This is a genomic window from Arthrobacter sp. Ha26 (assembly GCF_059091705.1).
Genome location: NZ_JBNHGX010000007.1, coordinates 1 through 230686, shown reverse-complemented (window position 1 = coordinate 230686; position 230686 = coordinate 1). Strand labels below are relative to the sequence as shown.

The following is a 230686-nucleotide window of genomic DNA, read 5'->3' as shown; positions in this document are numbered from 1 at the left end:
CGCGATGAGTAGGAGCACGCTCCAGTACATAGGATGCGAATTTGTAAACCCACTGCGCCTCAGTCTCTGTGGTGGTGAAGGATGCTACACCCCCTAGCCCATTTTCAGACCAGGCGTCCGGCGCTGCGCATGTCAGGTGCTCACCACCGGTGTAGTTCCTTAGAGCGTTGACGAGGTCCAGCACAGCAGGAGACGACCTATGGGATTCGGCGAAAACGACCTGCTTCTCCGCATACTCCAAGATTGACTCGTAAACAGCGTTGGGCGCAGCACCGGAGAACGAATAGATTCCCTGTGCGAGGTCTCCGGCGTAAGTTACTTTGTCGCCGCCGATGCTCCTGACTAGGCGTAGTTGCTGAAGGGTCAAGTCTTGGAACTCGTCTACGATCACACACTCAAAGTGTTGGGTGTAGATGTCCGCAACAACTTCATTTTGGAGGATAACCTCAGCGTGACGTAACAGGTCTTCGTAGGTAAGCCGCCCCTCCTCTCGCCGCTTAGATTCGATTAACTCCGCTATCGGGTCCCCGTGCTCGCGAAGTGCGTGTAGAACTTCCTCGTCTGTAAGCGGCTGCAATTTGGTGTTGCGAAGAACGCGGCGCACATCATCTGTACGGTCGTAGCCGAGCCCACGAAGTCGGCACTCAACGGCAACCCAGTCAGAATCTGGAAGCACAGCGTCCGCCTCCACACCTATGACGTTCCCGTGAGCGCGGACTATTCTGGCTGCCAAGCCATGGAAGTTAGCAATGGTGACCATATCTTGAAGCTTGCGGGAATCTACGTAGTCCTTGAGACGCTCGCGAATGTTGTCTCGTGCTCTTTTAGAGAATGTGACGACGAGGACTCTTCGAGGTCTACGTACCTGATCCCGCTGGATGAGTCCTGCAATCCGGAGTGCTAGTGCTTCGGTTTTACCGCATCCCGCAGGAGCCATGACCAGCATGCTAAGTTCCGGCGAATCTCGAATGAGGGCTTGCTTAGCCGTTGGCACTACCACTCTGTGCGCTCCATCACGTCAGACAGCAATGCATCAACGCTGCTGACCTTTCGTGCTGACGCCGGATCCATAATGCTTGCCGCAACCAAGGCAGCCCGGACCTTGTAACTTGATTTGAACCGGCAAAAAGCGGCGACATCAGAGGGGAGAAGTGTTTTGCCGGTCCCCGACCGCATACAGTTCCTCAATTCGTTCTTTGTGAATAACTTTGAAGACTCCAGAGCCGCAAAGAGTTCGATGTGACCAAGTGCAGAAGTGTATTCGTCCTCTAAATCTGCCTCTGACACGAACACTGAGTTCAACGCGAACTCAGATTCTGTCAAACCTAGGTGAGCTTCAGTCTCACTCACTGCATCGCGATCAATAAGGACCGACATCGCCACGTTGAAGCCCGAGGTTCCGAACAACTTGTGAACGTACTTGACGTCGCCCGCGCCGCCCAGCTCCACCAGTGCGACGCCCAACCGGTCGAGGTCCCGGTCCGTCAGTTCCGCCGCTTTCTGAATGATGATTCGATCAGCCGATCCTTCGACCAGCGCTACCCGTCTGGAGGTTAGGGGCTCTAACTTATTCGCCACCCACCAATGCGCGAGCAGCCGCTCCTCATCGTCAAGAAACCCGGCTGAGGGCTGAACCACGACGCCACCGGGCTTAACGACAACGACGTCGTCAACGTCGAAGATGCCGACGATATCCGGTGAATGAGTTGCCAAAATCTTTTGGTTAGCACCATCGCGGAGTAAGCGTCCCAAGCTTCGTTGGCTGGACGGATGAAGATGTATCTCGGGTTCGTCGATGGCCACAATGTTCGCCGACTCAGCAACGAGGTCGTACAGCGCGATAGCGAAGAGAGCCCTTGCCCCGTCTGACTGTTCAGTCATGTTCCGCAGCTCGCCCTTCCGACGAATTTGCAGCCTGACGTCACTCAGCAAGTCCTCGGTGGCAGTCGAAACGAAACTTAGGTCCTCCTGCTCAATGCCTTCAGGGAGCGCCTTCTTGAGCTGATTGGATAGCCTTGATCGAAGCTTTCTTAAAACAGGTGAGCCATCAAGTTGACCTTGAAAAGCTGCGGCAAGCGCCTCAAATTGCGCTTCCTCGTCTCCAAGCTCGATCGCGGAAATGATATCGTCCAGCGAAGCGTTGCGGTCGTCTCTGAAGTCGCGGGAAGACGAATGCGCTGCGCCTACTGTCTTCCAGCCCAAGCCCGCCAGCTGATCCCGCGACATCTGCCTACCAGTTGCACCGTCCGGTGCAGTCCTCATGGCGGTGAGTGTCTCCTCGGAGTCAAGGCTTGCGGTCAACTGCACTCGCAGGTGTCTCTCTCCAGTAACCGGATTGACGTAAATTTCATCGGGAAACAGTGCGAAGTCGTCCGCCTTGAGATCAGTCAGGGTCGCTTCAACAACAAATGGCAGTGACTTATCCCTAAAATCGGTGGCGTCTATTCTCCCGTAGAGTGCGGCAGACGAGGCACCAAGCAGCAGGTCAAGGCATCGCAGTAGCGACGACTTCCCTACGTCATTTGGACCGACGATTACGAGATGCTTGCGTACCTCGAGAGTGCAATCCGCCAACCGGCTATGGTTCTCGATCTTGAACGAACTAAGTTTCACTGGTCCCCCGTCATCGACACAGGGGCCAGGAAGGACGCCCCAAACGCTTCAGCTCCTCATTATGGCAACGCATCTCCCCACGCCCGGCTCGACATGCTGGAAAGTTGGCTGGCCTGAGTTGCAATGCCGGTGCTTCTGGCAAGCGTGTATTGCCCGATTCGCGCTCTGCGGACGATAACGCGCTCTGCGAAATCGTCCCTCATGGAACTACGCGCCCTCGCCTCGCTTGCATGCGCGGTCCCTATCCGCCCACACGGTTCGTCAAGAGATGGCTTCAGCTGAGAGACAATCCGGTTCAGGATAAACCAGGAGTCACACTGCCGACGACGCCAGCACGGGAACCGTCGCGTGGACTCGGTTTTAGGCGTCAACAGGAGACCAAGATGTGAGCATCGACGTCGACGGTGCGGAGTTATACCTCCACCGCTCCATCAAAGGCCGGCCGAATTGAAACACATGCCCGGACCCGCAAGAACGCTCGCAAATCCCCGTCGACAGGAGGAGCTGGCTAAAAGCAATTCGGCAATGGGCTGCAGAGAATGATAACCAAGTAGATACACGAGGTCGCAACAAGCAGAAGTCGTCGAGCAGGACGTAGCAGATCATCGACTTACTTAGAGCGAATTGCGGGCGGCGAGTTTCCTATCCGCGAGGACGGTAACCTCTTCCAACCCTGGAGGACCATGTAGAGGGGATCAACGAGAATTACCCGGATTGCTCCGAGAATCCGCAGGGCGCGTTTTTCCTACGTACTAATTCTCACGAGGACAGGTGCAACAGCAAAAACTGCTAGACAGGTAGGCTCGATGGAGATTACGAGCAGACAAGGGAATCAATGTCAAAGTTTTGGTGGGTGAACCAGGGAAGAAGCTACGCCCGTGAGTTGGATATGGGCATCGCATGGGCGCCGCTCCTTACGGAGCAGGGCCGAAAGCAGCACCACTGGGAGCGCATGGACCTGGCTCAGGTTGGCGACGTGGTGGTGCACTACGCTGAAGGTCAAATTCGAGCTATAAGCCGCGTCCTGGTTGGCTCCCACCCTGCCTCGAACCCCCACGCTGGTGGCGAATGGATCCAGTCGGGACGGGAACTGAAGCTGAAGTACGACGTTCTTGACGTTGCTTTGGCTCTCGACAGCCTGCCCCTAGAGTTGCGGCAAAGCAACTCTGGGAAAGGGTCACCCTTCAGTCGACACGGGTCGGTCAACCTTGGGTACTTCTTCGATCTAGCAAATGAAGTCGGCATTTGGATCATGCGCAAAGTCGGTCTTGTAGCCGATCCGGAGGACCTCCTCTACGACGGGCTGCCCAGCGGCGAAGCGCAGAACCATGAGACTGTTATTGTCGTCGGCGCCGACGGAACCATAACGGTCAAGACACGCGCCGAGCACCAGCAGTTGAAGAGCCTTCTTTTCAAAGGCAAAAAGGAACTTGAGTGTGCTCTGTGCGGGCGCGAACTCCCGCGGAATTTGCTGGTCACTGCCCACATAAAACAGCGATCGAAGTGTTCGAAGGCTGAGCGAGTAGACCAACACGTGGTTATGGCTGCCTGCGCTTTGGGCTGCGATGCTTTGTATGAGAGGGGCTTTGTTAGCGTGGGAGCCGACGGCAAGCTGATGACTGGTCCAAAGGCTGCAACCTCCCCGGCGCTGAGTGAGCACGTCGGCAAGTTGGCTGGCAGGAAGGTATCGAATTTCGGGCCCCATAACGCAAAGTACTATGCGTGGCACAGAGCGGTGCATGGAAAATCCGCGGCGTTGTGAGGACCTAGCAGCGTCCCCGGGTCCCTGCTGCCCTACATGGAAACCCGCTTTGACTCTCGGCGTGATGCTTCCTAAATGTATGTAGCAGGGGGAAAATCCACAATCAAGAGTTCAAAAAGAACCGTAAACGGCGACGGTAGTTACTCCCGGTAGTTCTTCCGCATATGCATTCGCGAGGACGCATAAACAATGTTTTCAAACAAAACGGCTGGTCAGCGGGGGGTCCAAAAACAATAACGTGCTTTTTGCATGGAGGAAGTCATCGCGCCTATGAGCTGTACTCCCCTGAGGCGCATTGCCGCCTTTCTCAGTCATTTCTGCCTGATAGCCTTGGTACATGGCAAAAAAGACAGTAGTGCTCCTTGAAGATGACATCGACGGCTCGGAAGCGAATCAAACGGTGTCTTTCGCCCTCGACGGCGCCGAATACGAGATTGACCTGAATGACGGTCATGCGAATGAACTGCGTGAAGCTCTCGACCGTTTTACCAACGCTGGCCGTAAGGTTTCTAGTGGCCGGGCTCGCCATACGACCCGCAAGCCGTCACCCCAAGCAGTCCCTGACGCCAAAGCTGTTCGCCAGTGGGCGGCTGATAATGGCATCCAGGTGAATACCCGAGGTCGCATTCAGGCTGAGGTCGTCGAGCAGTACGAAGCTGCCCACTAAAGTACTTCGAGCAGTTTGCGAGGGGCGGGTTCCGAAACTTTAAGTAATTCGGACCGCCCCTTAACTGTTGGTCCCAAAGCTTTATGGTTGTCAGGTGAGTGATGATGCGTTGCCGAAGTGTCCCAGGTTTTTGACTATTTCGCAGGTTGCTGAGGAGCTGTGCGTTGGCCTGCCTACTGTTCGTCAGTTGCTGGGAACTGGGGAGTTGCGTGGTTTGCAGGTTGGTGGCCGGGGCTTGTGGCGTGTGGCTACCAAGGATCTTGAGGACTACATCGAACGCGCATACCTCATGACTGCTGAGCGCATAGCAACCGGCGCAGTGTCCGATGAGGACGAGTGCACGACATTTGGTACAGCAACCGACTCTGTGTGAGCTGCCCTCCCTACCTTATCGACGGAATAGGCAGCGGGGGCATCCACTGCCCACCCCAGGGTAGCTTCGGGGCAGGTCCTCTGCGATGCGTGACCTTGGGGAACGGGGCAAGAATCTCTGCGGATAGCGGCGTGTTCCCTGCCATGTGGCCAGCAACCCCCTCGCTGTTCGCGGCCAGGTCTTCAATGGTGACCGCAATGATGTCGCCCACGTCATTGAAGTCAGCGTCCCCCTCGAAGGTCGACATACTCGTTCGACCATCCTCATACACCGCGCTCACAACTATGCTCTCCCCATCCGGTGCGAGGGCAACCGCCAATTGCTTGACAAATTTCAGGCGGTCGGAATGGAGATAGTCGCGCAACTGTACTTCGATTTCTCTGACCACCCACGGCTTTGTCAATGTTCAATCCGTTCTAGGGCGTGTCGTCCAAGGTCTGATTGTCAGCTCTGGAATCGATGATTCTCTTGATTGTTGCGGCGTACCACCGAGCTCCGCCCTGAGCGGTCGGAACTCCTCGGTCGTTCAACTCCCTGGCTATGCCGCTTAGGGACTGCCCAAGTCTGTGCAAGCTGACTATCTCATCCGATACTGCTGTGGCCAGGCTACGAGGCCTGCCAAGCTTGACCCCTTCGGCCCTTCGCTGGGCCATTCCTTCGCGCGTGCGCGCCCCAATAAGTTCCCGCTCGTACTGTGCGGCAGAGGCTAATACATTGCCCGTGAAGCGGCCTGCAGCGTCTGACGTGTCGATGTTGGGGGAAAGCAGGGCAAGACCCCAGCCTTTACGGCCAGCACGGTCAAGCAGCCCAGCGAAGTCAGCCACAGAACGACTGACCCGATCAAGTCTTACAGAAAGGAGGTAATCAGCCTGCCCGGAATCCAATCTCGCCAGCGCCAATTGCAAACCTGGGCGCTTCAAACTTTTCGCGCTGACTCCCTCGTCTACGATGATTTCAACGTCCCAATTCCTGATAGCAGCTTCTGCCGTAAGTACGTTTTTCTGGGCTTCCAAGGAAGCGCCCTGTTCCGCCTGCTCTAGAGTAGAAACTCGTACATACGCAAGCGCTAAAGGCTTTCTTTGACCACCAAGGCCCCTTTTCACACTTTTATTATACCAATGGTTCCTTTGGTATAATTGGATTCTCCAAAGTTCTCGAAGTTTCTCGGCCTACAGCGCGCGAGTAGTAGCCGGACCATTACGTAAAGCACTAGGGATTTGCTACGCGCGGCCGTCTTGGTCGGATAAATAGTCAATTTCAATCCCGATTAGTGTCGCCACTTTCCGCTGCTCACTCGAGGCCCCTAGCCAGCCTTGCTCGGAGAGCTTGCAAAAGGGGCGAGGGTTTCCTTCGTAGACTGAGTTGCCCCCGTAGCCTGTAGAACACTACGACGATTGCTATTGCGAAAATTACGAGAATCGCTGCGAAAACGCCCCAGCGATCTGGAACAACGGACACTACCCCGATCAGAGCCAGGACGAGAACTAGCAACACCTCCCGCAATTGGGTCAACAGTTGGTGTTTTCTGCTGGCACGAATCCTTATAGCTGACAGCTTGCTGCTTCCCAAGCCGAGCCTTGATCGTATCGCTGCATCCGAAAAAATGGCTGGCAAGTCTGGAAATACACCCATTGCATCAGCAGAATTGGGGAACCGCGATTCAAAACTGCCCCCCGACAAGGAATCGCGACGCGCACTTATACTGTCGGGAAGCTCAATAGCCCGCAGGCGCACAGGTTGGAGGACTTTGGCGTCGTTCATTTGCACGCCTTCGAGGACAACGGCGTCGCCTTGCAGGATGCCCAAAAATCGCATGGCCAATGGATCTAGCAGCGCAACCTCTTGCTCTACGCTGGCGAGGTCGGCTGCTTGCACTCTACAGACAATGTAGCTGGGCTCCCCTAGTACGCCGAGCGCACGGCTTGCACGAGGAGGCAAACAGGGCTGCAATGTAACAAACTCTTGGCGTTCTATGCCCAGCGCGTTGCGAACTATCTGGTCTACCAGAGCAGTTCCCTTTTCCAATCCATCTACCCGTAACACGCGGACCATCAATCCTGGCCGAGGTGCTTGCTTGGGCTCTGGCAAAAAGGAACTTACAATGGCGTTTCCTTTTATCCCCAGCTCTTCGGCTTCATCCGTACGAACTGCAATGCACTGTTGCCCTTGATGATCAATTAGGTTGTCCGTTTGTAGAGCGCGAAAGGCAGATTTTTCACTTACGTGCGGTATCGATGCAACGTCTCCGTATTGGGGCAGGTCCACAAGTTCATGCGCTTTGAAGTTGGAAGGCCGCGAAAGCCCTGCTTTTCGAAACCACTCTCGCGCCCATAGCTGACTAGAGGGCATCTGTAGCTTCTTGGCGACAAGCTCAGGTGCTCCTAGAAACAGCGCCTTACCAACGTCAACATGATCTCTTGACATTTCTGAAGACGCTAGTTGTCCAAAAAGAGTCTTTTGGTCCGTGAACGGAAGTTCTTGTCCATCAGGATCAGTAAGAACGCCCCAGCGCGAGGTGAACAGCGAGTAAGCTTCCGGACGCTCCCCATTCTCAACAATAAGTGGACACGAATGCCCATCAATCTGAATACGCTGATAATTAGGCTCAGTCTCCTCGAGTGCTAGCAATTGGCGCTCATCCAACCACGACACCCAGACCGCACTACAAGCTCCAATCCGAAAATAGGGAGCCGCGGCGATGTAGCCAGCACGGCTTACATGGGCAGAGTGTCCAACCGCAACGTTTTGCAGCTCCGCGCGTATCAAGGGCAGGACTCTACTGACAGGCGCGGGATACTGAGTAAACTTCCGCCTCATCACTTCTGGACTCGAATTCGAACCTACAGCTACAACTAGGAAACGAGCGTCAAGGGGAGCGGCATTCGCTTCGACCAACGCCTTGTTCAAGCTGTAGGACGAAAAGAACTCACTCGTGCCTTCGCGCTGGTGAGACTGCCCCAAGCGTCGACCCTTGACAAGTTGTATGTCAAAGAACTTTTTTCCTGCAATCAGGCCAGAGGCCGTAGGGAAAATTCCATGGATAATCGAGCGGACTAGCTTCGCGGGCCCCGCTGTCCTCGTCCGACATTATGCAAACCTCCGCGGCGTAGGTGCAGTCACTTGAGACGGTACTCCTACGGCTTGCGGGAAAGGAATAGCCAGGCGCCCTCTCGGTTTGTGCTGCTCCCCCAGGAAGGCCCACGAGTGAGCGATCAGTAAGGTCGGAAGGCGAGTCGTTTCTGTGTTGTGCGCTTTCAGTTGTGGTGTTGAACGAATGCGCACGTTTGAGGGCACTCCCCTAGCCGTTGTTAGGGACTACCCTCCTTACGAATAGACCTTGACGCGCAACTCATAGGGGAGGACCTTTAATTATCGCGGGCATTGGACAAGGGTGAATGTCACCCTTTTCCAAGTCTGGCGTGGGGAAACTGAAAACTGTCGAAGGAAACACCCAGCAAGCATTAGTTGCGCATCTGGACCCCTCGGCAAATTCGAGAGGCAGTCCGACATGAGCACCCAAGAAACGGCGAGACCACAGTTCCAGTACGCGAAGAGCATGGGCTACTCGGGCGAAGTATCCGAACCGGCATCAGGTTTTGGCAACGACGAGTACGATTTCCCCGAGTCTGATCAGCCTCGGGGCCTGGCTTTGAAGTCTCTGACAGTCAACGGAAATTGGGACGGACTGTGGGGTTGGCTCAGGAACCGAGAGCAGATTTATTTCGTCTCCGCGGCAGTTGACCTGAGCGGCGAACCCCCGATCGTCATGCCGCCCAAAGAAATTACGAAAAACCTCATATATGACGTGCATCCAGGGGAAACCATTTCGTTCACGCTGGGCGAAGGCGCTCCGATCTTCTTTCCGAGGACAGTTGTTGGTGGACTAGCTGTCTTCATCATGGTTGCTGAGTGTGACGGGGACGTGAGGCACGTCGGCGAGGTCATGAAGAAGGTGCATGAGGATCTAACAAAAAATGAGGGAACGGTGATGTCTAAGTTGCTGAACCTCATTAGGAACCCAACCAAAACTTTGGCCGACGAGGTACTTAGCGCCGCAAGCGCTGCTCTGGCTCCTGTTGCTACCGTCTTGGCAGAGACGAGGGACGAAAGCGTCGGCGTCGTACAGGGGCTCTTCAAGGCAAATTCCAACTGGTCAGACCAGCTCGAGCAGACTTGGAGCGGCGGCGGCGTAATCCTGACCGAAATAAGTTGAGTTCCTTGAACGACCTCGGTCTCTCAAAAGCCCGTGAAGTCCTACAGAGGGCGCAGAAGAAATGGGCCACTGGGGGGCCACAGCCGGACATTGCCCTTGCACAGGCACTTCAGGCTGCAGATGAACGAGAATCACAAACAATCGCAGTTGACGGGCGGCTGCGGGCGGGTCCGTTCACCTACGACGCCGTAACCGAGATGCGGCGATTTGCTCGAACCAGGGAGATTATCCTCCGTGCATCGCCCAACGGTGCCGAGAATGGCGTTTATCTCGAGATGCTCGCACGACAAGCGGCGTCTATCGAAATTTTTCTAGAATCCCGCGTTGGCCGCTCTCATGGGGTGACCAATTCATTGGAACACATTCTTATCGGGACGCTTGGTCAACCCCGCAGTACGGCATGGACGAGAAGCGTAAAGGACTATACGGTAATCGCCGTCGCTTCAGGTATGATGAACGCCTACTATCAGCTGTCAAAAGCAGTCATCATGAGTTGGCAGCCGACTGACCCCCCGCCGGGACGCCTCGTCACACTTGACCCCTCGCCCGAAGCAGTCGAGCAAGTACTGGACACAAGTAGCGCCAGTTTAGATGTCGCCTACAACTCCCTCAGTTCCTGGTTCTTTGATGGCGATGCTCAGTTCCCCACTACGAGAGCCCCTGAAGAAAAGTATTTACCTGGGCTCGTCCTTCTGATCAACTATGCGGAACGCTTCGTCTTGGGGCACGAATATTGCCACGCCCTGCTCAAGTACATGGGGTATTCCGTAGGAGACTTTCCTGTCGAGGTCGTGACAGACATTGAGGAGGAGTTCCGTGCGGACATAGTTGGTGCGTGGGCGGTAGCGGAGTCAGCAGCGCACCTGGACTCCGTACCGCCAAACGTGGCCCTTCAGAGCGCTTTGTTCGTGATGAAAGTGCACGAGATAGTGGACGATGCTTTGTTGATATTCGGTCGACCACCAACACCCTCGACCACTCATCCGCCCTTCGCGGCTCGAGCAGACAACCTGTTCCGCCTGCACAAGGCTGTTTACGATCCCCGTTCTGCCGAAGATCACTCCTTATCGTCTGACGCGTTGCTAGTAGCGTCTAGAACCCTGGATCAAATATGGGCTCGTGTGCGACCGCAGTTTGTTTCCGCGTCTCGACACGGCCAAATGCTGCATGAGATTTGGAACTGACGTGTGTCTCTAGTTACAAATTTTGTCTATCAGTCGATGGAGCCCCCGACTCATCCGCGCTTTTTGGCCCGCTCTAGCTGAGCGAAGGCCGTAATGATTGCCAGCGTCGCTGTTCAGGTTGGACCATTGGTATCCAGGCCTTCGACGACAAAGCGGAAGGCAAAGCTCAACATTGCCACCTGGTACGGGTTTGCCCTAAACGCTGTCTACTATTCCATGTTGCTGAGCCAGGGCGGTAGTGCCAGTACCAGTCACTGGACATCCTTGTTGTTCCAGGTCTTGCTGAGCGCGGTGTAAGGGACGGAGGCACCCAGTTCCAGCACGAACTCGCCCATGCTGGGCTGTCCCGGGGGTGGGGCCCAATCGCAGTTCCTGTCAGTCCAATCCATCTTCCGAACGCCCTGCGAGGCCAGACAAAGGTCACGCGCCGGACCTGGAGCTGTCCCAATTACTTCGTTGGATATTCCCATTCAAAGCCAGTCGTCATAAACCCCTGCTTGTGGACGAGGATTCCTACTGGTGTAGGAACATCTAAGACGATCTTCCCCGTTGCCTTCTCCCCGGGGCCAAGCTTCGGGGGAAAGCGTTCCGCATCCGTTAGACACAAGACACCCTCGAGGGTCCAAACACCGCCGTTAAAGGTCGTCCCGTTTTCTGCTATCGCCTTCCATGCAGAGCCCGAAAGGCCGAACTCTGGATTGACGGATTCCGCTAGCGCAGCAGGTGTTTCCATGGAAACGTCGAGCGCAATGAAGTGACCGTTTTTTGGCGGCCTGGCAACGGTGCCTGTGCATGGCGGGTCGACCTGGATTGAGTTGATCACGAAGCTTGCCACAGTTTTTTCTTTGTCCGTCACGGAGACGCCTTCGCCTACTTTCTTGATCAGGTTCCCCCGGGATGACTTGGTTCCCGAGGCGGCGCTGCTTTCGGTAACAGCCGGGCTCGCTGCTTCCGACTGAGTAGCAGTTGCCGGAGCCACTATTGGCGCTGTGGGCGTGGCTGGGGGCATCCCGGAGCAAGCGGACAGAAGAACTGGAAAAACTGCGATTGCTAGTAGCTGGCATTTCATTCTTGAGTCCCCCAGTGGACATGTGCAATCGCGGTTTGCTCAGCATATGGGAGTGCTTTCATGCAAAAAGCATAGGCCTCTCCCGGATATATGCTCCCGTCGCTTCGATTCTGAAGTACGGCAGTATTTCACGATGAACCAGTTGGCGCTTGAATCAACGGGCTGGGTGAGTTGCGCTTCGCCCTTGGCTTTGCTGCCCGCCGTTGACATCATTGCTGTCCATCATTGGTTCCTTGCGTTCCTCCCTCCAGCCGGATGCCCAAAGGCCCACCGATTCCGTACGGTTGCTGTATGCGCTGTCCGGGCACAGGAATTTCGTCAATCTCAGGCGAATTCTTGTAAACCAGCCCTCCAGCACGCAGGCGCACGCCTCGGTGGGTTCGGCCATAGCCCTTATCTCTTCCCGGGCGCCACCGTAAGCGCTCAGGCGTCGCGAAGCCTCATCGTAAGCAAGACCCATCTCCGGAACATTCACGTCCCGAGCGAGATTCATTTATCGATCGCCCGAGTAAGTTTATGCCCGCCTCAAGCATTCTAAACATTGTGTGACGCCTCGTCTTGCATTTGCCTCGGTGATCGCCCCAAGCTTGCACGTACTGCATGGATCCCCGGCCTGTAAGGGCTTGGTCATGCTCTCCTCCTCGGTTCCTGTAGTCGGTTGCTTAGGAACTATGGGAAGCACGGAAAGTATGTCCATGTTTCTAAACTCATGCTTCCCATACTTCTCCCGCTTACCAGCCGTCTCTGGTTCCGATCCGTCCGAGTGCTGTTCATCAAGCCTGTAAGAATAGCCCCCGCCAAATCCTTCTCTTCGGGATTTGCCCATGGCCGACATCAGCCTTTCTACTAAAACCTTTCCGTAGGTCTTACGTAGGTGGGTCTTGAGATCGCTAGAGGAACACGAGCCGCCATGCTCCCTCACGTACCTTCTCAACTCGCGTTGGCATTCTGCCGATTTTGTCGGCCTTTCGTTAGCATCACTCTGCGATTGCCAACTGGAGACCAGGTCTCCGATCGTCGTTCCAGTATCGTGAGGTTCGGTAAGACGTGCCGTTGTGCCTGGGTCGTCCTCTGTAGCTGCCCGGTCCTGCAGTACGTCGAGGCGGTACCTTACCGCGAATGCTTTGCCCGTCACATTAGATTTTTCTGGGCCTATCCAGACGTAGTTTCCTCCTCCGGACTTATCCTCAGGACTCCGTGCTGCGAACAGCACCATTCTGGCCTTTTGCCTCAAAACCGCTGTGCTACCCATGAGATCACGTGTATTCCCGGAGTTCATTCGATTTGTGTGGGTCACCAGCACAACAGCCAACTCATGTTTTTGAGCAAGAACCTTCCACGGATGCAGCGCTTGGCGGGCCTGCTGCCCGTCTTTAAGACTCAAGCCAAACGCCACAGTATCCACCCAAGAGTCGACAACGACGATGGCAACATCCAGTTCGTCTTGGTCAAGATAGGAATCAAGGGTCGCCATATCCCCGGAGAACTTATTGCCAAAAATTGGAGTGCCGGTGCCATCATCCTCCGAGCTCAACAGCAAAACGCGGTTGAGATCTGCACCGGCTGCTTTCAGTCGAGCGACTACCTCGCCGAGACTGTCTTCCGTGACAATAGCGACAGCATCACGAGGCTGACGAGCTGGCATATTGATGCTCAAGTCTGCTCGGCCCGTCGATATGTGCGCCACCCACCGAACCCAGGCCAGGGACTTACCTATGCCCTCCTCGCCGACCAGAACTGTTATCTCGCGGTCGGGAAGCCATCCTCGACCCAACCAGGTGGTTGGAGGAGTTATCTTGCACTCGGAAATCCTCCTCAGTTTCATAACTGACGCTGCGGCACGTGGCGGCTCCCCAGGCTCCCGCTCACCGAAGTTGTTGCTTTCTGTGCTCATTGGCTCACACTCGCAGTCTGGACCGTCGGGCAAGGCACATTTGAAGTTTTGCTTCGGTGCAGGACTCCGTGTCTGCGGAGGTTCGCGACTCAGTGTTCATTTTCGGAACCTTCGTAGTGAGCCGCTTCCAGGAGCAATAAAGCAAGCTGACATGCCTGATCAGTTGTTAGCTTGGAGCTACTTGCAGAAAGCAGCTCTATCTGAGCTGCAAGATTGGCAACTTTGAGGTCCAAGAAACGCTCGGCAACGTCGTCCTTAGCCCAATGCACGGCAGCAGCGTACTTCGCACGTGCCTGACGTGGAGACAGAAAAAAACCGGCCAAAACAAAACCCCTCCTTAAGAGATTCGTTTGGTCGGTTCCTATTAGGATATTCACTTGTACTAACGCCCCAAGTATACACCTCGCCCGTTCCATGTAACAGGTCGACAGTAGTCTCGTGCTTAGAAAGCCGTGTCACGTTGCGGCTGGGTTTCGCATGTCGCTTCGCAGTCGTGGCTACTATGGGGCATGCCAATTGAAAAACCACCGGCGCCGGGGGAACAGAAACACAAAGCTGGAGAAGAGGGCACGCGACAAGCAAAGCTGTGGCTCGACTCGACTACTAGGGTCAGGCACTCCTACACCAATATGGACGACGGGGGCCCAAACCGGCTTGCCTTCATGTGGCCGTACGGCGATCAACCTTATTCTTACGACCTCGGAGGCGTGTTTCGCGGTCGGCCCTTCGAGAATGAAACCTTCGTTGCCGAGTCGAAAAATTATGCTAAAGCTGCGGACCAGGGTACTCACTTTGACAAGTTTCTCGCCCAGACGTATTGCACGTTGGCGCGGTACTCTCGTTTGGCGCAGCACTTCATGTGGATTACTTGGGCGCCCTTTCGGGCGGACACGTGGGACAAACTGCACTCCAGCGAGAATATCCTGAGGGCGCTCGAGCGCCACAGAGATAAAGTATTCGGCGAGGACGAGAAGCGGCCCATTGCTCAGATCGTCGACATGGAGATCGTGGCACACATGGTCGACAATATTTGGCTGATCGTTCTATCGCAAAAACAAACAAAGCTGGTCATTTCGAATGAAGACCGAATTGAGCTTAACCGGATACGCGATAGGCGGGAATACGAAAATGCAAACTGATGTCGCGGTCGATGGCCAGGGCTCAAGCGTGAACTCGATAAAGGACGCGGTAGCTGATGACTTCCGTGCGGCTGATGCCAGAGTTGAAGTTCACAGCACCGAGTACTTCAACAACACCTACTCCCCAGACCTTGTTCTCACTTGGCCGGGAACGAAGGAAAAGCGGCTTGTATACCTTCGGGCCAACAGCAACCCGCAGTATCTGCAAGAGGACATCGTGCTATTGGGCGAGGACGATCACTCGATCCTCATGCCGCTGGCAGCATCTGCGGCGGTGGAGGCAGAGACAGAGGTTGAGCTTGGCCTCCAAGTTCTCTCGTCTAAAAACAAAGTGCTGGTTGCTAACTCTGATAGTTTGCAAGCTTTTGCCCCGGGTGCCAAGAAGTCCCCGTATGCAGGGTTGATCTCCCGCGCCGTTTTGCAGGGTGGCAAAGGCGTGATTCGGAAACCTCGCGCTGAGACGATCACGGAGACAGTAGCTGACGCTTTCTTGAGCGCAAGCCATGCCTCCCCGGATCATATTGAGGAAGCCGTCCAGGCGGCGGCCCTAGCTCTGGACACACCCCGTTCCAATGCAATCAACAGCTTCATGCAGGCTTTATGGATCGCGTCAGGCGAGCCAGCAAGCACGTTTCCTGTAGCCGTGGCTTCCGTTCCGTCGATTGATGCATCTTCTCTCTCCTTTCTGTTGGAGATGGATGACCTTGACGATGAGGAGTTTTGGACCAGGCTAGGTGCGGATATAGAGATCGAGTCCATTCTGGCTTCAGGAGTCGTAGGTTCTCCAGCCAACCTTCAGCGCCTCATGAAGGCAAACGCTTCACGACTTCGTGCGAGGGTATGCCGAGTTGTTGAGGCTGCCAGCGGGGCGGCGGAGAAATCCTGGTTTTTGGGAGCTGGTGGCCTCGGATTGAATATCGCAGATTATTCGGCCATCTTTACCAACAGCAGGATCTCAGACCTTGAAATTGAGGGAGCCGATTCCAGGCAGACCGTTGCATCGGTGAGTGAGCGGGCTGCCGGTGCAGACATCAGGATACTGGCTCTGAGTATGGCCGCCAAGGAGTCCAGGATCGACTACGCGGGCATGGGTGAAGTAAACATCGCCAAGGACGCTCAACTCTCTAACGTAGCCACAGCGCTGGGCTCTGCAGCAGAAGTAGTTTCCGTGACGACGGCTGTAGGAGCGGCCAATCGGCGGCTCATTTGCGACCTATCTTCATCTACAGGCCGCGGAGCTTCAAACTCGAAGTACTACCTGTCCGAGATGGCGCTGACCGCAGTACCTCTCTTCATCCCTCTTCAGAGCACAGACCTGGCGGATTTGAAAACTGTAGTCGGATTTGTAGAACCCAAGGCCACTTCGTCCGAAGCGAATGCCGACGACGCTCGACGAGACACAGTTACGGACGTCTGACCTAGCCGCACGCGCTGAGCGGCCCGTCCTCCCCACGGAGTCCGGGCCCTCAGTCAAGAGGCCTCAATGAAGTAGTGTCGAAGTCGGTCATGTTGTAGTGACGCACAATCAAGCCGGGTCCGGTTCCAACGAAAATACGCGCCGAGACAGTCACCCTAGAGGCTTCCCCGATCCGGTAGAAATCCAGAGCGCGGAGACCCATAGCTCCGACGGAGCCAGAAGTAGCTGAGCGCTGACTGCAACAAGAGTTGTTGCCGCGGGCGCGCCCTAACCGCCTCGCATAGTCTTGGGTCAACGACTATTTGGGGGTAGAAGTGAATCCAGTTCCAGCTTTTGGCATCATTAGCATCCTGTACGCGGCTTTGACGTTGGTCCTGGCCGGTCTGGCGGTTTACGCCCTGGTGCTGGCCATCGTCTTCCTGCGGCTCAGGATTGCTGAGCTGACGCGGACAGCCCGGGCCCCGCGGGCCAGTGACAGCTGATGCACCGGACGCACAACGCCTGGATCTTCCTCGCCGGTGTCCTGCTGCTGCCTGCGGGGTGGTGGCTGTATGGACCTATTGGCGGCAGATTCTCCAAGCCCGAGTACCGGAACGACGAAGACCTCTACACGCTCCTCTTCCTTGTCGGCGGACTTCTGGTCATGCTTGGCGTCATCCTGATCGTGACAGCCATCTTTCGCGGGCTGCGCAAGATCGACAGGCTCACGGGTGAAAGCTTCCAGGAGCGGTCAGGGCAGTCTGCACAAGGTATTCAGATTCCATGACTCAGACCAAACGCCGGACGCCATATCCGGAGTGGGTTCTGATGTATCGCAAGGGCATCCCGGCCTCGAAAATCGCCGTGGTGGCCCGCGTGGCCGAGTCGGTCGTCAGGTATCACCTCGCAATCGCCGCGAAGCAGGACCGCGGCCTGCGGGCTGAGCATCAGGCAGCACTGCCACGGGTTCCAGCACGGGTAACAGCGGCCGGACAACGGAACCTCGACGACATCCTGGTGTTCTATGAAAGCGAGGGCCGGCTGCCGGTCAACGGAAGGTCCCCCCGCGAATCAGCACTGGCCGGATGGCTGAAGCGGCGGCGTGAGCAGGCAGCTCATGGCACCCTCTCCCCCGTCCTTGCAGAGGCGCTAGACACTATCCCGAACTGGAGGGATTACCCGACCAAACGCGATGCCGACGCAGCCCGGTGGCAGCAGCGCCTGGGTGAAGTCGCTGCCTATCTTGCCGCCGGGAACGAGTTTCCCCGCCACAGCAAGACCGAGGACCAGCACGAGCGCACCCTGGGCGTTTGGCTGCACACCCAGCGCATCGATCACCGGGCCGGGAAACTGGCTGCGGCTAAAGAAGCCCAACTCAACCAGGTTATTCCCGGGTGGCGGCAGGGCCGGCCGCGCCGCGGTGCCAACAGCAGAACTGCCATTCAGGAGACCACCACAGGCTCAGGAGGGAGGGCAGGGGAACTTTGAACCACCCAAAAGTGGCTGTCCTAGCCTTCAGCGCTCACAAGAGAGGATTCACGCCTAAGCCGTACCACCTGTGGCACCCTTGCTGTTGCCTATGCATCGTCTACGTGACGTATGAATTTCCCTATCGTTTTTTCGGCTATCTGCTGCCGGTGGTGATCGTTGCCGATTCCGGATGAAGCCATCAGAGCCTCGTCTCCTGGTTCATCGCCGATGTCGAATGTAAGAATGATGCTCACGGCATCCGTGCGCGGTGAGGGAGATGGGTCGACTTTCACGTGAGTAGTGGACGGAACTCGAAAGCCTGCTGGTCTTTGAATGGACTGCGTCTCTGAGGCTTCTGGTCGGATTCGTCGCGAGGAAAGCTATGCCAAAGTCGGCCACTAGGATTAGCGCCCGACCCAGCTTACGCAACGCTGGCGCAGCACTACCTTCTGTTGCTGTCGTCTGCGGAGCGTTCGGGCTGGCCTGCAAGCGGTAGCCTGGCTCGCATTCGCAGCCGCACACGGTGCGAGGATCTGGCGGCATGGACGAGCGGGTTCCAACCACGCCAGCCCTCATCCATAAAACGAGCCCAGGTACCCGTGCGCCATTCTCCTAGCTAGTATCGCGGGCATCACGCCCCCCTTCGGTTAGCCTGTCTTGCCCACCGCTTACCCACCGGAAACAACGACTATCAACGCCGAACAATGAGTACAAAGCACTAGTTGCGGGGGCCTTTTCGCCCGAAATGTAGGGCGTAACGCGCGCTGTCGAACAAGGACGAAAACCAGTACCTTCTAATCCGCCGGTCGGGGGTTCGATTCCCTCCTGGGGCACACATAAGGGAAGCGCCCGGGTCCAAGGACCGGGGCGCTTCCCTATTTCCCGGTAATGCCCTATCACGTGAAGTTGCCAAAAGGGCAGCGAAACAGCAACAGGTGATAGGGCAACGGGGGTGGTGGCGAGGGATTCAGGACTGCAGCCGGTGTGGCGCTTCCACAAGGGAACGGACCACGCTGCCGGCAGCACCCAGCAGCGCGCCGCCTTCTCCCACGGCCGAAATGCTGATGTGCTCCGGCAAGACCTTTCCGGGTGCATACCTGGCCAGGCTTTCATCCAGCGATGGCCGCAGCCACGGTTCCAGGACAGCGAAGTGGCCGCCGAGCACCACCGACCCGATGTTCATCACCCTTGCCGTGGATGCCACTGCGACGCCGAGTGACCTCCCTGCACGCTGGACTGCACGCACGGCCTCCGGCTTCTCCCCGCTAAGCGCTGCCACGAGTGCCGACATGCTTTCCGACCTTGAATTGCTTTTGCCTGCAACACCCGCGGCCGAGAAGATGGCGTCCTGGCCGGCGATGGTTTCGAGGCAGCCTGTTCCGCCGCATGAGCAACGGCTGCCCTCGGGGTCCACCACAATATGCCCTACTTCTCCGGCATGTCCCTCCGGGCCGGTGAAAAGCTCGGACCTGATCACCAAGCCTCCGCCCACACCCACTTCGCCTGAGACATAAAGGAAGTCGTGCCGGTGGGCCGCTCCGCGGGCGAGCTCAGCAAGGGCAGCAGCGTTGGCCTCATTGAAGAGGGTGACCCCCAACGGCACACCGGGAAGCAGCCGGTCCAGGTCGAGTGTGATGTCCTGCCAGCCGAGATTGGGGGCTGCAATAACAGTGGAATTGCCGGCATCAACTAGTCCGGGAACGGCAAGTCCTCCCCCGAGTACCTCCACGCCCTTTTCCATTGCCGCCGCCCGCACCTCCGCCGCAAGCGCAGCGAGGGCGGCCACCACCGGGGCGTCGTCACTGTCTCGGTTGTCCCGCTCGCGGATCTCCTGGGCGACTATGGCCCCGGAAAGGTCCGTCACACCGGCGGCTATGTAATCGACGTTGATTTCCATGCCGATAACACCGCGTGCAGGGTTTAGCTCCAGCCCCACTCCCGGGCGGCCGCGTTCCCCCTGCGGGTTCAGTCCGATTTCGCGCAGGATGCCGGTCTCTAGAAGATCCAGCACGATGCTGGAGACGGACGCCTTGGTCAGTCCGGTGGTTGCGGCTATCTGCGCCCGCGTCAGGTGGGAGCCGTGCGGGGACTGCGCAACCCTGCCCAGCACCAGGGACAGGTTGCTCCTGCGCACGTCGCCCATGTTTCCCGGCGCACCGGCGTCGGACAAGGCAGGTGCCGGTGCCGTGCTCGCCATGGCGGCCTCCTCGGATAAAGGGCCCACTGACATGCCCGTTGCTATTGACCCTAGCCTAATGCCGCCTATATAGTTCAAGCGATAAACTAAGTGGCTGGAAAACGGCTGCACAACTGACTGCAAGGATGCATCATGACTCTTTCTCCTTCCCCTGCCGACAAATTCACTTTTGGTCTTTGGACTGTCGGCTGGACCGGTGCTGACCCGTTCGGTGTTGCCACCCGTGCGGCGCTGGATCCGGTGGAGGCTGTCCACCGGCTGGCCGAGCTGGGCGCGTACGGCATCACGTTCCATGACAATGATCTGGTCCCGTTTGACGCCACGGCCTCGGAGCGGGAGCTGATCCTGAAGAACTTCAAGGCGGCCCTGGCCGAGACCGGCCTTAAGGTCCCCATGGTGACCACCAACCTGTTCAGCCACCCGGTGTTCAAGGACGGCGGGTTTACCTCCAATGACCGCTCCGTCCGCCGGTTCGCGCTGTCCAAGGTGCTGCGCAGCATCGATTCCGCCGCGGAGTTCGGCGCCGAGACGTTTGTGATGTGGGGCGGGCGCGAGGGCAGCGAATACGACGGCTCCAAGGACCTCGCCGCGGCGCTGGACCGGATGAAGGAAGGCGTGGACACCGCCGCCGCGTACATCAAGGACAAGGGCTACAACCTGCGGATCGCACTGGAGCCCAAGCCGAACGAGCCCCGCGGCGACATCTTCCTGCCCACCGTGGGCCACGGCCTGGCCTTCATCGCCCAGCTCGAACACGGCGACATCGTGGGCCTGAACCCCGAGACCGGGCATGAGCAGATGGCCGGGCTGAACTTCACCCACGGCATCGCCCAGGCCCTGTGGGCCGGCAAGCTGTTCCACATCGACCTCAACGGCCAGCGCGGGATCAAGTACGACCAGGACCTCGTCTTTGGCCACGGCGACCTGACCAGCGCGTTCTTCACCGTGGACCTGCTCGAAAACGGCTTCCCCAACGGCGGTCCGCGCTACGAAGGCCCGCGCCACTTCGACTACAAGCCCTCCCGCACCGACGGCTACGACGGCGTCTGGGAATCGGCCAAGGCCAACATGGCCACTTACCTGCTCCTGAAGGAACGCGCCTTGGCCTTCCGCGCGGACCCCGAAGTCCAGGCCGCCCTCGCCGCCTCCGGCGTGGGTGAACTCGCCGAACCCACCCTGGCGGCCGGCGAAACCACCGCCGACCTGCTCAACGACGCCGCAGCCTTCGAGGACTTCGACGCCGACAAGGCCGCCGAACGCTCCTTCGCGTTCGTCCGCCTCAACCAGCTCGCCATCGAACACCTCCTCAACGCCCGCTGACGATGGCGCTGGTAGCAGGCATCGACAGCTCCACCCAGTCCTGCAAAGTGGTGATACGCGATGCGGATACGGGAACACTCGTCCGCCAGGGCAGGGCCAGCCATCCGGATGGCACTGAAGTCCACCCCGATCACTGGTGGGACGCCCTGCAGGAAGCGATAGAGCAGGCGGGCGGGCTATCCGACGTGGCCGCGGTTTCCGTGGGCGGGCAGCAGCACGGCATGGTCTGCCTGGACCGGGACGGCCGCGTCATCCGGCCGGCCCTGCTCTGGAATGACACGCGCAGTGCCGCCGCGGCCGAAGAGCTGATCAGGTCCGCGGGCGACGGCGACACTGCTGCCGGTGCCCGCTACTGGGCCGATGCCACGGGCACCGTCCCGGTGGCATCGTTGACCCTGACCAAGCTCCACTGGCTCGCGGCCAACGAGCCGGAGAACACGGCGAAAGTGGCGGCAGTGTGCCTGCCGCATGACTGGCTGACGTGGCGGCTGATGGGACACGGCCCCGGGAGCGGGCCGGGCAACCTCAATGCCCTGGCCACCGACCGTTCCGACGCGTCCGGCACCGGCTACTATTCAACGGCTGCAGGCGCTTACCTGCCTGAGGTCCTGGAGTCTTCACTGGGGCACGTTCCGCTGCTGCCCGAGGTGCTGGGTCCGGCGGACGTTGCCGGCAAGACCCCGGACGGCGCCCTCCTGGCAGCCGGCGCCGGGGACAACGCCGCGGCGGCGCTGGGTGTGGGTGCCGGCGTCGGGGATGTGGTGATGTCCCTGGGGACGTCGGGAACGGTCTTTGCCGTTTCGGACACCCCCGCCGCTGACCAGTCGGGGCTCGTGGCGGGGTTTGCCGATGCTTCCGGAGATTACCTGCCGCTGGTGTGCACCCTGAATGCCACCCGCGTTTTTGACGCCACCGCGGCCCTGCTTGGCGTCAGCCTCGCCGGGTTCAGCGAGCTGGCGCTGTCCGCGGAAGCCGGCGCCGGGGGCCTTACCCTCGTACCCTATTTCGACGGCGAGCGCACGCCGAACCTGCCGGACGCCACCGGTTCCCTGCATGGCATCACCCGCGCCAACTACACGCAGGCGAACCTGGCCCTCGCCGCCGTCGAGGGTGTGGTCTGCTCCCTGGCGGACGGGCTGGCCGCCCTGCAGCAACAAGGCGTGGAGGCACGGCGGATCATTCTCGTGGGCGGCGGCGCACAGTCCGCCGCCGTCCAGTCGGCGGTGGCCCGGCTGCTGGGAATCAGCATCACCGTTCCCCGCCCCGGCGAATACGTGGCCGACGGCGCAGCCCGCCAGGCCGCCGCGGCGCTCACCGGACAATTTCCGCAGTGGGAGCTGGACGCCGTCGACCTTCCACCCGGAAAGGACGACGGCGGGGTGCTGGCACGTTACCGCCGGTACGCCGGCATGTCCGCCTAGTACCTGCAGACAACTGGAAACGGAAAGACCCGGACCGCATGGGCGGTCCGGGTCCTTTCAGGTGGGGCGCAGGCTCCTGGCAGCCATGGTGGGAAGGCATGGCAGGAGCCCGCGGTCTATATCAGGTCAGGCGAACGGGAGAACAAGCTCCGCGTAGCGTTCCTTCACTGTGGCCAGGACAGTGTTGCCGTCCGTGTCCCAGATCTCCTGATTGAAAATCTCGACTTCGATGTCCCCGGTATAACCGGCATCGCGCACCCAGGTGCCGATGGTGGCGAAGTCCACCACGCCGTCGCCCATGTACCCGCGGGACAGCAGCGGATCGGCGGCGATGGGCATGTTGAAGTCGCACACCTGGTAGGAGGCGATGCGGTTTTCCCCGCCCGCGCGCTCGATCTGTTGCTTCAGCTCGGGATCCCACCAGACATGGAAGGTGTCCACGGCAACGCCCACCGTGGAGGCGTCGAACGGCGCTGCAAGGTCCAGCGCCTGCCCCAGGGTGGAGATCAGGGCACGGTCCGCCGCGTACATCGGGTGCAGCGGTTCCAGGACCAGGCGGACGCCGTGTTCCTCGGCGAAGGGAACGAGGTCCGCGAGGCGGTCTGCCACACGCTGGCGTGCTGCCACCACGTCCTTCTCCCCCGGCGCGAGGCCGCCCACCACCAGGAAAAGTTCCCTGGTGTCCAGGGCAACGGCTTCGAGGATGGCGGCCCGGTTGTCGGCCAGGGCAGCCGCCTGCCCCTCGGCGTCGGGTGCGGTGAGGAACCCTCCGCGGCACAAGGAGGAGACCCGGAGTCCGGCATCCTTGATCAGACGCGCAGCCTTGTCCAGGCCGGCTTCCTCCACCCGGTCCCGCCAGGGACCGATCGAGGGAATGCCGGCGTTGACGCAGCCCTCAACAACCTGGGCGAGGGTCCACTTCTTGGTGGTGGCGCTGTTGATGGAGAGGCGCGAGAAGTCGCTCACACGCCCACCCCGTTGATCCGCAGGTAATCGGACATCCGGAAAGCTGCCAGTGCCGGGTCCCGCAGGAGGCCGGCCTGGTCCGCCAGTTCGAAGGTCTTGGCCAGGTGGCAGACCGAGCGGCCGGAGTGCAGGCCGCCCACCATCTGGAAGCCGGGCTGCTTGCCGTTGAGCCAGGACATGAACGCAATCCCGGTCTTGTAGTAGAACGTGGGGGCGCTGAAGATGTGCTTGCCCAGTTCGCGGGTGGAGTCCAGGATCTCGCGGGCCTTGACGGCATTGCCGGCGTCGTAGTTCTGCAGGGCCACCGACGCGGCGGGGTAGATCGCCGCGAAGATGCCCAGCAGGGCGTCGGAGTGGTGGCTGCCGTCGCCGTCGATCAGTTCGGGGTAGTTGAAGTCGTCGCCGGTGTAGAGGCGGACGCCTTCGGGGAGGGCGGCGCGGAGGGCCACCTCGTGACTGGCGTCGAGCAGCGAGACTTTGACGCCGTCCACCTTGGCCGCGTTGTCCTTGATGAGGCCAAGGAAGGTGTCCGTTGCCGTTGCTACGTGGTCCGAGCCCCAGTAGCCGGCCAGGGCGGGATCGAACATGGTGCCCAGCCAGTGCAGGATCACCGGCTGCTCCACCTCCTGCAACAGGGTGGAGTACACGTTCAGGTAGTCTTCCGGGCCGCGGGCAACCTTGGCCAGGGCGCGCGAGGCCATGATGATGACCTTGGGTCCGGCTTCGCTGATGACGGCGATCTGCTCACGGTATGCCTCGAGGACTGCTTTGAGGCCGGCCTCGCCCACGGGCAGGGAGTCGATGTCCAGCTGGTCCGTGCCGGCGCCGCAGGATACGAGGTCCCGGACCGACTTGCCGGCCGTGGCTGCGTTGCCGGACGAAACCACCGAGGAGGCCTCTACTCCGGTGCGCTTGATGAGCTGCTGGGTGGCTGCCCAGTCAAGGCCCATGCCGCGCTGGGCGGTGTCCATGGCGTCGGCAACGCCGAGTCCGTAGGACCACAGCTCGTGGCGGTAGGCCATGGTGGCATCCCAGTCGAGGCGGGCGGGGGCACCGGGGGTGTTGTCCGCCAGGACCTCGGGGATGACGTGCGCGGCGGCGTAAGCGCGGCGGGCAGTCAGCGGTGCGGCGGGGCGCGCCCATGTGGTGCCGCCCTGCAGGCGGTACTCCCTGGTGCCGCCGTCGTGGGAGGGAAGGATGAGTGAGGTCATTAGAGGGTAATCTCCGGGATGTCGATGGTGCGGCGTTCGTCGTTGGACTGCAGGCCGAGCTCGGCAAGCTGGACGCCGCGGGCTGCGGACAGCAGGCCGAAGCGGTGTTCGCGGCCGGCCACGACGTCGCGGAGGAACTCTTCCCACTGGAGCTTGAAGCCGTTGTCCAGCTCAGCGTTGGCGGGCACTTCCTGCCACTGGTCGCGGAAGGATTCGGTGACCGGAAGGTCCGGGTTCCAGACCGGCTTCGGGGTGTGGGCGCGCTGCTGGGCGACGCACTTGTTCAGGCCGGCGACGGCGGAGCCATGCGTGCCGTCCACCTGGAATTCCACGAGCTCGTCGCGGTAGACGCGGACGGCCCAGGAGGAGTTGATCTGGCCGACGACGTCGTCGCCGCCGGGGGTCTCAAGCTCGAAGATGCCGTAGGAGGCGTCGTCGGCCGTGGCCTTGTACTCCTTGCCGGCTTCGTCCCAGCGGGCGGGGATGTGGGTGGCGGTCTTGGCGTTGACGCTCTTGACCTTGCCGATGATGCCTTCGAGGACGTAGTTCCAGTGGCAGAACATGTCCGTGGTCATTCCGCCGCCGTCTTCCTTGCGGTAGTTCCAGGACGGGCGCTGGGCGGCCTGGATGTCGCCTTCGAAGACCCAGTAGCCGAATTCGCCGCGGATGGAGAGGATGCGGCCGAAGAAGCCTTCGTCCACCAGGCGGCGGAGCTTGACCAGGCCGGGCAGGTACAGCTTGTCGTGGACAACACCGGCGGTGACGCCGGCTTCCTTGCCGATCCGGGCCAGCTCGATGGCTTCCTCGAGGGTTTCGGCCGTGGGCTTTTCGGTAAAGATGTGCTTGCCTGCCTGCATCGCCTTCTTCAGTGTGGCGGCGCGGAGGCTGGTCATGGAGGCATCGAAAACGACGTCGACCGTGGGGTCATTGATGACGGCGTCCAGATCGGTGCTCCACTCCGAGACCTTGTGCTTTTCGGCCAGCTCCCGGATCTTGGCTTCGTTGCGGCCCACCAGGATGGGCTCAACCTGGATGCGGGTGCCGTCCTCCAGGGTGAAGCCGCCGGTGTCCCGGATGGGCAGGATTGAGCGCAGCAGGTGCTGGCGGTAACCCATCCGGCCGGTGATGCCGTTCATGGCGATGCGGATTGTTTTTGTCTCGAAGCCCATAAGTCCTCCACGGTGAGTGAGCAGTTGTACTCAAGCTGAACGGGAAAGCGCATTCCCACTACCTCCATGATGCACTTCCCCCGACCTATTGGCAAGCGCTTTCCAGTCAGGCCTCGAAACTGCCATAATGTGATTACGCTTATTGACCCAACAAAGCCGATCAGGAGACGCCGTGGCTGCAAGTACCCTTACCGAGGTGGCGCGGCTGGCCGGGGTGTCTCCGGCCACCGCGAGCCGGGTCCTCAACGGTTCCGCGCGCAAGCCCGGACAGGACATTGCGGACCGGGTCCGCCAGGCTGCGGACTCGCTTGGATACATTCCCAACGCGCAGGCCCAGGGCCTGGCAAAGTCCAGCTCCGGACTGATCGGACTGATCGTCCACGACATCGCCGACCCCTACTTCGCCGCCATCGCCCGCGGCGTCCAGGAGGCCGCGCGTGAGCAACGGAAGATGGTGCTGCTGGCCACCACCGGCGGAGCCCCGGCCGAGGAGAAGGAAGCCGTTGCCGCCTTCGCCGCGCGCCGTGCTGATTCAATCGTGATCGCAGGCTCCCGCTCCTCGCAGCCGGAAAACCAGGAAGGCAACGCAGAACTGGCGGCTGAACTGGACCGGTATTGCCGGAACGGCGGCCGGGTAGCGGTGGTGGGCCACCCGGTGGTGGGCGCGACAGCACCGGAGGGCTACCATGTGCTGGCCGTACCAAACCAGGAACTCGCAGCAGCACTGGCGCGCCAGCTCGCCCCCGGCTTTGACGGTGATTTTGTGATCATCGGCGGACCGGAGGGACTCTTCACCTCCGACGACAGGATCCGCGGCTTCCAGGAAGGCCTGGCAGCCGCCGGACGCAACCCGGCGGAAATCTTCCGCACTGCATTCAACCGTGCCGGCGGCTACGAAGCCGGCCTCAAGCTGGCTGACATCATCAAGGCCCGGCAGGCAGGGGCCGGGGATGGAACTGCCAGCGGCAAGCTCTGCATCTTTGCCGTCAATGACGTGATGGCCATCGGCGCCACGGCCGCCCTCCGTTCGCAGGGACTCCGGATCCCGCGCGATGCCACCATCGCCGGCTTTGACGACATCGAGACCCTCCGTGATTTCCGTCCCGCACTGTCCACGGTGCGCCTTCCCCTGGAAGAGATCGGGCGCCAGGCCACCCGCGCCACGGCTCCCACCGCGGCCGGTGCCCGGGACAATACCGGCGAAGACGGCGCCGGTTCCGGGCAGGCAGGGCACGACGGCGGGCGGCAGCAGCCCATCACCGGCGAAGTCACCCTGCGGCGCAGCACGGAAACGGCCGCATGACGGTGGCGCTGAAGCTGACCGCGGTTCCCTCCCGGGCGGGCGGATCCGGAGACCGGCCCGCGGTCCTGGTCCTCCCCGGCGGCGGCTACGCGCGGCAGGCCGACCACGAAGCGGAGCCTGTTGCTGACTGGCTGGCAGGGCTGGGCATTCACGCTTTTGTCCTGCGGTACCGGGTTGCTCCTGACCGGCACCCGGCGCCGCTTGAGGATGCAAAGCAGGCAATGCTCCACATCCGTGGCGGAGCGCACGGCCTCGCTGTTGACCGGGAACGCGTGGGCGTGCTCGGCTTTTCCGCCGGCGGACACCTCGCGGCGACGCTGTCCACCGCAGTACGCACCGACAGCGCTGACCTGGACGTCCCCGCGGCAGTCCCGGACCTGACGGTGCTCTGCTATCCGGTGGTGTCCTATACCGAGGCCGTGCACCAGGGCTCCGTGGACAACCTCCTGGGCGAGTCGCCGTCGGCAGACCTCCTGACCGAACTGTCCGCTGAGCTGCAGGTCACCACCGAAACGCCGCCCGCGTTCGTCTGGCATACAGCAGATGATGCCGCTGTGCCCGTCAGCCACAGCCTGGGCTACACCGCGGCCCTGCTCGGCGCCGGTGTGCCCGCCGAACTGCACGTCTTCCCCGAGGGCCGCCACGGACTGGGCCTGGCGGCCGAGCAACCCGGGGCGGACCAGTGGCCCGCCCTCTGCGCCGGCTGGCTGGACCGCGCAGGCTGGACCCAGCCTTAGCCCGCCTTATCCGGAACAGAGCCGTGGCTAGAGTTGCAGCATGGTGAACAGCGAACTCGTTGACCTCATCCGCAACGAACTCCGCGGCCACGCTGATCCCGTACGAGCCGCGGGAGCGCAGGCGTACATGAAATCGGCCATGCCCTCGCTCGGCGTCCGCGTGCCGGAGGTGCGCCGGCTGAGCGCTGCGGCCGCTGGCCGCTACCCCTTCGCCTCCGCGGACCAGCTCCGGTCAACGGTCCTGGAATTGTGGCGTACCGCCGGATTCCGGGAGGAGCGGTATGCCGCCATCTACCTGACGGCGGGCAGGCTGGTGGCCGCGGATCTGCAGATGCTCCCGGTTTACGAGGAGATCATCCGCCAGGGGGCGTGGTGGGATTTTGCGGACGGCGTGGCCGGCCGGATCTGTGCCCTGTTGCAGGCCCACCGGCCGGAAATGACGGCCGTTATTCTGGGCTGGAGCACAGATCCCGATTTCTGGATCAGGCGCGCCTCCCTCACAGCGCAGCTCAAAGCCAAGGCGGGTACCGATCCCGAACTCCTGCGCCGCGTCATCGAAGCGAACCTGGCGGACCCGGAATTCTTTATCCGGAAAGCGATTGGCTGGGCCCTGCGGGAGTACGCGAAGACCGCACCGGAGTGGGTGGCGGACTTTGTGGCCGGGCACGAGGGCAGCCTCGGCCCGCTGTCCCGCCGTGAGGCACTGAAAAACCTGGCTAAATGACCGGCCGCTCGAGCACCGGATCGCCGGTCTTCCGGAAGAGGGTCCGGGTGCGGGGGTCCCAGAAGATGAGGTAGAGGCCGAACAGCAGGCCGGTGACGGCGGCGGCAACCCGTGCCAGGGCAAGCGCCAGCCCAAGGTCTGCGGTCTGAAGGTACGGAAAGACTTCCAGCTGGTCCGAAATGGCATAGATCATAAAGAACGAGACCACAAAGTACAGGGCCTTGACCTGCCAGTCATTCCGGATGCCGGTGACGGCGAACAGCGGAATAAGCCACACCACATACCAGGACTGGATCATGGGTGCCAGCACTACGATCGCCGCAAACGCCAGGGTGAGCCGGCGGATGAGTCGGTCATGCTCGCCGCGGAAAATCTGCCAGGCCACGACGCCCACCGCGAGCAGCTTTCCGGCGTCGAACACCCAGTCTGCGAGGACGGGCCCGTCGAGCCCGAAGGCATTGGCCAGGGACGCCACTACCATGCCGATAAGCCCCACCGGCGCGTACCAGATGTAAATGCTGCCCGGAGCGGAAAGCCCGTTGATCCAGCCGAATCCGAACCCGTTCACCAGGCTCATCAAGGCCAGGATTCCCAGGCTCAATGCCGCCGTCAGCCCCCAGAAGGCGAACTTCCGAAGCCAGCCGGCATCCTTACCGGCCCACAGGAGCCCGATGAACGGCAGGAAGACGATGGTGATGGGCTTGACGGCGATGGACAGGGTTACCAGGACGATACCCCGGACAACACGGCGGGTGGCCGAGTAGTAGATGCCGGCCAAGGCCAGCCCAATCATGAGGGCATCATTATGGACGCTGGCAATGAAGTTGGTGAGGAACAGCGGGTTGGCCACCGTCAGCCACAGCGCCCGGTTAGGGTTCACTCCATGCAGCTCGGCGAGTTTGGGCACATAGATCACGCACAGCACAACCCCGGCCAGCGCCACGAGCCGGAACAGCATCACGCCGGCCTCGGGCTGGACATTGGTGGACCACACCACGAACTGCTCGATCCACAGGAACAGCTGGCCATAGGGAACGGGCGCCTCGGTCCACATTTTGTCCGCGCCCAGCTGGAAGTAGTTGGACAGCGCCGAAATACCGTTCTCGTACGGATTGAAGCCCTCCACCATCAGGCGGCCCTGCCCGATGTAGGCGTAGACGTCACGGCTGAACAGCGGGACGCTGAACATCATGGGCAGCCCCCAGGCCACGACTGCCATGAGCGTCGCCCGCCGGGCCTGTTCCCCCCACACCCGGACCCGCTGTCCCAGCCGGAGCCACGCCCGGACCAAGAGCATCCCGCCGACTGCCAGCAGGACGATGGACAGCGCAACGCCGGGCGCTTCGGCCCGCATCCAGATGAACAGCGGCAACCTGCGAAGTTCAGAGACAGGGGCCAGCCAGCCCACCCCGAGGGAGCCGACCAGCATAAACATCGAGCCCACGAATCCGGCCAGTAGCGGCGAGCCTGGATTGTCGACGTCGGCCCATTCTGCCGCAGCAGCGTCCGGGGCCACCAGTTCCCCCGCTGCAGGCACAGGCGCCGTCATCTCAGGATGGTCCAATCTGTTGCGTTTGCGCGATTCTGTCCGGCGGACTGCAAGGCCGGCGCGGGCGGTTACAACGACAGCACGTTTGACCCGCCGCATACCCCGAAATCCTAACACCGGAGGGTAGCCGGGAGGTGTAACGGTAGGCTGGTCCGGTGCCTATATCTAACGAACGAATCGTCTGGATCGACTGCGAAATGACCGGCCTGGACATCAAGAACGACGCTTTGATCGAGGTTGCCGCCCTGGTCACCGACTCCGAACTTAACATCCTCGGAGACGGCGTGGACGTCGTCATCAAACCGGACGACGCCGCCCTGGCCCAGATGAACGACTTCGTCCGGGACATGCACACCAAATCCGGCCTGCTCAAGGAGCTCCCCCATGGCATAACGATGGCAGAAGCCGAAGCGGCCGTGATGGAGTACATCTCAAAGTGGGTGCCGGACCCCCGCAAGGCCCCCTTGGGGGGCAACTCGGTGGGAACGGACCGCGTCTTCCTCTCCCGCGACATGCCCGCCGTGGTGGAGCACCTGCACTACCGCGTGATCGACGTCAGCACCATCAAAGAACTGTCCCGCCGCTGGTTCGCCAGGGCCTACTTCCAGTCCCCCGCGAAAAAGGGCGGCCACCGGGCTCTCGGGGACATCAAGGATTCCATTGATGAACTGCGCTACTACCGCGAGGCGGTCTTCGTTCCGGCGCCCGGGCCGGACAGCGCCACCGCACAGCAGATCGCCAAGCGCATTACGCATGCCGGGGATCCGCTGCTGCCGGAAGCGTAATCTGCACCACGTTTGCCGGAAATTTCGCTGAAATGGGCAAAAGTGGACAAAGCATCCCTGAACAGCAGGTAAGCTATTTGAGTTGCCTTTCCAGAGAGCCGGTCAGCCGGTAAATCTGCAGGGCGCATGGTGGGCTTAGCTCAGTTGGCAGAGCGCCTGGTTGTGGTCCAGGAGGTCGCGGGTTCAACCCCCGTAGCTCACCCTCACAGGATGGTATTGCAGCCGTCCAGCAAGGAGGCCGCACCGGATATCCGGTGCGGCCTCCTTTGTTTTGCATCAATTGCTTCTGCATTGGATACCGCCGGAGGACCGCGACATGACTGTTCTGCCAATCACCATCTGGGGAGAACCCGTACTGCACCGCAGGGCTGCCGAAGTTGACGTGTTCGACGACGAGCTGCGGACACTGATCGCGGACATGTTCGAAACCAACGATGCCGCCAACGGCGTGGGCCTGGCAGCCCCGCAGGTAGGGGTGGGCAAGAGGATCTTCGTCTACAAGTACGCCAATGACGACGGCGCTCCCGCCACCGGCGCGCTGGTGAACCCCGTCCTCACCTTGTCGAAGATCTCCGGCGCCGTCCCCGATCCTGATGAGGAGGAAGAGGGCTGCCTGTCGTTCCCCGGCGGGACGTATCCGCTCAAGCGTGCCGAGTGGGCGCGTGTGGAGGGGTTTGACGGATTTGGCCAGCCGGTGAAGTTTGAAGCTACAGGCTGGTTTGCCCGGGTCATCCAGCACGAGTACGACCACCTTGACGGCAAGCTCTACGTCAACCGCCTCATGGACCGCTATGCGCGGAAAGCGCTGAAGCAGGCCAAGAAAAACGGCTGGGGAGTTCCAGGGCTGACTTGGATGCCGGGTGTGGACCCGGACCCCTTCGGCCATTAGGCCCGACGGCGAAGGGTCGCCTGGCTGCCCGGGCCCGGCGAAGCATGAGGGTCAGAAGGGTGTATACGGCTGTGCTTAGCGGGCTGAAACAGTCTTCTGGTCCGGGCAGGCCCCCAGGACCCGCTTCATCGCATCCTTTTCCGCTTCCGTGACCCACAGGCCGTATGCCGCCTTGACGGAAATCTGGCGCGCCACGTAGTGGCAGCGGATCGACGTGTTTTTCGGCAGCCAGGTGGCGGCGTCGCCGGCGCTTTTCTGCTGGTTCGCCGGGCCGTCCGCGGCGATGAGGTTCAGCGGATCATTGGCAAGGCTCTGCCGCTGCGCGGCAGTCAACCCCTGGGCGCCCTTTTGCCAGGCGTCCCCCAGGGCGACCACGTGGTCGATCTGGACGGCACGGCTGCTGTCGGAGCCGCGCCGGAAGTCCACGAACTGCCCGGTGTAGGGCTCCTGGAAGGAACCTGCCGCCACCCGGCACTTGGAGCCTTCGACGAACACCACACCGGCCAGGTCCCGCCGAAGGATGTCGTTGCGGGTGTCGCAGCCGTTCCGGTCAACGTCCTGCCAGGCCTGGCCAAAGGCCTCGCGGTCGTAGCTGTCCTTGGCGGACCGCCCCTTTACGGCGAGGCCGTCCAAAGCGGAGAGCGCAGTGCCGTCGGGCACTGGGTGTACCGGCACCACGGGTTTCATCCAGGCCGGTTCGAACACCGGCGCCTCGGTGGGCCCGGACGCGGCAGGCTGCGCTGCCGCAAACTGTCCGTCAGTGAAGAACCAGAACAGTGCCGCGAGGGCGGAGACCGCGGCGACAGCCAGGATTGCCCATGCCTGCCGGGAACGGAGGCGGGCCCGTCGGTAGGCGTCCCAGCTCACGGTCATGGGGTTCCCGCCCTTCCGGTGACGTCATGCACCAGAAGAGCCTAGGACACCAGACTGCCATTGCCCGCGATATCCACACTGTGGAGGGCGAGTGAAAGGTCACATCGGGGCGGTGGCTACTGCTCCCGGATAACCCGGCGCAGGTCCTCCTCGGCAATGGCGAGGAGTCCCTCAAGCTGGCGCACCCGGTCCTCACTGACGTCGCCCGTCGCGTGGGCAGCTCTGGCCCCCTCGAGCAGCCGCACCGCTTCTTTATGGTTGGCCTTGGCCACATCCAAGGCGTGTTCCAAGGTGGTCTCGTGCTGGATTGTCGTTTCTTTTTCCATGGCACCAGTCTGGTCCCGTTTCCCGGCTGATTCCAGCGAATCAGCCGGGAATTCCCGGGGAACCCGGGCCCGTGGGATCAGACCGCGATCGCTGCCAGGGCCGCGGCGGTTTCCTTGGCGGGGAACGACGGCGGGTTGACGCCGGCCATTTCCTCCATCACCCGGACAACCTGGCAGCTGTAGCCGAACTCGTTGTCGTACCAGACGTAGAGCACCAGGTTCTTCTCGGTCGAAACAGTGGCGAGGCCGTCCACGATGCCGGCGCGGCGGGAACCGACGAAGTCGGTGGAGACCACCTCGGGCGAATCGATGTAGTCAATCTGCTTGCGCAGGTCCGAATGCAAGGACATCTCGCGCAGGTAGTTGTTGACCTCGTCCTTGGTGGTTCCGTTTTCCAGGCTGAGGTTCAGGATGGCCAGCGAGACATCCGGGGTGGGGACGCGGATGGAGCTGCCGGTGAGCTTGCCCAGCAGTTCAGGCAGTGCCTTGGCCACGGCCTTGGCGGCACCGGTTTCGGTGATGACCATGTTCAGCGCTGCCGAGCGGCCGCGGCGGTCGCCCTTGTGGAAGTTGTCGATCAGGTTCTGGTCGTTGGTGAAGGAGTGGACCGTCTCGACGTGGCCGTGGATTACGCCGAACTTGTCATTGATGGCCTTCAGGACCGGGGTGATGGCGTTGGTGGTGCAGGAGGCAGCGGACACAATCCGGTCGGTGTCCTCGATGCTGCGGTGGTTGATGCCATGGACGATGTTCTTCAGCTCGCCCTTGCCCGGCGCGGTCAGCAGTACCCGTGCCACGCCCTTGCTCTGCAGGTGCTGGGACAGGCCCTCGGCGTCGCGCCAGCGGCCGGTGTTGTCCACCACCAGGGCATTGTTGATGCCGAAAGCGGTGTAGTCGATGGTGGCGGGGTTGTCCGAGTAGATGACCTGCACCTGGACACCGTTGGCGGTGATGGTGTTGGCTTCCTCGTCGATGCGGATGGTGCCTTCGAAGGAACCGTGCACCGAGTCGCGGCGAAGGAGGCTGGCGCGCTTGGACAGGTCGTTGTCCGAACCCTTCCGTACCACGATGGCTCGCAGCCGCAGGCCGTGGCCGCCGCCCGCCTTTTCGATCAGGAGGCGGGCCAGGAGCCGGCCGATGCGGCCGAAGCCGTAGAGCACAACATCGGTGCTGGTGCGGTCGTCGCCGCCGCGCTTGCCCACGATCTCAGCAAGCTCTTCGCGGAGGAACTCTTCCAGGGTGGCGTCGCCGCCCTCTTCCTTGAACTTCTGGTTCAGGCGGGCGATGTCGATCGCGGCTGCGCCAAGTTCCAGCTGCGCCAGGGTGTTCAGCAGCGGGGCCGTCTCCTCCAGGAGCAGTTCGTCCTTGCTCATCCGGCGGGCGAAGCGGTGCGCCTTGAGGATGTTCATGGTGGACTTGTTGATCAGGCTACGGCCATGGATGCTCGTGACCACGTTGTTTTCGCGGTACAGCCGGCCGATCACCGGAATCATGGCCTCGGCAAGAGCCTCCCGGCCCATCCACGTATCAAGACAAGAATCTGACGTCTGGCTCACAGAAATACCTTCCTCGGTTCAGCCGTGTACGTCCTCGTGCACGGATGTCGGCCACCTGATGATGTCCAGGGGCGCCGGCGTCTTCGGGATTTGGCCCCCAGGCGCCTGGAGCGTGTGCAAAGAAAAACCACCGGCTGCGAACGCAACTCCGGCGGAAGAACTCCTACGTCCGCTATCCATTCTAAATTGGCGAACCGTCCCGGAAAGGCCAGCCCCGCGTGAAATCACTCACACAGGTGCCGGAGTTTGCAGCAGGCTTAGTTGTTCAGCGCGGAATACAGGTTGAGGCTGGCAGAAAACAGCACCCACGAAAGGTAGGGCAGCACCAGCAGTCCTGCCCAGGTCTGGACCGGACCAACCTGCAGGATCAGCAGCCCCAGGACACCGGCCAATGTACAGATGACGGCGAAGGCCAGCCACAGGGCAGCGGCACCGAGCACGGGGTACAAGGCGAAGAATACGAATGGCCATGCCAGGTTCAGCACCAGCTGCAGTCCGTAGGAGAGGGCCACAGGCCCCGTCAGCGCTCCCCTGCGCCAGACCAGCCACGCGGACAGCCCAATAAAGGCATAGAGTCCGATCCACACTGTCCGGAACATCCACCCTGCAGGCATCCATGGAGCCTTGGCCGACCCGGCGAACCAGCCGTTTGAGTGGAGGATGATCGGGATGGAGGCGAGCACGCACACCGCGTAGGAAAGCCCGAGGAACGCGGCCAGGGCAGCCACTTGCCTGCCCGCTGAGGGGGCGGACCGGAGCGCAGGGTCCGGGGCGGATTGTCCATCAGTTTCAGCAGGCACGGTCCAGCTTCCCCAACACAGCTTCCAAGGTCAAACCGGAAATAAATGGATGGGACAGCCGATACGCCGGGTTCTGTGCCTCCCCTCCCGTTACCGGAAAGGGAGCGGCGGCCATCCATCTACGAGTACCGTTGCCGGCACCCTCCAGCGGCCTACCCGGACACTCGGGCGAGCAGCCCTCGAACGTGCCCTGTCTGGCCTTGCTCCGGGTGGGGTTTACCTAGCCTTCCCGGTCACCCGGGAAGCTGGTGGTCTCTTACACCACCGTTTCACCCTTACCTGTTTCGTGCCGCTTTCAAACCGGCGCGACCCAGGCGGTCTGTTTTCTGTGGCACTGGCCTGCGGGTTACCCCGAGTGGGCGTTACCCACCACCCTGCTCTGTGGAGCCCGGACGTTCCTCGAGCCACTTTCGTGACGCGCGGCCGCCTGGCTGTCCCATCCGCCTCCAGTCTACCGGCGACGGCTGCTCTCCCTGCGCCGGTAGGATCGGACGGTGCTGATTCTCCTTCCCCCTTCCGAAGGCAAGACGCCCGCGGTCCGCGGATCCGCCGTCGACTGGCCTTCCCTCAGCTTCCCGCAGCTGAACACCTACCGGGCCAAAGTGCTGGACGCGCTAGGCACCGTGAGCGCGCATGAGGATGCCCTCGCCCTGCTGGGTGTCGGAGCGTCGCTGAAGGACGACGTCGAGCGCAATACCCGGCTGCACGCGGAACCGGCGGCTCCGGCCCACCACATCTATTCAGGGGTTCTGTACGACGCCCTGGGGTACAAGTCCCTCACGCCTGCGCAGCGCCGAAAGGCGGACGCGTCGGTGCTGGTCATATCGGCACTCTGGGGAGCCATCCGCTTTGGCGACAGCGTTCCCGCCTACCGGCTGTCCATGGGGACGGCACTGCCCGACGTCGGACGCCTCGCCTCATTCTGGAAGCCGCAGCTCTCGGAAGTACTGGCAGAGTCCGTTGCCGGGCACCTGCTCGTGGACTGCCGTTCCAGCACGTACGCCGCAGCGTGGACTCCCCCGGCGGCGCAGACCGTGACCGTCAACGTCTTTACCGAGGTAAACGGCTCCCGCAAGGTGGTGAGCCACTTTGCGAAGCACACCCGCGGCGAGCTGGCCCGGCACCTGCTGGCACGGCGAGGCAAAGCCCCGGCAACGGCGTCGGACCTCCTGAAGGCCAGCCGTGAGAAGTGGGACGCTGAACTCGTGGCGGGTTCGGCGCGGAAACCCCACGCGCTGAACATCATCCTGCCGAACTGACCGGTTTGGTCAGACCCATTCCTCCGAACGGACCAGGATGGCGCCGGAATCGGGGCAAAACACGATGTCGTCCGGCGCCGCGGCCTTGATCTCGGCGAGGTCACCCGGGCTCAGCCTCATTCCGGAGGCTTCGGAGGTGCCGTGGAAGAGCCGGGCCGCGCCAACACCACGCTTGGCCAAGGTTTTTTCGTAAACGGCGAGCATTCCCGCGTCGATCCCGCCCGCGAATTCGGCCCGACGGGTGCGCAGGCCGGCAGCTTCCATCTCCACCTCCGCCAGCGCTGCATCCAGCTCGGCACGGATGCCGCCAAACGATCCCTGGATGTCATCCACGATGGCCTGCTGGGCCGCCTGTTTGGCGCGGAGAGTGTCAAGCTTCTCGAGGACTTCGAGCTCAACGTCCTCGAGGTCCGAGCGGCGCTTGTTGAGGGAGACAATGTCCTTCTGCAGGGCCACGAGATCCTTGGAGAGGCCAGTGCCGCTGTTCAGCCGGGCCTCGTCACGTTCGATCCGGGAGGCAACCTGCTCCACGTCCGCCTCGGCGCGCTTCAACTCCAACTCGGCATCGTGCACGGCCACCTTGGCGGCGCCCAGTTCACCGTTGGCGACGGAAAGGGCGGCTTCGAGGTCCTTGATCCGGGGATCGTTTTCCAGCGAGCGGCGGCGGTTGGCGAGTGACTTCAGCCTGGCGTCCAGCCCCTGCAGCTCAAGCAACTTCAACTGTTCCGCCGGTGCTGCCTTCGCCACTGTTACCTCCGCTTGCTCCCTGCCGGCCGAAACCGGGCACCGTTCCGGCGCTTCCTAGACTCTAGTGCCTGTCCCGCTCACTTGCCCCGCTGCGTCCCCACGGCTCCCGCTGGCGGGCCTCGCCTGCCGGGCTTAGCCCGGAGTCAGGATGAAGTCCCACGGATCGCTGTTGGTGGTGCTGACCTGGATTTCCACCTCGTGGCCCTGGTCAGCAAGGACGTTGCCCAGGGCAGCCGCCGCGGCCGGCAGCCACAGCCATTCGCTGGCAAAGTGCGACACATCCACCAGGTAGGGCCGGCCGTTCCGTGCAGCTTCCCTGGCCTCGGAGGCGGGGTGGTGGCGCAGGTCGGCGGTGACATAGACGTCGGCATTGCTGGCGCGCACCTCATTGAACAATGAGTCCCCGGCGCCCCCACACACGGCAATCCGGCGCACCAGGCCGTCCTTGTCCCCGGAGACGCGCACTCCCCCGGCGACCGAGGGCAGGATGCCAAAAACGCGGGCGGCGAAATCCCCCAGGGTCATGGCCTCGGCCAGGTTCCCCACGCGGCCGATCCCTTCTTCCGGGAGGCCGTTGGCAGCCCCGGTGAGCGGGACGGTGTCCTGCAGTCCCAGGGCGTCCGCGAGCACGTCCGAAACGCCCCCGACGGCGGAATCACCGTTGGTGTGAACGGTCAGGAGTGCGGTGCCCGACTCGATAAGCCGGTGGACCGCCCGGCCTTTGGGGGTGGTGGCAGCCACGGTGGTGACGCCCTTCAGGAGCAGCGGATGGTGGGTGATGAGGAGTTCGGCGCCCCATGCCACGGCTTCATCGATGACCTCGAGCGTGGGATCGACGGCAAACATAACCCGTGTGACCGGCGCGGCGGGGTGCCCTGCCACCAGTCCCACCTCGTCCCAGTTCTCCGCCAGGGACTCCGGCCACAGTTCCTCGACCGCCAGGAGCAGCTCGCCCAGGGTGGGAGCCTGCGGCTGCTCGTCCGCCGCCTCCCCGCCGGAAGGGGCGCCGCCGTCGGGATTGCCGCCGTCGTTATTGTCCTGGCCGGTAACGTCGGTGTCCACAGGTTCCATAGTCTTAGTTTTACCCCATCGCGCTGTCCGGGCAGCGCCTTTACGGCCTGCTGCGGAATGGCCAGGGAATCATCCGGCGCCGCCAACCATTGAAGAGGTCATGAAAACTTTTGTTTTAGGCGGAGGCTGCTTCTGGTGCCTTGACGCCGTCTACCAGAAGACCAAGGGCGTCAGCTCCGTCGTGTCCGGTTACACCGGGGGCCACGATCCGAACCCGGACTACTACTCGGTCTGCAACGGCACCACCGGGCATGCCGAGGTGGTGGCAGTGACCTTCGACGAGGCCGTTATTCCAGCGGAGGTCATCCTGGACATGTTCTTCGCCCTGCATGACCCCACTACCCTGAACCGCCAGGGGTATGACGTGGGCACGCAGTACCGCTCGTCCATGTTCTACGAAACCACCGAAGAGAAGATCCTGTTCGAGGAGGCCATCGAACGGAACCAGGCGCTGTGGGCCCACCCCATCGTCACCGAAGTCAGCCGCTTGCCCCGCTTTTACGTTGCCGAGGAATTCCACCAGGACTACTACGCCAAGCACCCGGAGCAGGGGTATTGCCAGGTGATCATCAACCCCAAGCTTGCAAAGGCCAGGAAATATTACTCTGCGTGGCTTAACGCTTAGCGGGTGTTACGCGGCCTCGTTAGGCTGACCTCAGTATCCACCCTTCAGAGACAGGCGTATGTACATGGCACGGATTTATGACGATGTGACCCAACTGGTCGGCGGCACCCCGCTGGTCAGGCTGAACCGGCTCAGCGAGGGGCTGGAAGCCACCGTTGCCGTCAAGCTCGAGTTCTACAACCCGGCAAACAGCGTCAAGGACCGCATCGGCGTGGCCATCATCGACGCTGCCGAGAAGTCCGGTGCGCTCAAGCCCGGCGGAACCATCGTGGAAGGCACCTCCGGCAACACGGGCATCGCCCTCGCCATGGTGGGTGCTGCCCGCGGATACAAGGTCATCCTGACCATGCCGGAGACCATGTCCACCGAGCGCCGCGTCATGCTGCGGGCCTTTGGCGCCGAAATCGTGCTGACCCCGGGTTCGGAGGGCATGCGCGGCGCCGTGGAGAAGGCGCAGGAGATCGTGGCCAACACCGAAAACTCCATTTGGGCCCAGCAGTTCGCCAACGAGGCCAACCCGGAAATCCACCGCAACACCACCGCCGAGGAAATCTGGGCGGACACCGAAGGCGGGGTGGACATCTTCGTCTCCGGCATCGGCACCGGCGGAACCATCACCGGCGTCGGCCAGGTCCTGAAGGAGCGCAAGCCAGGCGTCCAGATCGTCGCCGTGGAACCCAAGGACTCCCCCATCCTCAACGGCGGCGCCCCCGGCCCGCACAAGATCCAGGGCCTGGGCGCCAACTTTATCCCCGAACTGCTGGACACCAACGTCTACGACGAGGTTTTGGACGCCACCCTCGAGGACTCAGTCCGGGTAGCCCGTGAACTCGGCACCAAGGAAGGCATCCTCGGCGGCATCTCCTCCGGCGCCATTGTGTGGGGCGCCCTGGAACTGGCCAAGCGCCCGGAGAACGCCGGCAAGCTGATCGTGGCCGTAGTGTGCGACTTTGGTGAGCGTTACATCTCCACCGTGCTCTATGACGACATCCGCGGCTGATTAGAACCGCCGTCCGCCCGTTTCCTGTAGAAAGAACTTTGTGGGCTTTTTCGCAAGACTGAAAGAAGACCTCGACGCCGCCCGGTCCCACGACCCGGCGGCTCGAGGTTCTTTTGAGAACTTTTTCGCCTATTCCGGCCTTCACGCCATCTGGATCCACCGGGTGACGCACCGCCTGTGGCAGAACCCTTCCCTGCGGTTTCCGGCGCGGCTGCTGTCACAGCTGGGCCGGTCCTGGACCGGTATTGAAATCCATCCGGGCGCCACCATCGGCCGCAGGTTCTTCATCGACCATGGCATGGGAGTGGTAATCGGTGAAACGGCGGAAATCGGCGAGGATGTGATGATCTACCATGGCGTCACGCTGGGGGGCCGGTCGTTGGCGCGGATCAAACGGCACCCCACCATCGGGGACCGGGTGACCATCGGCGCCGGTGCAAAGATCCTCGGGCCAATCACCATCGGCCGGGACAGCGCGGTGGGCGCGAATGCTGTGGTGGTCAAGGACGCCCCGCCGGAATCGATCGTTACCGGCGTTCCCGCCAAGTGGCGGCACCGGGACGCGCAGCGCGAGACCAAACCGGCCGTTGATCCGGCCGAATACGACATCGAATACCGGATATGACAGTTTCCGGCGCCACTGCCTGACTCCTGAAAAGATCAACATCAAAGAACGGCCGGCGGTTCCCGGATTTCTCCGGGAACGGCCGGCCGTTTGCTTTGCCGCGGTGGAAGTTAGTGCGTGTCCACTGCTTCGATCTCGGACTTGTCCTCGCCCCAGAGGGTGTGGAAGGTGCCCTCGGCGTCGACACGGCCGTAGGTGTGGGCGCCGAAGAGATCACGCTGGCCCTGGATCAGGGCGGCAGCAACGCGCTTGCGGCGCAGGCCGTCGTAGTATGCCAAGGACGAGGAGAACACCGGCACCGGAATGCCCAGCTGGACGGCGGTAGCAACCACCCGGCGCCAGGCGGGAAGAGCGTCGGCGATGGCCTTGGTGAAGGCCGGGGCGAACAGGAGGTTCGCGGGCTTCTCGTCTGCAGCGTAGGCCTTGGTGATGTCCTTGAGCAGTTCAGCGCGGATGATGCAGCCGGCGCGCCACAGGGAGGCGATTTCGTCCAGCTTCAGGTCCCAGCCGTATTCCTTGGCGGCGGACGTCAGCATGTCCAGGCCCTGGGCGTAGGAGACGAGCTTGGAGGCGTACAGGGCCTGGCGGACGTCCTCGACGAAGGTCTCCGGGATCTCCACCGAGGCTTCCGCGCCTTCCAGCAGTTCCTGGCCAAGCTTGCGCTGGCCAGCCTGGGAGGACAGTGCACGGGCGAACACGGATTCGGCGATGCCGGAAACCGGGGAGCCGAGTTCCAGGGCGGAGATGACCGTCCAGCGGCCGGTGCCCTTCTGGCCGGCGGCGTCCACTACAACGTCAACGAACGGCTTGCCGGTCTTGGCGTCAACGTGGCCCAGGACTTCCGCCGAGATCTCGATCAGGAAGGAGGAGAGCTCGCCTTTGTTCCACTCGGTGAAGATCTTGGACTGCTCGGCCGGCTCGATGCCGGCGCCGGAGCGCAGCAGGTCGAAGGCTTCGCCGATGACCTGCATGTCGGCGTATTCGATGCCGTTGTGGACCATCTTGACGAAGTGGCCGGCGCCGTCGGTGCCTACCCAGGCGCAGCACGGTTCGCCGTCCACCTTGGCGGAGATCTTTTCCAGCAGCGGGCCGAGGGCCTTGTAGGACTCCTTGGAGCCGCCGGGCATGATGGACGGGCCGTTCAGGGCGCCTTCTTCGCCGCCCGAAACACCAACGCCCACGAAGTGCAGGTCCTTCTTGGCCAGCGCAGCTTCGCGCCGGCGGGTGTCTTCATAGTGGGAGTTGCCGGCGTCGATGATGATGTCGCCCGCTTCCAGCAGCGGCTCCAGCTGTTCGATGACGGAGTCAACCGGCTTGCCGGCCTTGACCATGATCAGCACGCGCCGCGGCTTTTCAAGCGAGTCGACCAGTTCCTGCAGGGTTTCGGTCCGGACGAAGTCCCCTTCCGAGCCGTAGCGTTCGAGCAGGGCGTCGGTTTTCTCTACTGACCTGTTGTGCAGGGCTACTGTGAAGCCGTTCCGTGCGAGGTTGCGGGCCAGGTTGGCACCCATCACCGCAAGGCCGGTGACACCGATGTGTGCAGACATCAAAACTCCAATTTCATACGTGCGATATGCAGCGGGCTCCCTGGCGCGGAAGCCCGGTTGCAGACCAAGGGTCTGAATAAAGCATATATATTCCGGCGGTCACAGAAAAGTAACGCCCACCTATTGGAACCTTTTGTGTCCTGGGCCGTCCAGCAGAAAAGGCAGTCCGGGTACCCGGCCGCACTAGGCTTGGTTTCATGACCACCAGCCTGCATCACCGTGCCATCGAGAATCTTGGCACCCGTATTATCTCGGGCAACCTGCCCGCGGGCCACGTGATGCTGGCGGAGCAGCTGGAGGACGAGCTGAAGGTTTCGCGGTCGGTCATCCGCGAAGCTGTCCGCGTGCTGCAGTCCTTGGGCCTGGTGGAAACCACGAAGCGGGTAGGCATCCGCGTGCTGCCGCCCAGCCGCTGGAACCCTTTTGATCCCCAAGTCATCCGGTGGCGGCTGGCCAGTGATGCACGCGGCGCACAGCTGCGCTCACTGGCGGAACTGCGTGCCGCCGTCGAACCCGCAGCAGCCGAACTCGCCGCCCAGAACGCGCCTGCGCCGCTGCGCCTCGAGCTGGTGGATGTTGCCTACGCCATGCGCGACGCCGGGCATAACGGTGAGGTGCCACGTTTCCTGGAGCTGGATATCCAGTTCCATTCCCTGCTGCTCTCCGGTTCGGGCAATGAGATGTTCGCCAACCTGATGGGGCAGGTTGCCGAAACCCTGACGGGACGCACGGTCCACGGCCTCATGCCCGACCATCCGCACGAGGCAGCCCTTCAATGGCACGTGGACGTTGCGGAGGCTATCTCCCGGGGCGATGGCGCTGCGGCACGGGACGCCTCGGACCGGATCATGCGCCGGACCATGTCGCAGATGTCGGATACCTGGACGGAGCAGCCCAGGGTGTTCATTCCGGTCCGCCGCTGACAGGTTGCTACACGGCTTTTTGATGCTGCGGGACTGAATCGTCCAGAACGGCCAGCAGTGACCTGTTCCTTTGGTCTTTGCCTTCGGTTTCACATTCTTGGGACTGAATCGTTCAGTATCTTAGTCGCTATTCAGTATGATGAACACTATGACTCCTTCTATCACTGTGGCCATTGCTGTCCCGCTCGAAGCAGAGCTGGTGGACCGCATCCGCGCCGTCGACCCTTCCATCACCGTGCTCTATGAACCGGAACTGTTGCCCCCTGAGCGCTATCCTGCCGACCATGCCGGGGATCCAGCCTTTGAGCGGTCGCCCGGTCAGGAGGAACGGTACTGGGCCATGGTCAACCAGGCGCAGGTCCTTTACGGCATGCCCAACGAAAGCCCTGCCGGCCTTGCCCGCGTCGCCCACAGCAACCCGCACCTCCAGTGGGTCCACGCGATGGCGGCCGGAGCCGGCGGGGCGGTCAAGGCCTCCGGGCTCGACCAGGAAACGCTGCGGAAGTTCAAGGTGACAACCTCCGCCGGAGTACACGCGCTGCCGCTGGCAGAGTTCGCCACCATGGGAATCCTCAACGGCTTCAAGCGCACCGCCGAGCTTGCCCGGGACCAGGAAGCCAAGGTATGGCCCGAACTCAGGACTCCTACCCGCCTCATCAGTGGCTCCACGCTGGTTGTGGCCGGGCTGGGCGAAATCGGTATGGAGACCGCCCGCCTCGCCCGCGCCCTGGGGATGAAGGTCAGCGGCACCAAACGGACCGTGGAAGCGCTGGAAGGGATCGACAAAGTTTCCACCAATGAGGGTCTTCCGGCGCTCCTGGCAGGGGCCGATGCGGTGGTCAACACGCTGCCCGGAACGCCATACACTGAAAAGCTCTTCAACCACGATGTGTTCGCTGCCATGAAGCCCGGCACCGTCTTCGTTAATGTGGGCAGGGGAACAGTGGTGGACGAGGACGCCCTGCTGGTGGCCCTGGACAACGGGCAGGTCGCCTATGCCTGCCTGGACGTTTTCGCCGTGGAGCCGCTTCCCCAGGACAGCCCGCTGTGGAGGCATCCGAACGTGCTGGTTTCGCCCCACACGTCAGCGCTCAGTGCAGCAGAAAACCGGCTGATCACCGAGCGCTTCTGCAGCAATCTGCGCATCTTCCTCGACGGCGGCGAACTCCCCCACCTGGTGGACACGATCCACTACTACTAAACCCGCGGCCCGGTTAGGCGCAGCGAAAGGGCGGCCTCCCCAAATACGGGGAAGCCGCCCTATTTCGTGGAAAGCCGGCCTAGCTGGCGTCCTCCACGAGCACCAGGTCCCGGCCCACGGTTTCGGGCGTGAAGAACGTGGCCACGAAGGAAATCGATGCCAGGACCAGCGAATAGACGGCGGGAACCAGCCACGAGTGGTTTGTGGCGGCGAGCAGGGCGACGCCGATCATGGGGGCAAAGCCCCCGGCGAGCACGGCGGACAGTTCCCGGCTCAGTGCAACGCCGGTAAACCGGTGCTGGGAGCCAAAGAGCTCCGGCAGCAGGGCGCACTGCGGACCGAGCATTGACTGCACGCCCAGGGCGATGCCCACCACCATGACCACCCAGACGAGGGTGACGTTGCCGAGGGTTACAAGGTAGAACGCCGGGAGGGCGATGAGGGCCTGGAATAATGCACCGTACCTGTACACCGGGACGCGGCCAAAACGGTCGGAGAGGGCGCCGAAGGTCACCACCATAACCGCTGCAAAGGCCGCGGCGATCAGCAGCCCGGTAGGGCCAATGAACTTATCGCCGGCGAACACACCTGCGGGCATGCTGATGAAGGACACCAGGAGTGCTGAATAGATGGAGGAGTTGCCGTTTTCGCCCATTCGCAGGCCGATGCCCACCAGGACGCTTTTCTTCGAGTGCTTCCAGATCTGGCCCACCGGGTTCTTCACCACGGCTTTATGCTTTTCCAGCTCCTGGAAAACCGGGGTCTCCTTCAGCCGAAGGCGGATAAAGACGGCAATCGCAATGAGGATAACGCTGGCCAGGAAGGGCACCCGCCACAGCCATCCCTGCAGGACGGCCTTGTCCGCCAGCGCCATCAGGGCAAAGGTGCCGGCGCCCAGGAGTGTGCCCAACTGGATGCCGACGAACGGCAGCGAGGCGAAGAACCCACGACGACGGCGCGGTGCGACTTCGGAAATCAGCGTCGTGGCGCCGGCCTGCTCTGCGCCGGCACCCAGACCTTGGATGATGCGCAGAGCCACCAGGAGGACCGCACCAAGCATGCCTGCCTGCTCAAAGGTCGGCAGCAGGCCGATGGCGAAGCTGGCCATGCCCATGAGGCCGATGGTGAGGATAAGGACCATCTTCCGCCCGTACCTGTCTCCGATGTAGCCGAAGACGACGCCCCCAAAGGGCCGTGCGGCGAATCCCACGCCATAGGTGGCAAAGGAAGCTATAACGGCGCCACTTTCACCCAATGGTGCAAAAAAGAGTGGCCCAAAAATCAGCGCCGAGGCCAGGCCGTAAATGTAGAAGTCGTAGTACTCCAGTGCGGAGCCGACGGAACTGGCAAGAGTTGCCCTTCGCAGTTGGTCCGGTTCGACGGCGGCGCCGTCCACGGCCTGCGGTGCATTAGTACGAGTTGTCACAAGAACTCCCTCATCACACGCCAGGCCCCCGTTGGCCTGGTGGGTCAGCGACGGCACATGTTGTGCTGGTCACTATATTGAACAGAGTACAGTAAGTTGAACAACGAGCAAGTGCCCCAGTGCGATTCTTTTGCTTCCGCTACGCAGCCTCCGACGCCTAACCCATGGGATTGCCGAGGGAACGTGCCAGTTCCCGGAGCTCCTTGACCATTTGTGAGCCCTGCTCCTCGGTGTAGGTGGCCTTCAGGGCAGTTACTGAAAGGCCCAGGCTGGGACCGTGGGCACCCCTGGTGGGGACCGATACCGCAAGGCACACCACCCCCGTGGTGGACTCCTCGTCCTCAAAGGCGTAACCCTGCTCGCGGATGGTGCGCAGCTGGGCCTTGAGCTCCGCGCCGGTCCGGAGGGACTTGGGCGTCATAACAGGCAACTGCGCGTCGTCAGGAAACATGTCATCGAGGTCGTGGTCCCGCAACCGGGCGATCAACGCCTTGCCTACAGCGCACAATGACACCGGCATCTTGTCACCGATATTGGAGGTCAGCCTGACAGCAGGGTGGCCTTCATAGCGGGCAAGGTAAATGACGTTCGCTCCGTCCAGCATGGCGATCCGGACGGTCTCCCTGGAGAGAGTGGGCGCCTGTTCGCAGTACCGGTAGAACTCCTGCACCTCGTCCAGCCGGCTCAGGTAGGCGGCACCGAGTTCAACAAGTTTGCGGCCCAGAGTGAACTCCGCCCCTTGCCTGCTGATAAGGCGGGCTTCCTCCAGGGCCAGGAGGAGATTGGACGTTGACGACTTCGGGATTCCCAGCTCACGGGCAAGGTCGCTGAGGGTCAGCCGTCCGGTTGCTGATGCTGCGAGGGCGTCCAGCACCGCGGCCGCACGGGTGACAGCGGGCGCCGGCGAGGCGCTTCCCAGACCGTCAGATGTTCGTGAGTTACGGGAATCGGCCATGATTCTCCTTATGTAGGCGCCTGCGCTGGTTCCGCTGTTCATCCAGCTGAACACCAACCATCCTAATGGCTCGGGTGGTGTGCGGCGGCGGCTTCCACCGCCCTCCCGTGCTGGGCTCCGACACACTGGGCGGGCCGCTTCATGTTTCCGGAAGTTCACGGTATATTCATTTCAGACCCTCCACCGCGGCATCCCCCAATAGTCGCGGTGGAGGGTTTTCCACTGCCCGGCCGCAGGTCCTGATTTTGCGGCCGACGTTGCCCGGCTGATAGCGGCGCCCGCCGGGACCGCCCATCAGGCGGCGTCCGCTATAGCCTCCCGCAGGCGCCATCCGCCGCCCAGGCCATCACGTTCCAGCAGCATGGTGGTTAAAGCAGAGCCGCTGTTGCCGCCCAGCCTTACCTGGACCTGCAGGACCTCCACGTCCACCCGGCTAAAGCCCTTCGGCATCCTCCGATTAACTTCCCACCAGTTAACGCGCTCAAACCAGCGCACCGGTTCGGCACCCACGGCCCACTCCCTGCCGTTGGCGATGACTGCCGTCGGCGTTCCGTTGATTCCCGTCCGCACCATCACATGTTCCATAGCGGCAACTTACGGCGGGGCCCCGACATTCTTCGGTTACGCCAAAAGCAGGATTGCGGACAGCAGGGTGTGGGCGGGAGCCTGCTTCGGGCAATACGTCCACCGGGTGCCTGCAGGAGGAGATGGAGGGTCCCCGGTTCACTGTAGGAGGTGTGATGGGGCGTTAAGAAAAAACCCTGCTGTTCCGCCGCGCGGGCGGGAACAACAGGGTTTCCTTGGTGGGTCCTACCGGGATCGAACCGATGACATCCACGGTGTAAACGTGGCGCTCTACCAGCTGAGCTAAAGACCCAAAAATGCTGAATCCGGCGCTTCAACGCCGCAACCAACGAACATAGACTCTACCCGACCCCGGGCTCCAAACGCTAATCGGCGTGCGGTGATGGTGCCAGGCGCACCTGGAGGGGCGGAAGCTCGGCAGCAAGCCATGCTAGAGATTCACCTACACCGGCTTCCAGCTTGATGCTGGCCTTGTCATCACCCCGCGTGGCCCCCCGGTTGATGATGACCACGGGTTTTCCGTCCTTGGCGGCATGTCGGACGAAGCGCAATCCGCTCATTACCGTCAGCGATGACCCGGCGACCACCAGGGCATCTGCCTCGTCAACCATCCGGTATGACCGTTCCACCCGGTCCTTGGGCACGTTCTCGCCAAAGTAGACAAAGTCGGGCTTGAGTGTCCCACCACAGGCAGGGCAAACAGCGACAACAAAACTGCTGATCAGGGTCTGGTCCTCAACGGTGGCATCCGCATCCGGAGCCATCTCCACCAGGCCTGTTTCCTCCGCCCGGGACAGGAAGCCCGGATTCAGCTCCTCCAGTACTCCTGCCAGCAGGCGCCGGGTGTACGTCCGCCGGCATGCCAGGCACACCACCTGGTCATACCTTCCATGCAGGTCCACCACATTGACGCTGCCTGCGTCTTCGTGGAGCCGGTCAACGTTCTGCGTGATCAAGCCGGTGAGGTAGCCGCGCCGCTCGAGCTCTGCAGCAGCAAAATGCCCCTGATTGGGATCCGCGTGCCGCAGGTGCGACCAGCCGATATGATTCCGGGCCCAGTACCGTTGACGGTTGGCCGCGTCCTTGACGAACTCCTGATAGGTCATGGGTGAACGGGGCGGCGAACCGGGGCCCCGGTAGTCCGGAATTCCGGAGTCGGTGCTCAGTCCCGCACCGGTGAGCAAGGCAAACCGCCTGCCGGCCAGGACGTCCCGGATGCTGAGCAGGATCTCACGCTCCCCGGGAGAGGGAATCGCTGCCGCCACCGGCGGCATGCTGGCAAAGCCTGTCAGGCCTACCCCTGCCCGCTGCTCTGCCATGGCTTCCTCAGTCCTGCCCCAAGCCCGCCAATGCGGCACGGTATTCCTGCAGGTCCCGTGCCTGGCCTCGGGGGTTCACTACCGAATACCGGATTATCCCGGCCGCGTCGATGATGAAAGTGCCGCGCTTCGCCATGCCGCTGCCTTCGTCAAAGACGCCGTAGGCAGCGGCCACCCCGCCGTGGGGCCAGAAATCTGCCAGCAAATCAAAGCTGTATTCTTCCTGGGCGGCATAGGCGCGCAGGCTGAACTTGCTGTCGACGGAGATGGCCAGGACCGTGGCGTCCGCGTCTTCGAACATGGCCAGGTTGTCCCGGATCTCGCAGAGTTCGCCCGTGCAGATGCCGGAAAACGCGAACGGATAAAACACCAGGACTACGTTCCGGCCTTGAAAGGATGATAGCCGGACCGGCTCGCCGTACTGGTTGGCGAGCTCGAAGTCTGGTGCCGGCCCGCCAACTGGGGGCACAGCTACAGGTGCAGCGCTAAGCGCTGCCGTCACTTGTTTTTCCTGCTGACCAGGCGCGCCGCGCTCCAGTCCTTGGAGACTCCTGCCGAGGTTGTCACATGCAGGCCGGCTGTTGGCGCAGCTTCCTGAATGTCCGACGGCGACACATAGCCGTCGCGCCCGGACTTCGGGGTGAGCACCCACACAACGCCGTTTTCCCCCAGCGTGGTCAACGAATCCATCAGACTGTCCACGAGGTCGCCGTCGCCGTCGCGCCACCAGAGGATGACGGCATCTGCCACTTCGTGATCGTCCTCATCCAGCAACTCGGAACCCGTAAGGTCCTCAATGTCGTCACGCAAGTCGAAATCGACGTCGTCGTCGTAACCGAACTCCTGAATCAGATCCCCGTTCTTGAAACCCAATTTTTCCGCCACATTTACCGAAGTGGCGGCGTCGGCCTCGCTCACGTGTTCCTCCAATGCCTCATGCATGCTGTGCGCATAGTGATTTCCATTACTCCCAAGCCAACACCCTTTGTGCCTGCGCTTCAAGCTGCAGCCCCCTGAGCTCGGCATATTCTGCGTCACACCGGGACGGGCAGCACGCGTCGCAGCGGCTTTTCGTCACACAACCAGTATGACGGCGAAATACAACAGAGCCGCCCAAGCCGCGGCTACGCATCGCCCTGAGGTGAGAGTTAGAGTGGCAGGTGACAACTATGCCTGCGGGGCAACAACCCTGTAACTCCAATGCAGACGTAGGAATGCTAGGACCCTGCCCGGCACACATGACCGGGCTGTTGTAACCGATACGTCGCACACGGCGTATATACGCCGGGCGGTCACCCTGCCCGGCCTGAGTGCGCCATCAATGCGCGCAAAGAGAGGTTGGACGTGGCTGCAGGAGAAGATACCTCCCATATCCTCAGCGGGTTGACTAACCAGCTGCCTGATCGTGATCCGGAAGAGACCGCCGAGTGGGTTGAGTCCCTGGATTCGTTGATCAGGGAACAGGGCACCGAGCGTGCGCAATACATCATGCGGAGCCTGCTGCAGCGCGCGGGTGCGCAGAGCGTGGGCGTGCCGATGGTGACCACCACCGATTATGTGAACACCATCCCGGTGGACCAGGAGGCGCAGTTCCCGGGCAACGAGGAATACGAGCGCCGGTACCGGGCGTACATGCGCTGGAACGCCGCGGTGATGGTCCACCGCTCGCAGCGGCCCAACATTGGTGTGGGCGGGCATATCTCCACCTACGCCGGCGCGGCGACCCTGTACGAGGTGGGGTTCAACCATTTCTTCCGCGGCAAGGACCACCCCGGCGGCGGGGACCAGGTGTTCTTCCAGGGCCACGCCTCCCCCGGCATGTACGCCAGGGCGTTTATGGAAGGCCGGCTCTCGGAGCAGGACCTGGACGGGTTCCGGCAGGAAAAGTCCCGGGAAGGACACGCCCTGTCCTCCTACCCGCACCCGCGCCTGATGCCGCAGTTCTGGGAGTTCCCCACGGTGTCGATGGGGATCGGGCCGATGAACGCGATCTACCAGGCCCAGTCCAACCGGTACCTGCATAACCGGGGCCTGAAAGACACCTCCGACCAGCAGGTCTGGGCGTTTTTGGGTGACGGGGAAATGGACGAGCCCGAGTCCCGCGGCCTGCTCCAGCTCGCCGCGAACGAGAACCTGGACAACCTGAACTTCGTGATCAACTGCAACCTCCAGCGCCTGGACGGGCCGGTGCGCGGCAACGGCAAGATCATGCAGGAACTCGAAGCGTTCTTCCGCGGCGCGGGCTGGAACGTGATCAAGGTGGTCTGGGGCCGGGAATGGGATGACCTGCTGGCCCGCGACACCGACGGGTCGCTGGTGAAGATCATGAACGAAACCCCCGACGGGGACTACCAGACCTACAAGGCCGAATCCGGCGGGTTCGTCCGGGAACACTTCTTCGGCAAGGACCCGGCCACCAAGGACCTGGTCGCGGACCTGACCGATGACCAGATCTGGAACCTCAAACGCGGCGGCCACGACTACCGCAAGGTCTACGCCGCGTACAAGGCAGCCACCGAATTCAAGGGCAAACCCACCGTCATCCTCGCCAAAACCGTCAAGGGCTACGGACTCGGACCCCACTTCGAAGGCCGCAACGCGACCCACCAAATGAAAAAACTCACCCTCGATGACCTGAAGAAGTTCCGCGACCACCTGCGGATCCCGGTCACGGATGAGCAGCTCGAAAAAGACCCGTACCAGCCGCCCTACTTCCACCCGGGCACGGACGCGCCGGAGATCCAGTACATGATGGAGCGCCGGGCAGCCCTGGGCGGGTCTGTTCCGGAACGCCGGTCCAAGCACGCCCAGATCACCCTGCCGGACGCGAAGTCCTACGAGGTGGCCAAACGCGGTTCAGGCAAGCAGCAGGCCGCCACCACCATGGCCTTCGTGCGTCTGCTCAAGGACCTGATGCGGGACAAGGAGTTCGGCAAGCACATCGCCCCGATCATCCCGGACGAGGCACGGACCTTCGGGATGGACGCGTTCTTCCCCACAGCGAAGATCTACAACCCCAAGGGGCAGAACTACCTCTCCGTGGACCGGGACCTGGTCCTGGCCTACAAGGAATCCCCCGCAGGCCAGCTGATCCACCCCGGCATCAACGAAGCCGGCGCCGTGGCAGCCTTCACCGCCGCCGGCACCGCCTACGCCACCCACGGCGTACCCCTGGTCCCGGTCTACGTCTTCTACTCCATGTTTGGCTTCCAGCGCACCGGCGACGCCTTCTGGGCAGCAGCAGACCAAATGACCCGCGGCTTCATCATCGGCGCCACCGCAGGACGGACCACCCTCACCGGCGAAGGACTCCAGCACGCCGACGGCCACTCCCCCCTGCTCGCCTCCACCAACCCCGCCGTCGTCACCTACGACCCCGCCTACGGCTACGAAATGGGCCACATAATCCGCGACGGCCTCGAACGCATGTACGGGCCGGACTCGGAAGACCGGAACCTGATGTACTACCTCACCGTGTACAACGAGCCGATCACCCAGCCCGCCGAACCCGAAGAGCTGGACGTAGAAGGCGTTATCAAGGGCATCTACCTGCTCGCCCCGGCAAAGATCGACGGTCCCCGGACCCAGATCCTGGCCTCCGGCGTGTCCGTGCCCTGGGCTTTGGAGGCCCAGCAGCTGCTGGCCGATGACTGGGGTGTCTCCGCCGACGTCTGGTCCGTGACCTCCTGGAACGAACTGCGCCGCGACGGGATGGCCGCGGAGGAGGAAGCCTTCCTCAACCCGGGCCAGCCCGCCCGCGTCCCCTTCGTCACCCAACAGCTCGAAGGCGCCACCGGCCCCGTCGTCGCCGTGTCCGACTACATGAAAGCCGTCCCGGACCAGATCCGCCAGTTCGTGCCCAACGAATTCGCCACCCTCGGCGCCGACGGCTTCGGCTTCTCCGACACCCGCGCCGCAGCCCGCCGCTTCTTCAAAAACGACATCCACTCCATCGTGGTGCGGTCGCTGGAGATGCTGGCCCGCCGCGGTGAGGTTGATGCCCAGGCACCGATCAAGGCGATTGAGAAGTACCGGCTTCACAATGTGAATGCCGGTTCCACCGGCAACGCCGGAGGCGAGGCATAACCTCCACCCGAAATGAAGAACCGCGATGGCGGCCCCACCGGAAGGCTGGGGCCGCCGTCGTCTGTTCCGCGGCGAAGCAGCTGTGACGCACGACCAACGGGATTGTAGCCTTCGCACAAATGGAGCTTGCAGGTCGGTGGCCGTATGCTCAAAGAATGCCAGCACCGTCCGCACCGTCTGCCAAGCGCAAACAGTCCCCGCCCAGGGTCACTCCGGAGAAGTCCGAAACCTTGAAGAAGCTGCGTGCCAACGTGGGCCAGCTTTCCACCACAACCATGCGGGAACTGGAAAAATCGCTGCCCTGGTACAGCCGGCTCAGCTCGGATGAGCGTTCCGCCCTTGGCATGGTGGCACAGAACGGCATCGCGGCATTTGTGACCTGGTACGAACGCCCGAGTTCGCCCTCGTGGATCCTCACTGACGTTTTCGGCACTGCGCCCACTGAACTGACCCGCTCCATCAGCCTGCAAAAAGCGCTGCAGCTGATCCGGATCGTGGTGGAGGTGGTGGAAGACCAAGTTCCCGTTATCGCGCCGGAGGCTGACCAGCCGTCCCTGCGCGAGGCCGTGCTGCGATACTCACGCGAGGTGGCCTTTGCAGCCGCGGACGTCTATGCGCGGGCGGCCGAATCCCGCGGATCGTGGGACACCCGGTTGGAAGCGCTGATCGTTGATGCGATCCTGCGCGGCGAAAACACTGACGCCCTGCGCTCACGCATCGCTGCCCTGGGCTGGAAGGCGCAGGAACGGTTCACGGTGATGGTGGGCAATTCCCCATCGGAGCCCAGCGCCAGCTACGTCAGTGAGCTTCGGCGGATGGCAGGCCGCTACGCGGAGGACGCGCTCGTTGGAATCCAGGGCGACCGGCTCATCCTGATCCTGGGCGGCGTATCGGACCGGGAATCCGCCTACGTGAAGCTCAGCGATATGTTCGCTCCCGGCCCCGTGGTGTACGGCCCGGAGGCGGGTTCCCTGCTGGAGGCGAGCGGTTCTGCCCAGTCCGCGTTCGCCGGCCTTACCGCGGCGCGCGCCTGGCCTTCCGCTCCGCGGCCGGTGGCTGCTGATGACCTCCTCCCCGAACGGGTGATCTCAGGGGACGACGCAGCCCGCCGTTCCCTGGTCAAAAACATTTACCGGCCGCTCCTGGCAGCCTCAAATGGCCTGGTGGAAACCCTCGGAACCTACCTGGAACTGGGCCATTCCCTGGAGGCAACAGCGCGGGAGCTCTTTGTCCATGCCAACACGGTCAGGTACCGGTTGAAGCGGGTTTGCGACGTCACGGGCTGGGATCCGCTCCTGCCGCGCGAGGCGTTTGTCCTTCAGGCAGCCCTCGTGGTTGGCCGTCTTTCAGCCCCGCCCAAAGCGGCCGCGGAGCGGCATCCGTCGCGGAACCAGACCTGAGGCGTTGTAGACTTCCTACAACCTGACCCCTTGAGCTTGGTGCGGACAAACACCGCTCGATCACACAGTAGTTTGGAAAGCTGGTTACGTGCTTGCAATAGTCTGCCCTGGACAGGGCTCGCAAACCCCGGGTTTTCTGGCCCCCTGGCTGGAGCTGCCCCCGGTGGCGGGCCAGCTGGCCGCCCTGAGCGACATCGCAGGCATTGACCTGATCGCGCACGGGACCACCTCGGATGAAGAAACCATCAAGGACACTGCCGTGGCGCAGCCCCTGATCGTTGCAGCCGGACTGGTCGCCGCCGCGTCCCTTTTCGACGTGGAACTGAACTCGCTGCCGGTGATCCTGGCAGGGCACTCTGTCGGTGAAATCACGGCATCGGCACTTGCCGGAGTCCTCACCGAGCAGGAGGCCATGACGTTCGTCCGCGAGCGGGCCAACAGCATGGCGGCTGCCGCGTCCGTCACTCCCACCGGCATGAGTGCCGTGGTGGGCGGAGATCCGGCTGAGGTCCTGGCCGCCATAGAAGCCGCAGGCGCCACCCCCGCAAACGTCAACGGCGCGGGCCAGACGGTTGCTGCCGGAACCTTCGAGCAGCTCAAGGTCCTTGCGGACAACCCGCCGGCGAAGGCACGCGTCATTCCGCTGAAGGTGGCCGGGGCCTTCCACACCAGCCACATGTCTCCCGCCGTCAGCGCCCTCAAGGTGCTGGAACCACAGCTGAAGCCGCACGCCCCGAAGGTTCCCCTCCTGTCGAATTACGACGGCGGAGAGGTCCCCGACGGAGGCGCCGCCGTCGAAAGCCTCATCGCCCAGGTGTCCCGCCCCGTCCGCTGGGACCTTTGCATGGACGCCCTTGTCCAGCGCGGCGTCACCGGCGTCATTGAACTGGCCCCCGCCGGCACGCTGGCCGGGCTCGCAAAGCGGGGCATGCCGGGCGTCAAGACCGTTGCGGTTAAGACACCCGATGACCTTTCCGCCGCCCTGGCGCTTTTCGCAGAACTGGAGGGCAACGCATGAGCGTTCCTACGCTGAAGCAGGCTCCCCTTCAGGAGCACACCCGGATTGTGGGACTCGGTGCCTACCGCCCTGACGTGATTGTCACCAACGAAGACGTCTGCCAGTGGATCGACTCCTCGGATGAATGGATCCGCCAGCGCACAGGGATCATCACCCGGCACCGCGCCCCTGCAGACGTCAGCGTCATCGACATGGCCGAGGGCGCTGCCCGCGAAGCGATGGAAAAAGCCGGGATCACGGGCTCTGACCTGGGCGCGGTTATCGTCTCCACGGTCACCCACCCGTACGCGACGCCGTCGGCCGCTGCGAGCCTCGCGGACCGGCTGGGTGCAACCCCGGCCCCCGCCTTTGACATCTCCGCCGCCTGCGCAGGTTACTGCTACGGCATCGCCCAGGGTGACGCGCTGGTCCGGTCCGGAGCCGCCAAGTACGTACTGGTGGTCGGGGCCGAAAAGCTCTCCGACGTTATTGATAACCGGGAACGCACCATCTCCTTCCTGCTCGGGGACGGTGCCGGCGCCGTCGTCATCGGTCCCTCGGATACTCCCGGAATCGCGCCCTCTGTGTGGGGCTCGGACGGCAGCAAGTGGGACGCAATCGGCATGACCCGGTCCATGCTCGACGTCCGCGACCTCGGCCTGGCCGCCCGCCAGTCCGACTCCACGGGTGATCTCGCCCTGCTTGAAGAGGCCCAGGAACTGTATCCCACGCTGCGCCAGGACGGACAGACCGTGTTCCGCTGGGCCGTCTGGGAAATGGCGAAAGTGGCCCAGCAGGCCCTCGACGCGGCCGGCGTGGAGGCCGAGGACCTGGTGGCATTCATCCCTCACCAGGCCAACATGCGCATCATTGATGAGATGGTGAAGAAGCTGAAGCTGCCTGAGACAGTTACAGTGGCACGGGACATCGCCGATGCTGGCAACACCTCCGCAGCGTCCATCCCGCTGGCTACGCACCGCCTGTTGGCGGAAAAGCCGGAATTGAGCGGCGGGCTGGCCCTGCAGATCGGTTTTGGCGCCGGGCTGGTCTTCGGCGCACAGGTAATCGTCCTTCCCTAGAAACGCCCCCAACAGGCCGCAACCGCGTCCTGAACCATTTCCGGCAGGCCCCTGCCGGCAAATAACAAGAAAAGGAGCCATCACATGGCTAGCAACGAAGAGATCCTGGCCGGCCTGGCTGAAATCGTCAACGAAGAAACCGGTCTTGCCCCGGAGGCCGTGGAGCTGGACAAGTCTTTCACCGAGGACCTGGACATCGACTCCATCTCCATGATGACCATCGTGGTCAACGCCGAAGAGAAGTTCGGCGTGCGCATCCCGGACGAAGAGGTCAAGAACCTCAAGACCGTCGGCGACGCCGTCAGCTTCATCGCTGGAGCACAGGCCTAGCCACAGGCTTCGGCCGTCCCTACGGCTTGGCTGGGCTGCCGGTCCGGATGACCGGACCGGCAGCCCGCCGCATTTTCCGGCCCCTTGCGCATGCAACGGCGTCGACCATCAAAACGCGGGACCCTCCGGCAGACGGATTCCCACCGCAGAAAGAGTGATCCCATGACACGCAAAGTAGTCATTACCGGTCTGGGTGCCACCACACCCATCGGCGGCGATGTACCCACAATGTGGAACAACGCGCTCAAGGGGGTCTCCGGTGCCCGTACCCTGGAGGACGACTGGGTGGCCAAGTACGAGCTGCCCGTCCATTTCGCAGCCCGCTGCAGCACCCCTGCGGTGGACGTGCTGAGCCGCGTTGAGGCAAAGCGGATGGACCCCTCAACACAGTTCGGTGTTATTGCTGCCCGTGAAGCCTGGGCCGACTCCGGCATCACCGAGTTTGACAAGGACCGGCTGGCAGTGGCTTTTGCCACGGGCATCGGCGGCGTATGGACGCTGCTGGACGCCTGGGACACCCTGAAGGAAAAAGGCCCGCGCCGCGTCCTCCCCATGACTGTTCCCATGCTGATGCCCAACGGCGTGGCCGCAGCCGTCAGCCTGGACCTCGGCGCCCGCGCCGGAGCCCACACCCCGGTTTCCGCCTGTGCATCCGGCACGGAGGCCATGCACCTGGGCCTGGAACTGATCCGTTCCGGCAAGGCAGATGTGGTGATGTGCGGCGGCGCCGAAGCAGCCATCCACCCGATGCCGCTTGCCGCGTTCGCCTCCATGCAGGCGCTGTCCCGCCGCAATGACGATCCCCAGGGCGCCTCCCGCCCGTACGACACTGCGCGTGACGGCTTTGTGATGGGCGAGGGTGCAGGAGCCTTGGTCCTCGAGGCAGAGGAGCACGCCCTCGCCCGTGGAGCCCGCATCTACGGCGAACTCGCCGGGACCTCCGTCACAGCCGACGCTTACCACATCACCGCCCCGGACCCGGCAGGCCTTGGTGCCACCCGCGCCCTCAAGGCGGCCATGTTCGATGGCCGGATCCAGGCTGAGGACGTGGTGCACGTAAATGCCCATGCTACCTCCACCCCTGTGGGAGACAAGCCCGAATACACCGCGCTCCGCGCCGCCCTGGGCAACCACGTGGACAATGTGGCGGTCTCTGCCACCAAGTCGCAGATGGGGCATCTCCTGGGGGCCTCCGGTGCCGTTGAGGCTGTCCTCACCGTGCTGGCCGTCTACGATCGGAAGGCACCGGTGACGATCAACCTCGAGAACCAGGATCCCGAGATCCCGCTCGACGTGGTCACGTCCGCCAGGGACCTGCCCTCGGGCAGCATCGTGGCCCTGAGCAACTCGTTTGGCTTCGGCGGACACAACGCCGTGGTGGCTGTCCGCAGCGTCTAGCACCTGCCCGGAACTTTCGTTCCACACCCGGCAAGCAATGGAGAAGGCCCCGCCAACCGGCGGGGCCTTCCCTGTTGCTATGGAGTTGGCTTTAGTCGCGTGTACGTGCATCCGCATGGCCAGACGCGGACGACGGCGGGTCAGGCCTGGCGTGTTTAGCCCACCTGGTGCAGCCAACGGACAGGCGCGCCCTCGGCAGCGTGCCGGAAGGGCTCGAGTTCCTCGTCCCATGCCTCACCCAGTGCCAGCGAAAGCTCGTGGTAAACGGCGGCCGGGTCTCCGGCGCCGGATTCGTAGGCGTAGCGGATCCGGTCTTCGGAAACCATGATGTTCCCGTGGACGTCGGTGACTGCGTGGAAGATGCCTAATTCGGGTGTGTGGGACCAGCGCCCGCCGTCGACGCCCTGGCTCGGTTCCTCAGTAACCTCGTAGCGGAGGTGGGCCCAGCCGCGGAGTGAGGAGGCCAACTGCGCCCCCGTTCCGGGCACGCCGGTCCAGGAAAGCTCCGCCCGGAACATTCCCGGCGCGGCAGGTTGAGGGGTCCACTCAAGATCCGTCCGCTTATCCACGACGGAGCCGATGGCCCACTCAACGTGAGGGCACAAAGCAGTTGGGGCTGAGTGAACAAACAGCACACCGCGGGTCATTGCAACAGACATTCCATCCTCCATAGCTCTAGGTACGTCTTCCCCAACGACCTCTGCCTGGATGGAACTGCTGTGCCCTGCACTGCGGGGCCTGCTCCCTGCCTCGATATTCAACTGTCAGATTAAGCGATGTCCGGACTTGCTGGCCTGCCGAAAGCTATGGAGCTTCAAGCGGGACTTGAAAGTTGCCGGACGTGACTCTAATTGTGCCGTACCCCGCGTAATTACGCCAGTGCGATTCGGGAGGTTGGTTACGTCCCCCCGGTCATGCCCTGGGGTGTGCCTGCTGGTAGCTTTTCCGCAGCCGGTCCACAGATACGTGGGTGTATATCTGGGTGGTGGCGAGGCTGCTGTGGCCAAGGATCTCCTGGACTGCCCGAAGGTCGGCGCCGCCGTCCAACAGGTGTGTGGCCGCCGAGTGCCGGAGGGCATGGGGACCGGAGACTGAGGTGTCGCCCAAGGCCTCGAAAAGCACGTTGACCAGGGAGCGGACCTGCCGCTGGTCCACCCGCCCTCCCCGGGGGCCCAGGAAGAGAGCGGGGCCGCTGGTGCCCTTTACGAACTTCGGCCTGCCCCGCCGGAGCCAGTCGTCCAATGCGAGCGCCGCCGGGACGCCGTAAGGGACCGTGCGTTCCTTGTTGCCTTTTCCAATCACGCGCAGGGTACGCCGGTCCGGGTCCAGGTCATCAATGTCCAGGCCCGTCAGCTCGCCCACCCGGACACCCGTGGCATAGAGCAATTCCACGATAGCCCGGTCCCGCAGGGGCAGGGGCTCACCCGCCGATGCATCTTCCGCCAACGTGGTCAGCAACCGTGTCAGTTGCTGGGACTGCAGGACCCCCGGCAGGGACTGCTCACGTTTGGGTGCCTTGAGCCTCAGGGCAGGATCAGCGCTGATGCGTTCCTCCCGCAAGGCCCAGGCGGTGAAGGCCCTGGCGGTCGCTGACCGCCTCGACAATGTTGCACGGGCTACCCCCGCCTGGGCTTGGCCTCCGAGCCAGCGGCGAAGGGTTCCGAGCTCCAGGTCTCTGAGCACAGCAACCCCTTCGGAGGACGCGTGGGCAAGCAGTCCCCGCAGGTCCCCCAGGTAGGCACGCCGGGTGTGCTCCGATAGCGCCCGCTCCCCTGTCAGGTGGGCGGCGAAGGCTTCGAGCGCTTCGCCAAGCTCCGGGGGCAGCTCCTTGTTTTCCACTCTCTTACTGTCTCAGTTCCAGCTGCCCGCGCCTCGCTGGACACGGTGTTAGAGAGTGGCGGGCGCCCCGGCAACCTCATCCTGATGCCTTGCCGCGTTTCCAGCCGCCACGCTCCGACACCGCCAGTCCGAGCAAACCCAGGCGGCCGAGGCCTGCCCGTACGGAGTCCTGCCCGAGCCCGGCCACCGAACAGAGCTTCTCGACCGACGTGGTGGCCCGCAGCGGAAGCGCATCCAGGAGGATCAGGTCTTCCAGGGTGAGCCCGTCCTGGACCTCCGCTGCTCCCTGTCGTTGTTCCGGAAGACCGGCCCCGCTTGACCCTGCCAGTTCGGCAACCTCGGCGGCGTCGGTGACGCAAACGGCCCCGCCGTCCCGAAGCAGCCGGTGGCAGCCGGCCGAATTGGCACTGTGGACCGAACCGGGAACGGCGCCTACTGCCCGGCCCAGGGTCTCGGCGTGGTGTGCGGTGTTCAAGGCTCCGGAGCGCCATCTCGCTTCCACAACAACCGTAACCGCCGCCAGGGCGGCGATGAGCCTGTTCCGCTGCAGGAAGCGGTACCGGGTGGGCGCTGACCCGGGAGGAACTTCGGCGATTACTGCCCCCTGATTGCAGACTGCACGAAGCAGATCTTCGTTGCCCGACGGGTAGAAGCGGTCAACACCGCCGGCCATGACTGCGATGGTGGGCACGGCAGCCGAGGCGCCGGCAAGCGCTGCCCTGTGCGCGTGGGCATCAATGCCGTAGGCACCGCCGGAAACCACGGTGAGGCCCCGCTGCGCCAGAGAATAGGCGATGTCTCCTGTTACCGATGCCCCGTAGCTGGTGCTGTCCCGCGACCCGACAAGGGCAATGCATTTGTCCAACGCAGGAAGGGGCTGCTCCTGTCCCCGCCACCACAGGCAGAGCGGCTCCTGGATCCCCAGGTCGGAGAGCTGGACGGGCCACAATTCGTCCGACGGAATAATCAGCCTTCCCCCGAGCCGCGCCATGGTGGCCAGGTCACGCTCCGGGGCCAAGTCCGGAATCCGCGGCTGCCAGCGTTTCAAGGATGCGGCCATCCCGGACCAGCTGGTCGCGGACCCGCTGTCTGCAAGCACTGATGTGATCTCACGCTCCAGTTCGGCTCCGGCCGCCACCTGCCCCGTGGCAATGCGCAGGGCATCCACCGCGCCGCAAATTTGCACGAGTGCCAGGCCGGCAGCATCCTGCGGCTCCATCAGCCGGGCAAGCGCAGCCCGGGAGAGCCTGTCGGCATCCACTCCAGTCTCCTTCATGCTGCTGCCGCCGCGGCCTGGCGCAGTCCCAGGGCCTGCCCTATATCGTTGGCGTCCGGACGTTCCCGGTGCCCAAGGTCGGCCATGGTCCAGGCCAAACGGAGAACCCGGTCATAACCGCGGGCCGTGAGGACGCCGCGCTCGAGCGAATGGTCCAGGATGCGGGTGGATGCCGGCGGCAGCCGAAGTTTTCCCCGGAGAACGCGGCCCGGGACCTGTGAATTTGTTTCAAGCCCGAACGGCTGCAGCCGTTCAAGCTGCTGCCCCCGTGCTTCGCGGACCCGGGCGGCAACGGACGCGGTGTCCTCCTCGGCGCCTCCCTGCCCGAACTCGGCCAAGGAGACCCGGTCCACCTGGAGCTGGATATCCACCCGGTCCAGGAGCGGTCCGGACATCCTGGCGAGGTAGCGGCGCCGCATCATCGGTGTGCATGTGCAGTCCAGCCCTTTGCCGGACGCTTTGCCGCAGGGGCAGGGATTGGCTGCAAGGACCAGCTGGAACCGTGCAGGATAGGCAGCCGTGCCGGCCGACCGGTGAATCACGAGTTCGCCGCTCTCCAGCGGCTGGCGCAGCGCGTCGAGGACACGGCGTTCATACTCGGGGGCCTCGTCCAGGAAGAGGACGCCCCGGTGGGCGCGGGAGGCAGCCCCCGGCCTGGGCAGGCCGGATCCGCCGCCAATGATCGCGGCAGCTGTGGCGGAATGGTGCGGGCTTTCAAAGGGCGGGCGCCGCAGCAACTGGGACGAGGACGACGGCAGGCCACAGAGCGAATGGATGGCGGTGACTTCCATGGCCTCATGGTCGGCAAGGTCCGGCAACAGCCCGGGAAGGCGTTCGGCCAGCATGGTTTTACCTGCACCCGGCGGCCCCATCAGGAGGAGATGATGCGCCCCGGCTGCCGCCACCTCCAAGGCCCTTCGCGCATCGCCCTGGCCGGAAACGTCAGCCATGTCCGGGTAGCTTCCCCCTTCCTCCTGCTCGTCGGCCGGGAAGTCCGGTTCCTCGGGTTCAAAATCCAGTGCCAGCTCCTGCGGGTCCGCGCCAAAGTCCAGGGCCAGACGGGCTAGCGTACGGTAGCCCCTGACATTGGCGCCGGGGACCAGGGCAGCCTCGGCCAGGTTGGCATGCGCCACTACAACGTCCGGATAGCCCGCGTGGACGGATGCCATTACAGCGGGCAGGATCCCGCGGACAGGGCGCAACCTTCCGTCCAGCCCCAGCTCAGCAATGAAAACAGTGTTTCCGGTGGGCTTGATGTCATTTGCTGCCCGAAGAACTGCCATGGTGACGGCCAAATCGAAACCCGAACCCCGTTTGGGCAGCGACGCCGGAATGAGGTTTGCGGTGATCTTCCGGCGGCTCAGTGGAATCCCGGAGTTCTTGGCTGCTGAGCGGATTCGCTCCTTGGCCTCATTCAATGAAGCGTCCGGCAGTCCGAGGAGGACGAATGCCGGCAGGGTCTGGCCGATGTCTGCCTCGACCTCCACGATGTAGCCGTTCAACCCGACCAGGGCGATGGAGTAGGTTCTGCCCAGGGCCATCACCCCACCCCCTTGAGGTGCTCCACCAAAGGTTCGCCGCCGCCGTCGTCCACTACCCCGATGACATCCACCCGGCGCAGCGGCATCCGCAGCTCACGGTCCCGGCACCATGCAGAACCGAGGCGGTGCAGGCGGGCAAGCTTCTCGGGGCCGACGGCCTCAAAGGGATGGCCGTAATCCAGGGATCGGCGGGTTTTTACTTCGGCAATGACCAGGGCATCGCCGTCAAGGGCCACAATGTCTATCTCGCCTTCGGTGCAACGCCAGTTGCGCTCAACCACCAGCATGCCAAGGGATTCGAGATAACCGGCGGCAAGGTCCTCACCGCGGCGGCCCAACAGGTCTTTTGATTTCATTTCTACCTCCGCAACCAGCCTGCGGCGGCATGGTTGCGGAGGTAAGGGAGCTCATCCCGTATGTGTACAAAACGAACTCAGGAGGCCATGTGCAGGACAGGTTGCGCCGGGCCGCTGGTGCTACTGGCCCAGGTCAACGTCCTTGGGCAGCGCAAGTTCCTCGTTGCGCGGAAGCTCCTCCACGTTGACGTCCTTGAACGTCAGGACCCGCACACTCTTAACGAACCGCGCGGAGCGGTAAACATCCCACACCCAGGCGTCCTGGAGGGTCAGGTCGAAGTAAACTTCGCCGTCGGCGCTGCGGGCCTGGAGGTCCACGTGGTTGGCCAGGTAGAAGCGCCGTTCGGTCTCGACAACGTAGCTGAACAGTCCGACGACGTCGCGGTATTCACGATAGAGCTGCAGCTCCATGTCGGTTTCATAGTTTTCAAGATCCTCAGCACTCATGCTTCCATCTTGCACCATGTCCGGCGCGGCTGGTGCCCCGTACCTGGCCGGGTCAGTCTTCCGCCGCGGCCAGGTCGCCGCCGTCGCCACCCAGGCCACTGTCCGGGCCGTCATCCAGCAGTTCCCCGCCGAGCAGGCGCCAGCTCACCCGATGGTAAGGGGTGGGCCCTGCCGCACGGAGGACGTCCCGGTGCAGCACGGTGGCATAGCCCTTGTTGATGTCCCAGCCGAAGTCCGGGTATTCAGCATGCAGCTCACACATTTTCCGGTCCCGCTCAACCTTGGCTATCACGCTCGCCGCTGCCACGCTCAGGCACTGCATGTCAGCCTTGATCTTGGTGTGCACGGGCGCGTCGCAGGAGGCGTCAAGGACCGGTTGGTCGAAGAGGGACAGCTGTTGTGCGGGGGAAAGCCAGTTATGGCTGCCGTCCAGGAGCACCATGTCCGGGGTCACGCCTGCCGCGAGGATCTCCTGCCAGGCGCGGGTCCCTGCCAAACGCAGTGCAGCAATGATGCCGATGGAATCGATCTCCTGCGCCGAGGCGTGCCCCACGGCGGAGGCCACACTCCATCGGCGGACCAGCGGGTCAAGCCGTTCACGTTCGGCGCGACTGAGGAGTTTACTGTCCCGCACCCCGGCCAGTGGACGCTGGCGCTCCAGGTCCACGACGGCGATGCCGACACTGACCGGCCCGGCGAGGGCGCCCCGGCCCACCTCGTCCACCCCGGCAACGAGGCGCACCCCCTGGGCTTTGAACGTCCGTTCGTGCCGCAGCGTGGGGGCTTTCGAGGGGCCCGCCGCCTTGGCGGAGCCGGCCCGCCCCTGTGCCGTACCGTTCTTTGCCGGGCCGGCTTTGACTACCGGGGACATGGTCAGGGTGCCGCCGGTACGTTCCGGAACACATCCGGGTAGTTGTCCAAAGTGGTGATCCGGCTCAGCGGCCACGCGATGACAGCAGCCTTGCCCTCAAGGTCGGCGAGGTCGATGAACCCGCCGTCGGTATCCATGTGGGCGCGGGAGTCTGCGGAATGGTTACGGTTATCGCCCATCACCCACACCTTGCCTTCGGGGACAGTGACATCGAAGTTGCGGACCTGCGGGACCTCGGCGGGATTGATGTATTTCTCGTCGATGGCGGTCCCGTTAATCGTCAGTTTACCGCCGGCGTCACAGCAGACCACGTGGTCCCCCGGCAGCCCGATGACCCTCTTGACCAGGTGTTGCTCAGAGTTGTCCGGCAGGAGGCCAACAAAGGTCAGGCCGTCCTGGACCCAGGTGAACGGGCCGTCGGTCTTTTCCGGCGCGGCCGGCAGCCAGCCCTTGGTGTCACGGAAAACCACCACATCCCCGCGGCTCAATGAGAAGGGTTCAGGCACCAGGAGGTTGACGAAGATCCGGTCGTCTATGTCCAGGGTGTTCACCATGGACTCGGAGGGGATGAAGAAGGCCCGGAACAGGAAGGTCTTGATCAGGAAGGAGAGCACCACGGCGATGACCACCACTGTGGCTATTTCCTTCAGCCAGGCGAGTACCTGGCTTCCGCCGGTTTTTTCCTCTGCGGCCTTTGCTTCGGCGCGGCTTCCTGCAGCAGCAGGTGCTTCGTTACCCGCAACTGCTCCCGGTCCAGGGCTGACCGGGGAATCCGGCGCACCGTCTGGACGCGGCTCGGGGGTCCGCGGGTGGTTCTCGGGCATCTACTGTCCGTTCTCTGTTAGAGGTCCTGCCGCTGACGGCCGGGGTACTTCAGCAAATCTATCAAGGGGCCAGACGATCCGGACGGGCCTGCCGATCACTCTGTCCACGGGCACCATTCCTCCGCCGGGCGCGCCGAGAAGGCTCCGGGAGTCGGCGGACACCGACCGGTGGTCACCCAGGAGCCACAGCCGCCCGTCGGGGACTTCTGCGGTGAACTTTTGGGTGCTGGGGGCATCGCCGGGAAAGACGTAGGGCTCAGTGACTGGTTCGCCGTTGACCGTAATTTTCCCGCCTCCATCGCAGCAGGCCACGGTGTCCCCGGGAAGGCCGATGACGCGCTTCACATAAGTGGTGTCGCTGCCCGTGAGGCCGAGCCATTGGGTGATGCCGGCCGCGGCATCCGCCAGTGGGCCCTTTCCGCTGTTGAGGGGCGCGAAGGTTCCCCGGCCGTCAAAGACCACGATGTCCCCCCGCCGGATGGGTTCGGCCCGGAAATCGGTGCGCGAAACCAGGATGCGGTCCCCGCCCCGGAGGAGCGGTTCCATCGACTCGGAGGGAATGTAATAGACGTCGAGCCAGAGCGAGCGGAGCAGTCCGCCCACCGCGACGGCCAGCACGAAGGCAAGGAACACAAAACGCCAGCCCGTTTTTGCGGGCTGGCGTTTTGTCTGGTCCATAAGTCCGTATCCTGGGCGCTGGTGCATGGCTCCGGCGCTGGCCGGGTACGGCTGCGGCCCTGCCTGTGTAGGTCCGGCTGGACTTACTTGGCGGTGCTGAAGTCGCGCTTTTCCTTGATCTTCGCAGCCTTGCCGCGCAGTGCGCGCATGTAGTACAGCTTGGCGCGGCGGACGTCACCCTTGGTAACGACCTCGATCTTTTCGATGATCGGGGAGTGCACCGGGAAGGTACGCTCCACGCCGACACCGAAGGAGACCTTGCGGACGGTAAAGGTTTCGCGGACGCCTTCGCCCTGGCGGCCCAGGACGAAGCCCTGGAATACCTGGACACGGGTGTTCTTGCCTTCGATGATGTTCACGTGAACCTTGAGGGTGTCACCCGCGCGGAAAGCAGGAACATCGGTGCGCAGCGAGGCTGCATCTACGGAATCGAGAATATGCATGATTGCACTCCTGGTAAACGCCACAGGTCATTCACTTTGGGTCACGGCAGCCAATCCCGGACGCTGATGGCGCACCGGAGATTGCTGCCGAAAGTTTGGTGGTCCGGCTACTTCACTGATTGACGTGGCCGGTTGTCTGAGCTGTTGGTTACGCTCCCCCTGTGGCAGGTGCGGACCCAGCAGACACAAGGACTAATTTTGCCACAATCCGGGTCGGACAGCCAATCCCACGACGCCCGAGACCGCGGGACGGGCCGGTCAGTCCTCCTGTTCGTCCGGCCGGGCGGGGCGGCGCTGCAGCCGGCCGTCCACGATGTCGTACCCCAGGTCCTGCAGTGCGGTGCGGTCGGCACGGGGAAGCGTGCGGGCGTCGAACGCTTCGAGCAGGTCCGGGCGGCGCTCCGCCGTCCGGCGGAACTGTTCATGCCGGCGCCACTGGGCAATCCTGCCGTGGTTGCCGCTGAGCAGGACTGGTGGCACCTCGCGCTCCCGCCAAACCGACGGCTTGGTGTAGACCGGGTACTCCAGCAGCCCGTCGGAGTGGGACTCTTCCACGAGCGACTCGGGGTTGCCCACCACGCCGGGCAGGAGCCTGCCGATGGCTTCGACCATGGCCAGGACCGCCACTTCGCCGCCGTTCAGGACGTAATCGCCCAGACTGACGGGGCGGACGGTGAAATGTTCACTGGCCCATTCGATGACCCGCTCGTCGATGCCCTCGTAGCGCCCGCAGGCAAACGCGAGGTGCTCCTGTTCGGCCAGTTCGTAGGCGAGGGACTGGGTGAACCGCTCCCCCGCCGGCGACGGGACGATCAGTACCGGTTTGCCTGCGTCCTGGGCCCGCCCCTCCACAATCGATGACAGGGCCTGAGCCCAAGGCTCAGGCTTCATCACCATTCCCGCGCCGCCCCCGTACGGGGTGTCGTCGACGGTGCGGTGCCTGTCGGTGGTGAAAGCGCGTAGATCTAGCACATGCAGGTCCAGCAATCCGTCCTGGCGGGCTTTCCCGATCAGGGAGAGTTCCAGCGGCGCCAGGTACTCGGGGAAGATACTGACGACGTCGATCCGCATCTAGGCGTTGCTTTCCGGACCGGCGTCGGCATCCTGGTCCGAGTTGAGTTCGAACAGGCCGTCCGGCGGGGTGAGGAGAACGAACCCTTCCTCGATGTTGACCTCGGGCACGATCTGCTCAACGAAGGGAATGAGCACCTCGTCCCCGCCGGGTGTGGTGACCACCAGCAGGTCCTGGACCGGCATGGTGTTAAGCGCGGCAATCTTGCCCACCACCTCGGATCCCACCCGGGCCTCGAGCCCTATCAGTTCGTGCTCGTACCAGCCTTCGTCGTCATCCTCGTCGAGTTCTTCGGTTTCAATGAAGAGCTTGGCTCCGCGCAGGGTTTCCGCCTCGTTGCGGGTTTCAATTTCCTCGAAGCCCAGAAGGAGGATGTCCTTGTTCCAGCGGGCGCTGCTGACGGTCAGCGGACCGGCCGTGGCCGGTTCGACCACGAATTCGGTGCCCGGCATAAACCGGTCCTCAGGCGCGTCCGTGAGGACCTGGACGGTTACTTCCCCCCGGATGCCGTGGGGTTTGCCGATTCGTGCCACCTGAAGCTGCATGTGTTCCTCTGTTTTCCGATGTGTCTGTTCCGTGTGGTCCCGGGTGTCCCGGTGAAAGCACTCCGGCCCCTCCACCATGGGTGGAGGGGCCGGAGCAAAGCTGATGTTGCCGAGCGCTCAGCGGCGGCGGTCCGTGTCGACGACGTCGACCCTTACCGGCTCACCGTTGGCCAGGGCTGCCACGACGGTGCGCAGTGCGCGTGCCGTGCGGCCCTGGCGGCCGATCACCCGTCCAAGATCGTCCTGGTGAACGCGCACCTCGAGGGTGTCCCCGCGGCGGTTGCTCTTGGAGCTGACCTTGACGTCGTCCGGGGAATCAACGATTCCCCGGACCAGGTGTTCCAGCGCTTCTGCCAGCAATTTACTCAGCCTCGGTGGTCTCTGCTTCGGCTTCGGCCGGTGCCTCGGCAGCGTCAGACTTGGATGCCTTCTTGGTGATGGCTTCCGGGATGATCACAGAACCCTTTTCCGGGGCAACGAAGGCAGCCTTCTCAGACTTGGTCTTCAGGGTGCCTTCCTGGCCCGGCAGGCCCTTGAACTTCTGCCAGTCACCGGTGATCTTCAGGATCGCGGCAACCTGCTCGGACGGCTGGGCGCCGACGGACAGCCAGTACTGGGCACGCTCGGAGTTGACCTCGATGTATGAGGGCTCTTCGGTGGGGTGGTACTTGCCGATTTCCTCGATGGCGCGGCCGTCACGCTTGGTGCGTGAGTCTGCGACGACGATGCGGTAGTACGGTGCGCGCATTTTGCCAAAGCGCTTAAGGCGAATCTTTACGGCCACTTTTGTGGTCACTCCTGTTTCAGAAAGGGGGTGAACCCGGCGTTCTGCACCCGTGGGGCGGGCCGTACTTGCGGGCTCGAAGGACAGGATCCGGACGCGGAGAGAGGGGCCACGCAGATCGAGTACCTGTTTATTGTGCCAGAAGAGCGCCCGAATTTCGACTTGGCGCCCTGCCCCCGGCGCCGGGACCGCAGTCGGGAAGCTTACGAAGACCAGACGTAGAGGCCGCTGCGTTCTGAGTCGTCGATTCCGCCGGCAAGTTCTGCCAACTGGCGGACATACGCCAGGGCCTGTGCTGCATCGAACGGCATGTCCTCCTGGGCCGCCCACTGCTCAGCGACGTCCTCGAGGACATCGCCTTCCCCTTCAACCTCATAGGTCAGCAGGTCGGCGAGCGCGCGGACCATGGCAGGTGGTACGGCCAGGAGTGAGTCACTGGCCACGTCCACCATGGTTAGCTCATAATCCGCTCCGCCGGCGTGCACAGCACTGCCCGCCAGCTCACCGAGCTGCTCAACTTCGAAGTCGCTGATGTCCGGGATCCGCACGGCCTGCGGCGCCGGCTGGCTGCCGCCCTGGTCCAGCACGCCGGCGCGCTTCAGCGCACCGGCATGGTCAGCGACAAAAATCTCGGTGAAGCCCATGGGAATTACCCTCATTCCGTTGACGGTACGGCCTCTGAAGCAAGCGGCGCCTGCCGCCCCGGCCGTTGGGCTTCAGCCTAGTACACGGGGCAGTCCGCACCCGGCGGCAACGGGTGCCCGGCGAGGCCATTGGAGCCTCAGCGGACCGCGACCCGGATGTTGTTCCGCCACGGATCCTCGAACCGCAGTTCAGCACCGGTGTGGTGGGCAGGCACCCCTGCGACCTTCAGCCGGTCAGCGAGCGCGCCGACGTCGTCCCCGGACGGAACCTCGATCAATACCTCGCCAAGGCCCAACGTATCCTTGCGGGGGCCGGCACCGCGGCTGTTCCAGACGTTCATGGCCATGTGGTGGTGGTAGCGGCCTGCGGAGACAAAGAGGGCCTGGCCGTGCCAGCCGGCAGTCTTTTCGAAGCCAAGGATGCCCACGTAGAAGTCACGGGCCAACTGGACGTCGCCCACCTGGAGGTGGACATGGCCTACTCCTGCCACTGTTCCGCGCTGGTGTTCCAAGGATTCCTCGGTGAGGTGCTGCTCCAGGTAACGCTGCGGCGGCAGGGCCAGGCTGTCCATCACCACGTCCGTGCCGTTCCAGGACCAGTTGCTCCGGGGACGGTCCCAGTACAGCTCAATGCCGTTGCCTTCGGGATCATTGAAGTAGAAGGCCTCGCTGACAAGGTGGTCGGCGCTGCCCGTGAAAGAGCGCGGTTCGAACTGTGCCGCGGTGGCGATGGTGGCGGCGAGGTCGGCCTGGTTTTCAAACAGCAGCGCCGTGTGGAAGAGGCCTGCCTCTCCCCTGCCGGGGAGGTTCAGGCCCGGAGCGGGGGCAAGGTGCACCAGCGGCTTCTGCAGCCGGCCGAGGTAGAGGCCGCCGTCCTGCTCGGCAATAACGTCAAGCCCAAGGGCGCGCTGGTAGTAATCGGTCATGACCTTCATGTCACCCACCTTGAGCATCACGGTGCCCATGGCGAGGTCGGCAGGAAGAAGATCCTGGGTGGCGGCTTCTGCAGTCATTGAAAACTCCCGGTGGTGTGGCCCGTCGGGTTGGTGGGCCTGTCACTATTAAAATTACTTGAAGCTTCAATTTATTCCAAGTGGTTCCGGGACTTCGCCTGCGTCAGCGCACCACGTGCCCTCCCAGCACTACGCGGGCCGGCTCCTGCACCGTTTCCAGAACCTGGCGCGGGTCCTCCCGGCACAGGACGACGTCGGCCCGGGCACCTTCCTCGATCGCGTCAGCACCCAGCCACTTCCGGGCGCCCCAGCACGCGGCGTCGAGGGCGGCGGCCACAGGCAGGCCGGCGTGGTGGAGGGCCAGGATTTCATCACCGATCCGCCCGTGGCGGATGACGCTGCCGGCATCCGTGCCGGCGTAAATCTTCACTCCGGCGTCGAAGGCCTCCAGCACCCGCTCCGCGCGCCGTTCCCACAGGGCGCGCATATGGGCCGCGTACCGGGGGAACTTAGGCTCCGCCTGCACGGCGATGTCCGGGAACGTGGCGATGTTGATGAGGGTGGGCACAATGGGAACGCCTTGCTCGGCGAACCGCGGAAGGTGCCGCGGCAGCAGTCCGGTGGCGTGTTCGATGCAGTCGATGTCCGCGTCCAGCATCTGGTCCAGTGTTTCCTCGGCAAAGCAGTGCGCGGTGATCCGCGCGCCTTCGTCGTGCACTGCCTGGACGGCGTCCCTGACAACGGCGGCGGGAAACGACGGCGCCAGGTCACCGGCGTCGCGGTCTATCCAGTCCCCCACGAGCTTGACCCAGCCGTCGCCGTCACGTGCCTGCTTCCGGACGGCCTCAACCAGCCCCTCAGGTTCCACTTCCTCCGCAAAGCCGCGAAGGTACCGGCGGCTCCTGGCGACATGCCTGCCGGCCCTGATCAGCACCGGGGCTTCGCGGCTGCGCTGGAGGAAGCGGGTGTCTGCGGGAGAACCCGCGTCCCGGACCAGCAGTGTGCCGGCGTCAAGGTCGGTTCTTGCCTGTTCTTCCGCCGTCGCTTCGTCCACCGCGCCTCCCGGGCCCAGGCCGATGTGGCAGTGCGCGTCTGCAAACCCGGGCAGTACCCAGCCGTCCAGGAACCGGTCCGGCTCCGCCTCCGGCCGCCGGAACGTAAGCCTGCCGTCAACGGACCACAGCCCGCGTTCCTCCGTGTCCGGCCCGGTGAGGACCGGACCGTTGAACTGGATGATCTCTGCCATGGATGTGCCTCTCTTCCCGCCCGGACAGGCTAGCACCACCGCATGTGACACGGCCCTTCCGAAACAGCTGTGGTAGCTTCTTGGTGACCACACGGGTGCCCTTGCAGGGGCTGAGATCGGGCTGATGCAGCCTGCGACCGTTGAACCTGTCCGGGTAATGCCGGCGAAGGAAGTGAGTATTCCTTGAGTACACCAAATGCACAGTTTAACCCTGCCCAAAATCCGTCCGGCGCAACCGCGGGTGGCCAGGACCAGCCTCCGGTCACACAGTCGCTGAAGTCCCATTCCTTGGCGTTCGTCCAGGACGAAGCGGCCGGGATCCGGGTGCCGGTCACGGAAATCGAGCTAGCGGATTCACCGAACGGCCAGCCGAACGGGCCGTTCCGGGTCTACCGCACCGCCGGTCCGGGCAGTGATCCCGTCCGCGGCCTCACCCCGTTCCGCGCGGAGTGGATCGAAGCCCGGGGAGACACGGAAACCTACGGGGGCCGCGGGCGGAACCTGCTCGACGACGGGCGCTCGGCCGTCCGCCGCGGGGCGGCCAGCGCAGAGTGGAAGGGCGCCCGGCCGGTGCCCCGCCGCGCCGTCGGCGGCAAAACCGTGACGCAAATGCACTATGCCCGGCAGGGCATTATCACCCCGGAGATGCGGTTCGTGGCATTGCGGGAGAACTGTGACGTGGAGCTGGTCCGCAGTGAAGTGGCTGCCGGCCGGGCCATCATTCCCACCAACATCAACCACCCGGAGTCCGAGCCGATGATCATCGGCAAGGCGTTCCTGGTGAAGATCAATGCGAACATCGGAAACTCGGCGGTCACCAGTTCGATCGCCGAGGAGGTGGACAAGCTGCAGTGGGCCACCCAGTGGGGCGCGGACACCGTGATGGACCTTTCCACCGGCGATGACATCCACACCACGAGGGAATGGATCATCCGCAACTCTCCGGTTCCGATCGGCACCGTCCCCATCTACCAGGCCCTTGAGAAGGTCAAGGGGGAGGCGAACGCGCTCACCTGGGAGATTTTCCGCGACACCGTTATTGAGCAGTGCGAACAGGGCGTGGACTATATGACCATCCATGCCGGTGTCCTGCTCCGGTATGTTCCCCTGACGGCGGACCGCGTAACGGGCATTGTGTCCCGCGGGGGCTCGATCATGGCCGGCTGGTGCCTGGCGCATCACCAGGAGAACTTCCTCTACACCCACTTTGACGAGCTCTGCGAAATCTTCGCGCAGTACGACGTCGCGTTTTCGCTGGGTGACGGACTGCGGCCGGGGGCTACGGCGGACGCCAATGATGCCGCCCAGTTCGCCGAACTGGATACGCTGGCTGAGCTCACGCAGCGCGCCTGGGAGTACGACGTGCAGGTGATGGTGGAGGGTCCCGGCCATATCCCGTTCCACCTGGTGAGGGAGAACGTGGAACGCCAGCAGGAGCTGTGCAAGGGCGCGCCGTTCTACACCCTGGGGCCCCTGGTCACTGATGTGGCGCCCGGCTACGACCACATCACCTCGGCCATCGGTGCCACGGAGATTGCCCGCTACGGCACCGCCATGCTGTGCTACGTCACTCCTAAGGAGCACCTGGGCCTGCCCAACAAGGACGACGTCAAGACCGGAGTGATCACCTACAAGATCGCAGCCCACGCGGCAGACCTCGCCAAGGGCCACCCCGGTGCGCATGAACGCGATGATGCCCTGTCCAAGGCGCGGTTCGAGTTCCGTTGGCGCGACCAGTTCGCGTTGTCGCTTGACCCGGTGACGGCCGAGGCCTTCCATGACGAGACGTTGCCTGCAGAACCTGCCAAGACTGCCCATTTCTGTTCCATGTGCGGCCCCAAGTTCTGCTCTATGCGGATCAGCCAGGATATCCGGGACGAATATGGGTCCGCTGCCTCGCAGGCGGCACTGGCCGATGCTGCCGAGGGCATGCGGGGGAAAAGCGAGGAATTCCTGGCGGCCGGCGGCAAGGTGTACCTGCCGGAGCTGAGCGTCCCCGCCGGAGGCTAGGGCACAAGTAGCCAGGACATCAGGAAGCCCGGGCGGACTGCACCCGGCTCACGTCCCGGATGAACGATCGGATCATCCGGTCCCCCTCCACCGAGTCATGGGGCCGGTGCCCTCCCGCCGCAGTGCGGTGCAGGGCGCCGGTCTCCCGCAGGTACCCGGCAATCTCCTCGTAGAGCGGCTCCCATCCCCCGGTGAGGACCAGGGTGGGCACGCCGGGAACGATGTGCAGCGGGGCTTCCCAAGCGGGGGCCTGCAGCCGGAGCCGCCTGGCGGAACGTTTCTCCTCGGCGGTGGCGGGCTGCTGCAGGTCGGTGGCGTAGACGCGCCGGACGAACTCGCGCTGGAAATCCTGGTCGCTCATCTGGTGCCGGGCCTCGAACAGCGGCTGCATGAGGCCGATGTGGGCCGCTGTGGCCGGAAGTTCGGCGGTCAGCGACAAGCAGGCCGGTTCCACCAGCGTCAGGGAAAAGACCAGGTCCGGGCGTTCCACGGCGGCCAGCATGGCTGCGATGGCGCCTTGGGAATGTGCCACGACATGCCCTCCGGCGGCGCCCCGGCCGTCGTCGGCCAGCGACCGCAGCACAATCCTGGAGTCCTCCTCGAACGAGGATTCAACCGGCTCAGCCACCGGGTCATAGCCGTGGCGGCGGAGGAACAGTGCGTCGTAGGACAGTGCCATGCCATGCTGCCGGGGCCAGGCGGCGGAGCCGAAGCTGCCGGCGCCGTGCACGAACACTACCCTCTGCTTGAACATGACCCAACCCTATTCCACGGCACCGACAACTTAAGTGAGTAGCGCCAAGTGTCGTTTTGAGCGGTCAAAACGACACTTGGCGCTACTCGGTTGGAACCTGTTCCTACTTGCCCAGGAACTTGTCGAAGCCCTTGGGCAGGTTCAGCTGCGAGGGATCGAAATCGCCCGGCTGCTGGCCGAACGCGGCACCGGTGGGGAGCGCCTTGGCGGCGTTCGCGCGGCGGGCTTCGGCCTCCTTGCGCTCCTGGGCAGCCTTGGCCGGGTTGCCGGACTTGGCCTTCTTCTTGGGCGCGTTCTTCGCGTTCTTCCGGGCACCGCCGCCGGCGCCGGGCATTCCCGGCATTCCAGGGATGCCGGGCATCCCGCCCTGGGCCATCTTCTTCATCATCTTCTGGGCCTGGGCAAAACGCTCCAGCAGGCCGTTCACCTCGGAAACGTGCACGCCGGAGCCGCGGGCGATGCGGGCACGGCGTGAACCGTTGATGATCTTAGGGGCAAGGCGCTCATGCGGCGTCATGGACCGGACGATGGCTTCGACGCGGTCGATTTCCCGCTCGTCGAACTGCTCGAGCTGCTGGCGGATGTTCTGCGCGCCGGGCATCATCATGAGCATCTTCTTCATGGAGCCCATGTTGCGGATCTGCTGCATCTGCGCCAGGAAGTCCTCGAGGGTGAAGTCTTCCTGGTCGGCGAACTTCTTCGCCATCCGGGCAGCTTCGTCCTTGTCCCAGGACTTCTCGGCCTGCTCGATGAGCGTCAGGACGTCGCCCATGTCCAGGATGCGGGAAGCCATGCGGTCCGGGTGGAAGAGTTCGAAGTCGTCCAGGCCTTCGCCGGTGGACGCAAACATCACGGGCTTGCCGGTCACCGACGCGACGGAAAGCGCGGCACCGCCGCGGGCGTCGCCGTCGAGCTTGGACAGCACGATGCCGGTGAAGTTGACGCCCTCATCGAAGGCGAGCGCCGTGTTCACGGCGTCCTGGCCGATCATCGAGTCGATAACGAACAGGACTTCGTTGGGCACGATGGCGCGGCGGATCTGGCGTGCCTGCTCCATCATGTCGGCGTCGACGCCGAGGCGGCCTGCGGTGTCCACGATGACGACGTCGTGAAGCTTCTGGCGTGCTTCCTCGACGCCGGCGCGGGCAACCTCCACCGGGTCACCGGCCGGGTGCTCCAGCTCGGAGGACGTGGCGCCCGGGTGGGGTGCGAAGACGGGCACCTTGGCCCGCTCGCCCACTACCTGGAGCTGGGTAACGGCGTTGGGGCGCTGCAGGTCGCAGGCGACGAGCATGGGGCTGTGGCCCTGGGACTTCAGCCACTTGGACAGCTTGCCGGCGAGGGTGGTCTTACCGGCGCCCTGGAGACCGGCGAGCATGATGACGGTGGGACCGTTCTTGGCCAGGCGGATCCGGCGGGTTTCCCCGCCCAGGATCTCCACCAGTTCCTCGTTGACGATCTTGACGATCTGCTGGCTCGGGTTCAGTGCACCCGAAACCTCGGCGCCCAAGGCGCGTTCCCGCACCCGGCTGGTGAATTCACGGACTACGGGAACGGCAACGTCCGCGTCCAGGAGGGCGCGGCGGATCTCCCGCACTGTGGCATCAACATCGGCCTCAGTAAGGCGGCCCTTGCCGCGGAGATTCTTGAAGGTTGCTGTCAACCGGTCAGAGAGTGAATTGAACACGTGCCGTGCACTTCTTTCGGTGGATGATCGGGACTCGACTATCTAGGGTACCAAGCCGGCCCGCAAGGTGGCATGCTGGCGAAATGACGAGCCAAACAACTGTAAAAACCCTGCTCATCCTCGGCGCTTCCGGAGACCTAACCGGCCGGCTGCTCCTGCCGGGCCTCGCGCGCCTCGCGGCCACGGGCCGGGCGGCAGGGCTGCGGCTGGTGGGGGCCGGCTCGGATCCCTGGACACCGGAGCAATGGCGGGACAGGGTGCACGAGTCCTTTGCGACGTCGGCGGAGTCCGCGGACCCCGCGGGACGAACTGCCTTGGCGGACCTGGAAAAGGAAACGGTCTACCACCAGCTGGATGTCACGGCGGATGGTGCCCTGGCCTCGCTGCTCGCCACACTGGAGGGCCCCACTGCCGTCTATTTCGCGCTGCCGCCCCGGATCAGCCAGCTGGCTTGTGAAACCCTCCGTCCCGAACAGGTTCCGGCCGGCACCCGGCTGGTGATGGAAAAGCCCTTCGGCTCCAGCGAGGAATCGGCCCGTTCCCTGAACGGGACCCTGGGGCGCCTGGTGCCGGAGGACCACATCCACCGGGTGGACCATTTCCTGGGCAAGGCCACCGTACTGAACATCCTGGGCCTGCGGTTCGCCAACAATTTCCTGGAGCCAGTGTGGAACCGGCATCATGTGGAAAAAGTGGAGATTATTTTCGACGAAGACCTCGCGCTGGAGGGGCGGGCCCGCTACTACGACGGTGCGGGCGCCCTCCGTGACATGATCCAGAGCCATCTCCTGCAGATCATGGCCCTGATGGCGATGGAGCCGCCGTCCACCATCGGTGAGCGGGACCTGCGCGACGCCATTTCCGCGGTCCTGCGCGCAGCGAGGGTCAACGCCCCTTACGCGGAGTCCACAGGCAGGGCGCGCTACACGGCCGGCACGGTAGGCGGCAAGGATGTCCCGGACTACGTCAAGGAAGAGGGCGTGGACGCGTCCCGCGGGACCGAAACCCTGGCCCGGATCCAGGTGGGAATCGACAACTGGCGCTGGAAGGGTGTGCCGTTCATCCTGCGTTCAGGGAAGGCTATTGGTGTGAAACGCAAGGAGGCCGTGGTCACGTTCCGGCCGGTCCCCCACCTTCCCACCGGCTTCACCGGCGTGGATTCGCCGAACCAGCTCAGGATCGGCTTCGGGCCCGACACCCTGGAGTTCGACGTCGATGTGAACGGGCCTGGTGAAATCCTCAGTCTGTCCCGGATCACCCTGGAGGCGGAACTGAGCGCCTCCGAGCTCCTGCCCTATGGTGAAGTCCTTGAGGGCGTGCTGGCCGGCGATCCGCTGCTCTCTGTCAGGGGTGACACTGCAGAGGAATGCTGGCGGATCGTTGAGCCGGTGCTGAAGGCGTGGCAGCAGGACAGTGTTCCAATGGAAGAGTACGACGCCGGATCGGCCGGTCCGGCGGGATGGGCCAGTACCGCCCGGGCAGAGTAGCCACAGCTGCAAAGCACAGGCGCAACAAAGGAGCGGGCAGGAACCTTTCGGTTCCTGCCCGCCCTTTTGAGCTGTTGGCCTGCCGTTCCGGAGTGCGACCGCCTAGATCGCGGCGACTCCGCGTTCCCCGGTACGGACCCGGACGGCTTCGAAGACGTCCACGGTCCAGACCTTGCCGTCACCGGCCCGGCCGGTGTTTGAACTGGCGATGATGACGTCCAGGATGTCATCGGCCTGCTCGTCGGTGGCCAGGACTTCTACCCTGATTTTCGGCAGCAGGTCCACGTTGTACTCGGCTCCGCGGTAGACCTCGGTGTAGCCGCGCTGCCGCCCGTAGCCGCTGGCCGCGCTGACCGTCAGGCCCTGTACGCCGTAGGCTTCCAGTCCTTCCCGGATTTCTTCGAGCTTTTCCGGCCTGACGATTGCGGTAATCAGTTTCATGCCCCCACGCTTTCCTTGCCTGTTGCTGAATCCTTCTTCGGCGCGGCAGCCGTTGCTTCGGCAGCGTGCGCGCCTTCCTGCTGGGTTTTGCCCGTGATCATGTCGTGCAGCGGCTGGAAGCTTCCGCCGTGTCCGCCGACGCCGAACTCGTAGGCGGTCTCGGCGTGCAGGCTGAGGTCCACACCCACCGTTTCCTGTTCCTGCGAGACCCGGAAGCCCATGGTCTTGTGGATGGCCAGGGCAATGATGGCGGTCAGGATGGCGGAGTAGGCGATGGCGATTCCTGCTGCTGCGAGCTGTGCCCACAGCTGGGTCAGGCCGCCGCCGTAGAACAGGCCGCCGCCCACGCCGTCGGTGGGCAGTGCGATGAAGCCCAGGGCAACGGTGCCGATGATGCCGGAGACGAGGTGGACGCCGACGACGTCCAGCGAGTCATCGAAGCCCCAGCGGAACTTCAGTCCCACGGCAAGGGCGGAGGCCACGCCGGCCACGACGCCGAGGCCGAGGGCACCGACCGGGCTGACGTTGGCGCAGGCGGGGGTGATTGCCACGAGGCCGGCGACGACGCCTGAGGCTGCGCCCAGGGAGGTCGGGTGGCCGTCACGGACACGTTCGGTGACCAGCCAGCCGAGCATGGCTGCCGCGGGAGCTGCGAGGGTGTTGATCCAGATCAGACCGCCCTGCTCAGCCGTGGTGGCGGCACCGCCGTTGAAGCCGAACCAGCCGAACCAGAGGATGGCTGCGCCAAGCATCACGAACGGGATGTTGTGCGGGCGGTGGTTCGGGTCCTTGCCGAAGCCCTTGCGGTTGCCGATGATGAGGACCAGCACCAGGGCCGCGACGCCCGCGTTGATGTGGACCACGGTGCCGCCGGCGAAGTCGATGGCGGGTCCGAGTGCCTGTCCCACTGCGCCCTCGGGGCCGAACAGTCCGCCGCCCCACACCATATACGCCAGGGGGCAGTAAACCAGGGTGACCCAGACGGGAACGAACACGGTCCAGGCGCCGAACTTGGCGCGGTCGGCGATGGCGCCGCTGATCAGTGCAACGGTGATGATGGCAAAGGTAGCCGCGTAGCCAACTTTGATCAGGCCGTCAGGGGTGTCGATCCCCTCGAGGCCAAACGTGGCGAAGGGGTTGCCTACAATCTGCAGGAAACCTTCGCCGGAGCTCATGGATGCTCCCCAGAGAACCCAGACAACGCCGACCATGCCGATGGAGATGAAGCTCATCATCATCATGTTCAGCGCAGCCTTGGCACGGGTCATGCCGCCATAGAAAAATGCCAGACCAGGTGTCATGAACAGCACAAGGGCTGCCGCCACCATGATCCAAACGTGACCTGCGGTAAGTTCCATGGTGCACGTCCTCTCTCATCGAATCTTGCGGAGAGTCCTCCGCCTGCCAACGCCTTTTTGCGTCCTGTAACGAGTGTGTCGTCGGCGTGTTTCGCCCACGGAGGATTTAGATGTCCGGCCTGTTACAACAACCTCTAGGAAGTAAATGGTGCATATCGCGCTTGTTACGGTTGTGTTTCAGCATTCCCGCCGGCACCCGGCCCTCCAGACTGCAAGGATTTGCCCACCATGACCGCTTCACCCCGCGGAAGCGGCGCCGCTTCAAGGATCCTGGCCCGGCTTCGGCCCCAGCGGGACCCGCTTCCACGCGACATCAAGGTGATGCTTGTTGCAGCGTTCCTGATCGCCCTTGGATTCGGCCTTGTTGCGCCCGTATTGCCGCAGTTCGCCACGACATTTGGCGTGGGCAACACCGAGGCGTCCGTGATTGTTGCCATTTTCGCGTTTATGCGGCTCGTGTTTGCCCCCGCGGGCGGGAGCCTGATCGGCAAGGTGGGGGAACGGCCCGTTTACGTCGCCGGGCTGCTGATCGTTGCCCTGTCCACGGCGGCCTGCGCCTTCGCCCAGGACTACTGGCAGTTGCTGCTCTTCCGTGGGCTGGGCGGTGCCGGCTCGGTGATGTTTACAGTGGCGTCGATGGCCCTGGTGATCCGGCTGGCGCCGCCGGAAAGCCGTGGCCGTGTTTCCGGGGCGTACGCGTCAGCGTTCCTTGTGGGCAACGTGTGCGGTCCGATTGTGGGCGGGCTGCTGGCGGGCTTCGGCCTGCGGATACCGTTCCTGGCGTATGCGGCCGCACTGATTGTGGCCGCGCTGGTGGTCCAGACGCAGCTGAGCCACCAGCGGCGGGGGTCAGCGGAGGCACAGCAACGGGCACCGGAAATGACCTTTGGGGAGGCGCTGGCAACAAGGGCCTACCGCGCTGCGCTGGTGTCCAGTTTCGCGAACGGGTGGGCAACGTTCGGGGTGCGGATGGCTACCCTTCCCCTGTTGGCGGCAGCCTTTTTCGGCGCCGGGCCCGAGGCGGCAGGGCTGGCGCTGGCCGTCTTCGCCGCGGGAAACGCGGCTGCGCTGACCTTCTCCGGCCGCCTCGCGGACAGCATGGGGCGCAGGCCGATGATGATTGCGGGGCTGTTGGTGGCGGGCGCGGCTACTGCTGCGATCGGCTTCGCGGACCAGCTCGTATGGTTCCTTGCCGCCTCGGCAGTGGCCGGCGTCGGCTCCGGACTGTCCGGGCCCGCGCAGCAGGCTGCCGTCGCAGACGTGATCGGCAACGGGCGCTCAGGGGGCAAGGTGTTGGCGGTGTACCAGATGGTGTCCGACGTCGGTGCAATCGTTGGGCCTGTGGCGGCCGGTATGCTCGCGGACCGGCTGGGCTACGGCTGGGCTTTTGGAGTGACCGGCGGGATCATGCTGGTTGCTGCCTGCGCCTGGCTGGGTACCAGGGAGACCCTCAAGCCCACTGGGGCCTGAGGGTCTCCGCCTGGGCTAGTTCAGGAGGGCGTCCACGAACCCTTCAGCCTCGAAGGGTGCGAGGTCATCGGCGCCTTCGCCCAGCCCGATGAGCTTGACCGGAACGCCCAGGCTCTTCTGGATGGCGACGACGATGCCGCCCTTGGCCGTGCCGTCCAGCTTCGTCAGGACGATGCCGGTGATGTTGACCACTTCGGCGAACACACGTGCCTGATTGAGCCCGTTCTGGCCGGTGGTGGCGTCGAGGACCAGGAGGACCTCGTCCACTTCGGCCAGCTTTTCCACAACGCGCTTGACCTTCCCGAGTTCGTCCATGAGGCCAACCTTGTTCTGGAGCCGGCCGGCGGTGTCAATCATGACGACGTCGACCTCCTGGTCGATGCCGGCCTTGACTGCCTCATAGGCAACCGAGGCGGGGTCGGCGCCGTCGATATCCGATTTGACGGTGGGAACCCCCACGCGCTGGCCCCAGGTGGCCAGCTGCTCGGCCGCGGCGGCGCGGAACGTGTCGGCAGCACCAAGGAGGACATCCTTATCCTCCGCCACCAGCACGCGGGCGAGCTTGCCCACCGTGGTGGTCTTGCCTACGCCGTTCACCCCGACCACCATCATGACGGCAGGTTTGTCGGCATGGCGCTGCATGTTGAGGGTACGGTCCATGGTGGGATCAACCAGCTTGATGAGTTCCTCCCGGAGCAGCGCCTTGACCTGCTCGGGGGTGCGGGTGCCCAGTACCTTGACACGCTCCCGCAGGGCGTCAACGAGCTGCATGGTGGGTTCGGTGCCAAGGTCGGCAAGGAGGAGGGTTTCCTCAACTTCATCCCAGACGTTTTCATCGATCCTGTCGCTGGAAAGCAGGGCCAACAGCCCCTTGCCCATGATGTTGTTGGAGCGGACCAGCCGTTCGCGAAGGCGGATGAGCCGGCCTGCCACGGGCAGCGGCGTCTCCACCGGGATAACTTCCAGCCCCGCCGCATCGTCCGGAACGGTGGTGGTGTCCCGTTCTTTGAGGTCCGCGCTGCCCGCGGCTGTCCCGGCCGCGGTGTCCGGCCTGTCCTCGACGGCGGTGCTGCCGCTGCGGGGAAGTACGGGATCGTTGGCGTCCCGGGTGCCCGGGTACTGGTTGATGTTTTTCCGCGTCTTGAGCAGGACCGGAATCAGTCCGCCAATAACCGCCAAGGCAGCAACAATGGACAAAATTATGGGGAGGATGTCATTCACTCCCCTAGCTTCTCACACACGGTTGGCCCGTCATTGACGCCAAACGGGCTCCTGCCCTGCCGCTGCCGGTGCCAACGCCGGTGCCCCTCCTTCACCGGTCGCCCGGACAGCCTAAACGTCTGCGCCGAGGCGCTGGCTGATGACTGTGGAGACGCCGTCGCCCCTCATGGTCACGCCGTAGAGAGCGTCCGCCACTTCCATGGTCCGCTTCTGGTGCGTGATGACAATGAGCTGGCTGGACTCCCGGAGCTCCTCGAAGATGGTGATCAGCCGGCCCAGGTTGGTGTCATCCAGGGCGGCCTCGACCTCGTCCATGACGTAGAAGGGCGAGGGGCGGGCCTTGAAGATGGCCACGAGCAGGGCGACGGCCGTCAGCGAGCGCTCACCGCCGGACAGGAGCGAGAGCCGCTTGATCTTCTTCCCCGCAGGCCGGGCTTCCACTTCGATGCCGGTAGTCAGCATGTCCCCCGGGTCGGTGAGGACCAGCCGTCCCTCGCCGCCGGGGAAAAGCCGCTCGAAGACCCTGGTGAACTGCGCCTGCGTGTCTTCGAAGGCTTCGGTGAAGACCCGTTGCACGCGGTCATCCACTTCCTTGATGATGTCCAGCAGGTCCTTGCGGCTGGCTTTCAGGTCCTCCAGTTGGGTGCTGAGGAACTGGTGGCGCTCCTCAAGAGCTGCGAACTCCTCCAGTGCCAGGGGGTTGACCCGGCCCAGGCTGGCGAGATCCCGTTCCGCTTTCTTGAGCCGTTTCTCCTGCTCGTCGCGGACGTAGGGTTTCCCTTCGAGAATTTCCGTTCCGCTGGCATCCACGGGGGCGCGCAGGGCCGCCCACTTGTCCCCGCTTGCCTCGGCCGGGACCGGAACGGGGACCTCCGGGCCATAGTCCGCCACCAGGGCGTCCGGTGTGATTCCGAGTTCGTCGACGGAACGGCCTTCGAGTGTTTCGATCCGGGCTAGCTGCTGTGCGCGGGCCAGCTCGTCGCGGTGCACGGTATCCGTGAGCTCTGCCAGTTCCCGCGCGGAGGTGTCGTTGGCTGTCCGGATCTGCAGCAGTTCCCGGTCCCGCCGTTCCCGGTTTTCCTCCGCGAGGTCGCGTTCGTGCCGCGCCAGGTCCACCGAGACATCCATGTACCGCAGGGCCAGTTCCACGGCCGCCGCAACGGCGGAAGCGCGTTTCGCCTGGGCACGGCGGCGGCGTGCGCGTTGGGCTGCTTCCTCGCGTGCCCGCCGCTCGGTGGCCGCGGCGCGCTCCAGGGACGCAACCCGGTTTTGCGTGGCCGCCAGTTGTTCTTCGGCGCTGCGCAGCGACAGCCGGGCCTCCACCTCGGCGGCCCTGGCCGTGGCCGCTGCCACGGCCAGGTCATCCCGATGGGCAGTGGAGGGTTCCTGCTCCAGCGGCGCCTCCTGGGCGGCGGCGAGCCGGGCGGCCACGGCAGCGAGCGCTTCCTCTTCCGCGGCCACGTTTCGTTCGGCCCGTGCCAGGGATGCCGCGAGCCTTTCACTTTCACCCACGGCGCTGCGGAGGACGGAATTCAGGTGGCCAAGTCGCTCGGCAACAGCGGCCAGCCGCGCATCTGATTCATGCAGCCGGTCCAGGGCAGCGTCCGCCCGTTCCTGCGCCTCGGACCGCCGGGCCTCGGCGCCGGCCAGGGCAAACCTGCTTCGCTCAAGTCCGGCGGTGACGGCCGAAAGCTGGCCTTCGGCGTCGTCCACTGCCGCCTGGACTTCCAAAAGCGACGGCGCCTTGGCTGACCCGCCAGTGGCCGAGACCGCGGTGAAGACATCCCCCGCACGGGTCACCGCAGTGATCGCTGGCCGGGCCGACACCACCTGGGCCGCTGCCTCAATGTCGGCGACGACGGCGATGCCCGCCAGCAGGTGACGCACCGCGGATCCGGAGCGTCCGGCATCCTTGACGAGCCCGGCAGCCCACACGGCTCCTTCAGGAAGGGAAAGCGATGGGCGGGCCCCAGCTTCGGAAGCGTCATCAACGGAAGCGAGCAGGAGCGACGCGCGTCCGGCATCGTCATCCTTCAGAACCTGGACCACGGCTGCCGCTGCTGCTTCGTCCCGTACCAGCACCGCTTCCGACGCCTCCCCCAACGCAGCGGCGATGGCTGTTTCAAAGCCCGGCTCCACCGTCAGTTCCGCGGCGAGGCTTCCCAGCACTCCTTCGACGCCTGCCTGCAGGACGTGCCCGGCCCCGTCCTTCCTGGTAAGGCCCAGCTTCAGGGCATCCAGCCGCGCTGCGAGGGCATCACGCTTCCGGATTCCCTCGCTGACGGCGGCGGTGAGCCCGGAGATTTCCTGCAGCACCGCGTCGAGGGCGTCGCTGGCGGCCTCATAGTCCGCGTCCAGGGATTCCTCGCCTTCTTCCACCCCTGCCACCTGGTTTTCAAGTGCCGTGAACTCGGATTGTGCCTTGGCGCGCCGTTCCAGTCCGGCGGCCTGGGAATCCCGGAGCCTTCCTAATTCAGCCTGGGCTGATTCCACCCGTGACCGGGCTGCGGCAACCTGCCCCGCCAGCCGCGCCAGCCCTTCGCGGCGGTCCGCAGCGGCCCGCAACACTGCTGTCAGCCGTTTGTCTTCGGCCAGTGCTGCGGCTTCGGCTTCCGCCTTTGCTGCGCTGGCTGATTCCAGGGCGCTCCGCCTGGCAAGGATGTGGCGCTCAAGTTCGGCGAGCTCCTCACGGACCCGGACGGCCTGGCGCTCCAGCTGTTCAGGATCCCGTCCCGCCGGGGCCGGCTCGGTGGAACCGAGCAGGCGGCTGCGTTCCTGGGCAAGCGACCCGAGGGAGCGGAGCCGTTCACGTGAGGCCGTGAGCCGGTACCAGGTGTCGCGCGCGGCATTGAGTTTTGGGGTGGCCTCCGCGGCGAGCTGCTCCAGGGCGGCCTGCTGCCGCCGGCCGGCCTCGAGTTCCTGTTCGACGGCGGCGCGCCGGGATTTAAGGGCGGCTTCATCTGCCACTTCCTGCTCCAGGGCTTGCTGCAGCTGGACAAGGTCATCCGCCAGGAGCCTGGCCCGGGCGTCGCGGACGTCGAACTGGACACGCTGGGCGCGCCGGGCAACGTCAGCCTGTTTTCCCAGCGGGGTCAGCTGGCGCCTGATTTCTCCGGTGAGGTCCGTGAGCCGCTGGAGGTTGGCCTGCATGGCCTGCAGTTTGCGCACCGTCCGTTCCTTGCGGCGCCGGTGCTTGAGGATGCCTGCTGCTTCCTCGATGAAGCCGCGGCGGTCCTCCGGGGTGGCATGCAGGACCCTATCGAGCTGGCCCTGGCCCACAATCACGTGCATCTCGCGGCCCAGCCCTGAATCGGACAGCAGTTCCTGGATGTCCAGCAGGCGGCAGCTTGCACCGTTGATGGCATATTCGGACCCGCCGGCCCGGAAGAGCGTCCGCGAGATGGTCACTTCGCTGTACTCGATGGGCAGGGCACCGTCGGTGTTGTCGATGGTCAGCGAGACATGGGCCCGTCCGAGCGGCGCCCGGCCGGATGTTCCGGCGAAGATGACGTCCTCCATCTTCCCGCCGCGAAGGGTCTTGGCGCCCTGCTCCCCCATCACCCAGGCCAGGGCATCTACCACATTGGATTTGCCGGAGCCGTTGGGGCCCACTACGGCGGTGACACCTGGTTCGAACTCGAAAGTGGTGGCGGACGCAAATGACTTGAACCCCCGGACTGTCAGGCTTTTGAGGTGCAAGGCGTTTCTGGTCTCCTGGATGGGGTGGGCGATGCTTCGCTGCACCAAATCTACTGCGTTATGGTGGATTGCCCCGGATTAACGGGCGGTCCGCGGCGTATCCGTGCCTTGGGCAGCGGGCGGACTACCAGCGCCCGTTGCGGGGGCGGGGCTGGCACACCGGGCAGGTGTGCGAGGAACGGTTCATGAACTGGTCCCGGCGGATCAGGGCATGGATTCCCGCGGCGGCGCACCGCTGGCACGGCTGGCCCTCCCGGCCGTAGGCGTTGAGGGACCGGTCGAAGTACCCGGAGGCGCCGTTGACGTTGACGTAGAGGGAGTCGAAGCTGGTTCCGCCGGCGGCCAGCGCATCAAGCATGACGTCGTGGGCGCAGGCCAGCAGCCTCTCCGCGTCGGCCTTGCGGAGGGTGTCTGTGGGCCGGGCGAAGTGGAGGCGGGCACGCCACAGCGCTTCGTCGGCGTAGATATTTCCGATGCCGGACACCAGGCCCTGGTCCAGCAGGGCCCGTTTCAGTCCCGTTTTGCGTTTGCGGAGGCGGCGGTAGAAGAGGTCAAACGAGAAGGCGGGGTCCAAGGGATCCCGGGCGATGTGCGCCGCTTCCTCCGCAATGAGCGGAAGGGGCGATTCGGCGAGTCCGCCCGGGCCGCCGTCGTCCGTTGGGACCAAAGAGGTGACAAACAGGCCGCCGAAGATCCGCTGGTCCACGAACCGCAATTGTTCGGGCGTGCCATCCCTGGAACTCAAGCGGAAGCGCACTTTAAGGTGTTTCTCGTCCGGTACGTGGCCGTCCTGCATCAACAGCTGGCCGCTCATGCCGAGATGCGCCATCAGCGCAAAGGTCGGGTGCCCGCTTCCGGAAGGGCCCGGATCCTGGGGGCGGGCGGATGCATCCACCAGCGGCATCCAGAGGAACTTGCCCCGGCGTACGACGTCGGCGATGGTGGTGCCTTCAAGGTTTCCGACGAAATCTCCGGCCCCGAGCGCGTGGCGGCGGATGGAACGCGGGTCCAGCACTTCGACGCGTTCAATGGTGCGGCCGCGGACCCAGTTCACCAGGCCGCGGCGGACCACCTCAACCTCGGGAAGTTCGGGCACAACGCTACTTGGCCGCTATTGAGCCGGCGGACTTGCCCCCGTTGCTGGAAGGGACGGCGCTGGAAGCCGCTTTGCCGGTAAGGGCCCGCCAGGCGTCGGCGGCAGCTTCCTGCTCCGCTTCCTTCTTGGAGTGGCCGCTGCCCTTGCCGTACGCCGTGCCGCCGATATGCAGGACCGCGGTGAAAACCCGGGCATGGTCGGGGCCCGAACCCTCCACCGCATAGTGGATGGTTCCGAGCTGGCGGCTGGCCGCAAGTTCCTGGATGCTGGTTTTCCAGTCGGTCCCGGCGCCCAGGGCGGCGGCGTCCTTCAGCAGGGGCCCGATCAGCCGCATGACCAGCTGCCGGGCCGTCTCGATATCGTTGGACACGTAAGTGGCCCCGATCAGGGCCTCCATGGTGTCCGCCAGGATGGACGCCTTGTTTTTGCCTTCGGTGAGCTTTTCGCCCTGCCCGAGGTAGATGTATTCCCCGATGCCCAGGCTCCGGCCGATGCCGGCAAGGGCACGGGTGCTGACCACGGCCGAACGGCGCTTTGCGAGATCGCCTTCGGGGAGGTTCGGGTTGTCCCGGTACAGGGCGTCCGTTACGGAGAACCCCAGGATGGAGTCGCCGAGGAATTCGAGCCGCTCGTTGGTGGGAATGCCGCCGTTTTCGTAGGCGTAGGAACGGTGTGTGAGCGCAAGACGAAGCGTCCCGGCGTCAATAGAGACACCGAGACGCTTCAAAAGCTCTTCAGTTGAAGACATCATGTCAGCCTGAGGGGCCGATTAGACGTCCGCGACCTTGCGGCCCTTGTACTCAAGGAACAGCGCGGTGCCGGCCGAGTCGGTGACAACCTTGGCCTGGTGCGGCAGGCTGTAAGTGACCTGGCCGTTCTCCACGGTCTTCACCAGGTGGGGGGCGGTCGCCTTCCACTGCGAGCGGCGGGCGCGGGTATTCGAGCGAGACATTTTCCGCTTGGGAACAGCCACGGCTAACTCATTTCTCTCTAGACAAACACGTACAAATCAATTTTGCCGGTCAGGCTTAGCCATATCAGCTAGGGCAGCCCAGCGAGGATCCAAGACCTCGTGGTGGTGCCCCGGCTCGTCTTCCAGGCGAACTCCACATTCGGAGCAAAGGCCCTGGCAGTCTTCCCGGCACACCGGCTGGAACGGCAGATTGGTGACAACCGCGTCCCGCAACACCGGTTCAAGATCGATTACATCGTGCTCGACTCGACGTTGCTCTTCATCATCTTCTCCGTCCGAAAGCTGTACGCCCTCATAGAAGAAAAGTTCTTGCACATTGACCTCAAGGTCATACGCAAGGGGATCCAGGCATCGACCGCATTCGCCGGTTACTTCGGCAAGCGCGGTTCCCGATACCAGAATTCCTTCGTGTACGGCCTCAAGCCTCAGATCCAGCTCGACATCCGAGCCTTCCTGAACACCAATGAGCGCCACACCAAGATCACCCGGTGCGGGTACATGTTCCTTCAGTGTCCGCATGCTTCCCGGACTGCGTCCGAGGTCCTTGACGTCGAACGCCAGGGGCGAACCAGCATCTCTTTTAATGAGAACTCCTGTTGAACATATGACCGACGTACCATCTTAGCCTGAAGAGCCGCGGGGACTCAAACCAGCCAGCGGGGACCGCCGAAGTACCTGACTAGCCTACCCTCTTGGCTGCTGATCGGGCGCCGACTCGCCCGCCAGCATCCTCCGGTGCACCGACCTGGGGACGTAGTCGGAGACGCTGCCGCCCAGGCTTGCGACTTCCTTGATCAACGTGGAGGACAAGTGGATGTAGTGGGCCTCGGCCGGCAGGAAGACCGTTTCCACCCCGCTTAATTGGCGGTTCATGGTGGCCATGGGCAGCTCATAGTCGAAGTCGGAGGAAGACCGGAGGCCCTTGACGATGGCTGACACGCCGCGCTGCCGGCAATATTCCGCGAGCAGACCTTCCCCCACTGGTTCCACCACAATGCCCTTCAGCAGCGCCAGGGTTTCCCGGGCCATGTCCAGGCGCTCCGCAAGCGTGAACCTGTATTTCTTGGCCGGGTTGGTGGATACCGCCACGATGACCTCGTCAAACAGGCCGGCCGCGCGCGCAATAACCTCGAGATGGCCGTTGTGGATGGGGTCAAAGGATCCGGGGCAGACAGCTCGTCTCATGCTCCGAACCTACCCCATGGAAAGGCCGGGATACCATGACTGGATGCATCCTCCACGGGAACTTTCCACCCCCACGGCCCCCGCCCCCTGGCAACGGACCGCGCTCGGAGCCAACCTCCTCGGGGCCGACGGCGGGCTGGGCGTCACCATCTTCGAGGAGATGACCGCGCTTGCGGCGCAGACGGGTGCCATCAACCTGGGCCAGGGCTTTCCGGACGAGGACGGGCCGCTGGAAATACGGGAAGCTGCCCGTGCCGCCATCGCGGCCGGCGCGAACCAGTACGCGCCCGGGAAGGGAGTCCTGGAACTGCGGGAAGCCGTGGCTGCCCACCAGGAAAGGTTCTACGGCCTCACCCCTGATCCGCTGACCGAGGTCATCATTACCACCGGCGCCACCGAAGGCATTGCCGCCGCCTTGCTGGCCTTCACCGGCCCTGGGGACGAGGTCCTGACCTTTGAACCGTTCTACGATTCCTATGGCGCGGTCATCGGGCTGTCCGGTGCCACCCACGTGACAGCTCCGCTGCTCGCCCCCGACTTCATGCCGGACCTGACCGCCCTGGAAGCTGCCTTCACAGAGCGGACCCGGGTGGTACTGCTGAACAACCCGCACAACCCAACTGGTGCCGTGTTCCCGCGGACCGTCCTGCAGCGCGTGGTGGAGCTGGCCCGGAAGCATGACTGCCTGATAATCACCGACGAAGTGTATGAACACCTGACCTTTGGCGTCAGCCACGTCCCGGTCGCGTCCCTCCCGGGTGCCGGTGACCGTACCATCACCATCTCCTCGGCCGGGAAGACTTTTTCACTGACCGGCTGGAAGATCGGGTGGGTGACAGGCCCGGAAGACCTCGTGTCCGCCGTGCGCACCGTCAAACAGTTCCTCACCTACAGTTCGGGCACGCCCTTCCAGGCGGCCATTGCCGCCGGGCTCGGCCTGCCGGACGAGTTCTACGAGGGCGCCGCCGCCACCCTCAAGCGCAAGCGGGACATCCTCAGTGACGGGCTGAGGGCCGCCGGTTTCGACGTCTACACTCCGCAGGGCACGTACTTCGTCAACGTCGACACCGCACCGCTGGGAATCCATGACTCCGTGGATCTGGCCCGCAGGCTTCCGGGCCTGGTGGGGGTGGCCGCGATACCGGTCCCTGTTTTCTGCCATCCGGAAGGTGCGGAGAGGACAAGCAGCCTGCTCCGGTTCGCGTTCTGCAAAAAGACAGAGGTCCTGGAGGAGGCCGCCACCAGGCTGGCCACCCTGGGCGGGCTGGTCTGATGCCGGCAGGCACGGGAGGACGGGCGGCACGGTTCCTCCGCACCACCGGACAGCACGCGTCCATTGAACCGGACGCCTTCAGCGAAGGCAGCTACGTGCTCAGCATCGGCGGTGCCGAGCAGTCCCACGTGAACCTGGCGCGGCCGGATGAGATCTTCTACGAGTACCTGAGGCGGATCGGGCACCTGGTGGACCTTGCGGCGCAGGCAGGAACGCCGGTCACGGCCCTGCACCTGGGAGCCGGGGCCCTCACACTGGCGCGCTACATCCAGGCGACACGGCCCGGGTCGGTCCAGTATGCCGTGGAACTGGAGCGTGAACTCCTCGATTTCGTCCTTCGGGAGCTGCCCCTGCCCGAGGGGACAAACCTGCATACCCTCATCGGGGATGCCAGGGATGCGCTGACCGAACTTGACCCCTGCCTCCGCTTCGACGTGGTCATCCTGGACATCTTCTCCGGACCGGAAGCGCCGGCGCACCTCGCCTGCAGGGAGTTTTACCGGGAACTGCGGCAACGGCTTGCCCCGCGCGGGCTCCTGCTCGTCAATGTTGGGGACGAGCCAGGCCTCACCCTGGTCCGCAGCCAAGTGACGGCAATGCGGCTGGCGATGGCCGACGTCGCGGCTTTTGCGGAAGCAGGGATGTTTGAGGGCCGCTACCCCGGGAACATTATCCTGGCCGGCACCCAAACACCCTGGCCCGCAGGCTGGTCCGAAGAGCTGGCCTTCCGGGGACCGCATCCGGCCAAGGTCCTGGCCGGTGTGGACCTGGACGCCCTCGAGGCCTAAGCCTCCGCACCTTCGGCATCAAGGGCGTCGGGGTCGATGGCGTCCGGCACAAAGGGCTCTGCGAACCACAACCGGGTCTCGCCGTACTTTTTCTCCGCAAACCGTGCGAGCCCGCCCGGCCATCCCGGTTCCGGCGAACGGGACGACCGCTCCACCACCACCACGGCCGCGGGCGCCAGGTGGGGGGCAAGTTTAGCGAGCACCGCGGACAACGCGGCTTCCTCCAGCGGATAGGGCGGGTCCAGGAACACAAGGTCCCAGGCTGCTTCGACGGCTGCACGTTCCAGGAACGGTTCCACTTTGGACCGGTGCACAGTCACTGCTTTTCGCGCCAGGACCCCATTGATAAGGTCCGCGTTGCGCTGGCACACAGCACTGGCTTTGGCATCGGACTCCACCAGGTCCACGGAGCCGGCTCCCCTGCTCCCGCTCTCCACCCCCAGCGATCCTGAGCCGGCGTAAAGGTCAAGCACCCTGGCGCCGCTGATGACGCCAAAGGCGTCAAGCCGTGAGAACAGCGCTTCCTTGACCCGGTCCGTGGTGGGCCTGGTCAGGGAACCCGGGACAGCCTGCAGGGGTGTGCCACCCGCTGCTCCTGCGATGATCCGGCTCACTCGGCGCCCGTGCTTCCGCCGCCGCGCCTTGTGGGTCCCATGATGCTAACCGCGTTCAAGGAACGCCTCCTTTTCAGGGTTGAGGTACTTCTCGATTGCTTCGGCCAGTTCCTGGTGCGCGGCCAGCGACGGGTCCCGTGACACGATCTGCTGGGCATCGTCACGGGCCCGGCTGATCACCGATTCATGCTCGAGCACGCGCAGCAGCCTAAGCGTGGAACGGCCGCCGGACTGGGAGGCGCCCAGGATGTCGCCCTCGCGGCGCAGCTTCAGGTCCTCCTGGGAGAGCTCGAAACCGTCAGTGGTGGCGGCAACGGCCTCCAGCCTCTTCCTGCTGGGATGGCCGGGCTCCAGGGCAGTGACCAGCAGGCAGGTTCCCGGCAGCCCGCCCCTGCCCACCCGGCCGCGCAGCTGGTGCAACTGCGAGATGCCGAACCTGTCGGCGTCGAGGATAACCATCAGCGTGGCGTTGGGCACGTCAACACCCACCTCAATCACGGTGGTGGAGACGAGCAGCTTGACCTGGTTGTCCACAAAACCGGCCATGGCCGCTGCTTTTACGTCGGGCGGCTGCCGGCCGTGAAGCGGTGCCAGGGGAACACCGGAAAGTGCCGGCTCGGCCAGAAGCTGTTCGACGACGGCGGTGACGGAGGCGAGTTCCCGCCCGTTTTCCCCGTCCAGGGCCTCGTCAAGGTCCGCTTCACCGGGACTGAAGTCGCCGTCGTCGTCGGTACCGATCTTGGGGCAGACCACATAGACCTGGTGCCCGTCATCTATTTCCTCGCGGGAACGGGACCAGATGCGTCCGGCCCAGGCAGGGTTTTCGGCAAGGCCCACCAGGTGGGTGTTGATCGGCGCCCGGCCCGCGGGCAGTTCGTCCAGCACCGAGGTCTCAAGGTCCCCGAACACGGTCATGGCAACAGTGCGCGGGATGGGCGTGGCGGTCATGACCAACAGGTGGGGAGGTTTCCGTGCCTTGGCCCGGAGCGCGTCGCGTTGTTCCACGCCGAAGCGGTGCTGCTCGTCCACCACGATCAGGCCAAGATCGTAGAAGGTGACATTGCCGCTGAGCAGGGCGTGGGTGCCGATGATGATCCCTGCGGTCCCGGAAGCAGCGTCGAGCATGGCCTGCTTGCGGGCAGCGGCGGGCATGGAACCTGTAAGCAGCGTGACCTGGACGGAGTCGGCCTCCAGCGCACCCAGCAGGCCATCCCTGGAGAGTGGTCCCAGGGCACGCCGGATGGATTCATAATGCTGGGCGGCGAGGACTTCGGTGGGTGCCAGCAGTGCGGCCTGTCCGCCGGCGTCCACCACCTGCAGCATGGCACGCAGCGCCACGACGGTCTTGCCGGACCCCACTTCGCCCTGCAGCAGCCGGTTCATGGGCGAGTCGCGCGCCAGTTCGGCTGCCAGGGTCTTGCCGATGGCGGCCTGCCCCGCGGTGAGGGTGAAGGGGAGGTTTGCATCGAAGGCGGTCAGCAGTCCGTCGGGAACCTGGCGCCGTGCCGTTGCTTCTTCCGCCGCCAGTTGCGCCCTGCGGCGGGCCAGCGCGGACTGCAGTACCAGCGCTTCGTGGTACCGGAGCCGGTCCTGGGCGCGTCGCCAGTCGTCAGCGGTTTCGGGTGCGTGGATGAGGCGGTAGGCCTGGGCCAGCGGCAGGAATTTTTCGCGGCTGGCCACGGCGGGCGGGACCGGATCGGGCAGGGCGTCCAGGTCCAGCGTTTCCAGCAGGGCGTGGACGGCCTTCTGGATTTTCCAGCTGGGCAGTTTTGAGGTCGCCGGGTACACGGGGATGGGCATCGCGGCGATTTTTTCCGGGTCGTGGCCGCCGTCGCTGAAGGGGTCGTCGTCAAGCAGCTGGAAGTCGGGGTTGGTCAGTCCCAGTGAGCCTTTGTAGCTGGTGACTTTCCCGGAGAACAGGGCACGCCGTCCCTGGAGGAGATCACTTTTGGCTTTATACCCGTTGAAGAAGCTGATTTTCAGGGTTCCGGGGACTTTGCCGCGGAAGTCACGGCCGCCCACCAGCCGAAGCCCCCGCTGCCCGTCGTCGTCGGACACGATGACATCGGTGATGGTCCCGCGCCGGGCCTGCATGTTCCGGGTGCTGCTGGACAGCACCCGGGCGATGAGGGTGACCTCTTCGTCCAGCGGGAGCTCGCTGATGGGGGTGAGCTCGCCGCGGTTCAGGTAGCGGCGCGGGAAGTAGTTCAGCAGCCCGTCCACGGTGGTGATGCCAAGATGTTTCTCGATGACGGTTGCGGAGCGCTTCCCGATCCGCCGTTCCAGCGCAAGATCCAGTTCAGCGGTCATGCCCACTGGAGTTCACTGCATCCGTGTGAGGTTCGCGCGGCACGGCGAGGTCGCTGATACTGAGTTGGGCCGGCTCCCCCAGCGCCCTGATGATGCTGACAGCCGGTTCCGGCTCCGGAACGTGCACATGCACCCGCCAGCGGTAGTTCCCGTCGGTGTCTTCGTTGCCGCCCACCTGGCTCATGATGACGGACTCGCCGATTTCGTCGAGCTGCTGGCGGAGGGTGGCTGCGTGGAGGGGAGAAAGGCTGATGGTGCACATGACCTCGACGCCGTCGTCATCGGGCAGGGCCGTATGGATGTGGGGATCGGAGACGTCGTAGCCGTGCAGGCCGTCGAGCAGCTCGCTCTGGAGTTCCTCACCCAGGACGGCGGACCTAAGGCAATCCAGGATCAGGAGCATTCCCACTCCCCCGGCGTCCACCACCTTGGCCGAGGTCAGGGCGTCCAGCTGGTCCTCGGTGCGGATCACGGCAGCCAGGGCGCCTTCAACGGCGGCGTCCAGGGCCAGGCCCAGGGCGTGGTTGCTGTCATCACCGTTCTGTCCGGCGTCCACCGCCGCGGCGGCCCGCGCGGCCGCCTCCATCACGGAGAGCATGGTTCCGGGAACTGGGTCGCTGAGGGCAGACCATGCCCTGATCTGGGCCCGGTTCAACGCTGCGGCGAGCAGGGTGGAGGTCAGCCGGGTGTGGCCGGCCAACGGTTCAGCCGCAGCGCACAGGAACACCGAGAACAGGGTCCCGGAGTTTCCACGGGCTTCCTCCATTGCAGCCTGCCCGGCAGCAGCCAGAACGACGCCGACATCCAGCTGGGTGGGCTGATCATCAGCTGCAGCAGCGGACCGGGCAGCCGCGCGGACCGTCAGGTACAGGTTGGTACCGGTGTCCCCGTCTGCTACCGGGAAGATATTGATGGCGTTGAGGCGGTCGCTGTGGTTTCCGATGACAGTCTCAGCCTTGCCCAACCACCTCTTCATCGCTTGCGCGTTGGCGGCAACCTTAGTGTGCAAAGTGATCCCATCCCCCGGCGCCTGCGGGCCGGCCCGCAATTGTGACGCTCGGGCTTTCGTTGCTTCCCAGTGCTTGTATTGAGCCTATCGCAGCAAATCCGGGAGGCAGCTGAACATCGGCAGGGAATGTGGCAAGCAGCCCGTGGTCCTCCCCGCCGTTCAGCACCCATACCACAGGGTCTGTTCCCAATAGGTCCGAGGCAGGACGCAGCACTTCCCCCAGCACCTGAAGCTGCGCCGGATCCAGATCGATAGTGGTGCTGCCGGCTGTTGCGAGCCTCAATCCGTCCCGCAGCAGCCCGTCCGAGATGTCCAGCATGGCGGTTGCCCTAGCCGCCCGTGCTGCGGGGCCGGCGGCCAGCGGCGGCCGCGGCCTGCACTGGCGGTCAAGGAAAACGCGCTGTTCGGGGCGAAGGGCCCCGACTTCTACGCGGGATTCGAGGAGTGCCAGGCCGGCAGCGGCGTACCCGGCAGTACCGGCGAGCGCAACGACATCCCCAGGCTGCGCCCCGGACCGAAGCACGGCACGGCCGCCGTCGAGGGTGCCGAGCACGGCAACGGTGACCGAAATTTCCCGGCCGCGGCCCAGGTCCCCTCCCGCCACGGAACATCCGGTGGCGCCCAGGTCCCTGATCCCGGACGTCAGCCCGTCCGCCAGGTCCTCCACCCAGCTGACCGGTGTCTCCGGCGGAAGTGTAAGGCTCACGACCAGCGACGTGGCACGGGCCCCCATGGCATTGATGTCGCTCAGGTTCTGGGCCGCGGCCTTCCAGCCGACGTCAAACCCGGTGGTCCGGTAGCCGTTGGGCCATTCCAGCCGGAAATCCTGGTCCTGGACCTGCGTGTCGATGCTGATGACGGTCTTCCCGTCCGGCACCGCAATCACGGCGGCGTCATCCCCGGGTCCCAGCAGCATGGCTTCGGAGCGGGAGTTTCCGTTGGACAGGCGGGGGAAGATCCGCGCCAGCAATTCGGATTCGGAGAGGGCAGCGACGGCCTCTGGCTGCGGGTGGACGGTCAAACGGTTCTCTGGCACGCCACTACGCTACAGCGGTCCACTGACATTGGCGGGCCTGCACCCAACCAGTACCGTCCTGACCGGCCCGGCTGCAGCGATAGGCTGGGAGTATGCACCGCCCCCACGCTTCCCTGACCGCCCGCGCTGCCAGGATGGCACTGATCGGGGCTTTTGCCGCCCTCCCCCTGGCCAGTTGCGCGGCGGCGGCGGTGGATGTTCCTGCTGCCAAGGATGCTGCGAACCCGGCCTGTGCTCCCATGATGGTGGCGCTTCCCGAGGCCATTGGGGACTCCGCGCTGCGCAAAACGAACAGCCAGGCCACTGCCGCGTGGGGCGATCCTTCCCTGGTGGTCCTGCGCTGTGGCGTCAACGTACCCGGCCCCACTACGGACCGGTGCGTCACAGTCAACGGGATCGACTGGGTCATCAAGGAAGGCGATCCCGTGTGGACGCTGACCACCTACGGGCGGGAGCCCGCCACGGAGATCCTGATGGACCCGGACAAGATCAGCTCCGCCACCGTGCTTGCCGACCTCGCCGTTGCCGCAGCCGAGATCCCGGCCAGCAGGAACTGCGTGGGCCAGGAGGAACTGCAGGACTTGCCAAAAAGCCAGTAGGGGCTGCCGGCAACTCCGGCAGGGTTCCCTGGCCGAAGCGAAGCGAGGCGAGGGTGCCGGTGGGGGGCCCACGGCGGCAGGGTTCCCTGGCCGAAGCGAAGCGAGGCGAGGGTGCCGGTGGGGGGCCCACGGCGGCAGGGTTCCCCGGCCGAAGCGAAGCGAGGCGAGGGTGCCGGTGGGGGGCCCACGGCGGCAGGGTTCCCCGGCCGAAGCGAAGCGAGGCGAGGGTGCCGGTGGGGACTAGCGGAGTCCTGTCTTCCGGTTCAGTGCCAGGTAGATGAGCTCGTCGATCAGGTCCGCATAGTCCAGGCCTGAGGCTGCCCACATCTGTGGATACATGCTTTTGGGGGTGAAGCCGGGCATGGTGTTGATCTCATTGATGATCAGCTGGCCGTCCGGCGTGTAGAAGAAATCCACCCGGCTCAATCCCTCTGCACCCACCGCGTCAAAAGCGGCCGCCGCAAGTTCACGCACGCGGGCGATCGCTTCCTGGGGCAGGTCCGCCGGGCAGCTGAGCGCTGCGGCGTCGTCCTCGACGTACTTCGCGTTGAAGTCGTAGAACTCGTGCGTGCCGCCAGCCACGGAAATCTCACCGGGCATGGACGTGCGAGGGGCGTCGGTGCCCCTGCCTTCAAGCACGGCACATTCAATTTCGCGGCCAACAATTCCCGCCTCAATGACGAGCTTCAGGTCGTGCCGCCGGGCTTCCTCGATAGCTGCGTCCAGCTCGTCCAATGAGTCCACCTTGGAAATACCCATGGACGATCCGGCCCTCGCGGGCTTGACGAAGACCGGGAAACCGAGCCGGTCCACCCGTTTCCGGACGGACTCCGCATCGTTGCGCCACTGCCTGTCGGTCACGGCGATGTAGGGGCCCACCTGAAGGCCGGCGGCTTCGAAAACCACCTTCATGAAGTGCTTGTCCATGCCCACGGCGGAGGCCAGGACTCCGGCTCCCACGTATCTGGTGTCCGAGAGTTCCAGAAGCCCCTGGATGGTACCGTCCTCGCCGAAAGGACCGTGCAGCAGCGGGAACACCACGTCCACGGCGCCGAGCTCCTGCGGGACTTCGTTCGGTGAAGCGACGATCAGCTGGTGTTCGCCGCCGATCTGGGCAAGCGTCACGGTTTGCTGCGAGGGGACCACCTCGGGCAGCGCTGACCCGGCCAGGGACCACTGGGCGGTATCGGCGGCGGCAAGCACCCACTGCCCAGTCTTGGCGATCCCGATGGGGATCACCTCATACTTGTCCTTGTTGATGGCACCGAGGACACCGGCAGCGGTTACGCAGCTCACGGCATGCTCGCTGGAGCGTCCGCCGAAAAGTACTGCCACCCGGGGTTTTGCCCCGCCGGCCGGCGCTGCTGCGGTCAGTTTGTGGTTGGACATGCTCAGTAATCGCCTTCAGGTTTCAGTTCCCGGGCCAGCAGGACGGGCCCCAGTTGGTCAACGGACAGCTTGCCTGCCAGCACGGCGACGACGGCGGCCGTAATGGGCATCTCGACGCCCAGCTTTGCCGCAAGCTCATGTACGGCCTGGCCTGATTTAATGCCTTCGGCGGTTTGGGTCATCTTTTGGCCCACTTCCTCCAGGGTGAGTCCCTGGCCGAGCAGCCGGCCGGCAGTGTGGTTCCTTGAGAGGGGTGAGGAGCAGGTAGCCACCAGGTCCCCCAGGCCAGCCAGCCCGGCCATGGTTTTCGCATCGCCGCCCAGGGCCAGCGCCAGGCGGGAGGTTTCGGCGAGGCCGCGGGTGATGACGGAAGCTTTGGTGTTGTCGCCCATTTGCCGTCCTTCGCAGATACCCACGGCCAAGGCAATGACGTTCTTCACGATGCCGCCGATCTCCACCCCAACGATGTCCGACGTGGTGTAAGGCCGGAAATAGGGTGCAGTGCAGGTGCGGGCAATCCAGCCGGCGGCAGCGGAATCGGTGCAGGCCACGACGGAAGCGGTGGGCTCCTGGCGGGCGATCTCCATGGCCAGGTTCGGTCCGGAGACCACCGCGATGCGTTCGGTTGGAACGCCGAGTTCCTCGCTGATGACCTCGCTCATCCGGGCGTCACTGTGCAGTTCCAGGCCCTTCATCAGTGAAACCACCATGGCGCCGGGTGCGATCATGTCCTTCCAGCCGCGCAGCTGCGGCCGCAGGGACTGGGCCGGAACGGCCAGCACCACCAGGTCAGCCCCGGCCAGGACGTGGTGGACGTCGGTGGAGGCGGTGATGCTGTCCGGGAGCGCGATGTCCTTCAGGTATTGGCTGTTGCGGTGGAAAGTGTTGATTTCCTCCACCACTTCGGCGCGCCGGCCCCACAGCCGGATGGCACGCGGCACGCCGGCGGCGGCTGCGGCATCGGCCAGGATCTTCGCAAATGTGGTCCCCCAGGAGCCCGCCCCAAGCACGGCAACGGAACGGGCCGATCCCCCATGGTTTCCCTCAGGAATCACCGGGCGTCCGTTCGCCGCTCTGCTGCCCGCGCTCCACGAAACGTCCGTGCTTTGCCTGCTGCTTCTTGGCAGGATCCCAGCGCACCGCCGGTGGCTGTTCTCCCCTGAGCTCGGCCAGGAGGCCGGTGATGGCCTCCATGATGGCATCGGTGGCGGCCCCCAGAGTGGCCTTGTCCAGTGGACGGCCGGCGAAGGCGCTGAGGTCCACGGGATCGCCCACCACCACGCGCGACTGCTTGCGGGGGAAGATGTGGAACCGCTTGCCGTACCGGGGGAACACCTCGTGCGCGCCCCAGTGCGCGATGGGAACCACGGGAATGCCGCCCTCAAGGGCCAGCCGCGCGGCGCCCGTGTGCCCCTTCATGGGCCACAGGTCCGGATCACGCGTGAGCGTGCCCTCAGGATAAATGATGATGGCGCCGCCCTCGGCGACAATCTCCTGGGCGACCTGCAGCGAGCGGTTCGCTCCCGCCGTCGAACGCTCCACGGGAACCTGCTTGGTGGCGCGGAGCAGCCAACCGAGTGCAGGAACCTGGAAGAGGCCGGCCTTGGCGAGGAAGTGCGGGGCGCGCTTCTGGTTGTACAGCATGTGGCCCACCACAAGCGGATCAATCTCGGTGCAGTGGTTGGGCGCAGCGATGAATCCGCCGGCAGGAAGCTTTTCCGTTCCCTCCCACTTCTTGGCCATCATGAGGTTCAGCAGCGGGCGGGCAACGCTGGCGATGAACATGAAGGTGGCCCTGCTTTTCGCAGACTCTTTCACGTCGGTACCGCTACTTCACGGGAGTGATGTCGAAGTCGGCGCCCAGTCCGGCAAGCTTTTCGGTGAAGCGCTCGTAGCCCCGGTTGATGATGTCGATTCCGGTGACCCGTGAGGTTCCCGTGGCCGCGAGGGCAGCGATGAGATGGCTGAATCCCCCTCGCAGGTCCGGCACGTCAATGTCGGTTCCCTTGAGCTGGGTTGGTCCGGAAATCACGGCGGAATGCAGGAAGTTCCGCTGCCCGAACCGGCACGGTACGCTGCCCAGGCACTCACGGTGCACCTGGATACTGGCCCCCATCCGGATCAGTGCGTCGGTGAAGCCAAAGCGGTTTTCGTACACGGTCTCATGGACGATCGAGACACCTTCGGCCTGGGTCAGCGCCACCACCAGCGGCTGCTGCCAGTCGGTCATGAAACCGGGGTGCACATCCGTTTCCAGGACCAGGGGGTTGAGCTTTCCGCCCTTGTGGTAGAAACGGATGCCGTCCTCGCCGATGTCCATGCCTCCGCCCACCTTGCGGTAGGTGTTCAGGAACGTCATCATGTCCCGCTGGGAGGCGCCTTCAACGAAGATGTCACCCTTGGTAACCAGCGCCGCGGACGCCCACGATGCCGATTCGTTGCGGTCCGAGAGGGCGCGGTGGTTGTAGCCGCCGAGGTCGCGGACGCCTTCGATGCGGATGGTGCGGTCTGTCTGGACGCTGATGATGGCGCCCATCTTCTGCAGCACGGCGATCAGGTCGATGATTTCCGGCTCCGTTGCGGCTCCGGAAAGCTCGGTGATGCCCTCAGCGCGGGTGGCGCTGAGCAGCACCTGCTCGGTGGCCCCGACGGACGGGTAGGGCAGGGAAATCTTCGCGCCATGCAGGCCCTTTGGAGCGGAGATGTGGATGCCGCCGGGCCGCTTCTCCACCACCGCGCCGAACTGGCGCAGCACGTCAAGGTGGTAGTCGATGGGACGGTCGCCGATCTTGCAACCGCCCAGATCGGGAATGAACGCTTCGCCGATGGCGTGGATCAGCGGGCCGCAGAGCAGGATGGGAATCCGGGAGTCGCCGGCGTGGGCGTCGATCGCGGTGCTCGGCGCGGTCTTGGCCGCTTTCGGATCCAGCGTGAGGTCCCCGTTCACAGGGTCCTTGACCACAGTCACGCCGTGGAGCTGCAGGAGGGACGTGACCACCTCCACGTCCTTGATCTCCGGCACGTTCCGCAACACCGACGGTTCATTGCCCAGCAGCGCCGCCACCATCGCCTTGGGGACGAGGTTTTTTGCTCCCCGGACGCTTACACGGCCGGTCAGCGGGACTCCGCCACGGATTGTCAGAACACTACTCATATACCGGTTTCCTCACGATAACTAGCCCCCAAACCCTTGCAAAGGCTCCAACCAAGCATAGGAGGTCGCGTTACCGAACCGAAATACGCGGGCGACGGCGGCAGGGCGTGGCGGACCGCCGTCGCACGGTCAGGGGTACTTCAGCCCGCTCAGGAAAGGCGGGCGGGCAGGGTTTTGGGCAGGAAGGCAGGACGGGTGGCCTCGTAGGCAGTGATGTCCTCCTCGTGCTGCAGGGTGAGCCCGATGTCGTCCAGGCCCTCGAGCAGGCGCCAACGGGTGTAGTCGTCGATTTCGAAGGGGGCCACGATGTTGCCGCACACCACAGTCTTGGAGGCGAGGTCCACGGTGACCTGGGTGCCCGGAGCGTTCTCGAGCTCCTTCCAGATCAGTTCGATATCGTCCTGCGCCACCTGAGCGGCCAGCAGGCCCTGCTTGCCGGAGTTGCCCCGGAAAATATCGGCGAACCGGGAGGAGAGCACGGCCTTGAAGCCGTAGTCCTTCAGCGCCCAGACCGCGTGTTCGCGCGAGGAGCCGGTGCCGAAGTCGGGGCCGGCCACCAGGACGGAACCGGCATTGAACGGTTCCTGGTTCAGGATGAAGGAGGGGTCCTTGCGCCACGCGGAAAACAGGGCGTCCTCGAACCCGGTGCGGGTGATGCGCTTGAGGTAGACAGCGGGGATGATCTGGTCCGTGTCCACGTTGCTCTGGCGCAGCGGGACGCCGATTCCGGTGTGGGTGGTGAACTTTTCCATGGCGTGTCCTAGGCTGCGTCGGTGCGGATGGGGGTTCCGGCAGGCTCAACCACCGGATCGGGATCAAGGTCCGACGGCGAGCTCAGCGTGCCGCGGATGGCCGTGGCGGCGGCCACTACCGGAGACACCAGGTGGGTCCGGCCGCCCTTGCCCTGGCGCCCTTCGAAGTTGCGGTTGGAGGTGGAGGCACAACGCTCCCCTACTTCCAGCTGGTCCGGGTTCATGCCCAGGCACATGGAGCAGCCAGCAAAGCGCCATTCAGCCCCGAAGTCCTTGAACACCTTGTCCAGGCCCTCGGCCTCGGCCTCCAGGCGCACGCGTGCGGAGCCCGGCACCACCAGCATCCGGATGTTGGGGTCCTTTTGCCGCCCGCGAATGATGTCCGCGGCGGCGCGCAGGTCCTCCATGCGGGAGTTGGTGCAGGAGCCCAGGAAGACCGTGTCCACCCGGATGTCCTTCATGGGTGTACCGGCTTCGAGGCCCATGTACTGCAGCGCGCGTTCGGCGGCAGCCTTGGCGTTTTCGTCGCCGAAGTCCTCCGGCGACGGCACGGATTCGGACAGCGAGACGCCCTGGCCGGGGTTGGTGCCCCAGGTGACGAACGGCTCCAGCGTGTCGGCATCCAGGTCCACCTGCACGTCGAAGGTGGCGTCGTCGTCGGTCCGCAGCGTGTTCCAGTACTCGACGGCCGCGTCCCAGTCGGCGCCCTCCGGGGCGTGCGGACGGCCCTTCATGTACTCGTAAGTGGTCTCATCCGGCGCCACCATGCCGGCGCGGGCGCCGGCCTCAATGGACATGTTGCAGATGGTCATCCGGGCATCCATCGACAGCGCCCGGATGGCGGAGCCGCGGTATTCCAGGACGTAGCCCTGGCCGCCGCCGGTGCCGATCTTGGCGATGACGGCCAGGATGATGTCCTTGGCCGTGACGCCGGGACGCAGGGTGCCTTCAACATTGATGGCCATGGTCTTGAACGGCTTCAGGGACAACGTCTGGGTGGCCATCACGTGCTCCACCTCGGAAGTTCCGATACCCATGGCCAGCGCCCCGAAAGCACCGTGGGTGGAGGTGTGCGAGTCGCCGCAGACAACCGTCATGCCAGGCTGGGTTAGGCCCAGCTGCGGGCCCACCACGTGGACGATGCCCTGTTCAGCGTCCCCGAGGGAGTGCAGGCGCACCCCGAATTCGGCGCAGTTGTTGCGCAGCGTCTGGATCTGCGTGCGGCTGGTCAGGTCGGCGATAGGCTTATCGATGTCCAGCGTGGGAGTGTTGTGGTCCTCCGTGGCGATGGTCAGGTCCGGGCGGCGCAGCTTGCGGCCGGCCAGCCGCAGGCCTTCGAATGCCTGCGGGGACGTGACCTCGTGGACCAGGTGGAGGTCGATGAAAAGAAGGTCTGGCTGGGCATTGGCACCTTCGCCGTCGCCTTTGCGCACCACGTGCGCGTCCCAGACTTTCTCGGCCAATGTCTTTGCCATGGCCATCTCCCTTCACTGCTGTTGGCTGATGAGTTCCACTGAACCAGTACGCTTCGTACTGCGCCAGCCGAAAGATTTGCATCTCAGATAATGAGACGGCAATATCATTACATGGACAATTCTAGTGGAGTCGGCGTCATTGATAAAGCGGCCCAGGTGCTTGATGCATTGGAGGCCGGGCCCACCACGCTGGCGCAGCTGGTGGCGGCCACAGGCCTGGCCCGTCCCACCGTCCACCGCCTTGCTTTGGCCCTGGTCCACCACCGGCTGGTCAGCCGTGACATCCAGGGCCGCTTCGTCCTGGGAAGCCGGTTGGTTGAACTGGCATCGGCTGCCGGCGAGGATCGTCTAATTGCATCGGCGGGACCGGTGCTGATGCAGCTGCGGGATGCCACCGGCGAGAGCGCACAGATCTTCCGCCGCCAGGGCGACTGGCGCGTCTGTGTGGCCTCTGCCGAACGCCCCATCGGCCTGCGCGACACCATTCCGGTGGGCACCCAGCTGTCCATGAAAGCCGGATCCGCCGCCCAGGTGCTGCTCGCGTGGGAGGACCACGACCGCCTGCTCGAAGGCCTGCAGTCCGCGCGCTTCACACCGACAGTTCTGGCAGGAGTACGACGGCGGGGCTGGGGCCAGAGCCTCGGCGAACGCGAGCCGGGGGTCGCCTCCGTCTCGGCGCCGGTGCGCGGGCCGTCCGGCCGCGTGATTGCGGCGGTTTCGATCTCCGGCCCCATTGAGCGGCTCACCCGCCAGCCGGGCCGGCTGCACGCCGAAGTGGTCTGCAACGCCGGACGCATCCTCACCGAGGCGCTCCGCAAGAACAACGACTGACAGGGGAACTGCCGGGCGCAGGACCTGCCTGAGGAGCACGAAAAGGCGGCCGACGGCGTCGCGGCCCTGCTCCGGACGCTAGGATTTTCGCCATGGGCAGCTACGCAGTATTTCTTCGCGGCATCAATGTGGGCGGCATCAACATCAAGATGGCGGATCTCCGGGAGGCGCTCACGTCAGCTGGCTTTCCAGACGCCCGGACACTGCTTGCCAGCGGTAACGTGGTGCTGACCAGCAACCTTAATGCCACCGCACTAAAACGGGCATGCGAACAATGCCTCCGGGACACCTTCGGCTACGACGCCTGGGTGGTGGTCCTCGAGGCGGACCGGGTGGCCGAACTGGTGGCTGCCTGCCCCTACCCGGACGACGATAAGGCCACCCACACCTACATCACGCTCTCCTCCGATGCCGGCATGCTGGATGACCTTGAAGCGGCCGGTGCCGTACTGGAGGGCGCGGAGCAAAAGAGGCTGGGCCCTGAGGCTCTGGCCTGGTTGGCGCCGGCCGGAGGAACCCTGGACAGTCCATTCAGCAAAGTCACCGCCAAGGCCAGGTTCAAAGCCTCCACCACCACACGCAACCTGCGGACCCTGATCAAAGTCAGGGATGCCGCCACGGAACTCGAAGCAGCCGCGAACTGATTGCCGAAACTTATCCGGCCGCTGTTCTAAGCGCCGCGTTGAAGGCCGCAAGCCTGCTCGCTTCAACCTCCACGGGTTCCACCACGAGTTCCTTGGCCACGGCGGCCACCGCTGCGTTAAGTCGCTTCCGTGCCCGCGCTGCCCTCCGGTTGGCAGCGGCCACTGCGATGAAACGGCCTGTGATGGCCAGGACAATTCCCAGCACCACCCCGAAGGCGATCATCAGCGTGGGGACCGGCCAGCCTTCCACCCTGGGCACCTCCGGCACGGGCAGCTGGAAGTATCCCAGGGCTGCCAGCACCCCAAGCCAGCCCAGGCCTCCCAGTACCGTGAGCAGCGCCAGCCATTGCACTACGTTGAACATGCCCCACCACCATGCCTTGCGGTTGGCGGCGAGGTCGGTGCCGGCTATGGCTTGGTCAAGTGCGTCGGGCAGGCGCTCCCTGCCCTCCCTGGCGGCGCTGCGGATGGCTGCGCGCCACGGACCCGGAGCCCCGGTACTGGCGGCATCGGCAAATTCCCTCACCGCTGCGTCGGTGCGTGCCCGCTCAGGGGCTCCGGCCGGTGGCAGCGACGTCCGGTTCAACTCCGAAGGTGCGCTGCTGCGCAGATTGAGCCGCCGCAAAGGATCAGGCCGGAACCTGGACAGCCAGCGGGTGACGGGCCACCCCGTGCGCTTCACTGATTCGAGCCGGTAGGACTGGCCCACTGCCCGGACCACAGCCGGCACATTCGCCGCAGCTGCCAACTCATCCGCAAGGCGCGCCTTTGCCGCCGAGCGGACCCCGGCGGCCTCCCCGCCACCTGATGCTGCTCCCAATTCCGCTGACGCCCGGCTGATGTCTGCGGCAAGCCGCTGGGACTGGGCTTTGCGTTTCACTGCAACATTTCGGATGGCGTCCCGGACCCGGTCCACTCCTGTGCCCGTGAGCGCGGAAGCGGCGAGCACCTGGACCTTGGCCAGGCCGTCGCGGGCAAGAATGGACCGCAGGGATTCCAGTACGGGCAGCACATCTTGGGCGGGCAGGCGGTCCACCTGGTTGAGGACCACCAGGGTGACGGCCGCGTGCGAGGCCAGGCGCGACAGGAACTCGTTATGGACAGCCGCGTCGGCGTACTTCTGGGGATCAAGGACCCACACCAGCACGTCCACCAGCCCCACCATCCGCTGGACCACTTCACGGTTGGCTGCCCTGGTGGAATCGAAGTCCGGCAGGTCCAGCAGGATCAGGCCGGTGTCCTCGTCGGCGAAGCCCTCCACAGCTGCGGCATGATGCCTGTTCCGGACTTCCAGCCAGTCAAGCAGCGGTTCGCTGCCTTCCGCTCCCCATACCCCCGCCAATGGCTCCGACGTGGTGGGACGTCGAGCTGCCGCCGTCGCGATTTCCGCTCCGCTCACCGCATTGAACAGGGAGGACTTGCCGCTGCCGGTGGCGCCGAAGAACCCCACCACCGTGTGGTCAGCGGACATTGACCGGCGGGAACTGGCCCGCTCGAGGACGTTGAACACTTCCTGGAGCGTCTCATCGGGAAGGACGCCTTCACCGAGTTGCCGGGCGTCGTTGAGCGCGGAGAGCCTCCGGTCCAGCCGGGACGAATCGCGGGTGTCGGTGTGGCGGCTCATGCGGTGTCCGCCAGCCGAGCCAGCGCATCGGCATGGGCGGCGAGGGAGTGGACGGAGCTGTCATCCTGTTCCGGAAGCCTGGTAAGGAATTTTTGCTGTTCGTCCTGGAGCAGCCGCTGGCAGCGGACGTGCAGATCCTCACGTGCTTTTTCGGCCATGCGCCGGACGGCGTCCTCGCCAAAGACCGCCTCCAGCAGCCGTTGGCCCACCACAGCGGTCCCGCCGGCTACTCCGACCTCGAGCCCGGTGAGCCCGGCCGTCATGGAAAACACCACGATCATCAGGGCCGCACCCAGCCCGTTGATGCCGAAGGACAGCCAGCGGGCCTGGGTCCGCCTCCCCTGGCCCTCAGTGCGGATCAGATCCATGAGGGCCTCCTGCCAGGCCCTGATTTCGGCGGCTGCACGGTCCTCGAAGCCCGGAGTTGTCCCGGAAAGGTCATCAGTCCCAAGCAGGTGCCGTCCGGCGGTGTGGGACCGCCAGCGCTGGTCCGTGTCCTCGGCGGCATTCGCGGCTTCATCCACGATCACAGCCTGCAGGCCGGTTTCAATAGCTGCTTCCACCCGAATGGCGGGTGGTGGTTCACCGCGGAAGAACGCGCCCAACCGGTCGCGGAACCGGCCAACATTCTGTTCCAGGGTCCGGAAGAATTCACCGGTGCCCACGAAGTCCTGCCAGCGGGCCAGCACTTCGCCGCGAAGGAGCGAACCGTCCCGGGTGGCGTCGAGGATGCGGGCAGCCGCAGCCTTGTAGGCCGAAACGGCGGCGGCTTCGAGGTCCGCGGCGGCGTGCTCCTGCTCCCGCGCCGCCTGGGCTACCGCAGCGACGCGGCCGGTAAGGGCCCTGACGGTTCCGTTCAGAGTGCGCCGCGCGATCTCGGAACGGCCGGGGGAATCGGCGGCAAGTTCGCCAAGCCAGGTGCGCAGCGGGAGGACCACGCCGGCAGGCAGCATGCCCAGCTGGTCGAGTGATGTCTCGGGAATGATGAACAACCGGGCGGCAGCCAGGCCTTCACGGTCGAGGAGGCCACGCAGGTCCTCGCTCACCTCCGCTTCTGCCCCCGCCGGTACCCGGTCGAGCACCACTGCCACCATGATGTCCCGGGCTGCTGCGTCAAGGAGTAATTTCCAGGGAACGGCGTCGGCGTAGCGGTTGGCCGTGGTGACGAAAATCCATAGATCGGCCGCGGCGAGCAGCTGCCCGGCAAGCTTTCGGTTGTCGTCGGAAATGGAGTCGACGTCGGGGGCGTCCAGGAGCGCGACGCCCTCCGGCAGTGCGGGGTCGGCGACGAGCACAAGGGAGGACATGGCGCCGGCGTCCGGGACCGGCCCGGCGCTGGTGGCCGGGACCGGGCTGCTGGTCACGAACCCCCGGATCCGGTTCAGGGTGGGCAGGACGCGCTGGCCCTCAAACCAGGCCGTCTCGGACGGATGGTGGAGAAGGATGGGTTGGCGGGTGGTGGGGCGGATGGCTCCTGACCGCGTGACCGGGTGGCCCACCAGGGCGTTGACGAGTGTTGATTTGCCCGCCCCGGTAGAGCCTCCGACGACGGCCAGCAGCGGGGCGTCCAGGCTGCGGTAGCGCGGGAGGATGTAGTCATCGAGCTGGGCGACGGCGCTGGCTGCGTCACGCCGGGCCTGCTCCGCCTCGGGCAGGGCAAGGGGAAGTGCGGCGGCGGCAAGGTCGCCGCGCACCTGTTCCAGCAGCGCAACTGCCGCGAGTGCGGCCTGCGCCGGCTGCGATTCGTGCGGTAAGTCCTGTTCGTCCCGGAAGGTCACAGGATCATCATGCCAGTTGAGGGCCGCTTGGGTGGGGTTCATCACGAAACACCCCGTCCCGGACAACTCACCCGCGAACCCAACGGTGTTATCTCCGGAAGTGGGTGCAAAGCCTGGATGCTGGCGGGGGTGGAACGAAAAACGGCCCCGGGCGTCTGCCCGGGACCGTTTTGTTGGTGACCCCAGCGGGATTCGAACCCGCGTTACCGCCGTGAGAGGGCGGCGTACTAGGCCGCTATACGATGGGGCCGCGTACTTTTCCGTACTTTGCCAGCGTTTCCGCTGGTCAAGCTCAGTGATTGTTTCACACACTTTGCTTCGGTTTCAAATCGGCGAGCCGCCTGAAACCTTCTGTCTTCCCGCCCGTTTAAGGGCTCTGAACAGAGCTGGGATACCAGGACTCGAACCTAGAATGACGGTACCAGAAACCGTAGTGTTGCCAATTACACCATATCCCAATGATACTTTCGGGCCGGTTTTCAGGGCTTTTACCCTGCTCCGTGCCCCTCAGCACGAGAAATTACTTTACCCGACACTTCCGGCTCACACAAATCGGCTCCTCCCCTTCCGTGGGGCATGCGGGCCGCCGGCAGCAGCGCCCCGCATGCATCGATTCCTACGCGACCAATTCCTGGAGTGACGACACCGAGTTGCCGTCGAATCCTGGCGCCGGTTCCCCAGCCCGGTTCAGCCAGACACCAAGGAGGCCGGCGGCTGCGGAGCCCTCGGCGTCGAGCAGCCGGTTGTCACCCACATACAGGGTGTGGGCGGGGTCGGTGCCCAGCAGCCGGACCCCCTCGAGGTAAATGGCCGGGTCCGGTTTGGCCACTCCGAGGGTGTCTGTTCCCACGAGGCGGCGGACGCGTTCAAGCCCCGCTCCGTCCAGCTTGGCGCGCTGGTAATCGTGCACGTTGTTGCTGACCGCGCCGTAGGGGATGCCGGCCCGGTCCAACCTGTCCAGCAACGGCATCACGTCGGGAAAGGGCTTCACGTAGGCGGGTTGTTTTTCCATGTACGCATTGAGCCACTGGTGCGATTGCTCGCCTTCACCCAACTCAACCCCGAAATGTCCCAGCGCGGCCCGGCCCCGGAGCAACCGCTGTTCGTTGAAGGTCAGCTCGCCGGCCAGGTACCGGTCGTAGTAGTGCGTGGTCTCGTGCGTGAAGATGCGCCCGAACCGTTCCCACCCGGCCTGGTCGAGGCCGGGCAGGAGGTGTTCGCTGACCTCCCGGAGGGCGGTGGTCATGGAGTATTCGAGGTCGACCAGGGTGTCGTCGATGTCGAAGAGCACTCCCCGGACTGCGCCGAAAGGCGTCTCCAGGACGGCGCCCTCTGCCTGGCGGGGGGCCGCCATCAGCCGCGGAAGGTCTTGAGCCGGCTGAGGGATGACTCTTTGCCGAGGATCACCATGGACTCAAACAGCGGTGGGGAGATGCGGCGGCCGGAGACGGCCGTGCGCACCGGCCCGAAAGCAAGGCGGGGCTTGATGCCCATGTCCTCAACCAGGGCCTGCTTCAGGGCGGCCTGGATGGTGTCCGGGTTCCAGTCCTCCACGGGTTCGAGCGCAGCGATGGCTGCGTCCAGGACCTCCGTCAGATTCTCCGGCAGTCCCTTGAGTGCGTCAGCGGCAACGTCGATGGCGTCGTCAGCTTTGAAGAGGAACGCCAGCATTTCGGGCGCCTCCCCCAGCAGGGTGATGCGCTCCTGGATCAGGGGCGCGGCCTCGGTCAGGATCTGCTCTTCACGGTCGGTCAGGATCTCGCCCACGAGGCCGGCTGCGCGCAGGTACGGGGCCAGCCGCTCCCGGAAAACCTCGGGCGCCAGCATCCGGACGTGCGTTCCGTTGATGGCCTCGGCCTTCTTCAGGTCGAAGCGCGCCGGGTTGCCCAGTACATCGTGGATGTCGAAATGCTCAACCAGCTGTTCAACGGTGAAGATGTCCTCGTCGGCGCTCAGGGACCAGCCCAGCAGGGACAGGTAGTTCAGCAGCCCTTCGGGAATGAAGCCGCGCTCCCGATGCAGGAAAAGGCTGGATTCCGGGTCCCGCTTCGAGAGCTTCTTGTTGCCCTGGCCCATCACGTACGGCAGGTGGCCGAACTCCGGCATGTACTGCGCCACGCCCACTGCATAAAGGGCCCGGTACAGGGCAATCTGCCGGGGCGTGGAACTGAGCAGGTCTTCCCCGCGAAGTACGTGGGTTATACCCATGAGGGCATCGTCCACCGGGTTCACCAGGGTGTACAGCGGCGCCCCATTTGCACGCACCACTGCAAAGTCCGGCACGGAGCCGGCCCGGAAGGTGATGTCACCGCGCACCAGGTCGGTGAAGGTGATGTCCTCGTCCGGCATGCGGAGGCGCAGTACAGCCTCGCGGCCTTCGGCCTTGTACTGGGCGAGCTGCTCTTCCGTCAGGTGGCGGTCGAAGCCGTCGTAGCCCAGCTTCGGATCGCGTCCCGCCGCGCGGTGCCGGGCCTCGATCTCATCAGGTGTGGAATAGGACTCGTAGATGAATCCGCCGTCGCGCAGCCGTGCAATCACATCCTGGTAAATGCCGCTGCGCTGCGACTGCCGGTAGGGTTCGTGCGGGCCGCCAACCTCGACGCCCTCGTCCCAGTCGATGCCCAGCCATTTCAGGGCATCCAGCAGCTGGTGGTAGCTTTCCTCGCTGTCCCGGGCTGCGTCAGTATCCTCGATCCGGAACACCATGGTGCCTTTGGTGTGGCGGGCATAGGCCCAGTTGAAGAGGGCGGTACGGATCAGCCCGACGTGCGGGGTGCCTGTGGGCGAGGGGCAGAAGCGCACCCGTACGGGTGTCTCCGCGGTGACGGGCGGGATGGAGGCAGCATTCGACGCAGGAGCAGTAGTCATAGTGGCTTCAACTTTACCGTCTGCCGCCTGCCGCCACCGCGGCATGGCTCAGCGGCGGACGATGGGGTTGGACAGACGTCCAATCCCCTCAATCTCTACCTCAATGCGGTCACCCGGGCTCACCAGGCCCACCCCGGCAGGTGTCCCCGTCATGATGACGTCGCCGGGCAGGAGGGTGAACGCCTGGGAGACAACGGACACGAGCTCGCGTACTCCCCTGATCATCTGGCTGGTGCTGCCGTCCTGCCGGAGCTCTCCATTGAGCCTGGCCTGGATCTGCACGTCCTCCGGATCCAGGTCCGTCTCGATCCACGGGCCCAGCGGCGCGGAGGTGTCAAAGCCTTTGGCGCGCGTCCACTGGAGGTCGCTTTTTTGGACATCCCTCGCAGTAAGGTCGTTGCCGCAGGTGTAGCCGAAGATGACGTCGTCCACGCGGTCCTCCGGCACGTCCTTGCAGATCCGGCCGATCACCACGCACAGCTCGGCTTCGAAGGAAACTTCCTCGGAGAACTCGGGCAGCACCACAGGATCGTTGGGGCCAACGACGGCGGTGTTCGGCTTCAGGAACAGGAGCGGCTGGGCGGGAACTTCGTTGCCGAGTTCATGCGCGTGCTCTACGAAGTTGCGCCCCACGCCGACCACCTTGCTGCGGGGAATGATGGGCGCGAGCAGCCGGACGTCGTCCAGCTGGTGCCGGACGGAGGTGCGCTCCACCCCGTTGAAGAAAGGGTCTCCATGGATAACAGTGATGACCTCACTGCCCGTGTCACCTTCGACAACGCCGTAGAGGGGATCAGAATCAACGACAAACCTGGCAATACGCATGGCTCCTACCCTACCGTCTCGCCGGTTGCCGGCCGGGCGGCACTACTGCCGTGCTGCTTCGCCGCGCAGGTAGTCAAGCTGGGCAGCAACAGACGTTTCAGCGGCCCGCCTGACGGAAGGGTCGACGTCGGCATAAACGGCGTCGGTGACGTCCCGGACGGGCGCGTCCCGGCCCAGCCGGTCCAAGGCAGCGCGGATCTGGGACAGCCGTTCCAGCCGGTGGCTGCGGTAGGCCCGGACGATGTCCACAAGCGACGGCAATACCGGCCCGTGGGCGGGAAGGACTGCTGCCGGGCCCAGTGCTTCCAGCCTGTCCAGGGATGCAAGGTAGTCCGCGAGGGTCCCGTCCGGGTGGTCAAGAATGGTGGTGCCGCGGCCAAGGATCGTGTCCCCGGTCAGCACCGAACCCTGTGGGCCGTCGCCGGGAAGGTGGAAGCATACGGAGTCCGACGTGTGGCCGGGCGTGGCAACAACCCTGATCTCCAGCCCGGCCGCGGAAACTACCTCGCCGTCCTGCAGTCCGGTCCCGCCTCCGTGGCAGTGGACGGGATCGGCGGCCCGGACAGGAGCCCCGGTCAGCTGGTGCAGGCGGGCTGCACCGGCAGTATGGTCGGCGTGCCGGTGGGTGATAAGGATGAGCTCCAGCGGACCGGTGCCGGCAAGCGCCTGGAGGTGCGCCTCGTCCAGGGGCCCCGGGTCAACCACGACGGCGGCTGGATCATTCCCGGCCCGCAACACGTAGGAGTTGGTCCCCTCCAGGCTCATGGGCCCGGGATTCGGGGCAAGGATGAACTGCGTCAGGGCTGAACTGCGCTGGAGGACGGGGCCGGAAGCTGGAGTCACCACCCCATCTTCGCAGTCCGGCGGAATAAGCGAGACCCGGCGGCGGGTTGTGGCATACGGATCCCGAACTTCCTACCGGAAAGCACGCCATCATGAGCACCGCACCAACACCCGTCCTGTCAGAGCTCCTCGCCGGTGCTGCCGCGGCCGGAAACGACCATGCTGGAACCGAGAAGAGCACCGGCCTCCGGCACATCCATAACCACGCCACCGGCGCCGTGGTGTGGTTCCCCACCTGGCAGGCATTCCGCCGGACAGAAGACTGGACCAAGGCAGTGGCCGAACAGGAAGCCGTGCTGGCCAGGTCCACCGAGGACGGTACCTCCCTTGCAGAAGCGGCCGCAGGACACCTCGAGCAGCAACTGAAGAACCTGCTCGAGCGGGCTGCCGTCTCCTCCGACCCGAACACGTTTGTGGAAGCCAGCTTGGTGCCCCACCTGACCGAAACGTGGGCAGTAGCGGATGCCGTAGCCCGGACCGCCGGCGAACAGCTTCCGGACGGCACTCCGCCGGCCGGGTTTGCCGACTATCCCTACGAGTTGTACACCCAGGACGGCGGGGTTTTCGCCACCACACTGTGGAACGACCTCCTTGATGCCCGGCGCAGGCGGGCCCTGGAAGAAGAAGCGGCCAGGAAGGCCCTGAAGCCTGTTTCCCGCAAGGCACTAAAGAACGCCGCCAGAAAGGCTGCCCGGCGCTGACCGGGCTGTAGTCGGGGTTTGCTTCCTCCGCACGCCCCCGCAAAAACGGCGCCTGCCGGAACCAAAGCCCGGCAGGCGCCGTCGTAAATCATTGAATCTGTGCCGCTATGCCAGCCGGGTGAGCCAACCGTGAGTATCCGGGACGGCGCCGGTCTGGATGCCGAGCAGCTGTTCACGGATGGCCATGGTGGTCTCCCCTGCCGTGGCATCCTCGGAACCGATTAATTCCGTGGCGTCCTTCAGGACGCCGATCGGGGTGATGACAGCAGCCGTGCCGCACGCGAAGACCTCTGCGATCTCGCCGGAGGCTACGCCGTCGCGCCATTCCTCAAGGGTGATCTTCCGCTCCGTGACGTCGCGGCCCATGTCCCTGGCCACCTGGATGACGGACATGCGGGTGACGCCTTCCAGGATGGTGCCGGTCAGCGCGGGGGTCACCAGCGAGCCGTCCTTCATCACGAAGAACACGTTCATGCCGCCCAGTTCCTCGACGGCGTCATCGTTGAAGTGGTCTAGGAACAGGACCTGCTTGCAGCCGTTGGCTTCGGCCTCCTGCTGGGCAATGAGCGAGGCAGCGTAGTTGCCGCCGCACTTGGCATCACCGGTTCCGCCGCGGCCGGCGCGGGCGTATTCGCGGGAGATCCAGATGGATACCGGCTTCAGCTCGCCGCCGAAGTAGTTGCCGGCCGGCGAAGCGATCACCCGGAAGGAGACTTCGCGGGCTGCGCGGACGCCGAGGAAGGCTTCGGTGGCGATCATAAACGGGCGCAGGTACAGCGCTTCGCCGTCACCGCTGGGTACCCACTCCTTGTCAGCTGCGACCAGTTCGCGGATGGCGCCAAGGAAGTATTCGGCCGGCAGTTCCGGCAGGGCGAGCCGGCGGGCGGACTTGTTCAGGCGGGCCGCGTTGGCTTCCGGCCGGAAGGTCCAAATGGATCCGTCCGCGTGGCGGTAGGCCTTGAGCCCCTCGAAGATCTCCTGGCCGTAGTGGAAAACAGCGGCCGAGGGATCAAGGACGATGGGTCCGTAGCCTTCAATCCGGGCATTGTGCCAGCCGCCGTTGCCGTTCTCGTCCACACGGTAGTCGACGATGGCGGTGTGGTCGGTGAAGAAGTTGCCGAATCCCGGGTTCGCCAGGATGGCTGCACGCTCTTGGGCAGATTTCGGGTTGGCCGAAGGCTGCTGGGTGAATTCGACGCCGTGGGCAGTCTGAGTCATGGTTCCTCCACGATCGGCCGCCTTTGATTCAGCGTTGAACGGCAAGGCGGCATTTGGTGATTCGAGACAAGCTTACGCCCGTTGCCGGTACGCCCCCGGCGGGCTAGAGGCCGGCGGCGATGGCGTCGCCCACCTCGCTGGTGGAGCGTGCACCGCCGTCGCGCTTTTCGACGTCGGCAACTACTGCCTCTTCGATCCTGCGGGCCGCCGTGGTGTAGCCAAGGTGGTCCAGCAGGAGCGCCGCCGACAGGATGGCGGCAGTGGGGTCGGCCTTGCCCTGTCCGGCGATGTCCGGGGCGGAACCGTGGACCGGCTCGAACATCGATGGCGCCGTCCGGTCCATGTTGATGTTGCCCGAGGCTGCCAGACCGATGCCGCCGGTGATGGCTGCGGCGAGGTCGGTGAGGATGTCACCGAAGAGGTTGTCGGTGACAATCACATCAAAGCGGGACGGGTCGGTGACCATAAAGATCGTGGCTGCGTCCACGTGCAGGTAGTCGTGCGTGACGTCCGGGAACTCCTGTGCGACGGCCTCCACCGTGCGCTTCCACAAATGCCCTGCGTAGACCAGAACGTTGTGTTTGTGGACCAGAGTGACGTGCTTGCGCTCCCTGGCGCTGGCCCGGCGGAAGGCATCGCGGACCACGCGCTCCACCCCGTGGGCGGTATTCAGCGATACTTCGGTGGCCACTTCGTGCGGAGTGCCGGCCCGGAGGGTTCCGCCGTTGCCTACGTAGGGGCCTTCGGTTCCTTCGCGCACCACAATGAAGTCGATGGTGCCGGGGTTGGCCAGCGGGCTCCCCACCGTTCCGTAGAGACGTGAAGGCCGCAGGTTGACGTAGTGGTCCAGGCTGAAGCGCAGCTTGAGCAGCATCTCGCGCTCGATGATGCCGGACGGGATGCGGGTGTCGCCGGGTGCCGCGCCCACGGCGCCGAACAGGATGGCGTCCCGGGTGCGAAGATCTTCCAGAACGCGGTCCGGCAGGGTTTCACCGGTGGCCAGCCAATGCTCCGCGCCGAGCTTGTAGTGGGTCTGCTGGAGCTCTACGCCCTCGGCGGCCACCGCCTTCTCGAGCACCTTCAGTGCCTCCGCAATGACCTCGGGGCCAATGCCGTCGCCAGGGATAACTGCAAGATCGATGGAGGATGCGCTCATGGTTTCAGGGTAGCCAAGTGATCCATATGCTGGTCAAGCCGTCTCACTATCCGAACACCATCCATGCGGTCACTCGGTTGCCGGCTCCTCATACTTCGGGAATACCGGCGCCGGGGCGGGCAGTTCCGTGCCGGCGGCGATAGGGGTGCCGATGGCGGAGAACTGGCGGGCCTCCCCGTCCGGCTGGCCCAGGGTGTCCAGGAGCGCGGCAGTGGCGACCGGCATCACGGGCTGGGTGAGGATGGCCACGATGCGCAGGACTTCCAGCGTCACGTACAGCACGGTGTTCATGCGTTCGACGTCAGTTTTCCGCAGCACCCAGGGGGCCTGCTCCGCGAAGTAGGCATTGGTGTCACCCAGGACGCCCCAGATTGCTTCGAGGGCACGGCTGAATTCCTGCTTTTCAAATGCTGCCCGTGCAGCCTCAAGGAGGCCGGCGGCCTGGGCAAGGATGGCGGTGTCTTCGGCGGTGAACGCTCCGGGGACCGGTACCCGGCCGGCGCAGTTCTTCGCCACCATCGACAGTGAACGCTGGGCCAGGTTTCCGAAGTTGTTGGCGAGGTCGGCGTTCATCCGGCCAACAATCGCCTCATGGTTGTAGCTGCCGTCAGCCCCGAACGGCACCTCCCGCAGGAAGAAGAACCGCACCTGGTCAAGGCCATACTGGGCCACGAAGTCGGCCGGGGCCACCACGTTGCCCAATGACTTGGACATCTTCACACCGTTGTTGTTCAGGAAGCCGTGGATCATGACCCGTTTGGGCAGTCCCAGGCCCGCGCTCATGAGGAAGGCCGGCCAGTAGATGGCGTGGAAGCGTGAAATGTCCTTGCCGATGATGTGAACATCGGCCGGCCAGAACTTCCGGAACTTCTCCGAATCGACGTCCGGGTAGCCCACGCCGGTGAGGTAGTTGGTGAGGGCATCCACCCACACATACATGACGTGCTTGTCGTTGCCCGGGACCGGGACGCCCCAGTCAAAGGTGGTGCGGCTGATGGACAGGTCCTCCAGGCCGCGCTTGACGAAGCTGATGACCTCGTTGAAGCGGTATTGCGGCGCACCGAACTCAGGCTGTGCCTCGTAAAGCGCCAGGAGCTTGTCCTGGTAGGCGGACAGCCGGAAGAAGTAGCTCTCCTCAGCCGTCCAGGTGACCTCGGTGTCCGTCTCTTTCGAGTAGCGCACGCCGTCGTCCTTGACCACGGTGTCATCCTCGCCGTAGAACGCCTCGTCCCGGACGGAGTACCAGCCCTCGTATTTAGAAAGGTAGATGTCCCCGTTGGCCTCCATCTTTTTCCAGATGGCCTGCGAGGCGGTGTAGTGGTCCTGGTCCGTGGTGCGGATGAAGCGGTCGTAGGTGATCCCCAGCGCTGCATGGGCGGCCTTGTACACCTCCGCGTTCCGGTCCACCAGCTCCTTGGGCGTGATGCCTTCCTTTTCCGCGGTCTGGGCGATCTTCATCCCGTGCTCGTCAGTGCCGGTCAGGAACATCACGTCATAGCCATCCAGCCGCTTGAAACGCGCCATGGCGTCAGTGGCTATGTACTCGTAGGCGTGGCCGATGTGGGGCACGCCGTTGGGGTAGGTGATGGCCGTGGTGATGTAGAACGGCGTTTTCTCTGAAGCAGTCACGGGTGGACGTTACCTTCGGTGCGGAGGGACAGGCTAGATCAGTTCAGTCAGGGTATCGCTGAGCCGGACAAGTTCGTGGTCGTGCGAGGCAACCAGCACCGCGATGCCATCGGACGTGGTGTCCTTCAGGATGCTGATGATGCGGTTGGCGGAGGCCCGGTCCAGGCTGGCCGTGGGTTCGTCCACCACCAGGACCCGGGTGCCCAGGATCAGCGCCCGGGCGATCGCGACGCGCTGGCGTTCGCCGCCGGAAAGCTGGGCGGGGCGGTGCCGCATGCGGCGGCCCAGGCCCACCAGGTCCAGGAGGTCCTTGGCCATGTCGCGGCGCTGGTCCACTTCGCCGTCAGGAACGGCCGGCAACAGCACGTTCTCCAAGGCGCTCATGCCGTCGATCAGGGCCCCGCCCTGGTCCACGTACCCGATCAGGGCACGACGGCGGTCGGCAATTTCGTCGTCGCCCATGCTTTCGAGGGAATCGCCTTCCCAAAAGACACGGCCCGACGTCGGCAGGGTCAGTCCCGCGCTCACCGTCAGGATGCTGGTCTTGCCGGAGCCGCTTCGGCCGGCGACGCAGTGCATCTCACCCGCGTGCAGCGTCAGGTCGAAGCCTTCCACCACGCTGACGGGTTCCGCGCCGCCTTTGCCGCCGCCGTAGCGGATGGTGATATCGCTCAGTTCCAGCGGGGTGCCGTGGTCAGCGGCTTTGACGATGGTGTTGGCGCGCGTCTGCAGGGGGACGTCGCCGGAGCCGGACCGGCGGCTCCGCTGGACATTCGTCTGGTTTGTCATTGGACCACTTTCGTTGCAATCGGTATCCAGCAAAGTACAGCCACGAGCCCGGCCACGCCGGCCCAGAGGGCCGCGTAGGGGGCCAGCAGCAGGCCGATGCCGAGGGCGCCCAGCACGCCCAGCGGCAGGGCCACGGTTCCCACCAGCGCATTCTCGAACAACCGGACCTGGCGGAGCATGTCCGGGTTCCAGCCCATGGCTTCGAGGATGCCAAGGTACTGGCGCTTGGCATTGAGTTCAAAGCGGCCGGTGACCAGGGTGAGCACCAGCCCCACCACCACCCCGGCGAGGGCCAGGAGGATGCTTGGCAGCGTGACGCTGGCAGCGGCGAGGCCGCTCAGTGCGCTGGCGCCGGCCGCCCGCGGGATGTCGATCAGCAGAGCGATCAGTCCGCCCACGGCCGCGCCGAAGACGCCCACGGCAACAGCAAGGGACAAGGTGTTGAACTTGTTGGTGCCCAGCTGCCGGTTGGCGAAGGTCAGCGGCGAGTCCACCGGGATGAGCCTTTCGTCGTGCTGCGGTTCCTGGTCAATGACATCGCGGTGGCGCAGCTGCTGGGCGGCAAAGAAAGCCGCGGCGGCGTACAGCACCAGGACCGAAACGGACACCAGGGCGGTGGCCAGGCTCCAGCTGACCAGGCTCAGGACGAGGCCGGCCACGGCGAGCAGGACCGCGCCCACCCCGAATTCCTCCAGGACCCAACTGCGGATCCGGCGCTGGGTCCAGCCCATCGCACGGAGCGTTCCGGCTTCCGACCGGCGCTTGCGGATGTAGCTGACGGTGGAGGCACCGGTCAGGAGGGCGGCCCCGCACAGCGTGAGGAAGAGCAGGGTGATGTTGGTGCCCGAGAGGGACCCGGTGACGGCGTCGGCAGCGTTCTGCCGAACCCAGGACTGCTGGACGGTGCCCAAGGCAGACTCCTTCCCGGCGTCGTCCTTGGAATAACCGGGAACGAAGATGCTGGCGTCTTCACGCGCGGAGCCGGCAACGATAGTGGCCTCCAGTCCCATGCCGCGGATCTCGGCGGCGAGCTTCTCCACTTCCGGCTGGGCTTCCTTCCAGCTGCCGGGGGCGTCGGCGCGGACCCGGATGGCATCAATGACGGCGGCGTTTTGGGTATACCCGCGGGCAGCGGCAAGGCCGTAGTAGTCGGTGATGGCGCCGGCGGACTGGCTGGCGAGCCCGGTGGCGCTCAGGGAAGGCTTGAGCGCGGTGGCTGCCACGTCCTTGCCCTCGGCATCCTTGACCAGGCTGAAGGGAGAGGGGTCGTAGCCGCCCAGCGGAAGCCTGTTGACGTCACCGGCGGCCTTGGCCACGGCGGAGGGGTCGAAGGTGCCGTAGACCATGGCCAGCGGAGCTGAGACTTTTTTCCCGCCGGTTTCCAGGTTCTCGCGGTAGGACCGCTCGTCCACGGGTTCGCGCTGGGTCTGGTCCACGGGGGCGCCGTTGGCGCTCTTTTCAGGCAGCCGGTTCACAGTGACCCACTCGCCGGGCACGGCCGTCTTGTCCACGGCGCCGTTGGCCGCGGTTTTGCCGTCCGTGTACTGCGGAGCCGCAGCAAAATCGGTGCTCCATGTGGCGGGCGTGTAGAGGCCCTGGTTGAAGTTGCCGTTGGCACCGAGGAGGGATGTGTGGTCCGTGGATCCGGGCCAGGAAAGGACGAACGGGTCCTTCGAGACGAACGGCAGGTAGTCCTGGCCCAAGGACCGGGACACTGTTCCGACGTCCTTGACTACCTTGCCGGAGCCGTCGATTTCCTCGATCTTGACGTTGTACTTCAGGTCCAGGGACGTGCCCGAGCGAACCACCAGGGGTATGGCCTGGGAGTCGGCGGTCAGCTGGCCGGTGCGCTTGGCCTGCTGGTACTGGGTCATCAGCGGCGCCCAGTACTTGAGCTTCACGCCCAGGAAGTCAGGTCCTTCGGCCAGCTGGTCCAGCCCGATGCCGTTGGTGAAAAGGCCTTCCAGGTACCGGCCCACGGCGCCGGCGTTGCGGGCGTCGGCAGGCGGAGCCTTTTCCAGCGGGGCCAGGAAGTCCCCGGCGGATCCCAGCAGGGCCCGTTCGGAGGCAGGGTCGACGGCGACCACTGACTCGGTCACTTCGGGCGCGAGAGGCAAGGATACGGAGAGGTTGAAGAGGTTGTGCTCGGAGCCGCCGGCCGGGGCCGCGAACTTGATGCCGGTTTCGCCTTCGGGGGCGGCGATGCGGATGCTGCTCCCCCCGGCGGCCTTTTCCTCCACGAGTTTGGCCTTGCCCAGGGTGCCTTCGGCGGTGGACTTGAAGAGTGTCTGCTCGGAAACGCCGTCCGAACTTACCGCGCTGGCCGTCAGGCGGTACTTCTTCGCCTGGTCACTCAACACGGACTCTGCCGCGGGCCACTGGGCCGGGGCGGTGGCACCTGCGGCCTGGTCCGCCGTCGCGGTCCCTGCCAGCCCGGCGTTGTAGCCCAGGTAATCCATGGCATCCAGCCGCGGGGCCTCAAGGTTCTGCGTCACGCGGGACACCAGGCTGATGGGCGCTGCCACGGACGTGCCGGACAGCTTCCGGATGGCCTCCAGCTGGTCGAAGCTGATGCCGCCAGTGCCGTTGGCGATCTCAGGCTGCAGCATCGCACCCGAAGGCGCCTTGGCCTGGACCAGGATGTCGTAGAGTCCCCGCGAATTTTCATTCACGGTCCGGCTGAGCGCCGCCTGCGACTGGCTTTGGACGAGGACCGACAAGCACATGGCTGCGATCAGGATGGCCGCGGTCAACAGCAGCACCCTGCTTCTGATGAACCTCTGGACGGCGTTCATTGAACTCCCTGGAACCTGGATTGCGTGCGCACATCCGAGTCCGCGGGCGGCGGACGTGGACGATCACGGACGGATGTGCAAAAGGTATTGGCCGGCCTGCCGGCACGGTCCTGAAGCAGGACCCAGCCATTTTAAGCAGACCGGCCAATCATACGTGGCCTCGCCCGGACGCGCCGAGCGGAGGCCGACGCTACGGCGTTTCCCCCAACCTGGATTAGTCCTCCAGGTCCACTTCCCGGACCATCTCGGCGCCGATGCCTGCCTTGATGGCATCCAGGACCTGCTGGGGTACCGAGCTGTCGATGGTCAGCAGCGCGAGGACCTGGCCGCCCTGGTCGTGGCGTGCCACCTGCATGCCGGCGATGTTGATGTTGTTCATGCCCAGGATGTGGCCGATGGTCCCGATCACGCCGGGACGGTCGGTGTAGGCAACCACAACGAGGTGCTCGCTGATGGGGATTTCGACTTCGAAACCGTTGATGCCAACCAGCTTCTCGATCTGCTTGGGTCCGGTCAGGGTGCCGGCCACCGAGATCTGGCTGCCGTCGCTGAGTGCTCCGCGCAGGGTCAGGACGTTGCGGTAGGACTCCGTCTCCGGCGTGGTGATCAGCCGGACGTTGATGCCGCGCTGTTCAGCGATGACAGGTGCGTTGACGTAGGAAACCTGTTCGGTCACTACGTCGGCGAAGATGCCCTTCAGTGCGGCCAGTTCCAGGACCTTGACGTCCAGTGAGGAAATCTCGCCAGCCACCTCCACGTCGAACTGCGTCAGGGAGTCGTGGGTGAGCGCGGTGAAGATCCGGCCCAGCTTCTCTATCAGCGGGATGCCCGGGCGGACGTCCGGGGCGATGACGCCTCCGGCGACGTTGACGGCGTCGGGAACCAGCTCCCCTGCCAGGGCGAGGCGGACGGACTTGGCTACCGAGACGCCGGCCTTTTCCTGGGCTTCGTCCGTGGAGGCGCCGAGGTGCGGGGTGACCACCACGTTGTCCAGCTTGAAGAACGGAAGGTCGGTGCTGGGCTCCTTGGCGAAGACGTCCACGCCGGCGCCGGCGATTTCGCGGTCCTGCAGGGCAGTGAAGAGGGCTTCCTCGTCCACCAGCCCGCCGCGGGCAACGTTCACCACGTAGGCGGTGTTCTTCATCTTCTTGAAGGCGTCAGCGCCGAGCATCCCCACGGTTTCGGGCGTCTTGGGCATGTGGATGGTGATGAAGTCGGACTGGGCCAGGAGCTCATCCAGGGTGACCAGCTGCACGCCGAGCTGTGCTGCCCGGGCGGAGGTGATGTAGGGGTCGTAGGCAAGGATCTTGGTGTCGAAGCCCTTCAGGCGGGCTGCCACCAGGGAGCCGATGCGGCCGAGGCCGATGATGCCGATCTTCTTTTCGAACAGCTCGATGCCCGTGTACTTTGAGCGCTTCCACTCGCCGTCCTTGAGTGCGGCGCTGGCCTGCGGGATGTGCCGGGCCAGGCTAAGGATGTGCCCCACGGTGAGTTCAGCCGCGGAGACGATGTTGGACGTGGGGGCGTTGACCACCATCACGCCGGCCTGGGTGGCAGCCTTGATGTCCACGTTGTCCAGGCCCACGCCGGCGCGGGCGATGACCTTCAGGTTCTTTGCTGCGGCGATGGCCTCGGCATCCACCTGGGTGGCGGAACGGACCAGGATGGCATCAACGTCGCTGATGGCAGAGAGCAGCTGGGAGCGGTCAGCGCCGTCGGTCTGGCGGATCTCGAAGTCCGGGCCGAGGGCCTCGATGGTGGCGGGGGAAAGTTCTTCGGCGAGCAGTACTACGGGTTTTGACACGGCTGATCCTCTGCGTTGCAGTCCTGGGGATGGAACAAGTCTAGGCCGACGGAAAGGCCGGGCTCACATTGTTAAGTGTGAACCCGGCCTTACGGCTGCCTTTTATGGCGGCGCTCAGGGGCGACCTTTAGCGGGCGGCTGAACCTTCAACGTAGTCCACGTCCTGCTGCTGCCAGGAGAACAGGGAGCGCAGCTCGCGGCCAACGGCCTCGATGGGGTGCTGCTCGGCCTTGGCGCGCAGTTCCTTGAACTCCACGGCGCCGTTGTCCTGGTCTTCGATGAAGCGCTTGGCGAAGGCACCGGACTGGATGTCCGCGAGGACGGCCTGCATGTTTTCCTTCACCGCGGGGGTGATGACGCGCGGGCCGGAGACGTAGTCGCCGTATTCGGCGGTGTCGGAAACGCTCCAGCGCTGCTTGGCGATGCCGCCCTCCCACATGAGGTCCACGATGAGCTTGAGCTCGTGGAGTACCTCGAAGTAGGCGATCTGCGGCTGGTAGCCGGCTTCGGTCAGGGTTTCGAAGCCGTACTGGACCAGCTGGGACACGCCGCCGCAGAGGACAGCCTGCTCGCCGAAGAGGTCAGTTTCGGTCTCTTCGGTGAAGGTGGTCTTGATGACGCCGGCGCGGGTGCCGCCGATGGCCTTGGCGTAGGACTTGGCCAGGTCCCAGGCGGAGCCGGAGGCGTCCTGTTCGACGGCGATGATGTCCGGGATGCCGCGGCCGGCCTCGAACTCGCGTCGTACGGTGTGGCCGGGGGCCTTCGGGGCGACGAGGATGACGTCAACGCCCTCCGGTGCCTGGATGTAGCCGAAGCGGATGTTGAAGCCGTGGGCGAAGGCAAGGGCCTTGCCCGGGGTCAGCTTGTCCTTGATGGAGTCGTTGTAGATCGAGCGCTGGTGCTGGTCCGGTGCCAGGATCATGATGACGTCGGCCCATTCGGCGGCGTCGGCGACGTTCTTGACCGTGAAGCCTGCGTCTGCAGCCTTCGGGGCGGACGTGGAGCCGTCCTTCAGTGCGATAACAACCTCGACGCCGGAATCGCGCAGGTTCAGCGCGTGGGCGTGGCCCTGGGAGCCGTAGCCAACAATGGCTACCTTGCGGCCCTGGATGATCGACAGGTCGGCGTCGTCGTCGTAAAACATTTCAGTCACTTGCGTAACTCCTCTTGAGTGGATTGTAGATAGGTGTTTCGGTGGTGCGGTTACGGGCATCGCGCTCTGCCGGGGCAGGCCCGGGCAACTTGCTATGCGGAGCGCAACGCCCTGTCACTCATGGAGCGGGATCCCCGTCCAACGGCCAGGGTGCCGGACTGCACGATTTCGCGGATGCCGAAGGGCTCCAGCACTGAGAGCAGTGCGGTGAGCTTTTCGGGATGGCCGGTTGCTTCAATGACGACAGAGTCGGTGGAGACGTCCACCACTGAAGCGCGGAACAGGTCTGCGGCCTGGGTCACCTGCAGACGAGTAGCGGCATCCGCACGTACCTTGACCAGGATGTGGTCACGCTGTACGGAAGATTCGGAGGTCAGCTCAACGATTTTGATGACGTTGATCAGTTTGTTGAGCTGCTTGGTGACCTGTTCGATGAGGTCGCCATCGGCGTCGACCACCACGGTCATCCGGGAGATGCCCGGAACCTCGGTGGGGCCAACGGCCAGGGAGTTGATGTTGAAGGCCCGGCGGGCGAAGAGGCTGGCAACCCGGGTCAGGACGCCCGGCTTGTCTTCAACCAGGACGGACAGTGTGTGGCGGGTCATGGTCAGTCCTCTTCTTCCCATTCCGGGGTCATGTTGCGGGCAACCTGGATCTGGTCGTTGCTCACGCCGGCGGGCACCATAGGCCACACCATGGAGTTGGGGCTTACCACGAAGTCAATGACCACGGGGCGGTCGTTGATTTCGAGGGCCTTTTGGATGGTGGCGTCGATATCCTCGTCGCGTTCACAGCGGAACGAGGCGCAGCCGTAGGCCTCCCCCAGCTTGACGAAGTCCGGGATGCGGACGGTGTCGTGGCCGGTGTTGAGGTCGGTGTTCGAGTAACGGCCCTCGTAGAAGAGGGTCTGCCACTGGCGCACCATTCCCAAGGAGGAGTTGTTGATGACGGCAACCTTGATGGGAATGTTGTTAATGGCGCAGGTGGCCAGTTCCTGGTTGGTCATCTGGAAGCAGCCGTCGCCGTCGATGGCCCAGACCACCCGGTCCGGCTCCCCTACCTTGGCGCCCATGGCAGCCGGAACGGCGTACCCCATGGTGCCGGCGCCGCCCGAGTTCAGCCAGGCGTGCGGGCGTTCGTACTTGATGAACTGTGCCGCCCACATCTGGTGCTGGCCGACGCCCGCCACGTAGACGCCTTCCGGTCCGGTCAGCGCGCCGATGCGCTCGATGACTTTCTGCGGGGCAGTCAGTCCGTCTTCCGGCTCGGTCCAGCCCAGCGGGTAGGTTTCCTTCAGGTTGTTCAGGAAGGCCCACCAGGTGGTCAGGTCCGGCGTGCCCGATGCCTGGAACTGGGTGCGGACCGCTTCGGTCAGTTCCGGGATGATCTCCTTGACCGAGCCCACGATCGGCACGTCCGCGGTGCGGTTCTTGGAGATTTCGGCGGGGTCGATGTCCGCGTGGATGACCTTGGCGTTGGGCGCAAACGTCTTCAGCACGCCGGTGACGCGGTCATCGAACCGGGCGCCCAGCGTGATCAGGAGGTCGGACTGCTGCAGGGCGGTCACCGCAGAAACCGTGCCATGCATGCCGGGCATGCCCACGTGCTGCGGGTGGGAGTCCGGGAAAACGCCCTTTGCCATCAGGGTCGTGACCACGGGAGCACCCGTGGCCTCGGCCAGGGCCAGCAACTCTGCGGAAGCATGTGCCTTGACCACGCCCCCGCCAACATACAGGACGGGTTTGCTGGCTGCTGCGATCAGCTTGGCAGCTTCGCGGACCTGCTTGTTGTGCCCCCGGGTGACGGGACGGTAGCCGGGGAGGTCCACCCGCGGCGGCCACGAGAAGGTCATCTGGCCAACCTGGGCGTCCTTGGCAACGTCCACCAGGACGGGGCCGGGACGTCCGGTGGATGCCAGGTGGAAGGCCTCGGCCATCACATGCGGGATGTCGTTGGGGTCGGTCACCAGGAAGGAGTGCTTGGTGATGGGCATGGTGATGCCCACAATGTCGGCTTCCTGGAAGGCGTCGGTGCCGATCACGCCGCTGGACACCTGGCCGGTGATGGCTACGAGCGGCACGGAGTCCATGTGGGCATCCATGATGGCGGTAACGAGGTTGGTGGCGCCGGGGCCTGAGGTGGCGATACATACGCCCACCCGCCCGGTCACCATGGCGTAGCCTTGCGCGGCGTGGCCGGCTCCCTGTTCGTGACGGACCAGGACGTGATTCATGCTGGAGGCCATCAAGGGGTCGTAGGTGGGCAGGATCGCGCCACCGGGCAAACCGAAAATATCGTCCACGCCGAGTTCTTCGAGCGAGCGGACAATAGCTTGCGAGCCGGTCATCACCGTAGGGGGTACAACGTTGTTCGGCCCGAGGACAGGAGAGGCGGCAGCAAGGTCGGCGACGACGACGGCGTGGTCAGCCGTGCGGTCGGCGCGTTCCGGAGCCTTGGGGGCTCCAGCGGACTTAGTAGCCATCAGCGAGGGGCTGATCGGCGATCCTTTGCTCATCGGACTCTTCCTTGTGGATCATCTGTGGTTCGTGGAAACTGCGGGAAATAAAAAAACCCCTCAGCCTGGCGGCTCTTCGAGGGGTTTGCGCGTGACGGTTCGTTACCAGTGGAGGCTAATGTGTCACGCGCTTGGTAAGGACGACGACGATGCCGGTAACGAAAGTCATGCGTTCAGTTTTCCCTCTGGTGGGATAGGTGTCAACGAGGTGCCACCCGATCTCACCATGTGGACTCCGTTGTCCACGGGATGATCCTTCCCCGGCCCTCCGGCGCAAGCGCCGTCTGCCCGGGGCCCCTCGGATCGCCCCTAATTAAGCCCTGCCGCCTCAGCGGGCAGGTCCCGGGAGAAGGCCCGGGGTACTCATATCAGCCTGTCCAGGCACCTTGGCTAGCGCTGTGTACCAGCTTGGCGTACTTGGCGAGGACACCCTTGGTGTACCTTGCCGGGAGCGGCTGCCAGCCCACCTTGCGGGCTTCGAGCTCAGCTTCGTCCACGAGGAGGTCGAAGCTGCGCGCCGCGATGTCCACCCTGATCCGGTCACCGTCCTGAACGAAGGCTATGGGGCCGCCGTCCACCGCTTCCGGCGCGACGTGCCCGATGCACAGGCCGGTGGTGCCGCCGGAGAACCGGCCGTCGGTGAGTAGCAGGACGTCCTTGCCCAGGCCGGCACCTTTGATGGCGCCGGTGATCGCAAGCATTTCACGCATGCCTGGACCGCCCTTGGGGCCTTCATACCGGATCACCACAACGTCGCCGGCGTGGATCTGGCCGTTATCCAGCGCATCAAGGGCGCCCTTTTCGCGTTCGAAGACACGTGCTGTGCCTTCGAAGACGTCGGCGTCAAAGCCTGCGCTTTTCACCACTGCGCCTTCAGGGGCCATGCTGCCGTGAAGGATGGTGATGCCGCCGGTCTTGTGGATCGGGTTGTCCAGGGCGCGCAGTATCTTGCCGTCAACGTCCGGCGGGTTGATCGCTTCGAGGTTTTCGGCCACGGTCTTGCCGGTGACGGTGAGGCAGTCACCGTGGAGCAGGCCGGCGTCGAGCAGTGCCTTCATGATCACCGGCACGCCGCCGATCTTGTCCACATCAGTCATGACGTAACGGCCGAAAGGCTTGAGGTCACCCAGGTGCGGGATCTTGTCGCCAATGCGGTTGAAGTCGTCAAGGGTCAGCTCCACCTCGGCCTCCCGGGCGATTGCCAGTAGGTGCAGGACGGCGTTGGTGGAACCGCCGAAGGCCATGGTGACCGCGATGGCGTTCTCGAAGGCCTTCCTGGTCATGATGTCGCGCGCGGTGATGCCTTGGCGGAGGAGGTTGACCACTGCTTCGCCGGACTTGCGGGCGAATTCATCACGACGGCGGTCTGCCGAGGGCGGGGCGGCGGAGCCGGGCAGGGACATGCCGAGGGCCTCACCGATGCAGGCCATGGTATTGGCCGTGTACATGCCGCCGCAGGCGCCTTCGCCCGGGCAGATGGCCTTTTCGATGCGGGTCAGGTCTTCCATGCTCATCTTGCCTGCGGCGCAGGCGCCAACAGCCTCGAAGGCGTCGATGAGGGTGACTTCCTTTTCGGAGCCGTCCTCGAGCTTTACCCAGCCGGGCATGATGGAGCCGGCGTAGAGGAAGACACTGGACAGGTCCAGGCGGGCTGCTGCCATGAGCATGCCCGGGAGGGACTTGTCACAGCCTGCGAGCAGGACGGATCCGTCGATGCGCTCCGCCTGCATCACGGTCTCCACGGAGTCAGCGATAACTTCGCGTGAGACCAATGAGAAGTGCATGCCTTCGTGGCCCATGGAGATTCCGTCCGAGACGGAGATGGTGCCGAACTGCATGGGGAATCCGCCACCTGCGTGGACGCCTTCTTTGGCACCCTGGGCGAGCCGGTTGAGGGAGAGGTTGCAGGGCGTGATTTCGTTCCAGGAACTGGCGACACCCACCTGGGGCTTTGCGAAGTCGTCATCGCCCATGCCGACGGCGCGGAACATCCCCCGGGCTGGGGCGGCGTGGATGCCGTCGGTTACTACCCGGCTCCGCGGCTTGATGTCAGGCTTGGTGTCGGTTGTGATCAGGGTGTCCTCACTCATAGGGGAAAGTCTATGGCTCCGCGGAACGGCGCAGGGACAGACTGGAGCCGCTTAAGCACAAAACCGGGAAAATTTCTGACCAGATGGTGGAATGCGATCTCAAATACTGAGATCTCGGTCATGTGATCCCAGCTCCTTGTGGCCTCGGTCACCCGCCGCTGCGGGGGAAGGCCTCCGCCGGGAATCCCCCACGCGCTCCGGTCCCTGGCCAATCCAACTGCCCGCTAAGGCCAAGGAGTTCCGGCAGGTCAAAGGCTGGACAGCACTGTGGACCCGACGTAGCGTCGGGGCAAAGGACCTTGCCAATTGACTGAAGGGCTTGCCATGGATGTTGTCTTTTGGATCATTCTGCTCGTGGTGCTCGCGGCTGCTGTGTGGTGGTTGCTGAACCGCAGGAATTCCGCTTCCCGTTCCGGGGAGGCCGAACGCCGCGCCGACCGGGATGCCCGCGCTGACGGTGCACTTTCCGGCGGGAGTGCCGCAGCCTCCGCCGAAGCTGCGGGAACCTCCGGCATTGCCAGCGCGGCAGGATTCGGCCGCCCGGCAGAACCGGCAGCTCCCGCGACCGCAGAGGAGCCGGGCGAGTCTGCATCCGTGTCGGATGCCGCTCCGGACAGCGGAACAGGATCCTCCGCAGCCGGCACTGAGGCCGCCGCGGAAAGTTCGCGAGGTTCTTCCCCTGAAGAGCGCCGGGCCCAGGATGCGGCTGAATGGGAAACGCAGTGGTCTGAGGCGTCAGGCCCAGCCCCTACCCGCGAAGGCTCGGCCCCCGAAACTGTTGGACACCGGCAAAGCTCGGCCCAGCGGGAAGGAGCAGAGCACCAGGAGACGGGAGCGCCTGCAGGTCCCCTTCCGCCCGCCCTGAACGGGTCCGCGGAGAACGGGTCCGGGCAGGCCCCCGCCGAAACCATTGATGACAGCGCCGGCACCTTCCGGCCGGTACACCATCCGGAGTTCACCGCACCGCAGGCCCCCACGCTCCCCGGCGCCGAAACAGCCGCCGTCGAAGAGCCCGAAGAACCTGGTAGCGAACCCTCAACCGCAGCGCGCCAGCAGTCCACGGCCGGCTCCGAGGGGGCCCAAGCCGGCAGGGCAACAAGCTCTTCCGCGGCGGGTATCAGCCTCAGCGACGCCGCAGCAACGGAAACACGGGACCGGGCGGAATCATCCGCGCTGGTGGAAACCGGCGCGGACCACGCACAGTCCGGGGGTATGTCTTCGACAGGGACGGAACCAGCCGGGCACTTGGCGGCCGAGGAACCCTATGGCATGGGTTCAGCATCGGCTGCTGGTGACGGCACCGGACCGGCAGAGTACACCGTCAAGGGCGACGCCGGCTCAATGGTGTATTACGAGGAGGGACACCCCGAGTATGAGCAGACCAGGGCGGACGTGTGGTTCGAGTCGGCTGCGCATGCCGAAGCTGCGGGGTTCCGGGCGCCGCGGCGCAGGCGGATGTAGCACCGCGTCCGCGCGGGGGCCGCGCCGGGTGGCCCCCGTGGCTGCCGCTGCCGTCTGCCTTGCCATGCTCCTGGGTTCCTGCACCGGCAGCCCGGACAAGGGGCCAACAGGAAGCAGCCCTTCAGTGAGTTCCTCGGCTGACCCAGTGCCGGGAACGCCCCAGCGCCTGGATCTTCAGCTGAACATCCCCTGGGCCGCGGTATTCCTCCCTGACGGAACAGCAGTTATCTCCGAGCGCGACACGGCCCTCCTCAAAACAGTCAGGGCAGGAGAAGCCAAGGACCTGGGGAAGGTCCCGGGCGTGGTTCCCGCCGGAGAAGGCGGCCTGCTGGGGCTTGCCCTGTCCCCCACCTTCGCCGCCGACCGCTACCTCTATGCCTACTTCACGTCAGCGACGGACAACAGGATTGCGCGCCTTCGCCTGGCGCGTGCCAGTGACGGAACACTCTCCGTGGGGGAACCGGACGTGATCTTCACTGGCATTCCCAAGGCATCCACCCACAACGGCGGCAGGATCCGTTTCGGACCGGACGGTTTCCTGTATGTGGGCACCGGTGATTCGCAGCGCAGGGAACAGCCCCAGGACCCCGCAGCGTTGGGCGGTAAAATCCTTCGCCTGACGGCCGACGGCGATCCCGCCCCGGGTAACCCGTTCGGCAACGCGGTGTACAGCCTGGGACACAGGAACGTCCAAGGACTGGCCTGGGACCGGGAAGGACGCTTCTGGGCCAGCGAGTTCGGGCCTGACGTCAATGATGAACTCAACCTGATTGTCCCCGGCGGCAATTACGGCTGGCCCGCTGTCACAGGCGCTCCCCACCGCCCCGAGTTCCGGGACGCAAAAGTCGTCTGGCCGGCAACAAGCGAATCCTCGCCCAGCGGACTGGAAATTGTCGGCTCAACGGCCTACCTCGGTGCATTGCGTGGCCAACGGATGTGGGCGGTGCCCCTGGCCGGCGAGGAAGCCGGTTCCCCTGTGGCCTACTTCACACGCGAATACGGGCGGATCCGGGACGTCATCCGCACCCCCGACGGCGGCTTTTGGCTGCTGACAAACAACGAAAACCCCGATTTTGTGCTGGTTTTACCCCCTCCGCGCTGACCCGGACTTTCCCGCCAGCGCCGATTTCACATGCATCAAAAGTTCGTGTAGAGTTTCATGTCGTTGCGGAGATCAACGGGGAAACAAAAAGCCCCAAACGATCGAAACAAAAGATGCACCTCTAGCTCAATTGGCAGAGCAATTGACTCTTAATCAATGGGTTCCGGGTTCAAGTCCCGGGGGGTGCACCACTGGGAAAACAGCCTCCGGCTTGCGGAAACGCAAACCGGGGGCTGTTTTGTTTTGCCCGGCCACGACGCCCCAACTCCTCAAGACGCCCCATCACCTCCCGCAACCTTCCCCCAAGACGCATCATCACCTCCCGGCCGTTCGACGGCGGGGCTGCCGCGGGCAGTGTGCAAGACGCCGACTCCATAGGACCGCAAGGTGATCGCGCGTTCCCCGTGACAAGTGATGGAGCGTTTCCCGGTTCACTGCGAAAGGTGATGGCGCGTTGTTCATGACACAAAGTGATGCCGGGCCGGGCAAAAATAAAGCGTGACCACAGCCTGCCACGGCTGGGATCACGCTGGTGCCGGCAATGCCGGCCAAGCGGGCAACCCTTAGGAGGTCATGGACGGGTTTTCCATCATCACGGCCGAAGTGGTGGTTCCGAACTGGCTCGCGAGTTCGCGGACAACTGCCTTAAGTTCCTGCCGGAGGACGTCGGGATCAATGGTGGCGGCGGCCAGGACAGTACGTTCCATCTCGACGGCGGCGGCGACGGCTTCCTTGCCCCGTTCAGTAAGGGACACCACGTGGCTCCTGCGGTCGGAGGTGCTGCGGACCCGCGCAATGTGCCCGTGGGCCTCGAGGCGGCTAAGGGTCTTGCCCATGGTCTGGGCCTGGACACGCACGAACTGAGCCAGCTGCGCCTGGGTCATGGGGCCTTGGGCGTTGAGGACCTCGATGGCAATAACACCGGCATGGGTGAGGCCGATAGCGCCAAGTTTCTCATTCCAGGAGTGCTCAACGAGGCGCGCAGCAGTGGACAAGAGGCGCCCAGTGGGCCATTGATCCATATCAGGCATAGCAGCAAGTATAGCCAGTGTCGATTGGCACTGCTAAGCGAGGCTTACTAGGCTGGTGTGTCCCGCCGGCAACAAGGAGAAAAACAATGGCTGACAGACTGGTACCGGGTGACGATGCACCCCGCTTCACCCTGAAGGATTCCACCGGCAACGACGTCAGCCTGGCACCGCGCCCCGGCCGCAACACCATCGTGTACTTCTACCCCGCCGCCTCCACGCCCGGCTGCACAAAAGAAGCCTGCGACTTCCGCGACAACCTGTCCTCCCTGCAGTCGGCGGGCTATGACGTCCTGGGCATCTCCCCCGATCCGGTGGAAAAGCTCGCCAAATTCACAGCGAAGGAAACCCTCACTTTCCCGCTGCTCTCGGACGAGGACCATGCCGTGGCGGAGGCCTACGGCGCGTGGGGAGAAAAGAAGAACTACGGCAAGACGTACGAGGGCCTCATCCGGTCCACCATCGTGCTGGACCCCGACGGCAAAGTAGCCCTGGCCCAGTACAACGTCCGCGCCACCGGCCACGTGGCCAAGCTGCGCCGGGACCTGAACCTGGACGCCTGAAGCCGGCCACCGGGCCGGGCCGCTGCTGACGCAGGGCCCGCCTGGGCGAGGCTACAATAAAGACTGGCATCCGCCGTCGTACGTTCCTGGCCCTGACCCAGGGCCCGGAGCACCGGCGCCGGGCAGTTAAGCGCGAGTGGTGAAATTGGCAGACACGCAGGATTTAGGTTCCTGTGCCTTCGGGCGTGGGGGTTCAAGTCCCCCCTTGCGCACTGAATGTCAAAGATCCCCCGGGCCGTGAGCAGTTCACGGGCCGGGGGATTTTTTCGTTAACATCCAGCGACGTAAGAGCATCCCGGGATCCGGAAATCCGGTGAATTCGCAGCGCGCCGAAAAACTTCTTGATGTTGACCCATCCAGCTTCCGGCATCGGCCGAATACCCAGTGAGACACCAGCCAAGTGCAGGTGCCCACCAGCCAGAAGCAACAGGGCCGCGGACATCCGTCCACGGCCAGGCAACATGTTCAACCCAAGGAGAACCACCATGCAGACCATCAAGCGCACCACTTTCGGCGTCGCAGGCGTTGCAGCTGCAGCTCTGCTCAGCCTGACCGCCTGCGGCGGCTCGGCAGGAACCGCAAGCTCCTCTGCACCTGCAGCGGCGCCCTCAGCCTCGGCACCGGCCTCGAGCATGGCCCCGTCCCCGTCGGCCAGCTCATCCGCAGCTTCCATGGATCCGGCCGCCAACCTCGTGGGCCCCGGCTGCGCCGGCTACGCCGAGAAGGTCCCCACGGGCGCCGGTTCGGTGGAAGGCATGGCTCTGGACCCCGTCGCCGTAGCCGCCTCCAACAACCCCATCCTCACCACCCTCACCGCCGCCGTATCCGGCAAGCTGAACCCCAAGGTGGATCTGGTGGACACCCTCAACGGTGGCGAATTTACCGTCTTCGCTCCGGTGGACGACGCCTTCGCCAAAATCGATCCGGCCACCATCGAAACACTGAAGACCGACGATGCCCTCCTGAGCAAGATCCTCACCTACCACGTGGTTCCCGGCCAGATCACTCCGGACAAGATCGTGGGCACCCACGCCACGGTCCAGGGCGGTTCGGTCACGGTCACGGGCAGCGCTGACGCCCTCAAGGTGGACGACGCCAGCGTGATCTGCGGCGGCGTCAAGACCAAGAACGCAACCGTCTACCTCATCGATTCGGTGCTGATGCCCAAGTAAGCCGGGCTGGTGCAGTAACCAGGCTGCAAGGCGCGGGGTCCGTTCCGAAAGGGACCGGGCCCCGCACCATTTAACGGGCGGCCTCTGCCTCCCTGCCGCCGGCGCGGGCCTTCGGGAACCGCAGCAGGAGGTCAACTAGACTGGGTCCCGGCCCGCAGTCGGCGGCGCCGGCAAAATCCCGAGGTGATAAACGAGTGCCCAGCAGTCCATCCAGGCGGACGGTCATTACGGCCGGTGCCGCCCTCCTGGCGTTGAGCGTCACTTCATGTACCGGAAGTCCGACTCCCCCGCCGTCGCCCGCGTCCCCGGCCCCGAGCACGACGGCGGAGCCCACCGCCAGCTTCAACTTCGGCACTGCAGTGCAGCCGCTGGGCCTGGACCCGGCGCTCTCCACGGATGTAGAGTCCCAGCGCATCACCCGCCAGATCCTTGAAGGCTTGGTGGGGGTGGACCAGACCACCGGGAAACCCACCCCGCTGCTGGCCACCGAGTGGAGCGAATCCAACGAGGGCCGCTCCTATACCTTCAAACTGCGCAGCGGTGTGATGTTCCACGACGGCACCCCGTTCAATGCCGACGCCGTGTGCACCAACTTCAACCGGTGGTTCGCGTTCTCCGAGGAGCTGCGCCGGCAGGCCCCCGGCAGCTCGTTCAAGGGTGTATTCAAGGCGCACGCCGACCAGCCGGAGCTGTCCATCTTCAAGAGCTGCACGGCAGTGGCGGCCGATACTGTCCGGATCGACCTGACCCAGCGCTTCACTGCGTTCCTGCAGGCGTTGACGCTGCCGGCTTTCGCCATCGCCTCCCCCGCAGCGCTGGCGGCAGGAAACGCCGACGTCCTGGACCAGAGCCGCGGCGGCCAGGCCGTGTCCGCCTTCGGCACCCACCCGGTGGGCACCGGCCCCTTCACCTTGAAGTCCTGGGATGAAGCCAGCGTCACCCTGGCCAGCAACGCACAGTACTGGGGGGACCGCGGCCAGATCGCCACCATCAACTTCGTGGCCTACAACCACCCCCAGGCCCGCCTCCAGGCCCTGCTGGACGGCACCATCGACGGCTACGACGCCGTGACCGTGGGCAACTTTGACCAACTGGTGAAACGCGGCAAGCAGATTGTGCAGCGCGACCCGTTCTCGGTGATGTACCTGGGGATCAACCAGGAGATCCCTGTCCTGCAGAACCAAAAGGTCCGGCAGGCCATCGAACTCGCGATCGATAAGGAGACCTTGATCCGCAAGTTCTTCATCGACAACACCGCCGTGGCCACCCAGTTCGTCCCGCCGAAGATCAGCGGGTTCAACAACGACGCCCCGGCACTGGGCCACGATCCAACCAAGGCCAAGGAGTACCTCAAAGAGGCCGCCTATACCGGTGAGGAGCTGCGGTTCTACTACCCCCTGAACGTCACCCGGCCCTACCTTCCCACCCCAGAAAAGGTGTACGCCGAAATCAGCCGGCAACTGACCGCGGTGGGCTTCAACATCAAGCCGGTTCCCGTGGACTGGTCCGAGGGGTACCTGCAGAAAGTCCAGTCACCGGGAGACCACGGACTCCACCTGCTGGGATGGAACGGTTCCTACTCGGACGCCGATAATTTTGTGGGCCCCCTTTTCGGGGAGAAGAACGGCGAGTTCGGCTACCAGGATCCGCAGGTGTTTTCCAAGATCAACAGGGCGCGCGGAATGCCGGAGGGCCAGGAGCGGGATGAGCAATATCACACCATCAATGCCCAGATCGCAGCCACCGTTCCCGCAGTCCCCGTTGCCTTCCCGATCTCGGCGCTGGCCCTGTCAGACCGGGTGGTGAGCTATCCGGCGTCGCCTGTCTTAAACGAAGTTTTCACCAAAGTGCAACTGAAGCCTTGACGGGCCCGCCCAATTTCAGTAGTAGGGCCGCGCGGGGATATTCTGTGACAGCCAGAGCCGCTGCAATCGGAGACTGATCGTGACCTTCATTTCCAAGACCCCACATGCCGACGTCGTCCTGATTGGCGGCGGCATCATGAGCGCCACGCTGGGGGCATTCATCAAGCAGTTGGAGCCGGACTGGACCATCTCCATGTTCGAGCGGCTGGACGAGCCGGGGCTGGAGAGCTCCGATCCGTGGAACAACGCCGGAACCGGCCACGCTGCCCTTTGCGAACTCAACTACTCCCCCGCAGCCAAAGACGGCTCGGTGGACCCCACCAAGGCACTGTTAATCAACGAGCAGTTCCAGCTTTCCCGCCAGTTCTGGTCCCACCTCGTGGACCAGTCCCTGATCGGTTCACCCAAGCGCTTTATTAACACCGTGCCGCACATGAGCTTTGTGATCGGCGAGGAGAACACCCGGTTCCTGAAGACCCGCTACGAGGCCCTCAAGCCACATACCCTTTTCCGCAGCATGGAGTACTCCGAGGACCACGGCCAGATCGGCAAGTGGGCTCCGCTGATCGTCAAGGGCCGGGACCCGAAACAGCGGATCGCCGCCACGCGGGCCGCCGAGGGCACTGACGTCGACTTCGGGGCACTGACCCGGGAGCTGACCACCTACCTGGGGAACAACGGCGTCGAAATCAACTACGGGCACGATGTCACCGGCATCTCCAGGGCGTCCGACGGCGGCTGGAACCTTTCGCTGAAGTACCCGAAGTCGGGCGAACACGGCAAGATCCACGCCAAGTTTGTCTTTGTGGGTGCCGGCGGCGGCGCCCTGCACCTGCTCCAGGCCTCCGGGATCCCGGAAAGCAAGGGTTATGGCGGCTTCCCGGTGTCCGGACAGTTCTTCCGCTGCACGGACGAAACCCTTGCCGCGCAGCACAGCGCCAAGGTTTACGGCCAGGCATCCGTGGGCGCTCCGCCCATGTCCGTGCCCCACCTGGACACCAGGTACGTCAACGGCAAGCGTTCGCTGCTGTTCGGCCCGTACGCCGGCTTCTCCACCAACTTCCTCAAGAACGGCTCATACCTGGACCTGCCGCTGTCCATCCGGCCGAGCAACATCATCCCCATGCTGGCGGTTGCCAAGGACAACATGGACCTCACCGCCTACCTCATCAAGGAAGTGGCCAAGAAGCACGGCGACAAGGTGGAAGCGCTGCGCGAGTACTATCCGGAAGCCAAAGCGGACGACTGGGAACTCATTACCGCCGGCCAGCGTGTACAGATCATCAAGAAAGACCCGCAGAAGGGCGGCGTGCTTCAGTTCGGCACTGAGGTCATTGCCGGCCGTGACGGTTCCATCGGCGCGCTCCTGGGCGCGTCTCCCGGAGCCTCCACTGCAGTACCCATCATGATCGAGCTGCTCCGGAAGGCCTTCCCCAAGAACTTCAAGGGCTGGCAGTCCAGGCTGAAGGACATGATGCCCGGCTACGGCGTCAAGCTCGATGACAATCCGGAACTTGCCGCGGAGCTCGAAAGGGCAACGGCGGCGTCCCTCCAGTTGGAGAGCGTCACCGCCAGCCACTGACCCTGCCGGGGTTGGTGGCCGGCTGTCCTGTCCGCAACAGTCAGTTCCAACCCCACAGGAGAGCATGCGATGTTCCGGCTGGCACAACTTTCACTGGCAAACCGGGCACTGATCGCACTGATCACCGTCTTCGCCTCCGTCTTCGGCGTCATCACCATGTCGTCGCTGAAGCAGGAGCTCATCCCGTCGATCGAGTTCCCGCAGATCACGGTGCTGACCGCCATGCCCGGTGCCTCCCCGGAAGTGGTGGACAAGCAGGTGAGCGCGCCCCTGGAGACTGCACTGAACGGCGTGGAGGGCCTGGAATCCACCTCCTCCACGTCGCGCAACGGCGTTTCGCAGATCACGATGGTCTTCACGTATGGCGCCAACCTCGACCGGGCACGGAACCAGATTGACCGGGCCATCTCCAACGCCAAACGGACACTCCCCGAGGACGTCCAGCCGCAGGCTTTCGCCGGCAGCATCAACGATTTCCCCATCGTTTTCCTGGCCGTGTCCTCGGACAAGGGCCTGAGCGAGCTAAACGCCGACCTGCAGCGGCTCAGTGTGCCCCGGCTGCTAAAGATCGACGGCGTCCGCGGCGCCGATGTGACCGGCGGCGCCACCCAGCACATTGAGATCCTCCCCCGCCCCGATGCCATGGCTGCGTCCGGGGGCAGCATCACCTCCATCCGTGATGCCTTGGGCAACAATGGTGATTTGGTCCCTGCGGGCACTTTGGAGGAGCAGGGAAAGACGCTGTCACTGCAGATCGGCAGCCCCGTCGATTCGCTTGATGCCATTAAGGCGCTGCCGCTCGCCGGGGCAAAAAACGCCGCCACGATCGGCGCGGTAGCCGACGTCTCCCTGAAGGATGACGAACGGACCTCTATCACGCGCACCAACGGGGCGGAGACCCTTGCCGTATCCGTGACCAAGAAGCCCGAGGGCGACACGGTGGCCATCTCGCACGCCGTCCGGGACACCTTGGACGAGCTCGAGGCCGAATTGGGCTCCAATGCCAAGTTCACACCGGTGTTCGACCAGGCTCCGTTCATCGAAAAATCCATTAAGGACCTCACCACCGAGGGCCTGCTGGGCCTGGGCTTCGCCGTGGCGATCATCCTGGTTTTCCTGATGTCCGCCCGGTCCACGCTCGTAACGGCCGTATCCATCCCGCTCTCGCTCCTGATCACCTTCATCGGCCTGTCTGCCACGGGTTACTCGCTGAACATCCTCACCCTCGGCGCCCTTACCATCGCCATTGGCCGGGTGGTGGACGATTCGATCGTGGTCATCGAAAACATCAAGCGGCACCTCAGCTACGGCGAGGACAAGGTCACCGCCATCCTGACCGCCATCCGGGAAGTAGCGGGCGCGATCACCGCTTCGACGTTGACCACCGTGGCAGTCTTCCTGCCCATTGCCTTCGTGGGCGAACTCGCAGGTGAACTGTTCAGGCCGTTTGCCCTCACCGTCACCATGGCACTGCTGGCGTCGCTGCTGGTCTCCCTGACCATCGTTCCGGTGCTTGCCTACTGGTTCCTGCGGAATACCGGCCACGCGCCGGGCAGCGAGGCTGCGCGCCAGGGCGCCGCCGGGGCCCGGGCCAGGGCCCAGGAGGCGGAGCAGCGCAGCAGGCTCCAGCGCGGGTACCTGCCAATTCTCACCAAAACCCAGAAGCATCCCGTGATCACCCTCGTGGCCGCCGCCCTGGTCCTTGGCGGCACCGCGGCCATGACGCCCCTGCTGGCCACCAACCTGCTGGGCAACTCCGGCCAGAACAGCCTGACCGTCCGGCAGGTGCTGCCTGCGGGCACCAGCCTGGCGGATACCAGCGCCGCCGCCATCCGCGTTGAGGAGGTCCTGCGCGGGATCGACGGCGTCCGGGACGTCCAGGTAACGTCCGGGAATGCGCAGGCCGGGTTTGCCGCGATCACCTCTACCGGATCCTCCAACTCCACCTTCACCGTGGTGACCGATGAGAAGGCGGACCAGGACCAACTCCAGGAAACCGTACGGAACGAACTGGCAAAGGTGCCTGATTCCGGAAAGGTGTCCGTAGGCACGCAGCAGGGTGGCTTCGGGACGTCCTCCACCGTTGACATCACCATCAAAGCTGCCACCACCGCGGACCTGCAGAGCGCCAGCGACGCCATGGTGCAGGCTATGACCGGTGTGCCCGGCACCAGCGAAGTGGCCACCAACCTCGCCGCCAGCCAGCCCGTGGTGCAGGTGAAAGTGGACCGCGCCAAGGCCGTTGCGGCAGGGCTGAACGAAGAACAGGTGGCCGGAGTCCTCGCCTCCACCATCAGCCCCATCCCGGCCGGGACCGTACGGATTGACACCAATGATTTCCCCGTGCAGATCGGCAAGGGCACGCGGTTCACCAGCATCGACGCCGTGCGGAACATCCCGCTGCCCGGGGCCGGCGCATCCGTGACGCTCGGCAGTATCGCCGCCGTGGAGCAGGTGGACGTGCCGGTATCCATCACCGCCAGCAACGGCCAGCGCACCGCACGTGTTTCGGTGACGCCGTCGGGATCAAACCTCGGCGCGGTCAACACCGAAGTCCAGAAGCGCCTTGCGGACGTCCAGCTGCCGGCCGGGGTGACCGCGGAAATCGGCGGTGCCACCACACAGCAGCAGGAGTCCTTCCAGCAGCTGGGGCTCGCCCTGCTGGCGGCAATTGCCATTGTCTACGTGATTATGGTGGCCACGTTTAAATCGCTCATCCAGCCCCTGATCCTGCTGGTATCGGTGCCGTTCGCGGCTACCGGTGCCGTGGCGCTGCTTCTTCTGACCGGTGTCCCGCTGGGCCTGCCCTCACTGATCGGCATGCTGATGCTGGTGGGAATCGTGGTCACCAACGCCATTGTGCTGATCGACCTCATCAACCAGTACCGGCAGCCGCGCGACGGCCGGCCGGGAATGAACGTGGCCGATGCCATCACCCACGGTGCCCGCCAACGGCTCCGCCCCATCCTGATGACCGCCCTGGCCACGGTCTTCGCCCTTACCCCCATGGCGCTGGGCCTTACGGGCGGCGGCGGCTTCATTTCGCAGCCCCTGGCCGTGGTGGTTATCGGCGGCCTCGTCTCCTCCACTGCCCTGACCCTGGTCCTGGTTCCCGTGCTCTACCGCCTGGTGGAAGGGCGCCGCGAAAAGAAGGTCCTGCTCCGCGAACTGCAGGCCCGCCCCGAATTCGGGCCCGGCGCCGACGTGGACGAGGAGTTCCGCGACTGGACCACCGGCATGGTCCCCAAGGTCAGCGGACGGCGCGCAGCTCCCGGCGGCCCCGAGTAAAACAGAGGAATAATTTCTGCGTGGCAGCGTTGTATGCGGTGATAGATGCAAATGCATCTAAATTGGCCTATACTGGAACCAAGGCCAGCAAGTCCAAGCAACGGAAAGGCACATCATGCAGATCGGTGTTTTCAGCGTCAGCGACATCACCACGGACCCCACCACCGGCCGGACTCCCACGGAGAACGAACGCATCAAGGCCTCCGTCGCCATCGCGAAGAAGGTCGAAGAAATCGGCATGGACGTCTACGCCATCGGCGAGCACCACAACCGGCCCTTCTTCTCCTCCTCCCCCACCACCACCCTCGCCTACATCGCAGCGCAGACCGAGCGGATCATCCTCTCCACGGCCACCACGCTGATCACCACGAATGATCCGGTCAAAATTGCCGAGGATTTCGCCATGCTCCAGCACCTTGCCGATGGCCGCGTTGACCTGGTGCTGGGCCGCGGGAACACCGCGCCGGTCTACCCGTGGTTCGGCAAGAACATCCAGGACGGCGTAGAGCTCGCCATCGAGAACTACAGCCTGCTGCGCAAGCTGTGGGACGAGGACACCGTCAACTGGTCCGGCAAGTTCCGCACCCCGCTGCAGAACTTCACCTCCACCCCGCGTCCGCTCGACGGCGTGGCCCCCTTTGTGTGGCACGGCTCCATCCGCACGCCGCAGATTGCCGAAGTGGCCGCGTACTACGGCGACGGCTTCTTCGCAAACAACATTTTCTGGCCCAAAGAGCACTACCAGCAGCTGATCGGCCTTTACCGTGAACGCTACGAACACTACGGCCACGGCAAGGCAGACCAGGCGATCGTGGGCCTGGGCGGCCAATTCTTTATGCGCAAGAACTCCCAGGACGCCGTCAAGGAGTTCCGCCCGTACTTCGACAACGCTCCGGTTTACGGACACGGTCCGTCTTTGGAGGACTTCACCTCCCAGACGCCCCTGACGGTCGGCAGCCCGCAGGAAGTCATCGAGAAAACCCTGACCTTCCGGGAGTACTTCGGCGACTACCAGCGGCAGCTGTTCCTGATCGACCACGCAGGCCTTCCGCTGAAGACCGTCCTGGAGCAGCTGGACCTGTTCGGCGAGGAAGTCCTCCCCGTCCTGCGCAAGGAGTACGCAGCCCTCAAGCCGGCCCACGTCCCCGAACCGCCCACCCACGCCAACCGGGTTGCCGCAGCGCTGGCTTCCCAGGATGAGCAGGGCCAGGATGCGAAGAGCCCGGACGCCCAGGACGCGGAAAAGTCTGCTGTGGAGGCATGATTGGCTGTGAATAAGACCGAATCGCCGGTGCGTCTCGCGGCGGAAACCTGGGAGTCCCTCTTCCGGGCGCAGGTGGCGGTGATGCGCAAGCTTCAGGCCGGTCCAGCCTTCCGGAAGCTTGCGGTGAACGAGTATGACGTCCTGTTCACCCTGTCACGCTGTCCCACCGGATGGCTGCGGCTGAACGAGCTCAACGACAACGTCCTCCTGTCCCAGTCCAGCCTCAGCCGGCTCGTGGAGCGGCTGGAGAAGCGGGGGCTGGTGGCCAGGATGCCGGCGCCGGAGGACGGCCGGGGAGTCCTGCTGAAGCTTACCGACGCGGGCCGGGAGCTGCAGAAGGAGATAGGCCGCGAACACGTCCGGGACATCTCCACCCTGATGGGTCCGGCCCTGACGCCGGAAGAGCAGAAGGAACTGCGGCGGCTTACGGAGAAACTGCGGAATTCGCTGGGTCCCCGCACGCTCCGCTAACCGGCGACCGTCAGCCCAACTCCATAAGACGGGCAGGATCTTCCACGGGCAGTGCCCCGTTGACCACCGCCGTGACCTCGAGCTGGTTGAGGACAAGGCTGCCGCCCACAGTGGAGAGGAAGGCCGTATCCGCCGAGTCCCGGCCGGCGGTAATGCGCAGCATCGATTCCCGCGGGGCCAGCCCCGTGGGATCGATGATGTGCCAGGCACCTTCCACGTAGGCTTCGGCCACGGCGTGGAAATCCATCGGCGCCAGACCGGGGGCGTAGACGGCGGCGAGCCGTGCGGGAATGTCCTTGGAGCGCAGGAGTGCGATGGCCAGGTGCGCGAAGTCCCGGCACACCCCGCGCCGGCTCAGGAGCGTCTCGACGGCTCCGTCCGTGCCCCGGGACGATCCGCTCAGGTAGCGCAGCTCACCGTGCACCCAGTTCCTGACGGCGTGCAGCAGCCCGCCGCCCTGGATTCCCTCGAATTCGGCGTAGGCGGTGGGCAGCAGGCGGTCGGATTCGGCGTAGCGGCTGGGCCGGACGTAGCGGATCCGGTCAGCGAGCTCCGCTTCCTCCGGCTCGGCTTTCCCGGCCACCGTAGCGGCGTATTCCACTGTCACCTCCGCCGGTTCGGTGAACTCCATGTAGTGGAACCGGCCGCCATGGTGGTCCGCCACTTCGGTCAACGGAACCTGGCCGCCTCCGGCCGTGACGGACAGCGACTCCTCAAACGAGGAATAGCCCCTGTTCCTCGCAACGGCGATGGCCATGGCGACCTTGGTGTTGGCTGTGGTCTTGAAGACCAGTCGTGCGGAAATCCTGCGTTCCATGGCTCTTTCGGGGGTTGCGGGCGGTGGAAGGACAGCCGCGGTCGCCACAGCATCTGGGCCGGGAACGGGACTGCCTAGTTTTTGATCTTCAGCGACATTAGCATCCGCTGGACGTTGGCAAATTCAGTGCCCTCATTGACGTACCGGGCGGCCTGGTCCAGGGTGTCGAAGGCCTTCGCGGGAGCCACTTTTTCGTCGGGGGCGAAGGCCCTCAGGGAGACGACATCCCCAAAGGAAAAGTCGCCTTTTCCGGCGGGCCCGCGCAGGATGTTGCGGAGCTCGCAGGCCTGGCCATCCGTGCCTCCCACCACATTGGTGATGCCGTAGGAACCGAAGTATTTGTATCCCTGGATCACGCGGAACACCACCCTGGGCGGTATGGTCCCCTCGCCTGCGGCGGCCACTTCCACCGGCACACTGCTGACCACCGTGTAAGCCCGCCTGGACGTTTCCGGGCATTCCGCGGACGACGGCGGCAGTCCGGTCCGCAGCGCGGCCATAAAAGTGCCGTCGGGCTTCTTCACTTCGACCTTCAGTGCGCCGGGCAGGGTGCCCTCCTCCGGCGTGACGGACTGCGCGATCCAGTCCTCCGGCAGGTCGAAGCTGACGGTTTTACCCGGATCCGCAAAAGTCTTCCACGCGGCCGCTGTGGCCACTGCCTCCGGCGGGCCGGATGACGCGGCGCCGGGACTGGCACTATCGGACGGCGTCGTTGAGGGGGAGGCGTCCGGGGATGCGGGCGCGCTGGCGCCTGAGCCTGAACTGCCGGAGGGATCCGGCTGCGCCGTCCAGCCCGGCTGGCCCGGCCCTGCGGCGGAGCAGCCGGCAAGGAGGGCGCCGGCCACCAACAGTGATACACCGGACAGCACAGTGGTCGCCTTGCCTCTCATGCAGCCAGCCTAACCGGACCGGCGCAGCAGCCGGGTCCGCGCCGGAGGGCGTTTCCTTTCCTCCCGCAAGGGAAGGCACCCAGTCCGTGTCGCCGTCGGGCAGGTCCGGTACCGCACGGGGACTAGGCTGGTGGCTATGGCGCAAGATCAGCAGCACGGCAGAGCCGAAGAAACCCTTGGCGGAGCCGACGACAACCTGGCGAACATCTCCGCCGTGGACATTGCCGACTGGCGGCTGCGGACCTTCGCCCTGTATGCCAACGTCCGGAAGTTGGCGCTCGAGAACCCGGCAGAGGCCCACTCCTATTGGCGCCACCAGCGCGACCTGATGTTCGCCACGCACCCTGCCTCGGCCCTCACCGCGCAGGACAAGGCGCGGTTCTCAGGGCTCAAAACCGCGGATTACGATCCCATCTACCGTTTCCACGTGCCGCTGACCCAGGAGGGTGCCGGCCGTGAGATGACCGTGGAGACCGGCACTGACGGCGTGGTCCGGTTTGTCCGGCTGGGTACCTTCGACCTGCCCGAAATGGGCCAGCTCGCGGTATGGAAGCTGCACGGCTACGGCGGAGGCATTTTTGTCCCGTTCCGCGATGCCACCGCCGGCCAGCCCGGCGGCACTTACGGCGCAGGGCGATATCTGCTGGACACCATCAAAGGCGCGTTCCATGGCGTGGACGGGACCGGTCCGGATGCCGCCTTTGTGCTGGACTTCAACTTTGCCTACAACCCCTCCTGCGCCTACAACGAGGCCTGGGCCTGCCCGCTTCCGGGCCCGTCCAACCGTTTGGCGGTGGAGATTCCGGTGGGCGAGCTCTACTGACGGAACCGCGGCCGGCCTGCCGCCAGGGGCCCCGTAGGATTCCGCTATGACTGCTTTTCCCCGCCGCATTGCCCGCGTCCGCCCGCTGTCCCGGGCCCATCCAACGGAACAGTTCTTTGTTGGCAGCGACGCGGCCGACTTCAGCAGCGCTGAAGGCAGGACATGGACCGTGATCGGCAGCCCCTTTTGGGGCTCCCCCGCCAACGCCTCCAGCCCGCCCCGGGAGGGGTGGCAGCCCGGGGACCGCGTGCGCGAGGAAGCCTTTGCTTTCCTCGCACCGAGCGTGCCGGCCAATGTGCTGGGGATGGCGCACAACACCGGCCATCCCGGCCGTGACCTGCCTCCGCAGGCTTTCCACAAGGCGGCCACCAGCGTCATCGGGCCCGGTGATGCGATAGAGCTTGCACCCGGGATGCGGCGGGTGGACCCGGAAGCGGAGCTGGCCATCGTGATCGGCACCAAGGCCCGTGCACTCTCCGCGGCGGACGCCCGCAGCGCTGTCTTGGGATTCACCATCGGCAATGATGTCACCTGCCGCGACCTGCAGAAAAGCGACGAACTGTGGATCAGCGCCAAAAGCCAGGACACGTTCACGCCGGCAGGACCCTGGATTGTCACGGGCTTGGACGAGTCCGGCCTGGCCATCGACGTGGTCCTCAACAACGCTCCGCTCAGGGCCGCCAGCACTGCCGATCTGGGCTGGAAGGTTGATGAGATCCTCGTGTACCTGACATCCTTTATGACCCTGTACCCGGGTGATCTGGTGCTGACGGGATTCCCGGCAGAATGCGCGCCCCTGTCCCCCGGCGACACTGTGGTGTGCCGCGTCCAGGGCATTGGCGAGCTCGCGAACCCGGTCGAAGCCTCGCCCTGGCCGCCGCCTGCTGGCGGGGCTGGGGTAGGTGCCCCTACGCTCCGAGAGCCCTGACCCGTCCCACCGAGGATTCCACCGCTGCGGCCGCCGCTGCCAGCTCCGCTTCCGTCACGGCTGCATCGAAGCTGAAGCGGACGGCCGTCTGGGCCACCTCGGGCGCAATTCCCAGTGCTGTGAGCACCGGCGAGGGCGCGTCCGAACCCGCCGCGCAGGCCGAACCGCTGGAGCACACGACGCCTTGGCGTTCCAGTTCGAGGAGCACCGATTCGCCGCTGGTTCCAGGAAAGCAGAAGGACGCGACGGAGGGCAGCCGCCGCGTGGGATGCCCGGTCAGTATTGCACCGGGAACAGCGCTGAGCACAGCGCTAATGAACGCCGCGCGCAGTGCCGTGACCCGTCGTCGTTGTTCCTCCTGCCCGGCCTGGGCCAGCGTCAGGGCGGTGGCCAGGCCAACGGCACCGGCCACGTTCTCCGTTCCTGAGCGGCGCCCCCGTTCCTGCCCGCCGCCGTGGATCAGCGGCTCCAGTTTGGTGCGTCCCCGCACGAAGAGAACGCCGCACCCCTTGGGCGCCCCCAGCTTGTGACCGGAAATGCTCATCGCATCCACCCCCAGCGCCTTGATGTCCAGCGGCAGCCACCCGGCCGCCTGCACGGCATCGGTGTGGAAGGGGATGCCCAGTCCGTGCGCCAGGGCAGCCAGTTCGGCAAGGGGCTGGACAGTCCCCACCTCGTTGTTGGCGTACATCACGCTGGCAACCGCAGTCTCCGGCCGAAGCGCTGCCTGAAACGCTTCCGGCGTCACGAGCCCCGTCCCGTCAACAGGTACCACGTCCACCGTGAAGCCGTGGAAGCGTTCCAGGTACCGGGCCGATTCCTCGACTGCGGGATGTTCGACGGCGCTGATCACCACCCGGGTGAGCTGCGGGTCGGCAGCCTGCCGGGCCAGCGCGATGCCCTTGAGCGCCAGGTTGTCTGCCTCGGTGCCGCCCGCGGTGAAGGTTACCTCGCCTGGCCGGCAGCCCAGCACGGCTGCAACCAACCGGCGTGCACCGGCGAGCGCGGTGGCAGCAGCCTCGCCCAGGCTGTGGTGGCTGGAGGGGTTCCCGAACTCTCCGGTGAGGTAGGGCCACATGGCGTCCAGCACTTCACGGCGTACTGGTGTAGTGGCGGCGGCATCAAGGAAGATCATGAATTCACCCGACGGTCAGTTCAACGTCCAGCCCGAGGTCCAGGGCGGCCACGGTGTGGGTCAGTGCGCCAACGGAGATGACGTCCACTCCGGTGGCGGCAATCGCTGCCACCGTGCCGGGGTTCACGTTCCCGCTCGCCTCAACACGTGCGCGTCCGCCAACGAGTGCCACCCCGGCCCTCAGCTCCTCCAGGGTGAAGTTGTCCAGCATGATGGTGTCCACGCCGGCCGCGAGCACGGGTTCGATCTGGTCCATCCGGTCCACCTCCACCTCGAAGTGCGTGGTGTGCCCCAGCTGGGCCTTGGCCGCTCGCAGCAGGCCTGTCAGCCGGGCGGGGTCTCCCCCGGTCATCACGGCGAGGTGGTTGTCCTTGGCCAGTACGGCGTCGGAGAGGCTGTACCGGTGGTTGGCGCCGCCGCCGCAGCGCACGGCGAACCGCTCCAGGACGCGGAGCCCGGGGGTTGTTTTGCGGGTGTCCGTGATCCGGGCGGACGTACCTTCGGCCAGCCGGACGAACTCTGCGGTTTTGGTGGCGATGGCGGACATCCGCTGCACGAGGTTCAGGGCCACCCGTTCTGCGAGGAGGACGGACCGGGCCCGTCCGCTGACCCGCGCGAGGTGCGTGCCGGCGTCGAACGTGTCCCCATCGGCGAGCAGCAGCTCGACGTTGGTTTCCGGGTCCACCAGCAGCATGGCGTCGCGGAACACCGTGGCACCGCTGAAGACTCCGGGCACCCGGGCGTTCAGCACCGCCGTGGCGCGCGCGTCGGCGGGGATCAGCAGCTGGGAGGTGATGTCCCCGGCAGGAGCATCCTCGGCGAAGGCCCGCTCCAGGATGTCCCGCACCGGAGCCGACGGCAGCGTCAGGTCCAGCCTGCGGCTACCGGCCCGTACCGGCGCTGTCAAGGAGGTGGTGTCAGTCATGGAGCAAACTCGCTTTCGGGCGGGGTCGGGAAGATTCTTCAAAGTCGGCAGCGATGCCGGCAGCATCGCCCGGATCATCACTGCGGTAGTGGGCGCCTAGGGATTCGGTGCGGTTTTGGGCCGACGCCACGAGCAGCTGTGCAGCCAGCAGGAGGTTCCGGTCCTCATGCAGGCGGGCGTCCGTACCAGCGGCACCAGTGCCAGGACAAACGACGGCGGCCCACCGCCCAAGCGTGTCCCCCGCCTGAGCCAAAAGTTCCCCAGAGCGGAGCACCCCAGCCTGAGCAGTCATCAACCGGCGAAGCGCCTCCCGCGAGAAAGGAGTGTCGAGATCCCGATCCCCTTCACCGCCGAAGTCGGCCAGCGCGCTCCCAGCCAAGTCACCAGATCCGGCCGCCCCGCCTTCTGCTTGATTTCCTGACCCGGCACCCAACCTGTGGGGCCCCTCGGTGACTGACGGGGCTCCGGAAGCGTACGTCAAGGGGAGGCCGGCAGCGGCCGAGACAGTACGCGGAGGAGCGCCGTCAGGCGCCACCCACGCACCGCCGTCGTCACCTGCCAGGAAATCTTCAACAGCGCGGCGGCCGAAGACGAGTCCCTCAAGGAGGGAGTTGCTGGCCAGTCTGTTCGCACCTTGGACACCGGTGCATGCAACCTCCCCAGCGGCGTACAGCCCGGGAACTGTGGTCCGGCCGTGGAGGTCGGTGGCTACGCCGCCCATCCAGTAGTGGGCTGCCGGGGCAACCGGGACCAGTTCCGTGGTCCAGTCGATGCCGGCGTCGAGCGTCCTTTGCGTGAGGGTGGGGAAGCGCTTCGCCAGGAAGCCCGGGCCCTTGACCTGTTCGATGACGCGCGCGTCGAGGTAGACGTGGCCGTTGGGGTCGCCGAGTTTGGCCAGGTGCAGGGCGATGCTGCGGGAGACGACGTCGCGCGGGGCGAGTTCGGCGTCCGGGTGGTAGGCACGCATGAACCGCTTGCCGTTGCCGTCAACGAGGATGGCCCCTTCGCCGCGGACGGCTTCGGAGATGAGCAGAGGATCCTGGTCCAGCCCGCGGGCTGTGCCCGGGCTGGCGGTGTTGGCCCCGGGCACCAGGCAGGTGGGGTGGAACTGGAAGAACTCCAGGTCGGCCACGGCCGCTCCCGTACGTACAGCGAGGGCGAGTCCGTCGGCGGTGGCCACGCCGGGATTGGTGGTCTGGGCAAAAAGTTGCCCCGCCCCGCCGGTAGCCAGCAGGACTGCATCCGCGTGCAGTGTGAACGTCCGGCCGTCCTGGCCGAACTCAACGCCGTTGACGCGGCCGTCCCGTTGGCGGAGCGCCGTGGCGTGGGCGCCGGTACGGATCGTCACGGTTCCGGCTGCCTGCCGGGCCAGCACGGCATCGATCAGTGCAGCGGCGACCTTTGCGCCCGTGGCGTCGCCGCCGGCATGCAGGATGCGGGGGGCCGAGTGTGCCGCTTCCAGCCCCAGCGCCGGACCGTCGCCGGCACCTGGATCAAAGTGCACACCGAACCGCTGCAGCCCGGCGATGTCCCGGCGCGCCTCGGTGCACATCAGCCGCACCGCTGCTTCGTTGCAGTGCCCTGCGCCGGCCTGCAGGGTATCGGCGATGTGTGCTGCGACGGTGTCCCCGGGAGCGGGCTCGTCCAGCACTGCAGAGATTCCGCCTTGGGCGTACCAGGTGTTGCTTTCGCGAAGCCGGCCTTTGCTCAGCAGCACCACGTCGGCGCCGGAGTCGGCCGCCAGCAGCGCGGCGTACAGTCCGGCTATACCGCTGCCCACAATTATCAGGCGTCGGTCCTTTCGCGTTTCACCGCCTCTGCGTGGCGGCGTGTTCGGCTGCCTGGACATTACGGCCTGGCGGCGAGCATGCGCTCAAGCGCGGTGCGGGCGTTTTCCTGCACGGAATCGGCCACCGTGATGCGGTTGACGATCCGGCCGGCCACCAGTTCCTCAAGGACCCAGGCCAGGTAGCCGGGGTGGATCCGGTACATGGTGGAGCACGGGCAAATCACGGGGTCGAGGCAGAAAATGTTGTGCTGCGGGTATTCGGCTGCGAGCCGGTTCACCATGTTGATTTCGGTGCCGATGGCGAACGTGGTGGGCTCGGTGGCTGCCGCGATGGCTTTCTTGATGAAGTCGGTGGAGCCGGCCGAGTCGGCAGCGTCCACCACTTCCATGGGGCACTCGGGGTGGACGATCACCTGGACGCCGGGGAAGTCGGCCCTGGCCTTGTCGATCTGTGCCACGGTGAAACGCTTGTGCACGGAGCAGAAGCCGTGCCACAGGATGACCCGGGAATCCAGGAGGGCCTGTTCGTCGTTTCCGCCCAGGTCCTTGCGGGGGTTCCACATGGGCATCTGCTCCAGGGGCACGCCCAGTGCTTTGGCGGTGTTGCGGCCCAGGTGCTGGTCCGGGAAGAACAGCACCCGCTGGCCGCGCTGGAAGGCCCACTCGAGGACTGTCTTGGCATTGGAGGAGGTGCAGACGATGCCGCCGTGCTCGCCGCAAAATGCCTTCAGGGCAGCGGAGGAATTCATGTAGGTGACGGGGATTACGGGAACCCGGCCTTCGGCGTCGGGCTCTGTGCCGAAGATTTCCTCCAGCTGTTCCCAACATTCGGCGACGGAGTCGGCGTCGGCCATGTCAGCCATGGAGCAGCCTGCCGCCAGGTTGGGCAGGATGACGGCCTGTTCGGGGGCAGAGAGGATGTCAGCGGTTTCGGCCATGAAGTGGACACCGCAGAACACGATGGCCTCTGCGTCCGGGCGGGTGAGCGCGGCGTTGGCAAGCTGGAAGGAGTCGCCCACGAAGTCCGCGTACTGGATGACTTCATCGCGCTGGTAGAAGTGCCCCAGGATGACGGCCCGGTCTCCCAGCGCGGCCTTGGCGGCGAGGATCCTTTCACCCAGCTCGGCGTCGCCGGCACGCTTGTATTCCTCGGGCAGCTGCCCTTGGCGCGGGGTTGCCGCGGGAGCCACGTCCGCGCTGGAGGCACCGGGTCCGTAGGCGGGAACACCGGCGAGCGCCTCGGCAAGGTCGTAGTCCCACGGGCCCTTGGCCAGGGCGGGGCTGCAGGTGCTGCCCTTCGCCGCGGTGCCGTTCTCGGCCTGCTCGCGCGTGATCAGCTGGATTGCTGTGTTGACGCTGCTCATAGTGTGCTCCTGTTGTCTGGGTCAAGGCCGGGCCGGCCGGTAAAGCGGTAGAGGCGGGGCGGGCGGTGTTTTCCGCCCTGGAGATATTCGCCGGTGTCCTCAATCTCCGGCGTGGATTTGAGCTGGCGCCGGAAGTTCGCCGGGTCCAGTTGGCGGTCCAGCACAGCCTCATAGACTTCCCGGACCTGGGCCAGGGTGAAGTACTCCCCCAGCAGGTGGTAGGCCACGGATCCGTAGGCAAGCTTGTTCCGCAGCCGCCACAGCGCGTAGTCCACAATCGCGTTGTGGTCAAAGGCCAGTTCGCCGAGCCGGTCCGCCCGGAACCACCTGACGTTCTCGGACTCATCGGCCAGGGCGGCTTCCGTTGGCTGGACCAGGGCCCAGTAGACGATGGAGACCACCCGCTGGGTGGGTGAGCGGTGGAGGCCGCCGAAGGCGTACAGCTGCTCAAGGTAGCTGGGGGCCAGTCCGGTGGTCTCGCGCAGGTTCCGCGATGCCGCGTCCTGCAGGGATTCCGAGTGGCTGAGGGGGCCTCCCGGCAGCGCCCACAGTCCTTTGAACGGTTCCCGGATCCGGCGGACCAGCGGCAGCCAGAGCGTGGGCCGCCCGGAACTCTCACTGGGCCGGAGGGCGAAGATGACGGTGGAGATGGCGAGCGACGGCGGCGCAGCCTGGCGCTCGGAGACGTTTGCTGAACTCGAGTACATTTCCCACCGCCTTCGGGCCTGCCGGGCTTCTGCCGAAGCCCCGCCTAGTTAGGGTCAAATTGACTATAACTGATTGTACGGGCAAGGAGGTCACGATTGCCAAATGTTTCTGCTGCCGGCCTCCCGGCGCTATCGCGGACCGTCCTCCTCTCGCAAGCAGAAAGCCGGGAGCTTGAAGCGGGTGCCCGGCAGCCCTCGATGCAGGCCGGGTGGCCCGAAGACGGTAAATTCGAGAGGTCCCACGAGGAGACCCCGTTCAAACCCCAAGAAGGTTCATCAGCCCATGACAACGAAGTCCATCGAAGCGCGCCCGGAAAGCCACCTGGGCCACAGCATGAAGCCCCGCCAGCTCACCATGATGGGCCTGGGCAGCGCGATCGGCGCAGGCCTCTTTTTGGGCTCCGGGGCTGGAGTGCAGGCGGCCGGCCCGGCCGTGCTCGTCTCCTACCTGGTGGCAGGCACGCTGATTATCCTGGTGATGTGGGCGCTGGGCGAAATGGCTGCCGCCAACCCGGACAGCGGCGCCTTCTCCGTCTACGCCGAACGCGCGCTCGGAAGGACGGCCGGGGCCACCATTGGCTGGCTGTGGTGGCTGCAGCTGGTGGTGGTGATTGCCGCTGAGGCCCTCGGCGCGGCCGGGCTCCTCTTTACCGTGTGGCCGGTGGTCCCCGTGTGGGCGCTCGCGCTGATCTTTATGGTGGTGTTCACCGCCATCAACCTGGCAGGGGTCCGGAACTTCGGCGAGTTCGAATTCTGGTTCGCCATCCTCAAAGTGGCGGCCATCGTGCTCTTCCTGGCGATCGGTGCCGCCCTCCTCCTGGGCCTGCTGCCCGAAGTGCCATCTCCCAGGCTTGGAAACCTGACATCGGATTTCGCCCCTGCAGGACTGGGCGGGATCGCGGCGGCCCTTTTTGTGGTCATCTTCGCCTTCGGCGGCACTGAGATTGTGTCTGTGGCAGCGGCTGAGACCGAAGACCCGGAACGCAGCGTGGGCACGGCCATCCGGACGGTGGTGTGGCGCATCCTGGTTTTCTACATCGGATCTGTGCTGGTGATCGCCGCAGTCCTGCCGGCCACCTCGGAAAGCCTGGCCTCACCCTTCGCCGGAGTCCTGGACGCTGCCCGCATCCCCGGTGCCGCCACGGCAATCACCCTGGTGGCCGTCGTCGCCCTTCTCTCCGCACTGAACGCCAACCTCTACGGAGCCTCGCGGATGGCCTATTCCCTCGCCGAGCGCGGCGAGGCCCCGAAGTTCCTGACCCGCCTGGGCGGCGCGAGCGTCCCGATGCTGGCCGTCGCGGTATCCGTCGCCTTCGGTTTTGTGGCCACTGTCCTGGAACTGCTGTTCCCGGAGCGCATCCTTCCCGCCCTGTTCCAGCTGGTGGGATCCACCTGCCTGGTGGTGTGGGGCAGCGCACTGGTCTCGCAACTGATCCTGCGCCGCCGGGCGGACCGGGACGGTACTGACCTGCCACTCAGGATGAAGGCCTTCCCTGCCCTGACCTACGTGGGGCTCGGCCTGCTGGGCTTGATCTTCGCCGTCGGATTCAGTGCCGAGGGCAGTCGCGTCCAGTTGTTCAGCACCTTTGGCCTGATCGCGGGAATCGCCCTTGCCTGTGCTGTAGGCGCCAGGCTCAGCAGCAGGACCCGGCAGCCCACGTAGGGAGCGCGACGTGCCGTTTTGACCGTTTGAAACGGCACTTAGCGTGGCACAGTTGGGGTGGGGCAGCGGAAAATCCCCTGCGGAAGCCGCCAGCCTGCCGGCAGGTAGAGTAATTCCCGAAGCACGAGGTTCGACGCGCGCCAGGTCCGCCTGGGCGCCGTAGTTGATGAGGACTGACACCATGAGCGGCAGGCACACCGGCGAGCAGCATTCGCACACTGTGGAGGGCACCGACCCCCAGCTGTATGTGGCGGTGCACGATCCGGCGGTGGACGCCGGCCTCCGGCCGGTCCTGCTGCTGCACGGCTTCTCCTCGTCCAGCAAGCTCAACTGGGAGGACACCGGCTGGCTCGCTGCGCTGCTTGAGGCCGGCCGCCGCGTCATTATGGTGGACCTTCCCGGGCATGGCCGAAGCGGCGCCCCGGAGGACCGTGACTCCTACTCCCCCAGCAGGATCCGCGCGGACCTGCTGCAGGTGGCGTTCGACGCCGGCGTGCGGCCTTTGCAGGCCGGTGATCCTGCCAGCGGGCTGGATATTGTGGGCTATTCCCTGGGTTCCCGGCTCGCCTGGGAGTTCGCCGCCACCCAGCCCGAGATGGTGCACCGGATTGTCCTGGGCGGGCCGAACATGGCGGACCCGCTGGCGGAGTTCGACCTGGTCGCAGCACAGGACTACCTGGCCGACGGCACTCCCATCGCCGATGGGTCAACGGCCAGCCTGCTCAAGATGGCGCTGCTGCTGCCCAGCAACAACATCTTTGCCCTGTTGTCCCTGGTGGAAGCCATCAAGGCCGAACCCTACGACCCCGCCGAAGCGGTCCCGCACGTGCCGATGCTGCTGGTGGCCGGTGACCAGGACGAGCGTGCCGGCAGTCTTCCGCAACTGGCGGAGCTGGCCAAGGGTGCCGGAGCCACGGCCGAACAGCTGACGCTGCCGGGCCGGAACCACACGAATGCGGTCACCAGCCGTGCCTTCAAGCAGGCAGCCATCTCGTTCCTCGCCGCCTGACCTCTGGTCTGGCCGGAATTTATTCCGGCCCGCCTGGCTTCCCCTCTCCTGCCTCCCGCTCCCCGGCGGTAGGCTGAAAGCGGGGGCTGGAACAGCCGGGAGGGCCACATGGATATGCGTTTCGAAGACCGCACCGAGGCCGGCGAGCGGCTGGCTGCAGTCCTGACGCAGTTCCGGGAGCGGCCCGGAACCATTGTCCTGGGCCTTGCCCGCGGTGGGATCCCCGTGGCGGCGGCAGCTGCCAAAGCCCTGTATCTTCCGCTCGGTGTTGTCCTGGTACGCAAGCTCGGGATTCCCGGCCATGAGGAAACAGCGTATGGGGCCTTGGCCTGGGCGCGCGGGCGTACCGTCCGCCTGATCAACAAACCATTGCTGGACCGGGTCCGGGAACATGGCGTGAGGCAGGAGCACCTGGATGCCGTGGAGCATCGCGAACGCGCGGAACTGCTGCGCCGCGTGGATCTCTACCCCGGAACCGACCAGGACATTTCAGGCAAGACCGTGGTGCTGATCGATGACGGACTGGCTACCGGTGCCACCATGAGGGCCGCCGTGGAAGCAGTCCGCGAGGGCGGCGCAGAGACGGTGGTGGCGGCCGCGCCCGTCGGTTCCATCGAAGCGGAGGCATCGGTGGAGCGGGTGTGCGACGCGCTGCTGTGCCTGCACCTGCCGGGCAAATTCCGTGCGGTGGGCAGTTTCTACCGGCACTTCGAACAGCTGAGCGATGACGACGCCATCAGCTTCCTGAAGCAGTAGCCGTTCTTAAAGGCGGCGGGCCCGGACCAATGAGGTCCGGGCCGCCGTCGTTAGGGGAACGGTGGTGGGCCCACGCCGTCAGGGTTCCCTGGCCGAAGCGGAGCGAGGCTAGGGGGACGGTGGTGGGCCCACGCCGTCAGGGTTCCCTGGCCGAAGCGGAGCGAGGCTAGGGGGACGGTGGGGATCAGTGGTGGCTGACGCCCAGCGGCCGGCCCTTGGTTTCCTTGGCCAGCAGCACGCCGATGGCCGAGATGACGCACAGCACCATGATGTAGATGCCGATGGCCCCGGCCCACTTGGTGGTCTGCAGCAGCGTTTCGGCGATGGTTGCGGCGAAAGCACCTCCGAGAATGGCGCCGAAGGCATAGCCGATGGAAATGCCGGAGTACCTGACATTGGCCGGGAACATCTCGGCGTACATGGCGGACATCGGGCCGTACGACAGTCCAAGGCCGATGGTCAGGACGAACAGGGCCATACCGTAGAGCCAGATGTTCCTGGTGTCGATCAGGGCAAACATCGGAATCATCCAGGCGAAGACAATTGCGTAGCCGGTGAGGAAGGTCTTGACCCGGCCGATGCGGTCCGACAGCCAGCCACCCGCCAGCGTGAAGATCAGCCAACCAAAGGAGGCCAGCGTGGTGGCGAGGAGTACCTGCGGCGTCGGCATCTGCAGCGTACGGGTGGCGTAGGCGATGAAGAAAGCGATCAGCAGGTACCCGGCAGCATTGTTGCCGATGAAGATCATGGTCGAGTACAGGACCGGCTTCTTATGGCTGCGGACCAGTTCGCCCAGGGGCGCTTTGCTCTCCTCTTTCCGGGCCGCCATCTCCTGGAACACAGGGCTTTCGGCCACGGCGCGCCGGATCAGGTACCCCACCACGATGAGGACGATGGAGAGCAGGAAGGGCATCCGCCAGCCCCAGGCGGCGAAGTCTTCCTTGGACATGCCGCTGTTGAGGAAGAAGAGCAGGCCGGTGGCCAGGATCATGCCCACCGGCACACCAATCTGCGGGTAGGCGCCGAAGAGCCCGCGCTTGTTCAGGGGCGCGTGTTCCACGGCCATCAGTGCAGCGCCGCCCCACTCACCGCCGGCCGAGAAGCCCTGGATGACCCGGAGGAGGATCAGCAGGACAGGCGCCCAGGCGCCGATCTGGGCGTAGGTGGGGAGCATGCCGATGAGGGCGGTGGCGGCACCCATCATCACCAGCGTGAAGACGAGCATTGCCTTGCGGCCTAGCCGGTCCCCGAGGTGGCCGGCGACGACGGCGCCGAGCGGCCGGAACAGGAAGCTGATGCCGATCAGGGCGAAGGAGAGGATCTGGGCCAGGCCGGGGTTCGACTGGTTCAGCGGCGCCAGGAACAGGGGCGACAGCAGCGTTGCCGTCAGCTGGGCAAAGATGAAGAAGTCATACCATTCGATGGTGGTGCCGACCAGGGTGCCGGCCAGGACTTTGCGCTCCTCCCGCCGCGTGCTGGGACCGGAGAGTGTATCCACCTTGGAAGGTGTGGTCATTGAAACTCCATTGTTTATTGGCAGCGACGCTGCCAGGGACGCCTTCAGGATTACCGACAGAACGGTCAGTTAGTTAGTAGGGTACTACGAAAATGTGAGACAGGACACGCCTGGCGGGAATTTGCTTGTCGCAGGGCTTTTGCCGGGACTTGGCAGGCGCATAGGAGCGCGGCAGCAGCCCTCGATCGTGGTTCTGTATTTGAACTGACGCTTCGCTATCCGGACGGGCGGACCTAGGATGGACAGCATGACTTCCCCCGCTGCAGCCCCGGCCGGAGCCGCGCAGGCACAGGCTTCGCCTTCCCAGACGCTTTCGCGGGGCATCCGCGCTTTGGAAATCCTTGCTGCCGCGCCCGGCCCGCTGACCATTGCCGAACTTGCCGATGCCATGGGCGTCCATCGTTCGGTGGCCTACCGGATCCTTCGCACGCTGGAGGACCACTCGCTCCTGGTGCGCGACGACGCAGGGCGCGTCCAGCCGGGTCCGGGCCTGGCCGTCCTGGCCCGCGGCGTTTCGAGGAACCTTCAGAGCGCCGCCCTCCCTGAGCTCACGCACCTGGCCAACACGTGGGATATGACGGCGTTCGTGGCGCTCTGGGACCACCACGACTGCATCACCCTCGTCACCGTGGAGCCGCGGCACTCCAGCGCCACCGTCGCCCAGCATCCCGGCACGCGGCACCCCATCAATGCCGGGGCACCCGGCATCGCCATTCAGTCCGCCCTTACCGAGGCCGAGTGGGACCGCCTCGCCACAGGCATCCCCTACCGCCCGGAAGCCGCCGAGGCCCGCCGAGCCGGATACTCCGCCAGCCACGACGAAGTCATTGCCGGCGTTTCCTCACTGGCGGCACCGGTCCGGGTTCCGGGAGGCCGTCCGGCCGCGCTAGCCGTCGTATATATCCGCTCAGCCCACCAGCCCTCAGCAGTGGGCGCAGCGCTGGTGGAAAGTGCGGCCAGAATTGAACGCCAACTGGCTTGAGCACGGCCAGCTGGCTTTATGCGCGACGGCGTTGAAGTACGACGGCGGCCGCGGCGCCGAGCATTGCCAGCGCGGCTGCCGCGCAGGCAGGAACGAGGAATGCCGCGCCGTAACCATGGTCCTGGGCAAGCCGGCCGCCGACTGCCGAGCCGATCGCCGTTCCGGCCACGATTCCACTGGCCAGCGCAGTCATCACGGTTCCCAGCCGTCCGGCCGGAGCCACCACCCCGCCCACGGCAAAGACAGTAACCATTACCGGTCCCACCGGGATCCCAAGGATCAGCAGCACCGCCACCATTGACCCCAGCGACGCGGGCACCAGGAGGAGCACGGCCAGCGCCGCCATCAGAGCAGCAGACGCCACCCAACGCCAGGACAGGCTGAAACGTTGCGGCCAGTAGGCCACCGAGAGCGCCGCCGCCGCAGAGCTGAGTCCCATGACGGCGTACAGCAGTCCGGCGATTTCGGAACTCGCGTAGTGGGCCGAAAAGGAGCTCAACGCCGCCTGCGCGGAGCCGAAGAACGTGCCCATGCACACCATTGCAGCCACCGGAACGGCAACGGCAGCGGGCAACCTGCGCCGGGCCGCTTGCTGTCCAGCCGGCACAGCCTCACCTTGCCCTGCCGGCACCGCCGGGCGCCGAGTTGCCTTGACAGCCCGGTGGGTGCGGTGAGCTGCGAAGGCCGGCACCAGGGTGACTGTCATGGCTGCAGCCAACGCAAGCGGCAGCCAGGGTGCCAGAAGGCTGGCCAGGACTCCTACGAGGGCCGGGCCCAGGACGAAGGTGATTTCATCGGCAGTGCTCTCGTAGGACAGCGCGGTGTCCAGGTCGCGCTTGTTGTCCGGCGCGCTCCCCCGGGACGTCAGTGCCATCCACCGCACCCGCGCCAGCGGGCCCACCTGGGGGCAACTTGCCCCGGAGAGGAACGCGGCGGCCAGCACGCCGGCAGCAAAACTTCCGGCCGTCCCCATGACAGCGGCGGCAAGGATCAACGCCACCACGGCCGCTGTGTTAAGGGCTGCTGCGAAGAGCAAAACAGGACGCTGGCCGCGCCGGTCCGCCAGGGTTCCCAGGACCGGGGCGCCCAGGGCAGAACCGAGACCTACCGCGCCGGCAGCCGTGCCGCCAAGCGCGTAGGAGCCGCTGTTCGAGGTGACCAGTGTCAGGGTTCCCACCGTGAGCATGGCCAGGGGCAGGCGGGCGAAGAGGCCCAGGGGAATGAAACTTCGTCCGGCGAGTTGCGGAAGCCTGGCGAACCGGCCGCCGGAAACCCCGTCGCGGCTGCGGGAAGGGCTGTCTGTCTTGAAGGGTGAATCCCGTGCGGCGGGTGCGGAAGCATCCGGCGAAGACGAAGGCTGGTCAGGAGAAAGGGAGGTCGATGGTTTCAATCCGGGCTCGTTCAATCATGCGCATCGTCCCTCCTCCCGATGCGCCGAACCCGGTAACTGTCCAAGTATATCCGCTGTTCCGGGGAGCCGCCGGTCCCTTGATCCGATCCTTCCCGGCCGGTCAGACCGGGCCCTCCAGGGCGTCGGATATCCGCAGCGTGGAACCGTTGCGTCCCTTCAGAACCTGGAGCTGCATCCCGATCCGCTGCTTCATCTCCGCTACGTGGCTCACCAATCCCACTACCCGGCCGCCGTCGCGAAGGCCTTCGAGGGCGTCCATCACCTGCTCAAGGGACTGCTCGTCAAGGCTGCCGAACCCCTCATCAACAAAGAGCGTTTCGATCTCCACTCCGCCGGACTCCTGCTGGACAACGTCGGCCAGTCCCAGGGCGAGGGACAGCGAGGCCATAAAGGATTCGCCGCCGGAGAGCGTGGAGGTGTCGCGGCGGTGTCCGGTCCATTGATCCACCACCTCCAGGCCAAGCCCTGACTTGGCACCGCGTGCTGCTTTCGCATCAGTGTGCTGCAGGAGATAGCGGCCGTCGCTCATGGCCACCAGCCGTTCCGAGGCGGCCAGCGCCACCTGCTCCAGCCGCGCGGCCAGGACATAGCTGTTCAGGCTCATCCGGTACGTGTTCTCTCCCCGGCCGGCTGCCGCGTCCGCCAGCGCGGAGAGCATCCGGGCGTGCTCGGCAGGGCCGCGGGACGAGCCGGCAAGTTGTTGATAACTGGCGGCGATGGCATCCAACGACTCAAGGCAACGTGCTGCCAGGCCCACGGCAACATCAGCCTCGCGTGCCTCCTGCAGGGCAGCGGCGGCATCGGCCTGCAGGGCCGCGAGCCGCTGGTAGTCCATCTCGATCCCGGCGGCCGATTCCTCGAGGGCGAGCACAACCTCGTCCGAGGCGAAGAGTTCGGCAACCCGGGCGGCCTCGTCCTGGCCGGAGCGTATTTCCGTTTCCAGGGCAGCGGCGTCCTGGCTTGACAGCAAATGCGCGCGGGCTTCCTCCGCGGAAGCAAACCCGGCTTCCGGCAACGCCAGCTCCAGTTGTTCCCGGGCTTCGGCGGCCTGGGCCCTTGCCGTAACAAGCCCGTCCTGCGCCGCGACGGCTTTGTCCAGCATTGCCACCGCGCTTTCCAAAGCGCGCAACCGTTCGGAAAGGTTCCGGTGCCCTGCCCGCAGCCCCGCCAGTGCTTGGTCAAGCGACGATGACTCTTCAGCCAGGCCGGCAAGGGAGGACACAGCGGCCGAAAACTCTGCCTCAGCGCTGGCGCGAGCCGCGTGGGCGGCGGCGATGTCCGCTTCGAGGGCTTCAAGCCGCGACCGTGCTGCAGCCAGCTCCGTCACGGCCTGTTCGGCGTTGGCCGCGGCCAGCCGTGCTTCCTCAGCCGCGGTTACCGCCTCCTCCAGCGGCGTCCCGCCGCCTTGGCCGGCCAGGACCGCCACCAGTTGGCTTGCCTCGGCCAGCCGCTGGCTGATGCGTGCGAATTCGGCGTCCGCGGCTTCATACCGCTGGTGGGCTGCTTCCTCGACCTGTTCAAGTCCGGGACCGCCGGCGTCACCAATGGCGGGGGCGGGATGCTGCGCACTGCCGCACACCGGGCATTCTTCCCCTTCCACCAGCTTGGCTGCCAGTTCAGCAGCCGCATTGGCGAGCCGCTGCTCCCGCACATCGAGCCAGCGCTGTTTGGTCTCCAGCTGGTGTTCGCGTGACCGGTCGTGGTCCAGCTTGGCCGCATCCTGCGCTGCTACGGCCGCGCCGTAGCGGCGGACTACGTCCAGGAGTTCCGCCGCGGCGGTTGCTTCCTTCCCGCGCAGGGCAGCGGCGCCTGCCCGACCTTCAAGTGCCTCCAAACCGGAAGTGAGCCGGATCCGCTCGTCGAGAAGTTCCTCCACACGGCGCTCCAGGGCGGTGTTGGAGGCGCTGAGTTCCTGCTGCTTTGCCGTTAGTTGCCGGTGCTTTGACCGGATCACCTTCAGGCGGTCTTCGTCCGGAAGCCTCGCCTCCACAACAGCCAGGAGGGACCGGAGCCTGTTCAGTTCATCCGTGGCGTCGGGAACCAACGCGGGCCCTTCAGCCTCCAGCGAAGCATGGTGCGCGAACCCCAGTTCCAGCAGGGCGAGCTCCGGGTCTTCGTCGGCGGCCAGGCGAAGCAGGGTAAAGGCCGATTCCATGGCATCAGCGGCCCGCCGGACTTTCGCGGCCCCCGTGTCAACGTTGCGCAGTTGCCCGGCAAGAACTTCCGCCTGGCGGTGCCGGCCAAGGCGAAGGCGAAGGTTCTCCAGCTGAGGAAGGGCTTCCTGCACGGCTGCCTGCCTGGCTGTTGCTTCCTCCAGCCTGCGGTGGCGGTCACGGAGTGCGGTCTCTGCTTCGACGGCACGTATCCGTTCCTGGCTGGCCGCTTCCGCAGCCAGCGCCAGCTCCGAAAGTTCGCGCTTCCGTTCCGCCGCAGCCTCCTTCAGCCACTCAAGCCGCGCGGCCCTGGCGTCCGCCGGGTTTTTCGCCGGCGAAACATCCTCAGGTGGCCCAACGACCTCGCCCAGCTGCAAGGTGGCCGCTTCCGACTCCGCCCGCGCAGCCAGGAGTTCCAGTTGGCCGCTGAGGACGGCCACCTCCTCCTTTGCTGCCTGTGCCTGCCGGCTGAGTTCCTGCTCCACGGCCTCAAACCGCTCGGTGCCGAAAAGCTTCTGGAGTAGCTCCAGCCGGTCCGTGGCCTTAGAGCGCAGGAAGGCGGCGAAATCACCCTGGGGCAGCATCACCACCCGGGTGAATTGCTCGCGGTCCATTCCCAGCAGGGCGAGTATTTCTGCCCCCGCCTCGTCATTGCGCGCGGACTTCTCCACCCACGTTCCGTCCACGCGTTCTCGCAGGAGGGTCTTGGCCTGCTGGGTGGTGAAGCCGTTTTTTCCCCTGGCGCTGGGTTTGTCCCAGGCGGGCGACCGGGTGACCTCAAAGCGCCGGCCCTGGGCAGAGAATTCGCAACTCACCGCCGGTTCCTGGCTTGGCTCAGCGTGGTCGCTGCGGAGCCGTTTTCCGTCCTGGCGTGCTCCCGGCACTGAACCGTACAGGGCAAAGCAGATGGCGTCGAGCACGCTGGTTTTCCCCGCGCCGGTGGGCCCGTTGAGCAGGAACAGGCCATGCGCGCTCAGCGCGTCAAAGTCGATTTCCTCTGTACCGGCAAAGGGACCAAAGCCGGAGATGCGGAGGCGGTGGATCCTCACAGCGAGGCCTCCTGCAGCCGGATGTTTTCCAACGCGCCGGCGAGCGCGGCCTTTTCGGCCTCATCCGGGACGCGGCCGCGGACATGCTCAAGGAAGCCGCAGCACACGGCGAGGTCATCCGGTGCTTCAGCGAGCCTGCTGCTGTACGTGGAGGAGGTGCCGGCAGCGCCTCCCTGGGGATCGAAGCCCAGGACCAGGGTGTCCGGGAAACGTGCACGCAGCCGGTCCATGGCCCGGGCGGGACGCTGGGCGTCAGTCAGGGTGACCTGGCAGTAGGCGGTTTCGGCCCACGAATATTCGGGCGACTCGAGCAGTTCGGTCAAGGGGCCGCGGAGCACCGCCAAGGAGCGCGGGGCGTCCCAGAGGAGTTCCTGGACCCCCGCCACGCCCCCGGCCCCGATGTCGACGAGCCACGCGCCCTTTTGGTGCGTCGCTTCGGAGAAGGAGTATGCCAGCGGTGATCCGGAGTACCGGACGTGGGGTGAGAGGGACTGCCGCCCGTGCAGGTGGCCGAGTGCTGTGTAGCTAAAGCCCTCGAAGAGGTCCAGCGGAACTGCCCCCACACCACCAATGCTGAGGTCGCGTTCGCTGTCCGAGCTGATCCCGCCACTGGCGAAGGTGTGCGCCAACACCACAGAATTTACTGTGGCAGAAGCTGATCGCCGTTCAATGTCCTGCCGGATCAAGTCCGTTGCAGCCCGGGTTACCTCGAAGTGGCTGGCAGTCTGGACACCCAACTGTTCGGCCACAAGACGCGGCTCCAGCCAGGGAATGCCGTAAATGGCCACAACTGCCGCGTCACCGGCAGGAAGCAGCACGGGCTGGTCCAGGCTGTCCAGCCTGGTCCGCAGGTGGACCCCGCCGCGCTCCAGAAGGCGCGAGGCGAAGCCCAGCCGGATGGCGGAGTCATGGTTGCCGCTGGTCAGCACCACCTGCGCGCCCGCGGACGTCAGCCGGACCAGGGCATCGTCCAGGAGATGGACCACATCCACCCCCGGGAGCGCGCGATCGTAAACGTCGCCCGCGATGAGCACCACATCCACGGTGTGCCGGGCGACGGCGTCCACCAACTGGTCGACAAAGGCCCGCTGCGCATCCAGCATCCCGACCCCGTGGAAGGACCGGCCCAAATGCCAGTCCGATGTGTGAAGTAACCTCATGTTTCTACGCTATCGGCTGCCACTGACAGTTCCGGAAACCGCCGCAGCTGCCGCCACCCTGCACGGGTCAGCTGCGCTTGCCCTCGAAGAACTCCTGGGCTTCGTCCGCGTCGGTTGTTGTGCCGCTTGTGCCCGGTTTTGCTGCAGCGTCGTTGTTTGCTGCAGAGTCATTGTTTGCTGCAGCGTCATCGTCCGCCAGCGGCAGATCAGTCGGCACAGCCACCGCAGCTTCGTCGGCTGTGCCACCACGGTCATCCTCCACATCCGGGCCGGCCCCGAAGCTCCGGAACGCCAGCCCGGCGACCACCGCGCCCACCAAGGGAGCCGCCACAAAAACCCAAAGCTGCCCAACAGCCCAGCCCGAGCTGAATACCGCGGAGGCAATGGCCCTGGCAGGGTTGAAGGGCAGGTTGCCCACAGACAGTCCCAGCTGGAGGAGAACAGCGAAGGACAGTCCGACAGCAACAGGCGCAGCGCAACGCCAATTGTTCTCCGGGCGGGCTGTCCCAAGGAAGACGGCAGTGATGATTGCGGCTCCGATGATCTCCAGCAGCAGCACGGCCGCCAGCGGCGCTTGGATGATGGAGTGTTCGCCGAAGCCGGCGGTGACGGTGTCGAAGGCAGTCCGGCTGTCCGCGATCCCGGGCAAAGTGCTCAGGATTCCATACAGAGCGAGGGCAGCCACCAATCCCCCGGCCAGCTGGGCCAGGGCATAAGCCCCGGCCGCCCCCACCCGGATCCGGCCGGCCACCAGGTGTCCGGCGGTGATGGCCGGGTTGAAGTGGCCGCCCGAAACGTGCCCGAAAGCAAGCATGGCCGCGGTCACTGCCAGCCCGGCAGCAAGGGCGGCAGGGAGCGGGCTGGATTGAGGGATGCTGAACAGCGGGACGCCGAGCCCGGCAAGGGTCAGGAAGAAAGTGCCGAACGCCTCGGCCACCAGGCGTGGCATCAGCCGCAGCGGACCTGCAACAGGGCCGGATGGCTGAACTGCATCGTGACGGGCCGGGACGGGCGTGCTCATAGTGGTGGCCTTTGGGTAGTGGGACGCGGGAGTTGCCATCAGGCAACCCCACATTATTCCAGTGCAGCCTGTGCGTTCGCTGGAGAAGCAATACAAAGGACAGTGGTAAGCCATCGACAGCCCGCCGCCGGGGCAAGTGCTCCCGCCCGGGCGTCAGCAGGCCGCCGCGGCCACGGTAAATTTGCATCCATGAGTATTGCCCCGGACCCCTCCTCCCCCTCCCTCAAGTCCCGTATCCATGGCTGCCTGCTGGGCGGGGCGCTGGGTGATGCCCTGGGGTACGCGGTGGAGTTCGATTCAATCGAACATATCCGCGGCCGCTTCGGTGCTGCCGGCCTTACCGGATTCCATGCCCTCACCGGGCGGGGCCACTTCTCCGATGACACCCAGATGACCCTCTACACGGTGGACGGCCTGGTGGAGGCGCTGGAGTGGGCCAACTCGGGCGTCGGCGCGGACGTTAATGCCTGCCTGTGGCTCGCGTACCTGCGCTGGTTCGCCACGCAGGGCGAAACAGCACCGCCGTCGGCCCCTGTCCCCCAGCCGCGCTGGATTGATGCCCAGCCTGTGCTCCACCAGCGCCGGCATCCGGGCAAAGCCTGCCTCTCCGGGCTCGCCACGGGCGAAATGGGCACCTCCGCCCGGCCTGTGAATCCTGATTCGAAGGGCTGCGGGACCGTGATGCGGTCAGCTCCGTTCGGGCTTATCCCGCACATCACCCCGGACGCCGTCTACAAGCTCAGTTCCGACGCCGCGTCGCTCACCCACGGCCACCCGTCCGCCCGGCAGAGCGCGGGCACTTTCAGTCTCCTCATCCACCGCCTGGTGTCCGGCGACGGGCTCCGCGAAGCGGCAGCCGAAGCGCTGGCCCATACCGCAGGCCTCGCCGGCGTAGCCCCGGAGCTGCCGGAACGGCTGGAGGCTGCCCTCCGGCTGGCGGGCAAGGGCACGGTGACGTCCGAGGAAATGGTCGATGCACTTGGCGAGGGCTGGGTCGCCGAAGAAGCCCTCGCCGTCGCGCTTTACGCCGTACTGGCCACCCTTCCGGACGCTGTCCCCGCAGAACCCGCGCAGCACTTCCGCGCTGCCGTAGCCCTGGCGGTCAACCACAGCGGCGACAGCGATTCCACCGGTTCGATCGCCGGAAACATCCTCGGCGCCTTCTACGGAGAGGCCTGCCTGCCTCCCGAATGGCTTGCGGCGCTGGAAGGACCGGGCGTTATCCGGGGCATGGCAGACCTGCTGGTGAAGGTCACAACCGGCGAAGGCTGATGTTGTTGCAAGCCTCGCAGACGTCCTCCGGAATCAGTCCGCGCCGCTGCAGGAATCCAAAGATCACGCAGCCCAGGCAAAAGCCTGCGAACGCTTCAAGGGACGCCGCAACGATCAGGATTCCCAGCACCACCCAGGCGGCCGGGGCAGCGCCTGCCGCGAACAGGGCGAGGGCCGCAGTCGACACCACCGCCCCCATGCCCTGGGCGAAACGCTTGGGCGGCCCGGGAACCAGTTTCACCCGGCCCAGCCGCGGGGTGATGACTTTCACGGACAGCAGCGCCAGCGGCGAGACCCGTGGTCCGAACAGCACACGGAGCCAGAACCCCGCAGCGACTGCCAGGAGGCCCCAGCCTGACCCTGCGGCTGCTGTCGCGAGCCCCAGCACAACTACCAGCGCGGCCGTCACGCGGGCGGCGTACTCGTTCACGGGGTTGGGGAAGGCAAACACCTGGCGCATGAGGCAAGGCTAGGGGCGGCCGACGCCGGGCGGTAGGTTTGTTGCGCCGCGTGACTGTGTGCGCAGCCCCTTAGGCGCTGACGGCGGCGGGGAAGCTGCCCACCATCTGCAGGAACTCACCCTCGGAGAGAACCTCGATGGCCTGCCCCCGCTCGTGGAGTTCCAGCACCCGGCGCGCCTTGCCGGTCAGCCGTCCCGAGCGGAGGTCAGAGGCCATAAAGCCGTCCCCCACCACCAGGACAGTGGTGCGCCCGGTGACCCGGCTCTCCGGCCTGGCACCGAATTCTGCGGACCGCTGCTTCGCTTCGGGCCTGCCCATGGACAGCTGGCCGGTGAAAACAACTGTCTGGCCATAGAGCGGGTGGCCGGGCTCTGCGAGCGGATTGGGTTCGGGGTTTGCTCCCTCTTCCGGCCAGCCGCCCTGGAAGGACCGCACCAGCCCCGCCCCGCTGCCGGCCGCACTGGACAGCGCGGCCAGACTGGCCTTGGAGAGGATGTCGCGGGCGGGGTCGAACGCCTCCTGGCGGGGCATCACCAGCCCCAGCGACAGGTAGAGTTCGGCGATGCTGTTGGCCCCGTTGCGGCCCGCAATGTCGACCAGGATTCCGGCGCAGGCACGGGCGTCTTCGGCGGCGTCATGGTGATTTACCAGCGGAACCCCCGCCTCCTCCGCGGCAAAGGGCAGGGAATTGGAGACGAGCGAGTAGCAGCGCCGGGACAGCATCACGGTGCAGACGTAGTCGTAGGCCGGACCGGGGAGCCCGGACACCTCCAGTCCCGAGCGGATCACACCGAGGTCGAAAGCAGCGTTGTGCGCGGCAAGGATGTCATCGCCGATGAAAGCGCCGATCTCCGGGAAGAGCTCTCCAAAGCGGGGCCTGCCTGCAACGTCCGCGGCAGTGATGCCATGGATGCGGGTGTTGTGGTAGTCAAAATGGTCGTGGCTGGCCGGCGGGCGCATCAGCCAGGAGGCTTCCTCCACCACTTTGCCGCCCCGGACTTTCGTCAGGCCCACGGAGCAGGGAGAACCCCGAAATCCGTTCGCAGTCTCGAAGTCGATCGCCGTAAAGTCCAAACCCACGGCCCCACCTTACCGCCGGAGGTGATCCTTCCCGTGTCACCCGCGGGGGCCTGTCACGGATATCACGCGTTCGGCCCTGCCGGGGAATATCACTTCGCCGCCCACCCCCATCGGCCACCGGCGGGAAGAGGCACGTCAAGTACCCTTGAGGAGTGAACTTTCCTGTGATGAACGACTTCGCTGTGTCCATACTGGGCGGTGCGGGACCGGTGCAGCCACAGCTGGCCTCCTTCCTGCCCGACTGGCTGAATCCCCAGGTCTTCCTGGCTGATCCTGCCCTGGCCCCATGGGTGGTCCTGCTGGTATGCGGCATCGTCTTCGCGGAAACGGGGCTGCTGGTGGGTTTCTTCCTGCCGGGCGACTCGATGCTGTTCACTGCAGGCCTCCTCGTGGCCACGGACACCATCAAGTTCAACGTCTGGCTCCTGGCGCTGCTGATTGTTGTGTCTGCCATCGTGGGCAACCAGACCGGCTACCTGATCGGGTCCAAAGCCGGTCCGGCCATCTTCAACAAGCCCAATTCACGCCTCTTCAAGCGCGAAAATGTTGAGAACGCCCACGCCTTCTTCGAAAAGCACGGCGGCAAAGCACTGATCCTTGCCCGCTTCGTCCCGATCATCAGGACCTTCGTTCCGGTGATCGTGGGTGTTGCGCAGATGAGCAAGAAGAAGTTCTTCCTCTACAACGTCATTGGGGCTTTTCTGTGGGGCGGCGGCGTGACCCTCCTGGGGTACCTGCTGGGCGACCGCATCCCGTGGGTCCGCGACAACCTGGACATTATCTTTATTGCCATCGTGCTGCTCTCGGTGGTGCCCATCGGCATTGAGGCCCTGCGCGGCATGTCCGCCAAGCGGCAGGCCGCCGCCTACGGCACGGACCCCGTGGACGAGTTCATTGAAGAACACGTGCCCGAGGACGAGCACAAGACTTCCCGCCATGTTAAGGGAACCCGGCCCGAGTAGAAGCGGGACTTCCCAGGCACAAGAAAGGGTGCGCTCCAGGCTTCGGACTGGAGCGCACCCCTCTTTGTCTGCGCCTGCCGGGCCTTTGTCTGCGAACGTGCCGGTCCCCGCTCAGCAGTCCTGCAAGGCCTCGACGATGGCCGGCAGGAGCGCCCGGAACGCCTTGCCGCGGTGGCTGATGGCGTTCTTCTCGTCGGCGGACAGTTCCGCACAGCTGCGGCTCTCCCCCACAGGCTGCAGCACGGGGTCGTAGCCGAAACCGCCGTCGCCGCGGGGCTCGCGCAGGAGCACGCCCTCCAGCTGCCCGTACTCCACCACTACGCGCCCGGAGTCCCCGTCCGCCCCCGGCACCGCCAGGGCCGCCGCGCAGACAAATGCGGCGCCGCGGTGGGCCTCCGGGACGTCGGAGAGCTGGTTGAGCAGGAGCTGCAGGTTGGCGGCGTCGTCGCCGTGTTTCCCGGCCCACCGGGCTGAGAAAATGCCGGGTGCCCCGCCCATCACGTCAACCGCGAGCCCGGAGTCATCCGCTATGGCCACAAGGCCTGTTGCTTCTGCGACAGCACGAGCCTTCAATAGGGAATTCTCGGCGAACGTCACGCCTGTTTCGACGACGTCGGGGGCACCTGCCGCGGCGGCATCCACCACCTGCGTGTCGACGTCGAGCCCCGGCACCTGCCCACGCAGGAGTTCACGCAGCTCCCGCAGCTTGCCCTTGTTATGCGTGGCAAGGACCAGGCGCGGGGTTGTCCCCTGCCCGGGGGCGGCGCCTGCCGCACTCACAGGGTGTCTGCCAGGGTTTCGCGTTGGATGGCCGCAAGCTGGGTGGTGCCGAGCAGGGCCAGGTCCAGGAGCTGGTCCAGTTCCGCGCGGTCGAAGGGCGCACCTTCGGCGGTCCCCTGGACTTCCACGAACTTGCCGGAGCCGGTGACTACCACGTTCATGTCTGTTTCCGCCCGGACATCCTCAACGTAAGGCAGGTCCAGCATGGGAACGCCGTCAATGATGCCCACCGACACCGCGGCGATGGTGTCGATGAGGGGCTGGGCGTTCTTCGCGATCAGCTTGTTGTCGCGGGCGAACCTGATGGCGTCCGCGAGGGCAACGTAGGCTCCGGTGATGGCTGCGGTCCGGGTTCCGCCGTCCGCCTGCAGTACATCGCAGTCCAGCACGATGGTGTTTTCGCCAAGGGCTTTGGTGTCGATGATGGAGCGCAGGGAGCGGCCAATGAGCCGGGAGATCTCGTGCGTGCGGCCGCCGATTTTGCCCTTGACGGACTCGCGGTCGGACCGGGTGTTGGTGGCGCGCGGCAGCATGGCGTACTCGGCGGTCACCCACCCCCGGCCCTCGCCCTTAAGCCAGCGCGGCACGCCTGCGGTGAGGGAAGCCGTGCACAGGACCCGGGTGTTGCCGAATTCGATCAGGGCCGATCCCTCAGCCTGGTTGGACCAGCCACGTGTGATGCTGATGGGCCGGAGCTGGTCCGGGGCGCGGCCGTCGGCGCGCACGATGGGCACTGCAGTTGCTTCAGAAGTCATGCCTTTAGCTTATCGACTGCGCGAGCACGGCAGAGCCGGGAATCAGATGGTGTAATGCACCCCGGCGACGGCCACGGCAACGTCACCGGGAAACACCGGGCGGGCCTCCGCCATCACGGTGGTTTGTGACGTCCACACCGGAATGTGCGTGAGCAGGAGCCGGCGGGCCCCGGCCGCGGCGGCCGCTTCGCCGGCACGCTTGCCGGTCAGGTGGACGTCCTTGATGCCGTTATCCCGGCCTTCTTCAAAGGCTGCTTCACACAGGAACAGGTCAGCATCTTTGGCAGCCTCCTCCAGGCCCGCACAGGAATCCGTATCACCGGAGTACGTCAGGGTCTTGGAAATGCGGTTGCCTTCCTTATCCGGCTCCACCACTTCCACCCGGAGGGCGTACGCCTCCTCCACGGGATGGTTCACGGCGAACGGGGTTACAGTGAAGGGTCCCACGGTGACCGGCTCGCGCTCGGCCCAGTTGGTGAAATCGAATTCCTCGTGCATGCCCGGGTCCAGTTCCAGGCCGTACGCGGTGGCCATCCGGTCTGCCGTGGCCGCCGGACCCCACACCGGAATCCGTCCCCGTCCCCAGCCGCCCGGCTTCCAGCGGACGGCCACGTGCAGGCCGCAGAGGTCCATGCAGTGGTCGGGGTGCAGGTGGGTGAGGAAGATCGCGTCAATGTCTTCAAGGTCGGTGTACCGCTGGATTGCTCCCAATGCCCCGCTGCCCAGGTCCATGACCACTTTCCAGGTCCGCTCGCCGTCGTTGGCGGTCAGGAGGTAGCACGACGCCGGAGAACCCGGCCCGGGGAAGGACCCGGTACAACCGACGATGGTGAGCTTCACTGGCCGGAACCCCCGGTGACGGAGCTGCCAACAAAATTGGAGATCCGCTGGCGGGTCCCGCCGGCCCGCGCGGCTGCGATCATTTCCGGGGTGATGCGGGCCAGGCTGCCGGTGGGGTACTGGGCCGCCACATGGTCAACGTGCCGGACCGAGAGTACTTCGGGGCCCAGGAACCGGCGGGCCAGCGCCTCGAACTGGGCGGCGTCTCCGGTGGCTACGAAGTGGTGTTCGGGCGGCGTGGCCCCCGTGCGCTGCAGGTCGTGGGTGACGAGGGCCCGGTAGACGTCCTTGGCGGTTTCCTCAGCACTGGACACCAGGGTCACGTCCGCGCCCATGACGTAGGAGATAACACCGGTCAGCAGCGGGTAGTGGGTGCATCCCAGCACGACGGTGTCCACCCCCGCGGCCTTGAGCGGGGCCAGGTATTCCTCCGCGACAGCCAGCAGGGCGGGGCCGGTGGTAATCCCCGCCTCCACGTAACTGACGAACTCCGGGCATGCCACCGACGTGATGTGCAGGTCCGGGGCGGCCGCGAAAGTGTCCTCGTAGGCCCGGGATCCCACAGTGGCGGATGTTCCGATCACACCCACCCGTCCACTGCGCGTCGCCGCGACGGCACGCCGCACCGCCGGCTGGATGACCTCGATGACAGGGATGCCGTACTTCGCCGTATACCTCTCCCGGGCGTCGCGCAGCACCGCGGCCGACGCCGAGTTGCAGGCTATGGTGAGCAGCTTGACGCCGGAGTCCACCAGTTCGTCCATCACACCGAGTGCGTTGGCCCGGACTTCCGCGATGGGCAGCGGACCATACGGGCCGTGAGCGGTGTCCCCTACATAGAGGATGGACTCGTTGGGGAGCTGGTCGATGATGGAGCGGGCCACCGTAAGGCCGCCCACCCCGGAATCGAAGACACCGATGGGCCGTGATTCCACGGCGGCGGCCGGCAGGTCGCTGGCTTCGGACCCTGCCGCTTCTGCTGGCGGATCCATGCTCGAGGCTGTTGTCATGATTATTCGAGGATAGGTCTTCCCCGGAGCCTCAGCCATCATGTTGTGGCCTGCGACTCATGTCGAATTTGTCACACGGCTCACACGGAAGGCCGCGGCCACGGCTCAACGGCGGCTGTCCAGCGACTGCAGCATGGCCTGGACCAGCGATTCCTGGAGCCAGGTGGCGAAGTTGTAGACCAGTGCCAGGTAGCTCTCCACGTCCTCGGCCTGGGACCAGTCCTGCATCAGGTGGACGTGCTCGGCGTCCTCTTCGTCCTGGATATCCAGGCGTTCGGCCAAGACCAGCCGGACGTCGTTCAGGGCCATCGACCAGTGCCGGGCACCGTCGGCCGTGAGCACGATCTCGTCCTTGTCCAGGTCCAGCGCTGCAGCGCGAAGCGCACCGATTTTTGTCTCCCGCAAGGACCGCTCGGTGAGCTGGCGGAACTCAAGGGACGCGGCGTCGTCGTTCTTCATGACATTGGGAAGGAGCCGCTTCACGGCCCTGTCAGAGGGTTCGGCAACGTCCATGTCCAGGCCGATCATGGCGGCCAGGGGGTCCTGGCCCTTCCGTTCCTCCGGCTGGAGCATGGAAATGACGTCGTCGATGAGGCTGCGCAACAGCTCCCGCTCGGTGGGCTCGAGGTAGCCGGTGATGCCTTTGAGCCCGTACTTAAACGCCTTAGCCACGCTTCCCCTTACCCTGTCCCGGTCCGCCGGACTTGCCCGAATGGCCGCCCGATCCGCCGCTGGCCTTCTCCACCGTGGCCCACAGCCCGAAGCCGTGCATGGCCACCGCGTGCCGCTCCACCTGTTCCTTGCTGCCGCTGGCAACAATGGAGCGGCCCTTTTTGTGGACCTCCATCATGAGCTTGTTCGCTTTGGTTTCCGAGTAGCCGAAGTAGCTTTGGAACACGTAGCTGACATAGCTCATGAGATTTACGGGGTCATTCCAGATCACCAGGTTCCAGGGGATGTCCGGTGCGGCCAGGAAGTCTGTGGACTCCTCCGTGCCGGTCCGGGTGCCCTCTTGCGTGTCAGGGCCGAGCGCAACGCTTAAGGTCATCTGTCCATTCTATGGGGAGGACGGGCCCACGCCGGCGAGGGCCCCGCGGCGAAGCGGAGCAAGACGTGGGCGCCGGTGGGTGGGCCCACGCCGGCAAGGGCCCCGCGGCGAAGCGGAGCAAGACGTGGGCGCCGGTGGGTGGGCCCACGCCGGCGAGGGCCCCGCGGCGAAGCGGAGCAAGACGTGGGCGCCGGTGGGTGGGCCCACGCCGGCGAGGGCCCCGCGGCGCAGCGGAGCAAGACGTGGGAGCCGGTGGGGACTAGAGTGATTTTCGTGAGCACCTCTGCCGGCTGGGACCATCCCCGCACGTCCTTTTACACCGACCACTACGAGCTGACCATGCTGCAGGCTTCACTCCATTCGGGCGCCGCGCACCGCAAGTCCGTCTTCGAGGCCTTTGCCCGGCGGCTCCCGGACGGCAGGCGCTACGGGATCGTGGCCGGGACCGGCCGGCTCCTGGAGGGCATTGCGAACTTCCGGTTCGGGCCAGCGGAACTGGACTTCCTGGCCCGTACCAAGGTGGTGAACGAGGAGACGCTGGAGTACTTGGCCTCCTACCGTTTCTCCGGCGATATCTGGGGCTACCCGGAGGGCGAAGCGTACTTCCCGTACTCCCCCATCCTGATCGTTGAGTCCACCTTCGCCGAGGCCTGCATGCTGGAGACCTACCTGCTCTCGGTCCTCAACCACGACAGCGCCATCGCGTCCGCCGCGTCCCGGATGGTCAGCGCCGCGGGCGGCCGGCCCTGCATTGAGATGGGTTCCCGGCGCACGCATGAGGAGGCAGCCACCGCGTCCGCCAGGGCAGCCATCATCGCCGGTTTCGACAGCACCTCCAACCTTGAGGCGGGCATCCGCTACGGGGTCAAGACCGTGGGCACCGCCGCCCATTCCTTCACTCTGCTGCACGACACGGAGCGGGACGCCTTCGAGGCCCAGATCGCGTCCCTGGGCGAGGGCACCTCGCTGCTGGTGGATACGTACGACGTCGAGAAGGCCGTGCGCGCGGCGGTGGACCTTGCCGGTCCACGCCTGGGCGCGGTCCGGCTCGATTCCGGCGACCTCGTGGCGCAGGCACAGTGGGTCCGACAGCTGCTGGACCACCTGGGCAACGAGAACACCAAGATCGTGGTCACCTCGGACCTTGACGAGTTCGCCATTGCCGCGCTGCAGTCCGCCCCGGTGGATTCCTACGGCGTGGGAACGTCCCTGGTCACAGGCTCCGGCGCCCCCACCGCCAGCATGGTCTACAAACTGGTCAGCCGCACGGACAACGACGGCACCTTCGTGTCCGTGGCCAAGGCCGCCAAGAACAAGGCCAGCGTGGGCGGCCGGAAATACGCCCTGCGGAAACTGGACGAGCGCGGCGTTGCCACCTCGGAGGTGGTGGGCGTGGGCCGCCGGCCGGAGGACGACGGCAACGACCGTCCGCTGCTGCACCAGTTCATGAAGAACGGCGAACTGATGCCGGGCTGGACCGGCCATGAAGGCGTGGTCCGTGCCCGCCGCCGACACGCCGAAACCATGGCTGAACTGCCGGGCGTGGTCAACCGCCTCCAGCGCGGGGAAGCCGCCATCCCTACTCTCTATGAAGAAAACTGAGGAGAACTGATGTCCCGGGCCCTGATCATCGTTGATGTCCAGAACGATTTCTGTGAAGGCGGCTCCCTTGCCGTCAAAGGCGGCGCGGATGTAGCGGGCGCCATCAGCGAATACGTGGACGCGCACCACAACGAGTTCGACCACATCGTGGCCACCCAGGACTGGCACATCAATCCCGGTGGGCACTTCTCCGAAACCCCGGACTTCGTTGACAGCTGGCCGCCGCACTGCGTGGCCGGAACCCGCGGAGCCGAGCTTCACCCGGACCTGGACACCGAGTACGTCGACGCCTATTTTCAGAAGGGGCAGTTCGCCGCCGCCTACTCCGGTTTTGAGGGGCTGCTGGCGCCGGAGGACGCCGTCCCCACCGGTGAGCGGCAGCCCGGCGCGCTGCCCGGCGCCGGCGAAGCTGACCGGTTCACGCCGGATGAAGACGCCATCGGCCTGGACGACTGGCTGCAGAGCAACGACGTGGAGGAGGTTGTGGTGGTGGGCATCGCCACCGACTACTGCGTCAAGGCCACCTCGCTGGATGCCGTGCAGGCGGGCTACGCCGTCACAGTCATTCGCTCCCTGACAGCGGGCATTGCCGAGGACCTGGAGGAAACCGTTGCTGAGCTGGAGCTCGGCGGCGTGGACGTCGCCTGACCCCGGCAACTACAGCGCCCAGCTGCAGACCGCAGCTACAGAAGCGGGCCGGTGCCTGGCACCGGCCCGCTTCCATTGGCCATGCTGTGTTATTTCCTGCCGATAAACCAGTCCTGGAGCTTCCGCAGCCTGGACTGCAGCTGTTCCTCGTTCGCCTGGGCAACGGGTGGTCCGCCACACACGGTGCGCAGCTTGGTGTGCACCACGCCGTGCGGTGTGCCGGTGCGGGCCGACCAAGCCGCTACATTCTTAGCCAGCTCATTCCGGAGATCCATCAGCATCCGGTGATCCGGGACGGCTGCCGCCGCAGTCTCCGCAGCCGCGGGAGCTTTCCGGTTCTTCCGGTTGAGCTGCTCATGCTGGCGCTGCCTCAGGAGCGTGCCCACCTGTTCGGCATCCAGCAGCCCGGGAATGCCCAGGAAGTCCATTTCGTCGTCGGAGCCCACCTCGCCGCCGGTACCGAACTCGCCGCCGTCGAACAGGACCCGGTCGAAGGATGCCTGGGAATCCAGCGCCTCGAACTTGCCCTTGGTCAGGCTGTCGGAGGCCTTCTCCTCCCGGTTGGCCTCATCCATCAGCGAATCTTCCGGATTGAAGAGCCCGTCCCCGTCCTCCTTCTCCGGCCGGTCCAGGGCATGGTCCCGCTCCATCTCCATTGAGTTGGCCAGGGCCATCAACTGGGGTACCGAGGGCAGGAAGACCGACGCCGTTTCCCCCCTTTTGCGTGCGCGCACGAAGCGCCCCACGGCCTGGGCGAAAAACAGCGGCGTGGAAGTCGATGTGGCGTACACCCCAACGGAAAGCCGGGGTACGTCCACGCCTTCGGACACCATCCGGACGGCCACCATCCAGCGTTTCTCGCTGGCAGTGAACTCCTCGATCTTGCTCGAAGCCTTCGCGTCATCGGAAAGGATGACCGTGGGCGACTCTCCCGTAATCCTTTTCAGTTGCCCGGCATAGGCCCGGGCGTCCTCATGGTCCGTGGCGATCACCAGGCCACCGGCGTCCGGGACGGTCCGCCGCACCTCGCTCAGCCGCTTGTCCGCGCCCGCCAGCACGGCCGGGATCCATTCGCCGGCCGGGTTCAGGGCCGTCCGCCAGGCGTGCGAGGTGATGTCCTTGGTTACCGCGGCCTCGCCAAGGGAGGCGGCCATTTCCTCGCCCGCGCTGGTCCGCCAGCGCATCTGGCCGGAGTACGCCATAAACATCACCGGCCGGACCACGTGGTCGCGCAAGGCATTGCCGTAGCCGTAGGTATAGTCCGCCTTGGATCGCCTGATCCCATCACGGTCCTCCGCGTACTCCACAAAGGGAATGGGTGAGGTGTCCGAACGGAACGGGGTACCCGTCAGGGACAGCCGCCGCACCGCGGGGTCGAACGCTTCGCGCAGGCCGTCGCCCCACGAGAGTGCCTCGCCGCCGTGGTGGATTTCGTCCAGGATCACCAGTGTCCGCGCGGCCTCCGTTTTTGCCCGGTGCAGCAGGGGCTTGCTGGCCACCTGGGCATAAGTGACGGCCACGCCGATGAAGCCCCGGCCGTGCTGGCCGTCCGAGTTCTTGAAGTTGGGGTCGATGGCGATGCCAACCTTGGCTGCCGCGTCCGCCCACTGGCGCTTCAGGTGGTCAGTGGGCGCCACGATGGTCACCCGGTTGACGGCACCCGAGTCTATAAGCGTGGACGCGATCCGCAGCGCGAAGGTGGTTTTACCGGCGCCGGGGGTAGCTACCGCCAGGAAGTCCCTGGGGCTCGTCCTCAGGTAGAGATCCAGGGCCTCCTGCTGCCAGGCACGGAGTTTCGGGGCGGTTCCCCAGGCTGCACGTTCCGGATAAGCCGGAGGCAGGGTGGGGCCGCCAAAAAGCGTCTCCGTCACTATTTGTTGTTGCCTGAGTCCCCTCCGGGACCCTTGCCGCCGTCGTTGCCCGGGCGGAGGCCGTCATAGACCTCTTTGCACATGGGGCACACCGGGAACTTCTGCGGATCCCGGCCCGGCGTCCAGACTTTGCCGCACAGGGCGATGACGGGCTCGCCGGTCAGTGCTGACTCCATGATTTTTTCCTTGCGCACATAGTGCGAAAAGCGCTCCCGGTCCCCGGGCTCCACTTCCTGGCGCAGTTCCTCGCGCTCAATGGTGGCTGTGGACGATCCAGCCCCGGAAAGCTCGCGCATCGGGTCGTTGTCGAGGGGGTCCGTCATGCTAGTCATGCGATTCATCTTAGCTGTTCCGGCGGGCTGGCGTTCGACGCCGGAGGCTCCCGCCGCGACGCCCGCGACCCGCCGTCGTCGTACTTTTCCTCCTGTCACCCTGCCTGCCGGCCGCGGATCAGAGGCCCTGCCAGGAAGGTTTGTTGTCATAGGTGTGGCGGTAAAAATCCGCGAGCCTAAGCGCCGAAGCGGCAGCTTCGTCCAGCAGGACGGTGGCGTGGGGATGGAACTGCAGCACCGAGGCCGGGCAGATGGCCGCCACCGGCCCTTCCACGAATTCGCGCACTGCCTGCGCCTTCTGAGCCCCGGTTGCCACCAGGATCACATGCCTGGCCTCCATGATGGTGCCCAGCCCCTGGGTGAGAACATGGTGCGGGACTTCCGCGAGGCTGTTGAAGAAGCGGGCGTTGTCCCGGCGTGTCTGTTCGATGAGGCTCTTGATCCGCGTGCGTGAGGCGAAGGACGATCCGGGCTCGTTGAAGCCGATGTGGCCGTCCGTGCCGACGCCCAGGAGCTGCAGGTCGATGCCGCCGGCCGCGGCGATGGCTTCTTCGTAGGCAGTGCAGGCGGCGGGGATGTCCGTTGCTGTTCCGTCCGGCCCGTGGACGTTTTCCGGCGCGATATTCACCCGGGCGGTGAACTCGCGCCGGATCACTTCGCGGTAGGACTCGGGGTGCCCGGCAGGCAGGCCAACGTATTCGTCCAGGGCAAACCCGTGCGCCCTGCTGAAGTCCAGGCCGTCCCGCTCATGGCGGGCAGCCAGATCGTCGTAAACGGGCAACGGCGAGGAGCCGGTGGCCAGGCCCAGCACGGCGTCCGGCTTCCTTGCAATCAGCTGTTCGATGGCGTCAGCAGCCAGCTTCCCGATCTGCTTGCTGCCGTTGAGGATGACTACTTCCATGCTGTTCCTTCCGGTGCCTTTTCAGCGGTTGACCGTGACTTGGGCCAGCAGCTCCGGCCCCCGGGCGTCCAGCCACTTCCCGCCCAGCTTCACGCCCGTCACAAAGAGGGCGGGCCCCAGCAGGAGCCCCGCGGCGAGGTCCAGCCAGCCGAAAAGCGCGTTGCCGGTGACCAGCTGCGCCACCAGGAGCGCCGCCTCAGGCAGGACCAGGACAAACAGGATTCCCATTCCGGCGAACTGTACCGCCAGGGTCTGGCCCACGTTTCCGGGCGGCTTTTTGAAGGGGCTGTCCCCAGGCAGCGGGACGGCCACCGTGTAGCGGGCCGAGACGACGGAGGACAACCCGAGCCCCGTGAAGAGGATCCCCAGGCTCAGCCCCAGCTGGCCGGGGAGGGAAGACCAGTCGGAGGTAACAGCGGAGTGGCCAAAAGCGAACACCAGGACCAGCGGCAGCGCGAATGCCAGGCAAGCCAGCGCGCGGCCCAGCCTGTCGTGCACGCCCCTGACTCCGCTGGCCAGGTGCAGCGCAAAGGCGGTGTTGTCGTAGGAGACGTCGGCGGAGATGGACCAGGCGAGGATAAACGCGGTCAGGGGCGCCAGGAAGGCAAGGGTGCTGAAGTCCCCGGTCTGGTTGCCCTGGAACACGAGCAGCACCGGGAGCAGGGGCACCACAATGAGGGAGCCGGAGTACCGCGGATCGCGGATCCAGTAGGTGAGGGACCGGGCCATCACAGCCCCGGCAGGAACAGCGGGCAGGAGCCCGAACAGGCCCAGCTTTCCACCCTTGCGCTTGCCGCTGCCCGAGTAAGGCGGACTTACCAGGGCACGTTCGAGCAGCAGCTTCCAGCACCAGGCAAGGCCGGCCAGGACCCCAACGGAGATGACCAGCTTCAGGGCCGCAGCGCCCGGCTGGCCGGTCACGATGTCACCTGCAAGGGACCAGGGGGCGCCCAGCGGAGTCCAGGACATCGTCCGCGCAAACTCCGGCAGGAAGCCGGTGGACGCGGAGATGCCGCGGCTGACTCCTGCCACGATCGGGCCCAGGAGGACCAGGGGCACCATAAAGGCGATGGCGCTGACGTCCTTGAACCGCCGCGATGCCGCGAGGCTGGCCGTTGCCGTGGTAACCACCTTGGACAGCACGATGCACGTCAGCAGGCCCAGCACTGCTCCCGCGAGGGCCGCGAGCGCAGGCAGCACCCCGCGGGACCAGGTCACCACCGTGGACAGTGCCACCAGCGTGGTGGCCAGCCCCGGGATGCCGATCAATCCGCCCAGTGCCAGCCCTGCCAACATCTGCTTCATGGGGATGGCGAACGTGGTGAAACGCGCAGGATCAAGGGTCATGTCCGTGGCCGACGCGACTACCGGAATGATGGCCCAGCCAAGGATGGCCGCCGATCCGCCGAGCACCACGGCTGTTTGGGCCAGTTCGGGATCAGCCCGGCGCAGCAGGACCAACACCACCACCAGCCCGGCCACCAGGCCCAGCGCGTAAAGCCCGGCAAAGGCCATGCCCACCAGCTGCCAGGGGCTGCGGCGCAATCCGTTGCGCAGCAGGGTCAGTTTGAGCCTTAGAAGGTGCGCAACCATTCCAGCCCCTCCGTGTGGCTGCGCCCGCCAACCAGTTGGACGAACCGGTCTTCGAGCGTTGCCCCCGCGCGCACCTCATCAACGGTCCCCGCTGCCAGCAGGCGGCCGGCGGCCACCACGGCAACGTGGTCGCACATCCGCTGCACCAGGTCCATCACGTGGCTGGAGACGATCACCGTTCCGCCGGAGGCCACGTAGCTGTCCAGGATGGAGCGGATATTGGCCGCAGACACAGGGTCCACGGCCTCGAACGGTTCGTCCAGCACCAGCAGCCTGGGCGCATGGATCAACGCGGACGCCAGGGCGATCTTCTTGGTCATGCCCGCGGAGTAGTCAACCACCAGGGTACCTGCGTCCTGGGCAAGGTCCAGGGCGGCCAACAGTTCCCGCACCCGGCTGGCCACCACGTCCCTGTCCATCCCGCGGAGCAGGCCGGCGTAGGTCACCAGCTGCTCGCCCGTCAGCCGGTCGAACAGACGCACGCCGTCGGGCAGGATGCCCATCAGCCGCTTGGCCTCCAGCGGCCGGGCCCAGACGTCAACCCCGTGCACCACTGCCGTACCGAAGTCGGGCCGCAGGAGCCCGGTGGCCATTGACAGCGTGGTGGTCTTGCCGGCTCCATTCGGGCCCACGATTCCGAAAAACGAGCCCGCCGGTACGTCGAGACTGATGCCGTCCACTGCGATCTTCCGGCCAAAGCGCTTGGCCAGCCCGCGGATGGACAGGGCGGCTGCGGGCGCGGCGGGCTGTAACGGAACCTGGTGCCGGGCCGGGACAGGGCGCTCTACCGGGTCAGGTTGTCGGACCGGATCAGGGTGCTGGGCAGTCATGATGCCAGACTAGTCCTCGCCCTGCGGCTGCGGGGTCCTCCTGCAGGAGTAGAAAAAGCCAGGCGGAGGTTCCGAAACGCCGGCCCACCTGCCCTGGTCCTACCGCTTCCTGCGGATGCGGATGGGACCTTTGGCCGTGAAGGGATCAACCACCGACCCGCCTTGGGTGATCTCCACCTCGCCGGCGTCCACCAGCCGCCGCGCAGCTTCGCGGGCCGGTTCCATCAGGTCGCGCCAGGTGCCATCGCCAACGGCGCGGGCTGCATCCGACGGGCAGATGCTGGAACTGGCGGCCCTGGCAGCCAGGAGCGCCAGGATGGTGGCCTCCAGTTGACGTCCTAAGCTGCCGCCGGGCGCTTGTTTCTCTTCATGCTGGTGGCCGGTCATAGCAAGCTTCAGTGCTCAGAAAGTCCGGCGGGGTACGGCACGCTCGTACTGCGGCACCCAGCCGATGTCGTGGCCCAGTTCAAACGCCGCGCGCAGCCACCAGTGCGGGTCCCGCAGGGCAGCGCGGGCGATGAAAACGCCGTCTGCCTGCCCCGTGGCGATGGCGTGCTCGGCCTGGCCGGCTGAGGTCAGCAGGCCCACGGTACCCGTAGGCACTCCGGCGTCGCTGCGGATCGCGGCGGAGAACCCGGTCTGGTACCCGGGGCCGGCTTTGATCTGCTGATGCGCCACCGCTCCCCCACTGGAAACGTCAACAAGGTCCACGCCGTGTTCGGCCGCATGGCGGGCCAGGCGCACGGAGGCTGCCAGGTCTACTCCGCCCTCGGCCCAGTCACTGGCCGAGATCCTCAGCAGCAGGGGCATCGAGTCGGGGATGACATCCCGCACCGCGTCCACCACCGCCAGCATGAGCCTGTTCCGGCCCTCTTCGTTCCCGCCCCACGCATCAGTCCGCCTGTTGATCAGCGGGCTTTGGAACTGGTGCAGCAAATAGCCGTGCGCCCCGTGGATCTCCAGTGTGTCGAATCCGGCGTCGACAGCACGGACCGCTGCCGCGGCGAAGTCACTGATAACGCCCTGGATCTGGTCCTCCGTCATCTCGACGGGAAGCGCATAGCCATCGAAAGCCGAGGCCGAGGGTCCCACGGTGGTCCAGCCGCCATCAGACACCGGGACACTGCCCTGCCGCCCGGAGAAGGGCCAGTACGTAGAGGCCTTCCGGCCGGCGTGGGCCAGCTGGGCACCGATTTTTGCGTCGGCAGCCCCGTAGTTGTGCACGAAGGAGGTGATCCGCTGCCAGGCCTCCGCCTGGGCGTCGTTGTACAGGCCGGCGTCCCGGGGGCTGATCCGGCCTTCTGCGTTGACGGCTGCCGCTTCGGTAAGAATCAGCGCCGCGCCGCCGGCGGCGAAGGAGCCGAGGTGCATCAGGTGCCAGTCGTGCGGAACTCCCGGCGCGTCGTCGGGATCGCAGCTGTACTGGCACATCGGCGATACCCAGCCGCGGTGCTGAAGCTCCAGGGAACGGAGTTTGAGCGGCTCGAACAGGGCGGACACTAGAAGAGGACCCGTGCCAGTGCCTGGCGCGCCTTGGCAACCCGCTCGTCCGAGGTCCCAACCACCTCGAACAGCTCCAGGAGGCGGACACGGGCCGTCTCGCGCTCCGGTCCAAAGTTCCGGCCGATGAAGCTGACCAGCCGGTTAAGCCCGTCTTCTACATGGCCGCCGGCAATGTCGAGGTCGGCAACGGTCAACTGGGCCTCCAGGTTGTCCGGTTCATCCGCTGCCTGGCGGCGGAGGGCTTCGCTGTCCTGGGCCGTGAGCGGCTGGAGGCGCAGCATCAGCTCCACCTGGGCCAGCCCTGCCTTCGCCTCGTGGTCGGCGGGCATCTCGTTCAGTGCCTGGCGGTAGGCCTCAGCGGCGGCCGCGTAGTCGCCTGCTTCGATGGCATCAAAGGCGGCCTGGTGCAGCGGCGGCAGCGGCGCGGGCTCCGCTTCTTCTCCGGCTGCCCCGCCCAGGCTGCCCGTCACACCGTTTGCTGCTGCCACCTTCAAAAGTTCGTCAAAGAGGCTGCGGACCTGCTGTTCGTCCGCACCGCCCTGGAAGAGCGGGACGGGCTGGCCCTTCAGCACCGCGACGGCGGTGGGAACGGCCTGCACCTGGAAGGCCTGGGCCAGCTGCGGAAACGCTTCGATATCGGCAGCACCGAGGACCAGCCGGCCGCCGTAGCTGTCCACCACGCGTTCAAGGACATCCAGCATCCCTGCGGACTCGGGCGAGTAGGAGGCCCACAGGGCAAAAACCACGGGCACCTGCGCTGAGAGCTCCACAAGTTGCTGGAAGTTGGCCTCGGTGACGTCGACCTTCAGTTCCGGCGCGCCGGAAGCCGGGCCGGCCTGCACGCCGCCGGGTCCGGCCGGCGGGGCGGACGGGCCGGAGGTGGCCGGGCGCTGCTTCAGCGAGGAAAGGTCGACGGCGCCGCGCAGGTTAAGCAGGTTGGCAGCGGCAGGAGGGACTGGGCGGGAAGCTGGCGAACTCATGCTTTCCACTCTAGCCACTCCGGCCGCTGCCGGGGGTACTGCAGGAACGGGGACTACTTGAAGCTGGCTCCCACCAGGCCGCGGGTCGCAGCGACCAGCTTCATGGGGTCACTAGAGCCTGCGGGCGGAACGTACACGGCCATGGATTCGGCGAAGCTGAGGACCATCCCGGTGGTGGTCTCCTTGCCGCCGGCCAGGGCAGCAGCATCGTCACCGATGGTCAGTTTGTCACCGGCGGCCTTGGGGGTTCCCTCGAAACCGAAGTTGATCCGGCCCAGGACCAGCGCACCGCCGTCGGCAGTCCGGAATACCACAGTGCTTTCCGGAACCACCTTGTGCGTGAATGAGAAGTTTCCGTTCTCGCCGGCCTTGACCACCTCTGCCTGGTAGGACAGGGTATCGGCGATGTAGGGCGAGGACTCGCCTTCCACCAGCTTGTCCTTGAAGGCGGAATCTGCGCTGGTGAGCCGGTCGGCCAGGCCGGACATGGCTTCTTCGCCGCTGTAGAGCAGTCCGGTCTTGTCAGCGGCAGCCAAGGTTTCCGTGCCGTCGCGGTTGATGGTGGGGAAGGTGGTGCCGGGCTGCAGCGGATTGGTTTCCACGAGCTTGTAGTTCTCGCGGGGTGAGGCTTGGACGAGGGTCAGCAGCTGCGGCACAACGTTGCCGTCACCCTGCGTCACGGCCAGGACCGAGCGGGGCCACTCGCGGTCCTTGGTGACCACTGTGGTGAGGAGCTTCGTGGAGCGGACGGGCATGCGCGCCTCGTAGGAACCCACCTGGGAACGGATCTTATAGTTCTGCGTCCGCACTTCGAGCTCGGTTCCGCCTACACGCTCGGCCAGCTGGGCCGCGTCCTTTGCAGCGTCAGCGGCGTCCGCGGCGCTGGAGACCTGCTCCAGGATCCGTCGGAACTGCGCATCCAGAAGTACCGGCGAGCCGGCCTGCTCCTGCGGGGCGGCAGACGCTGTTGACGCCGGGTCTGAAGAGGGCGCGGGCGAAGCTGCATTTGCCGCAGTACCTGCTCCGGCAACCACCGCCACAGTCACCACTCCGGCGGCCATCATGCCCAGGTGGGAGGACGACCGGGCCTCGGACCGGGCACGGGCGCGCTGGGCAAAACCGCTGCCCGCGCCGTCACCCTCACCGTTGCGCTTGCGCGCAGAAAGCAGGGCCAGGACGATGCCGGCAAGGATCAGCAGCGAGCCCAGCACCATCAGCGGGATTGCCCAGGGGGTGGAGGTATCGTTCGGGAACGTCATGGAAATCGAAGCCGGGGCGGGCTTGGTTCCGTCGGACGTCAACAGCAGCGTCCAGTCGCCGTCGGCGGGCGGCGTCCAGGAGTATTCGAGCTCCCCGCTGGCGTTCTCGGTGGAAACCCACAGATCCGAGCCTGCCGGGCTCGGCGCCGTGGCCTCGCCGTCGGCATGTTCAACCTGGAGGGACTTGCCGTCCTCCGAGACGCCGGTGACCGTATTGTGCGCTGTCTGCCCCACCCAGGCGTCCACGTCGTCGGGACGGCCTGCGGCGAGCAGGAAGTTGCCGTCACCTTCGATGTTGATCTTGACGGTTCCACCGTGCAGGGTACGCAGGTCCTGGTCTATAACAGTCAGCGGCGCCGCCTGTGCATCAGCGGGCGCAGAGGCCGTAAACGTCTCGGAAGGAGCCCAGATGGTTCTCTGGCCGATGCCGGCCAGCAGTGTCAGGAGGCCGAGCAGCACAAGTGCGGCAGCAGTCTTTAAACGCAAGGGAACACCTATCATCAGCGGGGGTTTACCTTCAATGGTAACGGTTTTGTTATCAGGGCTCCGGCTGGGCCGCCGTAAGAGCGCCGCCGGCGGTCCCGGAGAAGTCCCATCCGCGGGTGTTGACAAGGCTGCTGATAGTGTTTGCGATGATCATCACATCGGCCCGCAGCAGCGGCGCCACGCACCGAACAGGCCCCACATCCCATTGACTGACAAGACGGACGAATCCTTCGCGGCACACGAGAATCCGGAGGGCGCCAAGCCTCCGGCCAATGCACCGCAGGAGCCTGCGCCGGCGCGCAAAGGGGCGGCCGCGGCTGCCCTCGGGCTCGTGGTCCGCCGTCTTCGCCAGCCGCTGCCCGGAGCCCAGCCGAGGCTCCGGTTCGAAATGCCGCCGGAGTACTCGCAGCAGGAGGAGCCCAGCCGGGATCCCGACGGCGTGTCGCGCCCGCAGTTCGGAGACCCCGGCCCCCGGATGTCCCCCCAGCATCCGCTGTACATGGGCTTCATGGGCACCGTGGGCGTGGGCGTGGCACTGCTGGTCTACTGGATCGGGTCACACACCACACAACTGCTGCTCTGGATCGTTGCGGCCCTGTTCATCGCCCTGGGCCTTGAACCGGTGGTGGGGTGGCTGGAGAGCCGCAGGATCCCGCGTCCGGCCGGCATCCTGGTGTCCGTGAGCGTGCTCGTGGCCGCCGTCGTCGGCTTTTTTGCCACCCTGATCCCCACCATCGTGGCGCAGGTCACCGAGATCGTGGAGCAGGCGCCCATCTGGGTCCGGGACTTTATGAACTCGGACCTGTTCCTCACCCTCGATGACCAGTTTGGGGTGCGGGACCGGATCGCCGAGGAAGTCAACAAGTTCGTGAATGACCCTCAGGCCCTGGGGGGAATCGCGGGCGGAGTGGTGGGATTCGGGTCCACGGTGGCCAACGGATTGTTCGGGGCCCTGATTGTCCTGGTCCTCAGCCTGTACTTCCTGGCCGCACTGCCGGCGATGAAGAAGTGGGGGTACCGGCTTGCTCCCCGTTCGCGCCGCCACCGCGTGGAGGCATTGTCCGAGGAGATCACCAAATCGGTGGGCAACTATGTGATCGGACAGGCCTGCGTGGCCCTGCTGAACGCCACTTTCGCTTTTATCGTTATGTCAATCGTGGGTGTCCCGTTCGCCCTGCTGCTGGCGTTTGTGGTCGCGCTGCTCGCATTTATCCCCCTCGTGGGGGCCATGATCGCCGGCGTGGTGGTGGTCCTGATCGCCCTCACGGTGGGTTGGCAGACGGCCACGATCTACGGCATCTGCTACTTCGCCTACCTGCAGTTCGAGGCGTACTTCATCTCGCCGCGCATCATGCAGAAGGCGGTGGCCGTACCCGGAGCAGTGGCTGTCATCTCTGTCATCGCCGGAGGCAGCCTGCTGGGTGTCCTCGGCGCCCTGATCGCGATTCCCACGGCAGCGGCCATCCTGCTGCTGATCAAGGAAATCTACATCGTCCGGCAGGACAAGCACTGATCCAGGACGAGTACTGACCCGGGGCCAGCCTGTGCACTAGGCCGGGGCCAGCCTGTGCACTAGGCCCGGGCGCTGGCCACCGGTCCGTCCCATTCCTGCGGAAGGCTGGTTTCGCCCGGGCCTGCGCCGGTGACCTCCTGCACGATCTCGTTCAGCACCCGCCCGGCGTACTTCTCCCCCACCCACAGGTGCTTGGCCCCCTTGACGCCCACCACCTGGGCCTGCGGAACCAGGCTGAAGCGCTGCGCCGCGGCGTCGGGCTGCAGGTAGTCATCGTGCTCAGGCACCAACACCTTGAGCGGCTTGCCGGACCGGCCCCATTCCTCGAGGTGTGAGTCCTTGGCCCGGTGCAGCGGCGGAGAGAGCAGGATGGCACCCTCAATCTCCGACGCCACCGGTTCTACGGCGCCGTACATCAGGGCAAGCTCGGTGCCGAAGGACCAGCCCACCAGCCACCGGTTGGGCAATCCGCGGTCGACGGCGAAGCGGACGGCCGCCTCCAGATCGTGCTGCTCGCCGATCCCCTCTTCAAACCCGCCTGTGCTCGTGCCGCGAGGCGACTCAGTGCCGCGCGTGTTGAACCGGAGCACCGCAATGCCCGCCATGGCGGGCAACCGGTAGGAGGCCTTGCGGTACACATGCGAATCCATAAAACCGCCGTGGGTAGGCAGCGGATGCAGCGTGATCAAAGTGGCCCTGACAGGCCCGGACTCCGGCAGGGCCAGTTCGCCCACCAGGGTATGTCCATCCGCCGTCTTCAACTCCACGTTTTCGCGCCTGGCCGGCAGCACGGTGGAGGCGCGGATGGGAGTGGGGCCGGTGGACTGGCTGAATTGGTACGACGCCGGATCAAAAGTCATGCCTGCCAGCTTAGCGACAGCGGCGCGCCTGCACCTTACCGGTAGCGGTAACTGCGGGTCATCCAGCAGTTGGTGTGCCAGTGCCGGCGTTCCGCCAGGCCGGCTGCCGCACCAAACAAGTGGTCATCCTTCCACACCACCAGGTGGGCAACTCCGGGCAGGACGGCGGTGGAACACTCCGGGCAGATGTATGTCTTTTCTGCGTTCTTGGCCGTCATCGTGCGGACCATCCATTCACCGTCGGGAGCACTTTCCCGCCGGGCGACGCCCGCACGCGCACGTTCCAGGTCCAGCTCGGGAACGTCGCGGCCCCCCTTCCTTCCGGCCGCCCGGCCGGAGCCAGCACCGGCTTTCCCGGACACGGGACGGCGGGGTCGGTTGGAGCGCGGCATGCCTCCATTCTGCCCCAGGCCAGGGCCCGGCAGCTCCCCCGGCCTTCGTCCAGTGCCGCCCTGTTGCCGCTGCCGCATACCGTCCCGACGACCTTGCCGGACGGGAGCCTGCCGTCCCAGACGGTAGTCTGTACGGCGTGCGACTTGTCATAGCCCGATGCTCTGTTGATTACGTTGGCCGGCTCAAAGCCCATCTCCCCCTTGCCACCAGGCTCCTGCTGGTCAAGGCTGACGGCTCTGTCCTGGTCCATTCGGACGGCGGCTCCTACAAGCCGCTGAACTGGATGAGTCCCCCCGCAACCCTGCGTGTCTCATCCCCCGAGGATGTGGACCTGGAGCTGGGCGTGGTTGAGCAGTGGACCGTGCAATCCGCCAAGACGGATGACCGCCTCATCATCAACATCCACGAGAAACTCAGTGAGTCATCGCACGACCTTGGCGTGGACCCCGGCCTGATCAAGGACGGCGTGGAGGCGGACCTGCAGCGGCTCCTCGCAGAGCAGATCGAAACGCTGGGCGAGGGCTATTCCCTGATTCGCCGGGAGTATTTTACGGCGATCGGGCCGGTGGACATTCTGGCCAGGGACGCCGACGGTGCCACGGTGGCCATCGAACTCAAGCGGCGCGGCGACATCGACGGCGTGGAGCAGCTCACGCGGTACCTTGAACTGCTCAACCGCGATCCTCTGCTGGCACCGGTGCGTGGCATTTTTGCCGCCCAGCAGATCAAGCCCCAGGCCAAAGTTCTTGCCATCGACCGGGGAATTGATTGCATAACCCTGGACTACGATGCAATGCGCGGCGTGGACGACGTCGAGTCGCGGCTTTTCTGACGTTACCCTTAGCAGCGTGCAGGGAATCGGCAAGCTGCCCTTCCCACGGCGCATGAATTCGTCCGCCCAAGGACATTTAACCGCTCTTTTACCTAAAATTTATGCGTTTATCTGTCTGAACCGTTGACCTGCGCCTATGGGCGTGAAATTCTTATCTCAGTCTTTGTGTAGGTGTTTTTCATGCTCGCAAGACATGTTGCGAGCGCGAAGCTCCTGCAGGGCCGGTCCCTTTTGAGGACGGCAATCCAGGATTCTTCTCGCGGAGTGACCAAGGCCGGCACGAGGTGTGCCGATCTTAAAAAGTTCCACAATGAGGAGAAATAAATGGCACAGGGAACCGTGAAGTGGTTCAACGCTGAAAAGGGCTTCGGCTTCATTACCCCGGATGACTCCGATGGTGATGTCTTCGTTCACTACTCCGAGATCCAGACCGGCGGCTTCAAGACCCTCGACGAGAACCAGCGCGTTCAGTTCGAGATCGGCCAGGGCGCCAAGGGTCCCCAGGCGACCGGCGTCACGCTGGTTTAGTCCCCGCCTAATGGCCGCATAATGCGGCCGTCAGCGAAACAATGGTCCGCGGCGATATGCCGGGGGCCATTGTTTGCTTAACCTGTAAATTCTGGATTGGCATAAGCCCCCGCGCGGGACTATTGGCTTCCCCGTCGAAAACCCGTCATCACCTTCTGCGTCAAACTCTGGAACGCCCCATCACGTTCTGCACCACATCAGTTCACCAGTTTGCGGACCAGCCGGGCGCCCTGGGGAAGGGACAGCCCGGGCAGGTAGGCGCGGGTCAACGCCCGGCCAATCGCCGGCAGGTACAGCGGGTCCTGGTAATACAGGTAAAGGGCACGGTACTCGGGTTTGAACCGGGACTTGAATGCTGCCAGCGAACGGAACCCGTAGACAGGTTCCAGGGCATGCCCCACGAGGTCAAGGATCCGGACCAGGTTGTCCGCCCGACCCTCCCCGTCCGGACCTGGTTCCGACGCGGAGCCGCCTCCTGGGCCGGAGCCGGGAAGACTTGCCAACGGAGACCCGGAGAGGGAGATGACCTCGACGGAACTGCGGAGTTCTAGGACCGCGGAGGCGATGAGGAATTCCATGACTCCGGGGAATCCGTCGGCGCCCCGGCGCATAACGTCCAGCGTCCTGCTGACCAGCCGCCCGTCGTCGTACACCGGCAGCCAACTGGTCACCCCATGGACGGTGCCGCTGCCGTCGACGGCGAGGCAGCACAGCACTTCCGGGTCGTCGAGCTCGTCGATGCCGCCGAGCGTAAAGCCCATCTCCGGAACAGTTTTTCCGGCAGCCCACTCCTCGGACACTTCGCTCAGCTTTGAACGCAGGGCCGCCGGAAGGGAAGCGTAGGTTCCCCACACGGCCTCGACCCCCAGCTTTGCAGCCCGGTTCAGTGCCGTCCGGACGTTCTGCCATTCTTTGCCCTTGAACTCGAGTTCGCGGATGGCCAGGCGCGTCTCCTGCGCCACCGCAACCCGGGAAAAACCGCGCTCCTGCAGCATGGGCCACAGCGTATCGTCGCAGGAGTAAAGCGCCGGGATCAAGGCCTGCCGGCTGCAGTAGGCAAGGAACCCCTCCGTAACATGGCCTTGGGCGTCTGCGGGGCCAAAGGCGCCGCCCAATGTCAGCGCCACGCTCCCATGCCGTTGGAACGCCACGGCACCGCGGCGGTCAGGACTGAACCAGTAGCTGTTGGGTTCCCACAGCGCCATCCACGAGAGCGGCCCGCCACCCTGGTGAAGCAGGGTGCGTGCCCTGATCCTGTCCTGGCGGCCGGACTCGTTGCCATGGTGTCCGCCCAGCAGCACCCACCACACTGCCACCAGCGCGATGACCCAAAATACGGGACCGGAGTACGCAAAGAGGACCGCTTCAACAGTATTCCGATCCGCAAAGACACGGTGGTATTGCTGCGGGATGGGCACCGGAACGTATTGCCGGGCCAGTTCGGCGAAAAGTCCCAGCAATCCGCCGTCGCGCATCAGTCCGCCGGCCCACAACCAGGCACCGGCATAAGCAGCGGCCAGGACAATCCAGGAGCCGCCCACCACGATGGCCAGCATCCGGCGGGCGGCGGGAAGAGTCTGGACGCGGAACTGCCGGCGGTTCAGCCACAGGAGCACTGCCAACAGCAGGGGCACGCATACCAGGGGAAGGACGTGGGCGAAGGCGGAACCCATGGGCGGCGCGGACGGGCCGTGCGGCCGTGACGGAACTAGGGCGAACAGGGCCAGGTAGACGGCAGCCAGGGCGGTCACCGCCAGCTGGATGGCAATGGCGATGCTCAAGGCAAGGCGCCGGCCGCGGCGCATTCCATCGGCGCAGATCAGCAGCAGCACCACCGGAACCACTGCCAGCGCAAGACCGAAGGGGCCGGCAAAACCTGCCCTTCCGGCTTCCAGGCAGGAGGCCTCTACCGTGGTGCCGCAGTTGAACGCGAGCTGGCTGAGGGTGGGCATCGGGTTCAGGACCACATCGCGCAGGAGCGCCAGCGGACCCGTGGGTGCCCGGGCGATGCCTGTGAGGATGGGTCCCACGGCAAAGACGGCAACCATGAGGGCGAGGAGGTTCCGGGCTTCACGGCCGGTGGACCGGTGCCGGTACAGCTGGCCGTGATCGCCCTGGATCCACCAGCCTGCCAGCAGGCCCAGCACAGCGCCAATCAGTCCTATTACGGTTTCCGCGTGCCCGATGTACAGGACCAGGAGGAGCGAGATGGAGAGCACGCCGGTCCGCAGCCGGCGCTGCCAGAGGACCGGCAGGCGGCCGGTGGCGGCAAGGCCTGCGGCCAGGACTGCCGGGTAGGGCCCGATCAGGATGTCATCAGCCATCCGGTCCAGCCATCCGTCACCAACGTATCCGGCCACCTGGGTGATCAGCAGGAAGAGCGTAACGGCAACGAACTGGCCGCCGAGGAAGAGCGCTGCAGCGGCGGGTGTGCCCAGCCTCCGCTCTGCCAGCCCCAGGAGCAGGAGGATCATCAGCGAGGCGGAGATGTAGGCCAACGGGTTAGTGGCGAAGAAGAGGCTGGTAAAGAGGGACCACCAGTTGCCGGCACGCAGGCCCGGGCCGCTGACTCCTGCCCCGTCCAGCAGTTGCTCCGGCGGCCCTGCCAGAAAACTGCCGGTGACTGCGCCCACGGCCAGGAACACCGCAAGGACCGCCACGGAGAACGGCATCGATCCCAAACCGGCGACGATCCGGTCCAGGGCGGGGCGAACCACCGTAGTCCAGGCCAGGGATGCCGTACGTATCTGCTGCTGTCGGGTGGTCACTGGCCCAGCCCCCACCTGTCCGCAAGGAACTGCAGGGCATCAGCAATCCGTTTGGAGGATGTGTCCCAGGAGTGGCCGGTGTGTTCCACCTCGTAGGCACGGACGTCGAAACCTGCTTCCCGGGCTGCAGTTGCCAGGGTGTCGAGGTAGGCCACGAACTCCGGATCGTCCTGCCCGGCAGTAAGGTACACAGCACTGGACTCGAAGCGCTGCTCCTTCATGATGGCTAAGGGGGTCTGCCGGTCGAATTCCTTAGGGTTCCCGGGGAAGGCGGCGTCAATGGTTTTTTGCCGCTCCTTGGCGAGGGCCGGCTCTGCTTCCCCGGAGAACGAGAGGACGGAGGGGAACAAATCCGGGTGCCGCGTCCCCATCTGCAGTGCGCAGGTGCCCCCGAACGAGAAGCCGCCAATGGCCCACTGGTGATGGTTGGTGTCCACGGCCAAGGTGGAACTGATCCAGGCAGGTACGTCGCGTGAAAGATATGTATCGGCCTGCGCTATCCGGCTGTCCATGCACATGGTGTTGGCGGACTGTGAGCCGTTGGGGTCCGGAATCACCACCACCGGCGCCAGGCCCCCATGGGCTGCCGCGAAGGAGTCCATGTGGCCGTCCAGCGCGCCTCCGGTCAGCCAGTCCTGGGGTCCGCCCGGCTGTCCGGCCACCAGGACCAGCACCGGAAGGGCCGGCCGGTTCTTGGCGAAGTAGGCGGGCGGCAGGTAGATGTACGCCTCGCGGGTGGTCATGCCGGAGGCGGTACCAGGAATGGCAGCCTTGCGCAGGACTCCCCCGGCCGGAAGCTCACCCTGCGGCGCCCAGCCTTGGAGCGGGACGCCGTCGTCGGCCCCTTGCTGCCGAATCAGTTCAGGTTCCAGCGTAGGGATCCGGGCAATGGCGGTGCCCAGGAGATCGCTCACGGTGCGGTTCAGGCCGAAGTATGCGTTGACCTGGACAGAGGACAGGGCTGCGACGAGCAGTACAGCGGCCAGGCCGGCGGCGCGGCGGCGCCAGGTGCTGCGGGGCAGCCGGAGCAACAGGAGGATCAGGGCGGCCACTGCGGGCACCACCCAGAGCAGGACGGTGTCCGGGATGTTTTCCGGGAAGACGGAGAAGAGATTAATAAGCGCCCAATGGACCGTGGCCACCAGGGCGAAGGCTGCGGCGACGGCCGCAATCACTTGAATGAGCCAGCGCCGCCTGCCGGTACGCGGGGGAGGTATGAGGAGGTATATGCCGCCCGCCAGGCCCAAAGCCAGGGAAGCCCAGTACACGGGGCCGTCGGTAAGCCGGATGTCGAAAACCCAGTCCACGTTGGCTAGCGCCAGGTCCCCACGCCGATGACCGGCCCGGCTTCCAGCCAGGAGGACAGTCCGGTATAGGCGTCGAACTTCATGGCCAGGCGGAGGTCCTGCCCCTCGTAGCGGAGCTCAACGATGACGACGTCGGGCTGGACCTTGACCGCTTCGGCCTCCGTGGGCTTGCGGCGGCCCAGCAGTTCCAACGAGTGGCGCTTGAACTTGTGCTTTGGCCGGACACTCAACGAGAACAGGCGGAACCATTCAAGGTCGTTGTCCTGGTAACGACAAACCCCCACCTGCCAGCTGTTTCCAGCCATGCAAATGGAGGCGTCCACCGTGCCGAGGGCACGCCGCAGGTTGAAGCGGCGCACCCCCGAAAGGCACAGTGCAAAGATCAGCAATCCGAAAGCGATTGCCATGGCGATGAACGGAAGACTCGGTGCGTCCATCAAGCTGGTGCTAGCGGATCCCAGCGGTAGCCGAGCCGCCCAGTTGGGCGTTGTCAGCAACAATAACCACGCGGTTGTTGTCCACGGAGAAGAATCCGCCGTCAACATCTACGGCAATACGGTCCCCGGACACCGGCTGGATAGCCAGTTCACCCTCGGCCAGGATCGCCAGCAGGGGCGAGTGGCCGGGCAGGATTCCGATTTCACCATCGCTGGTGCGGGCCTTGACCATCTTGGCCGCTCCGGACCACACGAAGTGGTCCGCTGCGACAATCTCAACCTCAAGCTCAGCCATATTACTTGGTCTGTTCCTGGATCTTGGCCCACTGGCGCTCGACGTCATCGAGGCCGCCGACGTTGAAGAACGCCTGCTCCGCGATGTGGTCCAGCTCGCCGTCGCAGATGGCCGAGAAGCCTTCCACGGTGTCCTTGATGGAAACCGTGGAGCCCTCGACGCCGGTGAACTGCTTGGCGGTGTAGGTGTTCTGCGAGAGGAACTGCTGGATGCGGCGTGCACGCGACACGACGATCTTGTCCTCTTCGGAGAGTTCGTCAACGCCAAGGATGGCGATGATGTCCTGGAGTTCCTTGTTCTTCTGCAGGATCTGCTTCACACGGACAGCCGTGTTGTAGTGGTCCTTGCCGATGTACTGGGGGTCCAGGATGCGGGAGGTGGACGTCAGCGGGTCGACGGCCGGGTAGAGGCCACGGGAGGCGATTTCACGGGAAAGTTCCGTGGTCGCGTCCAGGTGCGCAAAGGTGGTGGCCGGTGCCGGGTCGGTGTAGTCATCTGCGGGAACGTAGATGGCCTGCATCGAGGTGATGGAGTGACCCTTGGTGGAGGTGATGCGCTCCTGCAGGAGGCCCATCTCGTCAGCCAGGTTGGGCTGGTAGCCCACAGCCGAAGGCATGCGGCCCAGGAGGGTGGACACCTCGGAACCTGCCTGGGTGAAGCGGAAGATGTTGTCGATGAAGAGCAGCACGTCCTGGTTCTGCACATCGCGGAAGTACTCCGCCATGGTCAGCGCGGACAGGGCCACGCGAAGGCGCGTTCCCGGCGGCTCGTCCATCTGGCCGAATACAAGGGCGGTGTCCTTGAGGACGCCTGCCTCTTCCATTTCGACCCAGAGGTCGTTGCCTTCACGGGTACGCTCACCCACGCCGGCGAATACCGAGGTACCACCGAAGTTGCGGGCAACACGGGTGATCATTTCCTGGATCAGAACGGTCTTGCCCACGCCGGCGCCGCCGAACAGGCCGATCTTTCCACCCTTGATGTAGGGGGTGAGGAGGTCGATGACCTTGATGCCGGTTTCCAGCATCTCGGTGGAACCTTCGAGCGAAGCGAAGCTCGGTGCCTTGCGGTGGATGGGCCAGCGTTCGCTGATCTCCAGCTCCGACTCGGCAACGTCCAGGGGCTGGCCCAGGACGTTGAAGATGTGGCCCTTGACACCGTCGCCGACCGGCACGGAGATGGGGGCGCCGCTGTCCACTACGGACGTTCCGCGGACGAGTCCGTCGGTGGCCTGCAGCGAGATGGCGCGGACGAGGTTGTCACCCAGGTGCTGGGAGGTCTCGAACGTGATGGTCTTGGTCTCACCGTTGAGAGTGATCTCGGTGGTGAGTGCGTTGTAGATGGACGGGATTGCGTCAGCCGGGAATTCGACGTCGACAACCGGGCCGATTACGCGCGCAATGCGGCCGGTAGCACCGGACGTTGCGGCTACGTGTTCGGTAGCAGTGGCAGTCATCTCTCTCACTTCACTCAGTAGATGGCGTGGGTTTAAGTTTATCTGTGGTGGTGCAGGTCCAGCGGAACCGGGCGCTGCAGGCTAGGACGCGAGGGCGTCGGCGCCGGCAACAATCTCGGAAAGCTCCTGCGTAATTTCAGCCTGGCGGGCCGTGTTGCGCAGACGCGTGTACTTCTTGATGAGGTCCGTGGCGTTGTCGCCGGCGGACTTCATGGCCCGCTGGCGTGCAGCGAGCTCGGAAGCTGCTGCCTGCAGCATGGCCGCGAAGATGCGTGACTCGATGTAGCGCGGCAGCAGGGCGTCAAGAACACGCTCGGTTTCCGGCTCGAACTCGTACAGCGGCAACAGGTCCGATTCGGAAGCGGCCTGCTCTTCCACTACTTCCAGGGGAAGCAGGCGGATGACCGTGGGCTCCTGGGTCACCATGGACTTGAAGCGGGTGTACACCACGTGGATCTCGTCCACGCCGCCCTCTTCATAGTCGGTGGCGAATTCCGCCAGCAGCGCCGCGCCGATTTCACGGGCAGTGCCGAACTCCGGTGCGTCGGTGCCTCCGGTCCAGACCCGTGCGTATTCGCGGTTCCGGAAGTCGAAGTAGGCCTGCGCCTTGCGTCCGACGAGGTACGTCTTGACTTCCTTGCCTTCAGCGTGGAGCAGCTCGTTGAGACCTTCCGCCTGCTTGAGCACGCTCGCCGAGTATGATCCGGCCAGGCCGCGGTCCGAGGTGATTACCAGGACGGCGGCACGGCGGATCTGCTCCGGCTCAGTGGTCAGCGGGTGGTCGATTTCGCTTTGGCTGGCGACAGCAGAAACGGCGCGCGTGATCGCGTTCGCGTAAGGCAGTGAAGCTGCTACGCGCGCACGGGCCTTGCCGATGCGCGAGGTAGCGATCAGTTCCATCGCCTTGAAGATCTTGCGCATCGACGTGGTCGAGCTGATCTTCTGGCGGTAGACCCGAATCTGGGCTCCCATACTTATCCTTTCCTAACATTCCGTAAACCGGGTGTGCCGGACCTTGACGGCCCGGCATACCCGGTCAGTGGAATTAGCGCTTCTGCTTGACGATCTTTTCCTGGTCAACGTCGCCCTCGGAGATAGCATCATGCTCCTCGTGGCCGGCGCCTACCAGGTGGTTGTCGCCCTCGCCGAAGAAGCCCTTCTTGAAGTCCACGATGGCGGACTTCAAAGCTGCAACGGTGTCATCGTCCAGCACGTTGGTCTGCGCCAGCGTGGTGAGGATCGAGGACTTGTGGGCCAGGTGCTCCAGGAACTCCAACTCGAAGCGGCTGATGTCTTCAACCGGAACGTCGTCGAGGTAGCCGTTGGTGCCTGCCCATATGGACACAACCTGGTTCTCCACCGGGAACGGGGAGTACTGGCCCTGCTTGAGCAGTTCCATCAGGCGTGCACCGCGGGTCAGCTGCTGGCGTGAAGCGGCGTCCAGGTCCGAAGCGAACATGGCGAATGCCTGCATGTCGCGGTACTGGGCCAGGTCCAGCTTCAATGTGCCGGAAACCTTCTTCATGGACTTCACCTGTGCGGCGCCGCCCACGCGGGACACCGACACACCAACGTCAACAGCAGGACGCTGGTTGGCGTTGAAGAGGTCCGACTGGAGGAAGATCTGGCCATCGGTGATGGAGATGACGTTGGTCGGGATGTAGGCGGAAACGTCGTTTGCCTTGGTCTCGATCAGCGGCAGGCCAGTCATGGAGCCGGCACCCAGCTCGTCGGAGAGCTTCGCACAACGCTCCAGCAGGCGGGAGTGCAGGTAGAAGACGTCGCCCGGGTAGGCTTCGCGTCCCGGAGGACGGCGCAGCAGCAGGGACACTGCACGGTAGGCCTCTGCCTGCTTGGACAGGTCATCAAACACGATGAGGACGTGCTTGCCGCCGTACATCCAGTGCTGGCCGATTGCCGAACCGGCGTACGGTGCCAGGTACTTGAAGCCTGCGGGGTCGGATGCCGGGGACGCCACGATGGTGGTGTATTCCAGTGCGCCGTTGTCCTCGAGGGTCTGGCGGATGGCGGCAATGGTAGACGCCTTCTGGCCGATCGCCACATAGATGCAACGGACCTGCTTGGTCACATCGCCCGAAGCCCAGTTGGCCTTCTGGTTGATGATGGTGTCGATCGCGATCGCGGACTTGCCGGTCTGGCGGTCACCAATGATCAGCTGGCGCTGGCCGCGGCCGATCGGAATCATGGCGTCGATGGCCTTGAGTCCGGTCTGCATCGGCTCGTGCACCGACTTGCGCTGGGTCACGCCGGGAGCCTGGAGCTCCAGCGCGCGGGTGGCCTCGGCCTTGATCTCGCCGAGGTCGTCGATGGGCACGCCCAGCGGGTCGACAACACGGCCGAGGAAGGCATCGCCCACGGGAACGGACAGAACCTGTCCCGTACGGTGGACTTCCTGGCCTTCTTCGATGCCGGTGAAGTCACCGAGGATGATGACGCCGATTTCGCGGACGTCGAGGTTCTGGGCCAGGCCCAGGGTTCCGTCCTCGAAGCGCAGCAGCTCGTTCGCCATGACCGAGGGAAGGCCCTCAACACGGGCGATGCCGTCACTAGCGGTGGTTACGCGGCCGACCTCTACGCGTTCTGCGTTTCCGGGTTCGTAGGACGCCGCGAACTCGTTCAGCGCATTACGGACGTCGTCGGCGTTGATGGTCAATTCGGCCATCTGCAGTCCCTGCTCTCCTGTTTTGTGATCACCGTTGTCCACGATGACCGGGGTTTCTATCAGTTGTGTGTGCTTGTCCGGCTAGCCGGCCAGCTGGCGTTGCAGCTCGCTCAGGCGGGTGATGACCGAAGCGTCAAGCACTTCGTCACCGACCTGGACGCGGATGCCGCCAATGAGTGCCGGGTCAACATTGACGTTGACCTTCAGTTCCCGCCCGTACAGTGCATTCAGGCCCGCCTGGAGGCGTTCCAGTTGCGTCTGCGTCAGGGGACGGGTCACGCTGACCGTCGCAATCCAGCGCTGCTGCCGCTTGGCTGCCAACTCGGCAAACCGCTGAACCAGGCGCGTGGGCTTGATGCCCCGCGGCTGGCTGACTGCCTGGGTGATGAGGACTTTTGCTTCCTCACTGACACCGGGCACCAGCCTCTCGGCCAGGACAGCCTTGGCTGCACCGCTGGCCTGCGGTTCGGACAGAGCACGTTGTACCTCGTGGCTGGAGGCAACCGCCTGGTTGAAGGAGAACAAATCGTTCTCCAGCTCTTCCAGGCCAGTGATTCCGGAGGCAGAAACGGCCGACTTGTTTTCGGCAACGGAAATGACCACCGTTGCGGCAAGAGTCTCGAGTGCATCGCCGATATCCCGTGCAGTTGCCCAGCGTGAGCTGGCCAGTCCGCCCGCGATGTCTGCAGCATCAGCGGAGACTTTTCCGCCAACAAGCTGCTTGACCAGCGCCGACTTTTCGTCGCCGTTACGGGACGGGTCAGTCAGGGCGCGGCGCAAGCCAGCCGAGCTGTCCACCATTCCCAGAATTCCGAAGAGTTCCTTTGCCAGCTGCAGCGACGCCGTCGGAAGCTTTGCTTCCAGCGAGGCCAGGGCTGTTGCCAGCGATTGGCTCGATACGCCTGCCATTACTTAGCTGCACCTGCGTTCTGGGTCTCCAGATCTGCCAGGAAGCGGTCCACAACCCGTGCTGCACGATCGTCGTCGTTCAGCGCTTCGCCGACGATGCGGCCGGCGAGGGTGGTGGCGAGGGTGCCGACCTCCGAACGCAGCGACACAACAGCCGCCTGGCGCTCGGATTCGATCTGGGCGTGGGCCTGGGCCGTGATGCGGGCAGACTCTGCGGCTGCCTTTTCCTTGAGATCCGCGAGGATCAGGGCACCTTCAGCGCGGGCTTCCTCACGGATGCGGTTGGCTTCGGCGCGGGCGTCGGTCAGCTGCTGCTTGTACTCTTCGAGTGCAGCAGACGCCTCAGCCTGTGCCTTTTCGGCCTTCGCGATGCCGCCTTCGATGGCCTCGGCGCGCTCGGCGAAGGTCTTTTCGAACATCGGGACAACGAACTTGACCACGATGAACATGAGGATGGCAAAGCCCACGAGGACAACGCCCATTTCCCAGACGTTGGGAACCAGGGGGTTGACTTCGCCCTCAGTGGCGGCTGAGATGATCAGCTGATTCATATTTCACCCGTCCTTTTCTACTCGGTTCTGTTAGTTCGCTTCGCTCTAAGGACTAGAGAACGAAGGCGAAGACCAGGCCGAGGATGGCGAGGGCTTCGGTCAGCGCGAGGCCGAGGAATGCGATCGGCTGCAGGACACGCTGTGCTTCCGGCTGGCGGGCGACGCCGTTGATGTACGCAGCGAATACGAGACCAACACCGATACCACCGCCGATTGCGGACAGACCGTAACCTACGAGGTTGAGATTGCCTTCCATTTTTCTTCCTTTCAAGATGCCACCCATGTGGCAGGTTGTTTGGGTTGCTATCATCCCCGCGAGGGGAAGCTTGTGGGTGCCTTAGTGGCTGTCGGCGTGAAGCGCGCCTTCGATGTAGATCGCTGTCAGCAGGGTAAAGACGTAGGCCTGCAGGACCATGATCAGGGCTTCAAGCATGTACATGGCGATGGCGCCTGCCAGGACCAGGACGGAGGTTCCCTTGAGCAGGACGTTCTCCTGCATGATGAGGAACTCGATGCCGTAGCCGGCGATCATCACAATGAGGTGTCCTGCGAGCATGGTCGCGAACAGACGGAGGCTGTGCGTGACGGGCCGGACCAGGAAGTTGGAGATGATCTCGATCGGGATGACGATCGGAAGGATGAACCAGGGAACACCGGAGGGCACAGTGGCCAGCTTGAAGTAACGGAGTCCGTTCTTCTTCACGCCGATGGCGATCCAGGTGAAGTAGACAATGCCCGCCAGTACATAGGCACCGCCAACGTGCGAAAACGTGGGGAGCTGGAAGAACGGGATGGCGCCGTAGATGTTGTTCACCAGGATGAAGAAGAAGAGGCTGAACAACAGCGGGACGTACTTGATGAAGTCCCTGCCGCCGATGATGTCCTTGGCGATTCCGTTGCGGACGAAGCCGTAGGCGGCTTCACCGGCGAACTGGAGCTTGCCGGGTACCAGCTGCTGCTTGCGTGCGGCGAGCACGAAGAAGACGGCGATAAAGACGACAGAGAGGAGGACCAGCAGCATCTGCTTGGAGAATCCTTCTGCGGCACCCCACGGCAGGATTGCCGGCAAATGCATTTCGTTAATTCCAGGAGGAGTAAACTCTCCTGAATCTTGGGCCGGGAGCGCAAGCGCGATCAACGCGTTTCCTCTCTGCAGTGTCCATCATTGGGCGTTGGGCGGGGTCCGGCAGCCTGATGGCCTGCTGTTCCCCCTGTGAAATTATTTGGCATTAGTGTCGCCGTCCTGGGACGGCCCGCTGGCAGCATGGCGCTCCCCAGCGGTTTTGCGGGAACTGGTAAGGCCATGCATATGGGAAAGGTAAAAGCCTCCGACGGCTCCAAGCAGAGCGCCTGCGAGCACGATCCAGCGCGTTCCCCACACGTAATCCAGTCCCCACCCTATCAAACTCCAGACGATGATTCCGCCAATGATGTAGCTGAATACGGCCATGCCGGCGTTGTATCCGCCGCTGGTTCCGCCGCCTGATACACCGCTGTCAGAGCCGTTTGATCCGGCGTTGCCGTTCGTGCCGTCCGAGGGCTTCCGGGGATCACGCATCGGATTTTCCCTTGGTTTCTGGATCGTTGTAGATCTGGAGGCGGGCCTTGCTGAAACCATGGAGTTCTGCAGCCTGCCACAGGACGACGGCGGTCACGGCACCGGCCACGAACCAGCGGCCGTGCAGCCACTCCGGTGTACCGATGACGAACAGGACTGCGGCGAAGCCCACCACCTTGACGAAATAGGTGGCCACGAACATGCCGATGGCTCCGGAGGGATTGTTGCGCCCCATGACATGGCCCACCAGGAGGCTGATGCCGAAGAACAGCATCACCAGCAGGCCGCCGGCTGTGCTGGACAGAACCCCGGCGGGGCCGTCCAGGACTGCTGCGGCAACGGCGCACAGCGCCAGTCCGGCCGCGGCGGCGAGCGAACTCCTTTTGAGGAGGTTCAGCCAGAGGAAGGGGGTTGGGCCGGATGCGCCAACGGTTCCGTTGCCGGACTGGTGTCCGGACTCGGCGTTGGAGGTCATTCGATCCCAATCGTCGGCACCACGCGGCAGGAGGCCGCACGGCAGGTTGTGGAGGGCAGCTTTGGCTGCCCCTAAATTCTACACGAGATAGAACACCGCTAGGCCACCGGCATGCGGGTGACCTTGGCGGGCCGCCGGTACCGGCGGATCAGGTCCGGGCTGGCCAGGTACACAGCGAGCACCAGCGCGCTTGCGGCCACACACAGTGCGACGATCGGCAGCGGAGCGGTGGCGGCGATAAAGCCCAAAATGATCACGGCCGCGGTGCAGGCTGTGACCATGGCGGCTGACTGAAGGTGCGAGAAGCCAACGTCGGTAAGCCGCTGGTAGACGTGTTGCCGGTGCGACGCGTACCACCGCTCCCCAGCCTTGATCCGGCGGAGCAGGGTGTAGCCGGTGTCGGCCGCGTACACCAGGATCGGTGAGAGGACGTACTCGACGTAGACGCCGCTGAGGAAGCCCGCCACGGCGAGGGCCGCAATGGAGGCACCCAGCAGGTAACTGCCCACGTCGCCCAGGAAAACCGAGCCGCGGCCCAGGTTCCAGGGGAGGAAACCGAGGAAGGACATTGCCAGCACCGTGCCGCCGGCGGTCAGCCAGGCCTGTTCGGACAGCATTCCAGCCGCAGCATAGGCAACACCGGCGGTGACCCCGTGCAGGCCCGAGATGCCATTAACGCCGTCCATGAAGTTGGCGATGTTGACATAGGCTGCGATCGCCACGGCGGCCAGCGGCAGCCACCAGAACGACTGTCCCGTGAGAACAATGAGTGCGGCAGAGCCGGCCGCTCCGATGCCGAGCTGGGATGCGGCGCGGCCGCGGATGGACATGCCGCGCAGGTCCTCGATCCAGCCCACCGCCGCGCAGGCGGCAATGATGCCAAGCACGACGGCGGCTACGGAGCGGTCCACGGTGACAACCCCCAGCAGCACTGCGGCCGCGTAGCCGACGGCTGTGGCCAGTGCGGTAGCGACGCCCATCCCCCGGATGGTGACTTTCACGTGGGATGAGCGGGCGGAAGGAACATCAACCACGCCCATCCGGACCAGCAACGGCTTCACAGCGAACGGGAGGAGCAGGCCGGCCAACAGGGTGACCCCGGCCACGAGAGCCAAAAGCATCACGACGCCACCCGGATCTCACCGGCGTCATTGGCCTCGTCATCGGGAATATCGGCGATGCTGGCGCCTTGTTCTGCCTCGCAGCGGGCCAGCCAGACGTTGAGGTCGAGTTTGTCCGGGTTCTGCTCAGTTGCCCTGGTGTGCGAAATTTTGGGATGCAGGGGGCGCTTGTCCGATTCACCGGTACCCACCAGTTCCTCGTGCAGCTTCTCCCCCGGCCGCAGCCCTGTGTAAATGATCTCCACATCCTTGCCGGACATGGCAATCATCCGCTGCGCCACGTCCAGGATCCGGACGGGTTCGCCCATGTCCAGGATCAGTACGTCGCCACCGGTACCGATTGCGCCGGCCTGGATCACCAGCTGGCAGGCCTCGGGGATGGTCATGAAGAAGCGGGTGACGTCGGGGTCGGTGACCGTCACAGGACCGCCCACGCGGATCTGCTCGGTAAACAGCGGCAGCATGGAGCCGCGGCTGCCCATCACGTTGCCGAAACGGACGGAGACGAACTTGCTGCCGGTCTGGCTGGCCATCCAGGCGGTCAACTTTTCCGCGACCCGTTTTGAGTGGCCAAGTGCAGTGGTGGGGTTCGCCGCTTTGTCGGTGGAGATGTTCACGAAGTGCGAGACGCCGGCGCGCTGCGCGGCGCGCAGGACGTTCAGGGTGCCGCAGACGTTGGTTTTCCACGCTTCCACCGGGTACTGCTGAAGCAGAGGCGCGTGTTTCAGTGCGGCAGCGTGGAACACCACTTCGGGGCGCCGGTCCTCAAAAATGTCCATCAGCGCTTCGCCGTCGCGGATGTTGGCCAGCACGGTATCGCGGCCTGCCAGGAGGCCGTGGCCCGTGATGGAGATCTGAGTTTGCTGCAGTCCCGTCTCATCGTGGTCCAGCATGATCAGTTCCGCAGGGTCGAACTGCACAATCTGGCGGCAGAGTTCGGACCCGATGGAACCGCCGGCGCCGGTCACCAGCACCCTCTTGCCCTTGATGTATCCGGCAATTTCGTCAACTTCGATATCCACGGGCCGCCGGCCGATCAGGTCCTCAACCGCCACGTCGCGGAAGTCGGAGAAACCGGCGGGCGCGCCGGTGCCCAGCATGTCCCGCAGCGGAGGCAGCACCAGCACGCGCACGTTCAAACCCGCCACCGCATCGGAGATGCGGCGGACCACGGCGGCTTCCACATTGGCGAACGCAAGGACCAGGACTTTAGCGCGGGTGCGGCGGATAATGGCCGGCAGGTCGTCCCCCCGGCCCTGGACCTGGACGCCGGAGAGGCGCAGGTGCTTCTTGGCGGGATCGTCGTCGATCAGGCCCACGGGAAAGTACGGGGAATCCGGGTCCTGCAGCATCCGGGTCACCAGGGAGTTGCCAAGGAATCCAGCGCCGTAGACCAGGGTGTTTTGTGCCCCGTCCCCCGGCCGGGCCTTGCCTTCCACGTAAAGCCGTTTGGCATAGCGGGCGGCGCACATGAAAAGACACGCGAAGGGAAAAGCGATCAGGCCCACGCTGCGGCCGATGTTGATGGCCTCGTACAGCACCAGAAGGCTCACGGTGATCGAGGCAGCCACAATGACCGTGACGAATACCAGCGCCTTGGCCTCCTGGAAGCTGCCGAACGGGTAACGGCCCCGGTACAGCGCGAGGGAATACCCAGCCAGCATCTGTGCCACCACCGCGATGGCGGCGATCACCACGGCACCGGCGAACTGTTCCACACGGATGCCCATCTCGTAGCGCAGCAGCAGGGCCAGGCCGATCGCCACCACCCACGACATGGAGTCGAGGAAGAGCTGGATCCAGATCCAGAGGGCGGGCTTCTCGTCCCGTACTGCGGCAGGTGCGCGCGTTTCTGATTGTGTACTCAACGAAAGATGCAACCGACTTCCACTACCACGGCGGCCAGGCGCCTGTTTCAAAATACCCCGCCGCAAAACTGTCGGACGGCGTCGGGGCCTAGAACGATACTAATCGCTTCGGGTTCCGCTGCCCGGATACGCCGGCAGCGGCGGCATGGGTCGCCACCCGGCGTCGGCGAGGATAGTGCGTGATTCGCGCCATCCCTGCCACAGGGCACCGGCCCCTTTAAGGGTCCGCTCGACGAGGACCAGCCGGGCAAGTTCCTTCAGGAAAGTCAGCGCGGTTCCGGCGGCGAAACCGGCCCGGTTGAACTTGCCGTGGGCCCGCAGGTAGTGCGCCACGTGCCCGCGGTTGCGCATTACATAGCGCCGGCTCAGGTCGGAGGAATCATTGAGGTGCCGCAGTCCCAGGTCCACCTGCCGCTGGGCGCGGACCTTTTTGATGACGAAGGCGTTCACGTACACCACCGGGGTCCGCTGCGCTGCAAGCCAGCCGTAGATCAGGTCGTCCCAGGTGATGAAGAACCGCGGATCCGGCAGTCCGATGTTCCGCGCCACGGACGCGTGGATGAGCATGCCTTCAAAGTTGCCCACGTTGGTGCGGAAAACATCCGAATCCCGGAACACGTCCCGCGAAACCGGGAGGAAGATCCCCAGCGCCTCGACGAAATGGTGTTGCCAGAAGAAGGGTTTGCCGTTGGCGTCGTAGCGGCGGCCGATCAGGCAGGAGTAGTCCGGCGTGAACTTCGCCAGTGCCTCCACCGCGCCGGGAAGCACCTCGACGTCGTCGTCCATCAGCCACAACCACTCGGCGCCGGACTCCAGTGCCAGTTCCACGCCGCGCGAGAACCCGCCGGCCCCGCCGATGTTCCGGTCCAGCCGTTCGTACTGGATGGGGGGTCCGCCGGCGGCACCGGCCTGGGCCACGACGTCCGGCGTATGGTCGGTGCTGGCGTTGTCCACCACGAGGATCCGGGCCGGTGCGCGGTCCAGCCGGGCGAAGGAGGCCAGCAGGTTGCGCAGGAAGTCCGCGCGGTTGTAGGTGACGACGACGGCGTACAGGTTCTCCACGGCGGCCTAGCTGTTGGCGGACATCAGTTCCGCGGGTGAGCCGAAGCCCTTCCCGCGGAAGCCGGTGGAGTAGGCCCTGAACCAGTGCGCCAGGCCCTTCAGGTCACCGGTCTTCAGGAAGTAATAGGGAAAACCGACGATGTCCGCGCTGAACCAGCGGAGGTTCCGGTACTTGCGGGTCAGGTAGCCGCGGTTGCGGAAGTAGCAGTAGCGCTTGAATTCACCCTCGGGGATGACGGGAGTGATAAACCCGCCGAACACGGGTTTCATCTCGGTCCAGGTGGCGGGGTGCTGCACGGCAACAGTGGCGAGCGTGCCGTACTTGAGCCCGGCTTTTTTCACGCGGGAGAGGAAGTCCACCTCGTCGCCGCGGATGAAGAACTTAACGTCCGGAATGCCGATCCGGTAAAAAACCTCGGTCCGGATCAGCGCACCGTTGAAGAAGTGCACCATGTCCGGAAGGTAGCCCATGGGCGCCAGCCGCGACCGGTCATTGGTCAGCAGCCCGTTGATACGGAAATTGAAGGACAGCCGGTTGGGGTCGGCCGTGGCGGCGACGAGCGGGCTGATGATATCCAGCTCGTGCTCCTCTGCCGTGCGGAGCAGCTCGGCCAGGCAGCTGGCGTCCTCCGGGTGGCCGTCGTCGTCCATCATCCAGATCCACTCGGCGCCGCTGGCCATTGCCGCAAGGATGGCATAGGCGAAGCCGCCGGCACCGCCCAGGTTGGCTTCGGACCGCAGGTAGTTGATGTTCTGCGCTCCCCCGGCCTTAACGACGTCGGTTGCCGGGATGGTGCCGGAGTCCACCAGGGCGATGGAATGGATGGGGGCGGTCTGCGCAGCCAGGCCCTTCAGGAGCAGGGCAAGCTCCTCATGGCGGTCAAAAGTTACGGCCGCGACGGCAACTTTGGGCTGCATGTCAGTTCCCCGCATGGTTGTCAGTGCTGCTGATGGCACTGCTGCCGGCAGTTTCGCCGGCAGTGTTGGCTTCGGTTTCCCGCGCGTCGGACGCCTCGTGCGCCTCCGGCTCTTCGGGCGTCTCCCGCTCTTCCGCCGCCATCGGGATTTCGCCGAGCCCCAGGACGCCCGGAACGTGTTCCCGGAGCTGCTCCAGGCTCACTGCTCCGTTGCGCACCACGCGCAGGAGCGGGCCCGTGGCGTCCACAATGGTGGAGGGTACGGCAATCTCGCCTTCCCTTGGCCGGAAGCCGCCCTCCAGGTACACCTCAACGGACTCTGCAAGTTGCTCGCGGGCGGCAGCAGCGGTCTGTCCGGGCGCCTGGCCGGTGCGGTTGGCAGAGGATACGGCGAGCGGTCCCGTCAGCGTCAGCAGTTCAAGGGCGATCTCGTCGGCGGGCATGCGCAACGCTACGGTCCCCTTGGTTTCACCGAGATCCCAGTCCAGGGACGGCTGGGCGTGCAGGATCAGGGTAAGGCCGCCCGGCCAGAATGCTTCGGCAAGCTTGCGGGCATCAGCCGACACGTCGGTGGCCAGGCCGTCCAGCGCATTGATCCGCGGGATCAGTACGGGCGGAGGCATGGTGCGGCTGCGTCCCTTGGAGACCAGCAGCATGGTGACTGCCTGCGGGGAGAAAGCGTCGGCGCCGATCCCGTACACGGTGTCCGTGGGAAGCACGACGCACTTCTTTTCGCTGATGGCGCGCTGGGCGTGCTCCAGGCCCTGTGCCCGTTCGTCGTCAATGGTGCAGTTGTAGGTTGTGGTCACTGGCCCATTCTTTCATTGCGTAGTGTTTGGTCCGCGAGCACGGCGCTGGTGGCGCGGTCCTTGCCGTTAAGGTCCCGGTGGGTGCTGATTCCGGTCCAGCATCCTGACCTGGCCAGCATCGCCGCGATCCACTCTGCCTGGACTTCTGCATGTTCCATCACGAAGTATCCGCCGGCTACCAGCAGGCGGGCAGCCGAGGCGGCCGCCGCCGTCGGAAGTTCCATGCCGTCCGCTCCCCCGCCGTACAGTGCCTCCGGTGGATCGTGCAGGGCTACTTCCGGCTCGTTGGGGATGGCCTCTGCAGGGATGTACGGCGGGTTGGAAACCACGACGTCGAAGGTTCCGTTCAGCTCCTGCAGTGCGTTGCGCAGGTCCCCGAGCACGAGATGGACGCCCAGGGGTGCGAGGTTTTTCGCCGCCCAGGCGTGCGCGAAGGGGCTGAATTCCACCGCGTGGACTTCGGCGCCGGGCACCTCGTGGGCTATGGAGCCCGCGATGGCACCGGAACCAGTCCCAAGGTCCACGATCCTCGGGTGCGCCATGTCCTTGACGTGGTCAATGACCAGTTGGGCCACGGATTCGGTCTCGGGCCGGGGAATGAAGACGCCCGGGCCCACGGCCAGCTCGAGGTAGCGGAAGTGCGCAACTCCGGTGATGTGCTGGAGGGGCACCCTGCCGGCGCGCTCGGCCACGAGGGCGTCGTACCCTTCCGGCGCGGGTGCATCGCCGAGCATCATGGCGCGAAGCCGGCCCAGCCCCACGTTCAGCAGATGGTCGGCAAGCAGCTCAGCATCTACGCGGGGGCTGGGAACACCGGCATCGCGGAGGATGGCTGTGGCCTCACTGACGGCGTCAGCGAGCGACTTGCCTGGCCCGAATGTCATGTCCCGAATGTCGTGTCCCAAACGCCGGGGGCGGACTAGTCGCCGATGGCGTCCAGGCGCGCCTGTTCGTCCATCTCGATCGCGGACTGGATGACAGGCTCCAGGTCGCCGTTCATCACCTGGTCCAGGTTGTAGGCCTTGTAGCCCGTGCGGTGGTCCGCGATGCGGTTTTCCGGGTAGTTGTAGGTGCGGATGCGCTCGGAGCGGTCCATGGTGCGGATCTGCGACTTCCGCTGGGCGGAGTTTTCGGCGTCGATCTGCTCCTGCTGGTGGGCCAGGATGCGTGCCCGCAGGACGCGCATGCCGGCCTCGCGGTTCTGCAGCTGGGATTTTTCGTTCTGCATGGCCACCACGATGCCGGTGGGAAGGTGGGTGATGCGCACCGCAGAGTCGGTGGTGTTCACGGACTGGCCGCCGGGACCCGAGGAACGGTAGACGTCGATCTTGAGGTCGTTCTGGTTGATTTCGAGCTCTTCGGGCTCGTCCACTTCGGGCAGGACCAGTACGCCGGCAGCCGAGGTGTGGATGCGGCCCTGGGATTCTGTGACGGGAACGCGCTGCACCCGGTGCACGCCGCCTTCAAACTTCAGCCGGGCGTACACGCCTTCGGCGGGATCGTTCGAGCTGCCCTTGACGGCAACCTGGACGTCTTTGTAACCGCCAAGGTCCGACTCGGTGGCCGAGATGATTTCGGTCTTCCAGCCGCGCGACTCCGCGTACCGGGTGTACATGCGCAGGAGGTCTCCGGCAAAGAGGGCAGCCTCGTCGCCGCCTTCACCGCCCTTGACCTCGAGGATCACATTGCGTGCGTCGTCAGGATCGCGCGGGATCAGCAGGCGGCGCAGTTTGGCCGCTGCAACCTCCAGCGCCTCCTCCAGTTCAGGAACCTCGGCAGCGAACTCAGGATCCTCGTCAGCCATCTCCTTGGCAGCAGCAAGATCGTCCCGAATGCCTTCCCACTTGTGGTAGGCCTCAACAATGCCATTGAGCTGAGCCGACCGCCGTCCCAGCTTGCGCGCAAGCCGCTGATCAGCATAAACAGCAGGATCCCCCAGCTGCGCCTGGATAGCATCATGCTCATCAAGCAGGCCCTGTACGGACTCAAACATTTTCAAAACCTCTTTCGTTCTGCGCCCCATTTTAGTGGGGTGCAGGAATCCATTCCCAAAAAAGCAGGCCGGGCAAGGGTGAGCCGGGCGCACGACGCGCAGGTTTTCCGCCCCGGGAGTGGCATCGGGCCTGCCGAAGCGTGGTGGCCAAGTCCGTCAGGACGTGGCCACCACGCGAAGGGGCGGGGGCGGAAAACCTGCGCGGCGAACCACGCAGGGCAACCGCACCCCGCCCCTGAACTCAGCTACTTGTCGTTATCGGACTTCGCGCCAAGTGTCGTCTTCTGAACCTGCATCAGGAACTCAACGTTGCTCTGGGTCTCCCGGATCTTGTTGGTCAGGAGTTCCAGGCTCTGCTGGGTTTCGAGTCCGGAGAGGACGCGGCGCAGCTTCCACATGATCTTGACTTCTTCGGGCGAGAGCAGGTTTTCCTCACGGCGGGTGCCGGACGCGTTCACGTCCACTGCCGGGAAGATGCGCTTGTCTGCCAGCTGGCGGGACAGGCGGAGCTCCATGTTGCCGGTGCCCTTGAACTCTTCGAAGATGACCTCGTCCATCTTGGAGCCGGTTTCCACGAGGGCGGTGGCCAGGATGGTGAGTGAGCCGCCGTTTTCGATGTTGCGGGCTGCACCGAAGAAGCGCTTGGGCGGGTACAGGGCTGCGGAATCCACACCACCGGACAGGATGCGGCCGGAAGCCGGTGCTGCCAGGTTGTAGGCGCGGCCCAGGCGGGTCATGGAGTCCAGCAGGACCACCACGTCCATGCCCATTTCCACGAGGCGCTTGGCGCGTTCGATGGAGAGTTCGGCCACGGTGGTGTGGTCGTCGGCGGGACGGTCGAAGGTGGAGGCAATGACCTCGCCCTTGACGGTGCGCTGCATGTCCGTGACCTCTTCGGGACGTTCGTCAACGAGCACCATCATGAGGTGGACCTCAGGGTTGTTGGTGGTGATCGCGTTGGCGATGGACTGCAGGATGAGCGTCTTGCCGGCCTTGGGCGGGGAGACGATCAGGCCGCGCTGGCCCTTGCCGATGGGAGCGACGAGGTCGATGACGCGGGGGCCGATCTTCTTCGGATCGGTCTCCAGGCGCAGGCGCTCGGACGGGTACAGCGGTACCAGTTTGGCGAACTCGACGCGGTCCTTGAGCTCTTCCGAGGTCTTGCCGTTGACCGATGTCACGCGGACCAGGGCATTGAACTTCTGGCGGGCGGACTGCTGGCTGCGGTCTTCGCCGTCACGCGGGGCGCGGATGGCGCCAACCACGGCGTCGCCCTTGCGCAGGTTGTACTTCTTGACCTGGGCGAGCGAGACGTAAACGTCATTCGGGCCTGGGAGGTAGCCGGAGGTGCGGATGAACGCGTAGTTCTCCAGGACGTCCAGGATGCCGGCAACGGGCAGCAGGACGTCGTCCTCGGTGATTTCGACGTCGTCAACGTCGGGTCCTTGCGCGCGGCCGCGGCGGCGGTCGTTGCGGTCGCGGAAGCGGTCGTTACGGTCGTTGCGCGAGCTGTTGTCGCGGTCCTGCCCGCCGGAGCGGTCGTTCCGGTCGTTCCGGTCGCGCCGGTTACGGCGGTTCCGGCGGCTGCCGCCGTCGGTGTCATCGCTATCGCGGGTGTCGCGGTTGTCGTCGCGGCGCGCGCCTTCGCGCTGGCCGGCCTCGCGGTTGTCGTCGCGGCGCGCGCCTTCGCGCTGGCCGGCCTCGCGGCTGCCGGCGTTGTCCCGGCTGTCGCCGCCTTCACGGGTGTCGCGGCCACGGCCGCGGCCGCCTTCGCGGCGGTCCGTGCGCTGGCCACCTTCTTCGGCTTCAGTCCGGTCAGCGGTGCGCGGCTCTGCCGTACGCTGTTCGGCGCTGCGCTGCTCGGCAATACCCGCTTCAGCAGTCTGCTGCCCGGCGCCGGCCTGCTCTGCCGGTGCTTCAACAGCTTCGGCTGCCTGCGGGGCTGCCGCGGCTGCTTCGCCGCGGCGGCGGTTGCGGGTGCGGGGCTGGCGGCGTTCGGCTGCGCCTTCAGTTGCTTCAGGGGCTTCTGCGGCGGGAGCTTCAGCGGGAGCGGCGGCGGCTTCAGCGGCTGCCGGTGCCACAACTCCGTCGCTTACTGCACGGCGGCTGCGGCCGCGGCCCCTGGCGCGGGTGCCTTCGGCGGGGGCCTCCGTGGTGTCCGTTGCGGCCGGAGCTGAGGCTGCGGGAGCAGCAACAGCAGGAGCTGCGGCTGCCGGTGCGGCGACGCTGTCAACAGCCTTGGCGGCTGTCCTGGCCGGAGTCTTGGTCATCGGAGTGCCGGCGCGATGGGCGGAAATGGCGGCAACCAGGTCCCCCTTGCGCATCCGGGAACCGCCGGAAATACCGAGCTGGCTGGCGAGTGCCTGCAGCTGGGCGAGCTTCAGGCCAGCTAGGCCGCTGCTCTTGGCGGGTGCTGCCGATGATTCGGCAGCAGAAGTTGATAGTTCCACAGCTGGCGACAGCTCAGTGGTTTCGGTCACGAAGGATCCTTCCCCCTCGACGGCGTCCAGACGAGGAGCTGGGCGCGATGATTTGATCTGGGCTGCAGTTCAGATTTGCAGCCGGGATTTCGGCCTTGCCGGTTGGATATCGGCCAGCAGGGCCGGATACTGATTCACTCTGCGCTCCGCCCAAGGTGGAACTGCGGACTGACGCTTCAGGGGCAGTTTTGAATGCTGCAGATTCCTGCGACAGACCAAGCAGGTGGCACCGGAATAGATTGCGCAGTAGGAGACCAGGCTGCAACTAAGTGCATAAGCAGATCAGATAGGCGTCAATTACCGCCGGTGCAACTCCACCTTAGCACCTTCAACGTCCACTGCCAGCTTCAGTACACGCCATCCTGTGTCCGGCGTGTTCGCCGCGGTGAACTGCTCGATGAAAGTGACGACGGCGGCCGCTTCAGCCTGTCCGTCCGCCAGCACCAGCACGGTGGGCCCGGCACCGGAGACAACCGCTGCATGCCCGGCTGCCCGGAGTGCCGAGATCAGCGCAGCGCTGGGTCGCATGGCTTCTGCCCGGTAGCTCTGGTGGAGGTAGTCCTCGGTACCGGCGAGCAGGAATTCCGGCTTGGTGGTCAGGGCGTGGATCAAGAGTGCGGCGCGCCCTGCGTTCATGGCAGCCGCGTGGTGCCCCACGGAGGCCGGAAGCAGTGCCCGGGCGGTTTCCGTTGACAGCTCGAAGTCCGGCACCGCGACGACCGGAACCACCGTGCCGGACACCGTTGCACTGGTGCTGCTGTACTGGTCACTGTCCTGCCAGGACAGCGCCAGGCCGCCGAAAATAGCCGGTGCCACGTTGTCCGGGTGCCCCTCAAGCTCACTGGTGAGCTGAAGCACCCAGTCCTTGCCGCGGCGGCTTTCCTCGGATACCAACGCGTTCGCTGCGGAAATAGCCGCCACCACGGCCGAAGCGGAGGAACCCAGCCCGCGGCCGTGGGGAACAACATTTTCCGCGATCACCTTGAGGCCCCCGTGCCGGAAGCCGAGCCGTTCGAAGGCGGCCTCCATGGCCCTGATGACCAGATGGCTGGCGTCGCGGGGCAACGTTTCCGCGCCCTCGCCGGTGAGGTCGAACAGAAGTTCCTCGGATTCGAGGGTCTCCACCGTCAGGGTGTCGTGCAGCGCCAATGCCAGGCCCAGGCTGTCGTAGCCTGGGCCCAGGTTGGCGGTGGTGGCCGGAACGCGGACTGTGACTCGTTGTCCGGCTTCAATGAGCTGCATGCCGACGGTGGCCTGCGAGGTGGTGTCCAAGGTTATTTTTCTTCCAGTCCCAGTTCAGCAGCAACGGTGACAACATCGTTGGAGACCTTGACCGGCTGGACATCGCTGCCGTCCTCGGTACGCAGGGCCCACTGGGGATCCTTCAGTCCGTGGCCGGTCACCGTAATGACGATGGTTTTGCTGGCCGGCACCTCGCCGGCGGCGTGCTTCTTCAGCAACCCGGCAACGCCTGCTGCAGACCCCGGCTCCACAAAGACGCCTTCACGGGAGGACAGCCAGCGGTGGGCGTTGAGGATCTCTTCGTCGGTCACCGCGTCGATGAACCCGCCGGACTCATCGCGGGCAGCGATGGCGCCGTCCCAGGAAGCAGGGTTGCCGATCCGGATGGCGGTAGCGATCGTGTCCGGTTCCGTGATGGGGTGGCCGGCCACGAAGGGGGCAGCCCCGGCAGCCTGGAAGCCCCACATCGCGGGGGTCTTGGTAGCAACGGCGGGCAGGGTGCCGGCTGTTTCGGACTCGAACGGAGCGGAGTACTCCTTGTAGCCCTTCCAGTAGGCGGTGATGTTTCCGGCGTTACCCACCGGGAGGACGTGGATGTCCGGGGCGTCACCCAGCGCGTCCACGATCTCGAACGCACCGGTCTTCTGTCCCTGGATCCGGGCCGGGTTGACGGAGTTAACCAGGAACACGGGGTAGGACTCCCCCAGCTTCCGGGCAATGTCCAGGCAGTTGTCGAAGTTGCCGTCCACCTGCAGCAGCGTGGCACCGTGCGCGATGGCCTGGCTGAGCTTGCCCATGGAGATCTTGCCTTCGGGAACCAGGACGGCGCACTTCAGTCCTGCTGCGGTGGCGTAGGCGGCAGCAGAAGCGGAGGTGTTGCCGGTGGAAGCACACACCACGGCCTTCGCGCCGGACGCTACGGCGGCGGTCATGGCCATGGTCATGCCGCGGTCCTTGAAGGAACCGGTGGGGTTCATGCCCTCCACCTTCAGGTACACCTCCGAGCCCGTGAGCTCGGAGAGCTTCTGCGCGTGCACCAGCGGGGTGCCGCCCTCACCCAGTGTGATGACCCTGGTGGATTCCGTCACGGGCAGACGGTCAGCGTATTCGCGGATAACGCCGCGCCATTGGTGAGCCACTTAGACTCCTTCTACCCGCAGAACGGATGTAACTGAATTGATGACGTCCAGGCCCTTCACGGCCTCGACGGTGGCTGCAAGGGCAGCCTCTGACGCGCGGTGGGTGACGATCCGCAGTTCGGCCGATTCCACGTTGGATTCGGCGTCGCGGTGGATGGTCTGCCGCATGATTTCGATGGACACGCCGTGCTCGGCGAACAGCTGGGCGATCCTGGCGAGCACGCCCGGCTGGTCCGCGACGTCCAGGCCGATGTAGTAGCTGGTGACGGCGGCGTCGATGGGCAGTGCCGGTACATGGCCCGTGGTGGTTTCGGTGCGTCCGGGGCCGCCGAGCACCAGGCGGCGGGCTGCGGAGACGAGGTCGCCCAGCACGGCAGATGCCGTGGGTGTTCCGCCGGCGCCCTGGCCGTAGAACATCAGCTCGCCAGCGTTCTCGGCCTCGATGAACACGGCATTGAAGGCGCCGCGGACGGCAGCCAGCGGGTGCTCTCGCGGCAGGAGCGTGGGGTGGACGCGCACGGAAACGCCCTCGCCGCCGTCGTTATCCTCAAGCTTTTCCGCGATGGCCAGCAGCTTGATGACAAAACCGGCGTCCTTGGCTGCGGCGATGTCCGCGGCGCTGACGCTGGTGATGCCTTCACAGTGGACGTTTTCGAGGGCGAACCGGGTGTGGAACGACAGCGAGGCAAGAATCGCGGCCTTGGCGGCGGCGTCGTGGCCTTCGACGTCGGCGGTGGGATCCGCCTCTGCGTAGCCAAGCCGCTGGGCTTCAGCCAGGGCGTCGGCAAACTGGGCCCCGGTGGAGTCCATCTGGTCCAGGATGTAGTTGGTGGTGCCGTTGACGATGCCCAGCACGCGGGTGATCCGGTCGCCGGAAAGGCTGTCGCGGATGGGGCGCAGGATGGGGATGGCTCCGGCCACTGCAGCTTCGTAGGACAGCTGGACGTGGGCTTTGTCAGCCTCTTCGTAAAGGGTGGGGCCATCCTGGGCCAGGAGCGCTTTGTTGCCGGTGACCACGCAGGCGCCGTTGCGCAGGGCGGAAAGGATCAGCGTGCGGGCGGGCTCGATGCCGCCCATGAGTTCGATCACCAGGTCCGCGTCCTTGACCAGGGTCTCGGCGTCGGTGGTGAACAGCTCCTGGGGCAGTTCCACGTCGCGGCGGGAGTTGACGTTGCGCACCGCAATCCCGCTGAGCTGCAGTCGCGCACCGGTACGGGCGGCAAGGGCGTCGGCATCCTCAATGAGAATCCGCGCAACCTGGGCCCCAACGTTGCCACAGCCCAGCAGGGCTACTTTCAGGGTTCGCATTTCCGTCATTCAGGCTCCCATGTCGCGGTTCAGCAGATCTTCTTCGGTTTCCCCGCGGACAATGAGCCGGGCAGATCCGTCGCGCACCGCGACAACGCCCGGCCGGGCCAGATAGTTGTAGTTGCTTGACAGGGCCCAGCAGTAGGCGCCGGTCCCCGGTACAGCAAGCAGATCACCGGCTGCCACGTCCTCGGGCAGATATACATCTCTAACAACTATGTCGCCGCTCTCGCAATGTTTGCCCACCACGCGGGACAGCTGCGGCGCGGCGGAGGACGAGCGGGAGGCCAGGACAGCCGAATAATCCGCGTCGTACAGCACCGGCCGGGCGTTATCGCTCATGCCGCCGTCCACCGAAACATAGCGGCGCGGATACGTAACGTTGTTGCCGCCGTCACTGGCGGGCGGGGCGTCCACGCGGACGGTCTTCAGCGTCCCCACCTCGTACAGGGTGAACGTGGTGCTGCCCACGATGGCCCGGCCGGGCTCGATGGAGATGCGGGGAGAGTCAATGCCAAGTTCGGCGCAGGTGGAACGCACGACGGCGGCCATCGCCTCCGCGATCTCCGCTGCGGGGCGGGGGGTGTCCACGGGCGTGTAGGCGATGCCGTAGCCGCCGCCGAGGTCCAGCTCCGGCATCACGATGGAGTACTTTTCCTGCATGGCGGCGAGGAAGCGGAGCAGCTTCTCCGCGGCCATGGCGAAGCCATCAGGCTCGAAGATCTGGGAGCCGATGTGGCAGTGCAGTCCCAGGAGGTCGATGCCGGGGTGCGCTGCGGCAGCAGCCACCGCCTCCTCCGCAGCGGACAAGCCAGCCTGGTCTGTGGTGTCTGCCGCCATGGAGAGGCCGAACTTCTGGTCCTCGTGGGCGGTGGCGATGAACTCGTGGGTGTGGGCATGGACGCCGGGCGTAAGCCGCAGCATGACCTTTGCCTGCTCGCCGCGGGATTGGGCGATGTCGCCCACGCGGACAAGCTCGGACAGGCTGTCCACCACGATCCGGCCCAGTTTCATGTCCAGGGCGCGCTTGATCTCGCCGTCGGACTTGTTGTTGCCGTGCAGTGCCACACGCTCCCCTGCAATGCCGGCGCGGGCGGCGACGGCCAGTTCGCCGCCGGAGGCGGTGTCCAGGCGCAGCCCTTCCTCCTCCACCCACTTCACCACGGCGGTGCAGAGAAAGGACTTTCCGGCGTAGTAGACGTCCACGCCCCCGCAGATGTCCGCGAAGGCGGCGTCGAAGGAGTCCTTGAAGGCACGCGCACGTGCGCGGAAATCGGCCTCGTCCATAACGAACAGGGGTGTTCCGAACTTTTCCTTGAGGGCGGCGACGGTGGCACCACCCACGGTGAGCTGGCCGTCGTCGTTACGCTGCACACTTCCCGCCCACATGGGCTCCTGCAGGGCGTTCAGGTCGGCGGGAACCGCCAGCCATTCAGGCGCCAGCGGGGAAGCAGTATTTCCGGTCTGCACAGACATTGCCGTCACATCCGTTCCGGTGCCGAAACACCGAGCAGGTCAAGGCCGTTGGCAAGCACCTGGCTGGTGGCGTCGTTGAGCCACAGCCGGGTGCGGTTCACATCCGTCACTGCTTCATCACCCATGGGAGCAATACGGCAGGCGTCGTACCAGCGGTGGTAGGCCCCGGCAATGGTTTCCAGGTGCCGCGCCACGCGGTGCGGTTCCCGCAGCTCCGCGGCCTTGGCCACGATGGAGGGGTAGCTGCCCAGGTAGGAGAGCAACTCGTTCTCGGTGGCGTGGTCCAGGAGTGAGGCGTCGAAGCTGTCGTGGCCGTCCACGCGGCGCTCCACCCCGGCGGCCACGGCGTTCCGGGCTGCGCCGCGGGAACGGGCATGGGCGTACTGCACGTAGAACACAGGGTTTTCGTTGCTGTGCTTCTTGAGCAGGTCCGGGTCCAGGGTCAGCGGCGAGTCTGCCGGGAACCGCGCCAGCGAATAGCGGACGGCGTCCTTGCCGAGCCAGTCGATCAGGTCCTTCAGTTCGATGATGTTGCCGGCGCGCTTTGACAGCTTGGCGCCATTAACGGACACAAGCTGGCCAATGAGCACCTCGATGTTCACCTCGGGATCGTCCCCGGCGCAGGCGGCGATGGCCTTGAGCCGGTTAATGTACCCGTGGTGGTCCGCGCCCAGCAGGTAGATCTTTTCGGTGAAGCCGCGGTCCTTCTTCGAGAGGTAGTAGGCGGCATCTGCTGCGAAGTACGTGGGCTCGCCGTTGGCACGGATCATCACGCGGTCTTTGTCGTCGCCAAAGTCGGTGGTCCGCAGCCAGACGGCGCCGCCGTCGTCGAACACGTGGCCCTGCTCGCGAAGGCGCGCCACAGCACTTTCGATGGCGCCGGCGTCGTGCAGTTCCTGCTCGGAGAAGAAGACGTCGAACTCGACGCCGAAGTCCGCGAGGGTGGCTTTGATGTCCTTCATCTGGGCCTCGTACGCGGCGGCCCGGATGACCGGCAGCGCAGCCACTTCAGTGAGCTCGCGGATGTCAGGGTGCGCAGTGAGCACCTCGTGGCCAAGGTCGGCGATGTACTGGCCGGGGTAGCCGCCGTCGGGCACGGGGAGGCCGTGCAGGCGTGAGTACACGGAGTTGGCGAAAGTATTCATCTGCGAGCCGGCGTCGTTGATGTAGTACTCGGCCGTGACGTCGGCACCGGAGGCGCGCAGCACGCGGGCAATGGAATCACCCAGCGCCGCCCAGCGGGTGTGCCCGATGTGCAGGGGGCCGGTGGGGTTGGCGGACACAAACTCCATGTTGACCGTATGCCCGGCGAGCGCGGTGTTGGTTCCGTACTGCCTTCCGGCCTCCACAATGACCTTGGCGAGGGCGCCGGCCGTTGCTGCATCCACGGTGATGTTCAGGAAGCCGGGCCCGGCAATATCAACCGCGGAGACACCGTCGATCGACTTCAGGTGTGCGCTGAGCACGGTGGCGAACTCGCGCGGGTTGGTGCCTGCCTGCTTGGCAAGCTGCAGGGCAATGTTGGTGGCCCAGTCTCCGTGCTCGCGGTTCTTGGGCCGCTCCACGCGTACCTCGTCAGGCACTGCTGATGCTGAAAGGGCGATCTCGCCGGCGGCGACGGCGTCTTTCAGGCAGGCGGATATGGCGAGGGAGAGTTCTTCGGGAGTCACCCCTCTAGCCTACCGGGGGCCGGTCACAGCAAAAGAATTGGGCCAGCCCGGGGGTTTACAGGATTTGCACGGCCGGGAGCGCATCGCCGCACAGGTTGAACCAATACGCTGGGTTCGACGTTGACACCACCAAAGCACTGCCACAACACCTCACCGAATTGGGAGCCTTCATGAGACCGTCAGTCCGCAATAGTGTTTTCGCCGGAATCGCCGGACTTTCCCTGGCCGGAACGGTGGCCGGTTGCGCCCCTTCCGCCGCCGAACCGCCCGCTGCCCCCTCCGGCAGCGCTGCCAAAACCTCCGCCACAACCCCGTCACCAGGCGAATCGTCGCTGGCCGGCAGCGGTTCCACGTACAAGGACGGAACCTACAGCGCTGAGGGAAACTATGTTTCGCCCAACGGCACCGAGACGGTTGGGGTGCAGCTGACGCTCGCCGGGGGCAAAGTCACCGACGTCAACATCACCCAGCACCCGTCCAACCCCAACACACGGAAATTCCAGGGCGAGTTCGCAGGCGGCATCTCAGCCCAGATTGTGGGGAAGAACATCGACGACCTCAATGTGTCCAAGGTCGCGGGCTCTTCCTTGACCAGCGGCGGGTTCAACCAGGCCGTGGAGAAGATCAAGCAGGAGGCGCAGTAGGCCGTGCCGGTTGCGGAGTGGAAGGGCACCACGTTCGAAGGGATTGGAACCCATTGGGAAATTTCCACGCCTGTTCCAGTCAGTGATCCACTTAGGGCGCGCCTGATGGACCGCGTGGAGCGTTTCGACGCCGATTGGTCCCGCTTCCGTTCGGATTCCCGCGTCAGCGCCCTGTCCGCCAGGCCGGGGCGCTATGAGTTTCCGGCTGAGGCGGCGCGGCTTGGGCCCTTGTACCGGACGCTGTACAGCATCACCGGTGGTGCCATGACCCCGTTGATCGGGGCCTCCCTGGAACAGCTGGGATACGACGCCGGCTACTCCCTTCAGCCCTCGGGTTCCCCCTTGGCAGCGCCACCGTGGGACGAGGTCTTGGAGTGGACAGGCACCACCATCACCAGCACGGCGTCGGTGGTGCTGGATGTAGGAGCAGCGGGTAAAGGCCTGCTGGTGGACCTGCTCGCGGATGAACTGGTGGGTGCGGGCCTGGAATCGTTCGTGATCGATGCCAGCGGCGACCTTCTGGCGCGGGGACCGGTATCCACCCAGGTTGCCCTGGAGCATCCCTACAACCCCGCGCAGGCCATCGGCATCGTTCCCTTGGCCGGGCGGGCGTTGTGCGCCTCCGCCTCCAACCGCCGGGCCTGGGGCGATGGACTGCACCACGTGCTGGACGGAACCACCGGGCAGCCGGTCAGGACCGCCGTCGCCACCTGGGCCATGGCGGACACGGCAATGCTCGCGGACGCCCTGGCTACCGCCCTTTTCTTTGTCTCCGGAGACAGGCTTCGGGAAGAATTCGATTTCTCCTGGCTGACCGTGTTTTCCGACGGCAGCGCGGCCCACTCCGCCGACTTTGAAGGGACACTCTTCACATGAGCCCAGTTGAAACTCCCCAAGCCGGGCCTGCCCCTTCCGTGGCTGGACGGGTGGATACGGTGCTGGGCCGGTTCACCATGTACCGGCTGATCCTCCTGGTGCTCGCGGCCCTGGCTGCCTACAGCCTGCTGCTCGGCGTCCTGGGCTGGTTGACGTTCGGCATTCCTGCGATGCTCGGGCACGTGGCCCTTTGCCTTGGCCTGACCTATGCCTCGAACAGGGCACTGGCGGCGCTGTTCCACGTGCGGCCCCACTCGGAGTCCTCGCTGATCACCGGCCTGCTGCTGTATTTCCTGTTCTGGCCTTCCTTCATGCCGCTGGATCTGGCCGGTGTGGCGTTGGCCTGCGTGCTTGCGTCGGCCTCCAAATATGCGCTGGCGTGGCGCGGCCGCCATATCTTCAACCCCGCCGCAGCGGGCGCCTTCCTCGCCGGGCTTTCGGGGCTCAACATCGCCACGTGGTGGGCGGCCACGCCTGCCATGCTGTGGTTGCTGGTCCCGGGTGTCCTCCTGGTCCTGTACCGAACCCGGAAATTCCAGATGGCCGCCGTGTTCCTTGTCGTGGCCAGTGCGATCATCACCGCAGAACTGCTCCAGGCGGGTATGTCCCTGGGGATGGCGCTGTGGCAGTCACTGGCCCAGCGGCCATTGCTGTTCTTTGTCGGGTTCATGCTGACCGAGCCGCTGACGCTTCCGCCGCGCAGGTGGCAGCAACTGGCACTTGCAGCCGTGGTGGGGATGGTTTTCGCTGTCCCCTACAACGTCGGCTTCCTGGCGAATTCACCGGAGGCTGCCCTGCTGCTGGGCAATCTGCTCGCCTTTATGGCGGGCCAGAGAGGCGGCGTGAAGTTGAGGTTTACCGGGACGAGGCCGCTGACGCCCAGCACCACCGAGTTCTCCTTCCAGCCCTCCCGCCCAGTCCGTTTCCTGCCAGGACAGTACATGGAGCTGGACCTTCCGCACCCGAAGGCAGACGGGAAAGGACGACGCCGGGTGTTCAGTTTTACGGGCTCCCCCGGTGACCGCGTGGTGAAGTTCGGGGTGCGGACTGCCGAGCCCGTCTCCGCCGCCAAGCGGGTCCTGCTTTCCTTGAAGCCGGGCGACGAGGTGACGGCCACGTCGGTAGGCGGCGACTTTGTCCTCCCCCGCGATCCCCGGAAGCCGGTCCTGCTGATCGCTGCCGGCATCGGCATCACGCCGTTCCTCTCGCATATCTCCTCCGGCGGCCTGCGGGACCGCGACACTGTCCTCCTCCTGCTTGCCAGGACTGCCGATGAAGTCGCCTACGCGGACGAACTAAGGGCCGCCGGCATCCCGGTAGTGGCCCGGATGGCAGACGGATCGGAGCCTCCCCCGCACATCACCGCGTTCACCGCACAGGGATCCCGGCTGGACGGGGATGCCCTCAAGGCCGCTGTCCCCGACGTTGCTGACCGCGAGGTCTACATTTCGGGATCACCGGCCAGCGTCGCTTCCCTGCGGCACGCGGCCAAGCAGGCCGGGGCGCGGCGGGTGCACGTGGATTCGTTCTCCGGATACTGACATTCGGACCGTTGCTGGCGCCAGGTAACCTTGCCGCACCGCGGGCGGAGGGCCGATTTTCCCTTGCGGGCCACCTTACTGCTAAGCTCTAGGACGTCCCGCCGGCAACGGCAGGAACCCCGGATTGCCCTCGTAGCTCAGGGGATAGAGCGTCTGCCTCCGGAGCAGAAGGTCGTAGGTTCGAATCCTATCGAGGGCACCATCTGAAGCACCCTGGTCACACGGCCGGGGTGCTTCTCTTTTATCCGGATCAGATGGTGGTTAACCCGCACACCCCAGTGGCCGGCGTACCGGGTCGGGTTAGCAGGGGTGGTAGTGGCTTGTCTCCCGACAGGAACCAGTCCGCAAACGTCTCTTCCGGAATCTCGTCTTGAAAAAATTCATGGGGGAAAGGTGGTTCGTCCGGCGGAGGGCAGACTTCGGAAAGGTCCCATAGGTCGAGGAGGTCATCGAAGGCGCGGATGCTTTCCGGCACAGCGGCGTCTGGCCAGCGGGGAGGTTCCCAGTCCTGGTGTTCGCTTTTGTAGTGGCGGCCGGTGGGTGAAATCCAGCCGGGTGGTTCGGTTTTGCTGGCCGGGGTAGGTTTCCAGCCGCCGCCGGTGTGGCGGAGTTTGTGGTGCTTCGGACAGGGCTGCCCCAGGTTCGATACCCCGGTGGGGCCGCCCTGGCCCCAAGCGAGAATATGGTCCGCCTCGTTGTCCAGGGATGGGTTGTTGCAGCCGGGGAAGGGGCATTTGCCGTCCCGCAGCCTGAGCCATTGCCGCATCGCTTTGCTGACCCGGTAGCTGGTCCGGCCGATCTCCAGCGGTGCCCCGTCCCGGGGGTCGACCAGGACCCGGTAGAACGAGGCGGCGCCGTCGGCGACGAGCCTGCGGGCCATCGAGGGTGGAACAGGCCCGAACCCGTCAAGCACCGCTGGCTCATCAGTCGCGCCCATCAGGGCGAACACCGGCACGGTGACCAGCACCTGCGCACGGATCCCCGACAACGGGCCGCCAGGTATTGTTTCCTCCCCGACGTTACGGTCTACCTCGCCGTCCCCGGTGCCACCGCCATTGTTGCTCGCGGTGGTGCCGGTGGTGAGGAGGCCTTCGGTGAAGGTGTCGGCTTTGAGCTGGGGCAGGCTGCGGGTTTCGTTCGGGCCTTGCTTGCCGCGGGCGATGGCGGTGAGCCGGTTCCAGATTGCCGAGGCGTGGTCGGCGGGCAGGAGCGCGGCGACCCAGGCCATCCCGTCGTTGCCGGGCCAGTACTCCACCCGCCGGTCCGCCACGGATTTGGCGTGGCGTTTTTCCAGGCTTTCGGGGTGGTGGCGTTCCCGCCAGGCCCGGGCCTTGGCCTTGAACCGGTACGCGGGCATCTCCCCGATCGGGCACCTGCGGGCCTCGCCCGGGGCGTCCGGGTCCAGGAAGTGGGCCTCCAACGCCGCCGCAGCGGCAGGGTCGAGGCAGGAGGTCTGCTCGACCATGGTCCGGGCATGGGCCCAGGACATCGTCCCGGCCTGCAATGCCGCCAACGCCCTGGGCAACGACGTGGTCAACGCATGGCATTCAGCCAGCAGGGCCCCCGCGGCCAGGTCACCGATCGTCAGCGCGCACCCGACCTCGGCCACGAGGCTCCGGTCCTGCGCGGTGGCCTCCTGCGGAGACGAGGCCGGGCCGTTCAATGCTCTCGTGGCCCCGGCCAGCACCGCCACCGCCAACGCCTTCACCGCCGCGATCTTCGCCTCCGACCGCCCCACCGCCGCAAGAACATCCACCGCCGCATCAGCCAACCGCTGCAACGGATCATCATTGGGAGCGCCAGGGGCAGCGCCCCCGGAAGCGTCCGGGCCGGACTCTGCATTATCGGACTCGGCAGTATCTCTCAGCGCAGCCATAAAAGCCGCGACCGACGCATCAACCGCCCCCTCCGCCTGCACCACCGCCAAATCCGTTTCCATACCTCCATCATCCTGAAGGGGTATGACAAAACCGGGCGCCTCTGTGCGCGCGATGAAACCGGCCAGCAAACAGTTGCTGGCACCTGCTCCTTCCTGGCTTTGGAGACGCCCGGCACCGATGCACATCTTCCGACTTCCCCTGCTCGGAAACCGGCGAAGGGGCGGGGGTCATTTGTGTAGCTTGCGTAAGAGCGACGAATGAGCAGCGCGCGGCAAATCGCCCCGGCGCCTGAGCGCAGCAGACTCCGACGCAGTGTGCAATTACATTTACGGCGTGGCCCTGCGGGCTCCCGCGCTTTGTCGGTGCCCCCTCGTAGGCTGTTCACACCAGCAGAAGCAAAGGGGTTCCACATGTACTGCTCCATCATTCCGCCCTACCTGTTGCGGCGCCTGGCACGGCAGGACGCGCCGGAGTTTTCCTCGGCAGCCAGAGCCGCCAGGGAGGCGCTGGGGCACGTCCGGTCTGTCCAGGCGGCGCGCACGCAGGCTGCTCCCGGAGCCCCGGCAGGAGTGCGGCAGGTAAAGCCCGGACCGTCAAACCGCAGCATCTTCGACACCAGTTGTTCAGAAGTCCTGCCGGGAAAACTTGTCCGCAAGGAGGGCGAGCCGGCCACCGGAGATCCTGCAGCTGATGAGGCCTATGACGGGCTCGGCCACACGCACCGGCTCTACGCGGACGTCTTTGGAAGGAACTCCATTGACGGCCGGGGGTTGCCGTTGAACGCCAGCGTGCACTTCGGCAAGCTGTACGACAACGCCTTTTGGGACGGTACGCAGATGGTCTTCGGCGACGGCGACGGCGAGGTCTTTGAGCGCTTCACGGCCTCCCTCAGCGTCATTGGCCATGAACTCGCCCATGGGGTCACCCAGTATTCCGCCGGGCTGGTGTACCGGAACCAGGCGGGGGCCCTCAACGAGTCGATGTCGGACGTGTTTGGCGCCCTCGTGGAGCAGTATGTCAGAAACCAGTCCAGCGCCGAGGCCAGCTGGCTGATCGGCGAAGGCCTTTTCACGTCACAGGTGGAGGGCCGCGCGCTGCGTTCCATGAAAGCCCCGGGAACCGCATACGACGACGACGTGCTGGGCAAGGATCCGCAACCGGACTCCATGGACTCGTACGTGAGGACCAGCGCGGACAACGGCGGCGTCCACATCAATTCCGGCATCCCCAACAGGGCGTTCTACCTGCTGGCGGAGCAGCTGGGCGGAAATGCCTGGGACTCCCCCGGGCGGATCTGGTACGAGACGCTCACCGGCGGTTCGTTGCCCACCGGCGCCACCTTCAGGGTCTTCGCCCGTGCAACGGCCGCATCTGCCGCCGAGCTGTTCGGTTCCGGATCAAAAGAGCATGACGCCGTGCGGAACGCGTGGGAAACTGTGAAGGTCAAGCTTTAACGGGATGCCTGGCCGGCGTAGTTCGGGCCGCCAGGCTCGAAGTACGCCCCAGGAACCAGGCCATGAAGATCAGTGTGGAGCGCAGCGGCGGTATTGCAGCGATGACCCGGGTGTGGACTGTGAACGCCGAGTCGGAGACAGCGCGGAACAGGTGGCAACCCATCGTGGAAGCCTGCCCTTGGGATGCCGTCCCCCGGACGCCTAGGGCTGCCGCAGCCGAATTTGCAGGGGCGCAGCCGGACCGGTTCATCTACTCCATCCGCGCCGGGCAGCACCGCGCCGCCCTTCCCGAGCAGGCGGTCATTGGACCTTGGCGCGTACTGGTGGACAGCACCCGGGCGGCCGCCGAGGAATCGCGGGCACAACGCCGGGATGAAGGCACAGCGCCGGGTTAAACCACTTCCGCGAGCTGCCCGCGGAAGGCCCGGCGGTAGGACTGCGGGCTGGTGTCCAGGACCTTCGCGAAATGGTGCCGCAGCAGCACCGGATGGCCGAAGCCGGACTCCCGCGCGATCTCCTCGATATTCAGGTCGCTGGATTCGAGCAACTCCTGCGCCCGGAGGACCCGTTGGGAGTTGAGCCAGGCCGCCGGGGTGGCACCGGTTTCGGACCGGAACTTCCGGGCAAAAGTCCGGGCAGACATGTGCACACGCGCGGCCAGCTCGCCGACGGTGTGTTCACGGTCCAGGTGTTCCACCATCCAACGGAGCAGCTCCTCCATCGGGGCTGAGCCGCACGTTGGCATGGGCCGGTCGATAAACTGCGCCTGGCCGCCGTCACGGTGTGGCGGGACCACCATGTCGCGGGCAATGGCTGCGGCCACCCGGGCACCCAGTTCCACCCGCACCAGGTGCAGGCAGGCGTCAATCCCGGCGGCCGTACCGGCAGAAGAAATGATGTTGCCGTCCTGGACATAGAGGACATTTTCGTCCACCTGCACATCCGGAAACTCAGCAGCCAGCTGGCCCGCATAGTGCCAGTGGGTGGTGCAGCGGCGGCCGTCCAGGAGGCCGGCCCGGGCAAGGGCGAATGCTCCGGAGCAGATGGACATCACCCAGGCTCCCCTGGCATCCGCTGCCCGCAGCGCCTCAAGGACCGGCCCGGGCAGCTCGTCGTCCCTCCCGTACGGGGCCATGATCACCAGGTCGGCATCGGCGGTGGCTTCCAGGCCCAGCTCAACGTGCATCGAGAGTCCGGACTTGAGCGGAACGTTTCCGGGAGTGGGCGTACACACCCGGAAGTCAAAGGCGGGTACACCGCTCCCCCGGCCGGACCTGTCGATCCCGAACACCTCGCAGGCAGTCCCGAATTCGAACATCGAGAAGTTGGGAACCACGATGACCGCGACTGATTTCAGCATGCATCCATTGTGGCAGGAATTTGAGTTTATTGGGCATTTCTGCCACTTTTTCTGGTCCAGTGCGAGGAGCAGCATGGAGGCATGGAAATCCTCATCACCATCCTCATCGTCCTGGTTCCCGTTATCCTCGCAGCCGCCCTTTCATCCCTCCTGCGCGACGGCCGGGGTCGTACGCGGCCCCTGGAATCCCACGAGGCCTGGTCCGCCCTGGACCCTCCCAGCACCAACTACACCCTCCGGCTCTTCTAGCCGCGATCCAGCACTGCCTCTTGAGCCACCCAGCCAGCCCATAGCGGGCAGACCCGCTGCACGTGGTCGAAACGGGAAGCCCGGGCTCCCGCAGTAGACTGGCAGCAGCCATGACACTTCACATCTCCTATCCTGCCGAGCTGCCCGTCTCCGAGCGCCGCGAAGACCTGATGGCAGCCATCGCAGCGAACCAGGTCACCATCATCGCCGGCGAGACCGGCTCCGGTAAGACCACCCAGATCCCCAAGATGTGCCTCGAACTCGGCCTGGGCGAGAACGGGTTGATCGGCCACACCCAGCCGCGCCGGCTGGCAGCACGCACGGTTGCCGAACGTATTGCCGAGGAGTTGGGCGTGGAGATCGGCCAGGAGGTCGGTTTCAAGGTCCGGTTCACGGGCGAGGTCAGCCGCGCCACCAAGGTCAAGCTCATGACCGATGGCATCCTGCTGGCTGAAATCCAGCGGGACAAGATGCTGCGCAAGTACAACGCCATCATCATCGACGAAGCCCACGAGCGCAGCCTCAACATCGACTTCATCCTCGGGTACCTCAAGCGCATCCTGCCCCAGCGGCCGGACCTGAAGGTGATCATCACCTCGGCCACCATTGATCCCGAGCGGTTCGCCAACCACTTCGGCACACCCGATAAGCCCGCACCCATCATCGAGGTCTCCGGGCGGACATACCCGGTGGAACTCCGGTACCGCCCGTTGTCGCAGCCGCCCTCCGGAGCCGACGACGAGGACGCCTCGGACGACGAACTCGAGGAAGACCGCGACCCGCTCGACGCCGTCTGTGACGCCGTCGACGAACTCGCCCTGGAAGCACCCGGCGACATCCTGGTGTTCTTTTCCGGCGAGCGCGAAATCCGTGACGCCGCCGACGCCCTGCAGGCCCGCATCCAGTCCAACCGAAGGCTCGCCGGGACCGAAGTCCTCCCCCTGTTCGCGCGCCTGAGCCTGCAGGAACAGCACAAGGTGTTCCATCCCGGCAACAAACGCCGGATCGTGCTCGCCACCAATGTGGCCGAGACGTCGTTGACCGTGCCCGGCATCAAGTACGTGATCGATACGGGCACGGCCCGCATTTCCCGGTACTCGCACCGCACCAAGGTCCAGCGCCTGCCCATCGAGCGCGTCTCCCAGGCGTCAGCGAGCCAGCGGTCGGGGCGCTGCGGGCGTGTGTCGGACGGCATCGCCATCCGGCTGTACTCCGAAGAAGACTTCGAATCACGGCCCCTCTTCACGGATCCGGAAATCCTGCGCACCAACCTCGCCGCGGTCATCCTGCAGATGACCGCCATGGGGGTGGCGCGCGGACCGAAGGACGTGGAGGACTTTCCCTTCGTCGAGCCGCCGGAAACAAGGGCCATCAACGACGGCGTGACACTGCTCCGCGAGCTCGGCGCCCTGGCACCGGCCAAGCCGCAGAACGGAAAAGGCGGACCAAACAGCGGCGGCGGCCTCACCGCCGTCGGCCAGAAGCTCGCCCAGCTCCCCGTGGATCCCCGGCTGGGACGGATGATCGTGGAGGCAGGCAAACGCGGCTGCGTCCGCGAGGTCATGATCCTGGCGGCGGCCCTTACCATCCAGGATCCCCGCGAGCGCCCAACGGATAAGCAGCAGCTCGCGGCGGAAAAGCACAACCGGTTCAAGGACGAGAATTCGGATTTCACCGGTTTCCTGAACCTCTGGAACTACCTCCAGGAAAAGCAGCAGGAGTTGTCCTCGTCCGCGTTCCGCCGCCTGTGCCGGGCGGAATTCATCAACTACCTGCGGGTGCGCGAATGGCAGGACCTGTTTGCCCAGCTGCGCCAGCTGGCCCGGCCGCTGGGCATCAGCCTGGACAACAAACGCCTTGCCGATCCGGTAGGCAACCACGACGGCGTTCACATCAGCCTTCTGTCCGGGCTGCTGAGCCACATCGGCATCCTGGACGAGCGCAAGCGCGAGTATGCCGGCGCCCGCGGCACCCGTTTCGCCATCTTCCCGGGGTCGGCGCTGTTCAAGAAATCACCCACGTTCGTGATGGCGGCCGAGCTGGTGGAAACCAGCAGGCTGTGGGCCAGGGTGGCGGCAAAATTCGATCCGGTCTGGGCTGAGCAGGTGGCTCCGGACCTGGTGAAGCGCACCTACAGTGAACCGCACTGGTCCACCCGGCAGGGCGCAGTCATGGCCTACGAGAAGGTCACCCTCTACGGTGTGCCCATCATTGCCCAGCGCAGGATCAACTACGGCAGGGTTGATCCCGTCGTCGCCCGGGAGCTCTTCATCCGGCATGCACTTGTGGAGGGGGACTGGAAAACCCACCACAAGTTCTTCCACCGCAACCGCGCCCTCCTGCAGGAAGTTGAGGAACTGGAAGCCCGGATGCGCCGCCGCGACCTGCTGGTGGACGACGAGACGCTCTTCGAGTTCTACGACGCACGGATCGGCCCCGATGTGGTGTCCGAGCGGCACTTTGACAAGTGGTGGAAGGAAGCGCGCCAGGAGAACCCTGACCTCCTGGATTACGACAAGTCGCTCCTCCTCAGCGATGACGCAGACAACCTGGACGTCTCCGCGTACCCGAAAACGTGGCTGCACAAGGGCTTTGAGCTCCCGCTGACCTACGAGTTCCGTCCAGTAGCGCCCGGGTCACCGCCCAGCCCGAACGACGGCGTCACGGCTGAAGTGCCGGTCCTGTTCCTGAACCAACTGGATGACAAAGCCTTCCGCTGGCTGATCCCCGGCCAGCGCGTGGAACTCGTGACGGCCCTGATCAAGTCCCTCCCCAAGCAGGTCCGGAAGAATTTCGTACCGGCCCCGGACGTGGCGCGGCAGGCAGTGGCCGTGCTGGAGTCCGATTTTGACCCGGCCTCCGACGATCTTGAACCGTCCCTCGAACTGGCGCTCCGCCGGATCCGCGGGCACATCGTCCCTCCCGGTTCGTGGAACTGGGATGCTGTGCCGCCGCACCTGCGGGTGTCCTTCAAGGTGGTGGACAGCAAGGGAAGGGTCCTGGGCGAAGGCAAGAATCTCGCCGCGCTCCAAGAGGAGCTCGCGCCTGCCACCCGCCGGGCCATTGCAGAATCACTGGGTGCCACGCCTGCCTCTACTGCCCCGGGCCAGCGGGCAAGCGGCAGCAAGGCCGCGCGCGCCGCGGGCGGGGCCGACGACGGCGGGCCAGCTGCGCGGCAGGCTTCGGCCCAGGTGCCGGCCGGCTCCGCCCCTGCCGGATTCCGTGAGCAGGAAGGCCTGACCGAGTGGTCGTTCGGGACCATCCAGCGTCAGGTCAGCAATATCGTCAAAGGCCACACCGTCACTGGGTATCCCGCATTGGTGGACGAAGGCCAGTCCGTGGCACTCCGTGTCTTCCAGACTGCGGAGGAGCAGCAGAACGCCATGCGCGGCGGCGTGATCCGGCTGCTGGCGTTGCGGGTTCCCGCTCCTGACCGCTACGTCCTGGAGCACCTGAGCAACACGGAGAAGCTGACGTTCAGCCAGAACCCGCATGGCTCGGTATCAGCGCTGATCGCCGACTGTGCGCTCGCAGCGATCGACAAGCTCACTCCGGCCGGACTCCCTTGGGACCGGGCGTCCTTCGATTCCCTCTACGAGGTGGTCCGGGCAGAGCTGATAGATACCGTGTTCAGTGTGACCGCCGTGGTGGAGCGTATCCTCGCCAGCACCCGGCGGATCGAAAAGCAGCTCAAGGGCACCACCAGCCTGGCACTGATCAGCGCGCTCAATGACATCAGGAGCCAGTTGGAGCACCTGGTGTACCCCGGCTTTGTGGCCCGTACGGGCTACGCCCAGCTCAGCCAGCTCCCAAGGTACCTCGCCGCCATCGAAAAGCGGCTGGAGCGCCTACCGGGCAACGTCCAGCGCGACGCCTTGAACATGGCGGCGGTGCAGCGGCTGGAGGATGACTATGACCACGCCGTGTCCGCCCTGCTTCCAGGCCGGCGGGCCAGCGGCGAACTCGCCCAGGTCCGGTGGATGATCGAAGAACTCCGGGTGAGCCTCTTCGCCGTCGAGCTCGGTACCGCCTATTCAGTGTCCGAAAAGCGGATCCGCGCCATGCTTAACAAGGCACTTGCCCCGGCCTAGGTGTACTGCCCAGGGACGTTGGTTCGGCGAATGTGATGACTCGCTGGAGTCGTTGAGCCAAAGGTGAGGACCTCCGGTTGCACAGTGGAGTTG

General features: G+C 64.9%; 208 protein-coding genes, 7 tRNA genes, 1 other RNA gene and 1 riboswitch (1 of these 217 cut by a window edge). Of the genes, 71 read left to right on the top strand and 145 right to left on the bottom strand.

Features of this window, described 5'->3' with window-relative positions:
• Together AC5RVY_RS16795 and AC5RVY_RS16790 are read right to left on the bottom strand one after the other, a co-directional pair.
• Positions 1-994 carry the 5' portion of a UvrD-helicase domain-containing protein gene (locus AC5RVY_RS16795; protein ID WP_493955846.1) on the bottom strand. Its footprint begins 686 nt before the window's first position, so only the first 994 of its 1680 coding nucleotides appear in the window; it begins with the start codon at positions 992-994; its stop codon lies beyond the left edge, outside the window.
• Positions 994-2613, bottom strand: coding sequence for an ATP-dependent nuclease (locus tag AC5RVY_RS16790; protein WP_493955827.1), 1620 nt, complete (start codon positions 2611-2613; stop codon positions 994-996). Before AC5RVY_RS16790 ends, AC5RVY_RS16795 begins: the two co-directional genes overlap by 1 nt.
• A gap of 952 nt (positions 2614-3565) precedes the next feature.
• Between AC5RVY_RS16790 and AC5RVY_RS16785 the strand changes: the two genes are divergently transcribed.
• The 3 genes from AC5RVY_RS16785 to AC5RVY_RS16775 all read left to right on the top strand — a co-directional run bounded on the left by AC5RVY_RS16785 (position 3566) and on the right by AC5RVY_RS16775 (position 5415).
• Positions 3566-4375, top strand: coding sequence for a hypothetical protein (locus AC5RVY_RS16785; protein WP_493955826.1), 810 nt, complete (start codon positions 3566-3568; stop codon positions 4373-4375).
• Between the two features lie 337 nt (positions 4376-4712).
• Entirely contained in the window at positions 4713-5042 is a 330-nt protein-coding gene (locus tag AC5RVY_RS16780; RefSeq protein ID WP_493955825.1) for a histone-like nucleoid-structuring protein Lsr2, read from the top strand.
• A gap of 94 nt (positions 5043-5136) precedes the next feature.
• Complete coding sequence (locus AC5RVY_RS16775) at positions 5137-5415, top strand: helix-turn-helix domain-containing protein (RefSeq protein WP_493955824.1); 279 nt, start codon at positions 5137-5139, stop codon at positions 5413-5415.
• Between the two features lie 10 nt (positions 5416-5425).
• Here AC5RVY_RS16775 and AC5RVY_RS16770 read toward each other — a convergent pair whose 3' ends face one another.
• From AC5RVY_RS16770 to AC5RVY_RS16760, 3 genes are all read right to left on the bottom strand, one after another.
• Positions 5426-5803, bottom strand: coding sequence for a hypothetical protein (locus tag AC5RVY_RS16770; RefSeq protein WP_493955823.1), 378 nt, complete (start codon positions 5801-5803; stop codon positions 5426-5428).
• 28 nt (positions 5804-5831) lie between these two features.
• Complete coding sequence (locus tag AC5RVY_RS16765) at positions 5832-6518, bottom strand: recombinase family protein (RefSeq protein ID WP_493955822.1); 687 nt, start codon at positions 6516-6518, stop codon at positions 5832-5834.
• Positions 6519-6705: 187 nt separating this feature from the next.
• Complete coding sequence (locus AC5RVY_RS16760; protein ID WP_493955821.1) at positions 6706-8058, bottom strand: hypothetical protein; 1353 nt, start codon at positions 8056-8058, stop codon at positions 6706-6708.
• 865 nt (positions 8059-8923) lie between these two features.
• Between AC5RVY_RS16760 and AC5RVY_RS16755 the strand changes: the two genes are divergently transcribed.
• Entirely contained in the window at positions 8924-9628 is a 705-nt protein-coding gene (locus AC5RVY_RS16755) for a hypothetical protein (protein ID WP_493955820.1), read from the top strand.
• A 5-nt stretch (positions 9629-9633) separates the two neighbouring features.
• Complete coding sequence (locus AC5RVY_RS16750) at positions 9634-10812, top strand: hypothetical protein (protein ID WP_493955819.1); 1179 nt, start codon at positions 9634-9636, stop codon at positions 10810-10812.
• Between the two features lie 448 nt (positions 10813-11260).
• On the opposite strand, the gene AC5RVY_RS16745 is transcribed toward AC5RVY_RS16750, so the two are convergent.
• The 3 genes from AC5RVY_RS16745 to AC5RVY_RS16735 form a co-directional block, all read right to left on the bottom strand.
• Positions 11261-11668 (bottom strand): hypothetical protein, encoded by a 408-nt coding sequence (locus AC5RVY_RS16745; protein WP_493955818.1) that lies wholly within the window; start codon positions 11666-11668, stop codon positions 11261-11263.
• A gap of 727 nt (positions 11669-12395) precedes the next feature.
• On the bottom strand, positions 12396-13775 hold the full coding sequence (locus tag AC5RVY_RS16740) for an AAA family ATPase (protein WP_493955817.1): 1380 nt from the start codon (positions 13773-13775) through the stop codon (positions 12396-12398).
• A gap of 89 nt (positions 13776-13864) precedes the next feature.
• Positions 13865-14098, bottom strand: coding sequence for a hypothetical protein (locus AC5RVY_RS16735; protein ID WP_493955816.1), 234 nt, complete (start codon positions 14096-14098; stop codon positions 13865-13867).
• Positions 14099-14284: 186 nt separating this feature from the next.
• Between AC5RVY_RS16735 and AC5RVY_RS16730 the strand changes: the two genes are divergently transcribed.
• The 5 genes from AC5RVY_RS16730 to AC5RVY_RS16710 all read left to right on the top strand — a co-directional run bounded on the left by AC5RVY_RS16730 (position 14285) and on the right by AC5RVY_RS16710 (position 17798).
• The gene (locus AC5RVY_RS16730) at positions 14285-14914 is read left to right on the top strand and encodes a hypothetical protein (protein WP_493955815.1); all 630 of its coding nucleotides are present in this window, start codon (positions 14285-14287) and stop codon (positions 14912-14914) included.
• Positions 14853-16331, top strand: a complete 1479-nt coding sequence (locus AC5RVY_RS16725; RefSeq protein ID WP_493955814.1) for a hypothetical protein — start codon at positions 14853-14855, stop codon at positions 16329-16331. The genes AC5RVY_RS16730 and AC5RVY_RS16725 overlap by 62 nt, the downstream gene beginning before the upstream one ends.
• A gap of 314 nt (positions 16332-16645) precedes the next feature.
• Entirely contained in the window at positions 16646-16813 is a 168-nt protein-coding gene (locus tag AC5RVY_RS16720; protein WP_493955813.1) for a hypothetical protein, read from the top strand.
• A complete protein-coding gene (locus tag AC5RVY_RS16715) occupies positions 16813-17097 on the top strand; it encodes a hypothetical protein (RefSeq protein ID WP_493955812.1) in 285 nt (94 codons plus the stop codon). Before AC5RVY_RS16720 ends, AC5RVY_RS16715 begins: the two co-directional genes overlap by 1 nt.
• Entirely contained in the window at positions 17094-17798 is a 705-nt protein-coding gene (locus AC5RVY_RS16710; RefSeq protein ID WP_493955811.1) for a helicase associated domain-containing protein, read from the top strand. Before AC5RVY_RS16715 ends, AC5RVY_RS16710 begins: the two co-directional genes overlap by 4 nt.
• Before the next feature lie 89 nt (positions 17799-17887).
• Here AC5RVY_RS16710 and AC5RVY_RS16705 read toward each other — a convergent pair whose 3' ends face one another.
• On the bottom strand, positions 17888-18073 hold the full coding sequence (locus tag AC5RVY_RS16705) for a hypothetical protein (RefSeq protein WP_493955810.1): 186 nt from the start codon (positions 18071-18073) through the stop codon (positions 17888-17890).
• Positions 18074-18747: 674 nt separating this feature from the next.
• A complete protein-coding gene (locus AC5RVY_RS16700; protein ID WP_493955809.1) occupies positions 18748-19977 on the bottom strand; it encodes an ROK family protein in 1230 nt (409 codons plus the stop codon).
• Between the two features lie 132 nt (positions 19978-20109).
• On the opposite strand from AC5RVY_RS16700, the gene xylA reads away from it, so the two are divergent.
• Entirely contained in the window at positions 20110-21297 is a 1188-nt protein-coding gene (xylA, locus tag AC5RVY_RS16695) for a xylose isomerase (protein ID WP_493955808.1), read from the top strand.
• Between the two features lie 2 nt (positions 21298-21299).
• Entirely contained in the window at positions 21300-22718 is a 1419-nt protein-coding gene (gene xylB / locus AC5RVY_RS16690; protein ID WP_493955807.1) for a xylulokinase, read from the top strand.
• A 126-nt stretch (positions 22719-22844) separates the two neighbouring features.
• On the opposite strand, the gene AC5RVY_RS16685 is transcribed toward xylB, so the two are convergent.
• Genes AC5RVY_RS16685 through AC5RVY_RS16675 form a run of 3 tightly spaced genes read right to left on the bottom strand, consistent with a single transcriptional unit; the run spans position 22845 to position 26064 of the window.
• Positions 22845-23684: a sugar phosphate isomerase/epimerase family protein gene (locus tag AC5RVY_RS16685; RefSeq protein WP_493955806.1), complete on the bottom strand. Its 840-nt coding sequence runs from the start codon at positions 23682-23684 to the stop codon at positions 22845-22847.
• On the bottom strand, positions 23681-24895 hold the full coding sequence (locus AC5RVY_RS16680; protein ID WP_493955805.1) for a dihydrodipicolinate synthase family protein: 1215 nt from the start codon (positions 24893-24895) through the stop codon (positions 23681-23683). The genes AC5RVY_RS16685 and AC5RVY_RS16680 overlap by 4 nt, the downstream gene beginning before the upstream one ends.
• Positions 24895-26064, bottom strand: a complete 1170-nt coding sequence (locus tag AC5RVY_RS16675; protein ID WP_493955804.1) for a Gfo/Idh/MocA family protein — start codon at positions 26062-26064, stop codon at positions 24895-24897. The genes AC5RVY_RS16680 and AC5RVY_RS16675 overlap by 1 nt, the downstream gene beginning before the upstream one ends.
• Before the next feature lie 172 nt (positions 26065-26236).
• Here AC5RVY_RS16675 and AC5RVY_RS16670 point away from each other — a divergent pair, with 172 nt between their 5' ends.
• From AC5RVY_RS16670 to AC5RVY_RS16660, 3 genes are read left to right on the top strand one after another with little or no spacing between them, the layout of a single operon-like run.
• Positions 26237-27367, top strand: coding sequence for a LacI family DNA-binding transcriptional regulator (locus AC5RVY_RS16670; RefSeq protein ID WP_493955803.1), 1131 nt, complete (start codon positions 26237-26239; stop codon positions 27365-27367).
• Positions 27364-28104, top strand: coding sequence for an alpha/beta hydrolase (locus tag AC5RVY_RS16665; protein ID WP_493955802.1), 741 nt, complete (start codon positions 27364-27366; stop codon positions 28102-28104). The genes AC5RVY_RS16670 and AC5RVY_RS16665 overlap by 4 nt, the downstream gene beginning before the upstream one ends.
• 40 nt (positions 28105-28144) lie before the next feature.
• Positions 28145-28828 (top strand): DNA alkylation repair protein, encoded by a 684-nt coding sequence (locus tag AC5RVY_RS16660; RefSeq protein WP_493955801.1) that lies wholly within the window; start codon positions 28145-28147, stop codon positions 28826-28828.
• Here the strand turns inward: AC5RVY_RS16660 and mptB are convergent.
• A complete protein-coding gene (gene mptB, locus AC5RVY_RS16655) occupies positions 28821-30377 on the bottom strand; it encodes a polyprenol phosphomannose-dependent alpha 1,6 mannosyltransferase MptB (RefSeq protein ID WP_493955800.1) in 1557 nt (518 codons plus the stop codon). The genes AC5RVY_RS16660 and mptB overlap by 8 nt on opposite strands.
• A 155-nt stretch (positions 30378-30532) precedes the next feature.
• Here mptB and orn point away from each other — a divergent pair, with 155 nt between their 5' ends.
• From orn to def, 3 genes are all read left to right on the top strand, one after another.
• Positions 30533-31162 (top strand): oligoribonuclease, encoded by a 630-nt coding sequence (orn, locus tag AC5RVY_RS16650; protein WP_493955799.1) that lies wholly within the window; start codon positions 30533-30535, stop codon positions 31160-31162.
• A 129-nt stretch (positions 31163-31291) separates the two neighbouring features.
• Positions 31292-31364, top strand: a tRNA-His gene (locus tag AC5RVY_RS16645).
• A gap of 114 nt (positions 31365-31478) precedes the next feature.
• The gene (def, locus tag AC5RVY_RS16640) at positions 31479-32051 is read left to right on the top strand and encodes a peptide deformylase (protein ID WP_493955798.1); all 573 of its coding nucleotides are present in this window, start codon (positions 31479-31481) and stop codon (positions 32049-32051) included.
• A gap of 75 nt (positions 32052-32126) precedes the next feature.
• Here the strand turns inward: def and AC5RVY_RS16635 are convergent, their stop codons facing one another.
• The 5 genes from AC5RVY_RS16635 to rnpB form a co-directional block, all read right to left on the bottom strand.
• Entirely contained in the window at positions 32127-32924 is a 798-nt protein-coding gene (locus AC5RVY_RS16635) for an HNH endonuclease family protein (protein WP_493955797.1), read from the bottom strand.
• Positions 32925-33040: 116 nt separating this feature from the next.
• Entirely contained in the window at positions 33041-33250 is a 210-nt protein-coding gene (locus AC5RVY_RS16630) for a hypothetical protein (RefSeq protein WP_493955796.1), read from the bottom strand.
• Between the two features lie 77 nt (positions 33251-33327).
• Positions 33328-34806, bottom strand: coding sequence for a glyceraldehyde-3-phosphate dehydrogenase (locus tag AC5RVY_RS16625; RefSeq protein ID WP_493955795.1), 1479 nt, complete (start codon positions 34804-34806; stop codon positions 33328-33330).
• Between the two features lie 257 nt (positions 34807-35063).
• The gene (locus tag AC5RVY_RS16620) at positions 35064-35606 is read right to left on the bottom strand and encodes a TspO/MBR family protein (RefSeq protein ID WP_493955794.1); all 543 of its coding nucleotides are present in this window, start codon (positions 35604-35606) and stop codon (positions 35064-35066) included.
• Positions 35607-35652: 46 nt separating this feature from the next.
• An RNA gene (gene rnpB / locus AC5RVY_RS16615) (RNase P RNA component class A) lies at positions 35653-36045 on the bottom strand.
• A gap of 55 nt (positions 36046-36100) precedes the next feature.
• Between rnpB and AC5RVY_RS16610 the strand changes: the two genes are divergently transcribed.
• Positions 36101-36865: a YaaA family protein gene (locus tag AC5RVY_RS16610; protein ID WP_493955793.1), complete on the top strand. Its 765-nt coding sequence runs from the start codon at positions 36101-36103 to the stop codon at positions 36863-36865.
• A gap of 9 nt (positions 36866-36874) precedes the next feature.
• Here AC5RVY_RS16610 and AC5RVY_RS16605 read toward each other — a convergent pair whose 3' ends face one another.
• Positions 36875-37612: a zinc ribbon domain-containing protein gene (locus AC5RVY_RS16605; protein WP_493955792.1), complete on the bottom strand. Its 738-nt coding sequence runs from the start codon at positions 37610-37612 to the stop codon at positions 36875-36877.
• A 132-nt stretch (positions 37613-37744) separates the two neighbouring features.
• Entirely contained in the window at positions 37745-38674 is a 930-nt protein-coding gene (locus tag AC5RVY_RS16600; RefSeq protein WP_493955845.1) for a Nif3-like dinuclear metal center hexameric protein, read from the bottom strand.
• Positions 38675-38783: 109 nt separating this feature from the next.
• On the opposite strand from AC5RVY_RS16600, the gene msrA reads away from it, so the two are divergent.
• The 3 genes from msrA (at position 38784) to epsC (ending at position 40933) form a co-directional block, all read left to right on the top strand.
• A complete protein-coding gene (gene msrA / locus AC5RVY_RS16595) occupies positions 38784-39308 on the top strand; it encodes a peptide-methionine (S)-S-oxide reductase MsrA (protein WP_493955791.1) in 525 nt (174 codons plus the stop codon).
• 64 nt (positions 39309-39372) lie between these two features.
• Positions 39373-40308 (top strand): cysteine synthase A, encoded by a 936-nt coding sequence (gene cysK, locus AC5RVY_RS16590; RefSeq protein WP_493955790.1) that lies wholly within the window; start codon positions 39373-39375, stop codon positions 40306-40308.
• Between the two features lie 40 nt (positions 40309-40348).
• Positions 40349-40933, top strand: a complete 585-nt coding sequence (gene epsC / locus AC5RVY_RS16585; protein ID WP_493955789.1) for a serine O-acetyltransferase EpsC — start codon at positions 40349-40351, stop codon at positions 40931-40933.
• A 110-nt stretch (positions 40934-41043) separates the two neighbouring features.
• On the opposite strand, the gene gnd is transcribed toward epsC, so the two are convergent.
• Positions 41044-42480: an NADP-dependent phosphogluconate dehydrogenase gene (gnd, locus tag AC5RVY_RS16580; RefSeq protein ID WP_493955788.1), complete on the bottom strand. Its 1437-nt coding sequence runs from the start codon at positions 42478-42480 to the stop codon at positions 41044-41046.
• A gap of 197 nt (positions 42481-42677) precedes the next feature.
• Between gnd and AC5RVY_RS16575 the strand changes: the two genes are divergently transcribed.
• Positions 42678-43403: a FadR/GntR family transcriptional regulator gene (locus AC5RVY_RS16575; RefSeq protein WP_493955787.1), complete on the top strand. Its 726-nt coding sequence runs from the start codon at positions 42678-42680 to the stop codon at positions 43401-43403.
• 136 nt (positions 43404-43539) lie between these two features.
• On the top strand, positions 43540-44604 hold the full coding sequence (locus AC5RVY_RS16570) for a D-2-hydroxyacid dehydrogenase (protein ID WP_493955786.1): 1065 nt from the start codon (positions 43540-43542) through the stop codon (positions 44602-44604).
• 79 nt (positions 44605-44683) lie between these two features.
• Here the strand turns inward: AC5RVY_RS16570 and AC5RVY_RS16565 are convergent, their stop codons facing one another.
• From AC5RVY_RS16565 to AC5RVY_RS16535, 7 genes are all read right to left on the bottom strand, one after another.
• Positions 44684-46030: an MFS transporter gene (locus AC5RVY_RS16565; RefSeq protein WP_493955785.1), complete on the bottom strand. Its 1347-nt coding sequence runs from the start codon at positions 46028-46030 to the stop codon at positions 44684-44686.
• Between the two features lie 157 nt (positions 46031-46187).
• Positions 46188-46985: an IclR family transcriptional regulator gene (locus AC5RVY_RS16560; protein WP_493955784.1), complete on the bottom strand. Its 798-nt coding sequence runs from the start codon at positions 46983-46985 to the stop codon at positions 46188-46190.
• Between the two features lie 294 nt (positions 46986-47279).
• Positions 47280-47570 (bottom strand): hypothetical protein, encoded by a 291-nt coding sequence (locus AC5RVY_RS16555; protein WP_493955783.1) that lies wholly within the window; start codon positions 47568-47570, stop codon positions 47280-47282.
• A gap of 216 nt (positions 47571-47786) precedes the next feature.
• Positions 47787-47862, bottom strand: a tRNA-Val gene (locus tag AC5RVY_RS16550).
• A gap of 73 nt (positions 47863-47935) precedes the next feature.
• Entirely contained in the window at positions 47936-48889 is a 954-nt protein-coding gene (locus AC5RVY_RS16545; RefSeq protein ID WP_493955782.1) for an NAD-dependent protein deacetylase, read from the bottom strand.
• Positions 48890-48896: 7 nt separating this feature from the next.
• On the bottom strand, positions 48897-49391 hold the full coding sequence (locus AC5RVY_RS16540; protein WP_493955781.1) for a peroxiredoxin: 495 nt from the start codon (positions 49389-49391) through the stop codon (positions 48897-48899).
• A complete protein-coding gene (locus AC5RVY_RS16535; RefSeq protein WP_493955844.1) occupies positions 49388-49807 on the bottom strand; it encodes a DUF3052 domain-containing protein in 420 nt (139 codons plus the stop codon). The genes AC5RVY_RS16540 and AC5RVY_RS16535 overlap by 4 nt, the downstream gene beginning before the upstream one ends.
• Before the next feature lie 426 nt (positions 49808-50233).
• On the opposite strand from AC5RVY_RS16535, the gene aceE reads away from it, so the two are divergent.
• The 6 genes from aceE to AC5RVY_RS16505 all read left to right on the top strand — a co-directional run bounded on the left by aceE (position 50234) and on the right by AC5RVY_RS16505 (position 58179).
• Positions 50234-52975 (top strand): pyruvate dehydrogenase (acetyl-transferring), homodimeric type, encoded by a 2742-nt coding sequence (aceE, locus tag AC5RVY_RS16530; protein ID WP_493955780.1) that lies wholly within the window; start codon positions 50234-50236, stop codon positions 52973-52975.
• Positions 52976-53130: 155 nt separating this feature from the next.
• Complete coding sequence (locus AC5RVY_RS16525) at positions 53131-54375, top strand: PucR family transcriptional regulator (RefSeq protein ID WP_493955779.1); 1245 nt, start codon at positions 53131-53133, stop codon at positions 54373-54375.
• Positions 54376-54463: 88 nt separating this feature from the next.
• Positions 54464-55393, top strand: coding sequence for an ACP S-malonyltransferase (locus AC5RVY_RS16520; protein WP_493955778.1), 930 nt, complete (start codon positions 54464-54466; stop codon positions 55391-55393).
• Positions 55390-56451 carry a beta-ketoacyl-ACP synthase III gene (locus tag AC5RVY_RS16515; RefSeq protein WP_493955777.1) on the top strand — a complete coding sequence of 354 codons (1062 nt, stop codon included), beginning with the start codon at positions 55390-55392 and terminating at the stop codon, positions 56449-56451. Before AC5RVY_RS16520 ends, AC5RVY_RS16515 begins: the two co-directional genes overlap by 4 nt.
• Positions 56452-56535: 84 nt before the next feature.
• Positions 56536-56781 (top strand): acyl carrier protein, encoded by a 246-nt coding sequence (locus AC5RVY_RS16510; protein WP_009359314.1) that lies wholly within the window; start codon positions 56536-56538, stop codon positions 56779-56781.
• A gap of 162 nt (positions 56782-56943) precedes the next feature.
• Complete coding sequence (locus tag AC5RVY_RS16505; RefSeq protein ID WP_493955776.1) at positions 56944-58179, top strand: beta-ketoacyl-[acyl-carrier-protein] synthase family protein; 1236 nt, start codon at positions 56944-56946, stop codon at positions 58177-58179.
• 155 nt (positions 58180-58334) lie between these two features.
• Here the strand turns inward: AC5RVY_RS16505 and AC5RVY_RS16500 are convergent, their stop codons facing one another.
• From AC5RVY_RS16500 to AC5RVY_RS16420, 17 genes are all read right to left on the bottom strand, one after another.
• Positions 58335-58838 carry a DUF3145 domain-containing protein gene (locus AC5RVY_RS16500; RefSeq protein ID WP_493955775.1) on the bottom strand — a complete coding sequence of 168 codons (504 nt, stop codon included), beginning with the start codon at positions 58836-58838 and terminating at the stop codon, positions 58335-58337.
• 253 nt (positions 58839-59091) lie between these two features.
• Positions 59092-60018 (bottom strand): tyrosine recombinase XerC, encoded by a 927-nt coding sequence (locus AC5RVY_RS16495; protein WP_493955774.1) that lies wholly within the window; start codon positions 60016-60018, stop codon positions 59092-59094.
• A 76-nt stretch (positions 60019-60094) separates the two neighbouring features.
• Positions 60095-61237: a DNA-processing protein DprA gene (dprA, locus tag AC5RVY_RS16490; RefSeq protein ID WP_493955843.1), complete on the bottom strand. Its 1143-nt coding sequence runs from the start codon at positions 61235-61237 to the stop codon at positions 60095-60097.
• A gap of 53 nt (positions 61238-61290) precedes the next feature.
• Positions 61291-62835 carry a YifB family Mg chelatase-like AAA ATPase gene (locus AC5RVY_RS16485; RefSeq protein ID WP_493955773.1) on the bottom strand — a complete coding sequence of 515 codons (1545 nt, stop codon included), beginning with the start codon at positions 62833-62835 and terminating at the stop codon, positions 61291-61293.
• Positions 62835-63191 (bottom strand): YraN family protein, encoded by a 357-nt coding sequence (locus AC5RVY_RS16480; RefSeq protein WP_493955772.1) that lies wholly within the window; start codon positions 63189-63191, stop codon positions 62835-62837. The genes AC5RVY_RS16485 and AC5RVY_RS16480 overlap by 1 nt, the downstream gene beginning before the upstream one ends.
• Positions 63192-63311: 120 nt before the next feature.
• Positions 63312-63638, bottom strand: coding sequence for a DUF2469 domain-containing protein (locus AC5RVY_RS16475; protein WP_013601392.1), 327 nt, complete (start codon positions 63636-63638; stop codon positions 63312-63314).
• Positions 63639-63690: 52 nt separating this feature from the next.
• Positions 63691-64509: a ribonuclease HII gene (gene rnhB / locus AC5RVY_RS16470; RefSeq protein ID WP_493955771.1), complete on the bottom strand. Its 819-nt coding sequence runs from the start codon at positions 64507-64509 to the stop codon at positions 63691-63693.
• A gap of 2 nt (positions 64510-64511) precedes the next feature.
• Positions 64512-65333 carry a signal peptidase I gene (gene lepB, locus AC5RVY_RS16465; protein ID WP_493955770.1) on the bottom strand — a complete coding sequence of 274 codons (822 nt, stop codon included), beginning with the start codon at positions 65331-65333 and terminating at the stop codon, positions 64512-64514.
• Complete coding sequence (lepB, locus tag AC5RVY_RS16460; RefSeq protein WP_493955769.1) at positions 65334-66011, bottom strand: signal peptidase I; 678 nt, start codon at positions 66009-66011, stop codon at positions 65334-65336.
• Positions 66012-66094: 83 nt separating this feature from the next.
• On the bottom strand, positions 66095-66454 hold the full coding sequence (gene rplS / locus AC5RVY_RS16455; protein WP_050054723.1) for a 50S ribosomal protein L19: 360 nt from the start codon (positions 66452-66454) through the stop codon (positions 66095-66097).
• A 258-nt stretch (positions 66455-66712) separates the two neighbouring features.
• Positions 66713-67525, bottom strand: a complete 813-nt coding sequence (gene trmD, locus AC5RVY_RS16450; protein WP_493955768.1) for a tRNA (guanosine(37)-N1)-methyltransferase TrmD — start codon at positions 67523-67525, stop codon at positions 66713-66715.
• Positions 67526-68071 (bottom strand): ribosome maturation factor RimM, encoded by a 546-nt coding sequence (gene rimM / locus AC5RVY_RS16445; protein ID WP_493955767.1) that lies wholly within the window; start codon positions 68069-68071, stop codon positions 67526-67528. It abuts the gene before it with no gap.
• Positions 68072-68188: 117 nt separating this feature from the next.
• A complete protein-coding gene (locus AC5RVY_RS16440; RefSeq protein ID WP_493955766.1) occupies positions 68189-68431 on the bottom strand; it encodes an RNA-binding protein in 243 nt (80 codons plus the stop codon).
• Position 68432: 1 nt separating this feature from the next.
• Positions 68433-68855 carry a 30S ribosomal protein S16 gene (gene rpsP / locus AC5RVY_RS16435; RefSeq protein ID WP_104998279.1) on the bottom strand — a complete coding sequence of 141 codons (423 nt, stop codon included), beginning with the start codon at positions 68853-68855 and terminating at the stop codon, positions 68433-68435.
• Positions 68856-69058: 203 nt separating this feature from the next.
• On the bottom strand, positions 69059-69499 hold the full coding sequence (locus AC5RVY_RS16430; protein WP_493955842.1) for a hypothetical protein: 441 nt from the start codon (positions 69497-69499) through the stop codon (positions 69059-69061).
• A gap of 137 nt (positions 69500-69636) precedes the next feature.
• Positions 69637-70512 (bottom strand): VOC family protein, encoded by an 876-nt coding sequence (locus tag AC5RVY_RS16425; protein WP_493955765.1) that lies wholly within the window; start codon positions 70510-70512, stop codon positions 69637-69639.
• Between the two features lie 103 nt (positions 70513-70615).
• Positions 70616-71698, bottom strand: coding sequence for an amidohydrolase family protein (locus AC5RVY_RS16420; RefSeq protein ID WP_493955764.1), 1083 nt, complete (start codon positions 71696-71698; stop codon positions 70616-70618).
• An 81-nt stretch (positions 71699-71779) separates the two neighbouring features.
• Positions 71780-71887, top strand: a riboswitch (TPP riboswitch).
• Between AC5RVY_RS16420 and thiC the strand changes: the two genes are divergently transcribed.
• Entirely contained in the window at positions 71882-73708 is a 1827-nt protein-coding gene (gene thiC / locus AC5RVY_RS16415; RefSeq protein WP_493955763.1) for a phosphomethylpyrimidine synthase ThiC, read from the top strand. It overlaps the preceding riboswitch by 6 nt.
• Positions 73709-73727: 19 nt before the next feature.
• Here the strand turns inward: thiC and AC5RVY_RS16410 are convergent, their stop codons facing one another.
• A complete protein-coding gene (locus tag AC5RVY_RS16410) occupies positions 73728-74462 on the bottom strand; it encodes an alpha/beta hydrolase (protein ID WP_493955762.1) in 735 nt (244 codons plus the stop codon).
• Between the two features lie 103 nt (positions 74463-74565).
• A complete protein-coding gene (ffh, locus tag AC5RVY_RS16405; RefSeq protein WP_493955761.1) occupies positions 74566-76149 on the bottom strand; it encodes a signal recognition particle protein in 1584 nt (527 codons plus the stop codon).
• Between the two features lie 83 nt (positions 76150-76232).
• On the opposite strand from ffh, the gene AC5RVY_RS16400 reads away from it, so the two are divergent.
• Positions 76233-77636 (top strand): glucose-6-phosphate dehydrogenase, encoded by a 1404-nt coding sequence (locus AC5RVY_RS16400; RefSeq protein WP_493955760.1) that lies wholly within the window; start codon positions 76233-76235, stop codon positions 77634-77636.
• 102 nt (positions 77637-77738) lie between these two features.
• Here the strand turns inward: AC5RVY_RS16400 and AC5RVY_RS16395 are convergent, their stop codons facing one another.
• The gene (locus AC5RVY_RS16395) at positions 77739-78077 is read right to left on the bottom strand and encodes a P-II family nitrogen regulator (RefSeq protein WP_493955759.1); all 339 of its coding nucleotides are present in this window, start codon (positions 78075-78077) and stop codon (positions 77739-77741) included.
• Positions 78074-79435 carry an ammonium transporter gene (locus AC5RVY_RS16390; protein ID WP_493955758.1) on the bottom strand — a complete coding sequence of 454 codons (1362 nt, stop codon included), beginning with the start codon at positions 79433-79435 and terminating at the stop codon, positions 78074-78076. Before AC5RVY_RS16390 ends, AC5RVY_RS16395 begins: the two co-directional genes overlap by 4 nt.
• A 228-nt stretch (positions 79436-79663) precedes the next feature.
• Between AC5RVY_RS16390 and AC5RVY_RS16385 the strand changes: the two genes are divergently transcribed.
• Positions 79664-80905: an MFS transporter gene (locus tag AC5RVY_RS16385; protein ID WP_493955757.1), complete on the top strand. Its 1242-nt coding sequence runs from the start codon at positions 79664-79666 to the stop codon at positions 80903-80905.
• A gap of 15 nt (positions 80906-80920) precedes the next feature.
• Here the strand turns inward: AC5RVY_RS16385 and ftsY are convergent, their stop codons facing one another.
• The 7 genes from ftsY to coaD all read right to left on the bottom strand — a co-directional run bounded on the left by ftsY (position 80921) and on the right by coaD (position 89079).
• On the bottom strand, positions 80921-82126 hold the full coding sequence (ftsY, locus tag AC5RVY_RS16380; RefSeq protein WP_493955756.1) for a signal recognition particle-docking protein FtsY: 1206 nt from the start codon (positions 82124-82126) through the stop codon (positions 80921-80923).
• A gap of 111 nt (positions 82127-82237) precedes the next feature.
• Positions 82238-85825 carry a chromosome segregation protein SMC gene (smc, locus tag AC5RVY_RS16375; protein WP_493955841.1) on the bottom strand — a complete coding sequence of 1196 codons (3588 nt, stop codon included), beginning with the start codon at positions 85823-85825 and terminating at the stop codon, positions 82238-82240.
• A gap of 124 nt (positions 85826-85949) precedes the next feature.
• Entirely contained in the window at positions 85950-86921 is a 972-nt protein-coding gene (gene mutM, locus AC5RVY_RS16370; protein WP_493955755.1) for a bifunctional DNA-formamidopyrimidine glycosylase/DNA-(apurinic or apyrimidinic site) lyase, read from the bottom strand.
• 4 nt (positions 86922-86925) lie between these two features.
• Positions 86926-87669 carry a ribonuclease III gene (gene rnc / locus AC5RVY_RS16365; protein ID WP_493955840.1) on the bottom strand — a complete coding sequence of 248 codons (744 nt, stop codon included), beginning with the start codon at positions 87667-87669 and terminating at the stop codon, positions 86926-86928.
• A 21-nt stretch (positions 87670-87690) separates the two neighbouring features.
• Positions 87691-87894, bottom strand: coding sequence for a 50S ribosomal protein L32 (gene rpmF, locus AC5RVY_RS16360; RefSeq protein ID WP_009356569.1), 204 nt, complete (start codon positions 87892-87894; stop codon positions 87691-87693).
• A gap of 36 nt (positions 87895-87930) precedes the next feature.
• Complete coding sequence (locus AC5RVY_RS16355) at positions 87931-88455, bottom strand: YceD family protein (protein WP_493955839.1); 525 nt, start codon at positions 88453-88455, stop codon at positions 87931-87933.
• Between the two features lie 123 nt (positions 88456-88578).
• Entirely contained in the window at positions 88579-89079 is a 501-nt protein-coding gene (coaD, locus tag AC5RVY_RS16350) for a pantetheine-phosphate adenylyltransferase (protein ID WP_493955754.1), read from the bottom strand.
• A gap of 43 nt (positions 89080-89122) precedes the next feature.
• Between coaD and AC5RVY_RS16345 the strand changes: the two genes are divergently transcribed.
• Positions 89123-90352: an aminotransferase class I/II-fold pyridoxal phosphate-dependent enzyme gene (locus AC5RVY_RS16345; RefSeq protein ID WP_493955753.1), complete on the top strand. Its 1230-nt coding sequence runs from the start codon at positions 89123-89125 to the stop codon at positions 90350-90352.
• Entirely contained in the window at positions 90352-91140 is a 789-nt protein-coding gene (locus AC5RVY_RS16340; RefSeq protein ID WP_493955752.1) for a spermidine synthase, read from the top strand. The genes AC5RVY_RS16345 and AC5RVY_RS16340 overlap by 1 nt, the downstream gene beginning before the upstream one ends.
• Here AC5RVY_RS16340 and rsmD read toward each other — a convergent pair.
• From rsmD to thiL, 4 genes are read right to left on the bottom strand one after another with little or no spacing between them, the layout of a single operon-like run.
• Positions 91137-91754, bottom strand: coding sequence for a 16S rRNA (guanine(966)-N(2))-methyltransferase RsmD (gene rsmD, locus AC5RVY_RS16335; protein WP_493955751.1), 618 nt, complete (start codon positions 91752-91754; stop codon positions 91137-91139). The two genes, AC5RVY_RS16340 and rsmD, sit on opposite strands and share 4 nt — an antisense overlap.
• Positions 91755-91799: 45 nt before the next feature.
• On the bottom strand, positions 91800-94064 hold the full coding sequence (locus tag AC5RVY_RS16330) for an ATP-dependent DNA helicase RecG (RefSeq protein WP_493955750.1): 2265 nt from the start codon (positions 94062-94064) through the stop codon (positions 91800-91802).
• A complete protein-coding gene (locus AC5RVY_RS16325; RefSeq protein WP_493955749.1) occupies positions 94054-95040 on the bottom strand; it encodes a DAK2 domain-containing protein in 987 nt (328 codons plus the stop codon). The genes AC5RVY_RS16330 and AC5RVY_RS16325 overlap by 11 nt, the downstream gene beginning before the upstream one ends.
• Before the next feature lie 22 nt (positions 95041-95062).
• On the bottom strand, positions 95063-96109 hold the full coding sequence (thiL, locus tag AC5RVY_RS16320; protein WP_493955748.1) for a thiamine-phosphate kinase: 1047 nt from the start codon (positions 96107-96109) through the stop codon (positions 95063-95065).
• A 92-nt stretch (positions 96110-96201) separates the two neighbouring features.
• Between thiL and AC5RVY_RS16315 the strand changes: the two genes are divergently transcribed.
• Entirely contained in the window at positions 96202-96708 is a 507-nt protein-coding gene (locus AC5RVY_RS16315) for a DUF3515 domain-containing protein (protein ID WP_493955747.1), read from the top strand.
• A 240-nt stretch (positions 96709-96948) separates the two neighbouring features.
• On the opposite strand, the gene AC5RVY_RS16310 is transcribed toward AC5RVY_RS16315, so the two are convergent.
• From AC5RVY_RS16310 to leuC, 6 genes are all read right to left on the bottom strand, one after another.
• Complete coding sequence (locus AC5RVY_RS16310) at positions 96949-98097, bottom strand: D-alanine--D-alanine ligase family protein (RefSeq protein WP_493955746.1); 1149 nt, start codon at positions 98095-98097, stop codon at positions 96949-96951.
• 2 nt (positions 98098-98099) lie between these two features.
• Positions 98100-99152, bottom strand: coding sequence for an NAD(P)H-dependent glycerol-3-phosphate dehydrogenase (locus AC5RVY_RS16305; RefSeq protein ID WP_493955745.1), 1053 nt, complete (start codon positions 99150-99152; stop codon positions 98100-98102).
• Positions 99142-99915 (bottom strand): lysophospholipid acyltransferase family protein, encoded by a 774-nt coding sequence (locus tag AC5RVY_RS16300; RefSeq protein WP_493955744.1) that lies wholly within the window; start codon positions 99913-99915, stop codon positions 99142-99144. The genes AC5RVY_RS16305 and AC5RVY_RS16300 overlap by 11 nt, the downstream gene beginning before the upstream one ends.
• Before the next feature lie 10 nt (positions 99916-99925).
• Positions 99926-101251, bottom strand: coding sequence for a UDP-N-acetylglucosamine 1-carboxyvinyltransferase (gene murA / locus AC5RVY_RS16295; protein ID WP_493955743.1), 1326 nt, complete (start codon positions 101249-101251; stop codon positions 99926-99928).
• Positions 101252-101400: 149 nt separating this feature from the next.
• Positions 101401-102003 carry a 3-isopropylmalate dehydratase small subunit gene (leuD, locus tag AC5RVY_RS16290; protein ID WP_493955742.1) on the bottom strand — a complete coding sequence of 201 codons (603 nt, stop codon included), beginning with the start codon at positions 102001-102003 and terminating at the stop codon, positions 101401-101403.
• 8 nt (positions 102004-102011) lie between these two features.
• Positions 102012-103478, bottom strand: coding sequence for a 3-isopropylmalate dehydratase large subunit (gene leuC / locus AC5RVY_RS16285; protein ID WP_493955741.1), 1467 nt, complete (start codon positions 103476-103478; stop codon positions 102012-102014).
• A 111-nt stretch (positions 103479-103589) separates the two neighbouring features.
• Between leuC and AC5RVY_RS16280 the strand changes: the two genes are divergently transcribed.
• Together AC5RVY_RS16280 and AC5RVY_RS16275 are read left to right on the top strand one after the other, a co-directional pair.
• Positions 103590-104309, top strand: a complete 720-nt coding sequence (locus tag AC5RVY_RS16280) for an IclR family transcriptional regulator (RefSeq protein WP_009356552.1) — start codon at positions 103590-103592, stop codon at positions 104307-104309.
• 92 nt (positions 104310-104401) lie between these two features.
• The gene (locus AC5RVY_RS16275) at positions 104402-104953 is read left to right on the top strand and encodes a DUF1697 domain-containing protein (RefSeq protein WP_493955740.1); all 552 of its coding nucleotides are present in this window, start codon (positions 104402-104404) and stop codon (positions 104951-104953) included.
• A gap of 10 nt (positions 104954-104963) precedes the next feature.
• On the opposite strand, the gene AC5RVY_RS16270 is transcribed toward AC5RVY_RS16275, so the two are convergent.
• The 8 genes from AC5RVY_RS16270 to AC5RVY_RS16235 all read right to left on the bottom strand — a co-directional run bounded on the left by AC5RVY_RS16270 (position 104964) and on the right by AC5RVY_RS16235 (position 112891).
• The gene (locus AC5RVY_RS16270) at positions 104964-106577 is read right to left on the bottom strand and encodes a GTPase (protein ID WP_493955739.1); all 1614 of its coding nucleotides are present in this window, start codon (positions 106575-106577) and stop codon (positions 104964-104966) included.
• Complete coding sequence (locus tag AC5RVY_RS16265; RefSeq protein ID WP_493955738.1) at positions 106574-108397, bottom strand: dynamin family protein; 1824 nt, start codon at positions 108395-108397, stop codon at positions 106574-106576. Before AC5RVY_RS16265 ends, AC5RVY_RS16270 begins: the two co-directional genes overlap by 4 nt.
• A 132-nt stretch (positions 108398-108529) precedes the next feature.
• Positions 108530-108605: transfer RNA gene (locus tag AC5RVY_RS16260), tRNA-Glu, on the bottom strand.
• A gap of 136 nt (positions 108606-108741) precedes the next feature.
• Positions 108742-108813: transfer RNA gene (locus AC5RVY_RS16255), tRNA-Gln, on the bottom strand.
• 158 nt (positions 108814-108971) lie between these two features.
• Positions 108972-109709, bottom strand: coding sequence for an HAD family hydrolase (locus AC5RVY_RS16250; protein ID WP_493955737.1), 738 nt, complete (start codon positions 109707-109709; stop codon positions 108972-108974).
• Positions 109709-111223, bottom strand: a complete 1515-nt coding sequence (gene gltX, locus AC5RVY_RS16245; RefSeq protein ID WP_493955736.1) for a glutamate--tRNA ligase — start codon at positions 111221-111223, stop codon at positions 109709-109711. Before gltX ends, AC5RVY_RS16250 begins: the two co-directional genes overlap by 1 nt.
• A gap of 48 nt (positions 111224-111271) precedes the next feature.
• On the bottom strand, positions 111272-112048 hold the full coding sequence (locus AC5RVY_RS16240) for a fumarylacetoacetate hydrolase family protein (protein ID WP_493955735.1): 777 nt from the start codon (positions 112046-112048) through the stop codon (positions 111272-111274).
• Positions 112049-112090: 42 nt separating this feature from the next.
• Positions 112091-112891 carry an MBL fold metallo-hydrolase gene (locus AC5RVY_RS16235; protein ID WP_493955734.1) on the bottom strand — a complete coding sequence of 267 codons (801 nt, stop codon included), beginning with the start codon at positions 112889-112891 and terminating at the stop codon, positions 112091-112093.
• Between the two features lie 92 nt (positions 112892-112983).
• Between AC5RVY_RS16235 and AC5RVY_RS16230 the strand changes: the two genes are divergently transcribed.
• The gene (locus AC5RVY_RS16230; protein WP_493955733.1) at positions 112984-113592 is read left to right on the top strand and encodes a hypothetical protein; all 609 of its coding nucleotides are present in this window, start codon (positions 112984-112986) and stop codon (positions 113590-113592) included.
• A gap of 105 nt (positions 113593-113697) precedes the next feature.
• Here the strand turns inward: AC5RVY_RS16230 and AC5RVY_RS16225 are convergent, their stop codons facing one another.
• From AC5RVY_RS16225 to ilvD, 10 genes are all read right to left on the bottom strand, one after another.
• Positions 113698-114810, bottom strand: a complete 1113-nt coding sequence (locus AC5RVY_RS16225; RefSeq protein ID WP_493955732.1) for a branched-chain amino acid aminotransferase — start codon at positions 114808-114810, stop codon at positions 113698-113700.
• A 103-nt stretch (positions 114811-114913) separates the two neighbouring features.
• Positions 114914-115966 carry a 3-isopropylmalate dehydrogenase gene (locus AC5RVY_RS16220; RefSeq protein ID WP_493955731.1) on the bottom strand — a complete coding sequence of 351 codons (1053 nt, stop codon included), beginning with the start codon at positions 115964-115966 and terminating at the stop codon, positions 114914-114916.
• 69 nt (positions 115967-116035) lie between these two features.
• Entirely contained in the window at positions 116036-117595 is a 1560-nt protein-coding gene (gene metG, locus AC5RVY_RS16215) for a methionine--tRNA ligase (RefSeq protein WP_493955730.1), read from the bottom strand.
• Positions 117596-117628: 33 nt separating this feature from the next.
• Positions 117629-118384 carry an ABC transporter ATP-binding protein gene (locus tag AC5RVY_RS16210; protein WP_493955729.1) on the bottom strand — a complete coding sequence of 252 codons (756 nt, stop codon included), beginning with the start codon at positions 118382-118384 and terminating at the stop codon, positions 117629-117631.
• The gene (locus AC5RVY_RS16205; protein WP_493955728.1) at positions 118381-121179 is read right to left on the bottom strand and encodes an ABC transporter permease; all 2799 of its coding nucleotides are present in this window, start codon (positions 121177-121179) and stop codon (positions 118381-118383) included. Before AC5RVY_RS16205 ends, AC5RVY_RS16210 begins: the two co-directional genes overlap by 4 nt.
• A gap of 214 nt (positions 121180-121393) precedes the next feature.
• Positions 121394-122983, bottom strand: coding sequence for a phosphoglycerate dehydrogenase (gene serA, locus AC5RVY_RS16200; protein WP_493955727.1), 1590 nt, complete (start codon positions 122981-122983; stop codon positions 121394-121396).
• Positions 122984-123110: 127 nt separating this feature from the next.
• Positions 123111-124136 carry a ketol-acid reductoisomerase gene (ilvC, locus tag AC5RVY_RS16195; protein WP_493955726.1) on the bottom strand — a complete coding sequence of 342 codons (1026 nt, stop codon included), beginning with the start codon at positions 124134-124136 and terminating at the stop codon, positions 123111-123113.
• Positions 124137-124228: 92 nt separating this feature from the next.
• A complete protein-coding gene (ilvN, locus tag AC5RVY_RS16190; protein ID WP_493955725.1) occupies positions 124229-124741 on the bottom strand; it encodes an acetolactate synthase small subunit in 513 nt (170 codons plus the stop codon).
• A gap of 2 nt (positions 124742-124743) precedes the next feature.
• Entirely contained in the window at positions 124744-126651 is a 1908-nt protein-coding gene (locus tag AC5RVY_RS16185) for an acetolactate synthase large subunit (RefSeq protein WP_493955724.1), read from the bottom strand.
• A gap of 368 nt (positions 126652-127019) precedes the next feature.
• Complete coding sequence (gene ilvD, locus AC5RVY_RS16180) at positions 127020-128741, bottom strand: dihydroxy-acid dehydratase (protein WP_493955723.1); 1722 nt, start codon at positions 128739-128741, stop codon at positions 127020-127022.
• 306 nt (positions 128742-129047) lie between these two features.
• On the opposite strand from ilvD, the gene AC5RVY_RS16175 reads away from it, so the two are divergent.
• The 3 genes from AC5RVY_RS16175 (at position 129048) to AC5RVY_RS16165 (ending at position 131495) form a co-directional block, all read left to right on the top strand.
• Positions 129048-130202 (top strand): sunset domain-containing protein, encoded by a 1155-nt coding sequence (locus AC5RVY_RS16175; RefSeq protein WP_493955722.1) that lies wholly within the window; start codon positions 129048-129050, stop codon positions 130200-130202.
• A 64-nt stretch (positions 130203-130266) separates the two neighbouring features.
• Complete coding sequence (locus tag AC5RVY_RS16170) at positions 130267-131304, top strand: PQQ-dependent sugar dehydrogenase (protein WP_493955838.1); 1038 nt, start codon at positions 130267-130269, stop codon at positions 131302-131304.
• A 115-nt stretch (positions 131305-131419) separates the two neighbouring features.
• A tRNA-Lys gene (locus AC5RVY_RS16165) sits at positions 131420-131495 on the top strand.
• 372 nt (positions 131496-131867) lie between these two features.
• Here AC5RVY_RS16165 and AC5RVY_RS16160 read toward each other — a convergent pair.
• A complete protein-coding gene (locus AC5RVY_RS16160; RefSeq protein ID WP_493955837.1) occupies positions 131868-132326 on the bottom strand; it encodes a MarR family winged helix-turn-helix transcriptional regulator in 459 nt (152 codons plus the stop codon).
• A 95-nt stretch (positions 132327-132421) separates the two neighbouring features.
• Here AC5RVY_RS16160 and bcp point away from each other — a divergent pair, with 95 nt between their 5' ends.
• The 8 genes from bcp to AC5RVY_RS16120 all read left to right on the top strand — a co-directional run bounded on the left by bcp (position 132422) and on the right by AC5RVY_RS16120 (position 142537).
• Entirely contained in the window at positions 132422-132895 is a 474-nt protein-coding gene (gene bcp / locus AC5RVY_RS16155; RefSeq protein WP_493955721.1) for a thioredoxin-dependent thiol peroxidase, read from the top strand.
• A 130-nt stretch (positions 132896-133025) separates the two neighbouring features.
• Positions 133026-133107, top strand: a tRNA-Leu gene (locus tag AC5RVY_RS16150).
• Between the two features lie 273 nt (positions 133108-133380).
• Complete coding sequence (locus AC5RVY_RS16145) at positions 133381-134067, top strand: fasciclin domain-containing protein (RefSeq protein WP_493955720.1); 687 nt, start codon at positions 133381-133383, stop codon at positions 134065-134067.
• Positions 134068-134261: 194 nt separating this feature from the next.
• Positions 134262-135932, top strand: a complete 1671-nt coding sequence (locus AC5RVY_RS16140) for an ABC transporter substrate-binding protein (protein WP_493955719.1) — start codon at positions 134262-134264, stop codon at positions 135930-135932.
• Between the two features lie 79 nt (positions 135933-136011).
• Positions 136012-137514 (top strand): malate:quinone oxidoreductase, encoded by a 1503-nt coding sequence (locus AC5RVY_RS16135; RefSeq protein WP_493955718.1) that lies wholly within the window; start codon positions 136012-136014, stop codon positions 137512-137514.
• A 69-nt stretch (positions 137515-137583) separates the two neighbouring features.
• Positions 137584-140802 (top strand): efflux RND transporter permease subunit, encoded by a 3219-nt coding sequence (locus tag AC5RVY_RS16130; protein WP_493955717.1) that lies wholly within the window; start codon positions 137584-137586, stop codon positions 140800-140802.
• 115 nt (positions 140803-140917) lie between these two features.
• A complete protein-coding gene (locus AC5RVY_RS16125) occupies positions 140918-142066 on the top strand; it encodes an LLM class flavin-dependent oxidoreductase (RefSeq protein WP_493955716.1) in 1149 nt (382 codons plus the stop codon).
• Complete coding sequence (locus tag AC5RVY_RS16120; RefSeq protein ID WP_493955715.1) at positions 142067-142537, top strand: MarR family winged helix-turn-helix transcriptional regulator; 471 nt, start codon at positions 142067-142069, stop codon at positions 142535-142537.
• Between the two features lie 10 nt (positions 142538-142547).
• Here the strand turns inward: AC5RVY_RS16120 and AC5RVY_RS16115 are convergent, their stop codons facing one another.
• Positions 142548-143354, bottom strand: a complete 807-nt coding sequence (locus AC5RVY_RS16115) for a transglutaminase-like domain-containing protein (RefSeq protein ID WP_493955714.1) — start codon at positions 143352-143354, stop codon at positions 142548-142550.
• Positions 143355-143428: 74 nt separating this feature from the next.
• A complete protein-coding gene (locus tag AC5RVY_RS16110) occupies positions 143429-144244 on the bottom strand; it encodes a hypothetical protein (protein ID WP_493955713.1) in 816 nt (271 codons plus the stop codon).
• Positions 144245-144380: 136 nt separating this feature from the next.
• Between AC5RVY_RS16110 and AC5RVY_RS16105 the strand changes: the two genes are divergently transcribed.
• Positions 144381-145067: a DUF1684 domain-containing protein gene (locus tag AC5RVY_RS16105; RefSeq protein WP_493955712.1), complete on the top strand. Its 687-nt coding sequence runs from the start codon at positions 144381-144383 to the stop codon at positions 145065-145067.
• A gap of 46 nt (positions 145068-145113) precedes the next feature.
• Complete coding sequence (locus AC5RVY_RS16100; RefSeq protein WP_493955711.1) at positions 145114-145995, top strand: fumarylacetoacetate hydrolase family protein; 882 nt, start codon at positions 145114-145116, stop codon at positions 145993-145995.
• Here the strand turns inward: AC5RVY_RS16100 and AC5RVY_RS16095 are convergent.
• The 5 genes from AC5RVY_RS16095 to AC5RVY_RS16075 are packed head-to-tail and all read right to left on the bottom strand — an operon-like array spanning position 145976 to position 151915.
• Positions 145976-147130: a cysteine desulfurase family protein gene (locus tag AC5RVY_RS16095; protein WP_493955710.1), complete on the bottom strand. Its 1155-nt coding sequence runs from the start codon at positions 147128-147130 to the stop codon at positions 145976-145978. The two genes, AC5RVY_RS16100 and AC5RVY_RS16095, sit on opposite strands and share 20 nt — an antisense overlap.
• 4 nt (positions 147131-147134) lie before the next feature.
• Positions 147135-148055: a carboxylating nicotinate-nucleotide diphosphorylase gene (nadC, locus tag AC5RVY_RS16090; RefSeq protein ID WP_493955709.1), complete on the bottom strand. Its 921-nt coding sequence runs from the start codon at positions 148053-148055 to the stop codon at positions 147135-147137.
• Positions 148048-149904, bottom strand: coding sequence for an L-aspartate oxidase (nadB, locus tag AC5RVY_RS16085; RefSeq protein WP_493955708.1), 1857 nt, complete (start codon positions 149902-149904; stop codon positions 148048-148050). Before nadB ends, nadC begins: the two co-directional genes overlap by 8 nt.
• Positions 149904-151208 carry a quinolinate synthase NadA gene (nadA, locus tag AC5RVY_RS16080; protein ID WP_493955707.1) on the bottom strand — a complete coding sequence of 435 codons (1305 nt, stop codon included), beginning with the start codon at positions 151206-151208 and terminating at the stop codon, positions 149904-149906. Before nadA ends, nadB begins: the two co-directional genes overlap by 1 nt.
• The gene (locus tag AC5RVY_RS16075) at positions 151205-151915 is read right to left on the bottom strand and encodes an NUDIX hydrolase (protein WP_493955706.1); all 711 of its coding nucleotides are present in this window, start codon (positions 151913-151915) and stop codon (positions 151205-151207) included. Before AC5RVY_RS16075 ends, nadA begins: the two co-directional genes overlap by 4 nt.
• A gap of 283 nt (positions 151916-152198) precedes the next feature.
• Here AC5RVY_RS16075 and AC5RVY_RS16070 point away from each other — a divergent pair, with 283 nt between their 5' ends.
• The 3 genes from AC5RVY_RS16070 (at position 152199) to AC5RVY_RS16060 (ending at position 155343) form a co-directional block, all read left to right on the top strand.
• On the top strand, positions 152199-153578 hold the full coding sequence (locus tag AC5RVY_RS16070; protein ID WP_493955705.1) for an amino acid permease: 1380 nt from the start codon (positions 152199-152201) through the stop codon (positions 153576-153578).
• A 181-nt stretch (positions 153579-153759) separates the two neighbouring features.
• Positions 153760-154587 carry an alpha/beta fold hydrolase gene (locus AC5RVY_RS16065; RefSeq protein WP_493955704.1) on the top strand — a complete coding sequence of 276 codons (828 nt, stop codon included), beginning with the start codon at positions 153760-153762 and terminating at the stop codon, positions 154585-154587.
• 108 nt (positions 154588-154695) lie between these two features.
• Positions 154696-155343 carry a phosphoribosyltransferase gene (locus tag AC5RVY_RS16060; protein ID WP_493955703.1) on the top strand — a complete coding sequence of 216 codons (648 nt, stop codon included), beginning with the start codon at positions 154696-154698 and terminating at the stop codon, positions 155341-155343.
• Between the two features lie 184 nt (positions 155344-155527).
• Here the strand turns inward: AC5RVY_RS16060 and AC5RVY_RS16055 are convergent, their stop codons facing one another.
• Entirely contained in the window at positions 155528-156859 is a 1332-nt protein-coding gene (locus AC5RVY_RS16055) for an MFS transporter (RefSeq protein WP_493955702.1), read from the bottom strand.
• 247 nt (positions 156860-157106) lie between these two features.
• Here AC5RVY_RS16055 and AC5RVY_RS16050 point away from each other — a divergent pair, with 247 nt between their 5' ends.
• On the top strand, positions 157107-157841 hold the full coding sequence (locus AC5RVY_RS16050; protein WP_493955701.1) for an IclR family transcriptional regulator: 735 nt from the start codon (positions 157107-157109) through the stop codon (positions 157839-157841).
• Positions 157842-157857: 16 nt separating this feature from the next.
• Here the strand turns inward: AC5RVY_RS16050 and AC5RVY_RS16045 are convergent, their stop codons facing one another.
• The 4 genes from AC5RVY_RS16045 to AC5RVY_RS16030 form a co-directional block, all read right to left on the bottom strand.
• Complete coding sequence (locus AC5RVY_RS16045) at positions 157858-159231, bottom strand: MFS transporter (RefSeq protein ID WP_493955700.1); 1374 nt, start codon at positions 159229-159231, stop codon at positions 157858-157860.
• 121 nt (positions 159232-159352) lie between these two features.
• Positions 159353-162454: an AAA family ATPase gene (locus tag AC5RVY_RS16040; protein ID WP_493955699.1), complete on the bottom strand. Its 3102-nt coding sequence runs from the start codon at positions 162452-162454 to the stop codon at positions 159353-159355.
• Positions 162451-163614, bottom strand: a complete 1164-nt coding sequence (locus tag AC5RVY_RS16035; protein WP_493955698.1) for an exonuclease SbcCD subunit D — start codon at positions 163612-163614, stop codon at positions 162451-162453. The genes AC5RVY_RS16040 and AC5RVY_RS16035 overlap by 4 nt, the downstream gene beginning before the upstream one ends.
• Before the next feature lie 67 nt (positions 163615-163681).
• A complete protein-coding gene (locus AC5RVY_RS16030) occupies positions 163682-164635 on the bottom strand; it encodes an MIP/aquaporin family protein (RefSeq protein WP_493955697.1) in 954 nt (317 codons plus the stop codon).
• 189 nt (positions 164636-164824) lie between these two features.
• Between AC5RVY_RS16030 and AC5RVY_RS16025 the strand changes: the two genes are divergently transcribed.
• A complete protein-coding gene (locus AC5RVY_RS16025) occupies positions 164825-165907 on the top strand; it encodes an ADP-ribosylglycohydrolase family protein (protein WP_493955696.1) in 1083 nt (360 codons plus the stop codon).
• Here the strand turns inward: AC5RVY_RS16025 and AC5RVY_RS16020 are convergent.
• Positions 165888-166367, bottom strand: a complete 480-nt coding sequence (locus AC5RVY_RS16020) for a DUF4395 domain-containing protein (protein ID WP_493955695.1) — start codon at positions 166365-166367, stop codon at positions 165888-165890. The two genes, AC5RVY_RS16025 and AC5RVY_RS16020, sit on opposite strands and share 20 nt — an antisense overlap.
• Before the next feature lie 70 nt (positions 166368-166437).
• Positions 166438-167448: a 3'-5' exonuclease gene (locus tag AC5RVY_RS16015; RefSeq protein WP_493955694.1), complete on the bottom strand. Its 1011-nt coding sequence runs from the start codon at positions 167446-167448 to the stop codon at positions 166438-166440.
• 167 nt (positions 167449-167615) lie between these two features.
• Here AC5RVY_RS16015 and AC5RVY_RS16010 point away from each other — a divergent pair, with 167 nt between their 5' ends.
• Positions 167616-168410 carry a DedA family protein gene (locus AC5RVY_RS16010; protein WP_493955836.1) on the top strand — a complete coding sequence of 265 codons (795 nt, stop codon included), beginning with the start codon at positions 167616-167618 and terminating at the stop codon, positions 168408-168410.
• Positions 168411-168521: 111 nt separating this feature from the next.
• Here AC5RVY_RS16010 and rdgB read toward each other — a convergent pair whose 3' ends face one another.
• The 6 genes from rdgB to clpS all read right to left on the bottom strand — a co-directional run bounded on the left by rdgB (position 168522) and on the right by clpS (position 172843).
• Complete coding sequence (rdgB, locus tag AC5RVY_RS16005) at positions 168522-169190, bottom strand: RdgB/HAM1 family non-canonical purine NTP pyrophosphatase (protein WP_493955693.1); 669 nt, start codon at positions 169188-169190, stop codon at positions 168522-168524.
• Positions 169187-169945, bottom strand: coding sequence for a ribonuclease PH (gene rph / locus AC5RVY_RS16000; protein WP_493955692.1), 759 nt, complete (start codon positions 169943-169945; stop codon positions 169187-169189). The genes rdgB and rph overlap by 4 nt, the downstream gene beginning before the upstream one ends.
• A gap of 42 nt (positions 169946-169987) precedes the next feature.
• Positions 169988-170785 carry an MBL fold metallo-hydrolase gene (locus AC5RVY_RS15995; protein WP_493955691.1) on the bottom strand — a complete coding sequence of 266 codons (798 nt, stop codon included), beginning with the start codon at positions 170783-170785 and terminating at the stop codon, positions 169988-169990.
• Positions 170782-171777, bottom strand: a complete 996-nt coding sequence (gene murI, locus AC5RVY_RS15990; RefSeq protein ID WP_493955835.1) for a glutamate racemase — start codon at positions 171775-171777, stop codon at positions 170782-170784. Before murI ends, AC5RVY_RS15995 begins: the two co-directional genes overlap by 4 nt.
• A gap of 123 nt (positions 171778-171900) precedes the next feature.
• Positions 171901-172467 (bottom strand): DUF2017 domain-containing protein, encoded by a 567-nt coding sequence (locus AC5RVY_RS15985; RefSeq protein ID WP_493955690.1) that lies wholly within the window; start codon positions 172465-172467, stop codon positions 171901-171903.
• Positions 172460-172843: an ATP-dependent Clp protease adapter ClpS gene (gene clpS, locus AC5RVY_RS15980; protein ID WP_493955689.1), complete on the bottom strand. Its 384-nt coding sequence runs from the start codon at positions 172841-172843 to the stop codon at positions 172460-172462. The genes AC5RVY_RS15985 and clpS overlap by 8 nt, the downstream gene beginning before the upstream one ends.
• Positions 172844-173116: 273 nt before the next feature.
• On the opposite strand from clpS, the gene AC5RVY_RS15975 reads away from it, so the two are divergent.
• Together AC5RVY_RS15975 and AC5RVY_RS15970 are read left to right on the top strand one after the other, a co-directional pair.
• Positions 173117-174445, top strand: coding sequence for a nicotinate phosphoribosyltransferase (locus AC5RVY_RS15975; RefSeq protein ID WP_493955688.1), 1329 nt, complete (start codon positions 173117-173119; stop codon positions 174443-174445).
• A gap of 9 nt (positions 174446-174454) precedes the next feature.
• Entirely contained in the window at positions 174455-175093 is a 639-nt protein-coding gene (locus AC5RVY_RS15970) for an isochorismatase family protein (protein ID WP_493955687.1), read from the top strand.
• Positions 175094-175182: 89 nt separating this feature from the next.
• On the opposite strand, the gene AC5RVY_RS15965 is transcribed toward AC5RVY_RS15970, so the two are convergent.
• From AC5RVY_RS15965 to AC5RVY_RS15925, 9 genes are all read right to left on the bottom strand, one after another.
• Complete coding sequence (locus AC5RVY_RS15965) at positions 175183-176964, bottom strand: DEAD/DEAH box helicase (RefSeq protein WP_493955686.1); 1782 nt, start codon at positions 176962-176964, stop codon at positions 175183-175185.
• Positions 176964-177296: a DUF3039 domain-containing protein gene (locus tag AC5RVY_RS15960; RefSeq protein ID WP_370455872.1), complete on the bottom strand. Its 333-nt coding sequence runs from the start codon at positions 177294-177296 to the stop codon at positions 176964-176966. Before AC5RVY_RS15960 ends, AC5RVY_RS15965 begins: the two co-directional genes overlap by 1 nt.
• Before the next feature lie 118 nt (positions 177297-177414).
• Entirely contained in the window at positions 177415-178197 is a 783-nt protein-coding gene (gene nagB, locus AC5RVY_RS15955; protein ID WP_493955685.1) for a glucosamine-6-phosphate deaminase, read from the bottom strand.
• A gap of 21 nt (positions 178198-178218) precedes the next feature.
• Positions 178219-179790, bottom strand: a complete 1572-nt coding sequence (locus AC5RVY_RS15950) for a transporter (protein ID WP_493955684.1) — start codon at positions 179788-179790, stop codon at positions 178219-178221.
• On the bottom strand, positions 179772-180620 hold the full coding sequence (locus AC5RVY_RS15945; RefSeq protein WP_493955683.1) for an ABC transporter ATP-binding protein: 849 nt from the start codon (positions 180618-180620) through the stop codon (positions 179772-179774). The genes AC5RVY_RS15950 and AC5RVY_RS15945 overlap by 19 nt, the downstream gene beginning before the upstream one ends.
• Positions 180621-180719: 99 nt before the next feature.
• Positions 180720-181007 (bottom strand): DUF3253 domain-containing protein, encoded by a 288-nt coding sequence (locus tag AC5RVY_RS15940; protein ID WP_493955682.1) that lies wholly within the window; start codon positions 181005-181007, stop codon positions 180720-180722.
• A gap of 15 nt (positions 181008-181022) precedes the next feature.
• Positions 181023-182120: an NADH:flavin oxidoreductase/NADH oxidase gene (locus AC5RVY_RS15935; RefSeq protein WP_493955681.1), complete on the bottom strand. Its 1098-nt coding sequence runs from the start codon at positions 182118-182120 to the stop codon at positions 181023-181025.
• Positions 182120-183103, bottom strand: a complete 984-nt coding sequence (locus tag AC5RVY_RS15930; RefSeq protein ID WP_493955680.1) for a co-chaperone YbbN — start codon at positions 183101-183103, stop codon at positions 182120-182122. The genes AC5RVY_RS15935 and AC5RVY_RS15930 overlap by 1 nt, the downstream gene beginning before the upstream one ends.
• 53 nt (positions 183104-183156) lie before the next feature.
• Positions 183157-184863, bottom strand: coding sequence for a DUF8094 domain-containing protein (locus AC5RVY_RS15925; protein ID WP_493955679.1), 1707 nt, complete (start codon positions 184861-184863; stop codon positions 183157-183159).
• Positions 184864-185053: 190 nt separating this feature from the next.
• Between AC5RVY_RS15925 and AC5RVY_RS15920 the strand changes: the two genes are divergently transcribed.
• Positions 185054-186361, top strand: coding sequence for an AI-2E family transporter (locus AC5RVY_RS15920; RefSeq protein WP_493955678.1), 1308 nt, complete (start codon positions 185054-185056; stop codon positions 186359-186361).
• Positions 186362-186420: 59 nt separating this feature from the next.
• On the opposite strand, the gene AC5RVY_RS15915 is transcribed toward AC5RVY_RS15920, so the two are convergent.
• On the bottom strand, positions 186421-187221 hold the full coding sequence (locus AC5RVY_RS15915; RefSeq protein WP_493955677.1) for an alpha/beta hydrolase: 801 nt from the start codon (positions 187219-187221) through the stop codon (positions 186421-186423).
• A gap of 35 nt (positions 187222-187256) precedes the next feature.
• Positions 187257-187613, bottom strand: a complete 357-nt coding sequence (locus AC5RVY_RS15910) for an Rv1322 family protein (RefSeq protein WP_493955676.1) — start codon at positions 187611-187613, stop codon at positions 187257-187259.
• 137 nt (positions 187614-187750) lie between these two features.
• On the opposite strand from AC5RVY_RS15910, the gene nucS reads away from it, so the two are divergent.
• Both nucS and AC5RVY_RS15900 read left to right on the top strand, forming a co-directional pair.
• Positions 187751-188446: an endonuclease NucS gene (gene nucS, locus AC5RVY_RS15905; RefSeq protein WP_493955675.1), complete on the top strand. Its 696-nt coding sequence runs from the start codon at positions 187751-187753 to the stop codon at positions 188444-188446.
• 324 nt (positions 188447-188770) lie between these two features.
• Positions 188771-188974: a cold-shock protein gene (locus AC5RVY_RS15900; protein WP_011692441.1), complete on the top strand. Its 204-nt coding sequence runs from the start codon at positions 188771-188773 to the stop codon at positions 188972-188974.
• Between the two features lie 197 nt (positions 188975-189171).
• Here the strand turns inward: AC5RVY_RS15900 and AC5RVY_RS15895 are convergent, their stop codons facing one another.
• From AC5RVY_RS15895 to argS, 26 genes are all read right to left on the bottom strand, one after another.
• Positions 189172-191742, bottom strand: coding sequence for a bifunctional lysylphosphatidylglycerol flippase/synthetase MprF (locus tag AC5RVY_RS15895; RefSeq protein WP_493955674.1), 2571 nt, complete (start codon positions 191740-191742; stop codon positions 189172-189174).
• Positions 191739-193049 (bottom strand): alpha/beta hydrolase, encoded by a 1311-nt coding sequence (locus AC5RVY_RS15890; RefSeq protein WP_493955673.1) that lies wholly within the window; start codon positions 193047-193049, stop codon positions 191739-191741. Before AC5RVY_RS15890 ends, AC5RVY_RS15895 begins: the two co-directional genes overlap by 4 nt.
• Positions 193050-193054: 5 nt before the next feature.
• The gene (locus AC5RVY_RS15885; RefSeq protein WP_493955672.1) at positions 193055-193486 is read right to left on the bottom strand and encodes a DUF2550 domain-containing protein; all 432 of its coding nucleotides are present in this window, start codon (positions 193484-193486) and stop codon (positions 193055-193057) included.
• A 10-nt stretch (positions 193487-193496) separates the two neighbouring features.
• The gene (locus AC5RVY_RS15880) at positions 193497-193781 is read right to left on the bottom strand and encodes a F0F1 ATP synthase subunit epsilon (RefSeq protein ID WP_018760117.1); all 285 of its coding nucleotides are present in this window, start codon (positions 193779-193781) and stop codon (positions 193497-193499) included.
• A 1-nt stretch (position 193782) separates the two neighbouring features.
• Complete coding sequence (gene atpD, locus AC5RVY_RS15875) at positions 193783-195237, bottom strand: F0F1 ATP synthase subunit beta (protein ID WP_493955671.1); 1455 nt, start codon at positions 195235-195237, stop codon at positions 193783-193785.
• 81 nt (positions 195238-195318) lie between these two features.
• On the bottom strand, positions 195319-196209 hold the full coding sequence (locus tag AC5RVY_RS15870; RefSeq protein ID WP_493955670.1) for a F0F1 ATP synthase subunit gamma: 891 nt from the start codon (positions 196207-196209) through the stop codon (positions 195319-195321).
• 73 nt (positions 196210-196282) lie between these two features.
• Positions 196283-197920 carry a F0F1 ATP synthase subunit alpha gene (atpA, locus tag AC5RVY_RS15865; protein WP_493955669.1) on the bottom strand — a complete coding sequence of 546 codons (1638 nt, stop codon included), beginning with the start codon at positions 197918-197920 and terminating at the stop codon, positions 196283-196285.
• 81 nt (positions 197921-198001) lie between these two features.
• Positions 198002-198829 carry a F0F1 ATP synthase subunit delta gene (locus AC5RVY_RS15860; protein WP_493955668.1) on the bottom strand — a complete coding sequence of 276 codons (828 nt, stop codon included), beginning with the start codon at positions 198827-198829 and terminating at the stop codon, positions 198002-198004.
• Positions 198829-199380, bottom strand: a complete 552-nt coding sequence (locus tag AC5RVY_RS15855) for a F0F1 ATP synthase subunit B (protein WP_493955667.1) — start codon at positions 199378-199380, stop codon at positions 198829-198831. The genes AC5RVY_RS15860 and AC5RVY_RS15855 overlap by 1 nt, the downstream gene beginning before the upstream one ends.
• Positions 199381-199432: 52 nt before the next feature.
• Entirely contained in the window at positions 199433-199636 is a 204-nt protein-coding gene (atpE, locus tag AC5RVY_RS15850) for an ATP synthase F0 subunit C (RefSeq protein WP_009356484.1), read from the bottom strand.
• A gap of 81 nt (positions 199637-199717) precedes the next feature.
• A complete protein-coding gene (gene atpB, locus AC5RVY_RS15845) occupies positions 199718-200518 on the bottom strand; it encodes a F0F1 ATP synthase subunit A (protein WP_091415702.1) in 801 nt (266 codons plus the stop codon).
• An 81-nt stretch (positions 200519-200599) separates the two neighbouring features.
• Positions 200600-200938, bottom strand: coding sequence for an AtpZ/AtpI family protein (locus AC5RVY_RS15840; protein ID WP_493955666.1), 339 nt, complete (start codon positions 200936-200938; stop codon positions 200600-200602).
• On the bottom strand, positions 200931-201413 hold the full coding sequence (locus AC5RVY_RS15835; RefSeq protein ID WP_493955665.1) for a Cg1360 family ATP-synthase-associated protein: 483 nt from the start codon (positions 201411-201413) through the stop codon (positions 200931-200933). The genes AC5RVY_RS15840 and AC5RVY_RS15835 overlap by 8 nt, the downstream gene beginning before the upstream one ends.
• A 98-nt stretch (positions 201414-201511) precedes the next feature.
• The gene (locus AC5RVY_RS15830; protein ID WP_493955834.1) at positions 201512-202534 is read right to left on the bottom strand and encodes an MraY family glycosyltransferase; all 1023 of its coding nucleotides are present in this window, start codon (positions 202532-202534) and stop codon (positions 201512-201514) included.
• The gene (locus AC5RVY_RS15825) at positions 202534-204402 is read right to left on the bottom strand and encodes a polysaccharide biosynthesis protein (protein ID WP_493955664.1); all 1869 of its coding nucleotides are present in this window, start codon (positions 204400-204402) and stop codon (positions 202534-202536) included. Before AC5RVY_RS15825 ends, AC5RVY_RS15830 begins: the two co-directional genes overlap by 1 nt.
• Positions 204403-204501: 99 nt before the next feature.
• Positions 204502-205464, bottom strand: a complete 963-nt coding sequence (locus AC5RVY_RS15820) for a glycosyltransferase (protein WP_493955663.1) — start codon at positions 205462-205464, stop codon at positions 204502-204504.
• A gap of 6 nt (positions 205465-205470) precedes the next feature.
• The gene (locus AC5RVY_RS15815) at positions 205471-206382 is read right to left on the bottom strand and encodes a glycosyltransferase (RefSeq protein ID WP_493955662.1); all 912 of its coding nucleotides are present in this window, start codon (positions 206380-206382) and stop codon (positions 205471-205473) included.
• A gap of 1 nt (position 206383) precedes the next feature.
• The gene (locus tag AC5RVY_RS15810; protein WP_493955661.1) at positions 206384-207190 is read right to left on the bottom strand and encodes an L-threonylcarbamoyladenylate synthase; all 807 of its coding nucleotides are present in this window, start codon (positions 207188-207190) and stop codon (positions 206384-206386) included.
• Positions 207187-208074, bottom strand: a complete 888-nt coding sequence (prmC, locus tag AC5RVY_RS15805; protein ID WP_493955660.1) for a peptide chain release factor N(5)-glutamine methyltransferase — start codon at positions 208072-208074, stop codon at positions 207187-207189. Before prmC ends, AC5RVY_RS15810 begins: the two co-directional genes overlap by 4 nt.
• A 35-nt stretch (positions 208075-208109) precedes the next feature.
• Complete coding sequence (prfA, locus tag AC5RVY_RS15800; protein ID WP_050054620.1) at positions 208110-209183, bottom strand: peptide chain release factor 1; 1074 nt, start codon at positions 209181-209183, stop codon at positions 208110-208112.
• 245 nt (positions 209184-209428) lie between these two features.
• Positions 209429-211663, bottom strand: a complete 2235-nt coding sequence (gene rho / locus AC5RVY_RS15795; protein WP_493955659.1) for a transcription termination factor Rho — start codon at positions 211661-211663, stop codon at positions 209429-209431.
• 297 nt (positions 211664-211960) lie between these two features.
• Entirely contained in the window at positions 211961-212935 is a 975-nt protein-coding gene (gene thrB / locus AC5RVY_RS15790) for a homoserine kinase (RefSeq protein ID WP_493955658.1), read from the bottom strand.
• 2 nt (positions 212936-212937) lie between these two features.
• The gene (gene thrC / locus AC5RVY_RS15785; protein WP_493955657.1) at positions 212938-214044 is read right to left on the bottom strand and encodes a threonine synthase; all 1107 of its coding nucleotides are present in this window, start codon (positions 214042-214044) and stop codon (positions 212938-212940) included.
• Complete coding sequence (locus AC5RVY_RS15780; RefSeq protein WP_493955656.1) at positions 214045-215361, bottom strand: homoserine dehydrogenase; 1317 nt, start codon at positions 215359-215361, stop codon at positions 214045-214047.
• Positions 215362-216828 (bottom strand): diaminopimelate decarboxylase, encoded by a 1467-nt coding sequence (gene lysA / locus AC5RVY_RS15775; RefSeq protein WP_493955655.1) that lies wholly within the window; start codon positions 216826-216828, stop codon positions 215362-215364.
• A 5-nt stretch (positions 216829-216833) separates the two neighbouring features.
• The gene (gene argS / locus AC5RVY_RS15770; protein WP_493955654.1) at positions 216834-218498 is read right to left on the bottom strand and encodes an arginine--tRNA ligase; all 1665 of its coding nucleotides are present in this window, start codon (positions 218496-218498) and stop codon (positions 216834-216836) included.
• A 170-nt stretch (positions 218499-218668) separates the two neighbouring features.
• On the opposite strand from argS, the gene AC5RVY_RS15765 reads away from it, so the two are divergent.
• The 4 genes from AC5RVY_RS15765 (at position 218669) to AC5RVY_RS15750 (ending at position 221761) form a co-directional block, all read left to right on the top strand.
• Positions 218669-219142, top strand: a complete 474-nt coding sequence (locus tag AC5RVY_RS15765) for an FMN-binding protein (RefSeq protein WP_493955653.1) — start codon at positions 218669-218671, stop codon at positions 219140-219142.
• Between the two features lie 3 nt (positions 219143-219145).
• Positions 219146-220018: an FAD:protein FMN transferase gene (locus tag AC5RVY_RS15760; RefSeq protein ID WP_493955652.1), complete on the top strand. Its 873-nt coding sequence runs from the start codon at positions 219146-219148 to the stop codon at positions 220016-220018.
• Positions 220015-221559, top strand: a complete 1545-nt coding sequence (locus AC5RVY_RS15755; protein WP_493955651.1) for a ferredoxin--NADP reductase — start codon at positions 220015-220017, stop codon at positions 221557-221559. The genes AC5RVY_RS15760 and AC5RVY_RS15755 overlap by 4 nt, the downstream gene beginning before the upstream one ends.
• Positions 221560-221685: 126 nt before the next feature.
• Positions 221686-221761: transfer RNA gene (locus AC5RVY_RS15750), tRNA-Arg, on the top strand.
• A 48-nt stretch (positions 221762-221809) separates the two neighbouring features.
• Here AC5RVY_RS15750 and AC5RVY_RS15745 read toward each other — a convergent pair.
• Positions 221810-223498: an HNH endonuclease signature motif containing protein gene (locus tag AC5RVY_RS15745; RefSeq protein WP_493955650.1), complete on the bottom strand. Its 1689-nt coding sequence runs from the start codon at positions 223496-223498 to the stop codon at positions 221810-221812.
• 351 nt (positions 223499-223849) lie between these two features.
• Here AC5RVY_RS15745 and AC5RVY_RS15740 point away from each other — a divergent pair, with 351 nt between their 5' ends.
• The gene (locus AC5RVY_RS15740) at positions 223850-224893 is read left to right on the top strand and encodes a M4 family metallopeptidase (protein ID WP_493955649.1); all 1044 of its coding nucleotides are present in this window, start codon (positions 223850-223852) and stop codon (positions 224891-224893) included.
• Positions 224894-224955: 62 nt separating this feature from the next.
• Positions 224956-225288 (top strand): protealysin inhibitor emfourin, encoded by a 333-nt coding sequence (locus AC5RVY_RS15735; RefSeq protein ID WP_493955648.1) that lies wholly within the window; start codon positions 224956-224958, stop codon positions 225286-225288.
• Here AC5RVY_RS15735 and AC5RVY_RS15730 read toward each other — a convergent pair.
• Complete coding sequence (locus tag AC5RVY_RS15730) at positions 225285-226253, bottom strand: GlxA family transcriptional regulator (protein WP_493955647.1); 969 nt, start codon at positions 226251-226253, stop codon at positions 225285-225287. The genes AC5RVY_RS15735 and AC5RVY_RS15730 overlap by 4 nt on opposite strands.
• An 81-nt stretch (positions 226254-226334) precedes the next feature.
• Here AC5RVY_RS15730 and AC5RVY_RS15725 point away from each other — a divergent pair, with 81 nt between their 5' ends.
• Together AC5RVY_RS15725 and hrpA are read left to right on the top strand one after the other, a co-directional pair.
• Positions 226335-226502 (top strand): hypothetical protein, encoded by a 168-nt coding sequence (locus AC5RVY_RS15725; protein WP_493955646.1) that lies wholly within the window; start codon positions 226335-226337, stop codon positions 226500-226502.
• A gap of 110 nt (positions 226503-226612) precedes the next feature.
• Positions 226613-230593 carry an ATP-dependent RNA helicase HrpA gene (hrpA, locus tag AC5RVY_RS15720; protein ID WP_493955645.1) on the top strand — a complete coding sequence of 1327 codons (3981 nt, stop codon included), beginning with the start codon at positions 226613-226615 and terminating at the stop codon, positions 230591-230593.
• Positions 230594-230686: the final 93 nt, after the last annotated feature.

Coding starts and splice junctions, on each gene's coding strand:
- AC5RVY_RS16785 (WP_493955826.1), top strand. CDS start 3,566: ATGGACCTGGCTCAGGTTGGCGACGTGGTGGTGCACTACGCTGAAGGT.
- AC5RVY_RS16780 (WP_493955825.1), top strand. CDS start 4,713: ATGGCAAAAAAGACAGTAGTGCTCCTTGAAGATGACATCGACGGCTCG.
- AC5RVY_RS16755 (WP_493955820.1), top strand. CDS start 8,924: ATGAGCACCCAAGAAACGGCGAGACCACAGTTCCAGTACGCGAAGAGC.
- AC5RVY_RS16740 (WP_493955817.1), bottom strand. CDS start 13,775: ATGAGCACAGAAAGCAACAACTTCGGTGAGCGGGAGCCTGGGGAGCCG.
- AC5RVY_RS16730 (WP_493955815.1), top strand. CDS start 14,285: ATGCCAATTGAAAAACCACCGGCGCCGGGGGAACAGAAACACAAAGCT.
- AC5RVY_RS16725 (WP_493955814.1), top strand. CDS start 14,853: ATGAAGACCGAATTGAGCTTAACCGGATACGCGATAGGCGGGAATACG.
- AC5RVY_RS16715 (WP_493955812.1), top strand. CDS start 16,813: ATGCACCGGACGCACAACGCCTGGATCTTCCTCGCCGGTGTCCTGCTG.
- AC5RVY_RS16710 (WP_493955811.1), top strand. CDS start 17,094: ATGACTCAGACCAAACGCCGGACGCCATATCCGGAGTGGGTTCTGATG.
- AC5RVY_RS16700 (WP_493955809.1), bottom strand. CDS start 19,977: ATGGCGAGCACGGCACCGGCACCTGCCTTGTCCGACGCCGGTGCGCCG.
- xylA (WP_493955808.1), top strand. CDS start 20,110: ATGACTCTTTCTCCTTCCCCTGCCGACAAATTCACTTTTGGTCTTTGG.
- xylB (WP_493955807.1), top strand. CDS start 21,300: ATGGCGCTGGTAGCAGGCATCGACAGCTCCACCCAGTCCTGCAAAGTG.
- AC5RVY_RS16680 (WP_493955805.1), bottom strand. CDS start 24,895: ATGACCTCACTCATCCTTCCCTCCCACGACGGCGGCACCAGGGAGTAC.
- AC5RVY_RS16675 (WP_493955804.1), bottom strand. CDS start 26,064: ATGGGCTTCGAGACAAAAACAATCCGCATCGCCATGAACGGCATCACC.
- AC5RVY_RS16665 (WP_493955802.1), top strand. CDS start 27,364: ATGACGGTGGCGCTGAAGCTGACCGCGGTTCCCTCCCGGGCGGGCGGA.
- AC5RVY_RS16660 (WP_493955801.1), top strand. CDS start 28,145: ATGGTGAACAGCGAACTCGTTGACCTCATCCGCAACGAACTCCGCGGC.
- mptB (WP_493955800.1), bottom strand. CDS start 30,377: ATGACGGCGCCTGTGCCTGCAGCGGGGGAACTGGTGGCCCCGGACGCT.
- def (WP_493955798.1), top strand. CDS start 31,479: ATGACTGTTCTGCCAATCACCATCTGGGGAGAACCCGTACTGCACCGC.
- AC5RVY_RS16635 (WP_493955797.1), bottom strand. CDS start 32,924: ATGACCGTGAGCTGGGACGCCTACCGACGGGCCCGCCTCCGTTCCCGG.
- AC5RVY_RS16630 (WP_493955796.1), bottom strand. CDS start 33,250: ATGGAAAAAGAAACGACAATCCAGCACGAGACCACCTTGGAACACGCC.
- msrA (WP_493955791.1), top strand. CDS start 38,784: ATGAAAACTTTTGTTTTAGGCGGAGGCTGCTTCTGGTGCCTTGACGCC.
- cysK (WP_493955790.1), top strand. CDS start 39,373: ATGGCACGGATTTATGACGATGTGACCCAACTGGTCGGCGGCACCCCG.
- gnd (WP_493955788.1), bottom strand. CDS start 42,480: ATGTCTGCACACATCGGTGTCACCGGCCTTGCGGTGATGGGTGCCAAC.
- AC5RVY_RS16575 (WP_493955787.1), top strand. CDS start 42,678: ATGACCACCAGCCTGCATCACCGTGCCATCGAGAATCTTGGCACCCGT.
- AC5RVY_RS16570 (WP_493955786.1), top strand. CDS start 43,540: ATGATGAACACTATGACTCCTTCTATCACTGTGGCCATTGCTGTCCCG.
- AC5RVY_RS16560 (WP_493955784.1), bottom strand. CDS start 46,985: ATGGCCGATTCCCGTAACTCACGAACATCTGACGGTCTGGGAAGCGCC.
- AC5RVY_RS16555 (WP_493955783.1), bottom strand. CDS start 47,570: ATGGAACATGTGATGGTGCGGACGGGAATCAACGGAACGCCGACGGCA.
- AC5RVY_RS16545 (WP_493955782.1), bottom strand. CDS start 48,889: ATGGCAGAGCAGCGGGCAGGGGTAGGCCTGACAGGCTTTGCCAGCATG.
- AC5RVY_RS16525 (WP_493955779.1), top strand. CDS start 53,131: ATGCCAGCACCGTCCGCACCGTCTGCCAAGCGCAAACAGTCCCCGCCC.
- AC5RVY_RS16515 (WP_493955777.1), top strand. CDS start 55,390: ATGAGCGTTCCTACGCTGAAGCAGGCTCCCCTTCAGGAGCACACCCGG.
- AC5RVY_RS16510 (WP_009359314.1), top strand. CDS start 56,536: ATGGCTAGCAACGAAGAGATCCTGGCCGGCCTGGCTGAAATCGTCAAC.
- AC5RVY_RS16505 (WP_493955776.1), top strand. CDS start 56,944: ATGACACGCAAAGTAGTCATTACCGGTCTGGGTGCCACCACACCCATC.
- AC5RVY_RS16500 (WP_493955775.1), bottom strand. CDS start 58,838: ATGTCTGTTGCAATGACCCGCGGTGTGCTGTTTGTTCACTCAGCCCCA.
- dprA (WP_493955843.1), bottom strand. CDS start 61,237: ATGGAGCCGCAGGATGCTGCCGGCCTGGCACTCGTGCAAATTTGCGGC.
- AC5RVY_RS16485 (WP_493955773.1), bottom strand. CDS start 62,835: ATGGCCCTGGGCAGAACCTACTCCATCGCCCTGGTCGGGTTGAACGGC.
- AC5RVY_RS16480 (WP_493955772.1), bottom strand. CDS start 63,191: ATGAAATCAAAAGACCTGTTGGGCCGCCGCGGTGAGGACCTTGCCGCC.
- AC5RVY_RS16475 (WP_013601392.1), bottom strand. CDS start 63,638: ATGAGTGCTGAGGATCTTGAAAACTATGAAACCGACATGGAGCTGCAG.
- rnhB (WP_493955771.1), bottom strand. CDS start 64,509: ATGTCCCCGGTAGTCAAAGCCGGCCCGGCAAAGAACGGTACGGCACAG.
- lepB (WP_493955770.1), bottom strand. CDS start 65,333: ATGCCCGAGAACCACCCGCGGACCCCCGAGCCGCGTCCAGACGGTGCG.
- lepB (WP_493955769.1), bottom strand. CDS start 66,011: ATGGACCAGACAAAACGCCAGCCCGCAAAAACGGGCTGGCGTTTTGTG.
- rplS (WP_050054723.1), bottom strand. CDS start 66,454: ATGCATATTCTCGATTCCGTAGATGCAGCCTCGCTGCGCACCGATGTT.
- trmD (WP_493955768.1), bottom strand. CDS start 67,525: ATGCGGATCGACGTCGTCAGTATCTTCCCCGAGTACCTGGCGCCGCTG.
- rimM (WP_493955767.1), bottom strand. CDS start 68,071: ATGCAGCTTCAGGTGGCACGAATCGGCAAACCCCACGGCATCCGGGGG.
- AC5RVY_RS16430 (WP_493955842.1), bottom strand. CDS start 69,499: ATGGGCTTCACCGAGATTTTTGTCGCTGACCATGCCGGTGCGCTGAAG.
- AC5RVY_RS16425 (WP_493955765.1), bottom strand. CDS start 70,512: ATGACTGCAGAAGCCGCCACCCAGGATCTTCTTCCTGCCGACCTCGCC.
- AC5RVY_RS16420 (WP_493955764.1), bottom strand. CDS start 71,698: ATGGCAGAGATCATCCAGTTCAACGGTCCGGTCCTCACCGGGCCGGAC.
- AC5RVY_RS16410 (WP_493955762.1), bottom strand. CDS start 74,462: ATGTTCAAGCAGAGGGTAGTGTTCGTGCACGGCGCCGGCAGCTTCGGC.
- AC5RVY_RS16400 (WP_493955760.1), top strand. CDS start 76,233: ATGACGAGCCAAACAACTGTAAAAACCCTGCTCATCCTCGGCGCTTCC.
- AC5RVY_RS16395 (WP_493955759.1), bottom strand. CDS start 78,077: ATGAAACTGATTACCGCAATCGTCAGGCCGGAAAAGCTCGAAGAAATC.
- AC5RVY_RS16390 (WP_493955758.1), bottom strand. CDS start 79,435: ATGGAACTTACCGCAGGTCACGTTTGGATCATGGTGGCGGCAGCCCTT.
- AC5RVY_RS16385 (WP_493955757.1), top strand. CDS start 79,664: ATGACCGCTTCACCCCGCGGAAGCGGCGCCGCTTCAAGGATCCTGGCC.
- rnc (WP_493955840.1), bottom strand. CDS start 87,669: ATGTCTTCAACTGAAGAGCTTTTGAAGCGTCTCGGTGTCTCTATTGAC.
- coaD (WP_493955754.1), bottom strand. CDS start 89,079: ATGAGACGAGCTGTCTGCCCCGGATCCTTTGACCCCATCCACAACGGC.
- AC5RVY_RS16345 (WP_493955753.1), top strand. CDS start 89,123: ATGCATCCTCCACGGGAACTTTCCACCCCCACGGCCCCCGCCCCCTGG.
- AC5RVY_RS16340 (WP_493955752.1), top strand. CDS start 90,352: ATGCCGGCAGGCACGGGAGGACGGGCGGCACGGTTCCTCCGCACCACC.
- AC5RVY_RS16330 (WP_493955750.1), bottom strand. CDS start 94,064: ATGACCGCTGAACTGGATCTTGCGCTGGAACGGCGGATCGGGAAGCGC.
- AC5RVY_RS16325 (WP_493955749.1), bottom strand. CDS start 95,040: ATGAAGAGGTGGTTGGGCAAGGCTGAGACTGTCATCGGAAACCACAGC.
- AC5RVY_RS16315 (WP_493955747.1), top strand. CDS start 96,202: ATGCACCGCCCCCACGCTTCCCTGACCGCCCGCGCTGCCAGGATGGCA.
- AC5RVY_RS16310 (WP_493955746.1), bottom strand. CDS start 98,097: ATGTCCAACCACAAACTGACCGCAGCAGCGCCGGCCGGCGGGGCAAAA.
- murA (WP_493955743.1), bottom strand. CDS start 101,251: ATGAGTAGTGTTCTGACAATCCGTGGCGGAGTCCCGCTGACCGGCCGT.
- leuD (WP_493955742.1), bottom strand. CDS start 102,003: ATGGAAAAGTTCACCACCCACACCGGAATCGGCGTCCCGCTGCGCCAG.
- leuC (WP_493955741.1), bottom strand. CDS start 103,478: ATGGCAAAGACATTGGCCGAGAAAGTCTGGGACGCGCACGTGGTGCGC.
- AC5RVY_RS16280 (WP_009356552.1), top strand. CDS start 103,590: ATGGACAATTCTAGTGGAGTCGGCGTCATTGATAAAGCGGCCCAGGTG.
- AC5RVY_RS16275 (WP_493955740.1), top strand. CDS start 104,402: ATGGGCAGCTACGCAGTATTTCTTCGCGGCATCAATGTGGGCGGCATC.
- AC5RVY_RS16270 (WP_493955739.1), bottom strand. CDS start 106,577: ATGAGCCGCCACACCGACACCCGCGATTCGTCCCGGCTGGACCGGAGG.
- AC5RVY_RS16265 (WP_493955738.1), bottom strand. CDS start 108,397: ATGAACCCCACCCAAGCGGCCCTCAACTGGCATGATGATCCTGTGACC.
- AC5RVY_RS16250 (WP_493955737.1), bottom strand. CDS start 109,709: ATGGCGGCCCCCCGCCAGGCAGAGGGCGCCGTCCTGGAGACGCCTTTC.
- gltX (WP_493955736.1), bottom strand. CDS start 111,223: ATGACTACTGCTCCTGCGTCGAATGCTGCCTCCATCCCGCCCGTCACC.
- AC5RVY_RS16240 (WP_493955735.1), bottom strand. CDS start 112,048: ATGCGTATTGCCAGGTTTGTCGTTGATTCTGATCCCCTCTACGGCGTT.
- AC5RVY_RS16230 (WP_493955733.1), top strand. CDS start 112,984: ATGAGCACCGCACCAACACCCGTCCTGTCAGAGCTCCTCGCCGGTGCT.
- AC5RVY_RS16225 (WP_493955732.1), bottom strand. CDS start 114,810: ATGACTCAGACTGCCCACGGCGTCGAATTCACCCAGCAGCCTTCGGCC.
- AC5RVY_RS16220 (WP_493955731.1), bottom strand. CDS start 115,966: ATGAGCGCATCCTCCATCGATCTTGCAGTTATCCCTGGCGACGGCATT.
- AC5RVY_RS16210 (WP_493955729.1), bottom strand. CDS start 118,384: ATGACAAACCAGACGAATGTCCAGCGGAGCCGCCGGTCCGGCTCCGGC.
- AC5RVY_RS16205 (WP_493955728.1), bottom strand. CDS start 121,179: ATGAACGCCGTCCAGAGGTTCATCAGAAGCAGGGTGCTGCTGTTGACC.
- ilvN (WP_493955725.1), bottom strand. CDS start 124,741: ATGACCCGCCACACACTGTCCGTCCTGGTTGAAGACAAGCCGGGCGTC.
- AC5RVY_RS16185 (WP_493955724.1), bottom strand. CDS start 126,651: ATGAGCAAAGGATCGCCGATCAGCCCCTCGCTGATGGCTACTAAGTCC.
- ilvD (WP_493955723.1), bottom strand. CDS start 128,741: ATGAGTGAGGACACCCTGATCACAACCGACACCAAGCCTGACATCAAG.
- AC5RVY_RS16170 (WP_493955838.1), top strand. CDS start 130,267: ATGCTCCTGGGTTCCTGCACCGGCAGCCCGGACAAGGGGCCAACAGGA.
- AC5RVY_RS16160 (WP_493955837.1), bottom strand. CDS start 132,326: ATGGATCAATGGCCCACTGGGCGCCTCTTGTCCACTGCTGCGCGCCTC.
- bcp (WP_493955721.1), top strand. CDS start 132,422: ATGGCTGACAGACTGGTACCGGGTGACGATGCACCCCGCTTCACCCTG.
- AC5RVY_RS16145 (WP_493955720.1), top strand. CDS start 133,381: ATGCAGACCATCAAGCGCACCACTTTCGGCGTCGCAGGCGTTGCAGCT.
- AC5RVY_RS16130 (WP_493955717.1), top strand. CDS start 137,584: ATGTTCCGGCTGGCACAACTTTCACTGGCAAACCGGGCACTGATCGCA.
- AC5RVY_RS16125 (WP_493955716.1), top strand. CDS start 140,918: ATGCAGATCGGTGTTTTCAGCGTCAGCGACATCACCACGGACCCCACC.
- AC5RVY_RS16115 (WP_493955714.1), bottom strand. CDS start 143,354: ATGGAACGCAGGATTTCCGCACGACTGGTCTTCAAGACCACAGCCAAC.
- AC5RVY_RS16110 (WP_493955713.1), bottom strand. CDS start 144,244: ATGAGAGGCAAGGCGACCACTGTGCTGTCCGGTGTATCACTGTTGGTG.
- AC5RVY_RS16105 (WP_493955712.1), top strand. CDS start 144,381: ATGGCGCAAGATCAGCAGCACGGCAGAGCCGAAGAAACCCTTGGCGGA.
- AC5RVY_RS16100 (WP_493955711.1), top strand. CDS start 145,114: ATGACTGCTTTTCCCCGCCGCATTGCCCGCGTCCGCCCGCTGTCCCGG.
- AC5RVY_RS16095 (WP_493955710.1), bottom strand. CDS start 147,130: ATGATCTTCCTTGATGCCGCCGCCACTACACCAGTACGCCGTGAAGTG.
- nadC (WP_493955709.1), bottom strand. CDS start 148,055: ATGACTGACACCACCTCCTTGACAGCGCCGGTACGGGCCGGTAGCCGC.
- nadB (WP_493955708.1), bottom strand. CDS start 149,904: ATGTCCAGGCAGCCGAACACGCCGCCACGCAGAGGCGGTGAAACGCGA.
- nadA (WP_493955707.1), bottom strand. CDS start 151,208: ATGAGCAGCGTCAACACAGCAATCCAGCTGATCACGCGCGAGCAGGCC.
- AC5RVY_RS16075 (WP_493955706.1), bottom strand. CDS start 151,915: ATGTACTCGAGTTCAGCAAACGTCTCCGAGCGCCAGGCTGCGCCGCCG.
- AC5RVY_RS16070 (WP_493955705.1), top strand. CDS start 152,199: ATGACAACGAAGTCCATCGAAGCGCGCCCGGAAAGCCACCTGGGCCAC.
- AC5RVY_RS16065 (WP_493955704.1), top strand. CDS start 153,760: ATGAGCGGCAGGCACACCGGCGAGCAGCATTCGCACACTGTGGAGGGC.
- AC5RVY_RS16060 (WP_493955703.1), top strand. CDS start 154,696: ATGGATATGCGTTTCGAAGACCGCACCGAGGCCGGCGAGCGGCTGGCT.
- AC5RVY_RS16055 (WP_493955702.1), bottom strand. CDS start 156,859: ATGACCACACCTTCCAAGGTGGATACACTCTCCGGTCCCAGCACGCGG.
- AC5RVY_RS16050 (WP_493955701.1), top strand. CDS start 157,107: ATGACTTCCCCCGCTGCAGCCCCGGCCGGAGCCGCGCAGGCACAGGCT.
- AC5RVY_RS16035 (WP_493955698.1), bottom strand. CDS start 163,614: ATGAGGTTACTTCACACATCGGACTGGCATTTGGGCCGGTCCTTCCAC.
- AC5RVY_RS16030 (WP_493955697.1), bottom strand. CDS start 164,635: ATGAGCACGCCCGTCCCGGCCCGTCACGATGCAGTTCAGCCATCCGGC.
- AC5RVY_RS16025 (WP_493955696.1), top strand. CDS start 164,825: ATGAGTATTGCCCCGGACCCCTCCTCCCCCTCCCTCAAGTCCCGTATC.
- AC5RVY_RS16020 (WP_493955695.1), bottom strand. CDS start 166,367: ATGCGCCAGGTGTTTGCCTTCCCCAACCCCGTGAACGAGTACGCCGCC.
- AC5RVY_RS16010 (WP_493955836.1), top strand. CDS start 167,616: ATGAACGACTTCGCTGTGTCCATACTGGGCGGTGCGGGACCGGTGCAG.
- rph (WP_493955692.1), bottom strand. CDS start 169,945: ATGACTTCTGAAGCAACTGCAGTGCCCATCGTGCGCGCCGACGGCCGC.
- murI (WP_493955835.1), bottom strand. CDS start 171,777: ATGGATCCGCCAGCAGAAGCGGCAGGGTCCGAAGCCAGCGACCTGCCG.
- clpS (WP_493955689.1), bottom strand. CDS start 172,843: ATGACCTTAAGCGTTGCGCTCGGCCCTGACACGCAAGAGGGCACCCGG.
- AC5RVY_RS15970 (WP_493955687.1), top strand. CDS start 174,455: ATGTCCCGGGCCCTGATCATCGTTGATGTCCAGAACGATTTCTGTGAA.
- AC5RVY_RS15960 (WP_370455872.1), bottom strand. CDS start 177,296: ATGACTAGCATGACGGACCCCCTCGACAACGACCCGATGCGCGAGCTT.
- nagB (WP_493955685.1), bottom strand. CDS start 178,197: ATGGAAGTAGTCATCCTCAACGGCAGCAAGCAGATCGGGAAGCTGGCT.
- AC5RVY_RS15950 (WP_493955684.1), bottom strand. CDS start 179,790: ATGGTTGCGCACCTTCTAAGGCTCAAACTGACCCTGCTGCGCAACGGA.
- AC5RVY_RS15945 (WP_493955683.1), bottom strand. CDS start 180,620: ATGACTGCCCAGCACCCTGATCCGGTCCGACAACCTGACCCGGTAGAG.
- AC5RVY_RS15940 (WP_493955682.1), bottom strand. CDS start 181,007: ATGACCGGCCACCAGCATGAAGAGAAACAAGCGCCCGGCGGCAGCTTA.
- AC5RVY_RS15930 (WP_493955680.1), bottom strand. CDS start 183,103: ATGAGTTCGCCAGCTTCCCGCCCAGTCCCTCCTGCCGCTGCCAACCTG.
- AC5RVY_RS15925 (WP_493955679.1), bottom strand. CDS start 184,863: ATGATAGGTGTTCCCTTGCGTTTAAAGACTGCTGCCGCACTTGTGCTG.
- AC5RVY_RS15915 (WP_493955677.1), bottom strand. CDS start 187,221: ATGACTTTTGATCCGGCGTCGTACCAATTCAGCCAGTCCACCGGCCCC.
- AC5RVY_RS15910 (WP_493955676.1), bottom strand. CDS start 187,613: ATGCCGCGCTCCAACCGACCCCGCCGTCCCGTGTCCGGGAAAGCCGGT.
- AC5RVY_RS15900 (WP_011692441.1), top strand. CDS start 188,771: ATGGCACAGGGAACCGTGAAGTGGTTCAACGCTGAAAAGGGCTTCGGC.
- AC5RVY_RS15885 (WP_493955672.1), bottom strand. CDS start 193,486: ATGGACGCACCGAGTCTTCCGTTCATCGCCATGGCAATCGCTTTCGGA.
- AC5RVY_RS15880 (WP_018760117.1), bottom strand. CDS start 193,781: ATGGCTGAGCTTGAGGTTGAGATTGTCGCAGCGGACCACTTCGTGTGG.
- atpD (WP_493955671.1), bottom strand. CDS start 195,237: ATGACTGCCACTGCTACCGAACACGTAGCCGCAACGTCCGGTGCTACC.
- AC5RVY_RS15870 (WP_493955670.1), bottom strand. CDS start 196,209: ATGGGAGCCCAGATTCGGGTCTACCGCCAGAAGATCAGCTCGACCACG.
- atpA (WP_493955669.1), bottom strand. CDS start 197,920: ATGGCCGAATTGACCATCAACGCCGACGACGTCCGTAATGCGCTGAAC.
- AC5RVY_RS15860 (WP_493955668.1), bottom strand. CDS start 198,829: ATGGCAGGCGTATCGAGCCAATCGCTGGCAACAGCCCTGGCCTCGCTG.
- AC5RVY_RS15855 (WP_493955667.1), bottom strand. CDS start 199,380: ATGAATCAGCTGATCATCTCAGCCGCCACTGAGGGCGAAGTCAACCCC.
- atpE (WP_009356484.1), bottom strand. CDS start 199,636: ATGGAAGGCAATCTCAACCTCGTAGGTTACGGTCTGTCCGCAATCGGC.
- AC5RVY_RS15840 (WP_493955666.1), bottom strand. CDS start 200,938: ATGCGTGATCCCCGGAAGCCCTCGGACGGCACGAACGGCAACGCCGGA.
- AC5RVY_RS15835 (WP_493955665.1), bottom strand. CDS start 201,413: ATGACCTCCAACGCCGAGTCCGGACACCAGTCCGGCAACGGAACCGTT.
- AC5RVY_RS15830 (WP_493955834.1), bottom strand. CDS start 202,534: ATGCTTTTGGCTCTCGTGGCCGGGGTCACCCTGTTGGCCGGCCTGCTC.
- AC5RVY_RS15815 (WP_493955662.1), bottom strand. CDS start 206,382: ATGCAGCCCAAAGTTGCCGTCGCGGCCGTAACTTTTGACCGCCATGAG.
- prmC (WP_493955660.1), bottom strand. CDS start 208,074: ATGACATTCGGGCCAGGCAAGTCGCTCGCTGACGCCGTCAGTGAGGCC.
- prfA (WP_050054620.1), bottom strand. CDS start 209,183: ATGTTTGAGTCCGTACAGGGCCTGCTTGATGAGCATGATGCTATCCAG.
- AC5RVY_RS15780 (WP_493955656.1), bottom strand. CDS start 215,361: ATGACGGAAATGCGAACCCTGAAAGTAGCCCTGCTGGGCTGTGGCAAC.
- lysA (WP_493955655.1), bottom strand. CDS start 216,828: ATGTCTGTGCAGACCGGAAATACTGCTTCCCCGCTGGCGCCTGAATGG.
- AC5RVY_RS15765 (WP_493955653.1), top strand. CDS start 218,669: ATGAGACCGTCAGTCCGCAATAGTGTTTTCGCCGGAATCGCCGGACTT.
- AC5RVY_RS15755 (WP_493955651.1), top strand. CDS start 220,015: ATGAGCCCAGTTGAAACTCCCCAAGCCGGGCCTGCCCCTTCCGTGGCT.
- AC5RVY_RS15745 (WP_493955650.1), bottom strand. CDS start 223,498: ATGGAAACGGATTTGGCGGTGGTGCAGGCGGAGGGGGCGGTTGATGCG.
- AC5RVY_RS15740 (WP_493955649.1), top strand. CDS start 223,850: ATGTACTGCTCCATCATTCCGCCCTACCTGTTGCGGCGCCTGGCACGG.
- AC5RVY_RS15735 (WP_493955648.1), top strand. CDS start 224,956: ATGAAGATCAGTGTGGAGCGCAGCGGCGGTATTGCAGCGATGACCCGG.
- AC5RVY_RS15730 (WP_493955647.1), bottom strand. CDS start 226,253: ATGCTGAAATCAGTCGCGGTCATCGTGGTTCCCAACTTCTCGATGTTC.
- AC5RVY_RS15725 (WP_493955646.1), top strand. CDS start 226,335: ATGGAAATCCTCATCACCATCCTCATCGTCCTGGTTCCCGTTATCCTC.
- hrpA (WP_493955645.1), top strand. CDS start 226,613: ATGACACTTCACATCTCCTATCCTGCCGAGCTGCCCGTCTCCGAGCGC.